General features: G+C 68.5%; 208 protein-coding genes and 22 pseudogenes (1 of these 230 only partly in view). 116 read left to right on the forward strand and 114 right to left on the reverse strand.

Features of this window, described 5'->3' with window-relative positions:
* Positions 1-291: 291 nt before the first annotated feature.
* Positions 292-537 carry a hypothetical protein gene (locus OHA89_RS00005; RefSeq protein ID WP_406364784.1) on the reverse strand — a complete coding sequence of 82 codons (246 nt, stop codon included), beginning with the start codon at positions 535-537 and terminating at the stop codon, positions 292-294.
* A 1,756-nt stretch (positions 538-2,293) separates the two neighbouring features.
* On the opposite strand from OHA89_RS00005, the gene OHA89_RS00010 reads away from it, so the two are divergent.
* From OHA89_RS00010 to OHA89_RS00020, 3 genes and pseudogenes are all read left to right on the forward strand, one after another.
* The gene (locus OHA89_RS00010) at positions 2,294-3,712 is read left to right on the forward strand and encodes a hypothetical protein (protein ID WP_406368768.1); all 1,419 of its coding nucleotides are present in this window, start codon (positions 2,294-2,296) and stop codon (positions 3,710-3,712) included.
* Positions 3,663-3,924: pseudogene (locus OHA89_RS00015) on the forward strand (IS5/IS1182 family transposase); the annotation flags it as partial. The gene OHA89_RS00010 and the pseudogene OHA89_RS00015, both read left to right, overlap by 50 nt.
* Before the next feature lie 325 nt (positions 3,925-4,249).
* Entirely contained in the window at positions 4,250-7,900 is a 3,651-nt protein-coding gene (locus tag OHA89_RS00020; RefSeq protein ID WP_406364785.1) for a hypothetical protein, read from the forward strand.
* A gap of 143 nt (positions 7,901-8,043) precedes the next feature.
* Here OHA89_RS00020 and OHA89_RS00025 read toward each other — a convergent pair whose 3' ends face one another.
* On the reverse strand, positions 8,044-8,292 hold the full coding sequence (locus OHA89_RS00025; protein ID WP_406364786.1) for a hypothetical protein: 249 nt from the start codon (positions 8,290-8,292) through the stop codon (positions 8,044-8,046).
* Positions 8,293-8,542: 250 nt separating this feature from the next.
* Here OHA89_RS00025 and OHA89_RS00030 point away from each other — a divergent pair, with 250 nt between their 5' ends.
* Entirely contained in the window at positions 8,543-9,085 is a 543-nt protein-coding gene (locus OHA89_RS00030) for a DUF6882 domain-containing protein (RefSeq protein WP_406364787.1), read from the forward strand.
* Positions 9,086-9,160: 75 nt separating this feature from the next.
* Here the strand turns inward: OHA89_RS00030 and istB are convergent, their stop codons facing one another.
* The 4 genes from istB to OHA89_RS00050 all read right to left on the reverse strand — a co-directional run bounded on the left by istB (position 9,161) and on the right by OHA89_RS00050 (position 18,406).
* The gene (istB, locus tag OHA89_RS00035; RefSeq protein ID WP_406364788.1) at positions 9,161-9,931 is read right to left on the reverse strand and encodes an IS21-like element helper ATPase IstB; all 771 of its coding nucleotides are present in this window, start codon (positions 9,929-9,931) and stop codon (positions 9,161-9,163) included.
* Entirely contained in the window at positions 9,931-10,794 is an 864-nt protein-coding gene (locus tag OHA89_RS00040) for a Mu transposase domain-containing protein (protein WP_406364790.1), read from the reverse strand. The genes istB and OHA89_RS00040 overlap by 1 nt, the downstream gene beginning before the upstream one ends.
* A 142-nt stretch (positions 10,795-10,936) precedes the next feature.
* A complete protein-coding gene (locus OHA89_RS00045; RefSeq protein WP_406364791.1) occupies positions 10,937-11,227 on the reverse strand; it encodes a barstar family protein in 291 nt (96 codons plus the stop codon).
* A gap of 6 nt (positions 11,228-11,233) precedes the next feature.
* Positions 11,234-18,406, reverse strand: a complete 7,173-nt coding sequence (locus OHA89_RS00050; RefSeq protein ID WP_406364792.1) for a polymorphic toxin-type HINT domain-containing protein — start codon at positions 18,404-18,406, stop codon at positions 11,234-11,236.
* Between the two features lie 35 nt (positions 18,407-18,441).
* Between OHA89_RS00050 and OHA89_RS00055 the strand changes: the two genes are divergently transcribed.
* Positions 18,442-21,708, forward strand: coding sequence for a hypothetical protein (locus OHA89_RS00055; RefSeq protein WP_406364793.1), 3,267 nt, complete (start codon positions 18,442-18,444; stop codon positions 21,706-21,708).
* 227 nt (positions 21,709-21,935) lie between these two features.
* Here the strand turns inward: OHA89_RS00055 and OHA89_RS00060 are convergent, their stop codons facing one another.
* On the reverse strand, positions 21,936-22,190 hold the full coding sequence (locus OHA89_RS00060) for a hypothetical protein (RefSeq protein WP_406364794.1): 255 nt from the start codon (positions 22,188-22,190) through the stop codon (positions 21,936-21,938).
* Between the two features lie 291 nt (positions 22,191-22,481).
* On the opposite strand from OHA89_RS00060, the gene OHA89_RS00065 reads away from it, so the two are divergent.
* Positions 22,482-24,206 carry a fibronectin type III domain-containing protein gene (locus OHA89_RS00065; protein WP_406364795.1) on the forward strand — a complete coding sequence of 575 codons (1,725 nt, stop codon included), beginning with the start codon at positions 22,482-22,484 and terminating at the stop codon, positions 24,204-24,206.
* A gap of 35 nt (positions 24,207-24,241) precedes the next feature.
* Here OHA89_RS00065 and OHA89_RS00070 read toward each other — a convergent pair whose 3' ends face one another.
* A complete protein-coding gene (locus OHA89_RS00070) occupies positions 24,242-25,855 on the reverse strand; it encodes an IS1182 family transposase (RefSeq protein WP_406364796.1) in 1,614 nt (537 codons plus the stop codon).
* Between the two features lie 225 nt (positions 25,856-26,080).
* Between OHA89_RS00070 and OHA89_RS00075 the strand changes: the two genes are divergently transcribed.
* Positions 26,081-26,512 (forward strand): Tn3 family transposase, encoded by a 432-nt coding sequence (locus OHA89_RS00075; protein WP_406364797.1) that lies wholly within the window; start codon positions 26,081-26,083, stop codon positions 26,510-26,512.
* 7 nt (positions 26,513-26,519) lie between these two features.
* Here the strand turns inward: OHA89_RS00075 and OHA89_RS00080 are convergent, their stop codons facing one another.
* Both OHA89_RS00080 and OHA89_RS00085 read right to left on the reverse strand, forming a co-directional pair.
* Complete coding sequence (locus OHA89_RS00080; RefSeq protein ID WP_406364798.1) at positions 26,520-27,383, reverse strand: ABC transporter permease subunit; 864 nt, start codon at positions 27,381-27,383, stop codon at positions 26,520-26,522.
* Positions 27,380-28,291, reverse strand: coding sequence for an ABC transporter ATP-binding protein (locus OHA89_RS00085; RefSeq protein ID WP_266616780.1), 912 nt, complete (start codon positions 28,289-28,291; stop codon positions 27,380-27,382). The genes OHA89_RS00080 and OHA89_RS00085 overlap by 4 nt, the downstream gene beginning before the upstream one ends.
* 132 nt (positions 28,292-28,423) lie before the next feature.
* On the opposite strand from OHA89_RS00085, the gene OHA89_RS00090 reads away from it, so the two are divergent.
* A complete protein-coding gene (locus OHA89_RS00090; protein ID WP_406364799.1) occupies positions 28,424-29,593 on the forward strand; it encodes a sensor histidine kinase in 1,170 nt (389 codons plus the stop codon).
* A pseudogene (locus tag OHA89_RS00095) lies at positions 29,590-30,250 on the forward strand (response regulator). Before OHA89_RS00090 ends, OHA89_RS00095 begins: the two are co-directional and overlap by 4 nt.
* A 109-nt stretch (positions 30,251-30,359) precedes the next feature.
* Here the strand turns inward: OHA89_RS00095 and OHA89_RS00100 are convergent.
* From OHA89_RS00100 to OHA89_RS00120, 5 genes and pseudogenes are all read right to left on the reverse strand, one after another.
* Positions 30,360-30,765: pseudogene (locus tag OHA89_RS00100) on the reverse strand (hypothetical protein); the annotation flags it as partial.
* Positions 30,766-30,923: 158 nt separating this feature from the next.
* Entirely contained in the window at positions 30,924-31,172 is a 249-nt protein-coding gene (locus OHA89_RS00105; RefSeq protein ID WP_406364800.1) for a hypothetical protein, read from the reverse strand.
* A gap of 258 nt (positions 31,173-31,430) precedes the next feature.
* Entirely contained in the window at positions 31,431-31,706 is a 276-nt protein-coding gene (locus tag OHA89_RS00110; protein ID WP_266616789.1) for a hypothetical protein, read from the reverse strand.
* A gap of 68 nt (positions 31,707-31,774) precedes the next feature.
* Positions 31,775-33,298, reverse strand: coding sequence for a flotillin family protein (locus OHA89_RS00115; protein ID WP_266616791.1), 1,524 nt, complete (start codon positions 33,296-33,298; stop codon positions 31,775-31,777).
* Between the two features lie 87 nt (positions 33,299-33,385).
* The gene (locus OHA89_RS00120) at positions 33,386-33,895 is read right to left on the reverse strand and encodes a hypothetical protein (protein WP_266616793.1); all 510 of its coding nucleotides are present in this window, start codon (positions 33,893-33,895) and stop codon (positions 33,386-33,388) included.
* A 167-nt stretch (positions 33,896-34,062) separates the two neighbouring features.
* On the opposite strand from OHA89_RS00120, the pseudogene OHA89_RS00125 reads away from it, so the two are divergent.
* Together OHA89_RS00125 and OHA89_RS00130 are read left to right on the forward strand one after the other, a co-directional pair.
* A pseudogene (locus OHA89_RS00125) lies at positions 34,063-34,586 on the forward strand (potassium transporter TrkA); the annotation flags it as partial.
* A gap of 107 nt (positions 34,587-34,693) precedes the next feature.
* Positions 34,694-34,870: a hypothetical protein gene (locus OHA89_RS00130; protein WP_266616794.1), complete on the forward strand. Its 177-nt coding sequence runs from the start codon at positions 34,694-34,696 to the stop codon at positions 34,868-34,870.
* A 186-nt stretch (positions 34,871-35,056) separates the two neighbouring features.
* On the opposite strand, the gene OHA89_RS00135 is transcribed toward OHA89_RS00130, so the two are convergent.
* Together OHA89_RS00135 and OHA89_RS00140 are read right to left on the reverse strand one after the other, a co-directional pair.
* Positions 35,057-35,266 (reverse strand): hypothetical protein, encoded by a 210-nt coding sequence (locus OHA89_RS00135; protein ID WP_406364802.1) that lies wholly within the window; start codon positions 35,264-35,266, stop codon positions 35,057-35,059.
* A gap of 107 nt (positions 35,267-35,373) precedes the next feature.
* Positions 35,374-35,589 carry a hypothetical protein gene (locus tag OHA89_RS00140; RefSeq protein ID WP_266616797.1) on the reverse strand — a complete coding sequence of 72 codons (216 nt, stop codon included), beginning with the start codon at positions 35,587-35,589 and terminating at the stop codon, positions 35,374-35,376.
* Positions 35,590-35,793: 204 nt separating this feature from the next.
* Here OHA89_RS00140 and OHA89_RS00145 point away from each other — a divergent pair, with 204 nt between their 5' ends.
* Genes OHA89_RS00145 through OHA89_RS00160 form a run of 4 tightly spaced genes read left to right on the forward strand, consistent with a single transcriptional unit; the run spans position 35,794 to position 39,077 of the window.
* Entirely contained in the window at positions 35,794-37,062 is a 1,269-nt protein-coding gene (locus tag OHA89_RS00145) for a cation:proton antiporter (protein WP_406364803.1), read from the forward strand.
* Positions 37,049-37,516 carry a CBS domain-containing protein gene (locus tag OHA89_RS00150; protein WP_266616800.1) on the forward strand — a complete coding sequence of 156 codons (468 nt, stop codon included), beginning with the start codon at positions 37,049-37,051 and terminating at the stop codon, positions 37,514-37,516. The genes OHA89_RS00145 and OHA89_RS00150 overlap by 14 nt, the downstream gene beginning before the upstream one ends.
* A complete protein-coding gene (locus OHA89_RS00155) occupies positions 37,513-38,811 on the forward strand; it encodes an ArsB/NhaD family transporter (RefSeq protein ID WP_266616802.1) in 1,299 nt (432 codons plus the stop codon). Before OHA89_RS00150 ends, OHA89_RS00155 begins: the two co-directional genes overlap by 4 nt.
* 47 nt (positions 38,812-38,858) lie before the next feature.
* The gene (locus OHA89_RS00160; RefSeq protein ID WP_266616804.1) at positions 38,859-39,077 is read left to right on the forward strand and encodes a hypothetical protein; all 219 of its coding nucleotides are present in this window, start codon (positions 38,859-38,861) and stop codon (positions 39,075-39,077) included.
* A gap of 9 nt (positions 39,078-39,086) precedes the next feature.
* Here the strand turns inward: OHA89_RS00160 and OHA89_RS00165 are convergent, their stop codons facing one another.
* Positions 39,087-40,067 carry a PucR family transcriptional regulator gene (locus OHA89_RS00165; protein WP_406364804.1) on the reverse strand — a complete coding sequence of 327 codons (981 nt, stop codon included), beginning with the start codon at positions 40,065-40,067 and terminating at the stop codon, positions 39,087-39,089.
* A 426-nt stretch (positions 40,068-40,493) separates the two neighbouring features.
* On the opposite strand from OHA89_RS00165, the gene OHA89_RS00170 reads away from it, so the two are divergent.
* The 6 genes from OHA89_RS00170 to OHA89_RS00195 all read left to right on the forward strand — a co-directional run bounded on the left by OHA89_RS00170 (position 40,494) and on the right by OHA89_RS00195 (position 45,871).
* On the forward strand, positions 40,494-40,928 hold the full coding sequence (locus OHA89_RS00170; protein WP_266616807.1) for a hypothetical protein: 435 nt from the start codon (positions 40,494-40,496) through the stop codon (positions 40,926-40,928).
* 34 nt (positions 40,929-40,962) lie between these two features.
* Positions 40,963-43,218: a hypothetical protein gene (locus tag OHA89_RS00175; RefSeq protein WP_406364806.1), complete on the forward strand. Its 2,256-nt coding sequence runs from the start codon at positions 40,963-40,965 to the stop codon at positions 43,216-43,218.
* A 101-nt stretch (positions 43,219-43,319) separates the two neighbouring features.
* Positions 43,320-44,219: a hypothetical protein gene (locus OHA89_RS00180; protein ID WP_266616810.1), complete on the forward strand. Its 900-nt coding sequence runs from the start codon at positions 43,320-43,322 to the stop codon at positions 44,217-44,219.
* A 169-nt stretch (positions 44,220-44,388) separates the two neighbouring features.
* A complete protein-coding gene (locus tag OHA89_RS00185; RefSeq protein WP_266616812.1) occupies positions 44,389-44,730 on the forward strand; it encodes a MarR family winged helix-turn-helix transcriptional regulator in 342 nt (113 codons plus the stop codon).
* Positions 44,731-44,752: 22 nt separating this feature from the next.
* Positions 44,753-45,274, forward strand: coding sequence for a nuclear transport factor 2 family protein (locus tag OHA89_RS00190; RefSeq protein ID WP_266616814.1), 522 nt, complete (start codon positions 44,753-44,755; stop codon positions 45,272-45,274).
* 123 nt (positions 45,275-45,397) lie between these two features.
* Entirely contained in the window at positions 45,398-45,871 is a 474-nt protein-coding gene (locus OHA89_RS00195; protein WP_266616816.1) for a nuclear transport factor 2 family protein, read from the forward strand.
* A 346-nt stretch (positions 45,872-46,217) separates the two neighbouring features.
* Here the strand turns inward: OHA89_RS00195 and OHA89_RS00200 are convergent.
* The 4 genes and pseudogenes from OHA89_RS00200 to OHA89_RS00215 all read right to left on the reverse strand — a co-directional run.
* Positions 46,218-46,604 (reverse strand): annotated as a pseudogene (locus OHA89_RS00200) (ATP-dependent DNA ligase); the annotation flags it as partial.
* A 229-nt stretch (positions 46,605-46,833) separates the two neighbouring features.
* Positions 46,834-47,217, reverse strand: a complete 384-nt coding sequence (locus OHA89_RS00205) for a VOC family protein (protein WP_406364808.1) — start codon at positions 47,215-47,217, stop codon at positions 46,834-46,836.
* 61 nt (positions 47,218-47,278) lie between these two features.
* Positions 47,279-47,464 (reverse strand): hypothetical protein, encoded by a 186-nt coding sequence (locus tag OHA89_RS00210; protein ID WP_266616819.1) that lies wholly within the window; start codon positions 47,462-47,464, stop codon positions 47,279-47,281.
* 78 nt (positions 47,465-47,542) lie between these two features.
* Positions 47,543-48,493 carry an alpha/beta fold hydrolase gene (locus tag OHA89_RS00215; protein WP_406364810.1) on the reverse strand — a complete coding sequence of 317 codons (951 nt, stop codon included), beginning with the start codon at positions 48,491-48,493 and terminating at the stop codon, positions 47,543-47,545.
* A 140-nt stretch (positions 48,494-48,633) separates the two neighbouring features.
* Here OHA89_RS00215 and OHA89_RS00220 point away from each other — a divergent pair, with 140 nt between their 5' ends.
* Entirely contained in the window at positions 48,634-49,290 is a 657-nt protein-coding gene (locus tag OHA89_RS00220) for a TetR/AcrR family transcriptional regulator (RefSeq protein ID WP_406364812.1), read from the forward strand.
* A 687-nt stretch (positions 49,291-49,977) separates the two neighbouring features.
* Here OHA89_RS00220 and OHA89_RS00225 read toward each other — a convergent pair.
* The 3 genes and pseudogenes from OHA89_RS00225 to OHA89_RS00235 form a co-directional block, all read right to left on the reverse strand.
* Positions 49,978-51,281, reverse strand: a pseudogene (locus OHA89_RS00225) (SulP family inorganic anion transporter); the annotation flags it as partial.
* A 124-nt stretch (positions 51,282-51,405) separates the two neighbouring features.
* The gene (locus tag OHA89_RS00230; RefSeq protein ID WP_266616517.1) at positions 51,406-51,810 is read right to left on the reverse strand and encodes a pyridoxamine 5'-phosphate oxidase family protein; all 405 of its coding nucleotides are present in this window, start codon (positions 51,808-51,810) and stop codon (positions 51,406-51,408) included.
* 156 nt (positions 51,811-51,966) lie between these two features.
* Positions 51,967-52,251 (reverse strand): SHOCT domain-containing protein, encoded by a 285-nt coding sequence (locus OHA89_RS00235; protein WP_266616519.1) that lies wholly within the window; start codon positions 52,249-52,251, stop codon positions 51,967-51,969.
* A gap of 182 nt (positions 52,252-52,433) precedes the next feature.
* Between OHA89_RS00235 and OHA89_RS00240 the strand changes: the two genes are divergently transcribed.
* The 3 genes from OHA89_RS00240 to OHA89_RS00250 all read left to right on the forward strand — a co-directional run bounded on the left by OHA89_RS00240 (position 52,434) and on the right by OHA89_RS00250 (position 54,352).
* Positions 52,434-52,898 (forward strand): Crp/Fnr family transcriptional regulator, encoded by a 465-nt coding sequence (locus OHA89_RS00240; protein ID WP_266616521.1) that lies wholly within the window; start codon positions 52,434-52,436, stop codon positions 52,896-52,898.
* Positions 52,899-52,939: 41 nt separating this feature from the next.
* A complete protein-coding gene (locus OHA89_RS00245) occupies positions 52,940-53,584 on the forward strand; it encodes a CBS domain-containing protein (protein WP_266616523.1) in 645 nt (214 codons plus the stop codon).
* Between the two features lie 75 nt (positions 53,585-53,659).
* On the forward strand, positions 53,660-54,352 hold the full coding sequence (locus OHA89_RS00250) for a response regulator (RefSeq protein ID WP_406364814.1): 693 nt from the start codon (positions 53,660-53,662) through the stop codon (positions 54,350-54,352).
* 14 nt (positions 54,353-54,366) lie between these two features.
* Here OHA89_RS00250 and OHA89_RS00255 read toward each other — a convergent pair whose 3' ends face one another.
* The 5 genes from OHA89_RS00255 to OHA89_RS00275 all read right to left on the reverse strand — a co-directional run bounded on the left by OHA89_RS00255 (position 54,367) and on the right by OHA89_RS00275 (position 60,804).
* On the reverse strand, positions 54,367-56,100 hold the full coding sequence (locus OHA89_RS00255; RefSeq protein WP_266616527.1) for a GAF domain-containing protein: 1,734 nt from the start codon (positions 56,098-56,100) through the stop codon (positions 54,367-54,369).
* Positions 56,101-56,169: 69 nt separating this feature from the next.
* Positions 56,170-56,445 (reverse strand): DUF1918 domain-containing protein, encoded by a 276-nt coding sequence (locus OHA89_RS00260; protein ID WP_406364816.1) that lies wholly within the window; start codon positions 56,443-56,445, stop codon positions 56,170-56,172.
* The gene (locus tag OHA89_RS00265) at positions 56,442-59,030 is read right to left on the reverse strand and encodes a cation-transporting P-type ATPase (protein WP_266616529.1); all 2,589 of its coding nucleotides are present in this window, start codon (positions 59,028-59,030) and stop codon (positions 56,442-56,444) included. Before OHA89_RS00265 ends, OHA89_RS00260 begins: the two co-directional genes overlap by 4 nt.
* 14 nt (positions 59,031-59,044) lie before the next feature.
* Entirely contained in the window at positions 59,045-59,905 is an 861-nt protein-coding gene (locus tag OHA89_RS00270) for a universal stress protein (protein ID WP_266616531.1), read from the reverse strand.
* Positions 59,902-60,804: a universal stress protein gene (locus OHA89_RS00275; protein ID WP_406364818.1), complete on the reverse strand. Its 903-nt coding sequence runs from the start codon at positions 60,802-60,804 to the stop codon at positions 59,902-59,904. The genes OHA89_RS00270 and OHA89_RS00275 overlap by 4 nt, the downstream gene beginning before the upstream one ends.
* 270 nt (positions 60,805-61,074) lie before the next feature.
* On the opposite strand from OHA89_RS00275, the gene OHA89_RS00280 reads away from it, so the two are divergent.
* From OHA89_RS00280 to OHA89_RS00350, 15 genes are all read left to right on the forward strand, one after another.
* Positions 61,075-61,761, forward strand: a complete 687-nt coding sequence (locus OHA89_RS00280) for a CBS domain-containing protein (RefSeq protein WP_266616535.1) — start codon at positions 61,075-61,077, stop codon at positions 61,759-61,761.
* 121 nt (positions 61,762-61,882) lie between these two features.
* On the forward strand, positions 61,883-63,676 hold the full coding sequence (acsA, locus tag OHA89_RS00285) for an acetate--CoA ligase (protein ID WP_406364821.1): 1,794 nt from the start codon (positions 61,883-61,885) through the stop codon (positions 63,674-63,676).
* A 169-nt stretch (positions 63,677-63,845) separates the two neighbouring features.
* Positions 63,846-64,781 (forward strand): pyruvate dehydrogenase (acetyl-transferring) E1 component subunit alpha, encoded by a 936-nt coding sequence (pdhA, locus tag OHA89_RS00290; RefSeq protein WP_406364823.1) that lies wholly within the window; start codon positions 63,846-63,848, stop codon positions 64,779-64,781.
* Positions 64,778-65,782 (forward strand): alpha-ketoacid dehydrogenase subunit beta, encoded by a 1,005-nt coding sequence (locus OHA89_RS00295; RefSeq protein ID WP_373914475.1) that lies wholly within the window; start codon positions 64,778-64,780, stop codon positions 65,780-65,782. Before pdhA ends, OHA89_RS00295 begins: the two co-directional genes overlap by 4 nt.
* Position 65,783: 1 nt before the next feature.
* On the forward strand, positions 65,784-67,115 hold the full coding sequence (locus tag OHA89_RS00300; protein WP_406364825.1) for a 2-oxo acid dehydrogenase subunit E2: 1,332 nt from the start codon (positions 65,784-65,786) through the stop codon (positions 67,113-67,115).
* Positions 67,112-67,363, forward strand: coding sequence for an acyl carrier protein (locus OHA89_RS00305; RefSeq protein ID WP_406364827.1), 252 nt, complete (start codon positions 67,112-67,114; stop codon positions 67,361-67,363). Before OHA89_RS00300 ends, OHA89_RS00305 begins: the two co-directional genes overlap by 4 nt.
* Positions 67,364-67,474: 111 nt before the next feature.
* A complete protein-coding gene (locus OHA89_RS00310; RefSeq protein WP_406364829.1) occupies positions 67,475-68,344 on the forward strand; it encodes a universal stress protein in 870 nt (289 codons plus the stop codon).
* A 392-nt stretch (positions 68,345-68,736) separates the two neighbouring features.
* On the forward strand, positions 68,737-69,339 hold the full coding sequence (locus OHA89_RS00315) for a CBS domain-containing protein (protein WP_406364831.1): 603 nt from the start codon (positions 68,737-68,739) through the stop codon (positions 69,337-69,339).
* Positions 69,340-69,350: 11 nt separating this feature from the next.
* Positions 69,351-69,695 (forward strand): CBS domain-containing protein, encoded by a 345-nt coding sequence (locus OHA89_RS00320; RefSeq protein ID WP_406364833.1) that lies wholly within the window; start codon positions 69,351-69,353, stop codon positions 69,693-69,695.
* 9 nt (positions 69,696-69,704) lie between these two features.
* Entirely contained in the window at positions 69,705-70,361 is a 657-nt protein-coding gene (locus OHA89_RS00325) for a CBS domain-containing protein (protein ID WP_266616543.1), read from the forward strand.
* Positions 70,362-70,374: 13 nt separating this feature from the next.
* Positions 70,375-71,043, forward strand: a complete 669-nt coding sequence (locus OHA89_RS00330) for a DUF4389 domain-containing protein (RefSeq protein WP_266616545.1) — start codon at positions 70,375-70,377, stop codon at positions 71,041-71,043.
* A gap of 2 nt (positions 71,044-71,045) precedes the next feature.
* Complete coding sequence (locus OHA89_RS00335) at positions 71,046-71,933, forward strand: universal stress protein (protein ID WP_266616547.1); 888 nt, start codon at positions 71,046-71,048, stop codon at positions 71,931-71,933.
* A 54-nt stretch (positions 71,934-71,987) separates the two neighbouring features.
* Positions 71,988-72,863, forward strand: coding sequence for a universal stress protein (locus tag OHA89_RS00340; protein WP_406364836.1), 876 nt, complete (start codon positions 71,988-71,990; stop codon positions 72,861-72,863).
* Between the two features lie 26 nt (positions 72,864-72,889).
* On the forward strand, positions 72,890-73,885 hold the full coding sequence (locus tag OHA89_RS00345) for an Acg family FMN-binding oxidoreductase (protein ID WP_406364838.1): 996 nt from the start codon (positions 72,890-72,892) through the stop codon (positions 73,883-73,885).
* Positions 73,886-73,985: 100 nt separating this feature from the next.
* Positions 73,986-74,330, forward strand: a complete 345-nt coding sequence (locus tag OHA89_RS00350; RefSeq protein WP_266616553.1) for a hypothetical protein — start codon at positions 73,986-73,988, stop codon at positions 74,328-74,330.
* A 39-nt stretch (positions 74,331-74,369) separates the two neighbouring features.
* On the opposite strand, the gene OHA89_RS00355 is transcribed toward OHA89_RS00350, so the two are convergent.
* The 5 genes from OHA89_RS00355 to ppsA all read right to left on the reverse strand — a co-directional run bounded on the left by OHA89_RS00355 (position 74,370) and on the right by ppsA (position 81,094).
* Positions 74,370-74,672, reverse strand: a complete 303-nt coding sequence (locus OHA89_RS00355; protein ID WP_266616555.1) for a DUF1876 domain-containing protein — start codon at positions 74,670-74,672, stop codon at positions 74,370-74,372.
* Positions 74,673-74,694: 22 nt separating this feature from the next.
* Positions 74,695-77,376, reverse strand: coding sequence for a cation-transporting P-type ATPase (locus tag OHA89_RS00360; protein WP_266616557.1), 2,682 nt, complete (start codon positions 77,374-77,376; stop codon positions 74,695-74,697).
* Positions 77,369-77,992, reverse strand: coding sequence for a hypothetical protein (locus tag OHA89_RS00365; RefSeq protein ID WP_266616559.1), 624 nt, complete (start codon positions 77,990-77,992; stop codon positions 77,369-77,371). The genes OHA89_RS00360 and OHA89_RS00365 overlap by 8 nt, the downstream gene beginning before the upstream one ends.
* Positions 77,993-78,026: 34 nt before the next feature.
* A complete protein-coding gene (locus OHA89_RS00370) occupies positions 78,027-78,530 on the reverse strand; it encodes a flavodoxin domain-containing protein (protein ID WP_008734933.1) in 504 nt (167 codons plus the stop codon).
* A 122-nt stretch (positions 78,531-78,652) separates the two neighbouring features.
* Complete coding sequence (gene ppsA, locus OHA89_RS00375; protein WP_406364842.1) at positions 78,653-81,094, reverse strand: phosphoenolpyruvate synthase; 2,442 nt, start codon at positions 81,092-81,094, stop codon at positions 78,653-78,655.
* Positions 81,095-81,398: 304 nt separating this feature from the next.
* Between ppsA and OHA89_RS00380 the strand changes: the two are divergent.
* Positions 81,399-82,678 (forward strand): annotated as a pseudogene (locus tag OHA89_RS00380) (nicotinate phosphoribosyltransferase); the annotation flags it as partial.
* A 211-nt stretch (positions 82,679-82,889) separates the two neighbouring features.
* Here OHA89_RS00380 and OHA89_RS00385 read toward each other — a convergent pair.
* Genes OHA89_RS00385 through OHA89_RS00400 form a run of 4 tightly spaced genes read right to left on the reverse strand, consistent with a single transcriptional unit; the run spans position 82,890 to position 87,812 of the window.
* On the reverse strand, positions 82,890-85,292 hold the full coding sequence (locus OHA89_RS00385; protein WP_266616564.1) for a glycoside hydrolase family 65 protein: 2,403 nt from the start codon (positions 85,290-85,292) through the stop codon (positions 82,890-82,892).
* Positions 85,289-86,041 carry an HAD family phosphatase gene (locus OHA89_RS00390; RefSeq protein ID WP_266616566.1) on the reverse strand — a complete coding sequence of 251 codons (753 nt, stop codon included), beginning with the start codon at positions 86,039-86,041 and terminating at the stop codon, positions 85,289-85,291. The genes OHA89_RS00385 and OHA89_RS00390 overlap by 4 nt, the downstream gene beginning before the upstream one ends.
* Positions 86,038-86,724 (reverse strand): helix-turn-helix domain-containing protein, encoded by a 687-nt coding sequence (locus OHA89_RS00395; RefSeq protein WP_406364844.1) that lies wholly within the window; start codon positions 86,722-86,724, stop codon positions 86,038-86,040. The genes OHA89_RS00390 and OHA89_RS00395 overlap by 4 nt, the downstream gene beginning before the upstream one ends.
* Positions 86,724-87,812, reverse strand: coding sequence for a zinc-dependent alcohol dehydrogenase family protein (locus tag OHA89_RS00400; protein WP_266616570.1), 1,089 nt, complete (start codon positions 87,810-87,812; stop codon positions 86,724-86,726). Before OHA89_RS00400 ends, OHA89_RS00395 begins: the two co-directional genes overlap by 1 nt.
* Before the next feature lie 177 nt (positions 87,813-87,989).
* Here OHA89_RS00400 and OHA89_RS00405 point away from each other — a divergent pair, with 177 nt between their 5' ends.
* The 3 genes from OHA89_RS00405 to OHA89_RS00415 all read left to right on the forward strand — a co-directional run bounded on the left by OHA89_RS00405 (position 87,990) and on the right by OHA89_RS00415 (position 91,563).
* The gene (locus OHA89_RS00405) at positions 87,990-89,417 is read left to right on the forward strand and encodes an MBL fold metallo-hydrolase RNA specificity domain-containing protein (protein WP_406364846.1); all 1,428 of its coding nucleotides are present in this window, start codon (positions 87,990-87,992) and stop codon (positions 89,415-89,417) included.
* Between the two features lie 574 nt (positions 89,418-89,991).
* Positions 89,992-90,660 carry a CBS domain-containing protein gene (locus OHA89_RS00410; RefSeq protein ID WP_266616673.1) on the forward strand — a complete coding sequence of 223 codons (669 nt, stop codon included), beginning with the start codon at positions 89,992-89,994 and terminating at the stop codon, positions 90,658-90,660.
* Between the two features lie 177 nt (positions 90,661-90,837).
* Entirely contained in the window at positions 90,838-91,563 is a 726-nt protein-coding gene (locus tag OHA89_RS00415; RefSeq protein WP_406364848.1) for a hypothetical protein, read from the forward strand.
* A 107-nt stretch (positions 91,564-91,670) separates the two neighbouring features.
* Here the strand turns inward: OHA89_RS00415 and OHA89_RS00420 are convergent.
* Positions 91,671-92,503, reverse strand: a protein-coding gene (locus OHA89_RS00420; protein ID WP_406364849.1) for an IS5 family transposase whose coding sequence is annotated in 2 segments (ribosomal slippage) — positions 91,671-92,122 and positions 92,122-92,503 — 834 coding nt in all. Because the reading frame shifts where the segments join, the coding sequence is not laid out codon by codon here.
* 63 nt (positions 92,504-92,566) lie between these two features.
* Between OHA89_RS00420 and OHA89_RS00425 the strand changes: the two are divergent.
* Positions 92,567-93,071, forward strand: a pseudogene (locus OHA89_RS00425) (transposase family protein); the annotation flags it as partial.
* A 65-nt stretch (positions 93,072-93,136) separates the two neighbouring features.
* On the opposite strand, the gene OHA89_RS00430 reads toward OHA89_RS00425, so the two are convergent.
* The 3 genes from OHA89_RS00430 to OHA89_RS00440 form a co-directional block, all read right to left on the reverse strand.
* Complete coding sequence (locus OHA89_RS00430) at positions 93,137-93,907, reverse strand: ABC transporter permease subunit (RefSeq protein ID WP_266616576.1); 771 nt, start codon at positions 93,905-93,907, stop codon at positions 93,137-93,139.
* Positions 93,908-93,954: 47 nt separating this feature from the next.
* Entirely contained in the window at positions 93,955-94,872 is a 918-nt protein-coding gene (locus OHA89_RS00435; protein WP_266616577.1) for an ABC transporter ATP-binding protein, read from the reverse strand.
* 699 nt (positions 94,873-95,571) lie between these two features.
* Complete coding sequence (locus OHA89_RS00440; RefSeq protein ID WP_266616579.1) at positions 95,572-95,991, reverse strand: CBS domain-containing protein; 420 nt, start codon at positions 95,989-95,991, stop codon at positions 95,572-95,574.
* A 586-nt stretch (positions 95,992-96,577) separates the two neighbouring features.
* Between OHA89_RS00440 and OHA89_RS00445 the strand changes: the two genes are divergently transcribed.
* From OHA89_RS00445 to OHA89_RS00475, 7 genes are all read left to right on the forward strand, one after another.
* On the forward strand, positions 96,578-96,778 hold the full coding sequence (locus tag OHA89_RS00445; RefSeq protein ID WP_266616581.1) for a hypothetical protein: 201 nt from the start codon (positions 96,578-96,580) through the stop codon (positions 96,776-96,778).
* Between the two features lie 71 nt (positions 96,779-96,849).
* Complete coding sequence (locus OHA89_RS00450) at positions 96,850-97,266, forward strand: CBS domain-containing protein (RefSeq protein WP_406364850.1); 417 nt, start codon at positions 96,850-96,852, stop codon at positions 97,264-97,266.
* A gap of 344 nt (positions 97,267-97,610) precedes the next feature.
* On the forward strand, positions 97,611-98,480 hold the full coding sequence (locus OHA89_RS00455; protein WP_266616585.1) for a universal stress protein: 870 nt from the start codon (positions 97,611-97,613) through the stop codon (positions 98,478-98,480).
* Positions 98,481-98,507: 27 nt separating this feature from the next.
* On the forward strand, positions 98,508-99,194 hold the full coding sequence (locus tag OHA89_RS00460; protein ID WP_406364851.1) for a CBS domain-containing protein: 687 nt from the start codon (positions 98,508-98,510) through the stop codon (positions 99,192-99,194).
* 257 nt (positions 99,195-99,451) lie between these two features.
* Entirely contained in the window at positions 99,452-100,057 is a 606-nt protein-coding gene (locus OHA89_RS00465; RefSeq protein WP_323186130.1) for a CBS domain-containing protein, read from the forward strand.
* Positions 100,058-100,069: 12 nt separating this feature from the next.
* Positions 100,070-100,696: a CBS domain-containing protein gene (locus tag OHA89_RS00470; RefSeq protein WP_266616588.1), complete on the forward strand. Its 627-nt coding sequence runs from the start codon at positions 100,070-100,072 to the stop codon at positions 100,694-100,696.
* 9 nt (positions 100,697-100,705) lie between these two features.
* A complete protein-coding gene (locus tag OHA89_RS00475; protein ID WP_266616589.1) occupies positions 100,706-101,362 on the forward strand; it encodes a CBS domain-containing protein in 657 nt (218 codons plus the stop codon).
* Between the two features lie 176 nt (positions 101,363-101,538).
* Here OHA89_RS00475 and OHA89_RS00480 read toward each other — a convergent pair whose 3' ends face one another.
* The 10 genes from OHA89_RS00480 to OHA89_RS00525 all read right to left on the reverse strand — a co-directional run bounded on the left by OHA89_RS00480 (position 101,539) and on the right by OHA89_RS00525 (position 114,055).
* Complete coding sequence (locus tag OHA89_RS00480; protein WP_008734969.1) at positions 101,539-101,730, reverse strand: hypothetical protein; 192 nt, start codon at positions 101,728-101,730, stop codon at positions 101,539-101,541.
* A gap of 368 nt (positions 101,731-102,098) precedes the next feature.
* Complete coding sequence (locus tag OHA89_RS00485; protein ID WP_406368339.1) at positions 102,099-103,574, reverse strand: AAA family ATPase; 1,476 nt, start codon at positions 103,572-103,574, stop codon at positions 102,099-102,101.
* Between the two features lie 103 nt (positions 103,575-103,677).
* Entirely contained in the window at positions 103,678-104,553 is an 876-nt protein-coding gene (locus OHA89_RS00490; protein ID WP_406364853.1) for a universal stress protein, read from the reverse strand.
* Positions 104,554-104,775: 222 nt separating this feature from the next.
* Positions 104,776-106,140: a Ni/Fe hydrogenase subunit alpha gene (locus OHA89_RS00495; RefSeq protein ID WP_266616593.1), complete on the reverse strand. Its 1,365-nt coding sequence runs from the start codon at positions 106,138-106,140 to the stop codon at positions 104,776-104,778.
* Complete coding sequence (locus OHA89_RS00500) at positions 106,137-106,955, reverse strand: oxidoreductase (RefSeq protein ID WP_406364854.1); 819 nt, start codon at positions 106,953-106,955, stop codon at positions 106,137-106,139. The genes OHA89_RS00495 and OHA89_RS00500 overlap by 4 nt, the downstream gene beginning before the upstream one ends.
* Before the next feature lies 1 nt (position 106,956).
* Positions 106,957-107,763, reverse strand: coding sequence for an FAD/NAD(P)-binding protein (locus tag OHA89_RS00505; RefSeq protein ID WP_266616596.1), 807 nt, complete (start codon positions 107,761-107,763; stop codon positions 106,957-106,959).
* Complete coding sequence (locus tag OHA89_RS00510) at positions 107,760-108,263, reverse strand: cyclic nucleotide-binding domain-containing protein (protein ID WP_266616597.1); 504 nt, start codon at positions 108,261-108,263, stop codon at positions 107,760-107,762. Before OHA89_RS00510 ends, OHA89_RS00505 begins: the two co-directional genes overlap by 4 nt.
* Entirely contained in the window at positions 108,260-109,429 is a 1,170-nt protein-coding gene (locus OHA89_RS00515; protein ID WP_406364855.1) for a 4Fe-4S dicluster domain-containing protein, read from the reverse strand. The genes OHA89_RS00510 and OHA89_RS00515 overlap by 4 nt, the downstream gene beginning before the upstream one ends.
* A 42-nt stretch (positions 109,430-109,471) precedes the next feature.
* Entirely contained in the window at positions 109,472-110,008 is a 537-nt protein-coding gene (locus OHA89_RS00520) for a hydrogenase maturation protease (protein ID WP_266616599.1), read from the reverse strand.
* Between the two features lie 399 nt (positions 110,009-110,407).
* Positions 110,408-114,055: a hydantoinase B/oxoprolinase family protein gene (locus OHA89_RS00525; RefSeq protein WP_266616600.1), complete on the reverse strand. Its 3,648-nt coding sequence runs from the start codon at positions 114,053-114,055 to the stop codon at positions 110,408-110,410.
* Between the two features lie 99 nt (positions 114,056-114,154).
* Here OHA89_RS00525 and OHA89_RS00530 point away from each other — a divergent pair, with 99 nt between their 5' ends.
* Positions 114,155-115,213, forward strand: a complete 1,059-nt coding sequence (locus tag OHA89_RS00530; protein ID WP_266616601.1) for an NAD(P) transhydrogenase subunit alpha — start codon at positions 114,155-114,157, stop codon at positions 115,211-115,213.
* 17 nt (positions 115,214-115,230) lie between these two features.
* Here the strand turns inward: OHA89_RS00530 and OHA89_RS00535 are convergent, their stop codons facing one another.
* Positions 115,231-115,869: a hypothetical protein gene (locus OHA89_RS00535; RefSeq protein ID WP_266616603.1), complete on the reverse strand. Its 639-nt coding sequence runs from the start codon at positions 115,867-115,869 to the stop codon at positions 115,231-115,233.
* Positions 115,870-116,277: 408 nt separating this feature from the next.
* Between OHA89_RS00535 and OHA89_RS00540 the strand changes: the two genes are divergently transcribed.
* Together OHA89_RS00540 and OHA89_RS00545 are read left to right on the forward strand one after the other, a co-directional pair.
* Entirely contained in the window at positions 116,278-116,742 is a 465-nt protein-coding gene (locus tag OHA89_RS00540) for a cyclic nucleotide-binding domain-containing protein (protein WP_266616605.1), read from the forward strand.
* Positions 116,743-116,813: 71 nt separating this feature from the next.
* Positions 116,814-117,190 (forward strand): annotated as a pseudogene (locus OHA89_RS00545) (CBS domain-containing protein); the annotation flags it as partial.
* Positions 117,191-117,473: 283 nt separating this feature from the next.
* Here OHA89_RS00545 and OHA89_RS00550 read toward each other — a convergent pair.
* Positions 117,474-117,881 (reverse strand): STAS domain-containing protein, encoded by a 408-nt coding sequence (locus OHA89_RS00550; RefSeq protein ID WP_266616606.1) that lies wholly within the window; start codon positions 117,879-117,881, stop codon positions 117,474-117,476.
* Between the two features lie 406 nt (positions 117,882-118,287).
* On the opposite strand from OHA89_RS00550, the gene OHA89_RS00555 reads away from it, so the two are divergent.
* Positions 118,288-119,370: a YbhN family protein gene (locus OHA89_RS00555; RefSeq protein WP_406364856.1), complete on the forward strand. Its 1,083-nt coding sequence runs from the start codon at positions 118,288-118,290 to the stop codon at positions 119,368-119,370.
* 228 nt (positions 119,371-119,598) lie between these two features.
* Complete coding sequence (locus OHA89_RS00560; protein ID WP_266616608.1) at positions 119,599-120,507, forward strand: universal stress protein; 909 nt, start codon at positions 119,599-119,601, stop codon at positions 120,505-120,507.
* 111 nt (positions 120,508-120,618) lie between these two features.
* Here the strand turns inward: OHA89_RS00560 and OHA89_RS00565 are convergent, their stop codons facing one another.
* Positions 120,619-121,746: a site-2 protease family protein gene (locus tag OHA89_RS00565; RefSeq protein WP_406364857.1), complete on the reverse strand. Its 1,128-nt coding sequence runs from the start codon at positions 121,744-121,746 to the stop codon at positions 120,619-120,621.
* Between the two features lie 768 nt (positions 121,747-122,514).
* Between OHA89_RS00565 and OHA89_RS00570 the strand changes: the two genes are divergently transcribed.
* A complete protein-coding gene (locus tag OHA89_RS00570) occupies positions 122,515-123,858 on the forward strand; it encodes a phosphoribosyltransferase family protein (protein ID WP_406364858.1) in 1,344 nt (447 codons plus the stop codon).
* A gap of 218 nt (positions 123,859-124,076) precedes the next feature.
* On the opposite strand, the gene OHA89_RS00575 is transcribed toward OHA89_RS00570, so the two are convergent.
* Positions 124,077-124,988 carry a universal stress protein gene (locus tag OHA89_RS00575; RefSeq protein WP_323186131.1) on the reverse strand — a complete coding sequence of 304 codons (912 nt, stop codon included), beginning with the start codon at positions 124,986-124,988 and terminating at the stop codon, positions 124,077-124,079.
* A 334-nt stretch (positions 124,989-125,322) separates the two neighbouring features.
* Here OHA89_RS00575 and OHA89_RS00580 point away from each other — a divergent pair, with 334 nt between their 5' ends.
* The 4 genes from OHA89_RS00580 to OHA89_RS00595 all read left to right on the forward strand — a co-directional run bounded on the left by OHA89_RS00580 (position 125,323) and on the right by OHA89_RS00595 (position 129,656).
* Complete coding sequence (locus OHA89_RS00580) at positions 125,323-126,198, forward strand: universal stress protein (RefSeq protein WP_266616612.1); 876 nt, start codon at positions 125,323-125,325, stop codon at positions 126,196-126,198.
* A 532-nt stretch (positions 126,199-126,730) separates the two neighbouring features.
* On the forward strand, positions 126,731-127,207 hold the full coding sequence (locus OHA89_RS00585; RefSeq protein WP_266616619.1) for a cupin domain-containing protein: 477 nt from the start codon (positions 126,731-126,733) through the stop codon (positions 127,205-127,207).
* A 1,124-nt stretch (positions 127,208-128,331) separates the two neighbouring features.
* Complete coding sequence (locus tag OHA89_RS00590; protein WP_266616621.1) at positions 128,332-129,282, forward strand: 1-phosphofructokinase family hexose kinase; 951 nt, start codon at positions 128,332-128,334, stop codon at positions 129,280-129,282.
* Between the two features lie 173 nt (positions 129,283-129,455).
* On the forward strand, positions 129,456-129,656 hold the full coding sequence (locus OHA89_RS00595) for a DUF5988 family protein (protein ID WP_266607122.1): 201 nt from the start codon (positions 129,456-129,458) through the stop codon (positions 129,654-129,656).
* 100 nt (positions 129,657-129,756) lie between these two features.
* On the opposite strand, the pseudogene OHA89_RS00600 reads toward OHA89_RS00595, so the two are convergent.
* The 4 genes and pseudogenes from OHA89_RS00600 to OHA89_RS00615 all read right to left on the reverse strand — a co-directional run.
* A pseudogene (locus OHA89_RS00600) lies at positions 129,757-129,996 on the reverse strand (MFS transporter); the annotation flags it as partial.
* 108 nt (positions 129,997-130,104) lie between these two features.
* A complete protein-coding gene (locus tag OHA89_RS00605; RefSeq protein WP_406364859.1) occupies positions 130,105-130,731 on the reverse strand; it encodes a DUF305 domain-containing protein in 627 nt (208 codons plus the stop codon).
* 77 nt (positions 130,732-130,808) lie between these two features.
* Entirely contained in the window at positions 130,809-131,234 is a 426-nt protein-coding gene (locus OHA89_RS00610) for a DUF6153 family protein (protein WP_266616626.1), read from the reverse strand.
* A 548-nt stretch (positions 131,235-131,782) separates the two neighbouring features.
* Entirely contained in the window at positions 131,783-134,554 is a 2,772-nt protein-coding gene (locus OHA89_RS00615) for a heavy metal translocating P-type ATPase (protein ID WP_406364860.1), read from the reverse strand.
* A 199-nt stretch (positions 134,555-134,753) separates the two neighbouring features.
* Here OHA89_RS00615 and OHA89_RS00620 point away from each other — a divergent pair, with 199 nt between their 5' ends.
* From OHA89_RS00620 to OHA89_RS00650, 7 genes are all read left to right on the forward strand, one after another.
* Complete coding sequence (locus OHA89_RS00620; protein ID WP_266616678.1) at positions 134,754-135,038, forward strand: SHOCT domain-containing protein; 285 nt, start codon at positions 134,754-134,756, stop codon at positions 135,036-135,038.
* 13 nt (positions 135,039-135,051) lie between these two features.
* Entirely contained in the window at positions 135,052-135,261 is a 210-nt protein-coding gene (locus OHA89_RS00625) for a DUF2933 domain-containing protein (protein ID WP_266616629.1), read from the forward strand.
* A 309-nt stretch (positions 135,262-135,570) separates the two neighbouring features.
* Complete coding sequence (locus tag OHA89_RS00630) at positions 135,571-135,879, forward strand: hypothetical protein (RefSeq protein ID WP_406364862.1); 309 nt, start codon at positions 135,571-135,573, stop codon at positions 135,877-135,879.
* 167 nt (positions 135,880-136,046) lie between these two features.
* A complete protein-coding gene (locus OHA89_RS00635; RefSeq protein WP_406364864.1) occupies positions 136,047-136,814 on the forward strand; it encodes a PspA/IM30 family protein in 768 nt (255 codons plus the stop codon).
* Complete coding sequence (locus OHA89_RS00640) at positions 136,811-137,089, forward strand: hypothetical protein (protein WP_406364865.1); 279 nt, start codon at positions 136,811-136,813, stop codon at positions 137,087-137,089. Before OHA89_RS00635 ends, OHA89_RS00640 begins: the two co-directional genes overlap by 4 nt.
* Before the next feature lie 5 nt (positions 137,090-137,094).
* Entirely contained in the window at positions 137,095-138,012 is a 918-nt protein-coding gene (gene htpX, locus OHA89_RS00645) for a zinc metalloprotease HtpX (RefSeq protein ID WP_406364867.1), read from the forward strand.
* Between the two features lie 16 nt (positions 138,013-138,028).
* Positions 138,029-138,607, forward strand: coding sequence for a hypothetical protein (locus tag OHA89_RS00650; protein ID WP_406364868.1), 579 nt, complete (start codon positions 138,029-138,031; stop codon positions 138,605-138,607).
* 436 nt (positions 138,608-139,043) lie between these two features.
* Here OHA89_RS00650 and OHA89_RS00655 read toward each other — a convergent pair whose 3' ends face one another.
* The 6 genes from OHA89_RS00655 to OHA89_RS00680 all read right to left on the reverse strand — a co-directional run bounded on the left by OHA89_RS00655 (position 139,044) and on the right by OHA89_RS00680 (position 144,222).
* On the reverse strand, positions 139,044-139,613 hold the full coding sequence (locus OHA89_RS00655) for a hypothetical protein (protein ID WP_406364870.1): 570 nt from the start codon (positions 139,611-139,613) through the stop codon (positions 139,044-139,046).
* Positions 139,614-139,934: 321 nt separating this feature from the next.
* A complete protein-coding gene (locus OHA89_RS00660; RefSeq protein WP_406364871.1) occupies positions 139,935-140,087 on the reverse strand; it encodes a hypothetical protein in 153 nt (50 codons plus the stop codon).
* 25 nt (positions 140,088-140,112) lie between these two features.
* Complete coding sequence (locus OHA89_RS00665) at positions 140,113-140,709, reverse strand: hypothetical protein (protein WP_406364873.1); 597 nt, start codon at positions 140,707-140,709, stop codon at positions 140,113-140,115.
* Complete coding sequence (locus OHA89_RS00670; RefSeq protein ID WP_406364875.1) at positions 140,706-141,647, reverse strand: hypothetical protein; 942 nt, start codon at positions 141,645-141,647, stop codon at positions 140,706-140,708. The genes OHA89_RS00665 and OHA89_RS00670 overlap by 4 nt, the downstream gene beginning before the upstream one ends.
* A gap of 130 nt (positions 141,648-141,777) precedes the next feature.
* Complete coding sequence (locus OHA89_RS00675) at positions 141,778-142,905, reverse strand: hypothetical protein (RefSeq protein ID WP_406364876.1); 1,128 nt, start codon at positions 142,903-142,905, stop codon at positions 141,778-141,780.
* A 510-nt stretch (positions 142,906-143,415) separates the two neighbouring features.
* Positions 143,416-144,222, reverse strand: coding sequence for a putative phosphothreonine lyase domain-containg protein (locus OHA89_RS00680; protein WP_406364877.1), 807 nt, complete (start codon positions 144,220-144,222; stop codon positions 143,416-143,418).
* Positions 144,223-145,015: 793 nt separating this feature from the next.
* Between OHA89_RS00680 and OHA89_RS00685 the strand changes: the two genes are divergently transcribed.
* The 4 genes from OHA89_RS00685 (at position 145,016) to OHA89_RS00700 (ending at position 147,878) form a co-directional block, all read left to right on the forward strand.
* Positions 145,016-145,312 carry a transposase family protein gene (locus tag OHA89_RS00685; RefSeq protein ID WP_406364878.1) on the forward strand — a complete coding sequence of 99 codons (297 nt, stop codon included), beginning with the start codon at positions 145,016-145,018 and terminating at the stop codon, positions 145,310-145,312.
* Positions 145,313-145,531: 219 nt separating this feature from the next.
* Positions 145,532-146,557: a hypothetical protein gene (locus OHA89_RS00690; RefSeq protein WP_362234105.1), complete on the forward strand. Its 1,026-nt coding sequence runs from the start codon at positions 145,532-145,534 to the stop codon at positions 146,555-146,557.
* Entirely contained in the window at positions 146,554-147,315 is a 762-nt protein-coding gene (locus OHA89_RS00695; protein WP_406364879.1) for a hypothetical protein, read from the forward strand. Before OHA89_RS00690 ends, OHA89_RS00695 begins: the two co-directional genes overlap by 4 nt.
* Positions 147,312-147,878, forward strand: coding sequence for a hypothetical protein (locus OHA89_RS00700; RefSeq protein WP_362234100.1), 567 nt, complete (start codon positions 147,312-147,314; stop codon positions 147,876-147,878). The genes OHA89_RS00695 and OHA89_RS00700 overlap by 4 nt, the downstream gene beginning before the upstream one ends.
* Positions 147,879-148,146: 268 nt before the next feature.
* Here the strand turns inward: OHA89_RS00700 and OHA89_RS00705 are convergent, their stop codons facing one another.
* Together OHA89_RS00705 and OHA89_RS00710 are read right to left on the reverse strand one after the other, a co-directional pair.
* Positions 148,147-148,284 carry a hypothetical protein gene (locus tag OHA89_RS00705; protein WP_406364880.1) on the reverse strand — a complete coding sequence of 46 codons (138 nt, stop codon included), beginning with the start codon at positions 148,282-148,284 and terminating at the stop codon, positions 148,147-148,149.
* A 464-nt stretch (positions 148,285-148,748) separates the two neighbouring features.
* A complete protein-coding gene (locus tag OHA89_RS00710) occupies positions 148,749-149,573 on the reverse strand; it encodes a dienelactone hydrolase family protein (protein ID WP_406364882.1) in 825 nt (274 codons plus the stop codon).
* 34 nt (positions 149,574-149,607) lie between these two features.
* On the opposite strand from OHA89_RS00710, the gene OHA89_RS00715 reads away from it, so the two are divergent.
* Positions 149,608-149,787, forward strand: coding sequence for a hypothetical protein (locus tag OHA89_RS00715; RefSeq protein ID WP_406364884.1), 180 nt, complete (start codon positions 149,608-149,610; stop codon positions 149,785-149,787).
* 288 nt (positions 149,788-150,075) lie between these two features.
* Here the strand turns inward: OHA89_RS00715 and OHA89_RS00720 are convergent, their stop codons facing one another.
* The 3 genes from OHA89_RS00720 to OHA89_RS00730 all read right to left on the reverse strand — a co-directional run bounded on the left by OHA89_RS00720 (position 150,076) and on the right by OHA89_RS00730 (position 155,234).
* Positions 150,076-151,476 carry a hypothetical protein gene (locus OHA89_RS00720; RefSeq protein ID WP_406364885.1) on the reverse strand — a complete coding sequence of 467 codons (1,401 nt, stop codon included), beginning with the start codon at positions 151,474-151,476 and terminating at the stop codon, positions 150,076-150,078.
* 16 nt (positions 151,477-151,492) lie between these two features.
* Complete coding sequence (locus OHA89_RS00725) at positions 151,493-153,109, reverse strand: S8 family peptidase (protein ID WP_406364886.1); 1,617 nt, start codon at positions 153,107-153,109, stop codon at positions 151,493-151,495.
* Between the two features lie 487 nt (positions 153,110-153,596).
* Positions 153,597-155,234 carry an SIR2 family NAD-dependent protein deacylase gene (locus OHA89_RS00730; RefSeq protein ID WP_406364887.1) on the reverse strand — a complete coding sequence of 546 codons (1,638 nt, stop codon included), beginning with the start codon at positions 155,232-155,234 and terminating at the stop codon, positions 153,597-153,599.
* 394 nt (positions 155,235-155,628) lie between these two features.
* Between OHA89_RS00730 and OHA89_RS00735 the strand changes: the two genes are divergently transcribed.
* Together OHA89_RS00735 and OHA89_RS00740 are read left to right on the forward strand one after the other, a co-directional pair.
* On the forward strand, positions 155,629-155,904 hold the full coding sequence (locus OHA89_RS00735; protein WP_406364888.1) for a hypothetical protein: 276 nt from the start codon (positions 155,629-155,631) through the stop codon (positions 155,902-155,904).
* Between the two features lie 12 nt (positions 155,905-155,916).
* Positions 155,917-156,261: pseudogene (locus OHA89_RS00740) on the forward strand (transposase family protein); the annotation flags it as partial.
* A gap of 554 nt (positions 156,262-156,815) precedes the next feature.
* Here OHA89_RS00740 and OHA89_RS00745 read toward each other — a convergent pair.
* Positions 156,816-157,186 (reverse strand): annotated as a pseudogene (locus tag OHA89_RS00745) (pirin family protein); the annotation flags it as partial.
* Positions 157,187-157,560: 374 nt separating this feature from the next.
* Between OHA89_RS00745 and OHA89_RS00750 the strand changes: the two are divergent.
* From OHA89_RS00750 to OHA89_RS00790, 9 genes and pseudogenes are all read left to right on the forward strand, one after another.
* Complete coding sequence (locus OHA89_RS00750) at positions 157,561-157,944, forward strand: hypothetical protein (RefSeq protein WP_406364890.1); 384 nt, start codon at positions 157,561-157,563, stop codon at positions 157,942-157,944.
* A 90-nt stretch (positions 157,945-158,034) separates the two neighbouring features.
* Entirely contained in the window at positions 158,035-158,376 is a 342-nt protein-coding gene (locus tag OHA89_RS00755; RefSeq protein ID WP_406364891.1) for an ArsR/SmtB family transcription factor, read from the forward strand.
* 74 nt (positions 158,377-158,450) lie between these two features.
* Positions 158,451-160,103 (forward strand): SulP family inorganic anion transporter, encoded by a 1,653-nt coding sequence (locus OHA89_RS00760; protein ID WP_406368342.1) that lies wholly within the window; start codon positions 158,451-158,453, stop codon positions 160,101-160,103.
* A complete protein-coding gene (locus OHA89_RS00765; RefSeq protein WP_266616640.1) occupies positions 160,100-160,522 on the forward strand; it encodes a pyridoxamine 5'-phosphate oxidase family protein in 423 nt (140 codons plus the stop codon). The genes OHA89_RS00760 and OHA89_RS00765 overlap by 4 nt, the downstream gene beginning before the upstream one ends.
* Positions 160,519-160,944, forward strand: a complete 426-nt coding sequence (locus OHA89_RS00770) for an ATP-binding protein (protein WP_266616641.1) — start codon at positions 160,519-160,521, stop codon at positions 160,942-160,944. Before OHA89_RS00765 ends, OHA89_RS00770 begins: the two co-directional genes overlap by 4 nt.
* A 16-nt stretch (positions 160,945-160,960) precedes the next feature.
* Positions 160,961-161,371, forward strand: a complete 411-nt coding sequence (locus OHA89_RS00775; RefSeq protein ID WP_266616642.1) for an STAS domain-containing protein — start codon at positions 160,961-160,963, stop codon at positions 161,369-161,371.
* Positions 161,372-161,415: 44 nt separating this feature from the next.
* A complete protein-coding gene (locus tag OHA89_RS00780) occupies positions 161,416-161,637 on the forward strand; it encodes an alkylphosphonate utilization protein (RefSeq protein WP_266616643.1) in 222 nt (73 codons plus the stop codon).
* A 200-nt stretch (positions 161,638-161,837) separates the two neighbouring features.
* Positions 161,838-162,173, forward strand: coding sequence for a helix-turn-helix transcriptional regulator (locus OHA89_RS00785; RefSeq protein WP_266616644.1), 336 nt, complete (start codon positions 161,838-161,840; stop codon positions 162,171-162,173).
* A gap of 653 nt (positions 162,174-162,826) precedes the next feature.
* A pseudogene (locus OHA89_RS00790) lies at positions 162,827-163,986 on the forward strand (potassium channel family protein); the annotation flags it as partial.
* A gap of 354 nt (positions 163,987-164,340) precedes the next feature.
* Here OHA89_RS00790 and OHA89_RS00795 read toward each other — a convergent pair.
* Genes OHA89_RS00795 through OHA89_RS00810 form a run of 4 tightly spaced genes read right to left on the reverse strand, consistent with a single transcriptional unit; the run spans position 164,341 to position 165,346 of the window.
* Complete coding sequence (locus OHA89_RS00795; RefSeq protein ID WP_266616645.1) at positions 164,341-164,499, reverse strand: DUF6126 family protein; 159 nt, start codon at positions 164,497-164,499, stop codon at positions 164,341-164,343.
* On the reverse strand, positions 164,489-164,689 hold the full coding sequence (locus OHA89_RS00800) for a hypothetical protein (RefSeq protein ID WP_406364893.1): 201 nt from the start codon (positions 164,687-164,689) through the stop codon (positions 164,489-164,491). Before OHA89_RS00800 ends, OHA89_RS00795 begins: the two co-directional genes overlap by 11 nt.
* Positions 164,686-165,150: an ATP-binding protein gene (locus tag OHA89_RS00805; protein WP_406364894.1), complete on the reverse strand. Its 465-nt coding sequence runs from the start codon at positions 165,148-165,150 to the stop codon at positions 164,686-164,688. Before OHA89_RS00805 ends, OHA89_RS00800 begins: the two co-directional genes overlap by 4 nt.
* Positions 165,151-165,169: 19 nt before the next feature.
* Positions 165,170-165,346 (reverse strand): hypothetical protein, encoded by a 177-nt coding sequence (locus OHA89_RS00810; RefSeq protein WP_266616650.1) that lies wholly within the window; start codon positions 165,344-165,346, stop codon positions 165,170-165,172.
* Between the two features lie 453 nt (positions 165,347-165,799).
* On the opposite strand from OHA89_RS00810, the pseudogene OHA89_RS00815 reads away from it, so the two are divergent.
* A pseudogene (locus OHA89_RS00815) lies at positions 165,800-166,233 on the forward strand (pyridine nucleotide-disulfide oxidoreductase); the annotation flags it as partial.
* Positions 166,234-166,878: 645 nt separating this feature from the next.
* On the opposite strand, the gene OHA89_RS00820 reads toward OHA89_RS00815, so the two are convergent.
* The 6 genes from OHA89_RS00820 to OHA89_RS00845 form a co-directional block, all read right to left on the reverse strand.
* Positions 166,879-167,613: a hypothetical protein gene (locus tag OHA89_RS00820; RefSeq protein WP_266616652.1), complete on the reverse strand. Its 735-nt coding sequence runs from the start codon at positions 167,611-167,613 to the stop codon at positions 166,879-166,881.
* 231 nt (positions 167,614-167,844) lie between these two features.
* Complete coding sequence (locus OHA89_RS00825) at positions 167,845-171,966, reverse strand: hypothetical protein (RefSeq protein ID WP_406364895.1); 4,122 nt, start codon at positions 171,964-171,966, stop codon at positions 167,845-167,847.
* 122 nt (positions 171,967-172,088) lie between these two features.
* Complete coding sequence (locus tag OHA89_RS00830) at positions 172,089-172,760, reverse strand: DUF4253 domain-containing protein (RefSeq protein WP_406364896.1); 672 nt, start codon at positions 172,758-172,760, stop codon at positions 172,089-172,091.
* Between the two features lie 262 nt (positions 172,761-173,022).
* Complete coding sequence (locus OHA89_RS00835; protein ID WP_257552077.1) at positions 173,023-173,424, reverse strand: hypothetical protein; 402 nt, start codon at positions 173,422-173,424, stop codon at positions 173,023-173,025.
* A 203-nt stretch (positions 173,425-173,627) separates the two neighbouring features.
* Positions 173,628-174,788, reverse strand: a complete 1,161-nt coding sequence (locus OHA89_RS00840) for an ArsR/SmtB family transcription factor (RefSeq protein ID WP_406364897.1) — start codon at positions 174,786-174,788, stop codon at positions 173,628-173,630.
* 101 nt (positions 174,789-174,889) lie between these two features.
* Positions 174,890-175,153 carry a hypothetical protein gene (locus OHA89_RS00845; protein ID WP_266616658.1) on the reverse strand — a complete coding sequence of 88 codons (264 nt, stop codon included), beginning with the start codon at positions 175,151-175,153 and terminating at the stop codon, positions 174,890-174,892.
* Positions 175,154-175,292: 139 nt separating this feature from the next.
* Between OHA89_RS00845 and OHA89_RS00850 the strand changes: the two are divergent.
* A pseudogene (locus OHA89_RS00850) lies at positions 175,293-175,502 on the forward strand (IS701 family transposase); the annotation flags it as partial.
* A 327-nt stretch (positions 175,503-175,829) separates the two neighbouring features.
* Positions 175,830-176,210 (forward strand): FKBP-type peptidyl-prolyl cis-trans isomerase, encoded by a 381-nt coding sequence (locus tag OHA89_RS00855; protein ID WP_406368344.1) that lies wholly within the window; start codon positions 175,830-175,832, stop codon positions 176,208-176,210.
* A gap of 244 nt (positions 176,211-176,454) precedes the next feature.
* Here the strand turns inward: OHA89_RS00855 and OHA89_RS00860 are convergent, their stop codons facing one another.
* Positions 176,455-176,640, reverse strand: a complete 186-nt coding sequence (locus OHA89_RS00860) for a MerR family DNA-binding transcriptional regulator (protein WP_257552081.1) — start codon at positions 176,638-176,640, stop codon at positions 176,455-176,457.
* A 209-nt stretch (positions 176,641-176,849) separates the two neighbouring features.
* Between OHA89_RS00860 and OHA89_RS00865 the strand changes: the two genes are divergently transcribed.
* Positions 176,850-177,743: a GyrI-like domain-containing protein gene (locus tag OHA89_RS00865; RefSeq protein WP_406364898.1), complete on the forward strand. Its 894-nt coding sequence runs from the start codon at positions 176,850-176,852 to the stop codon at positions 177,741-177,743.
* 483 nt (positions 177,744-178,226) lie between these two features.
* Here the strand turns inward: OHA89_RS00865 and OHA89_RS00870 are convergent, their stop codons facing one another.
* The 4 genes from OHA89_RS00870 to OHA89_RS00885 form a co-directional block, all read right to left on the reverse strand.
* Positions 178,227-179,489 (reverse strand): HEAT repeat domain-containing protein, encoded by a 1,263-nt coding sequence (locus tag OHA89_RS00870; protein WP_406364899.1) that lies wholly within the window; start codon positions 179,487-179,489, stop codon positions 178,227-178,229.
* A gap of 1,148 nt (positions 179,490-180,637) precedes the next feature.
* Positions 180,638-181,138, reverse strand: a complete 501-nt coding sequence (locus OHA89_RS00875) for a metallophosphoesterase (protein ID WP_257552085.1) — start codon at positions 181,136-181,138, stop codon at positions 180,638-180,640.
* A 388-nt stretch (positions 181,139-181,526) separates the two neighbouring features.
* Positions 181,527-182,105 carry a DUF6082 family protein gene (locus OHA89_RS00880; protein WP_406364900.1) on the reverse strand — a complete coding sequence of 193 codons (579 nt, stop codon included), beginning with the start codon at positions 182,103-182,105 and terminating at the stop codon, positions 181,527-181,529.
* Positions 182,106-182,969: 864 nt separating this feature from the next.
* Entirely contained in the window at positions 182,970-183,440 is a 471-nt protein-coding gene (locus OHA89_RS00885; protein ID WP_266616668.1) for an Lrp/AsnC family transcriptional regulator, read from the reverse strand.
* 94 nt (positions 183,441-183,534) lie between these two features.
* Here OHA89_RS00885 and OHA89_RS00890 point away from each other — a divergent pair, with 94 nt between their 5' ends.
* Together OHA89_RS00890 and OHA89_RS00895 are read left to right on the forward strand one after the other, a co-directional pair.
* Positions 183,535-184,410: a TIGR03619 family F420-dependent LLM class oxidoreductase gene (locus OHA89_RS00890; RefSeq protein ID WP_406364901.1), complete on the forward strand. Its 876-nt coding sequence runs from the start codon at positions 183,535-183,537 to the stop codon at positions 184,408-184,410.
* The gene (locus OHA89_RS00895) at positions 184,407-184,835 is read left to right on the forward strand and encodes a nucleoside deaminase (protein WP_257552089.1); all 429 of its coding nucleotides are present in this window, start codon (positions 184,407-184,409) and stop codon (positions 184,833-184,835) included. The genes OHA89_RS00890 and OHA89_RS00895 overlap by 4 nt, the downstream gene beginning before the upstream one ends.
* Before the next feature lie 892 nt (positions 184,836-185,727).
* Here OHA89_RS00895 and OHA89_RS00900 read toward each other — a convergent pair.
* Positions 185,728-186,117, reverse strand: a complete 390-nt coding sequence (locus OHA89_RS00900; protein WP_266616671.1) for a hypothetical protein — start codon at positions 186,115-186,117, stop codon at positions 185,728-185,730.
* Between the two features lie 519 nt (positions 186,118-186,636).
* On the opposite strand from OHA89_RS00900, the pseudogene OHA89_RS00905 reads away from it, so the two are divergent.
* Both OHA89_RS00905 and OHA89_RS00910 read left to right on the forward strand, forming a co-directional pair.
* Positions 186,637-186,969: pseudogene (locus OHA89_RS00905) on the forward strand (transposase); the annotation flags it as partial.
* Between the two features lie 625 nt (positions 186,970-187,594).
* Positions 187,595-188,362, forward strand: a complete 768-nt coding sequence (locus OHA89_RS00910; RefSeq protein ID WP_406364902.1) for a transposase — start codon at positions 187,595-187,597, stop codon at positions 188,360-188,362.
* A 358-nt stretch (positions 188,363-188,720) separates the two neighbouring features.
* On the opposite strand, the gene OHA89_RS00915 is transcribed toward OHA89_RS00910, so the two are convergent.
* Positions 188,721-189,035, reverse strand: a complete 315-nt coding sequence (locus OHA89_RS00915) for a hypothetical protein (protein WP_266945521.1) — start codon at positions 189,033-189,035, stop codon at positions 188,721-188,723.
* A 326-nt stretch (positions 189,036-189,361) separates the two neighbouring features.
* Between OHA89_RS00915 and OHA89_RS00920 the strand changes: the two genes are divergently transcribed.
* The 5 genes from OHA89_RS00920 (at position 189,362) to OHA89_RS00940 (ending at position 192,472) form a co-directional block, all read left to right on the forward strand.
* Positions 189,362-189,694 (forward strand): DUF6233 domain-containing protein, encoded by a 333-nt coding sequence (locus tag OHA89_RS00920; protein WP_257552092.1) that lies wholly within the window; start codon positions 189,362-189,364, stop codon positions 189,692-189,694.
* A 357-nt stretch (positions 189,695-190,051) separates the two neighbouring features.
* Positions 190,052-190,255: a cold-shock protein gene (locus tag OHA89_RS00925; protein ID WP_257552093.1), complete on the forward strand. Its 204-nt coding sequence runs from the start codon at positions 190,052-190,054 to the stop codon at positions 190,253-190,255.
* Positions 190,256-190,432: 177 nt separating this feature from the next.
* On the forward strand, positions 190,433-190,663 hold the full coding sequence (locus OHA89_RS00930) for a hypothetical protein (RefSeq protein ID WP_030711777.1): 231 nt from the start codon (positions 190,433-190,435) through the stop codon (positions 190,661-190,663).
* 195 nt (positions 190,664-190,858) lie between these two features.
* Entirely contained in the window at positions 190,859-191,065 is a 207-nt protein-coding gene (locus OHA89_RS00935) for a hypothetical protein (protein ID WP_030711774.1), read from the forward strand.
* A gap of 3 nt (positions 191,066-191,068) precedes the next feature.
* Positions 191,069-192,472 (forward strand): cytochrome P450, encoded by a 1,404-nt coding sequence (locus OHA89_RS00940; RefSeq protein ID WP_406364903.1) that lies wholly within the window; start codon positions 191,069-191,071, stop codon positions 192,470-192,472.
* Between the two features lie 72 nt (positions 192,473-192,544).
* Here OHA89_RS00940 and OHA89_RS00945 read toward each other — a convergent pair whose 3' ends face one another.
* Positions 192,545-193,081 carry a transposase gene (locus OHA89_RS00945; RefSeq protein ID WP_406364904.1) on the reverse strand — a complete coding sequence of 179 codons (537 nt, stop codon included), beginning with the start codon at positions 193,079-193,081 and terminating at the stop codon, positions 192,545-192,547.
* The gene (locus OHA89_RS00950) at positions 193,078-193,617 is read right to left on the reverse strand and encodes a winged helix-turn-helix domain-containing protein (RefSeq protein WP_406364905.1); all 540 of its coding nucleotides are present in this window, start codon (positions 193,615-193,617) and stop codon (positions 193,078-193,080) included. The genes OHA89_RS00945 and OHA89_RS00950 overlap by 4 nt, the downstream gene beginning before the upstream one ends.
* Before the next feature lie 642 nt (positions 193,618-194,259).
* Here OHA89_RS00950 and OHA89_RS00955 point away from each other — a divergent pair.
* From OHA89_RS00955 to OHA89_RS00985, 7 genes and pseudogenes are all read left to right on the forward strand, one after another.
* Positions 194,260-195,249 (forward strand): helix-turn-helix domain-containing protein, encoded by a 990-nt coding sequence (locus OHA89_RS00955; protein WP_266617146.1) that lies wholly within the window; start codon positions 194,260-194,262, stop codon positions 195,247-195,249.
* Positions 195,250-195,348: 99 nt separating this feature from the next.
* Positions 195,349-195,747 carry a hypothetical protein gene (locus OHA89_RS00960; RefSeq protein WP_266617086.1) on the forward strand — a complete coding sequence of 133 codons (399 nt, stop codon included), beginning with the start codon at positions 195,349-195,351 and terminating at the stop codon, positions 195,745-195,747.
* Between the two features lie 125 nt (positions 195,748-195,872).
* Positions 195,873-196,739 carry a hypothetical protein gene (locus tag OHA89_RS00965; protein WP_266617088.1) on the forward strand — a complete coding sequence of 289 codons (867 nt, stop codon included), beginning with the start codon at positions 195,873-195,875 and terminating at the stop codon, positions 196,737-196,739.
* A 286-nt stretch (positions 196,740-197,025) separates the two neighbouring features.
* Complete coding sequence (locus OHA89_RS00970; protein WP_266617090.1) at positions 197,026-197,559, forward strand: hypothetical protein; 534 nt, start codon at positions 197,026-197,028, stop codon at positions 197,557-197,559.
* A gap of 167 nt (positions 197,560-197,726) precedes the next feature.
* Positions 197,727-198,026, forward strand: a pseudogene (locus OHA89_RS00975) (transposase); the annotation flags it as partial.
* A 97-nt stretch (positions 198,027-198,123) separates the two neighbouring features.
* Positions 198,124-198,747 (forward strand): hypothetical protein, encoded by a 624-nt coding sequence (locus OHA89_RS00980; protein WP_406364906.1) that lies wholly within the window; start codon positions 198,124-198,126, stop codon positions 198,745-198,747.
* Positions 198,748-198,789: 42 nt separating this feature from the next.
* A pseudogene (locus OHA89_RS00985) lies at positions 198,790-199,558 on the forward strand (transposase).
* A gap of 890 nt (positions 199,559-200,448) precedes the next feature.
* Here OHA89_RS00985 and OHA89_RS00990 read toward each other — a convergent pair.
* The 4 genes from OHA89_RS00990 to OHA89_RS01005 all read right to left on the reverse strand — a co-directional run bounded on the left by OHA89_RS00990 (position 200,449) and on the right by OHA89_RS01005 (position 203,356).
* Positions 200,449-200,574, reverse strand: a complete 126-nt coding sequence (locus tag OHA89_RS00990; RefSeq protein ID WP_266617096.1) for a hypothetical protein — start codon at positions 200,572-200,574, stop codon at positions 200,449-200,451.
* Positions 200,575-200,632: 58 nt separating this feature from the next.
* On the reverse strand, positions 200,633-201,505 hold the full coding sequence (locus OHA89_RS00995) for an alpha/beta fold hydrolase (protein WP_266617098.1): 873 nt from the start codon (positions 201,503-201,505) through the stop codon (positions 200,633-200,635).
* Positions 201,498-202,523: an NADP-dependent oxidoreductase gene (locus tag OHA89_RS01000; RefSeq protein WP_266617100.1), complete on the reverse strand. Its 1,026-nt coding sequence runs from the start codon at positions 202,521-202,523 to the stop codon at positions 201,498-201,500. Before OHA89_RS01000 ends, OHA89_RS00995 begins: the two co-directional genes overlap by 8 nt.
* A gap of 140 nt (positions 202,524-202,663) precedes the next feature.
* Entirely contained in the window at positions 202,664-203,356 is a 693-nt protein-coding gene (locus OHA89_RS01005) for an SDR family oxidoreductase (RefSeq protein ID WP_266617102.1), read from the reverse strand.
* A gap of 115 nt (positions 203,357-203,471) precedes the next feature.
* Here OHA89_RS01005 and OHA89_RS01010 point away from each other — a divergent pair, with 115 nt between their 5' ends.
* A complete protein-coding gene (locus tag OHA89_RS01010) occupies positions 203,472-204,032 on the forward strand; it encodes a TetR/AcrR family transcriptional regulator (RefSeq protein WP_266617118.1) in 561 nt (186 codons plus the stop codon).
* 420 nt (positions 204,033-204,452) lie between these two features.
* Positions 204,453-204,961: pseudogene (locus OHA89_RS01015) on the forward strand (IS5 family transposase); the annotation flags it as partial.
* A 47-nt stretch (positions 204,962-205,008) separates the two neighbouring features.
* Here OHA89_RS01015 and OHA89_RS01020 read toward each other — a convergent pair.
* Complete coding sequence (locus tag OHA89_RS01020) at positions 205,009-206,229, reverse strand: IS110 family transposase (protein WP_406364908.1); 1,221 nt, start codon at positions 206,227-206,229, stop codon at positions 205,009-205,011.
* A gap of 224 nt (positions 206,230-206,453) precedes the next feature.
* On the opposite strand from OHA89_RS01020, the pseudogene OHA89_RS01025 reads away from it, so the two are divergent.
* The 3 genes and pseudogenes from OHA89_RS01025 to OHA89_RS01035 form a co-directional block, all read left to right on the forward strand.
* A pseudogene (locus tag OHA89_RS01025) lies at positions 206,454-206,762 on the forward strand (transposase); the annotation flags it as partial.
* A 311-nt stretch (positions 206,763-207,073) separates the two neighbouring features.
* Positions 207,074-207,235, forward strand: a complete 162-nt coding sequence (locus OHA89_RS01030; protein ID WP_266617122.1) for a hypothetical protein — start codon at positions 207,074-207,076, stop codon at positions 207,233-207,235.
* A 511-nt stretch (positions 207,236-207,746) separates the two neighbouring features.
* Positions 207,747-210,362, forward strand: a complete 2,616-nt coding sequence (locus tag OHA89_RS01035) for a ferritin-like protein (protein ID WP_406364909.1) — start codon at positions 207,747-207,749, stop codon at positions 210,360-210,362.
* Between the two features lie 364 nt (positions 210,363-210,726).
* On the opposite strand, the gene OHA89_RS01040 is transcribed toward OHA89_RS01035, so the two are convergent.
* Genes OHA89_RS01040 through OHA89_RS01070 form a run of 7 tightly spaced genes read right to left on the reverse strand, consistent with a single transcriptional unit; the run spans position 210,727 to position 217,696 of the window.
* Positions 210,727-212,115 carry a nucleotide pyrophosphatase/phosphodiesterase family protein gene (locus OHA89_RS01040; protein ID WP_266617126.1) on the reverse strand — a complete coding sequence of 463 codons (1,389 nt, stop codon included), beginning with the start codon at positions 212,113-212,115 and terminating at the stop codon, positions 210,727-210,729.
* Positions 212,112-213,281 carry a metabolite traffic protein EboE gene (gene eboE, locus OHA89_RS01045; RefSeq protein ID WP_266617128.1) on the reverse strand — a complete coding sequence of 390 codons (1,170 nt, stop codon included), beginning with the start codon at positions 213,279-213,281 and terminating at the stop codon, positions 212,112-212,114. The genes OHA89_RS01040 and eboE overlap by 4 nt, the downstream gene beginning before the upstream one ends.
* 6 nt (positions 213,282-213,287) lie before the next feature.
* Positions 213,288-214,136 carry a TatD family hydrolase gene (locus OHA89_RS01050; protein ID WP_215150674.1) on the reverse strand — a complete coding sequence of 283 codons (849 nt, stop codon included), beginning with the start codon at positions 214,134-214,136 and terminating at the stop codon, positions 213,288-213,290.
* Positions 214,136-214,786: an EboA domain-containing protein gene (locus tag OHA89_RS01055; protein ID WP_406364911.1), complete on the reverse strand. Its 651-nt coding sequence runs from the start codon at positions 214,784-214,786 to the stop codon at positions 214,136-214,138. The genes OHA89_RS01050 and OHA89_RS01055 overlap by 1 nt, the downstream gene beginning before the upstream one ends.
* Complete coding sequence (locus OHA89_RS01060; RefSeq protein WP_266617132.1) at positions 214,783-215,625, reverse strand: sugar phosphate isomerase/epimerase; 843 nt, start codon at positions 215,623-215,625, stop codon at positions 214,783-214,785. The genes OHA89_RS01055 and OHA89_RS01060 overlap by 4 nt, the downstream gene beginning before the upstream one ends.
* The gene (locus tag OHA89_RS01065) at positions 215,622-216,554 is read right to left on the reverse strand and encodes an SCO3242 family prenyltransferase (protein ID WP_266388329.1); all 933 of its coding nucleotides are present in this window, start codon (positions 216,552-216,554) and stop codon (positions 215,622-215,624) included. The genes OHA89_RS01060 and OHA89_RS01065 overlap by 4 nt, the downstream gene beginning before the upstream one ends.
* Complete coding sequence (locus OHA89_RS01070) at positions 216,554-217,696, reverse strand: inositol-3-phosphate synthase (protein WP_266617135.1); 1,143 nt, start codon at positions 217,694-217,696, stop codon at positions 216,554-216,556. Before OHA89_RS01070 ends, OHA89_RS01065 begins: the two co-directional genes overlap by 1 nt.
* A gap of 570 nt (positions 217,697-218,266) precedes the next feature.
* On the opposite strand from OHA89_RS01070, the gene OHA89_RS01075 reads away from it, so the two are divergent.
* Positions 218,267-218,452 carry a DUF3732 domain-containing protein gene (locus OHA89_RS01075; protein ID WP_406364912.1) on the forward strand — a complete coding sequence of 62 codons (186 nt, stop codon included), beginning with the start codon at positions 218,267-218,269 and terminating at the stop codon, positions 218,450-218,452.
* Positions 218,453-218,729: 277 nt separating this feature from the next.
* Here OHA89_RS01075 and OHA89_RS01080 read toward each other — a convergent pair.
* Positions 218,730-219,861, reverse strand: a pseudogene (locus tag OHA89_RS01080) (IS630 family transposase).
* Between the two features lie 53 nt (positions 219,862-219,914).
* Positions 219,915-220,181: a hypothetical protein gene (locus OHA89_RS01085; protein WP_266617142.1), complete on the reverse strand. Its 267-nt coding sequence runs from the start codon at positions 220,179-220,181 to the stop codon at positions 219,915-219,917.
* A 315-nt stretch (positions 220,182-220,496) separates the two neighbouring features.
* Between OHA89_RS01085 and OHA89_RS01090 the strand changes: the two genes are divergently transcribed.
* Positions 220,497-221,006, forward strand: coding sequence for a hypothetical protein (locus tag OHA89_RS01090; RefSeq protein WP_266617143.1), 510 nt, complete (start codon positions 220,497-220,499; stop codon positions 221,004-221,006).
* 45 nt (positions 221,007-221,051) lie between these two features.
* Here the strand turns inward: OHA89_RS01090 and OHA89_RS01095 are convergent, their stop codons facing one another.
* The 4 genes from OHA89_RS01095 to OHA89_RS01110 form a co-directional block, all read right to left on the reverse strand.
* Positions 221,052-221,411, reverse strand: a complete 360-nt coding sequence (locus OHA89_RS01095) for a transposase (protein ID WP_406364913.1) — start codon at positions 221,409-221,411, stop codon at positions 221,052-221,054.
* A gap of 67 nt (positions 221,412-221,478) precedes the next feature.
* Positions 221,479-221,745 carry a transposase gene (locus OHA89_RS01100; RefSeq protein WP_266617145.1) on the reverse strand — a complete coding sequence of 89 codons (267 nt, stop codon included), beginning with the start codon at positions 221,743-221,745 and terminating at the stop codon, positions 221,479-221,481.
* A 354-nt stretch (positions 221,746-222,099) separates the two neighbouring features.
* Positions 222,100-222,462: a DUF6193 family natural product biosynthesis protein gene (locus tag OHA89_RS01105; RefSeq protein WP_406364914.1), complete on the reverse strand. Its 363-nt coding sequence runs from the start codon at positions 222,460-222,462 to the stop codon at positions 222,100-222,102.
* Positions 222,463-222,547: 85 nt separating this feature from the next.
* Positions 222,548-223,387, reverse strand: coding sequence for an IS5 family transposase (locus OHA89_RS01110; protein WP_266615441.1), 840 nt, complete (start codon positions 223,385-223,387; stop codon positions 222,548-222,550).
* An 11-nt stretch (positions 223,388-223,398) separates the two neighbouring features.
* Between OHA89_RS01110 and OHA89_RS01115 the strand changes: the two genes are divergently transcribed.
* The 3 genes and pseudogenes from OHA89_RS01115 to OHA89_RS01125 all read left to right on the forward strand — a co-directional run bounded on the left by OHA89_RS01115 (position 223,399) and on the right by OHA89_RS01125 (position 224,251).
* The gene (locus OHA89_RS01115) at positions 223,399-223,845 is read left to right on the forward strand and encodes a PQQ-binding-like beta-propeller repeat protein (protein WP_266615443.1); all 447 of its coding nucleotides are present in this window, start codon (positions 223,399-223,401) and stop codon (positions 223,843-223,845) included.
* A gap of 18 nt (positions 223,846-223,863) precedes the next feature.
* Positions 223,864-224,055, forward strand: a pseudogene (locus OHA89_RS01120) (transposase); the annotation flags it as partial.
* The gene (locus tag OHA89_RS01125; RefSeq protein WP_266615933.1) at positions 224,033-224,251 is read left to right on the forward strand and encodes a hypothetical protein; all 219 of its coding nucleotides are present in this window, start codon (positions 224,033-224,035) and stop codon (positions 224,249-224,251) included. The pseudogene OHA89_RS01120 and the gene OHA89_RS01125, both read left to right, overlap by 23 nt.
* Before the next feature lie 258 nt (positions 224,252-224,509).
* Here the strand turns inward: OHA89_RS01125 and OHA89_RS01130 are convergent, their stop codons facing one another.
* Together OHA89_RS01130 and OHA89_RS01135 are read right to left on the reverse strand one after the other, a co-directional pair.
* Positions 224,510-225,538: a DNA-3-methyladenine glycosylase gene (locus tag OHA89_RS01130; RefSeq protein WP_266615445.1), complete on the reverse strand. Its 1,029-nt coding sequence runs from the start codon at positions 225,536-225,538 to the stop codon at positions 224,510-224,512.
* A 2-nt stretch (positions 225,539-225,540) separates the two neighbouring features.
* Positions 225,541-225,918, reverse strand: coding sequence for a VOC family protein (locus tag OHA89_RS01135; protein ID WP_266615447.1), 378 nt, complete (start codon positions 225,916-225,918; stop codon positions 225,541-225,543).
* Positions 225,919-226,002: 84 nt separating this feature from the next.
* Between OHA89_RS01135 and OHA89_RS01140 the strand changes: the two genes are divergently transcribed.
* A complete protein-coding gene (locus OHA89_RS01140; RefSeq protein ID WP_406364915.1) occupies positions 226,003-226,461 on the forward strand; it encodes a MarR family winged helix-turn-helix transcriptional regulator in 459 nt (152 codons plus the stop codon).
* A 146-nt stretch (positions 226,462-226,607) separates the two neighbouring features.
* On the opposite strand, the gene OHA89_RS01145 is transcribed toward OHA89_RS01140, so the two are convergent.
* Together OHA89_RS01145 and OHA89_RS01150 are read right to left on the reverse strand one after the other, a co-directional pair.
* Positions 226,608-227,042 carry a hypothetical protein gene (locus tag OHA89_RS01145; protein ID WP_406364916.1) on the reverse strand — a complete coding sequence of 145 codons (435 nt, stop codon included), beginning with the start codon at positions 227,040-227,042 and terminating at the stop codon, positions 226,608-226,610.
* 39 nt (positions 227,043-227,081) lie between these two features.
* Positions 227,082-227,277: the 3' end of a DivIVA domain-containing protein gene (locus OHA89_RS01150; RefSeq protein ID WP_406364917.1), read on the reverse strand. It continues 848 nt past the right edge of the window; 196 of the gene's 1,044 nt are visible here — the last part of the coding sequence; its start codon lies off the right edge, out of view — the gene reads right to left on this strand; it ends in the stop codon at positions 227,082-227,084.

Consider the following 227,277-nt stretch of genomic DNA (forward strand, 5'->3'; position numbering starts at 1 on the left):
ATGGAACCTGAGCGCTGCGCGCTCAGGAGAGAACCGCCTCGCTGCGCTGACGTGGCTCGGCTTCGCCGACAGAGCCGGCCCTTCGGGCCGGTGTCCTGCGCTTCGCTCAGCAGCCTGAGACCTCGCTTCGCTCGGTCTCGAACGGCCCGCTACGCGGGCTGGGGTGACCCCGTTTCACGGGGTCCGGGCCTTCGGCCCGTTGGGTGGATCCGCTGCGCTCCCCCACCCAGGTTCTTCCGGCTCCGCCTCCAGAACCTACGGGGCCGGACATCGGCTCTCATTCCTGCACGGTCACTCCTCGTGGACGCGCCGGCACACAACGAATCCGGGTTCGATTTCTGAGCAATCGAAGACCGGGGCGGGAGGGATCCCCGCCGTCACTGTTGTACCCAATTCCTCTCCATACTCCGCAGGGTGGTATGCGAGCGAGAAGTTCCCGACCGCATGAGGGTACTTCTCAAGTAGACCGCGAAATTCCACGATCAGTCCGCCAAACTCCTCCGGGATGATGTCACTGCTCTTGCGTTGCTCCGTCATGACCGCCTCCTTGGTCAGAGAATCGCTGGTACCGCCTCGAGCGGCAGTCGTAGCCATCGACGCCGTACCACCGCTTGAGTACGTCACACCCTCGCCCACCTACCGGCTTCAGTTTCGCTCGACGAACGCGCATTCGCAGCGTGCGCCACGCGGATGGACCGGACCGAACTCACCATGAGCCTAAGACGTCGCTTCATTTGGTAAGGCATCGGTAGCCGATGAGTGCTGTGGCTACGCCGACGAAGACAAGGAAGTGTTCGGCCTTGCGTTCGTAGCGGCGGTGTAATCCTCGGCAGCCGGCGAGCCATGGCCGGTACGCCCAGCCCGTGCTGGCCACGAGGATGACCTCCCTCCAAGGCTTCAGAATCACCCGCCCGATGCCGGCCCCCGCCCCTGCGGACGTATCACGTCCGCAGGTGGCACCACCCGCCGGAACAACACCCACAGCTCGTCCGGCACCAGACGCTCAACCAGATCCACCATGCACAGCTCAGCGAACGATCACACCAAAAGAAACGACTTCCAAATCCGCAGCAACCTCGACCACACTCCATGTATGATTCGTTTTCTAGCCTGGATAGAATCATGAACTAGGCACCTCCACCGCTACGGAGGTGAACCAGACATGCTGTCGCGGACCAGTGAAACAGCGTAGTGCTCAACCAACCCGAGCAGCCGGACTCGCACCGAAACGCACCCCAGGTCAGACGGCTGATGTCCCTAGACGCTGCGCAGATTCAGTGAGCCAACACAGCCACCAACCCTCTCAACCAAACTGCACAACCCCAGGTCAGAAGCATGACGACTGCTCAGATTCACTGACCACCGACAGCAGCACTCGCTGAACTCGGCGTGGACTGGGCGTGACCAATGCCGGTGACCGGCCGTATTGACCGGCCCCGGTCAGAGTGACGCACAGCCTGGGCTTCGGCGGCAAACTGAGCCCTGGCAGCGTCAGCAAGCTGGCCACGCCAATCCTGGAAAGCCCTTCCCGAATCACGCATGATCACCATGTGAGGCGTTCACTGAAGTGGGCTGGACTGCTGTACGCGGTAGTGCTCGCGGGTGTTTTGACCGTGTGCTCCGTTCGCCTTGGCGTGAACCGAGTGGAGGACGTGGGCAAGGTGGTCGGCGTTTTCGTCGCGCTGCTAGGGCTGCCCGCAGTGGTGTTCGCCACCGTGCGCCACAAGCCCAGCATGAGCGTACCGCCTGCTGCCCGACTGGAGGACGTGGCTGACCAGCTGGCCCAAGGGATACGCCAGCAGTGGGAAAACGAGGAGCGAGTACGCCGCCTCAACGACCCCTACCCGCTGCCCCTCGAATGGGAGGCCGCCGACACGGATCTGGTCGAGTCGTGGCCGCTCCTCCTCAATCTCGCCGGAGCAAGGCCTGAGGACCCAGCGGGCGACGCATCCGAGTGGGCACTCAGCCCCGCCGGGCTGGCCGGCAAGTGGGACGACATCCGCCAGGTCTTCGAACGAGTTCCCACGCGCCGCCTGGTGGTCCTCGGCGAGCCAGGCGCCGGCAAGACCATGCTGCTCGTACACCTTCTGCTGACCCAGCTCGAACACCGCCCGCCCGGCGGCCCGGTGCCGGCCCTCTTCTCACTGGCCTCATGGCGCGACAGGACCTGTACACGTGGATGGCCGACCAACTCGCCCGAGACCACCCCGCCCTGTACGACCCTGCCCCCGCAAGACCCCCGCAGCCAAGTCCAGGCACCTGGGCGCGCGCCCTGGTTGAAGGCCAGCTCATCGTGCCCATCCTCGACGGGCTGGACGAACTCCCCGAAGCAGCCCGCCCCCGCGCCCTGCATGCCATCAACCAGGTACTGCACCCCGGGCGGCCGCTGGTGCTCTCCAGCCGCACCGCCGAGTACCGCAGCGCTCTGAACCCGCCCGCGGGCACCCCCATGCTCCTGAACGGAGCCGCAGGCATCCGACTCCACCCGCTCAACGCCACTCAGGCAGCTGCCTACCTGCTACGCGACGCCGGCGGCCCCCACACCGCGGCCGCGGCCCGCTGGAGCCGGGTCACCGACGCCCTTCGCAGTGGCACCCCAACCGCCCAGGCGCTGAGCACCCCACTCGGACTGTTCCTGGCCCGCAGCATCTACAACCCCCGCCCCGGCGACGAGCACCCCGCCAGCCTCACCAACCCCGACGAACTCCTCGACCAAACCCGCTACCCCACCCGCCAGGATGTCGACGCCCACCTGTTCCGGATCTTCATCCCCGCCGCCTACAGCCCCCACCACCGCCACCCCAGCCCATGGACCGCCAAACAAGCCGAGCACACCCTCACCTTCCTCGCCCGCCACCTCGAACACACCCTCCACGGCACCCCCAACCTCGCCTGGTGGCAACTCCACAAAGCCCTACCCGCACTCGCCCTCGCTCTTATCCCCGGACTAGCGATCGGACTCGCGTACGGACTTACATTTGGCCTCCTCAACAACCCAATGCTTGGAATGCAGGCAGCTATGAATTGGGGAATGCTGGCAATAGTGCTGCTCATCATTGAACCGAGACTCAGCCCGACAGAGGGCATCCGCTGGAGCTGGAAAGGACGTTTCTGGGTACGCACGTTCATGCCCGCAGTTACATTGGGGCTCGGGTTCGGGCTCTTCACGTATCCAAGCGAGGAACGATTCAGCCTGGTCGGCGGGCTCCTCGGCATTGTCGTGGGCGGGCTGCTGGGAGGTCTGACATCACTACAGCCTGACCTGAACAAGGCAGTGGGACCAGGCGCGGTCCTGGCTCGGGACCGCCGTACATTCTGGACCGTCACGCTCGCAGTCGGGCTCATGAGCTGTCTCATCCTCGGGTTCGTTGCCCGGCTGTCTGAAGTGCGGATCACCGAGGCGCTCACACTCGGACTCCTGGTCGGAATAATCCTTGGCCTCGGAGCCGCTCAGTTCGGACGCGCCAGATCGGTATGGCTGGCTTTCCTGGCCGCGCGAATCGAACTGGCCATACTGGGACGTGTGCCCTGGCGTTTCATGGCCTTCCTCGCCGACGCCCACGCACACCGCGGCGTACTACGACAAGTGGGGGCGGTATACCAGTTCCGCCACCTCGACCTCCAACGCCACCTCGCCGGACCCCCACCAAGACGTCCCACCCAGAACCCCCCACGCTGGCCACCCCGGACGCCGGGCGCAGGGACTCCGTGATCGACTCCGACACATCCTGGGGGACCGCGAGTACTGGTCCCCCGCGATACGAAGGCATCTCCGCCGACGCGGCATCCGCGCCGTGATCCCACAGCCAGCAGACCAGATCGGTCACAGCCTCAAGCGAGGCGCCTGGCGGGCGACCGCCCGTCTTCGGCGGCGAGACCTACAAGCAGCCCAACGCGGTTGAGCGAAGCGTCTCGAGTCTGCGCCTCGGGGAGGCCGGCGAAAGCGTTCGCCTCCGCCGGCCGGGGCCGAGTTACCAGTCGAGGAGCCAGGTCATGAGGGATCGGACGGCGCCGGAGGCGCAGCCGCTCAGGGTGGCGCCGGCCAGGGCCAGGCGTTCACGGCGGGTCAGGCGGTTGCGGGGCATGCGGCCTCCACGGGTTGTGGTCAGTGGATGGGTAGCCGGCCGGCTTGCTGTCCACGTTCGGCCTCTTGGGAAGGTCGGCTCCGGGTTGCGACGGGCTCCGTTCCGGTGGCGGTATCTGTGCTGTTCAGCCCTGGTTGGCAGCAGTGCAGGGGGATGATGATGCGATGAGTCGCGATGTGGGGGGCGGTCCGGCTAAGCGGCCGCGGGCTTTGGAGCGAGCGCGGGTGGGGTGGCCTCGCGCGCTGCAGGAGCTGAAGGATCTGCTGTACGAGGTGTACTTGGCGGCGGAAGCGCCGAGTCTGACCGAGATCGCCGAGGACGTGGCCGCAGACTCGGGTCTGGCGGGGGCTCCGAGTCGGGATACCGTGCGGCGCTGCATCAGCGATCCCGTCCTACCCCCGGCTCAGGCAGACGCTGTAGCCGTGGCCGTGGTCTTGGCACGTCGGGCTGCCTGGGATACCGGGGACCTGGCCGCACGGGTGCGCGGCCTGTGGGTGAACGCCCGGATGGCCAGCGGTGCAGGACGGCCGCTCGGAGAGTTCAACGACCCGCTCGTATTGGCCGACCTGGAAGTCCACCCGGCCCTTGAGGCTAGAGGCGACCACAGCACGTTGGGTTCCCTACCTGCCTATGTCCCGCGCGGGTTCGACGCGCAGCTGGACGCGGTGGTCGCTTCCGCGGCGGCCGGGCACAGCGCAATCGCTGTTCTGGTGGGCGGGTCTTCCACGGGCAAGACCCGTGCGCTGTGGGAGGCCGTACGCAAGCTTCCAGCCTCCTGGCGGCTGTGGCACCCTCTATCTCCCATCCGGCCCGGTGCTGTTTTGGCAGAGCTCCCGGAAGTCGCTCCGCGGACCGTGGTGTGGCTCAACGAAGCCCAGCTCTACCTCAGCGGGGACGGTACTGGTGATCAGGTCGCCGCCGGCCTGCGGAGTCTGCTGCACGACACTTCCCGGGGGCCGGTGCTGGTGTTGGCCACGCTGTGGCCGGAGCACTGGGAGACCCTGACGTACCGGGGCAACCCCGACCGGCACGCCCATGCCCGCGAGCTGTTGAACGGACACAGGATCGATGTGCCCCAAGCGTTTACTGACGTCGATCTAGCTGTTCTCGCGGGCACGGCCGAGTCTGACCCCCGGCTCACGGAGGCCGCTACGCGCGCGACGGGACGCCAGGTTACGCAGTACCTGGCGGGCGTGCCTGTCTTGATGGACCGCTACCGCAGCGCGGACAAAGCGACCCAGGCTTTGTTTCACGCCGCCATGGATGCTTACCGGCTCGGCACCGGACCTCATCTGCCGCTCGCCTGGCTCGCTGAAGCAGCCCCCGGCTACCTGACCGACGCAGATTGGAGCTCCACCAGCGAAGACTGGCTGCCGAAAGCCCTCGAGTACGCGAGCCGGGAGTGCAACGGCATTCCCGGCATCCTCACCCCCGTGAAGCAGACCAGCCTCCGCAATCAGCGTCGGCGCAGCGTTGACAACTCAGTCGCCGATCAGGCGGTTCCGTACACGAACGGACCGCAGTATCAGCTAGCGGACTATCTTGACCAGTACGGCCGCCACCACCGCGCCGAAGAGATCCCTCCTGTCGACTTCTGGAACTCAGCGGTACACCACGCGCACCCCGCCGACTGGTACAACCTTGGCCACGCCGCTTATGGACGAGGTCTGTACCGGGATGCCGCCCAGCTCTTCAAGCATGCGGCTGCTTTCGGTCATCCGTATGCCCCGGCCGCACTGGTGAAACCATCTCCCATGCACACCGCTGATCATCGTCCGGCCTTGTGGGCTGTCTCGCACACATCCCTCGACGATCCGTATCTGTTGTCCTTGCTGCTGAACGGCTTGCTGGAGATTGAGGCGAGGGAGCAGATAGCTGCTCTGCTGGATCGTGCCCCTGCCGCACATGTTGTTCTTCGTGACCCAGCCGCGCTAGCCCGGTTCCTAAACAAGCTCATGGAGGTGGATGCGGCGGAGCAGATTGCTGTTCTGGTGTCCCGCAGCCCCGCTTCCCAGGTCCCTGCCGACAGCACATTCAAAGTTCGCTGGCTCCTCAACAGCCTGTGCGAGGTTCAAGCCTGGGAGCAAGTAGCTGTCCTGGCGGAGCGAGCTTCTGCGTGTGTTTCCCTAGATAGCCCCTACGGCGTTGCGCAACTGCTGGACGACCTGGTCAAGGTCGCCGCAGATGAATACACCGCTGTTCGGGCTGCGCGGGCTGCAGCCCAGACTGCCCTCGACGACCCGTATTTGGTCGCCGAGATAGTGGACCAGTGGTGGACGACTGACCACGTTGATCAGATGCGTGACTATGTCGCGGGAGCGATCAGCCGACTTCCTGCTGACAACCCATTCGCTACGGCGAAGCTGCTAGACAGCCTGCAAAACGTTCGCGGAACTGAACAGATTGCCGCCCTACTGGAGCGTGGACCAGGAGCCCACGCTCCCCTCGACAACCCCTACACCGTGGCAAAACTGCTGGACAGCCTGCGCCAGACTGGAGCAACCGAACAGATTGCCGCCCTATTGGAGCGTGGACCAGGTGCGCGCGTCTCCCTCGACAATCCCTATGCCGTGGCGAGACTGGTGGACAGCCTGGGCCAGGCTGGCGCAACCGAACAGGCGCAGGTCTTGGCTGCACGTGCCTCCGCCCATGCCCTAGGGGGCACAAGCGCGGCCGACGTGGCCTCGGAAGGCTTGCCCGCGATCAAGGCGATTGAGCGACTCGCTGTACGAGCTGCAGCTCAGGTCTCTCTCGACGAGCCGGGCGAGTTCACTGCGCTGACGTGGAGTCTGCGGCAGGCTGGCACCCTCGATCAAGCCGCAGTCCTGGCTTCACGCATCGCAGCTCACGCCTCCGTAGAAGACCCGTCCACTGTGGCCAGAGTGTTGGAGAGCTTGCATTGTGCCAACGCTGACGAGCACATCACCGCACTGGCAGATCGTGCCGCTGCCCACACAACGGTCGACAATCCGCTCGAGCTGGCCGAGTTGCTGATCTGGCTGCAGGAAGTCGGCGCAACCGAACAAGCCAACGCCCTGGCCTCTCGGGCCGCCACGCACGTTTCCATCAACGACCCGGAGGCCGTCTATCAGCTACTCACTGTCTTCCGGAGAGCCCAGACAGAGGCCGGGGTGGCAGCGCTGCTGGCACGCGACCCCGCCACGCACGTCGACCTGAGTCATGCGGGCGCCGTATCCCGGTTTCTGGATGAACTGCTGAGCGCCAAGGCGCATAGCCAGGTGAGTGGTCTTCTCGCTCGCGATCCTGCGGCCCACACGTCCCTCGACCACGCATTCAGTACGGCGTTCCTGCTGGACAGCCTGCGAAGGGCAGAAGCACACGATCAGGTGGCTGCCCTACTAGCCCGCCGCCCCGCTGACCACTGCCTCACCGACCAGCACGGCGGCGTGGCTGCCTTGATGACGAGCCTACGGAAAGCCGGTGCCGCCGACCAGGCTGCGGCGCTGGCCGCACGAGCCCCCACTCATACCCTGACTGACAAGAGCCCTTACGCGATAGCCCATCTGCTGGACAGTCTGCATGCGGCCAACTCAGACGATCAGATCGCAGCTGCACTGGCCCATAACCCCGCTGCACACGTCAGCATCGCCAGCGAGCACGCCGTAAAGAGGCTGCTGGAGTCCCTTCGGAACGTCGGAGCAGACGGTCAGGCAAGCATTCTGACCGCGCGATTGGCCGGCGTAGGACGGTTCCATAGTCTCTTGGAGGTCACAGGTTGGAAGGAGCAGTTCCGGTACGGCCGAGAGCCTGACGGCAGCCCCGCCCCCAGGTGGACCTGGGAGGACTTGGACTGACCCGCGGTGGCTGGCTGCTGGCTCATCCGAGTCCCCTGGGCTGCCATCTGGCGTGATGTGACCACGGAATCGCCCGGTCCGCGGACGGGATCCCGCTCCGGGGAAACCGAAAACCGGCAAGGCGGATGCTGTTGCGCGTGGCGTCACCTGTCCTGGGCGGTCAGGAGCAGGACCAGAGCCTTGGAGCGGGTGGTGCCGAGCGCGGTGGCCACCGCTTCGGCCGGCATGCCGTCGTCGCGCAGGGCGCCGGCGGTTTCCCGGCTCACCCGGGCAGCGATCCGCTCCAGCACACCCCCGGCACGCATCGCCGCCAACGGCGCAATGGCGGCCGTGGCGGTCAGCTGCCCGGCGACCTCGGCCAGGAGCCCGGCCAGCCGTTCGGGCAGCGGCACGGCCCCATCGCGGACGACGGACAGGTGCGCAGTCCAGTCCGTGAGCGGTCCCGAAAGGTCGACGTCCGCTTCCTACAGGGGCAGGTCGCAGATCGTCGCCCAGTCCAGGGGGTACTGAGCTGGACTGCTGTGAACGTTCTCGTTATTCCCCAGGGGTAAGTTCACGTAATTCCCCACCTGGTCGGCTGGCGTGGGGCCTGGGTATGAGGGGGTCGTCGGCCGGGCAGCTGCCTCTGGCAGACTTCGCGGCATGGGATTGTTCAAGCGGGCCAGCAAGTCGGAGAGCCCTGCTCAGGGAGTGGATCCGGCTGACCTGAGCACGCTGCTGCTGCAGGGCGAAGACGTGATCGACCAGCTGGCTCGGGCGCACGTGTCCTGGGGGCTGGGCTCGGCGGACCGCTGGGGCCTGGATCAGAGGACGGGCCTCATCACGTGGACCTTCCCCGAAAAGACCGCGACGGCGCCCGCGCAGATCCTGGCTAGCTTCAGCCCTTCGTCGGGCTCGTGGCTGTGGGCCTGGGCGAACGAGAGCATCCTCCCGGAGATGAGCCGCGACGCCCGAACCGTTCGGGACTGGGCAGAAGCACATGGCCATCACGCTCTGACCCAACCGAAGGTCGACGCGGATGAGCAGGCGGCGGCAACCCTCGCGGCTCTGGCCGTCCGGATCACCAGGGCAACCGGCTTCTATCGGGGCCCGGGAAACAACTCCGTCGCGATCATCACGTTCGGGCCGGTCACATTGACCGCAGCGGATGGCAGCACGTCCACCTTCAGCATCAATATCGACTAGCGGAACCATGAGGGATCGGTGCCTGGCCTTCAGCAGGGCAGGCACCGAACCCGGTGATGCGGTGGGCCAATCTCCCTATGGGGTCGTCTTTCCGTTCCTGTCGGTGGGGTTCCTGGATCGCTTGTTCGGGCGGTAGCTGGGGCCGTTCATGATGACCTGGTGGCTGGTGTTGATCAGCCGGTCCAGGAGCGACTCGGCGACGACGGGGTTGGGGAAGAGTGGATACCAGTCGCTGGGTGCCCGGTTGCTGGTGATGATCAGGGACCGGCCCTGCCGTTCGCTGACCAGTTCGTAGAGGTCATCGGCCTGGGCCGCGCCGAGCTGGCGCATGGCGAAGTCGTCGATCATGAGCACGTCGGGCCGTACCAGTTCACGGATCCGCTTGTCCCAGGTGCGGTCCGCGTGGCCGCCGGCGAGGTCCGCGAGGATCCGGCTGGTCTTGGCGAAGCGGACGTGGGCGCCCTGGCGGACGGCGAGGTGACCGAGGGCCTGGGCGACGTGTGTCTTTCCGACCCCGACCGGGCCGAAGAGGATGACCGACTCGCCGGAGTGGAGCCAGCGCAGGGCCCCGAGGTCGCGGATCTGGGCGGCCGGGAGCTTCGAGGAGGCGGTGAAGTCGAACTCTTCCAGGGTGACCTGCTGCTCGAACTTCGCCCGGGTCAAGCGCCGTTGGAAGGCAACGGTCTCGCGGCGGGTGATCTCGTCCTGGCAGAGGACCTGCAGGAAGTCCAGGTGCCCGAGCTCGCCGCCGTGGGCCTGGGCCAGGCGGGCATCGAGGGTTTCCAGCATCCCCGAGAGCCGCAGCGACTTCAGCGACTCACGCAGGGCAGAATCCATCACGCTCATCAGATGCTTCCCTCAGCTTCGCCGTGGACCTGGTCGTCGTGGAGCTCATCCGCCGTCTCGGACGGGGCGACGGAGGCGAACAGTCGCTTGGGCCCGTGGAGGAAGGCCGCGGCTCCTGCGTCCCCGCTCGATTCGGGCTCAGGATCCGTCTCGGTGCCGGCGATCAGGATGCCCTTGATGGTCCGGTAGGACGGGTCACCGACCGTGATGGCCCTCGCGCAGGCGGCCTCCAGCCTCGCGTCGCCGTACTTCTTCTTCAGCCCGAGGATCCCCTGGGCGGCGCGGAGCCGGCAGAGCGCGTTGACCTCCAGCAGCTGGTCGACCACGGTCCGGCAGGCGTCACCGACCTCGGGTGCCTGGGTCCGGCACCAGATCGGCGTGCGCATCTGGAAGGCGATCTTCTCCGGCGGGTAGTCGCTCCTGTCGGTTCGTTTTCCCTGCTCAAGTGCCACGTGGGTCTTGACCAGATCGCCGTCGAGGAAGACCTGCACCATCGTGGCGGTCGAGCGGACATCGACCCGGCGGCCGATCAGTTTCCAGGGAACCGAGTAGAGGGTGCGTCCGACCTTGACGTGGATGTCCGGCCCGACCACCGCCGTCGACCAGCGGGCCAGCACGAACGCAGTGGGCGGCAGCGGCAGCAAGGTCTCGGCTTCGACGGCCTCGAACACCGCCATCGGGGCGGCTCCCTGCAACGGCCGGCACTGGCGTCGGCCCGCCACCTTCTGACTCCAGGCCACAGCCTCGGCCTGCATGTGCTCGATCGAGGTGAACTCCCGACCCCGCCAGAACGAGTCCCGGATATAGGGCATCGGCCGCTCGACCCGCGGCTTGTCCTTGGGCCGGGCAGCACGGGCCGACACCCTCGCCAATGCACTCGGTCCGACCGTCGACACCCCGACGATCCACCCTCCACGGCAGCCGTCCGTTGACGTTGCCGTCAGCGTTGCCGTCAAACCGCTGAGGAGCCCCACCGAATCACGCTTCGGTGGGGCTCCTCGCATGCTACTCGAATGTCACCGAGAAACGATGGGACAATCCGAAGGATTCATCCTGCGACTGGACGCGAAGTAGGAGATCGCGAATCTTCTCGAACTCGCTTTCACCCAGCGCCCTTCTACTCAGCTCCGATTCCTTCCAGACGATCTCGACCGGTCGTTCCACGTCCGTCGATAGCCGATCCCACAGGGCACTCAGATTGGCTCCATAGTAGGGGCCGAAATCTAGAGCCCGCGACAAGAACTCATGAAGATCCCTCTGGGAGAGAATTGCTGCGCCATCGATTTCAATCCTCATAGGTTCTCATTTCCAGTTGGGCAGCTGAAAGAAGCTCCTGTAGTGGTCGCTGGTCACGTAGGCGAGCCCGTCATTCGAATAGACCAACCGAGTCCCCGGCTGCTTTGACCGCTTCATCATGTTATTGATCCCTACATCAGCCTCAGACCACGTCCGCCCTCCAGCACTCGGCAGCAACCCGTCGGTATTCTCGAATACATCTCCGCCGATCTGAGCGCCGGGTATTTTGTTCCCCAACGCCTTCCCGGGCTCCCAGCCGGCAGCAGAAGCTTGCAGCTTGGTTACATAGTTACCGGGCAGCGTCCCCGTCGCGCGGAGGCTTTCAATCAGCGGATTTGCCGCCTCCGCAGTTGCAAGAGCGCCACCGTAACGAATGCACGTGGAATTATGTACGAGAACCGGAGTCTCGCCCGCCAGCACATAGTACGTGTGGATGTCGTCGACGGTGAGGTTGTACGTGCGGGCATGCTGGGCATAAGGCTTGTTGGCCGTGACGATGACGGTGCTACCGGTGCTGGTCAGCAGTGTGGTGCCGGGAGTGAGGTTTCGTGCCTCGATCCAGGCTTGACCCGACGGGGACCAGAAGGGGTGTTCGTGGGTTGCCGTGATTTCCTTGATGCCGTCTTCAGTGGCGATTGAGAGCGCGTTGAAGTGCTTGTCGTCGTCAGTGACGATATGGTCGGTGACCTTCCGACTTCCGGTTTCTCCGGTTTCGGGGTCGGTCGCCTGGACTTCATCCCCTATTTGGATGTCTTCGATGCCCTTGGTGGTGCCATCTGCCATGAGCACATCAGTGCCCGCGAGGAAACACTTGCACGGTATATCCGCCGCCTTGAGCGACTTGCTTCCCTTGAGAAGTTTGCTTGCACCGTGGGAGAGCAGGCCGCCTGGCATGGGAGCGACGACGGTACCGAAGTCGTAGTCGCGGTCTTGTGTGTCGATACCGAGACTAGGCATCGCCTGCGCATACAGATCGCCGGGCTCTGGAATTCCGAGCGTCGGGAGTGCGCTTCCAGTCGGATCGATCCAACCGAGGGCGTCTGCAATGCCTTGCCCCATGCCGGCGACGAGGTGCTTCACTCTCTTGATGGTGAAGACCGGAGTGTGTTTGTAGCCAACATTCTTTTCGACCTGGGCCCGAATGTTGCTCCTGTACCAGTGCCAGGTTTCGCCGCTGGTTTGGTAGTGCCGCCACTGGGCGTCGGGGTCGCGGTAGGAGATGTCTGCAGTGTTCGAATATGTGATGGTGCCTTTACTGCCGCAGTTATAGAGGGTCCCGCATTCCTCGCTGCGCTGGCCGGTGGGGTCGCTTTGGGTGGTGGGGTTGTTGTTGGCGTAGTTGTAGCCGTTGAGGGACTGGGGCTGGTCGAGGCTGAGGATCGGGTCGACGCTGATGAACTGGCCGAGCTTGGTGTCGTAGTCGCGTGCTCCGATGTGGGTGAGGTTGGTGGTTTCGTCGATGTCTCCGCCGATGAATCCCTTCTCTCCGGGCCAGAAGGCGGGGGGTGTGCCCCGTTCGGCGCCGTACGGGAGCTGCTTTCGGCGGTTGAAGGCGAGGGTGGTGGAGCTGAGGGAGAGGGTGTTGGTTCCATGGTGGTCGGCGATCAGGAAGCGCAGGCGTCCGTCGGTGCTGGTGCGTACGGCTGTGCCACCGGGAAGGCCGTAGTAGCGGGTGCCGGATACTGTGCCCGCCGTCTTGTCGAGAACCAGTTCCTGACCCCCGGGGAGGTACAGGGTGGTTTCCTTGGGCTCTCGTTTGAGGATGCGGGTGCCGAGCGCGCCATACAGGAATGAGGTGGTGGCTCCGGCGGTGGTGGACGAGGCGAGCCGGCCTTCGTCGTTCCAACTCAGGGTCTGCGGCTGGCCGACTGCCGGGGTCCGGTTCGTCATGTTGCCGGTGGCGTCGTAGACGTAGGCGTCGGTGCCGGTCGCGCCCCCTGCCGCGGTGACGCCGCGGACGGCGTGTGCCTGGGCCGCGCCGGCTGTGGTCGGGTAGGTGTAGGTCCGGGTTGTGTTGGCAGTGAGGGGCCCGGCCTGGTGCTGGGTCTCGGTGGCGCGCTGGCCGGTGTCGGTGAAGGTCCAGCTGGTCCAGTACGGGTCGACAGTGCCCAGGTTCGGCGTGCCGGAACCGTTGACAGGCTTGGTGGTGCAGTTGTCGCTGGAGGTCCAGGCTTCACTGAGACGGGCAGCCCAGTCATAGGAGAAGCACTGGTCGTCCTTGACTGTGAAGTCGCTCTGTTCGTCCAGAATGCGGGTGATGTTGCCTGCGGGGTCGTAGGTGTACTTGGTGGACGAGAGGCTGCTGGGTGCGCTGGCATCTCGGTCGATGTCAGATCTGACGACACGGCGGGTGGCCAGGTCGCGGGTAAGGCTCTGATAGATGTTGGAGCCGAGGTTACCTAGCGTCGCTTGGGCCAGTTCGCCGAACTCGGTGTAGGCGGCGCCGCGCAGGTAGGCCTGGTTGAGGCTGCTGTCGACGATGGCGAGTTGGTCCTGGGCGCCGTAGTGGTTGGTGAGGGTCTCGGCGGGCAGGGCGGTGGTGGCGTTGGTGTTGGTGGTGCTGTAGGTGGTCGTGGCCGGAAGGCCGCTGACGGGGGTGGTGGTCCCGGTGATGGTGTAGGTGCCGGCCAGCTTCTCCTCGCCGGTGACCGAGGGGATGGTGATCTTCGTGCCGGTCGGGGATCCGGCGATGTCGTAGCCGATGACGGCGGAGGTGTAGGCGGCTGTGCCGTCGTAGCGGGTGGAGGTGGCGGGAAGCCCCTTGCCTGCCGTTGCGGTGTCGTAGGTCCACTCGGCGATCTTGGCTCCGGTAACCGATCCCTTCCTCAGGGTTTCCGGGCGGCCGAGTATGTCGTAGGTGGTGGCGAGGGTGATTCCGCGGGCGTCGGTGGCCGTCTGCGGGCGCCCGTCGGTGCCGAAGCCGGTGGTGGATCTGCCCTTGTCGGGGTCGACGGCTTCGATCTGGCGACCGCGCAGGTCGTAGGTGTAGGTCCAGCTGTTGCGGCCCGAGTTGTCGGTGATCTTGGCGAGCTTGCCGGCCCGGTCGTAGCTGAAGTTGTGCTTCTCGTACGTGGTGGCGGCGGCCGTGATGAGCGGGTTGCGGTCCTTGTAGGTCCGGCGCTCGGTCACGCGACCCCTCGCATCGGTGATGGCGAGTGAGGCCGGTGCTCCGTCCGGCGGGATGACCGCGGTCCAGTCGGGTCCGTACGTCGTGGTCGTCCGCCACTTCTCGGTGTTCAGCGAGAGCTGGACAGCGGCAGTGGGGCGCCCACGGCCGTCGTACTCAGTGGTTGTGGCCGACGGGATTGCGTTCTCGGGGGTGACGAACAGGCTGTTCGAGACGGCGGAGCTGTTGTAGAAGGGCGCGTTGGCCCGATAGGGACGTCCGTGGTCGTCGTAGAACAGGTCGCTGATGACGCGACCTGCGACTCCGATCGCGTCAGTCTGGGTCTGGCGCTGGCGCAGCTGCGAGTCGTAGAAGGTCTTTGACGTGCTCCAGATGCCGTCCTCGTTGAGGGTCTTGATGACGGTGGTGGAGGGGGTGGTGCTGGACGTGTTGTAGGTGATGGTGTTGTTCGGCTGCGTCGTTGTCGGTCGGCCCGCGCTCCAGGACTTGGTGGGGCGGCCCAGCGCGTCGTACTCAGATGAGGCTGTGCGCCCGTTGGTGTCCGTGCTGGTCAGAGCGAGGCCGCGGATCCCATCCAGTGTGGTCGTGAGGGTGTGGCCCTTGGCGTCCGTGACGGTGGTGCTGGTCGGCTGGGCGTCGGAGGTGGGGGTGTAGGTGGTAGTCGTGGTCCGCTGGTCCTGACCTGTGCTCGTCAGCGTGCGACCGTACTGGTCGTAGGTGTTCTGGCCGATGGTCTCCCAGACGAGCTGGTTGCCTGCGTCCAGTCGGCTGGCCTGTTCGACCTTGGTTTCATTGGCCTGACCGGGCTTGGGTGCGACTCCTACGGCCTGGCCGTCGTACGAAGTGCGGCCAGCGGTGGTGACCTCCGCATTGTTGATCGTGGTCGTGCACAAGTTGGCGATGGTGGCGGTGACCTGGCTGGAGTAGGCGATCAGCCAGTTCGTCGTGTCAGGTGCCACGTAGGAGGTGATGGCGCATGTGGGTGGGGTGCTGCCACCACCGTCATCGCCCTGCGCCGTGAGGAGGCCGTAGGTGGGCTCGTAGGTCTTTGTCAGGGTGACGCTGCGCCAACTGCCGTCACTCATGAGCGTGCTGCTCACGGATTTGCCGATGCCGGGGAAGCGGGCGACCTTGGGCGCCAGCGTGGGTGCAGGGTCGGCTGGCTTCTTGGGGTCTGTGATGCCCTTGACGGTTTGGGTGGCGTTGTCGCCGGAGACCCATGGCGTGGTGGTGTTCTTGCTGACGACCGAGCCCGACTCACTGGAGTAGGCGCGGGTCTCGGCTGTCTGCCCTTCGAAGTCGTTGCGGTCGATGACGCCGTTGATGGTCGCCACGGTGCGAGCGGTGCCGCCGGCGAGTGTGTCGCCCGCCATGCCGTTGTAGTAGTCGGTCTCGGTCCTCACCCGGTTGGTGGTTCCCGTCAGGGTGCGGACGGTGCGGTAGCCGCGGAAGTCGCTCCAGGTGCGGTGCTTGTCGAGTGTGAATTCGGACTGGTCGCGCCGCCAGTTCGGGGAGCCGGGGTAGACGTAGGTGGTGGTCTTGGAGGGTGAGCCGGTGCCGGCGGTGGTGTCGCTCTCCTCGATGCTGGCGACCAGGTACTTGTGGAAGTAGTCCTTGACTTCTTCGGTGCCTCCGTCGCGGGTCCACCAGGAGGGGTAACAGCGCTTGGTGTTGGTGTCGTCGGCTGCGGGCAGGTTGCTGGGGCTGCACTCCTGGTCGGTGTAGGTGACGAGTGTGGTGCCACCGGTTGCGTTGGTGATCTGTGTAATGCGGTGCTTGTTGATCGGCGGCCGCCCGTCGGCCTTGTCCACGCGGTTGGCCAGGGGCTCGCCGGTGAAGACGGTCTTGTCGACTCCGGGGATGTCTGTGAGCGTGCCGGCCTTGGCGGTGCGCTGGACGGAGTCGAGCCAGAGGGCGGGCTTGGTGGTGTCGCCGGTGGGTGGGTAGGACTGCGTCAGCGTCCAGTTGTCCACGCCGACGTGCGCGGTGCCCACCAGGGCGTAGGTGTCGATGGAGGTCAGGCGCTTGGTCGACCAGAAGGTGGGCGAGCCTTGCAGGCACTGCTGGGCGGCCTTGCAGTCCAGGTGGACTGGGACGTCGGTCCAGTCGTTGGCGTGAGCCTGGTCAAGGATGCAGGTGGTGGCCATGCAGCGGTCGGAGACCCAGAAGTTGACCTGGCCGGCGGCCTTGGGGGTCGAGTACACCTGGCCGTCGCGCAGGCCGTAGGAGATCCTGCGCAGGGTGCTGTCGCGCGTGTAGGCAACCGGCGTTTCTATCTTGTTGTTCTTGGCGTAGTAGCCGGTGTACTTGGTGTAGTACATGGCCATGGCGTTGCCGTGCGGGTCGACGATGTAGTCGAGGTTCCACCTCCAGCCCTGCATCCGGCTGGAGGAGGCGAAGTCGGCTCCACGGCCGGGCTCGCCAGCATGGTTGCCGAAGACCGGGACGGCGTTGACCGAGGACGTCTCCTCCTTGCCTGCGCTCCAGCCCGGGAGACGGTTCTTGCCGAACCAGTACTGCGTACCGTCGGTGGTGGTGATCCGCCAGTACTCGGAGTCCTCATCCCCGGAGTTGTTGCCGGGGGAATCGTAGATCCGCTCGACACGGGAGCCGTCGTCGTTCGCCAGCTTCCATAGGCCCTTGCCTGCGTCCCAGAGCAGCTGGGTGCTTGAGCCGTTCAGGGACATGGTCGCGTTCTCGGACTTCCAGCAGAGGTCGCCTACCTCCTCGGTGTTGCTGCCGCCCTGTTTGTCGTTCTCACAAGGGACGTAGTTGCGTTCGATAAACCCGGGGCTGTACTGCCAGCCCTCACCGACCCAGGACGACTGGTTGTTGGTGGAGCCGGTGCGGCCGTCGACGGAGGAGGAGCTGTAGGAGAAGCCCACCTTGGGCGCGAAGCCACCGGGCACCGGCGGGACCGTGATCGGAACGTTCCAGCCGAAGCCGCCTGAGTTCCCGCCCGCCGACCACGAACCTGACCCGGCGAGGGAGGTTGCCTTAAACGAGCCCTCGGACCCGTCGGCACTGGCCACGGCGGCCAGGACGGTCATGCCGCCCGCCGCTGCGGCAACGGCCGTGGACTTGGCGTCCTGGGCCGACGCGGTGTCCGCCAGGTCCACGTCGGCCGTCAGCGTCGCGGCGCTCTGATGGTTGAACGTCGGGACGGAAGAGCCCTTGAGGCACTCGGGCTTCGAGGGCGTCGTCAGCACACAGGCCGGCAGCTGGACGAGGTGCAGCGAGGAGGCCCAGTTCGCGCCGTAGGCGTCCTTGATCTTGGAGTAGTCGACCTCGACCTGCACCCGGCCGCCGGAGATACGGCTGTCCTTGCGCTGCACGGACAGCAGGAGCCCGTCGATTCCGGCCTTCTGGGCCGTTTTGCGGTCCGCGACGGTTATTTTGACCCGTTCCGGACCTGATGAGTCATTCGCTGCGTCGGACCGCAGGAAGAGCGAGGCCTTCGCGGACTTGGTGACGCGTACCGGCAGTTTCGCCTGCGCCCCGCTGTATGGGGCGGCGTTGGCCAGGGGCGCGGCGGCCGACAGGGTTACCTCCGCCGTTCCGGCGGAGGGCCACGTCACCTTCGAGGGCGTCCAGGAGGAAGCCGCTGCCGGAGCCTTCTTGCCTTGCGGCTTGAGGTTCTTGCCCGCGACAGAGGGCGTCTTCTGGGTGCCGCGGGGCTTGTACTCCGCGGGTCCCGCCCAGGCGGGGCCGGTGAGCAGGGAGACGGACAGGGCGACGGCTGTCGCACCGACAATTCCGGTACGGAGCCGACGCTTTCTGCGAAAGCGACCACCTCCGAACAATTCGGGCATCATGCCCGAACGGATGGACACAGCAAACCCCCCAAGGGAATAAAAGACAGATAAAATCGCAGCCAACACTCCCTCAGGCACTTCGCGCAAGACCCTACTTCGACACACCTGACCTGCAAAAACGTCATCGAGCGTCCTGAAACCGATCATTCCGGATGTCATGGCCTCGACAGGAAATGGCACGCCGGCAAGTCCGTCTATGCGGATGTGAATTCCTTCGCTTACGCTGCGCTGACTCACAGCCTTGACGTTTTTTCAGAAAGACCAAAAAACTTATGAACCACCGAAGAGCCGGAACGGGCCTGACCCACCCGCTGGCCGCCCTTCTGGCCCTCGCCTTCCCGCTCACCGCGCTGAGCGTGATCACCACCCCCGAGACCGCCACGGCCACCGAACAGACCGTCGGCGGCACAGACGGCACGCCAGAGGCCGCATCGGAGGTGAGGGCCTACAGCCTCGCCAAGACCTCGGGCCGGCGCGTCGAGATCATCGACCGCCGCACCGAGTACTCCGAGACCTACGCGAACCCCGACGGAAACCTGACTTTGCGGCAGTCCACGCTGCCCATCTGGTCACGCCACAAGTCCGTGTGGCGCAAGACCGACCCCACGCTCACCCAGCAGGAGGACGGAACCCTCGGCCCGACCGCGTCCTTCGGCATCGCCTTCTCCCGGGGTGGAGACGGCCCGCTGGTCTCGATGGACCGCGGCGGCAAGAAGCTGGCCCTGTCATGGCCGGGCAGGCTCCCGGAGCCGGTGGTGGGAGGGAACACCGCGCTCTACAAGTCAGTGCTGCCCGGCGTCGACCTCAAGCTGATAGCCGAGGTCAACGGCTTCGCCCAGCATCTCCTCGTCACCACCCCCGAGGCCGCCGCCAACCCGGCCCTGAAGACCATCAAACTCGCCGTCACCTCCGAAGGCGTGACACTCGACGAAGACCACAGCGACCGGCTCCTGGCCAAGGATGCCGAAGGCAACGTCGTCTTCAGCGCGCCCACCCCCAAGATGTGGGAGCAGCCCGCCGCCAGCGACCCGGCCGGCCTGGCGGCAAAAACCGCCATGTCCTCGGCGATGTTCTCCAGCGCCGCCGTCGCCGAGGAGACGGCGCCGGACCCGCAGCAGGCCCCCGTGGGCGCGGACGTCACAGGAAACACCCTCACGCTGACCCCCGACCCCGCTCTGCTGTCCTCGGCGACACAGTTCCCGCTGGTCATCGACCCCATCTTCACCGGCGGCTACACCGAGAAGTGGGCCGTGGTGTACTCAGCCACCCCGAGCGCGGACTACCCCTGGGGCTCCGGCTGGCAGTCCGGAAACCCCTGGGACGAGCCACGCGTGGGGTTCAACGGCACCGGCGACACCCAGTCGTTCTTCGCCATGAACACCAACGGCCTCAAAGGCGCCACCATCCTCGACGCCACTTTCGCCGTCGAGCAGACCCACTCCTGGGGCTGCGACGCCTCTGCGGCCGGCCCCACCGAGCTGTGGACCTCCCAGGACATCACCACCACCCCGACCTGGAACACCCGCAACAACTACTGGGGCTACAAACTCGCCCAGGGCAATTTCGCTCACGGCCACCCGACCTACTGCCCGGGCGTGGAGGGTTACGACTTCAAGTCCGCAGCCCTGACCTCCTACGTCCAGGAGGGCTGGGACCCGCTCGTCTTCGGCCTGCGCGTCCCCAACTCATACCTCGGCAACGTCAACAGCTTCAAGCGTCTGCGGAACAACCCCGTCCTGGAGGTCACCTACAACTTCCCGCCCGAGGTCACCGCCAGCGGAGCCTACGAAGGCAGCTGGTCCCCGTCAGGCGAGGGCAACAAGCCGGTGCCTTGCGGGGCCACCATCGGTAACAGCGGCCTCGCCCTGACAGCCGCCCTCCTCGACAAGGACGGCGGCACCGTATATCCCGAATTCGTCGTCACCACCGCCGCCGGCGCCGCCGTACCGGTCTCCTATGTCACCAACGTGGCCAGTGGCGGCACAGCCACCGCTACAGTTCTCGCCGGCAATCTCCCCACCGGCGCCTACAAATGGAAGGTCCGGGCAAAGGACGGCGAAGGACCCGACAGTCCCTACACAGCCGACTGCGCCTTCACCGTCGACAAGACCGGACCCACCAGCCCGGTCACCGTCACCAAAGAAGACGGCAGCGCACTGACCACCCACATCCAGCAGGCGCGTACCAAACTCCGCCTGAAACTCAAGAACCCTGCCACCGATCTGGCCGGCTTCTGCTGGGCCCTCGACCGCCCGGTATCGGTCTCGAGCAGTGGTTGCACTGATGCCTGGGTCCCCCTCGCCGCAGGAGCCACCGAGACGGTCATCGAAATCGTCCCCACCGGCCGCCCGCAAAGCAAGCTCCATGTCCTCGCCTACGACACGGCGGGCAATCACTCACCGGTCGACGGCGACGCCGACAGCACCATAATCATGACCTCCCCCGCTGCCTTTGTTTACGCCGCAGGCCAGAGCCCACTGACCAAGCCCGCCACCCGTGATCTCCTCGGCGACCTCAACGGCGATGGCTACACCGACATGTACGCCACCAGCACCGACACCAACGCCGAACTCCGATTCCACGCCGGCGACGGCACCGGCAAGCTCACCCCCTACACCGTCGGCTTCAAGGGCTGGTCAGGGGCGCTCATCGCCCACGGCGGAGACTTCACCAACCTCACCAGCCCCACCGCACCACCTGACGGCTACGAAGACTCTCTCGTGCGCCTCCCCGACGGCAAGCTCTACCTCTACCCCGGCACCGGCAGAGGCGGCCCCATGTACTGGACCCGCCGGGCAATCGCACCGCCCTCCGACCTCGGCACCCAAGGCTGGAGCCGCATCCTGCAGATCGTCATGCCCGGAGACATAGACCAACGCGCCGACACCGGCTTCGCCAACGGCAACGACCTCGTCGTCCGCGTATGCGTCGACGACGCCTGCACCGACTCGCGCCTGCGCATCTACTCCGGTCGCACCATGGCTGGTGGAGGCGCCGACCAAGCCGAGCCGTTCGACGTACAGCAGGCCAACTACGTCAGCACCGGCACGCTGTGGAAGGACTACACCATCCTCGCCGCCAGCGACCAGAACCGCGACGGGATCCAGGACATCCTCGCCCGCAACAAAGCCGACGGAATCGCCTACCTCTACCCCGGCAAAATCACAGACGGCAAGTTCACCCTCGGCGCACGCACCGTCTTCGGCAACGGCGGCTGGCAGACCACCACCCGCCCCCTGATCACATCAAACGGCAACGCCCAGGGCACCGTCGTCAACAAGAGCGTCAACGACGAAGGCACCACCATCTCCTACCGCGAATTCCAGCCCAAGACCGGTGACGACCTCGCTGACCTGTGGGCCACCACCCCAGCCGACCCCAACAACACCGTCACCTACGACGACGGCACCGGCACGACCAAAACCACCACCTGCCCAACCGGCTGCCTCCTCTTCTACCCCGGCACCCTGACCGGCCACAGGACACCCCTCAAGGTCGGCGACACCAACTGGAGCACCACGACTACGGGAATCTTCTAGCGGCCCACACAGCGGCCCCTGGAATGCGTTCCGGGGGCCGGACGCTTCAGCAGCGCCGCGATCAGCTGTCTGTCGTTGGGCAGGCATGACGACCAGCACGGAGCAGATCGCCGGCGAAACAGCCGCCCTGGACCTGATGCGCGGCTACCTCAACTACAGCACAGCCAAGTCGACACCGAAACGGTGGCGGAAGCCCTTGAAGCCCTGGCCAGCCTCGCCCGCCGCGCTCAGGCGAACGGCCTCGCTTCCGTCTCCGGCCCGAGGTCCATCAAGTGCACTCCGACGCGGGCCTTGTGCATCGGATTCGACGCCAGCGCCTCCATCTCCTTGTAGACCAGCACCCGCCGCCCCATCAGCGTCTGAGCCCTCGTGATCATCGCCGCCCCTGCGTCCGTGTCGCCCCGGTCGGTACGGATGGCCGGCTCCAGCTCACCCGAGACATTGCGCAGCAGCGCCAGTCGGACACCGGGGCGGTGGGGCATGAGTACTGGGCAAATGCCGATTCCGGCCGGGTCCGAGCCTTCTTCGACGCGTCCCGGGTTATGGGAGCCCAGTCGGCACGGCTGGGACAAACGCGCAGATCGGACCTCACCCCATAAGGGTCCGGGGGAACACCTGCTCTGTTCCGTGGGACGGACCGATCAGTACACTTCCCTTCGGCGGAACACCGGCCCCACCCCGCACCGCCTTTCCTCCACACACCCCTCTCCTCTCTCTTCTAACAGCGGTTGCCTCGTGCCGCCGCCGGGTTCCGGAAAGGCTCTCTTCTCACTGTGGCAACTCGTGTCCAGCTGACCGCACTGGCGACCACCGCCGCTGTCTTCGCCACTGCCGGCGGTATTCTGGCGACCGCTCCTGCCGCGGTCGCAGCCAACCGCGACACCCCCGCCGCAGGCCCGGTCGCGTCCGCCAGCACGCCCAGCGCCCTTCGTGCCGCTGTGCGCTTGCCGAATCCGTTCCGCCCCTCAACGCCGGCCGGGCTGTGGGTCAGATACGACGGGTACACCAACCAGGCCAGCCTGTACTGGACAGCGAGCAAGGAGACCTACCTCGCCGGCTACCGGGTGTACCGCCGGCTCGACCAGACCAGTTGGTCCCTGGTCAGCGGCCCTTCTCTACTCGCCACCCCCTACTTTGTCGACACCCCGAGCCCGACCGGCAAGACCGTCTCCTACCAGGTACGCGCCGTCAGCAAGGCCGGCCGCGAGTCCGCGGGCAGCCTTGCCGTCTCGGCCACCCCCGTGGACTGGACCGGCCCGGCCACCCCTGCCGGCTTGACGGTCACGAACGACTGGTTCACAGCGTTGCTTCGCTGGCAGGCGGTAAGCGACGCCGCAAAGTACGAGGTGTACTCCGCCGCGCGGGACACGGGGCCCTACACACTGCTCGGGACATCGACCACGCCCGCGTACAACGATCACAATCCCCCTCGCAACACACTGCGGTACTACCGCGTCAGAGCGGTGGACGCGCACGGCAACCCGTCGGCGTACTCCCCCGTCGTCAGCGGCGACGGGGTCGACCGGACGCCGCCGCCGGCCCCGACCTCGCTGAGTTCCTACGTCGAGGCCACGCAGACGCACGTGTACTGGAAGATGTCCGACTCGTTCGACAATGACCGTGTGAACGGGGGGCATTTCCGCGTCTATCGCTCCCCCGGACGAAGCCTGGATCCCGCGAACCTCACCCGTGTGACCTGCACTGCCATGGGCGACCACGGCTTGGGGCCGTGTACGGACCAGAGCATGGCCCCCGGAGCCGTGTACACGTACGCGGTAAGCGCAGTGGACATGGTGGGTAACGAGTCCGCTCGTTCCGCACCGATCACCGTCCGCAGCGGTGACCAGGTGGCGCCCGGCCCGGTCACCGGTCTGAAGGCCACGCCCCGCAAGGACGGCATGCTGCTGAGGTGGACGGCCCCGGTCGAGGACGACGTCGCCTCGTACGTCGGCCTGCGCGGCACCCGCCAGCCGGACGGAACAATCCGCTGGACCGACTCCAACTGCACGGACGAAGCCTCCGACCCGCTGGCGATGCTCTGCTCCGGCATACCGGAGGGCGGAACCTACGTGTACGCCGTAATCGCCAAGGACCTTTGGGATAACGCGCTTTCGTCCGAGGACCCGCAGGTCGCCACGGTCACGGCCACCGAGCTGAACCTTCGCCCGTCGGTAACGCTCCCCACCACGGGGCAGGACCTGATCGGTATGTCCTGGAACAACATGGTCACCGGCCCCAACGCACCCGGCATCTACTGGCGGTGCTGGGAGTCCGCAAGGTGTGCCGAGATCGCCGGCTACCGAGTCAGCCGGTGGAACCCCACCGCCTCCGCATACCAGCCGCTGCACACCGGGCTACTGCCGAACACGACCGAGAGCTACGTGGACCAGTCCGCCGCACCGGGTGCCACCTACTTCTACACCTTCGAGGCCCTGCGGGCCGACGGCAGCGCGGTCGCAACACACTCATGGGGGTGCAACCGCCCGCTGTACGTCTGAGCTTGACTCTGTCGAGGATCTTGGAGTTGCCGAGGTCAGCTGCCCAGGGTTCGCCAGGACTTCGGCCGGGGTATCTCGCGCCGGTCGAGGTAGTTCTGGAAGGCAGTCGGCCGGCGGGGCATGGGGACTTCCTTGGTCGGTGACAGGCCGCTGAGGCGTTCGATGTTGACGGCGATGGCTGTCAGGACGTGCTGGATGTGGCCTTTTCCCTGTCCTCGGTAGCGGCAGCGCCGCATGCCATGTCCGTGGGCGAACTCGTTGACCGTGCCCTCCACTCCGGAACGGACCGCGTAGCGGGTCTTCCACTCGGGCGTCTGTTGCTCGGCGCGGACGCGGAGTTGCAGGTCGCGGAGCTCTCGCGGGGGAAAGCCCACGGTGCGGGCGCTGTCGGCGGTGGTGGTGCACTGGGCGCGGGCCGGGCAGGGGCGGCACTGGCTTTTGGTGAACCTGGCCACGATCAGCGGGGCCGCAGTGGGCGAGGAGGTCGGGTAGGGGCCGTGCCAGCCCGCGCTGACCTGTCCCTGGGGGCAGGTGACCTGCTGCTGGTCGTAGTCGATGTGGAAGTCGTCCCGGGCGAAACCCTCGTCCCGGCGGTGCTGGCGGGTGGGGTTGCTCCGGAGTGGTCCGGAGACGGTGACCTGGTGTTCACGGGTGGCTTGTTCCAGGTGGGGCAGGGAGGTGTAGCCGGCGTCGACCAGGTGCTCGGCGGGCAGCAGCCCGCGACGGGCCAGGCGGGTGTGGATACCGGGCAGGACCTGGCTGTCGTGGGTGGTCGCCGCGGTGGTGGCCACGTCCGTGATCACGTTGGGGCCGTCGGGAGCACAGGTCTCGGTCAGATGAGCGGAGAACCCCTTCCAGCTGATGATGTGTCCGTGCCGCGCGTAGCGGGCCGAGGTGTCGTAAGGAGAGACGATCGCCCGGGACGAGGGCGGCAGCCCGGGCCCGCCTTCCGTCTCGGCGGTGCGCCAGCGCAGGTGTCCTGCGGCATCCCGGTGGTAGTTCTGCACCATGATCTGGCGCAGGGCCTGGAGGCGAGGACCGGACGTGCGGTCTGTGCCGTGCCGGTAGAGGTGTTCCAGGAGCCGGACGGCGTCGTTTCCGGTGGCGAGGATCCTGGTCTTGGGCTTGGTGGGGTTCTTGCCCAGGCGGACCGGTCGGCCGTAGCGGCGCCCCCAGTCCTCGTCGACCAGCTCGTCCAGCAGGTGAGGGGAGGTGCCGGCGACTTCTTCGAGTGCGGCGCGGACCGCTTCGGTGATCAGCTCCAGGCGGGTCAGGTCGCGCACCGCGGCCAGGACATGGGTGGAGTCGGTGCGCTGGGTGGTGCGCTCGCGCACCAGTCCGGCCTCCTTGAGGCGGGCCAGCGCGAGGTCGAGGAGCCGGTCGGCACGGTCGCCTTCGGCGAGACGGTCGCGGAAATCGGCCAGCACGCTGTGGTGGAAGCCGGGGTCGTCCAGCTCCATGGCCATCGCGTACTTGAAGTCGATGCGGCAGCGGACCGCCTCGGCGGCCTGCCGGTCCGACAGGCCGAGCAGGAACTGCAGCACACAGACGGTAGCCAGTTGAGCAGGTGAGAGACCCGGACGCCCGTCTCGCGGGTACCAGTCGGCGAAGTCCTCGTCGTGCCACAGCCCGTCCAGCCGGTCTCTCACCCATATCGCCGTCGTGCCACCCGGGTTGCTCGACCGTGCGACCTGCGCGGTCAGAGGCGGGATCTGCTCACCGGAACGTGGGCGAAGGACAACGGGCACCTCGACAGCTGCATCGGTCGGCGGAACTACCCGAGCATGCCCGTTGACCATGCTGCCGCACTGGGAAACTCCAAGATCCCCGACAGAGTCAAGCTTACTTACACCGCTTTCCGCGAGGTCGGCCGGGTGATCCGCACTGTCCAGCTGCTGCGCTACCTTTCCGATGCCCCGCTGCGCGGCCGGGTGACGGCCGCGACCAACAAGGTCGAGGCGTTCAACGGCTTCTCGGACTGGGTCCGCTTCGGACAGCGCGGCACGGTGAGGGAGAACGACCCGGTCGAGCAGGAGAAGGACGTGAAGTTCACCTCTCTGCTGGCCAATCTGGTGATCTTCCACAACACCCTGGACATCGCGGACGTGGTCCGCGAGCTGCAGGCTGAGGGCGAGGTCATCGACCCGCTCGACCTGGCTCAGATCTCCCCGTACCTGACCGAGCACATCATGCGTTTCGGTGAGTACTCCACCCACGAACTCGGCATCACCCCGGACGACTACGACGCCCATCTCGACGTCGACTTCAGTGCGCTCGGCAAAGACGTGGCGGAGGCCGCCCGCTGAGCCGGTCTCAGACATCCCGGCGCCGCACGACCATCACAGCAAGGGCCACCGAGACGAGCGCCCATGCCGCGAGCGCGATCCAGGAGCCCGTGATCGTGGCCGGATATTCGCCCAGCCTCGTGTGGCCGTCGGGGTTCAGCGCCAGCCGGGCCTGCGCGGCCAGCGGCAGGTGGTTGCCGATCTCCTTCAAGAGCCGGTACCTCTCGCCACCGAAGAGCATGGGCAGGATGAAGAGCATCCCCACGACGGCGACGATCGAGGCCGTGGCGTGTCTCAGGACGGCGCCGAGCGCCATGCCGATGAGCGCGCAGACCGGGATGACCAGCGCGTATGCCGCGACGGCCCGCAGGCAGCCGGGGTCGTGGATGGAGAGTCCGACGTGGCGGGAGGCGAGCATCGCATTGGTGGTGAAGAACGACGTCACGGAGACGATCACACCGAGGACGAGCGTGATCGCCGTGACGAGGGCCACCTTGGCCGTGATCACCGCGCGCCGGTCGGGAGTGGCGGCGAGCGTGGTGCGGATCATTCCGGTGGCGTACTCGCCGAAGACCGTGATGGCGCCGAAGCTGGCCGCGGCCAGTGCCATGACGCTGGCGGCGATGCTGCCCAGGCCGTGGAACAGCGGGTCGTACTTGTAGGGCGGGAGGCCGGGTAGTGGGGGATGCGGCTGGTCGATGTACGTCAGATCGGAGTGAACGGCGTTCACGTTGATCGCGATGGCGACGACGGCGCTGAGGGCGAGCACCCAGTAGGTCGACCGGAGGGACCGCATCTTGATCCACTCGGCAGCGAGCAGGTCGGTGAACCTGGCCACCAGTTCGGCGGCGCTCTCGGACGGCCGGGTGCCGGAGAACATCATGGTGCTCATCGGGCTTCTCCTGCGAGGTATTCGACACTGTCAGCGGTGAGGGACATGAACGCCGACTCCAGGGACGAGGTGTGGGTGGCGAGCTCGTGCAGCACGATGCGGTGCCGGTGGGCGAGGTCGCCGATCCCGGCTGCGGTCAGGCCGGTGACCCGGCCCGCCTGGTCGCTCTCGCGGCGCACCGACGCACCCCCGGCGATCAGCACGGCCTCCAGGGCCGCCAGGTCGGGCGTGTGCACGGTCACGCCCAGGGCGGCGTTGCGGGCCGAGAAGTCCTCCAGGCTCTCGTCGGCGATCAGCCGGCCCTGGCCGATGACGATGAGCCGGTCGGCGGTGTGCTCCATCTCGGCCATCATGTGGCTTGAGACGAACACGGTGCGGCCCTCGGACGCCAGACGACGGAACAGACCGCGCACCCACAGCACGCCCTCGGGGTCCAGACCGTTCAGGGGCTCGTCGAACAGGAGCACCGGGGGATCGCCGAGCAGGGCGCCCGCGATGCCGAGACGCTGTTTCATCCCGAGGGAGAACCCTCCGATCCGGCGCCGCGCCGCCTTGGCCAGCCCGACCTCTTGGAGGACCTCGTCCACGCGGGCCGGCGGGATGCGGTTGCTGCGGGCCAGGGCGGACAGGTGTGCCTGTGCGGTGCGTCCGCCGTGGACGTCCTGGGCGTCCAACAGCGCGCCGACGTGACGCAGTCCGCGCGGGCGGTGCGAGAAGGGAACCCCGTCCACGGTGACGGACCCACTGGTGGGGGCGTTCAGGCCCAGGATCATCCGCAGTGTGGTGGACTTGCCTGCGCCGTTCGGGCCGAGGAAGCCGGTGACCTTGCCCGGTTCCACAGTGAAGGTCAGGTTGTCGACGGCGACGGTGTCGCCGTACCGCTTGGTCAGCCGGGTGGATTCGATCATGGGTCCAAGCTGCCGGGGAGGGCAAGGAGCCGGCATCGGCTGGTGGTTCACACTTGTGAGCCCTGCTGGTAGCCCGGGGGATTACGCCCGTGGGCCAATGCCCCGGTGGGAGCGCGTCGATAGGATCGACTGATGATCGCCACTCCCCATCCACCCCTGCTCAAACGCGTGCCACCGGGTGTGTGGGTGGCGGCCTTCTGGTCGGCCCTCATCCTGGTACGCACGTTCCAGCGGCCGGACGAACTGCAGCGTCTGCTCCGGTACAACGGCAACATCGAGGACGCACCGCTGCTGGTCACCGCCGTCGTCACGACCCTGGGCGCGCTGCTGCTGTTCCGCGCACCGCTGGCGGCCGTGGCCATCGCGCTCGCGGGCGCCGTGTTCTCGCTCGGGATGCCAGTGCGGGCGACGCCGGTCGTGCTCTTCCTTCTGGCCGACGCGGCCGTGGGCTACACCGCTGCGACCCGCTCACGGCGGGTCTCGGTCCTCGCCGCCGCGCTCCCGGTCGGTGTGCTGGTCGCGTACACGGTCTGGCGGCTGGGACGCGGGTACTTCTTCAACCTCTCGGTGCCGGCCGCCCTCGCGTCGACCGTCGTCATCGCCTGGCTGATCGGCAACACGATCCATCAGAACCGGGCACACGCGGACACGGTACGCGCCCAGGCCACGCAGCAGGCGGTAACGGCCGAACGGCTGCGGATCGCCCGGGAGCTGCACGACATGGTCGCCCACAACATCGGCATCATCGCCATCCAGGCCGGCGTGGGCAGCCTGGTCATGGACACCCAGCCCGCCGAGACGCGCAAAGCGCTGGACGCCATCGAGGCCACCAGCAGGGAGACCCTCGCCGGCCTGCGGCGGATGCTCGGCGCGCTGCGCCGGAGTGACCCGGAGTCCGCGCCGCTGGATCCGATCCCTGGTCTGGCCGCCATCGGGCAGCTGGTCGGAAAGACCGCGGCCGCCGGGGTCCGGGTCGACGTCCGGTGGCGGGGTGAACGTCGCGACCTGCCCTCCGACGTCGACCTGGCAGCCTTCCGCATCGTCCAGGAGGCGGTCACCAACGTCGTGCGGCATTCCGGCACCCGGGACTGCAGCGTCACGGTCGACTACCGCCCAGACGAACTGGCCGTCGACATCGTCGACCTCGGCTCGGGCGGCACCGTCGCAGAATCCGGATACGGCATCGCCGGAATGCGCGAACGGGTCAGTCTGCTGCACGGCGAGTTCAGCGCCGGGCCGCGTCCGGAAGGCGGCTTCCGCGTGGCAGCTCGGCTTCCGGTGCCCGTGGAGGCCCGACGATGATCCGTGTCGTTCTGGTCGACGACCAGCCCCTGATCCGTTCCGGCCTGCGCGTCCTCATCGCAGACACCCCCGACCTCGAGGTAGCAGGGGAGGCCGGGAACGGTGCCGAGGCGGTGGAACTGGTCAAACGGCTACGGCCGGACGTCGCCATCATGGACATCCGCATGCCCGGCATGGACGGCATCGAGGCCACCCGCCGGATCAACGCGGATCCGGATTCTAAGACCCGCGTCCTCGTCCTCACCACCTTCGACGACGACGAGTACGTCTATGGAGCGCTTCGCGCCGGAGCGAGCGGCTTCCTCGTCAAGGACATGCCGCTGAAGACCATCCTCGACGGGATCAGGGTCGTCGCCGCCGGAGACGCCCTCATAGCTCCGAGCGTCACCCGCCGTCTCATCGAGGAGTTCGCCGCACGGCCAGAACCCGCCCCCACCCGCCGGGCGGTAGTCGACGGCATCACCGACCGGGAAACGCGAGGTCCTGACCCTCGTCGGCCGCGGCCTGTCCAACACCGAGATCGCCGAAGAGCTCACCATCAGCGTTGCCACCGCCAAGGCCCACCTCGCACGGCTCTTCACCAAACTCGACGCACGCGACCGGGTCCACCTCGTCATCCTCGCCTACGAGATCGGCCTGGTCGCGCCCCCACGGTGAGGTTCACCCGCGGATGACCAGGCCAGCGGCGGGCCACCGCCACCCGCAGCGGCAATGAAGATCGCGATAGCGGCTGGCTTCGCTCTCCACGCTTCAGAAAACCAACGTTTGGGGGCACACCCGTCCCCTCCGCGAGCAGCTCCGTCCAGGACAGCGGTCCGGCGTCGGCGCCTTCGGCGGGAAGGCGGCGCACGGCGTTCGGGGCGAGCCACACCGCCTGCCAGAGCGAGCAGTCGTCGATCCTGCTCGCTACGGGAAGACCGCACGCCGCGCAGGCCATATTGGGGCCGTCACACCGGCGAAGCCGCAGCAGGCGCCGCCGCGCTTCTCGGGGATCAACACGGCGCCACGGGTGTCTCCCGGCGCGATGACAACCGCGCCGGGCGCGCCGTCGGACAGGGCCTGGAGCGGCGCGTAGATGCCGCGGGCAGCCGCCTCATCCGGATCGATCTTCTCCCGCCTTCGCCACGGCGGCCCCCGGGCTCCGGTTCCACGGCGAACGTCCCCGATTCCATTCAGCTTTGTGGCCGCACGCCGGACCCGTCGCTGTGGGCCAGGCGGGCGAGGACCTTGGCGTACACCATGGTTGCCGCTGCGGTGACAGTCGCTACGGACGCCAGAGCGAGGATGCCCATCAGCGCTGGCCACTGCCGCAGCTCGTCGCTTCGGCAGACTATGTCCTGAGGCGACGGGTCGCCGAGCGGCCCTGGCACACAGCGTGGGTCCCCTTGTATGAGGACACCTCGGGTCCGTAATCGGCGACCATCAGGAAGATGAAGCACCCCCAGACCAGCATGGCGAGGAGCATCCAGACGATCGACCACCCCTCGATGCGGCGCGCGTCCCGGGCCCTCTTCTCAGCCCTCTCTGGTGCGGTGTCTTCAAGAACCGACACTTCCAGAGGCGTCTCATCGGCTTCCATTCGTCCCCCTCCTGCTTTCAATTTACGATCATCAGTTCATCACAGCCTGATTGCGCACCCTGGACTGACGTCCCCAGAAGTCGTTGCCGGACCTGCGTCTTTGCGATGGGGAGCGCAGCTCCGCAAACGCGAGGCAAGCAGGGGACCGTCGCCTCACGGACCGGAGGGACGTATGGGCTGTGGCACGCGGGTAGAACGTGCTCCAGCGTTCAGAGACGCTCGGCGGCTCTCAGGGCCACGCACCGGCGGATTGGCCGCTCAGGGCTTGGGCGGGCTGGTGGGCAGCGGGGCCGGCCAGGGTGTGGGGGTGCTCGCCGGTGGTGGCCACGAGTATTCGTAGCGTGGCGGACTCCATGTGGGCGCGGGCTCCGGTGCGAACGGGCCTGCCCGGTGCGCCATGAGGAGCATCATCGTCCCGGCGAAGAGGAGGGAGACGATGATCAGGGTGAGTCCGATGGGGTTGCGCGGGTTGTAGTAGTACCTCTGGGTGCCCCACTTGCTTCGTTTGAACACCGGCTCACGGTCGTAGTTCACCTGGCATCCCCCTCGCTTCGCGCTCGCGTCTTGGGGCCTGCTCTCAGCGGGCCCCAAGGATGTGCGAGCTAGCCGGCGATTTCGATCTTGCCGTTGGATGAGTTCGGCTCGGGCATGGCGGACGTCTTGGCGGTGGTCAGGCCGCCTAGGAGTTGGGCGAGGTCGACGCCTGTGGCGGAGGAGAGAAGTTCCATGCCCTGGGCGACGTTGTCGGTGACGGTGCGGGAGAGTTTGCTCGCGCCGTCGGTGGAGATGACGGTCATCTTGTCGATGGCGGCCAGCGGTTCGGCGGCCTTGGCCACGACCTGGGGCAGTGCCTCCACCATCATCTGGATCATCGCGGCGTCGCCGTAGCTCTCGAAGGCGTCCGCCTTCTTCTGCATGGCCTCGGCCTCGGCGGCGCCCTTGGCCAAGATGGCGGCGGCCTCCGCGTCGCCCTCCAGGCGTACCGCTTCGGCGATGGCCGCGCGGCGGGCGCGTTCTGCCTCGCCGCGCTTGGCGCCCTCGATGGCCTCGGCCTCGGCAAGGGCGGAGCGGCGCTGCTTCTCGCCCTCGCCGGTCAGGCGGGCCCGCTCGGCCTCGGCCTGGGCGGCGGCGATGGCCGCCAGGCGCTCGGCCTCGGCCTGCTTGACGCGGGCGACCCGCAGTGCTTCGGCTTCCTGTTCGGCCTGGTAGCGGCGGGCGTCGGCGGGCTTGCGGACCTGGGTGTCGAGCTGTCGGTCGGTCAGCGCCGCCTGGCGTTCGGCGACCTTCTCCTGTTCGGCCAGGATCTGCTGCTGCCGGTCGGCATCGGCGAGGGGGCCGGCGGCGTTGGCCTGGGCGGTCGCAGCGTCGGTCTCGGCCTTGATCTCGGCCTGGCGCAGATACAACGTCCGCTGGGCGACGGCGATTTCCTCCTCGGCCTTCAGGCGGGCCTGTTCGGCGGCCTGGCGGGAGTTGGCCTCGGCGATGTCCGCTTCCTGCTTGGCGCGGGCGGCCTCGGGGCGTCCGAGGTCTTCGAGGTAGGAGCCTTCGGTGGTGATGTCCTGGATCTGGAAGGCGTCCAGGACCAGGCCCTGCCCGGACAGGCTGGCCTCGGCTTCCTCCGCGACCTGGCCGGCGAACGCGGCCCGGTCGCGGATGATGTCCTCGACCGACATGCGGCCGACGATGGCGCGCAGCGCGCCCGACAGAACTTCCTGGGTAAAGCCGACGATGCCGTCCTGTTGCTGCAGGAACCGTTGGGCGGCGGCGCGGATGGCGTCCTCGTTGCCGCCGACCTTGACGATCGCGACGCCTTCGAGGTTGGCCTTGATGCCGCGCAGCGTGACCGCGCCCCGGACGGCGATCGGGATGTGGCGGCTGGACAGGTCGAGGGTGTAGCGCTGCTGGACGAACGGGACGACGAACACGCCGCCGCCGACCACGACCTTCTGACCGGTGTTGTCGGTCGATATCCGCCCCGTCTCCGGATCGGTGGACCGCTTGCCCCGGCGCCCGGTAATGATGAACGCCTCGCTGGGTCCGGCGACCTTGTAGCGGGTGACGACAACGAGGGCGAGCAGGACGAGGAGTACGACGACTCCCACGACCGCGGTGACAACAGGACTCATGGTGGTTCCCCCCTGCCTCCCGGGTGGGGGCAGACTCAAGGGTTGATGGAAAGAGGATCGGAAGGTGGAAGGCTCTGGTGGCGCTGCTCAGCGCTTGACGGCGCGGACGCTGACCGAGGTCGTGGACGGCGTGGCCGTCACCCAGATCTCGGCCCCGCGCTCCAGCGGGGCGTCGGCGGTCGCGGCGTACTTCAGCGGCTGGCCGCCGAGCGACAGCAGTACCTCGCCGTAGCCGTCGGCCGGGATGGCGGTGACCACCCGGCCCGCTGAACCGACGAGGTCCGCCTGGTGCGGGGCGCTGCCGTCGCCGTCGCGTTGCAGGGCCCGGCTGAAGCCGTACGTGGCCCAGCCCGTGCCTGCTCCGGCCACGGCCCCCGCGGCGGCTGCCGCTCCCGGCCCGAGCCCCGTGGACCCGAGCACGATCGCCCCCGTGAAGCCGAGCATCGAGACGAAGCCCGCGATCACCGGCAGCGACAGCCACCCGTCGAACAGTCCGTCCAGGGCGCCGTCGAAGGCCCCTTCGAGTACCCCGTCGAACACCAGCGAGGCAGCGAGCAGGACGATTCCCCCGATGCCGAGACCCAGAAACAAGCCCATGGACACCTCCCCGTCTGACTTCTACTTTCCCGCTGGACAACTCCAGATTGGCAGGAGGCCGCAGGCTCGCACATTGCCTGTCGTCGGCAATCTTTACGCCTCTTTGACGCACGTGGTGGAGGCGTCGAGGGGCGGGGGGCCCGCTCGTCTATCGGCGGCTGCGCCGCGCGCTCCTGGCCCTCACGAGCGCCGACACCACCAACCTGGAGGCCGCCGCGCGCGGTCAGACCTGACCTTCGGGTCGTCATGCGGCTGTACGAGGACGACTTCGCCACCGCCGTCTACCGCACGCTGCGCGCAGCACACCGGGCCGCCCTCACCCACAGCCGCAGCCGCAGCGTCACGCACCTGGCCGCGCCCGCCTTCGGCGGCGCCATGATGGGCCGGCAGATCCTCGGGGCCATCCCGGTGGAGCGGCGCGTGTGCTCTTCGCGGTCCTCGACGTCGCCGGGCACCCGCAGCTGGAAGACCGTACCGTCGCCGAATCCTTCAGGCGGGGGGCGTAGCGGGTGATCGCCTTGGACATTGCTTCGCGGGAGGAACGGCTACCGGACCTGTCGTCCACGCCCGGTGTGGGACCTCCATCCGGGCTACCTCCTCAGGGGCCCAGGACCGGGTCGTACTCGCCGCCACGCGCCGGGGGCCGGCCGAGTTCCTCGGCCGCCGGGACGTGCACGCCTCGGGCTCCTGACCCGCCGCAATCAGCTGCGGCGGACCGGCTACGGGTAGCGCTGTACCCGGGCACCCGGGCCGTGGGAGCCTCGTGGTTCGACTCCCTTCCTGCCAGGAGTACTCCCCATGCCCCGCCCTTCCCGCATCGGACGTTCCTCGCCGCTGTTCACCTTCGGCGCCGTCCTGACCGCAGCTGGGGCCGCGATGTACGCGCTGCCGGAGTACAGCCATGCGCTCCTCGCCCTGTGCGCGTTCGCCGTGGCGGCCGCGGCGGCTGTGTGGATCTCCGCCAAGCAGCGGTGACCGGTTGACGCGGCACGCGATCCGGCAGGTGCGAACGCGGCACGCTCGCCCGCCTGGTCCGCGGCGCACGAAGCGGTGTGCACGCAGGACGAACGCGGGAGTGAGGGGTCATGCTGCTCGTGCACACCTCGCGCCAGGTGTACACGAGCACACTCACCACACTCCGCTCGGCTTCACCTCGGGCGATCAGGGGCTCTTGCGGGCCGCCCCCAGCATCACGAGACCAGTGATCAGCAGGGAAAGCCCGATGACCAAGAAGGGGAAGCCGGGGCCGGGAAGGACGTACATGGCGACGCCGGCCAGGGTGGTGGGCGTTCCTGCGACCACCATGGCGACCGCCATGCGGCGCTCGGTGATGTTGCGGCGCGCCCACGCAGTGATGCTGCGGCCGTCCATCGGTCAGGCCACCCGCTTGGGGTCGGCTCGCCGTGCCGTGCGTTCGGCCTGGATGAAGTAGCCGACAGCGGCCGCGATGAAAACGAAGCCGAGGACGGTGCAGGCCATCACGGTATCCGCGGATGCGTCCAGCATTCGAGGGACGGCGTTGAGCGGCATGAGGGTGTGAGGCAGAGCACGGCCCAGGCGTAGGGGCGGGCGGCCAGTCGCCGCCCTCGCAGGCCGCGTGGCGTCCAGCCGGTGAGGATCGCCAAGGGGACGGGCAGCACGAGCAGTGTGCCGGCCGCGAGGGCGATCGCGTGGTAGGTGGGGTTGCCGTTCACCGGTACCTTCCTGGATCGGACGCCCACGATAGACGGGGTGTTCGTGACTTGTTCATGCCGGAGTCCGGCAAGTTCCGGTGGGTCGAACTGCTGCCAGGGAACCGTCAACGGGACGTATGGAACGTGTAAAGTCCGCCGAGGTGTGCCGGGAAGCCTGGTCGGCGATAGGGATAGCTCTCTTCGCGGGATCGGGGTTTTCACGTCATGGTGCTCGTCGCTGTTTTCGGTGTGGCGCTGCTGGTCGCCGTGCTGCTGTCCGGGCTTGCCGCCCGCACGGTCCTGTCCACTTCGCTGCTGTTCCTGCTGGGCGGGGCGCTGGTCAGTGACGGGTTCCTCGGTCTGATCCACATCACGGCCGACAGCGAGATCGTGTCGGTGACTGCCGATCTGGCCCTGTTCGCTGTGCTGTTCACCGACGGCATGCACGTCTCGTTCCTGAAGCTGCGGCAGAACTGGAAGAACCCGGCCCGTGCGCTGGGGCTGGGCATGCCGCTGGCCATGGCCGGCATGGCGCTGATCACCCACTACCTGGTCGGGCTGGGCTGGACGACCTCCTTCCTCGTCGGCGCCGTGCTCGCGCCGACCGATCCGGTCTTCGCCTCGGCGATCGTGGGCCGCAAGGAGGTCCCGGCGAAGCTGCGGCAGCTGCTGAACGTGGAGAGCGGCATCAACGACGGTCTCGCGCTGCCCGTCGTCCTGCTCCTGATCGCCGCGGCCGGTCCCACCTCCGGTCAGGCGGATGCCTCCGTCGGTGAGATAGGCCTGGAGCTCGGGCTCGGTCTGCTCTTCGGTGTCGTGCTGCCGCTGGTGGTGGCGGGTCTGGTCCGGGTGCGGCTGCTGGGGGCGGAGCCGAAGCTACAGCCGCTGCTGCCTCTGGCGACAGGGATCATCCTGTACGGGCTGTGCCACCTCACCCACGCCAACCCCTACCTGGCAGCCTTCTCCGCCGGCGCCGTCCTGGCCTCCGTCTCGCCCGAGGCGAAGACCGTGTTCGAGCCGCTGGGCGAGATGCTCGCGGAGCTGGCGAAGTTCGCAGCCCTCCTCGTCTTCGGTGCGCTGCTGACGCCGGCACTCTTCGGCGACCTGTCGGTGGGCGGCTACGTGGCCGTAGTGCTGGCGATCGTCCTGATCCGCCCCGCCTCATTGCTGGTCTCGCTGCTGGGTGCGCGGATCGAGCGGCGGGAGAAGCTGGTCGCCGCCTGGTTCGGCCCCAAGGGCTTCGCGTCCGTCGTCTACGGCCTGCTCGTGCTCCAGGCCGGAATCCCACAGGGCGAACAGGCGTACACCCTCATCGCCGTCTGTATCGCCTTCTCGATCATCGCCCACTCCAGCACCGACGTCCCCATCGCCCGCCTCTTCGACGTGGAAGACCTCACCGGCATACCGGACGACGACCAGGCCGTCGAGCCGACCGACACCGTTTTCGCCCCGCGCAGTGCACTCGACCAGGAGAAACAGCATGATCGCCCGTGATCTCGCCGAGCCCTACCCTCACGTGACGACCGACGACCAGGCCGTGGACGCGGTACGCCTGCTCGCCGAGCACGACCTCGCCGCGCTCCTGGTCCTGGACAGGGACGGGACCCCGTACGCGGTCGTCCCCGGCTCGCAACTGGTGCGGCAGCTGGTGCCCGAGTACGTCATGGAGGACCCGCTCCTAGCGGCGGTCATCGACGACCGGCACGCCGACTCCCTGACCGAGGGCCTCACCGGGAAGACCGTCGCTCAGTGGATCCCGGCGCGTTCCTTCAAGCCGGCATTCGTCGGCCCCGAGGCCGGGGCGCTGCAGATCGCTGCGCTCATGGCACGTACCCATGTGCCGCTGGTCGCCGTCATCGACCGCGACGACGACGGACGCCGGTCGGTGGGTGTGGTCTCGGCCGCCTCGCTGATGCGTCATCTTCTCGACGTGGGGGGTCAGGGGTGAGCGGCTGGCAGAGCTGGGCGGCGGTCGCGGTTTTCGCGGGCGTCTACTTGCTGATCATTACCGAGTGGGTCCACCGCGTCGCCGCCGCCCTGGGCGGGGCGGCGCTGATGCTGGCCATCGGTGCCACCGACGACGCGTCGGCCTTCTACTCGGATGAGACCGGCATCGACTGGAACGTCATCTTCCTGCTGCTCGGCATGATGATGATCGTCGGGGTCCTGAAGCGGACCGGCCTGTTCGAGTACCTGGCGATCTGGTCGGTGAAGAAGGCCAAGGCCAGACCGTTTCGGGTGATGGCCATGCTGATCGTCATCACGGCGGTGGCTTCAGCGCTGCTGGACAACGTCACCACCGTGCTGCTGGTCGCCCCGGTGACGCTGCTGGTGTGCGACCGGCTGAAGCTGTCGCCGGTGCCGTTCCTGCTCGCTGAGGTGTTCGCCTCCAACATCGGCGGCACCGCCACCCTGGTCGGCGACCCGCCCAACATCATCATCGCCAGCCGGGCCGGCCTGACCTTCAACGACTTCCTGGTCCACCTCGCCCCCCTGGCAGCGGTCCTGACCGTCGTCCTGGTGCTGCTGTGCCGGGTGATGTTCGCCAAGCACTTCGTCTACGACGAGAAGCGCGCCGCGCAGATCATGGAGCTGCGTGAACGGGAGGCGATCAAAGAGCCGCGCCTGCTGATTCAGGGCCTGGGCGTCCTTGCTCTGGTTGTCGCCGGATTCGTCCTGCACCCGGTCCTGCACTACGCGCCCAGCGTCGTCGCCCTCCTCGGCGCCGGCCTGCTGATCGCGATCTCCAAGGTCGAGACCGGGGAGGTGCTCGGCGAGGTCGAGTGGCCCACCCTCGCCTTCTTCGCCGGCCTGTTCGTCATGGTCGGCACCCTCATCGAGACCGGCGTCATCGGAGAGCTGGCCAGCTCCCTCGCCAGCGTCATCGGCGGCGCACAGTTGGGCGGCACGATGCTCCTGCTGGTCGGCTCGGCCGTGCTGTCGGGAATCGTCGACAACATCCCCTACGTCGCCACCATGGCCCCCATCACCAGCGAACTCGTCACCGACATGGGCGGCGACCCCGACCACGTCATGTGGTGGGCCCTCGCGCTGGGCGCCGACCTCGGCGGCAACGCCACCGCCATCGGAGCCTCCGCCAACGTCCTCGTCCTCAGCATCGCCGAACGCAACCGCCACCCCATCACCTTCTGGCAGTTCACCAAATACGGGCTCATCGTCACCGCCGTCACGATCGCCCTCTCCGCCCTCTACCTGTGGCTGCGCTACTTCGCCCTGGCGTGAGAACCGACCGACCTCTCCCCCTGGGGAGGGGAGAAGGGAGCTTCGTCATGGCACGCAGCCGGCGCGCGGAGGCCGTCTCCATCGCCCTGTGGTGGGGTGGGCTCACCGTGTTGTTGTGGGGTGGAGGGCACCTCAGGGACATGCCTGCCTCGCTGGTGGCGTGTGCGGCGAGCGCCGCCCTTTTGATCAGCCTCGGCGAAGTGGCCCACTGGCTGCGCTGCCGCATCCGGGAGCACTGGGCGGCCCGCAGGAACCGCACGCCCTGAGGCGCGGGCTCACACCTCGGTGTCGGGCCAGTCGAGCAGGCGGGCGCCGATCACCGCAGTCTGGAGGGTGTAGCGGTTGACCGGGTCGGCTGGGTCGGCGCCGGTGAGGCTGTGGATCCGCTCCAGCCGGTAGGTCAGCGCCCGCACGCTCAGCGACAGCCTCCGTGCGGCCTCGGTCGCCACGCAGCCGCTGTCGAAGTAGGCGGTGAGGGTGTCGATGAAGGTCTGGGCGCCGCCGCGCCCGTTTCGGAGCGGGCCCAGCACGTTTTCCACCAGGTCGGCCATCGCCTGCCGGTCCCGCGTCAGGACCGGGTAGACCAGCAGATCGGACGCGTGCAGCACCGGCCCGTCCAGGCCCATCCGCTCGGCCAGATCGAGGGCGTTGAGCGCCTCCTCGTAGGAGTGCACCACGCCGCCGGCGCCGGGATGGGATCGGCCTATGGCCACTTTGCCGCCGTCGGTGGCGGCGTACGCCTGCTTGGCGAAGAACGCCAGAACGTCCGGCTGGTCGCCGGGGGCCACACAGATCAGCCGCCCGTCCTTGGTGGTGAGCAGGATCTGCCGGCCCGCGAACCGGGTCAGTACCGCCGACTCGATCCCGCGGGCCACCGGGTAGCCGTCGCCGTACGGCTCAGGTCCACTCGCCACAGCCACCGCGTGGGCCTGGGAGAGGCGCAGCCCGAACCGCTCGGCACGCTCCGCCAGCCTCCCGAGATCGCTGCGCCCGTACAGGAGGTCGTCGATGAACTCGCGGCGCGCGGCCTCCTCCTGGCGCACGGCCTGGTGCTGGGCACGCTCGTAGCCTTCGACGAAGGCGTCTACTGCCTGTTCGGTTACGGCAAGCAGGGAGCCTGCCTGCTGGATCGGCACCCGGGTGAGGACTTCTTGGGATACGGCCAGGTGCTCGCGGATCATCACGCGCAGGGTGAGGCCGAGCTCCGCGGCCCGCTCCCCCTCGGCGCGGCGTGCCTCCAGCTCGGTGCGCGTCATCCGGCGCCCGGTGGTACAGGCGTCGCGCAGGCACTCGGCATACCCCGTCTGCTGGTCTTGCGGTGCTTCCCGCTCCGTCACGCACTCCCCCGTTCTCGTCGCGTCGGTGAACCCGTTGACGCGCAATCAGGTTGCCATAGGCAGCAAAGGGTCCTTCACCGGCAGCGAATGGTGGGTGAAGACTGCCGGTCGACGGCAATGCGCTGCCGCGAAGCGGCGGAGAGGATCAAGGAACGCCCTGTGTCGAGGAGAGCTGCGCCGTGCCCGGTATCCGGAGGTCGCTGCCGCGCGGCAGTAACTGGACGCGGCAGGCATCGACCAGCGGCCACCGCAGCTCCTCCACACCATCGTCGGTTCGTGGTCTTTTCGCGAGCATGGGCCGTTTGACGGTCTGCAGGGAACAACGTGAGTTGAACGGGGGCGGTCGTGTCGGGGGACTTCACGCAGGAGTGGGGCAGCGAGAGAGCAAGGGCCGCCGGTCAGGCAGCGATGCGGCTCAACGGTGTTCCGGCAGCCGACGGCGGTGGTGGTGGCGGTGGGACTTTCACGTCGACGCCGGCGCAGAAGAGGTCTGCCGCGAACACCATCGAGACCGAGCTCGAGCCGAACACCAAGAAGGCGACGGAGTACGCGGACGAGAGCACCGATACCGCGGTCAAGGGCTTCGACGGCTGGGACGCGGCCGCGGGCCTGAAGAAGGCGGCGGACACGTGGGACCAGCAGGTGAAGGTCCTGATGGGCCGGCTCGGTTCTGAAAAGGGTTCGCTGCGCGGCGCCTCGGGCCTGTTCGTACAGAACGACCTCGGCACGGGGGACGGGTTCCGTCCCCTGGGCACCCAGTCGAAGCTCAACGGTCTGTAAGGGGGAGCAGTACATGTTGACGTACCACGAAGTGATGTCGACCGACCTGGGCCTGCTGACGACGGCAGCGGGCAAGTGGGACGAGATGGCGGGCGAGCTGAAGAAGGTCGAGACCCGTTACGGCGACAGTGTCCAGAAGATCACCATGGGGCCCGACTGGAGCGGCGTCAGCGTCGGCGTCGCCCACACGAGCTTCGCCGCCACGCGGTATGAGTACTCCGCCGCGCAGATCCAGGCCAAGGCTGTCGCGAGCCTGCTGCGCGATGCCCATACGCAGTTCGCCGACCTGAAGAAGCGCGTCGAGTCCGCGCGTGACGACGCGATCAAGGCGGGGATGACCGTCTCGGAGCAGGGCAACGTCGCGTTCGACTACGCGAAGCTGACTCCCGCCGAGCGCAGGGCCTACCACAACGACCCTGACGGAGAGATCACCATCCGTGACGCGGTCAACAAGTGGCAGCAGCACATCAACGACCAGGTGAAAGCCGTATCCGAAGCCGATCAGGGCGTCAAGATCGCCCTTGAGGCCGTCGTGGTGGACAGCAACAAGGACGCCTTCGGCAAGGGCAACGACGGAACCCTCAACGGCTTCAACGCCGACGCACAGGGCGACATCGAGGTCTACGAGGCCCGCAACGCCGAGGACATCGCCACCCGCATCAACAGCGGCGACAAAGTGTCGGCAGCCGACTACGCCGAGCTGGACCGCTCCTTCCGCGACAACGCCAAGAGCACCGAGTTCAACCAGACCTTCCTCAACGGGATGGGCGCACAGAACACGCTCAAGTTCACGAACAAGCTCAACGACCTCGCCTACCAGGACGACAAAAAGGGCCGGCAGACCTACCTGGACCTGGAAAAGGGGCTCGCCAACTCCCTGTCCAACGCCATGCAGGACCCGAAGTCGAAGTTCTACAAGGACTTCCGGGAGCAGCTGAAGAAGGCCGGCGTCGAGAAGTTCGACCTCAAGGAAGCCGCCGAGGGCCCCAACACCATCAGCCGCGGCCACGGGCAGCAGGTCCGCGGCTACCAGAGTCTGATCACCCTCATGCAGAACGGCGACGGGTACTCGGCGCCGTTCATGCACGACCTCGCTGACGACATCCGCTCGGCGGAGGACAAGAAGCGCGGCGGCGATCCGAACATCTGGGATCTGCAGGGAGACTTCAGCGGCAAGAACGGCGGATGGTTCGCCAACGACCCGCTCGACGGCCTCCTCGGCATCATGTCCAAGGATCCCGCCGCCGCCACCTCGTATCTCGACCCCGGTGCAGACCACAAAAACGACAACCTCCAGTACCTGCTGAAGGAACGCGACTGGAAGTTCGACGACACTCCCGTCTGGCACGGCGAGATCGAGACACGCAGCGACATCGAGAGTGAGGGCAAGGACGCCCGCACCGGTCTGGGACTGCTCCTTGAATCCGGCACGACCGGCCACACGCCGCTCGGCCCGAACCAGGACCCCTGGCCGGCGACCCCTCACACCGAGGGACAGGCGCGCATCATGCACGATGTGATCGGCGGGCTCGGACCCGACCAGAGCGTCCACGAGAACATGCGCGAGCCCCTGGCCCGCGCCCTGGCCACCTACACCGCCGACACCCACGAGATCCTCGGAGGCCTGGACTCCAAGTACATCTCCGCTGCCGGCACCGGATACTTCCAAGATGGCGACAAGACCCACATGGCGGTCAGCCAGAAGGACCTGGTGCAGTTCATGCGTGGCCTCTCGGAGAACCCGGAGGCTTACGGAACGCTCCACAAGGCGGAGTCCCGGTACATCGACCTCTCTCTCGAAGAGATCCCCAAGGGAGCGCACGGATCGGAGCTCACCAACCCGATCAACAAGGCGGGCACCGCTCTGGGCGTCATGAGTTCTATCCGGGAAGACGTGATCAACGACGGCCGGATGGCCGGTTACAGCGAGGCCGACTGGAAGGCGAAGCTCGCCTACCACGTCATCGGCGGCGCGGTGACGCCCATGTACTTCACCACGGCCGGCGGTGTCTCCCTCGCCTTCGGCGACTCCATCCAGCGCGGCGTCGACACCTGGGCCTGGGAGTGGGGCAACCGGATGAAGGGCGAGATCGACGCCAAGGTCAACCCCCAGATCGCGGACGAGTACCTTTCCGTCAACACCCAGGCGCCGATCCTGATCCGCGAATGGGCCAACGACCGGGCCGACATCTCGGAGAGCGACATCCAGGACTACACCCGCGATGTCCTCGAAGGCCGGGTCCGCGGTACAGAGACAGCACACAAATACCTGACCGATACGACCAACTGATCGGGCAGGCAGGCAGCGACGTGGGGACAGCGATGACGGGGAGCACAGGGCGCCGAGCCGTGCCGGCGAAGGCTTGGGCTGCGGCAGGAGTATGCCTGGCAGTGCTGGGCGGATTCGCTGCCTGGCTCCTCCTCGGACGCGAGACGTCCCCACCCTGCAACGGCCTGGCCGAAGACACGAGGGTGCAGAAGTCGGTGGGGCAGGATGTTCACCCCGGCATGACCTGCGCGGCACTCGGCCAGGCCATCGTCAAAGCCACGGCGGGCAGCGAGCCCGGCCGCCACAACCAAACCCAGACGCAGGCAATGAAAGACGTCCTCTTCGCACTCGGGTCCGGGCAGTCGAAACAGCTGGACCTCGACCCGGCGCTGCGTGTCCCGATCGCCACCGCGCTGGCCGACTACGCCCCCGACGTGCACGAGATGCTCGCCGGCCTCGACAGCACCTACGTGACCAAAGCCGGCCGCGACACGCCGCCCTGGGAAGCCGGAGGAACCCACCACCTGTCTGTCCCCGCCAATGCATTCAGGAAGACCCTGCGCGCGGTGGCCGAGGATCCCCAGGCGTACGCCCTGCTGCGGATGGCAGAAACCCGCACCGCAGCCGGACAGCTCGCTGCCGTCCCCGCTGACGCGACCGGCTCAGAGCTCTCGCTGCCGCCGACGAAGAACGCCCGCGCACTCGGCATCCTGGACGGCGTCGCCGACGCAGCCATAAGCCAGGACGCCCAAGAGGCCCGGAAATGGCATGCTGCGGTCTTCGACCGCCTGATCACCGAACAGGCAGACCAGGCGGAGCCGGCCGGTCGCCTCACCGCCACGTGGCTCCAGGAACTCAAGAACACCCCCGAACAGCAACGCGCGGAACGCCTGCATACCCAGGGCGTTGACCTGGCCCGCACCTGGGCCCAGGCCCGCACCATGGACGAGCCAACCCGGCAGGAACTGCTCGCCAAAGTAGAAAACAGCGCCCGCAACGCCCACGAGGAAGTGAAGCACTGAGGCCTCAGGCTTCACTGCGAGAAGGCCCAGCCTGCGCCGCCGCCACGAAGCGCGGCCGCAGCCGTCCGGTCGGCCTCGCAGGCGGTCGACCGGCTGAGGTCGCACGGTGCGGGGGGGACGTGGGCTCAGCGCGGGGGCGCTCGACGTCCTCGCACGGCTGAGCACAGCCGTGGACGAAGGCCTGAGCATTGGCGAACTGGCTCGTGCGGCGGGGGTGAGTTCCCGCAACGTCACCGGCTTGGTCGACACACTCGAACGTGACGGCCTGGCGCGGCGGGTCCAGGACCCGCGCGATCGCCGGTCGGTACGAGCCACGATCACACCGGCCGGCCGCGACTGGCTGGACGCCTTCCGGCAGCCGACGCAACGCGCCATGTCCGCCGTCTTCCAGGGCTTCACCGAAGATGACCTTGCCCGGTTCCGCGACCTGTGCCTGCGCGTGGTCGAGAACCAGCAACGCATCGAGCAGTACCTGAACGCGGGACGGCACGACCAGCCGCCGGCTTCCTGAACCGACGACGACGGAGCACCCCATGCCCACCGACACAGCCTCCATAGCCACCCGACGCACGGTCCGGGCCTACCACGAGGCCCGCTTCCGGGGAGACGTCAGCGCGGCCGCCGCCCAGATCGGCGAAGGCTTCCGCTTCCGCAGCCCCTTCATCACCTCCGACAGCCCTACCGGCCACCTCGACGGCCTGGACGGGCTCCTCGGCATCGTCACCGGTGTGGAGCTGATCAGCGAGCTGTACGGCGAGACCGAGGCCACCCTGGTCTACGACGTCCACACCGCCCCTGCCGTCGGCATCACCCAGCACACGGCCGAGCACTTCCGCTTGCGCGACGGCCGGATCACCTCGATCAAGCTCATCTTCGACGCCGCCCCCTGGCAGCCATCATGTCCGCGGCCGGCCCGACCCACGATTAGGACTCTCCCACGCCGTGACCGGCCACGCGCCAGCACGACGCAAAGCATCGGCACGCCGCCGAAGCAAGTACCCGAGTGCTCTCGAAACTGGGGTTCTGGCTCAGGTTCTGTGGACTGGCCACACTGAGTCACGGATCGGCAGGTGGGGGGCGGCCACGGACGGGCACGGCTCTGGAGAGCATGCGCCCGGAACCGGGGCCCAGCTCGGGTAAGGCTGCCTCAGCCAGGGGCGACCTGATATGAGTTGATCATGAATGCTGAAACTCTTGACCCGATGGAGCGCCTGCTCGCAGAGCGGGCTTGTGAGCGGCTGGTCGTCGAGTTCGTCCACCGGCTCGACCTCGGGGACCCGGGCTCGGTGGCGGACCTCTTCACGCAGGACGGCACCTGGGAATGGCCCGCCGGCGACCGCCGCATTGCGGGTCACGACGCCCTGCGCATCTACTTCGGCAACCGGCCCGCAGACCGACTGTCACGCCGTATATGCACCAACATCCTGGTTACCGTGGCCTCTGCGGACACCGCCGCCGCCACCACCTACTTCACCACCTACCGTGTGGACGGCTACAGCGAGGGCCTAGTACCGCCGCGGCCCCCGGTTCAGGTGGGGCACTACGAAGACACGTTCCGCAAGGTGGACGACACCTGGCTGCTCACCACGCGGACTCTCTTCCTCTCCTTCGCCGGTCCCACGGAACGCCTCGACCGGCCCAGCCAGTCATGAGAACGACTCCCCAGCCGACCGGCCGTCAAGGGCCCTGCGCCACGGGGAGTGACACTCCACAGAACTTGAGCCAGAGCCCGAACTCGTGAACAAAGCCAGTGCGGCCGACGGGGCGGAGGCGTCCGGTTGGGTCGTGACGGCCGAGGATGAGGAGTTGGGGGCGGGTGAGGGTGCCGGTGATGGCGCCGATGATCGCTTCGGTGGTGTCTCTGCGTCGGATTTTGGTCCAGGCGCGGTCGCGGGATCCGGGCCGGTAGCGCTGGTTCATGGCTTTGACGACCAGACCTTCGACGCCGGTGACGTCCGTCCAGTCCTCCAGCCATTCCCTGGCTTTGTCCGTCGGTGGTCATGGGGCACAGGGTCCACGGGCGGTCAGTGCGCGGGCCGCGAAGAGGACCTCTAGGCGTCGGCGGCGCTCGGCGTAGGCCAGCGCCAGCAGCTCGATGCCGTCGATCTGCAAGGCGTCGAAGGCGATGAAGAACGCAAGAGTCTTCGCGGCGAGCGCGGTGGCGGTGCGGCCGCGGGCGGCGGCCCGGCGCTGGAGGGCTTCGAAGGACAGCCGGCCGGCTGCGGTGTCCCAGACGACGAGCTCGCCGTCGAGGACCAGGCCGTCTGCCAGTTGCTCGCCGGCTGCGACCAAGTCGGGGAATCGGTCTTGGACGAGGGAGCCGCGCCGGGTCTGCAGGAGCAGCTGGCCGCCGGGGCCAGCGGGGGTGAAGAGGATCGCGCGGTGGCCGTCGAACTTCTGTTATGCGCTGTTGAACTGTCCGCAGATAGTGTCCGGCTCCATGTCGAGGACGGGATGGCGGGTGCACTTCACCCGCCGGAATCTGGTTTGGCACCGCGTGGTCACACCCTTCATGCGTGAGTTCAGCAACCTGTTCGCCACCCTCGAAGGGTGGCTTGATGAGCAAGGGGTGCCTGAGGGGCAGCCGTTTGAGACGACGAGCGGAACAACAACGTCAGGGGCCGACGTACTCGAAGACGCCGCCGTACGGATGCCGCAGCACCGCACGGCGGCCGTTCGGGGTGGGCTGAATAGGCATCACGATTTCGGCTCCTCCCGCCTCCGCCTCCTCTACTGCGGCGTCCAGGTCGGCGACGGTGAGAGTCGCCGCCACGCCCGCGACGCGCTGCACCGCCTCATCAGGCCCGGCAAACAGGAGGAAAGGCCCGACGCTAGCCAGGGTGACGCCGGCAAAGGCGAACCGCGATGCGCTGCTTCCAGTCAACTCCTCGTAGAAGGGCACAGCCGCATCCAGATCCTCCACGCGCTGTCGCACGACCACTGAATCTATAGTCACGATCAACACCATCACATCTTCATATGCGCCCGCGAAGGTCATCCTGCAGACCCGCAAACCGCGGAGCGCCAGTCACGTTCGAGACGCCGTTCGACGCCGAACCTTAAAACGACAAGCTCAGGGCACGGGTTGTGAACAGCACCTCCAGATGCCAGCGGTGTTCCTTGTAGGGCAGGGTGACCAGCTCGACGCGCTCGGCCTGCAAGACATCGAACGCGATGAAGTAGGCCGGCCACTGGGCGGCCAGGGCAGGGGCACCGCGGCGGCGGGCGGTGGCCCGGCGCTGCAACCCCTCAAACGATATCCGGGGTGCCTGTCGAACTTCTGCTGTGCCCTGTTGAACAGTTCGCGTCCGCGGCCCTCACGGCTACGCGTCCGTGACGCCCCGTGCCGCCGACGGGTCGAGGGAGTCGACGTCCTCCATGAAGCTCAGCATTCGGGCGTTGACCAGATCGGGGTGGTCGATCTGCGGGCCGTGGCCGGTCGCGGCGACGATCTCGGCGCGGGCGCCAGAGATCAGGCGCGGTACGCGTTCCAGCTGCCGCTTGGGGTGTACGAGCAGGCTGCGCTTGCCCATGATCAGGTAGAATGGCGTCCGGATGGAGCCCACTTCTGCGTCCGACAGCGGCAGCGGGGCGGGGCGGCGGATCCGGAAGGCCTTCACGCTGGCCTGGATCATCGCGCGGAGCTCGGGGACTACGATCACCGGCTGCTCCAGCCACTTGGCGAGGCGGGGGCGCCACGCCTTGGGGGCGTAGGTGGCGAAGAGGCTGGCGAAGATCCATACGAAGAAGCGCAGGCCAACCTTCTCCAGACCGCCCGGGTCGAGGGCGGTGACCGAGGCGAGGCGTTCGGGCCGCAGGTGGGCCTGGTTGATGACCAGCCAGCCGCCGTACGAGGAGCCGACGAGGTGGACCTTGTCGAGGCCCAGTGCGTCGAGGGCCTCGTCCATCCACTGAGCCGCGCGCTCGGGCTGCCACATCGGTTCGCGCTGGACGCTCCGGCCGGGGTCGCCGGGAGTGTCGAGGGCGTAGACGGGGCGCTCGGCGCTGAGGGCAAGGGTGTTGGGGTACCACTGGGCGGAGCAGCCTCCCGAACCGTGTATCAGGACCACGGGCGTGCGTGAGTCGGCTGCCGGGTCGGCGGGGCCGTACCGGTAGACGTGGGTGGTGCCGAAGCTCGTCTCGACGTCCGCCTCGGAGCGAGCGGGCGCGCCCTTCGCGTAGAGGACGTCGCAGGTGGCGAAGTAGCGGTCGCGCAGCTCGTCGCTCACGTAGTGGCCGATGTCGCGGCGTACTCGGGTCGTGTTCTCGGGCACGGGGCACCTCCAGGAAGATCTGTTCTTCGTGATACGAACGTACCATATTGTTGATACGGCGGTACCATGAAAATGTTCGGACCAAGCCGGACTGCGAGCCCCTGAACCACCCACCCCACCCACGGCCGGAGACAGCACTGATGCCAAAGCGCGTGGACCACGAGGAACGGCGCACCCAGATCGCCGAAGCGCTCATCCAAGTCGCGGGGCGGCGAGGCCTGCACGCCGTCGGCATGCGCGACGTGGCCGCCGAGGCCGGCGTATCCCTCCGGCTCGTGCAGTACTACTTCGAGACCAAAGAGAAGCTGCTCTTCTACGGACTGCAGCACCTGACAGACCGCTTCACCGCCCGCGTGGGCGCCCGCCTGGCCGCCGCCGGCCCGGACCCGGGCCCGCGCGCGACGATCGAGGCGCTGCTGCTGGCATCCCTGCCGACCGACCAGGAGAGCCGGACCTTCCACCTCCTGTACAGCTCCTACTCGATCCTGTCCGTGACCGACGGTGCACTCGCCGCCCAGCCCTTCATCGACAACCCCGACGCGGCCGAGAACGCCCTCACCGGCCTGATCGAAGGAGCCCAGGCGGCAGGCCTGGCCGATCCCGGCGCCGACGCACGCACCGAGGCCGTCAGCCTGCTCGCCATGACCGCGACCATGGGCACCAGCATCCTCGTCGCCCAACGGACACCGGAGTCAGCCATCGCCGTACTCCGCCACCACCTCGACCGCATCTTCACCGCCGGCGGCCACACCACCCCGGACGCCGGACAACGGACAGACGCCCATACCTGTCCATAGTTTCTGCTCCAGGGCCAGGCCGCCCGCCAGGACGCCGGGACCGGGGACGGACTCGGCGGCCTGGGCGAGCATCGGCTCGAAGGGAGGGGTCAGAACCACTCGGGGTTGGCCTCCTTCACCGCCACTCCGGGCCTGGCCCCCCCAGCGTCACCGGCCGGGCGCGGCCCGGCGCGCCCGATGCGGCCAGAAGGCCCCGCAACGTCAGGCTCCGGGTGGGCCGGCTTCTGCTGTGACGCCAGGAGCCGGGCGCGGCACTCCTGGCAGAGGGGGTTCCCACCAACCCCATATCGACAGCATGCTCGATGGCTTCTCTGCACTAACCTCAGCCGCCAGCCCTCGTGAGGCTGGCGGCTGGTGGGTCGGGCCGCGGAATGGTGGCGGCCGACTACTCCGACTTGGGGAGATTCAGGATGTCGAGGTTGGCGGACTTGAGCTTGGTGCCGTCGAAAAAGTGATCGACGAAGAAGCCGTTGTCCCCGCCGTCATCGGCGGGCTCTGCCGAGCGTGGCCGGCCAGCAGCGCCAGGATTGCAGTGCTGTCGCCACCGCGCTGTGCCTTCTCAGTACACTCGGCCAGCCTCGTCGCTGAGGACCTCCTTCAACACGGTTACCAACGGGCACGAGGCGTTCTTGCCTACGTTGCCGCTCGTCCCGGCGCTGCCACCGGACAGACTGCGAAGGCACTGGAGATGCCCGCGAGCCCCGGAACCAGCCCCTCGACGGCGTCGTGCGGACGGGCCACGCGTGCCAAGAGCTCCACAACGGACAGCGCCACAGCCACCAGCACTCCATAAAGGATGCCGAGGGTCAGCACGCCCACTGTGCAGCCGAGCGCCAGGAGCAGTTCGCGCCGCCGGAAGGCGGCGAGGCGGCGGAACACTCACACTTGCACGAGGCTGACGGCGGCATAGACCACGATGGCGCCCAGCACGGCGGCCGGGGTGTGGGCGATGAGGGGGCCCAGGAAGAGCAGTACGGTCAGTACAGCCCAGGGCGGCGGCCAGCGAGTATCCCTGGCTGCGTGCGCCCGTCGAGTCGGCGAGGGCCGTACGGCTGGCGCTGCTGCTGACCGGGAAGCCGTGCAGGACGCCTGCTCCGAGGTTGGCGGCGCCCAGGGCGAGCAGCTCGCGGTTGGCGTCGAGCGGGCGGGGGTCGTCGTGGGCGGCGAAGGCCCGTGCCGTGAGGATCACGTCCGTGTAGCCGACGAGCAGGATCCCGAGGGCGGGCAGCAGCAGGTGGGACAGATCGGCAATGCTGGGCAGTTCGGGGCGGGCAGGCCCACCGGAACCGAGCCGATCACCGTGATTCCGTACCGGTCGTCGAGTCCGAAGACGGCCACCGCAGCCGTGGCTGCGACGAGGACGAGCAGCGGGCCGGGGTGAGTACGCCACAGGAACGGTGCGGCGAAGAGGACGACGAGCACGGCCGCGGCCAGGACCACGGTTGGCCAGTGCGCCTCCGATACGTGCCGAACGGCTGACAGCCGCTGCGGGAAGAAGCCTGAGCCGCTCGCCCGGACACCGGTGAGCCGGGGCAGCTGGTCCACGATCATGATCAGCGCTACGCCGGCCATGTAGCCGACCAGCACGGGCCGCGAGAGCAGGTCCGCGCAGTAACCCCAGCCGCATGCCCCAGGCCACCAGGCACAGCAGCCCGACGACCACCGCGAGAGCTGCCGCGAGGACGGCGTACCGGGCCGGATTCCCAGCCGCCAGCGGAGCCACTGCTTCGGCGGTCATCAGAGCTGTGGTCGACTCGGGGCCGGCCGGAGAGTAGCCGCGAGGAGCCGGTCAGCGCGTCCAGGACCATCGCGGGCAGGACGGCCCACAGGCCTACCACCGGCGCCAGCCCAGCCACGCCCGCGTAAGCCATGACCTGGGGCACGAGGTACGCGGCGACGGTGATACCCGCCAGCAGGTCGCCGCGAAGCCAGCTGCGCTGGTAGCCGGCCAGAGCGGGTGGCTCGACGCCAGCTTTCAGACGCTGGGGCATGGCACTTCTTCTCGCCGCGGCCCACAGCATCCCGCGAACGCCCCTACGTCACGGGTACCGACAGTCCAGGTCCCGCCCGTCGGCCGCTACTTCACACGCCCGCCGACCAGGAGTCCGGGGGCGACTACTCGGCCGCGTCGAGCAGGAAGCCCGTGACAAGATCCGGCCTGATGCGCAGGGCCCTGGTCATCGTCTGACGTACCCACGGCACGAGCAGCGCCGCGTACGGGTCGGCCCCGTCCTCTTCGGCGACCGGAGAGGCGTAGCCGGTGACGACGACGCTCCAGCCGAGGCGGGTCTCGGGGTCTACGACATCTGCCTCGTAGGCGACAACGACCCCGGGGGCGTCGGGCGTCGCCACGAGCGATGCGAGCGCTCCGCCGTCCTGGAGCCGGACGACGATGTCCTCCCCGTCCACGAGATGGTTGACCAGCCTCACGGCCGGGAGAGCGTGCTCGGTGAAGACGATGCGTCCCAGCGATACCGTGCCGAGCAGGCTCAGTGCTTCGCTGCGGTCCAACGGCTTCATGCTCCGAGTCGGCGCCCCATCCGGGCCGCTGAGATCTGGTCGCCGCGTCGCTTCGTGGTTCATCGTTCGCGCCCCTTGCTCGGCTCCCTCTTCCCGATTGATCGCGAGACCGGGAGGCTTCCTGACGCGCCTTGCCTCCCTCTCGTCGGGCCGGGTTCAGCCCTCTCCCGGTTCGGGCCGGCTTCGACCAGGACCGTGCTCACGCAGCACGGTCAGACTCCGTTCGAACTCTTCCTCGTCGATCTCCCCTCGGGCGAACCGTTCGGCGAGCACCTGCTTGGCGGAAGGCGTGGCGCGGGGCTCTACCGGGCCTGAGGGGAAACGGTCGGCGCTGCGGAGGAGCAGAACGACTGCCATGACGGCCAGAGCGACGAGGAGGACCATGCTGAACGACATGGCGACCCAGCCCCATCCGCCCATTCCGTGGTCGTACCAGAACATGGTTCACGCTCCTGGGGCAACGGCTTGGGACTCTGCCACAGGGCAGGTCCCGCGTGTTCCTACTGTCCACCGGCCTGCGGCGTCAGGGCATGGGCCGGTCGGGGTCACGACCAGGGCCGATCGGCCCATCCCCGCAGCCCTGCCGTGTCCCAGACTGAAGGCGGACTCGAACGGAGGCCGCGATGAGCACACATTCCCCCACCCGGATCGCCACCGCCCTGTCGGCGGAGTACCGCGCCCGTCTGACGGACATCGCGCGTGAGGTCGGTTTTCCCGTAGGTACCCGCCTCTTCAATGAGGGAGGCCACGCCGACCGGTTCTGGATCGTGCGATCCGGCACGGTCGGCCTCGACGTCCACGTGCCCGGCAGACAGGCAGCGGTGATCGAGGCTCTTGGTTCCGGCGAGCTGGTCGGCTGGTCCTGGCTGTTCCCTCCCTACACCTGGCACTTCGGTGCGGAGGCGACGAGCCCTGTGCGCGCCCACGAGTTCGATGCGGCCGCCGTGCGCACGATGATGGAGGCCGACCCCCGATTCGGCTCCGCCATGGACCACTGGGTGGGTCAGGTACTCGCCCACCGGCTCGTGGCCGCCAGGGTCCGGCTCCTCGACCTCTACGCACCTCACGGCAGCGGCAGCTCGCTGTGAACCGGATCCTCCCCCATCGAGATCATGTGAGGGAGCCGGCCATGCCCGCATCCCAGTACACCGTCAGTGATGTCATGACCCAGACCGCCGTGGCCATCGGCCGCGAGGCCTCGTACAAGGAGATCGTCGAGCTGATGCATCAGTGGAAGGTCAGCGCACTGCCGGTACTCGAAGGAGAGGGCCGGGTCGTGGGCGTCGTCTCCGAGGCCGATCTTCTGCCCAAGGAGGAGTTCCGGCGGAACGACCCGAGACTGCCCGAGCAGCTGGAGGAGGCGTCCAAGGCCGGAGCGGTGCTCGCCGAGGAGCTCATGTCCAGTCCTGCCGTCACCGTGCACCCGGACGCCACGATCGCCGAAGCCGCCCGCATCATGGCCAGGAAGGGCGTGAAGCGGCTGCCGGTGGTCAATGCCATCGGCCTGCTGGAGGGCGTCGTCAGCCGCAGTGACCTGCTCAAGGTGTTCCTGCGGCCCGACGAGGAGATCGAAGACGAGGTCCGCAATGCCGTCCTCGCGGAACTGGCTCCCCCGGTAGGCATCGACTGCACGGTCGAGGAGGGCGTCGTCACCCTTCGGGGCGACCTACGGGACCGCGCCCTGGCACCTCTGATCGCCCGCGCTGTCCGCGCCGTCGAAGGGGTTGTGGACGTGCGGATGGAGCTCGCAGGTCCCGTCGGTACGGCTGCGTGACCCGCTCCCCACAGGTACTTTCCGACCCTTCCTGCGACAATGCGACTGAGACGTACACCGATCTCAGGGGCGTGGATGTCCGATGCACCGGCTGCTTCTGCGGAGGCGCCCATCAGGGTGTTCCTCCTGGACGACCACGAGGTCGTCCGCCGGGGGCTGCACGACCTCCTCGACGCCGAGCCCGACATCGAAGTGGTGGGCGAGGCCGCTACGGCCGAGCAGGCTCTGGCCCGGGGTCCGGCCCTGCGGCCGCACGTGGCGGTCTTGGACGTACGTCTGCCGGACGGCGACGGCATCACCGTCTGCCGCGAGCTGCGCTCGCGCATGCCGGAGCTCGCCTGCCTCATGCTGACGTCCTTCGACGACGAGGACGCCCTCCTCGACGCGATCATAGCCGGCGCCGCGGGCTACGTACTCAAACAGATCAAGGGATCCGACCTGGTCTCCGCCGTACGGACGGTCGCGACGGGGCAGTCGATGCTCGACCCCGCGACCACCGCCCGGCTCATGCACTCACTGCGGGTTCCGGAAGCCGCCAAGCCGCCGGAGGACGAGCGCCTCGCCACGCTCACCGAGCGTGAGCGGGCTGTCCTTGAGCTCATCGGCGAGGGCCTGACCAACCGGCAGATCGCCAAGCAGCTCTATCTGTCCGAGAAGACCGTCAAGAACCACATCTCCCGGCTGCTCGGCAAACTGGGCGTCGAACGCCGTGTCCAAGCCGCGGTCATCGCCGCCCAAGTGCACGAGCACGAAGAGGGCAAGCCCTGACAACCGCTGCGGGGTCAGGCGTCGGCCCTGGGCAAGGGAACCACCCATTCGAGGCAGGTGCCGTGTCCCACGGCGCCTCGTGCCGAGACGGTCAGTCGGCCGCCCAGCTTCTCCGCCCGCTCGGCCAGGTTGCGGAGCCCGCTGCGGCGCCCATGTTCTGGGAGCCCGACGCCGTCGTCGGTCACGGTGACCACGAGTACGCCGTCGACCGCCGCGATGGAGACTTCCGTATGCCGGGCCCGTGCGTGCCGAACGACGTTGCTGAGCGCTTCACCGATCACGGCCAGCGCCTCATCGGCCACTGGCACTGGCACGTCGGTTTCTACCAGTCCCTCCATCCGCAAGGCGGGGGCGAAGCCCAGCACGGCAGCGGCCTCGTCAACCGCTCGGACCACGCGGAGCCGGAGTTTCGGCTCCGCATCCGGCACCTCGTGTTCTCGAAGGCCGAAGATGGTCGACCGGATGATCTTGATGGTGGTGTCGAGGTCGTCAATCGCCCGCCTCAGCCTTTCGGACGCCTCGGGATGCTCCACGAAGTGTTGGGCGCTCTGCAAAGTCATTCCCGTGGCGAACAGCCGCTGGATCGCGAGGTCGTGCAGGTCCCGGGCGATGCGGTCGTGGTCCTCGAGCAGACTCATTTGTTCCGCGTCCCGCCGGTGATCGGCAAGCTCCAGGGCGATCGCGGCCTGCCCGGCGAAGCCTGGCAACGCCAAGATCTCCGCAGCGGCGAACGGTGCGCGACCGCGTCGACGGGCCAGCATCAGTACGCCGCTCAGCCGCTCCTTGGTACCCACCGTGACCGCTACCGCGGGCCCGAAGCCCTTCCACCGCTCCGGCTGCACGGTCACACCTTCGTCGCTCTCGACATCCGGGACCGTGATCAGTCCGTCCTGGGCGAGGGCCGCTGCGGCGAGGGTGCCCTCGCTGCTCGGCAGCACGATGCCCCGATGTGCCTCGGCTCCCTCGCCGACGGCCAGCGAGCCGCGCAGCTCGCCGCCCGGGCCCACCAGGTAGAAGACGCCCATGTCGGCCACGGTGATCTCGCGGGCCCGCTCCAGCATCCCTTCCAGTACCTGGATCTCGGAGGAGCCGGACAGCAGCTCGTTCGTGAAGTCGGAGCTGGCCTCCAGCCAGCGTTCCCTGAGCCGGACCTCCTCGAAGAGCCGTGCATTCTCGATCGCGATTCCGGCCGCGACAGCCAGGGTCGACAGGACGGCCTCGTCCTCGGCATCGAAGTCCGCCCCGCCCCGCTTCTCGGTCATGTAGAGGTTGCCGAACACCTCCTCGCGCACCCGGATGGGCACTCCGAGGAAGGTGTGCATGGGCGGGTGGTGGGCCGGAAAGCCGTACGAGGCCGGATGGTCGGACAGTTCCGTCAGGCGCAGCGGCTGCGGGTGACGGATCAGCTCTCCGAGGATGCCGTGTCCGGAAGGCAGATCACCGATCTGGGCACGCAGCTCGTCGCTGATGCCGACCGGGAGGAATTCCGCGAGTGTCCGGTCGTCCCCGATCACTCCCAGGGCCCCGTACTCCGCGTCCACAAGTACCGCGGCGGCTTCCACGATCCCAGTCAGGACCTGGGGCAGGTCGAGTTCACGGCCGACCGACATCACGGCTTCAAGGAGACCGTTCAGGCGGTCCCGGGTACCGCGCACCTCGTCTATCCGCACCTGAAGTTCGTCGAGCAATTCATCCAGCCTTAGACGAGGCAGCTGGGCGCGTGGGGTGTCGTGGCCCTCCCCGGCCATGGCACCTCCAAGGGCACGCGGGAACGGAACTGACGTCTGCCTCCACGGTAGCCCCGCGTTGCGATGCGTTCATTTCGGAGGGGTGCGCGGCCGCCGCTGTGCCTGGCGGTCTGCCGGCTTTCCTTCGGCGTCGCCCAAATGCCTGACGTGGGCATCCGGACCGGGAAAGTAGAGCGTGACGCGGCCGGTGTCCGACCAGCGGATGTCGTACGGCGGAGTGCCGTCGTCATGGTGCAGTCCGACGACTTCGCCGTCACGGCCGGGCTTGCCGACAGTGGGGCCGCCCACGACCATCTGGTCCCCCAGGTGTGCATGGATGCCACTTCCGGTGGTGTCAGGGTTCATCGTCTTGTCTCCTTGTGGAATGCGGTTCTCGAGAGTCGGGCTGCGGTGCCTGCGGTGATGGCGGCGATTGCCGCGAGGCCGACGCCGGTCCAGCCGAGGGGCTCGGTGTCCAGCACCGCCTGAAGGAACGGCGCGTAGAGCGCGGCCGCGCCAAGCAGCACCGACGCGAGTACGGACAACGGCAGGAAGAGATTCTCGCGGGTCAGCAGACGCGTGCGCAGACCCAGCACGACACCCAGCTGGCTTGCCAGGAGGGCGAGGAACAGGACGCTCTGCCACGGCAGGCCCCAGTGCCGCGCGACGACCCCGGCACCGAGGCTCGACGCGGTGACCACAGCGGCGAGGATGAGCAGCCGCTGCCAGGCTCCGTCACCGAGGATCTGCTGGCCCGGCGGCCGCGGGGGCCTGCGCATGGCTCCTGGCGCGACGGGCTCGGCTCCCATGGCGACACCCGTCAGTCCGTGGGTGAGGAGGTTGATCCACAGGATCTGCCCCGCCCGCAGCGGCAGGGCGAGTCCCAGCAGGGGGCCTGCCAGCATCACGAGAATCTCTGCCGCGCCACCGGCCAGCCCGTAGACGAGGAAACGGCGGATGTTGTCGTAGACGCGCCGGCCCTCCTCCACGGCCGCGACCACGGTCGACAGCTCGTCGTCGGTGAGCACCAGGTCGGCGGCCTGCCGGGCGACCTCCGTGCCGCGGCGGCCCATGGCGACGCCGATGTCGGCCTGCCGGAGGGCCGGGCCGTCGTTGACTCCGTCGCCGGTCATCGCGGTGATCTCGCCACGCGAGCGCCATGCCTCGACGATGTCCAATTTCTGCTGCGGGGTGGTACGGGCGAACACCCTGACGCCGGTGAGGTCGGTGATCCGTCCGGCTGCTACGTCCGACCCGGTGACGACGCGCTCCTCAGTGTGGTCGTCGTCCAGCAGTCCGACGCGTGTCGCGATCGCCCGTGCCGTGGCGGGGTGGTCTCCCGTGATGAGCACCGGGGTGATGCCTGCCGCGCGGCAGGCGGCGAGCGTGGCGGTTGCGTGGGGCTTGGGCGGGTCGCTGATCGCTACGAGGCCCAGCAGGCGCAGCCCCGATTCCGCTTCGGCGGCGTGGCGGGGCACCTCGTCACGTGTGCCCGTAGCCACGGCCAGGACCCGATAGCCGTGGGAGGCCAGCAGTGCTGCTTCCTGCCGGGTGCCGTGGAGCAGATCGGGCCTCTCGTCGAGGATGGCTGCGTCCAGCACTACTTCCGGCGCGCCTTTCAGGCACACGAGCAGCTGGCCCGACGGCGTCGTGTGCAGGGTGGTCATCCGCTTGCGCACGCTGTCGAAGGGTGCCTCGTCGGTGCGCGGGCGCTCACGATGCAGGACTGCTTGGTCCGCGCAGCCGGCTTTGGCCGCCGCGGCCAGGAGCGCGGCTTCCATGGGGTCTCCGACCGCGGTCCAGCGGTGCTCTTCGTCCGAGGAATCCTGGGGTGGCCGCAGCCCCGCGTCGTTGCAGAGGGCCGCGACGGTCAACAGCTCGCGTACGGGATCGAGTTCGTCGAAGGTCGGCCGCCTGCCTTCCACCCGCACGTCGCCTTCCGGTTCGTAGCCGACACCGAAGAAGTCGAACGTGGCGCGTGGCGTCCACACGTGCTGGACCACCATGCGCCCCTCGGTGAGGGTGCCGGTCTTGTCGGTGGCCAGGACCGTCACCGAGCCCAGTGTCTCCACTGCGGGGAGCCGCCTCACCAGGGCGTGCCGGTCCGCCATCCGCCGCGCGCCCAATGCCAGGGACAGGGTGACCACGGCCGGCAGGGATTCAGGGACGGCCGCCACGGCGAGGCTGATCGCCGTCACCGCCATCGTGGCGACCGACAGGCCTCGGGCGAGGCCGAGTACGAACACGACCATGCAGAGGGCCAGGGTGACGGCGGCGAGGACGCGGCCGAGGGCTCCCAGGCGGCGCTGCAGGGGAGTCGGCTCCCGCCTGCCGTCGAGCAGGGCGGCGATGCGGCCGAGCGCGCTGTCGGCTCCCGTGGCCGTCACCATTGCCACGCCTCGCCCTCGTACGACGACCGTCCCGGCACTCAACCGGGCGCCCGCGTCCTTGTCCACGGCCACCGATTCACCGGTGAGCATGGACTCGTCAACCAACAGGGCGGTTGCTTCGGCAAGTTCGGCGTCGGCGGCGACGATGTCACCCTCGCCGAGGAGCAGTACGTCGCCGGGAACGATTTCTGCGGCTGGAACCTCCCCCGGGGCGGAGTCGCGGAGCACCCGGGCGTTGGGGGCGGACAGGGCGGACAGGGCTGCCACGGCATTGTCGGCCCGGACCTCCTGGGCGACGCCGACGGCGGTGTTGACCACGATCACCAGAGCGATGACCACCGCATCGGCGTGGTCGCCGATCGCGAGGGTCAATACGACGGCTCCCAGCAACACGAGGATCAGTGCGTCCCGCAGTTGCGCGAGCACTCTGGCATACAGCGGAACGGTCTTGGCGGCCGCCACCTCGTTGCGGCCGTGTTCCGCGAGCCGACGCGCCGCCTCCGCCTCCATCAGACCCCTGTGGGGTCCTGCGAGAGCGGACGCCTGCTGAGCGGCGGACATCGTCACGGCAGTCCTCACACGACGGGGACCGTGATCACCGGGCAGTGCGCCCGGTGCAGCAGCCCGTGGACGACCGATCCGAGCCGCATACCGGTGTATCCACCCCTGCCCCGCCGGCCCACGACTACGGCCAAGGCGTGCTCGGCGGCACCGGCGAGCTCCTCCACCGGGTGTCCGATGTGTATCTCGTGTGTCAACACGACGTCCGGGTACTTCTGCGACCAGCCTGCCGTCGTCTCCGACAACATCCGTCGCTGCGCCTGGAGCGCAACCTCCTCGTCATGGAGCAGGAAGACCGGAGCCTGCCACACGGAAACGGCACGCAGCTTGGCTCCTCTGAGATCGGCCTCCTCGAACGCCTGCGCCAGCGCCGCCTTCGATGATTCGCTGCCGTCGATGCCCACCACCAGGTAGGGCGGCTGCTGTGTCACGTGCTCGGCGTCGCCCACGACCACGACTGGACACTGCGCCTGCGCGGTGACGGGGACCACGAGGGAGCCGGCGCTGAGGAACTCCGAGGTACGGCTCAGGTGGCGCGAACCGAGGACGATCATGCGGGCCTGCCTGGACAGTCGGCCTATCGCCGGAGCGGGGAACCCGTCGACCAGGTCCGCGACCGGTTCGACTTCCGGGTGGCGCTCCCTGCTCCAGGCGGCAGCGGCGCTGAGGGCCTCCGAGGCGGCCTGGTGCAGGGCGATGCTGCGGGGCGTGTCGTCGACGTGCTGGGTGTCGTGCTGCGGGGGTACTGCGGCGACGAGCCGCAGTCCGATCCGGCGTCGACTGGCCTCGTCCACCGCCCAGGCCAGGGGCATTCGCCAGTCCCTGGCCGGGTCGATTCCGACGACGATCTCATCGTGGTCGCCCGGGGCCGTCACGACTCGCTCCCGTGCTCCTGGCTGTGGCGCGGAATGAGCTGCACGGGACAGTTCGCGTGGTGGACCAGAGTGTGCGTGACCCGCCCGAGGGTGGGTCCGAGGTAGCTGGGGGAGCGCCGGCCGCCCATCACCAGCAGGTCCGCCCGGCGCGAGGCCTCGACCAGGACACTGGCCACGGACACGCTCTTCTCGGCGTCCACCTGCACGGTCAGGTCCGGGAACTCCTCGCGGATCCGCTCCCCCACCTCGTTCAGGTGATGGACGTGCTCGCCTGCGATTTGGTCCACGTCGTCGAGCATGGTCGCGACCATGCCGACGGACTGCAGGATGTTCCACACGTGCAGCAGCCGCAGTGAGCCCTTGCGGAGCTCGGCCTCGCGTGCGGCGTACCGTGCGGATTCGAGGTCGTGTTCATCGCGGACGGCAGCAAGCACCACACCCGTCTCGGCGCCGTTGTCGATGCCTCTGACAATGATGACGGGCGTCTTCGCGCCCGCAGCGACCTTCAGTCCGACCGAGCCGAGCATGAGTGAGCTGAATCCGCCCGCGCCGCGGTTGCCGACCACGATGGTGCCGTGGAGGCCCGCGGACCGGTGGAGGCTCGGGACGGGTGCGCTGCGGCTGAACTCGGTGTTGACCTGCAGGCCGGGAAACTGGTCCGTCACCGCGGTGGCGGTGGTGTCCAGCAGTTCACGGCCCGCCTGGCGGACCTGCTCGATGGTCTCCGCCGAAACGTAAAGGACCCGGCCGTCGGTGTCGGACCCGTACACGATGTGCAGCGGGCGCTCGCGGCGCGCGGCCTCGGCCGCTGCCCACAGCGCTGCCTGGCGGGCCGGCTCGGAGCCGTCGACGCCGACTACGACGGAGCCCAGTTCCGAGCTGCTCGTGGTGCCTTCCATGGTTCCTCCTCAAAGAGCCGCCAAGGGTCCGGCTCTCACGCTGGCACAGCGGACTCCCGCAGCAAGAGGGCCGCTCAGGTCCCCGAAAGGGACCAAAGGTCCCGGTTCATGCAGGAAAGAGGCGCCTGCATGTGTGGGGGCAGGTCCGATCGGTCCCGGCTCCGGACCATTCGGCCCTCCTCCTCTCGTCGGGGTCGGTGGATCGTGGGTTCTCAAGCGACCCCCGGCCTTCACGTCCGTGCGGATCACTGGGACGACGGGAGGTGCCTCATGAAGCACATCAAGGTCGGAGACCTGATGACCGACGAAGTCGTCTCGGTCGTCACCTCCACCTCTTTCAAGGATGTCGCCAAGCTGCTCGCTCAGCACGACATCAGCGGACTGCCGGTCCTCGACGAAGAGGACCGGGTACTGGGCGTCATCTCCGAAAGCGACCTGATCGTCCGGCAAACGGCGGAGCATCCGCTGATGAGCGATGCGCCCGGCGGCCGAGGGACATTCGCATCTGAGGTGTCCTTCACCGCTGGTGAGGTCATGTCCGCGCCGGCAGTGACAGTCCACGCGGAGGAGACCGCGGCAGGCGCCGCCCGCCTGATGGCCCACCGAGGCATCGAGCGGCTGCCTGTCGTGGACGAGGAGGACCGCCTCGTCGGCATCGTCACCCGTCGTGATCTCCTCATGCTCTTTCTGCGACCGGACGCGGAGATACGGCGCCGCGTGGTCGAGGAGATCCTCACGGACACGATGGGGCTGGGCGCGGGCCCAGTCACCGTCCACGTCCTGGACGGCATCGTCACACTGGACGGCCGGCTGGAGAGACAGAGCCAGGTTCCGGTCCTGGTCCGCCTCACCGGTCAGCTCGAGGGCGTGGTCGGGGTCGTCCCCCGACTGACCGCTCGCGTCGATGACTCCCCGCTCGCTGCCCCGCCACGCAGCCCCCTTGGGATGCCCTGGTGACCGTGAGGGCCGAGCGTGGACCGTCCGGGGGACGCCTGGAGCCCGCGCAGCCGCGTTTGCCGCCGTCACAAAGCGTGACGGTGTCTGCTTGAAGATTCCAAGGCGAGGCGAGGACCCGGTCATGGACCACCTGATCATCCGCAAAGAGCCCAGACCGGACGCCGTCTTCATGCTCCAGGACTACGAGCGTGCCCGCGCGGACTTCACCTGGGACGAGGCTCGATCCTGGCTGTCAGGGCTGCCCGGAGGAGAGGGGCTCAACATCGGATACGAGGCCGTCGACCGACACCTGGCGGCAGGTCACGGCGGGCGGGAGGCCCTCCGCTGCATCGCGGCCGACGACACCGTCACCCACCTCACATATGGCGAGCTCGGCGGCCTCACAGGCCGCTTCGCCAACGCACTCACAACCCTCGGCGTGGGCCGGCAGGAGAGGGTCTTCACGCTCCTCGGCCGCTGCCCTGAACTGTATGTGGCTGTCCTGGGCACATTGCGCAGCGCGCGCGTGCTGTGCCCGCTCTTCTCGGCCTTCGGGCCCGAGCCCGTGCGCCAGCGGCTGGAGCTGGGCGATGCCCGGGTCCTTGTCACCACCGAGGCGCTGTACCGGCGCAAGGTCGAGGAGAACAGGCACCGCCTGCCCCATCTGGACCATGTCCTGCTCGTGGGTCCGGTCACTGATCCACCCCCGGGGACCGTTTCCTTCGCCGAGCTCATGGAGCATGCCCCGCAGGAGTACGTCGTGCCGCCCACCGATCCGGAGGACATGGCGCTGCTGCATTTCACGAGCGGCACGACCGGTGCCCCCAAAGGCGCGGTCCATGTGCACGAGGCGGTCGTAGCCCACCACGCGACGGCGGCCTTCGCGCTCGACCTTCGCCAGGAGGACGTCTACTGGTGCACGGCGGACCCCGGGTGGGTGACGGGCACGTCGTACGGGATCATCGCCCCGCTCACCCACGGCGCGACGGTCGTGGTGGACGAGGGCGACTTCGATGTACACCGGTGGTACCGGATCCTGGAAAGCGAGCGAGTCACCGTCTGGTACACGGCCCCGACGGCCGTCCGCATGCTGATGCGCGCCACGCCCAGGGAGGGTACCCGGAAGCTCCCGGGGCCGTACGACCTGTCGGCCCTCCGATTCATCGCCAGCGTGGGTGAGCCGCTGAACCCCGAAGCCGTGCTGTGGGGGCAGGATGTCCTCGGTCTGCCCATTCATGACAACTGGTGGCAGACGGAGACCGGCGCCATCATGATCGCCAACTTTGCCTCCTGCGACATCCGGCCGGGCTCCATGGGGCGCCCACTGCCCGGAGTCGAGGCCGCGCTTCTTGAACGCGGCGAGGACGGCCGCGCAGAGATCACCGACGGGCGCGTGCGCGTGATCGGCGAAGCGGGTGTCGAGGGAGAGCTGGCGCTCCGTCCGGGCTGGCCCTCCATGTTCCGGGGCTATCTGAACGAGGGGGCACGCTACGCGGCGTGCTTCGCGGACGGCTGGTACCTCACGGGCGATCTCGCGAAGCGCGACGAGGACGGCTGGTTCTGGTTCGTAGGCCGCGCCGACGACGTCATCAAGTCGGCAGGGCACCTCATTGGCCCGTTCGAGGTGGAGAGCGCGCTGATGGAGCACCCCGCCGTCGCGGAAGCCGGCGTGATCGGCCGCCCGGACCCGGTCGTCGGAGCCGTCGTCAAGGCCTTCGTTTCCCTGCGTCCGGGGCTCGTCCCCGACGCGCCCCTCAAGCGAGAACTTCTGGCGTTCGCACGCCGGCGGCTGGGCCCGGCAGTGGCCCCCAGAGAGATCGAGTTCGATCAGAACCTCCCCAAGACCCGCAGCGGCAAGGTAATGCGCCGACTGCTGCGGGCCCGGGAACTGGGGTTGCCCGAAGGGGACCTGTCCACGCTTGAGAACCCCGGATGACCCGCTCGCGAGAGAAGGCGGAACGATGAGCAGCACCAGCGCGCAGACGGAAGGGAAAGCCCGTCGGGCAGCACGCAAGAGTGGACGCAGGAAGGCAGGCTCCGCCACCGCGCGCGGCGCTCCCGACAGCCTTCCCTCACCCGACCATCACCTCTCCCTGCTCCGGCAGATGCTCACCATCCGCCGCTTCGAGGAGCGGTGCGTCGAGCTGTACAGCAGCACGAAGATCCGCGGCTTCGTTCATCTCTACATCGGCGAGGAAGCCGTCGCCGTAGGCGTCAACCAGGCGCTGGGCGAGGAGGACGCCGTGGTGTCCACCTATCGCGAGCACGGGCACGCCCTGGCCAGGGGAGTTCCCGCCGAGGCCGTGATGGCGGAGATGTACGGCAAGGCCACGGGGTGCAGCCGCGGGCGCGGCGGCTCCATGCACTTGTTCGACGCGGACCGCCGCTTCTATGGGGGCAACGCCATCGTGGCCGGCGGGCTGCCCTTGGCAGCGGGGCTCGCCCTCGCCGACCGGATGCGCGGCAGCACTCATGTCACCTGCTGCTTCTTCGGCGACGGCGCCTTCGCCGAAGGCGAGTTCCACGAGACGGCCAACCTCGCCGCCTTGTGGCAGCTGCCCCTGCTGCTGGTCTGCGAGAACAACCTGTACGCCATGGGGACGAGCCTGGCCCGGGAGCACGCGCAGACCAACCTCGCCATGCGCGCCGCGTCCTACGGCATGCCTGCCTGGACGGTCGACGGCATGGACGTGCTCGCAGTCGAAGCAGCCGCGCGGCGGGCGGTGGAGTCCGTACGAGCGGGCAACGGACCGCATTTCATCGAGGCACAGACGTATCGGTTCCGCGCCCACTCCATGTACGACCCGGACCGCTACCGGGCCAAGTCCGAAATCGAGGCGTGGAAGGGCCGCGACCCCGTCCAGGGGCTGGCCGACCTGATGCGTACGGACGGCCGGCTCGACGACCGGACGATGGAGGAGCTCGACAAGGGCGTACTCGGCGAGATCGACCGGGCTGTCCGATCGGCGGAGGACGCGCCCATGGAGCCCGTCGCGGACCTGCTTCGCTTCGTCACGAGCGCACCCGGGAGCACCACATGAGCACGCGAAAGTCATCCACCGGGGCTCCGCCGCCGACCACGTACCGGGAAGCGCTGCGCGAAGGGCTTCGCGAGGCTATGCACGAGGACGAACGAGTCTTCCTCATGGGCGAGGACGTCGGGAAATACGGCGGATGCTTCGGGGTCAGTCTCGGACTCCTCGAGGAGTTCGGACCCGAACGGATCCGCGACACTCCTCTGTCCGAGTCGGGGTTCGTGGGTGCGGGCATCGGCGCCGCGCTCGGCGGAATGCGACCAGTAGTCGAGATCATGACCGTCAACTTCAGTCTTCTCGCACTGGACCAGATCCTCAACAACGCGGCCACCCTGCTGCACATGTCGGGAGGGCAACTGGGCGTCCCCGTGGTCATCCGCATGACCACCGGAGCCGGGCGGCAGCTCGGTGCCCAGCACTCCCACAGCCTCGAAGGCTGGTACGCCCACATCCCCGGGATCCGGGTACTCGCCCCCGCGACCGTGGACGACGCGCGGCACATGCTCGCGGCTGCTCTAGCCGACCCGGACCCGGTACTGATCTTCGAGCACGGCAGCCTCTACAACGCGGAGGGCGTACTGGACAGCACCATCGAAGCCGTCGACCTCGACACCGCCGCCGTACGCCGGCCCGGCACGGACGTCTCCGTCATCACGTACGGAGGCTCGCTGCCCAAGGCCATGGCTGCAGCGGATGTCCTCGCCGGGGAGGGCATCAGCGCGGAGGTCGTCGACCTGCGTACCCTGCGGCCCCTCGACGATGCCACCATCATGGCCTCCGTCGGCCGCACCCACCGGGCGGTGATCATCGACGAGGCCTGGCGCAGCGGCAGTCTGGCCGCGGAGGTCTCGTCCCGCATCACCGAGCAGGCCTTCTACGAACTCGATGCTCCGGTGGAACGCGTCTGCAGCGCGGAGGTACCCATCCCCTATGCCCGGCAGCTCGAAGAGGCGGCACTGCCCCAAGTCGCGACCATCGCGGACGCGGTCCGCCGGACGGTGAGCTGACATGGCCGAATTCACCATGCCCTCCCTCGGTGCGGACATGGAAGAGGGCACTCTGATCGAGTGGCTGGTCGGCCCGGGCGACACGGTGACGAAGGGGGATGTCGTCGCCGTCGTGGAGACGGCCAAATCGACGATCGAGGTCGAGTGCTTCGACTCGGGGACGATCAGCGCCCTCCTGGTAGAGCCAGGCACTACCGTGCCGGTCGGCACACCGATGGCATCCATCGACTCGGCCGTTGCCCCTCCCGCCCGCCCTGCGGCCAAGCAGCCCATCACACCCGCCCCGGCTCCTTCTCCCGACCTGCAGCCCGCCCCCAGTCGGCCCGTCACGCGGACCGAGAGGGCCGTATCCACCCCTCTCGTGCGGCACCTGGCCGAGGAGAAGGGCATCGACCTGTCCACCGTCCACGGGTCCGGCAAGGGAGGGCGGATCACCCGCTACGACGTCGAACACGCACCGACCGAGCCGCCGCGCCGGCTGCGGGCATCGCCGCTCGCCCGCCGCCTGGCTCAGTCGATGGGCGTCGATCTGGGGGGCCTACGGGGCACCGGGCGCAACGGCACCATCAGGGCGGACGACGTACGTGCTGCGGCGGTGGATCATCTGCCTCGTAAGGCGGAACCGCAGGAGCCGGTGGAGAAACCGGTGCTCGCATCGCCGGCCGAGTCCGCTCCGGGCGCGCGTGCGGCGATCGCAGCGCTGATGACGCGGGCGAAACGCGAAATCCCCCACTACTACCTGTCCACGAAGGTGGACCTCGCCGCCGCCATGACGTGGATGCGCGACCAGAATGCGGGCAAGCCGGTAGCGCAGCGGCTCGTGCCGGTCGCCTTGCTACTGAAGGCCGTAGCACTGGCCGCCCACCAGGTCCCGGAACTGAACGGCCATTGGAGGAACGACGCGTTCGTCCCGGCGAGCGGAGTACGACTCGGCATCGCAGTATCCCTGCGTGGCGGTGGCCTCACGGCGCCCGCACTGGCGGACGCCGACACCATGCCGTTGCCGGAACTGATGGAGGCGCTCAGGGACCTCGTCTCTCGGGCGCGTGGCGGACGCCTGCGTGCTTCGGAGACCACCGACCCGACCCTCACGGTGACCAACCTCGGCGACCAGGGTGTGGAGGCCGTCTACGGGGTGATCTACCCACCCCAGGTCGCGCTCGTCGGACTGGGACGCGTCATCGAGCAGCCGGTGGCCGTGAACGGAATGCTCACGGTCCACCCGACCGTGACGGCCACGCTCTCCGCCGACCACCGTGCGAGCGACGGTGCGACCGGCGCCCGCTTCCTGACCGTAATCGACCGACTGCTCCAGCGACCGGAGGACCTGTGAACCGTGATGCGGCTCTCGAATTGATCAAGGAAGTTCTGACGGAGGTGGTCCCGGGCGCCGACCCGACCGCACTCTCGCCCGACGAGAACATTCGGGACACCCTAGAGATGGACTCGCTGGATTTCCTCAACCTCGTCGAGGCGCTGAGCGGCCGCACCGGCCTCCCTCTCCCGGAGACGGACTATCCCGCCCTGAACACCTTGAACGGCTGCGCGGACTACATCGCCTCGCACACCTCCCCGGCGTAGTCGGGGCTGGTCGGTCCCACAAGGGACCATTTGGCCCCTCCTCCGCCCCCGACCCCACCGGCCACGCTGAGAGCCAGACCGCGGACCCGCGGCGCGCAGGAGGCTCCCGCCATGAAACATCACGTGACCGTCGGCATCGACGGCTCTCCCGAGAGCATGGCGGCCGCCCGGTGGGGAGCCCGGGAGGCGGCCTTGCGGCGGGTGTCGCTGAGGCTCGTCCACGCTGTCGACTGGCCGAGCAGCCCTGCCATACCGCGGCTGGGCCACGAGGCGGCCGACCGGTGGGCCGACGAAGCTCTTACCGATGCGCTGGAGGACGTACGTCCCCGTCACCCAGATGTGGAGATCACCACGAGGTGTCTGTCCGGCAGGCCGGCCGCGGCGCTTGCCGCTGAGGCGATCGACGCGGGACTGCTCGTCCTCGGTTCCCGAGGCCTTGGCGGCCTGGTCGGCTTCCTCATCGGCTCGGTGGGCATGTCGACGGTCGCAGCCACCGAGACCCCGGTGGCCCTCGTACGGGCATCGGATGAAACGGCGGACGCGGAGCCCACCCGGTACGGCGAGATCGTCGTGGGTGTCGACATCCACGAGGCGGCCGACAAGGTCCTCGCGTTCGCCTTCGAGGAAGCCTCCCGTCGCGATTGCGCCCTGCGGGCGGTCCACGGCTGGAAGCTCCCATCCGCTAACGAGTACGTCCCTTTCTTCGACCCCGACAACGAACGTGACATCGGCCGGAGTGTCACGCAGATGCTGGACGAAACGCTGCTGCCGTGGCGTTCCAAGTTCCCGTCCGTGCGGGTCACCCACAACGCGTTCATGGGGCCCGCCGGCCCGCAGCTCGTCCAGGCTTCAGCCGGCGCGGACCTCGTTGTCGTCGGCCGGCATCTGCGCCGCTCGCCTCTGGGCGCGCATCTCGGACCGGTGGCTCATGCCGTTCTGCACCATGCCGCCGCACCTGTCGCGGTCATCGCCCACGACTGACGGACCCGCATGCAAGGGAGATCAGGCCATGCCGCATCGCACTCGCCACCACCCCATCGGCCTCATCTCGGAGGCCGACCTGCTCCGCCGGCAGGCCGGCCTTCCCGGCACCGACGGTCGGGACCACATGCGCGGGACGGCCGACGTGGACCAGCACGCCACGCGGCAAAGGCGGAAAGAGTCCGCCCGCTTCTCGCGGATCCAGATTGTGCGGTGCACGGCCGCCAGCCGCTTCTCCGCATCCGTAAGGACTCTTTCCGTCAATTTCATTCAAGCACCGCCGGGGCGCGGCCAACAGGGCCAGTCAGTCCCCAGCGGACCCCGGACGGCCCTACCTCCGGAGGACGGCGATATCGAGGATCGAAATACGGGCTGATATTTCAGGAGGCGTCATGAAGCACCTGCGCACCGTCGACGACGTAATGACGCATGCCGTCATCTCCGTCGATCGCGGAGCACAATTCAAGGACGTGGTGGAGACCATGCGGCAATGGCGGATCAGTGCGCTGCCCGTCCTGTCAGAAGACGGACGGGTCGCCGGCGTGGTCTCCGAAGCGGACCTGCTGCTCAAGGCGCAGGGCGCGGACGAGTCCCGCGCCGTCACCGCAGGCGAGCTGATGACCGTACCGGCCGTGACGGTGCGCAAGGACGCCACCATCCCGGGCGCCGCCCGCCTGATGGCCCGCGGCCACTTGAAGCGGCTCCCTGTGGTCGAGGGCGACGGCCGCCTCGTCGGGGTGGTCAGCCGTGGGGATCTTCTGAAGATCTACCTCCGCCCCGATGCTGACATCGGAGAGGAGCTCCGTGAGCTGATCATGGCTGAGCTCATCCCCGCCGGTTCGGCCGAGGTGCACGTCCACGTCGCAAACGGAATCGTCTACCTCCACGGCTCCATCCCCGCCGCGACTCTGCGGGACGTGTTGATGCGTGTCGCACGCACGGTACCGGGAGTCGTGGACGTCACAGCGCAGTTCGACGTCGAAGTTCCCGCATAGGGAGGACGACGATGAGGCACCGCAGCGTCGCCGACCTGATGACTCCGACAGCCGTCAGTGTCCAGCGCGGCACCCCGTTCAAGGAGATCGCCCGGCTCCTCGACGAGTTCGACATCACCGCTGTGCCCGTCGTGGACGAGTCCGAGCGTCCCGTGGGCGTCGTCTCCGAAGCGGACCTGACCGTCGAGGTCGCCGATGGGGTGGTGACCCTCAGCGGCGCGGTGGGACGGCACAGCCTCGTCCCCATCGTCGTGCGGCTGTGCCAGAGCGTCGACGGAGTGGTGGACGTGATCAATCGGCTCAACTACGAGCATGAAGACATGTCGCTCGGCTCGCCGACGGCCACCGAGCGGTAGGAGAAGACCGTGAGGCATCGAGAAGTAAGCGAGCTGATGACCCGGGAGGTCGTCACCGTCCCCCAGAACGCCGCCTTCAAGGACATCGTCCGGACACTCGTGGAACACCAGGTGTCGGCAGTCCCCGTCGTCGACTCCGCGGGGCATGCCTTCGGCCTGATCTCGGAAGGGGACCTCCTCCCGAAGTCCGCAGCCCAAGGCGACTACTTCCGGTCGCTGCCCGAACGGGAAGCGTGGCAAGAGGACAAGGCAGCGGGGTTGCGTGCCGAAGAGCTGATGTCCGCTCCTCCCGTATGCGCCAGACCCGACTGGACCGTCGCCGAAGCCGCCAGGCTGATGGAAGCGCAAGGAGTCAAACGTCTCCTCGTCGTCGACGAGACGGACACGCTGGTCGGCATCGTCAGCCGACGGGATCTGCTGCGCATCTTCCTCCGTGACGACGATGCGATCCGCCACGAGATCACGAGTGACATCCTCGACCGCACCCTGCGCCAGAGCTCCAGCGCCATCACCGTGGACGTGACCGGCGGCCGGGTCGAGCTGCACGGAACGGCGCAGCTCAAGAGCCTCATCCCGGTCATCGAAAGGCTCTGCCGCACGGTGGACGGCGTGGTCTCGGTGAAGGAGCAGCTCGGCTTCGCCGTCGACGACACCCTCGCACCCTGAGGAGCTGAGCCTCATGATGCCAAGCGCCCTCCAGCCGGTCCTGGTCTCGGCCCGGCTGGACTCTCCCTTGTCCCGGTGGCTCTGGCTGATCAAATGGGTCTTGGCAATTCCGCACTACATCGTGCTGTTCTTCCTCTGGATCGCCTTCGCCGTCGTGAGCGTGATCGCGTTCTTCGCCATCCTCTTCACGGAGCGGTATCCGCGCCCCCTCTTCGACTTCAACCTCGGTGTGCTGCGCTGGTCTTGGCGCGTGTCCTACTACGCCTACGGCGCGCTGGGCACCGACCGGTACCCGCCGTTCAGCCTCGGCCCCGAACCCGACTATCCGGCCCGCCTGGACATCGCCTACCCCGAGCGCCTCTCCCGGGGCCTGGTCCTGGTGAAATGGTGGCTGCTCGCCATCCCTCACTACCTCGTGATCGGCTTCTTCACCGGTGCCGTGCGAGGCGGCTGGTGGGGCGGCGGCCTGATCGGTCTCCTCGCGCTCATCGCGGTCGTCACACTGGCCTTCACCGAGAAGTACCCACGCGATCTGTTCGACCTCGTCATCGGGCTCAACAGGTGGGTGCTGCGCGTCGCGGCCTACTCCGGTCTCATGACCGACGTATACCCGCCGTTCCGCCTCGACATGGGGGGAGAGGAGCCCCCCGACCGCATGCCGAACCCTGTCAGAGGAGCATGAGGATGGCCATCATGAACGGACTCGTCGCCGTCGGCCTCGACGGCTCGGCAGAGAGTGCGGCAGCAGCCCACTGGGCCGCGCGGGAGGCACTCCTGCGTGAGGTTCCACTCCATCTCGTCCACGCTGAAGAGTGGGCGTCCCCCCTCGACCTCACCCCCGTCACCAGTGCCGGCATGCGCTCTCAGTGGGCGGAGGCGCTCCTGCGCGATGCCGCAGACGAGCTCCATGACAGGTATCCCGAACTGAGCATCAGCACCCGGTCGCTCGACGACCGGCCAGCGAAGGCACTGGCTGCCGTGGCAACAACCTCAGACATGCTCGTCCTCGGCTCGCGGGGGCTCGGAGCCCTCGCCGGCTTCGTCCTCGGCTCCGTCGGTATGGCAGTCATCCACTCGACAGAGCGACCCATCGTGCTGGTGCGCGCGGGCGAGGATGCGATTGCGCACCCCCAGGACTGCCACAGAGACCGTGAACTGGTCGTAGGCGTCGACATCGGCCAGCCCTGCGAAGCGCTACTGGCCTTCGCGTTCGAGGAGGCATCCCGGCGGTCCTGCACGTTGCGTGTGCTCCACAGTTGGGCTCTTCCCCCGCTGATGGGGTACGGAGCTGTGTACGACCCGAGGATTCACGCACAACTCGACATCAGCGCGAATGCCGGCCTGGACGAGATGCTGGAGCCTTGGCGTGAGAAATACCCGGGCGTACACGTCGCCGCGCGTGCGACGGCCGGCCATGCCTCCTGGCAGCTCGTGGAAAGCGGATCCGAAGCGGGACTCATCATCGTCGGCCGACGCATCCGCCGTTCTTCGGTCGGCGCGCACATCGGCCCGATCACTCACGCGGTCCTCCACCACGCCCGGGCGCCTGTCGCCGTCATCGCACGCCAATAGTGAAGCCAGGCCGTAGAAAGCGAGAAAGACACTTCATCGAAGGAGATGCACCTCATGACGAGCCAAGTGACTGTGGGCCTGGACGGCTCCCCTGAAAGTACTGCGGCGGCCAGCTGGGCGGCCTATGAGGCCGAGCTCCGGAACGCGTCCCTGGATCTGGTCCACGCCGAGGAATGGCTGGAGAATCCGCCACTGCCGGTCTTGACCACCGAGGAACGCCGCCACTGGGCCGAAGGCATCCTCCGCGATACGGCCGACGAGCTACGGCGCGAGCATCCTTCGCTGGAGATCTCTACGCGCCGGGTGGGGGGCCTGCCTGCTTTGGCCCTGGCGTCCGCCGCGAAAGACTCCGACATGCTCGTACTCGGCTCCCGCGGGCTCGGCAGCATCGCCGGCTTTCTCGTCGGATCCACGGGCGCCGCCACCATCGCAGAGGCCGAGCGCCCGGTCGTGCTCGTACGGTCAGCCGACAGCACGGGGACCCCAGCCGTCCGTGACCGTGACCGGGGACCTGTCGTGGTCGGGATCGACATCCACCACCCTTGCGACAGACTCCTCGCCTTCGCATTCGAAGAAGCAGCCCACCGCGCCTGTCCGCTCATCGTGGTGCACGGATGGTCTCCGCCGCCGATTCTCAGCTATGCGCCGATTCTCGACCCCGGAGTGCAGTCGGAGATGGCTCACGGCATCAGCACGGCGATGAACGAAATCCTGAGCCCGTGGCAGGACAAGTTCCCTTCGGTGGCCGTCGAACCGCGCGTGACCACCGGTCAGGCAGCGATCCAGATCCTCGATGCCGCCACCGGCGCCGCCCTCGTCATCGTCGGCAGGCGTATCCGCCACTCCGCGTACGGCACCCACATCGGCCCGATCGCACACGCTGTGATGCACCATGCGGCAGCGCCGGTTGCCGTGGTCGCCCACGAGTGAGGTCCACCGCCAGGCAGGAAAGTCCCATGACCACAACTCTCCCGGACGCATCAGAAGTCCTCCCCCTCATCGAGGACGCCGTCATGGCGCCGTCCATGCACAATGCCCAACCCTGGAAATTCGTCTTCCAGCCGGACACCGGAGTCATCGAACTCCACGGCGACCCCGGCCGGGCGATGCCCCACGCCGACCCGGACCACCGCGCCCTCCACCTGGGCTGCGCCGCCGCGTTGTTCAACCTGCGGGTGTCCGCCGCCTGGGCGGGCTGGGAGCCTGCCGTACGGATGCTGCCCGACGACGGCTCCCCGTGGCTCCTGGCCACAGTGAGTCTCCGGAAACCAGAAGTGACGGGCACCGAGCGGGCTCTTGCCGCCCTGCACCCGGCCGTGCGGCGACGTCACTCCAGCCGATTCCCGTTCAGGGAGGAGGAGGTACCACCCGCCCTGCTGGACGGTCTGCGGGCCGCCGCTCTCCTGGAGGGCTGCCGTCTGGCCGTCCCGGAAGCCTGGCACACCGAGACCGTCCTCGGCCTGATCCACGACTCCGAGCACCGCGAGGAGATGGATCCCGTCATGCGGGCGGAGACGGTGGCGTGGACACATTCCGGTACGCCGGAAGGGCAGGTCCGACCCGACGGCATCCCGGCCTACGCCTTCGGGCCCAAGCAGTCCGGCCGGGGCAGCGGCGTACGCGACTTCGGCCGCTCCCAGTCCGTACCCGGCCGCGGGTGGGCCGCCTTCGAACGGCGACCCCAGATCGCACTGCTGGGTACCTCCGGGGACGGACCCGAGGACTGGCTGCGCGCAGGACAGGCCTTGGAGCGAGTCCTGCTCCAGGCCACTGCCGACGGCCTGGTCACTTCCATGACCTCGCAGCCGCTCGAGTGGCCCGAACTCCGCTGGACGGTGCGCGACCCGGGCGCCGCGATGAGCCACGTCCAGATGGTCATCCGGCTCGGCTACGGCCCCCAGGGGCCTGCAACGCCCCGGCGCCCCGTAGCCGAAGTCCTCGACGTCCGATGAGTTGCCAAAGGAGGCCCGGTGCTCGGCGACGGGGTGAGGTGTTCGCACCCTCGCGCGTGCCGTACCGGAGCAGCCCTGATGCCTGCGAGAGCGTGGTGCCATGGTGATGTGGATCCGCACATATGACGAAGCCCGAGGCCTTTGGCAGTACTTCGAAGGCGATGAGGAAGGGCGGGTCCTGCGACAAGTGGACTTGCGAGGCGATGACAGCACGCCGGTGACCGCTGCCTCCCTGGAGGAGGTTCTCCGACTTCAGGAGCGCGCGGACATCGCCACTATGAGCCGGTATGAGCAGTGGTACGGCCTCGTCACCGAGGGCAGACTCACCGGATGGGAAGAAGCGCCGCGCGCCGGCGAGATCTCGGCCGAGGAGTTCGAGAGGGTATGGCTGGTCGCCCGGCGGACCTTGGGTGCCACCGCCTCCTCCCCGCACACGGAAAGATGACGACCACCCCCGCGCCCGTCCAGTGCCGCCAGTGGACACCTAAGAGGCCTCCATATCCAGCCAGCCCGTGTACGGCTTCGGGGATTCCTCATGTGACGGCGCGCCGACGGCCTGCATGTCTCCATAGGCCGTTCGCTTCAGCTGCTGGGCCAGGTTCTCCATGGCCCGTGCGGTGGCGAGTTCGTCGCCGATTTCCGGCACATCCTTGTCCCGGGGTGCGCAGCGGGCGGTGCCGTGGCCGATGAGCTTGTTCGTGCCGGTGTCCAGTTCGAGGCGGGCCTTCGTCGTCTGGTCCTCTTCGAAGAGGTAGAGACGGACCTTCCATTCTGCGGTGTGTGTCATGGCGTGCCTCCGGTAATGGGTGTCAGGGCGTCGTATGCTGGTGGGTGCGCCGGACCCAGCGCCGCAGTTCGTCGGTGCCCCAGACGAGGACGGGGAAGGTCGCGATGAGGGCGACGACGTCGAGCGGCAGGGCGGCGGTACCGAACAGGCCTTGCAGGGGCGGCGCGTAAACGAGGGCCGCGGTGAAGGCGAGCTCGAAGGCGATGCCCGCCAGGAGCAGGGGGTTGGTGAACAGGCCGATGTCGCGCAGGGCCGCATGGTCGGTGCGGGCGGCGAAGGCGGTGCCGACCTGGCAGGTGACGATGCCGGCGAACGTGGCCGTGGTCGCGGTGATGTACGCGTGGTGCAGGGGGCTGCCCGCGCCGGTGGGGTCGCCCGGGTGCCAGCCCGCGCGCCACAGTACGTAGAAGAACGCACCCATGACCAGGACTGCGGAGACGGTACCGAGGTAGCCCCAGCTACGGATGAGCATGTCTCGGGAGATGACTCCTTGCGAGCTCGGGCGGGGCGGGCGGCTCATGGTGCCCGGCTCGGCTCGTTCGCGGCCGAGGGCGAGGGCGGGGAGCGTCTCGGTGCCGAGGTCGATGGCGAGGATCTGCAGGACGGTCAGCGGGAGCGGGACCGTGCCGGCCGACAGCGCGAAGACCAGGAAGGGGACGACCTCGGGGGTGAGGTGGGCGAAGATGTAGACGATGAACTTGCGGACGTTGTCGTAGACGCGGCGGCCGGATTCGATCGCGGTGACGATGGTGGCGAAGTTGTCGTCGGTGAGCACCATGGTGGACGCCTCACGGGCCACGTCCGTGCCGGAGAGTCCCATCGCCACTCCGATGTGGGCTCGGTGCAGGGCGGGGGCGTCGTTGACCCCGTCACCGGTCATGGCGACGATCTGCCCGTGTGCGCGCAGGGCGTCGGCCACCTTCAGCTTGGTCTCGGGCGAGGAGCGGGCGAAGACGACTTCGGCGTCGGCTGATGCGAGGAGTGCGTCGAGTTCGTGGTCGCCGATCGACTCGGACTGTGCAACCACCTGCAGACGAGGTAGGCCTATGCCGACCTCGCGGGCGACGGCCGCGGCGGTGGCGCCGTTGTCACCGGTCACGATGTGCACGCGGAGTCCTGCCTCGTGGCAGCGCCGGACGGCGGCGGCGACTTCGGGGCGCGGTGGGTCGTACAGGCCGACGAGCCCGAGCAGGCAAAGCCCGGTTTCCACGTCCTGGCGACGAGTCGGTACCTCGGCACCGGCCGGCAGTGTTCGGACGGCGACGGCCAGGACGCGCATGCCTTCGTGGGCGAGTTCCTCCGCCGCTGCGGCCGCGGACTGCGAACTGCCTTCCAGGGTTTGCAACACCGTCTCCGGCGCTCCCTTGACGATGACGCGCAGACCCTGCACGCCATCGGCTTGGACGACGGACATCAGACGCAGCCGGGGGTCGAAGCGGAAGAGGGCTCGACGCCCGGTGTCACGCCCGTCGAGGTCGACGGGAGCGGCGTGGGCAGCGGCACCTTCGACCAGGGCCATCTCCGTCGGGTCGCCGTGAAGTTCGCCTTCTTCGCCGCGGGTGACCGTCGTGCACAGCGAGCTGGTCCGCATCAGCTCTCCGTCCCAGGGGCCGGGCTCCCTTCCGTGCTCCGGCGTCCACACGGCTTGGAGTCGCATGCGGTTCTGGGTGAGGGTTCCGGTCTTGTCGGTGCAGATGACGTTGGTGGAGCCGAGCGTTTCGACGGCGCTCAGGCGTTTGATCACCGCTCCCTGGCGGGCGAGGACGCGTACGCCGACGGCGAGCGCGAGGGTGATGGTCGGCAGCAGGCCCTCGGGGACGTTGGCGACGAGGAGCCCGATCGCGAACATGAGGGTGTCCGTCAGCGGCAGGCCCACGGCGACACCGGCCGCCAGGAACACGCCGCCCATCGCGACCGCTACGGCGGCGATGAGCCAGGCAACCTTCTTGACCTGCTGCTCCAGGGGGCTGGGGTCGCGCCGGGTGCGCTGACTCAGTGCGGCGATGCGGCCGAGTTCCGTGTGGTCCCCGGTGGCGAACACGATCGCCTGGGCCTGGCCCCCGGTACAGACGGTGCCGCTGAACACGAGGTTGGGTTCCTGCAGCAGCGGCGCCCCGATGAGTCCGGGGCCGACGATGCGTTCGGCGGGTGTGGACTCCCCCGTGAGCATCGACAGGTCGACCTCGATGCCGCCGTCGGTCAGGCGCGCGTCGGCGGGAACCTTGGCGCCCTCTTCGAGAACGACCAGATCACCCGGCACCAGTTCTCTTGCCTCCACCGCCGAGGGCCGGCCGTCGCGAATCACCAGGGCGTGCTCGGGCAGGTACTTCGCCAGAGTCTCCACCGCCTGTTCGGCCTGCCGTTCCTGGAGGAGCGCGAACGCCGCATTGACGAGAACCACGGCGATGATGGCCCACCCGAGCACGGGGATGCCAGCAACGAAGGCCAGCGCGGCGGCCGCCCACAGCAGCAAGGCCAAGGGATGGACCAGCTGCCGTACGAGTTCACGCCCCAGGGAGGTACGGGCCTTGCGGCGGACTTCGTTCGGACCATAGACGGCGAGGCGTCGGCTCGCTTCCCGAGTGGAGAGGCCGCTCGAGCCGGTATGGAGTTCACGGCGCAGCAGCGGCAGAGGCTCCAGCGGGTCCGGGCTCAGGAGCGGTTCCTGACCGGCGGGCAGAGGGGTGGTGGTGGCCTCAGTCATCTTCGGCTCCCGGTTCCCGGCGCAGCCGGCCGGACCAGCGTGGCTCTACGAGATCCCACTCGCGGTCCCACCCAGCGAGGCTGCGCGCTTCGACGCGGCGGAGCCTGAGCCAGACGACTCCCCCGGCGGAGAGAACAAGTACCCCGAAGGCCGCGGCCCCGGCGGCAACGGCGGTGGAGGCGAGTTCGCCGTCGGGGCGAGGAGCCGGCGCCTTCCTTCCGGAGTCATCGACCCAGACCGTGACCGTCCCGCCCACGGCTGTGCCGGCCGGGACCAGGACCGTGTCGGTGTGCCGCTGGGAGGCGGGATACTTCCAGGCGGCCTGCGCCGTCGCCATCGGGGCGTTGTTGACTCTCGCGGGGAGGGCGCGGTCGGCCTCACCAACCGTCGTCGCCGACACCTGATGCAGGTGCAGGGCCTCCGCACGGGCGGCGCGGACTTCGGTGTTCCAAACAGCCGTCCCGATGGCGATCGCGCAGAGCACGGCGATGAAAGGAGAGAACGCGAAGGCGACGAGCCAGCGGCTGCGGGTACGGTCGGCGGCGCGCCGCAGTTCGTTCGAACGGCGACCGAGCAGCCGTCGCAGCGGGCCCTTCTCCGGGTGAGCCTCGAACATGTCCTGCCTCCGCGCTGTCGCCTTGCCGAGTCGCTCAGTTGAGGGCGGCGAGCTCGGCGCTGATGTGGTGAGCCCAGGTCTGGATCCGCTCGGGATTGCGGAAGTCACCACCCTTGCCATGCCGGACCAGCGCCTTGGCGATCAGACCCGGAGTGTGGGACGTGATGCTGCCGCCGAAGGTGACGTGTTCGCGTGCACCCAGGCTCTCCATCTGCTGCGCGACCGCCCGCACCGGAGGGATGTCGTGCTGCTCTGCGGAACTGTCGACCGGACCGCTGCTGAACAGCCAGACCGGGCGGTGCTTCAGGTAGTCGGCGTTGCGTTCGGCGCAGCGCTTGGCCTTGCGGCTCCAGTGCCCTGCGTACAGGGCTCCTCCGAGCACCACAGCGTCGTAGCTGCGTACGTCGTCCACGTCGTCGGCGGGGAGCACGACGGCGTCGAGACCGTCCTCGCGGAGGGTCACACCGATCTGCTCGGCGATGCCGGCGGTCGCTCCGTGCTTGGTGCCGTAGGCCACCAGTACCCGCTTCGAGGTCATGGCGTTTCTCCGTTCCCGTCGTTCTTGGTGTGCTTCACCGGAATGCCGCGCACCCTGGCGATGTGCTCGGGAAGGAAGCTGCGCCTCCGCTCCCTCACCGTTCGTGGCATGGCGTGCTCCTCTCATCCGCTGGACGACAGGTCCACTCGGGGCATTCGGGGCTGGGACGGGCCCCTTCGGTCCGCGCCGTATCGCTTCAGTTCGGCGGCGGCCACGTGCTGCTTGACCGCCGCGAAGCTGTCCGGGGCCACGGAGATCGAGTCGATGCCGGTCTTCACCAGAAACTCGGTGAAGGCAGGGTCATCGCTGGGCCGCTGGCCGCACAGGCCGACCGTGGCACCCACCGACTGGGCACACGGGACGAGGATCTGGATGCTGCGGGTGACCGCGGGGTCGGTCTCGTCGAAGATGTGGGCGAGAGCTTCGGAATCGCGGTCGACGCCCAGGGTGAGCTGGGTGAGGTCGTTGCTGCCGATGGAGAAACCGTCGAAGCGCTCGGCGAAGTCCTGGGCCAGGATGATGTTGGCGGGGATCTCCGCCATGACGTACACCTTGAGCCCGTTCTCGCCCCTGCGCAGTCCCTCTTCTGCCATGACCTCCAGGACCTTGTCCGCCTCTTCGAGGGTGCGGCAGAAGGGGATCATGATGATCACGTTGGTCAGGCCCATCTCGTCACGGACGCGGCGTAGTGCTCGGCATTCGAGGGCGAAGCCTTCCCGGTATCCGTCGCTGTAGTAGCGGCTCGCGCCGCGCCAGCCGATCATCGGGTTGGCTTCGACGGGTTCGAAGGGGCGCCCGCCCAGGAGGCGCGCGTACTCGTTGGTCTTGAAGTCGCTGGTCCGCACGACGACCGGGGAGGGCCAGCGGGAGGCGGCGATACGGGCTATTCCGTAGGCGAGGCGGTCGACGAAGTATTCGCCGCGGTCGAGGTAGCCCTCGGTGAGCTGGTCGATCGCGCAACGGTCTTGGTCATCCAGTCGTTCGGGGTGCAAGAGCGCCATCGGGTGGACCTTGACCTGGTGCGCGACGATGAACTCCAGCCGGGCGAGCCCCACACCGTCCGCCGGCAAACGCCACCAGCGGAAGGCCGCGGACGGATCGGCGAGGTTCAGCATGACCCGGGTCCGGGTGGCCGGCAGGTCAGCGAGGTCGGTCTCGGTCTCCTCGTACGCGAGCAGGCCCGCGTAGACCCGGCCATGGCCGCCTTCGGCGCAGGAGACGGTCACATCCTGACCGTCGCGCAGCGCCTGAGTCGCCCGGCCGGTGCCGACGACAGCGGGGACGCCGAGTTCGCGGCTGACGATGGCGGCATGCGAAGTGCGGCCGCCGTGGTCGGTGACGATCGCGGAGGCCCGCTTCATGATCGGTTCCCAGTCCGGGTCGGTGATGCCGGTGACAAGCACGCCGCCAGCCGGGAACTGGTCGAGGTCGACGGGCGAGTCCAGGGCGACGACCGGGCCCCGGCCGATGGCCTCACCGACCGCGATGCCCTCGATCAAGGCCTCGCCCGGCGTGGCAGTCAGCCGGCAGCGGCGCAAGGTGGAGGCGCGGCGCCGGGACTGCACGGTCTCGGGCCGGGCCTGCACGATCCACAAGTCTCCGGTGAGTCCGTCCTTGGCCCATTCCAGGTCCATCGGGCAGCCGTAGTGCTCCTCGACGGTCTGGGCCCAGTCTGCCAGCAGCCGAACTTCCGCATCGGTCAGCACACGCCTCGAACGCTCCTCGCCGCTCGTGTCGACGGTCCGGGTCAGCCCACGTTCTGCGTAGACGGCCTTCTGGCGCTTCGCGCCGATCCGTACGCCGATCACCGGGTCCAGAGACGGGTCCTTCATGCTCGGCTTGAACACCGTGTACTCGTCGGGATCGACCTGACCGCTGACGACGGTCTCCCCCAGCCCCCAGGCCGCGCTCACGACGATGACCTCGGGAAAGCCGCTCTCCGGGTCGAGGGTGAACATCACGCCCGCACCTGCCAGGTCAGACCGGACCATCACCTGGATGCCGACCGAGAGCGCGACAGAGAGATGGTCGAAGCCCATCCGCTCCCGGTAGTCGATCGCACGGTCGGTGAAGAGCGACGCGTAGCAGCGGTGGCAGGACTCCAGCAGCTGGGCGGGCCCCCGGACGTTCAGGTAGGTCTCCTGCTGCCCCGCGAAGCTCGCCTCCGGCAGGTCCTCGGCCGTGGCGCTACTGCGTACGGCGACCTCAGGTTCCTCCCGCCCCTGGTCACGGGCGAGCTGCTCGTACGCCGAGACGATCTCGGTCCGCAGCCCGTCCGGCAGCGGCTCGGCCATGATCAACGACCGGATCGCCGTCCCCACCTCGTCCAGCGCAGCCCCCTCATGCAGACGCCCGAGCTGCTCCTCGATGCGCCCGCGCAGCCCGTGGCCGCCCAGCAGCGCTCCGTACGCGTCCGCCGTCGTGGCGAACCCGGGAGGCACATGCACACCCGCAGGGGCCAGGTGGGCGGTCATCTCTCCCAGGGAGGCATTCTTGCCGCCTACGTGGCCGACGTCCTGCCGGCCGAGTTCTGCGAACGGTATGACGCGTCGAATGGTGGCCATGACGTCCTCCGTCGGTCAGGACCAAGGGATCGATCGGTCCATGGGCCTCAACAGGGCAGCTGCGATGAAGGCGGCCCAGAGCCCCATACCGCTGCCGTGCACGACGTTGCCGTGGCTCCCAGGAGCAGAAGGACATGCCGCCAAGCTCAAGATGCTCATCCAGACACCTCCGAGCGGTTGGTCCAGGCTGAATGAACCCATTTCCAGGGAACCCGCCGGGCCGTGCCACGGACAGGGCCGCGTGGGGCAATCGAGGGCCCAAAGGGCCCATGCCGCGGCGGCCGGGCGCGGTCACGCTGGAGGTATGTCCGAGACGACGACCGACCTCTACGAGGTGACGATGGCAATGTCATACCTGCGTGAAGGTATGCGTGCCCCGGCCACGTTCAGCCTGTTCGTCCGGGATCTGCCGCCCGGCCGGGGTTTCCTCGTCGCCGCAGGTCGCCGCAGGTTTGGAGCCGGCGCTGGACTACACCTCCCGGTTCCGCATCACGGCGGATGACGTGCGGGACTTCGCCCACGCGCTGCACAGGCCTCCTGAGGAGCTGGCCGCCCTGCTGGACCTCAGCTTCGGCGGGGGCGTCCGGGCAATTCCCGAGGGCCGGCTCGTATTCGCCGGCGAGCCCCTGCTGGAGGTCACCGCCCCGCTGCCGCAGGCCCAGCTCGTCGAGACGTACCTGCTCACGCAGATTTGCCGCCAGACCGCGGTCGCGTCCAAGGCGGCCCGATGCGTGATCGCCGCGCAAGGACGGCCCCTGGTGGACTTCTCGCTGCGCCGCACCCACGGCCCCGGGGCCGGGGCTGCAGGCCGCCCGGCTGGGTGCTCTGGTGGGATTCTCCGGCACCAGCAACGTCGCTGCCGCCACCCAGCTCGGTATCTCCGCGTCCGGCACGATGGCGCACTCGTACGTCGAGACCTTCGCCTGCGAAGAGGATGCCTTCCGCGCGTTCGCCCGCGCCCACCCCGGCCCGCTCACGTTCCTCGTGGACACGTATGACACGGAAGGTGGCGTCGCGACCGCCGCCCATGTCCTGGCCGACCTGCGCCGCGGCCCGGGCTGCGCGATCCGCCTCGACAGCGGCGACCTCGGCGCACTCGCCCACCGGTCACGAGCCCTGCTCGACACGGCCGGGCTGGAGGACGTACGGATCATCGCGAGCGGCGGCCTGGACGAATACGCCATCGCCGCGCTCATCGGCGACCAAGCTCCGATCGATGTCTTCGCGGTCGGGACCCGCGTGGGCGTGGCAGCCGACGCCCCGTACCTGGATGCGGCGTACAAGCTGGTCGAATACGACGGGAGGCCGGTGATGAAGCTGTCGGCCGCGAAGGTCACCGCGCCTGCCCCCAAGCAGGTGTTCCGCCGACCCGGGTGCATGGATGTGATCGGCCTGCACGGCGAAGAACCGCCAGACGGGGCGACGCCCCTGCTGCGTACGGTGATGCGGGGCGGACGCCGGACGATCCCACCCGATTCGCTCGCTGCTGCCCGAGCACGATTCGAGGCGGATCTCGCCGGGCTACCGGCAGCCGCGCGCCGCATTCAGGACCCCGAGGCGCCGGTCCCGGCCGCTTCCGCGCAGAGTCGACCATTCGTCCTCCCTGTCGAAGAGCCGATCCGGCTTGGCAGAAAGGTCAGGGACCGCCATCTGGGGTCGCTGTCCGTGTACGGCATTCACACCATGCACCTCCGGAAGCAGCTGAGGGCTGACTCCATTCTCGGGCTCGTGACCGTCCAGCGCGCGGCGCGGTGCCCTCCATCGTTCCGGCGCACCTCGTCGGGGCCCGCCTGGGTCAGTCCCCAGTCAGTCGGAACCATCGCTCCTCCCCCGCGGCAACGGCCGCAAGCCGTTCGCCGGCCAGGCACACCGGCAGCGGCGATGCCAGCGAGGAGGTGGGCACACTGATGCCCAGCCTGCCGGGAAGGAGCTGGACACGGATGCCTCGGTTCCCGAGATAACAGAAGGTGAACGAGGAGCGGGGAACCTCCCGGAGCGGGACGGGGTCGATGAGGAGTCCCCCCGGGCCCGCCTCGAGCCCCGCGATACCCCGCTCGATGAGGTCGAGGGTGCCGGCCATGGCGCCGAGGTGGACGCCTTCGCCGGTGGTGCCGCCCTGAATATCCGCCACGTCACTGAGCAGGGCCTCCTCGCAGTACCGCCAGGCGTCCGCGCCCTGCTGGCAGGCGAGGACCCACCCGTGCACCAGGCTGCTGAGAGTCGACCCATGACTGGTGCGGTTCAGGTAGTACGTGACCGTCTCGCGCCAAACGTCGTCATCGAGCCGGTAGCCGAGACGGGCGAAGAGAGCCTGTAGGTCCGAGGGGCGGAAGAGGTAGCCGAGCATGAGGGTGTCGGCCTGTTTCGAGGCCTGATAGCGGTCGACCGTGTCACCTTCGGCTTCCAGGATGCGATCGAGCCGGCGGATGTCGCCGTAGCGGGCCCGGTAGGCCTGCCAGTCCAGTTCGGCCAGGCTTCCGTAGCCTTCGAACTGGCTGACGACGCCGGTGTGGAACGGCACGTACATCCGACGGGAGATGTCCTCCCAGCGCTCCAAGGTCTCCTCGTCGGAGCCGAGTTGCTCGACCAGCTCTCTCCGGCGCGCTTCAGGCAGCCTGTCGAGCAGCTCACGTGCCCGCGCAAGGGTCCAGGCCGCGGTCACGTTCGTGTACGCGTTGTCGTCGATGCCGGGCCCTGGCGCCTCGGGGTAGGCGTCGTGGTACTCGTCCGGGCCGACCACACCGCGGATCCGGTAGCGCTCACGGTCGGCGTCGAAGGTGGTCACGGAGCCCCAGTAGCGGGCGATGTCGAGCAGCAGTTCCGCCCCGGGGCCTTCGATGAAACCGGTGTCCCCGGTGGTCTGACCGTAGCGCCAGACGTTCCACGCGATGGCCGACCCTACGTGGCGCTGCAGGTGCGAGTGGTCGCGCAGCCACCGGCCCGACCTGGGATTGAGGTGGAGCGTCTGCGTCTCCTCGACGCCCGAACTACCGCTCTGCCAGGGGAACATCGCACCGCGAAGACCGCACCCCTGCGCGGCGGTACGGGCCGCCGGGAGCCGGCGGTGACGGTACATGAGTAGAGCGCGTGCCACTTCCGGGAAGTGCAGTGTGAGGTAGGGCAGGACGAACAGTTCGTCCCAGAAGACGTGGCCGCGGTACGCCTCGCCGTGCAGTCCTCGGGCGGGCACACCGACATCCATCTCCGCCGTGTGCGGGGAGAGCGTCTGGAGGACATGGAAGAGGTGGAGCCGAAGGATGCGCCCCGCCTCGCCGGGTACCTTCACTTCACCCTGGCTCCAGAGACGTTTCCAGGCAGCACGATGGGAGGCGAGCAACACCTCGAACGCGGCGGCGTGTGACGCCGCCTCGACGGCGCGTGAGAGGGGATCGCCCTGTGGGCGGTCCAGGGATGTGTACAGGGCTGCGGACTTGACGACGGTTGCGGAACGATTGCGGGAGATCGGCAGCCTGAACGTCTGGGTCGTGGCGGCCTGTGTACAGCTCATGGCCGCCGCGACGATGGGCCGGGACGTCGTCCTGACGGCGACACCGATGCCGATCCGGGAGGCACTGGTCCGGCAGGACAGCCACGCGACACCATCCGCGCCGACTCCGGCGCGGTGGCCGGTGAGGTGGTGCCCGTCCAGGTCCCGATAGCGCTCGACGCCCGCGTTGGTGACGTTGCCGTCGAGGACCGCCTCGGCCTCGATCGTCCCGCTCCAGCCGTACGCGCGGAAGGTGGTCCGCTGGGCGGCGAGGTACGGGTCGCCCATGTGGACCAGTCGGGTGTGGGTGACGCCGAGTCGGCGGCCGTGGCCGTCCTGGAAGAGCATCCGGCGGGTGAGGACGCCGCCGCGGAGGTCGAGCGAGGTCTTGTGGTGCCGCAGGCTCGGGTCGTCGGGAGTGAGCCAGGCACCCGTCGGCCCGTCGTCCGGCAGGCAGCGGTAGCGCAGGCGGAGCCAGTCGGGCAGGTTGACCAGATCCTCGTTGGCGACGCTCTTGCCCGCGACTTTCGAGGAGAGCCGGTTGTAGCAGCCGGCCGCATACGTTCCGGGGTAGTGGATGGTGTCGGCGCTGACCTCGGACGCGGCTCCCCGGGTGGCGAATCTGCCGTTGCCGAGTGCGCACAGGGCTTCGACCAGACGCTCCTCCTTCGGGTCGTAGTCGTTGAAGGCCCAGGTCCACGAGGTGTTCACGGCACTGCTCCGCACACTCTCTCCGCCACGGCGGTGAGGCCGGGAAACACCACATCCGCGCCATGAGCGCGCAATTGCACTTCAGCGTCAGGGACACGGGTCCGACTGATGCCTACGACCAGGCCGAAGTGACCGCGACGTCCTGCTTCCACCCCGGCGAGCGCGTCTTCGACGACGGCCGCGCGGGCGGGGGCGATGCCCAGCCGGTCAGCGGCTTCGAGGAACAGCGCGGGATCCGGTTTGCCGGCGAGACCGAGCCGGTCGGCGTCGGCCCCGTCCACCAGAGCGTCGAAGAGGCCGGCCAGGCCCGCGGATTCCAGCAGTGGGCGGGCATGACGCGAAGCCGATACGGCCGCGCACCGCACGGTCTGGTTCCTGAGCCTGCTGAGCGCGGGCCTGACGTCATCGAAGGGCTCGACGGGGCGGGTCCGCAGCGTTTCCATGAACGCGTGTTCCTTCCTGGTGGCGACCGCCCACACGGTGCCGCAGCCAGGTGGATCGTCGGGGGCACCCTCCGGCAATACGATCCGCCGGGCTGTCAGGAAAGCCAGCGCACCGTCATGGCGGGGTTTGCCGTCGACCAGGCCCCGGTACTCCCGTTCGGCGTCGAAAGGCGACTGCCTCCCGCCAGCCGATGCCCAGGTGTCCAGGCAACCGTCGAATGCCGACTTCCAGGCAGCGGCGTGCAGCGCCGCCGAGTCAAGCAGCACCCCGTCGGTGTCGAAGATGACCGCGCGGAGTGTGCTCACGGGTTCACCACGCGGCGTCCGGTGATCCGGATCGGTGTGATCTTCATCCAGTGGGTGCGCTCGCTCCCTGCCCAGGGCATCGAGCGCGCAACGGCATCGAGACGCTGCCTGCCCGCCGCATCGACGACGCCCTCGGCCTCGCCCACGGCCATGACACTCCAGCCTTGTTTCATGGCGTCGTCGATGTGGTCGACCTCGAAGGCCACCTCCGTACCTGCGGCCCTCGCGAGAACCGCGCCTTCGGACGTGCGGAACGCGATCTCGTTGCCGGCCACCACGTAGTTCACGGGGAAGATCGCAGGTCCCTCGGGAGTGAAGACCGCGACCCTGCCGATGCCGTGGGTGGACAGCAGACGTCGGCACTCGGCGTCGGTGAGCGTGATCAGTTCCGCGTCCCGCAGAGCGGTGCCCCGCCCGGGCGGATACTCGGTGGTCGCGCCGGTCAGTTCCGCCACGGTCGTTCCCAGCGCGTCGGCGATACGGGCGAGGGAGCCGATGGCGGGGGCCGCAGCGTGTTCTTCCAGGTAGGCGACGTACGTGGCGTCGGCCCCGCAGCGCTTGCCCACCTGCTCCCGGGTGAGGCCGAGTTCCTGGCGGCGCGCGGCGATCCGGCGCCCCAGGTCGGTACGACCGGCGGGCACCTCGGTGGAGGCGGGTCCGGACTTGTTCCTGCTCACGACCATCACGTCCTCTCGACTTCGCGCTGAGCCGCCTCGGCAACCACGTCGTGCCGGGGGCTGCCCAGTACTACTTTCAGTGCACCCGTGTCACCGGCGCGGGCGAACACGTCGTACGCCTCTTCCATCTGTCCCAGCTCGAAGCGGTGGGTGACCAGCGCGCTTGCGGGGAGGCGGCCGGCCGCCATCATGCGGAGCAGCATCGGTGTGGAGTAGGTGTCGACCAGCCCTGTGGTGATGGTGACGTCCTTGATCCACAGGTCTTCGAGGTGCAGGGTGGCGGGCTTGCCGTGCACGCCGATGTTGGCGACGCGGCCGCAGGGACGCACCATGCGGGTGCACATCTCGAAGGCTTCCGGGACTCCGACGGCTTCGATGACCACGTCGGCGCCGAGCCCGTCGGTGAGGTCGGCGACCAGCTGTTCCGGTTCCTCGGTCGCGCTGGCGGTTGTGTCCGCGCCGAGTGCGCGGGCGGCGGCCAACCGCGAGTCCGCAAGGTCGACGGCGACGATCCGGCCGGGGCTGTAAAGGCCGGCGGTGGCCATGGCTGCGAGGCCGATCGGGCCCGCCCCGACCACCACGACCGTGTCGCCCGGCCGCACGTTTCCGTTGAGCACGCCGACCTCGTACGAGGTGGGGAAGATGTCCGCCAGCAGGACCGCGTCGTGGCTGTCCACCGCGCTCGGGAGCGGGTGCACGGAGAGGTCGGCGAAGGGAACGCGGACGTACTCGGCCTGGGTGCCGTCGATGGTGTGGCCGAGGACCCAGCCTCCGCCTCCGCGGCACTGTCCGTAGTGGCCCTTGCGGCAGAAGTGGCACCGGCCGCACGAAGAGATGCAGGAGATGAGGACCCGGTCCCCGGGCCGGACGGTGCGGACGTCGCCGCCGGTCTCCACCACGGTCCCGACGGCCTCGTGGCCCAATACGCAGCCCGGGGTCACCTCGGGCACGTCGCCCTTGATGATGTGCAGGTCGGTGCCACAGATGGTCACCGCGTCGACGCGGACGATCGCGTCGGCGGTGTCCTTGATGCTCGGATCGGGCACGTCCTGCCAGGCGGTCTGTCCCGGGCCGTGGAAGACGAGTGCCTTCATGACATCGTCCTTCTTCCCTGTCTCGTCCGGTGGGGGACACCGCCAGGCTGACCCCGACAGCTGCTTCGCCGCATGGGCCGGTCGGTCCCTGTCCTGCCCCTGTCGGCCCCCTCTCCGCCCCATGCGGCAACTGCGATGGTGAAGACCGGTACCCGCCTCGGAAGGAGGGCTGCCGCCATGGCCGAGACAGCCCCGACAACCGTGCCCTCGTCCTCCCGCCCGGCTCTGCTCCGCTTCCTGGGAGGCGTGCGGACCGTGACCGGCAGCAAGTTTCTGGTCGAGAGCGACCACGCCCGCATCCTCGTCGACTGCGGCCTCTTCCAGGGTTTCGCGGACCTGCGAAGGCGCAACTGGGAGAAACTGGCGTGCGACGCCTCCGACATCCACGCCGTGGTCGTCACGCATGCCCACCTTGACCACTGCGGCTACCTGCCCCGGCTGGTCCGGCACGGATTCCGCGGGCCGATCCTGACCAGCGCCCACACCGCCCGACTCGCCGAGATCGTCCTCCGTGACAGCGCGAAACTGCAGATGGAAGCCGCTCAGCACGCCAACAAACACGGCTGGTCCAAGCACCGGCCCGCCGCTCCGCTCTACGACGACAACGACGTGGACCAGACGGTCAAGTACTTCGACCCCGTGCCGGTGGGCGAAGAGGTCGAGATCATGGCGGGAACGAAGCTGAAACTGCACCACGGCGGCCACATCCTCGGCTCCGCCTGGGTCCACCTCACGCTGGAGGACGGGCACACGCTCGCCGTCAGCGGCGACCTCGGCCGCCCCGGCCACCCCCTGCTCCTCCCTCCGGAGCCGTTCACAGGCTCGGACGTGCTGTTGATGGAGTCCACCTACGGAGACCGGCGCCATGATCACGAGACGGCTCAGCGGGAGTTCGCCTCTGTGATCACCCGAACCCTCTCCCGGGGTGGAACCGTCGTGATCCCGGCCTTCGCGATCGACCGCACCGAGGTCGTACTGCACGAACTCGCCGGACTGCGCCGGGACGGTGTCCTGCCCCACCACGTGCCGGTGTACGTGGACAGCCCCATGGCCCTGGCCGCGCTCGACGTCTACCGCGACGCCCTTCGTTCCCAGTCCCCCGAGCTGCGGCCGGAGGCCCTGGCCCAGGGCGACCAGGCGATCAGCCCGGATCCCTTCCTTGCCGCCCGCACGGTGCAGGAGTCCATCGACATCAACAACGCCGAGGGGCCGGCCGTCATCGTCTCCTCCGCCGGCATGGCGACGGGCGGGCGCGTCCTGCACCACCTGAGCAGGGTTCTTCCAGACCCGCGGAGCGCCGTGGTCATCGTCGGGTTCGCCGCGGCGGGCACCCGGGCCCGCGACCTCGTGGACGGCGCACGCGCCCTCAAGATGTTCGGCGAGTACATCCCCGTGCGAGCCGAGATCGCCGATGTACCGCACTTCTCGGCCCACGCCGACGCCGGCCAGATCATCGACTGGCTGCGCGGCGCCCCCGCACCCCACACCACCTACCTGGTCCACGGCGAGGAAAGCGCATCCGAGACACTCCGGGACCGCATCGACCGCGAGCTCGGCTGGACGGCCGTCGTACCCAAGTCCGGGGAAGCTGTCCTGGTCCGCTGACCTGGGCCGCACAGCCCTACGTTAGGTACCGCGAGGCCCTCCCGAAGCCCCTGAGCCGGGCGCGAGCCTCTGGGGGAAGGGTTGGAGGCACGCCATGGGCACCATGAGGACCCTGCTGAACGACATGGCACCCGAGGCACACGAGGCCCTGCTCGCTCACTCCCGCCGGGTGGACTTTCCCGGCAGGACCCGCACCGTCGAGGAGCGGCGGCGCGCCGACCGGTTCTGGATCATCGAGAACGGCACCGTCGACCTTGACGTGCACGTTCCCGGGCACAGGGCCACGGTTGTCGATACCCTGGCCTCCGGGGAGCTGCTCGGCTGGTCCTGGATGGTCCCGCCCTACGTCTGGCACCTCGGCGCCACCGCCACCCACCCGGTCCGGGCCCTCGAAATCGACGCCACCGCCGTACGAGAGCTCTGCAAGGGGGACTCCGTGGTAGGACGCGCCGCCTCGATCGCCGTCGCGGCCGTTATAGCGCAGCGCCTCTCCTCCGCCCGCACGGGATCCTCGACCTGTTCGCCCCTCACGGCAGCGGTTAGCCGCTCGCCCACGCCCGCTGAGGAACATGCCATGACCTCCACCCCGTACACCGTCGCCGACGTCATGACCCACAAGGTCGTGGCAGTCACCCCCACGGCAGAGTTCAAGGAGATCGTCACCGCCATCGAGCGGTGGAAGGTCACTGCCCTCCCCGTCGTCGAAGGTGAGGGACGGGTGGTCGGCGTCGTCTCGGAAGCCGATCTCCTGCCGAAAGAGGAGTTCCACGAACACCGCCCCGGCATGATCGAGCAGATGCGCCGTCTCGCCGACACCTCGAAGGCCGGCTCCACGTGTGCCGCAGACCTGATGACGACCCCTGCCGTCACGGTGCACCCCAGCGCGACTCTTCCCCAGGTCGCCCGCCTCATGGCCGAACGACACATCAAGCGCCTCCCGGTCGTCGACGCCAACGGCACCCTCAAGGGCATCGTCAGCCGCGCCGACCTCCTCAAGGTCTTCCTGCGTTCCGACGACGCACTCGCCGCCGAGATCAGCCACGAGGTCGTCGAGCAGCTCTTCCCCGTCTCGCGGAAGACCGTCAAGGTCGATGTCACGCACGGAGTCGTCACGCTCTCCGGCCAGGTACGCGACGCACACCGCATCCCTTTGGCCACACGCCTCGCCCAGGCCGTCGAGGGAGTCGTGAACGTGCGCAACCGCCTGGAAGCGCTCGCCTCCGACCCGGATGACAGAGCCTAACGGGCTGTCCCGCAAATGACTTTGAGTGCGTGACGGGCCCATCGGTGATCCCTCCAGCCGGCAAACACGAGTGAGGGGCGCGGTACGTCAATGCCTCCTCCGGCCGACCGAGCTGGTCTTTGCCCTGATGGGCGTGCCCCCGTGCCGTGTGTGTGAGACGTGGTGCACACTGCTGGCATGCCTGAGGACGAGGCGCAGCACACCCCTCCAGACTCGCTGCTACAGGTGATCGACAACCTGGCGCGGTTCCATCGAGAGCATGAGAAGTACTACTCACATGCCCCACTGCGGCAGGCCGAAGAGCTACAGGCGCGATCTCGGGCGTTGAAGTCACTGGCTGACTGGTGGAGCGACGTCGAAGCTGGTGAGCAGACGTCGACGATTGCGTTCGCCGGCACGGAGGACCTGAATGCACCGGGGCTCGTAGCAGAGTCGGGGATCCTCTTCATGGAAGGGGAGGACGAGCCCGCCGAACTCCGAAAATTGAAGAGGGAAGTCGGCATGCTTGCCGAAGACACCGAGCGGGGCGGCGTCTGGCTGGCCCACGCGATGGAGCAGGCGTGGGAGATCGCGGGAAGCCTGGCAGCCTACCCGGCGCTTGCCGACCTGTTGGGGGAGCGGCACCGGATCATCGCCAATGACTGGCAGTCGGCGGGACTGCAGGCTCTGGTCGCACGGCTGTTGCGCCGCGCCCTTGACCTGCTGGCCAGGGTCGACTTCTCTCCGGCGGCGCTCCGGGCCGACCTGCGAGGCGAGCGGAAGGCCCCTGACTACCTCTATTCGACTTCTGAGCTGTTCGACCGGGCAGCCGACCTGATGGCGGAGTCAGCGACGCTTGTGCATGAGAACGAGAGGCGCTGGCGCATGTTCCGTGCCCGGGTTCGCGAATTGCAGTCCGAATAGGGCAGCAGCCGGGAGTGGTCCCACCTCGCGAGATGATCTTCAAGTAGCAGGTGTGCTCATGGCTACGGTGCCGCCCTGGACAGTCCCGTTAAGCGGGCTAAGAGGTCCTAACAAAGGCGTTGGACGTGGCGGTGGGTGATGAGGCAGGTGGCGAGGCCGAGGAAGGCCTCGTGGATGTCGTCGCGTCGTTCCCACCGGATTCGTAGCCGGCGGAAGCCGTGGAGCCAAGCGATGGTCCGTTCCACGACCCACCGGTAGACGCCGAGGCCGGAGCCGTGCGGGACACCTCGGCGGGCGATCACCGGTTTGACGCCCAGCGCCCAGACGAGACGGCGGTATTTGTCGTGGTCGTAGCCGCGGTCACCGAGCAGGGTGTCGGGTCGGTTGCGTGGCCGTCCGAGGCCGGCGACCGATGGGATCTTCTTCAGCAGGGGTATCAGCTGGGTGACGTCGTTGCGGTTCCCGCCGGTCAGCGAGACGGCGAGCGGGATGCCCTGGCCGTCGACGATGAGGTGGTGCTTGCTGCCCGGACGTGCGCGGTCGACCGGGCTGGGCCCGCTTTTGGGCCCCGTCGAGCGGCCCGGACGTGGGAGGAGTCGATCACCGCCCTCGACCAGTCCAGCTTCTTCGCGATCCGCAGCTTCTTCAGCAGCACCAGGTGCAGTTGGTCCCAGACGCCGGCGTCGTTCCATGCGGCCAGGCGCCGCCAGCAGGTCATGCCTGATCCGAAGCCCAGCTCCTGCGGCAGGTACTCCCACTGGATCCCGGTATGCAGTACGAACAGGATCCCGCAGAGGGCCTGCCGGTCCGGCACCCGAGGGCGTCCCTCCACCTGTTTCGGCGCCGGCGCAGGCAGCAACGGCTCGATGAGCGACCACAGTTCATCCGACACGATCCATGGCCGCGACTGACGTTTCCCCACGGCCAGACCAACGACCATCCGAACCGAAAGGCACATGATCAACAGCTTCTGTTAGGGCCTCTAAGCCTGCGCTGTTTCGGCGACCGACTGCTGACGGTCACGGCTCACTGGCGTGCGAATCTGAGGCTGCGGCAGCTCGGCCCGCTCTTCGGGATCTCGAAGCCGCGGCCGATCGGATCATCAACGACCTTGGGCCGCAATCGGGCACTGCAGGCCGCAAGGACACCGTGCTGACCGTGGACGGCACCTTGCTGGCCACCCGCGATCACGACCTGGCCGAGCAGTCGAAGAACCGCCGATAGCCCACCATCCACCAGGCCGTCATCGACGCGGACACCCCGCTCGTCGTGGTCGTCGGCTGTGGCCATCGAGCACAGGGCTGGTAATCCTGCAGAGCCCGGACAGGCCGAACTGCCAGCCTGGAACGAAGAGCACAACGCTTCCCACCGCCAAGTCCGCAGCTGCGTGGAGTACGTCTTCGCCCGGATGAAGTGCTGGAAGATCCTGCGTGATTGCCACCTGAAAGGCGCGGGGTCCACCACGCCACGCTCGGCACGCCCGGCTGCACCACCCCGCCCTTGCCGGACAGACGGAGCCACGAGTCAACCAGCCACCCTGCCACGAGCACGGTGATCATCCGCGGGACAGTCCTCAGGGGGACAGATCCCGCCTCATCAGCAAGGCGTGTGCCGCAACGAGTCCCAGCACTCCGACGCCGACGAGGACCCCCAACTGCGGCCACAGCACGTGTCCCTGGGCAAGTGCGTCACCCGGCGTGTAGTAGTGGAACGGGCTGATGAAGCGGAGCGGCGCCGCCTTCGACCACGCCAGGGCAATGAAGTTCACCGCGAAACCCACGGCCCCGATCGCGATGGTCGCCCCGATCACCTGGGCCCGCCTGCGCCCCCACGCCGATACAGCCAGGGCCGGCCCCATCAGGCACAACGCAAACCCGCACCCCATCACCCCGGCGGCGAACACTCCGCTGAGCGGCACGTCCTGATGGATGTCCGGTGACAGAGCCACCCCCGTCGCCACCGTCAGCGTGGCGGCCGCGTTCAGAGCCAGCGCGGCCAGCCCCAACGCGACCGTACGCTCGGCCAGAAGGCGGTTGCGGGACACCGGGCGAACGATGAGCAGCTCGATCGTCCCCGACTCCACGTCGGCGGCCACGGCCGCAGCCGCAAGGGCACCGATCGCCGTCAGCTGCATGGCGATCCAGAACGGATGCACCAGGCCGGCCCCCAACAGCCCCGGGTAGCTCGCGATCGACACATCACCGGTGGACCCGCTGAACGCCCGGAAGGCCGACGGCGTCCCCTTCCCCCTCCCGGAGAACAGTTGGCCCGGCGGAATCGTGTTCGCCACGACGACGATCAGTGCCTCGAAGACGGCCATCCCGATCACCAGGGCGACCAGCATCCGCCGACGCCGGTGGAGCGCCAGCCACAACAACGGCCATCGGGATTTCACAGCTCCTCCCCCGCTTCCCCGTTCCGATAAAGGTCCAAGAACGCCTCGTCAAGGCCCGCCTCCTCCACGGTTACGTCGGCCACTGCCAAAGCCAGCAGGCCCCTCAGCGCGGCCACCACCTCGCTCGGCGGCACGAGCAGCTCCACCCGGTCGCCCGCCCACTGCGGCGACCACTGATCCCCGAGCCCCAAGGGCCGAGGCCCCGCCCCGTCGCCGAAGGTGAGACGGATCCTGCGGGCCCGGGCCTCACGGAGCGCCGCCACGCTCTCCACGGTCACCAAGCGCCCGTCCCGTACGATCGCGACGCGCCCGCAGGCCCGTTGCACCTCGGGCAGCACATGGCTGGACAGCAGCACCGTCCGGCCGCCGGCCGCGGCCTCCCTCATCAGCTCGAAGAACGTCTCCTGCACCAAGGGATCCAGTCCCTCGGTGGGCTCGTCCAGCACCACGAGCCGCGGATCGTGCTGCAACGCTTGGACGAGGCCGATCTTCTGCTTCATGCCCCGCGAGTACTCGCCCACCGTCCGCCGCAAGATCGCCGAGTCGAGCCCCAGCCGCTCGCACAGCTCCCCGCGGCGCCGCGACGGCACACCCTGCAGGGCGGAGAGAAGATCCAGGGTCTGCTCGCCCGTGAGCTCCGGATACAGCCGTAGCTCACCTGGCAGGTATCCGACCTCCGGGGCCACCCGCCGGTGATCAGCTATGGGGTCCAGCCCCAGCATCAGCGCCCGGCCCGAAGTCGGCCGCAGCAGCCCCGTCAAGCACCGCAAGGTGGTCGTCTTGCCGGCCCCGTTCGGCCCGAGAAACCCGAAGACCTCCCCGGCCCGCACATTGAGCGTCAGCCCCTCCACACCGACCACAGCCCCGTACATCTTGGTCAGCCCGCTTAGCTCGATGGCATACCCAGTGCCCATGGAACCAGTCTGTCGCCGCCCTCAAGCCCGCGCCCCACGAACCACGGTTCCGGAAGCCAGCGGCAAGGAGAACGCTCAGCTCCTGCGCATACGACGGACCTGGGCACCGGCGGTCGCCGAACGCGTCGGCCTCCCCGGTGCCTCGGCCCTCGGCCCCGCGATGTACTTTCTCAACCTGGCCACTACGCGCGGCCGCCGGCACGTGGGCGGGCGCTCGGCAGCGGCTTCGTCGCCGCGATCGGCGGATGCCATGTCGACGCCCTGGGGCGAAGCTGGGTGTCCGCGCGGCTCCGCTTCCTCGGACGGAGCAGCGTCGCTGCAAGCAGTGCCGTCTCTTGTCACGCGTTGCGCCGGCCGTCCCCGTGGCCGCACCACAGTCACTGCACATCTCCGACACGAGGCCGATGGATCAGCCGAAGAGATCAAGCACCCGGATGGTGTGTATGGGACGCAGCCCGGGTTGGTCCCTCCCCGGATCCCCGGGAGGAGGCGTCGGCGTCGTGCGCGTCGGCAGCGTGCCACTCGGACCACGACAGACCGGTTCAGGGGGAGCTGCCACGAGTTCCCCGAGTGGAGTCGCATGCGCCGTCACGCTCTCCTCCTATCGGCAGTTCCGGGGTCCGCCGGTGGGCCGCCCGGCGTAGCACGTGAGCGGCCAGCCGGCCGGGCCCCAGATCCCTTACCCGCCCTCACAGTGCTTCAAGGGACGGCGCAGACGGCTTCGACGAAGTGCCCAACCTGGTCTTCTGACAGATGGCGTGCGAGGTCGGCTTCGCTGATCATGCCGACGAGCCGATGGTCTTCGATGACGGGCAGTCGTCGGACACGGTGCTCTTGCATGATGTGCAGGACCTGTCCGCTGTCTGCGTCCGCGGCGACCGTGAACGGCTTGCCCTCGGCCAGCATGCCTGCCGTCATGTGGTGCGGGTCCTTGCCCTTGGCCAGACACTTGATCACGATGTCACGGTCGGTGATGATGCCGTGCAGCCGGTCATCCGGCCCACAGATCGGGAGTGCTCCCACTCCCAGTTCTCTCATGCGGCGTGCCGCGTCCATGAGCGTCTCCTCCTCGCGGACGCAGGACGCGCCCTCGTGCATGATCTCTCGCGCGGTCGTCACGGCCGCCTCCTGGTTGGTTGTGGTGACAGAGCACGGAACTCCGAGTGACCTTTCTGAGGGTCCGGGAACACGCTGTGCCTAAGTTCCCCCCTCCTCGATTCATCTGCCCTGGGCTCGAGCGCCCGACAGGGACTCCTCCAATCTGCGCCTGGCCTGGAGAACGGTCTTGAGACCATCGGGTCCCTTGAGGGGACCATTCGGCCTAAACGAGAGGTGATGACTGTCAACTCGGGCCACCAGTGAAAGCCTGCGGCCACATGGGTGGCTTCGGCACCGCCCCCGGCCGGATACACAGGCTGGCATCGAGGTAGTGCCCGTCGGTTTGCTGCCGGGCCGGCCCGGGCGGCGCAGTACCCCACCCACGACCTCCGAAGCGGATACGCGTACTCAACGTTCACGCCGCGCGCTGCGCTTCGCGCCGATGGCGCAGTCCGAGCGGGAGAACTCCGGGTGGCGACGCTGGAAGTCCGAGGCCAAGGCCCTCATGACACGCTGAGTTACATTGCACTTCGCGGCAGCTTCGGGAGAGCAGGGCCGTGACCACTTGCGCACCCGCCGATCAGCCGTGGTTCTCTCACCCGGACGGGTGCCCGCTGCCACGTCGGGCCAGGCGGAACTGCCGCCCAGCTCCGAAGTCGTCGCCTACTGCCGCAGCGAGTACTGCGTCCTGCCCCACGACGCCGTTCGGCTCCTCAACGCCCTTGGCCATCGCGCCGTGCAGCTGACCGACGGCATGCTGGAAGGGCGGCTGTCAGAACGACCCGTGGACACCGAAGCCGCAGCATGAACTCCAACCTCCTGCTGCCCCACGGGCTGCAGGCTTCAGGGAGCAGCTGAACGATGAACGTATCCGATCGAATGAGCGCACCAGCAGTGACGATTCCTCCGCGGACACCGGTCGGTGAGGTGGCCCGGCAGATGGGCGAGTACGGGATCGGTTCCGTGGTGGTCACGGAAGGTGGGGCGCTTCGGGGTATCGTCACCGACCGTGACCTGGCCCTGCGCGCGCTGGCCGGGGGCCTGGATATGGGCGAGTCGGTGGATGCGGTGATGACATCCCCAGTCGTCACCGTGAATGCGACCGACGACATCCACGAGGCGTACCGGACCTTCCGGAGAACCGGGGTCCGCCGCCTGCCCGTGCTGGACGGAAGCCAGGTGGTGGGCATGCTGACCGTGGATGACCTGCTGATGGACGTCTTCCAGCGGGTGGCGGACCTACTCGGTCCCGTCGCGTGGAGCGTCCTCGAGGAACCACCCGGGCCGCCCTCCTGAACGTGTGCCTTCGCCCTCACACACGCCTTGTCCCGGCCGCGGAGAACGATGCCTGCGACGGATCACTCCCCCTCCCGAGTATGGGCGCGCCGGCGCACGGCGGTTTGCCGACAGCTCGACTCCCTCAAACTTCATCGAGGCGCTGAGCAAGCGCACCGGTCTCGCCCTGCCCGAGACCGACTATCCGGCGGTGAACACCCTGGATGGCTGCGCGGACCGCACCTCCGGGGAGTAGCGGGGGCTGATCGGTCCCACATGGGGCCACTCGGCCCCTCCTCGGTCACCGCGCCGCAGGTGACGCTGGAAGAGGGCCGCCGTCCCGCGGCGCCCAAGGAGGTCTCGCCATGAAGCACCATGTGACCGTCGGTGTCGACGGCTCTCCCGAGAGCCGGGCTGCGGCCCGTTGGGGCGCCCGGGAGGCAGCCTTGCGGGACGTGCCGCTGAGGCTCGTCCATGCTGTCGACTGGCTGATCAGTCCTGCGGTACCGGGGCTGGGCCGCGAAGCTGCCGACCGTTGGGCCGACGAGGCGCTCACTGAGGCATCGGAGAACGTGCGACGCCGGCATCCCGGGCTGGAGGTCTCGACGAGATGCCTCTCCGGCAGGCCGACGGCAGCCCTGGCCGCGGAGGCGGCCGACGCCGGGCTGCTCGTCCTCGGCTCCCGCGGGGTGGGAGGCCTGGTCGGATTCCTCATCGGCTCGGTGGGCTTGTCGACACTGGTGGCCACCGAGACGCCGGTTGTGCTCGTACGCGTGTCGGACGCGCCCGAGGAGGCCGAGCCCATCCGGTACGGGGAGATCGTCCTGGGTATCGACATCCATGAGGCAGCGGACAAGGTTTTGACCTTCGCCTTCGAGGAAGCCGCCCGTCGCGGCTGCGCCCTGCGTGCGGTCCACGGCTGGAAGATGCCCTCCATGTACCAGTACGCGCCCTTCTTCGACCCGGAGAACGAGCGGGAGGTCGGCCGGAGTGTCACCGTGATGCTCGACGACATGCTGATGCCGTGGCGGCACAAGTTCCCGTCCGTGAGCGTCACCCACGAGGCGTTCATGGGGCCCGCTGGCGAGCAGCTCGTTCAGGCCGCGGCTAGGGCAGACCTGGTGGTTGTGGGTCGCCATCTGCGCCGCTCGCCCCTGGGCGTGCATCTGGGGTCCGTGGCCCATGCGGTCCTGCACCACTCCGCGGCGCCCGTCGCGGTCATCGCTCACGACTGACGGCCCCACTCACAAGGAGATCGGACCATGTCTCATCGCACTGTCGCAGACGTCATGACCCGGAACGTGGCCACGGCGAGCCCCGAAGCCTCGCTCAAGACGGTCGCCCGGAGCCTTGACGACAACGGGGTCTCGGCCCTGCCCGTCGTGGACACCCGTCTCCACCCGATCGGCATCGTCTCCGAAGCCGACCTGCTCCGCAGGCAAGCCGGGCTGCCCGATACCGAAGGGCGCGACCCCATGCACACCACGGCGTCCATGGACCGTGCCTCCATGGACGCCCGGACCGCCGGCGATCTGATGTCCACCCCCGTCCTGACCGCCCGGCCGGAGTGGGGCATCGTCGAGACGGCCCGCTTCCTGCACGAGCGAGGTGTCAAGCGTCTGCCGGTGGTCGACGACACCGGAACCCTGGTGGGCATCGTCAGCCGCACCGACCTGCTACGCCCCATGCTCCGTCGCGACGACGCCATCCGCGATGAAATCGTCGACGACGTACTGGGCCGGACGCTCAGGATGACCCCGGGAGGCGTTGCCGTGACCGTAAACGAAGGGGTCGTCTCCCTGAGCGGCCAGGTCCAGGAGCGGTCAACCATTCCGATTGTCGAACGACTGTGCCAGTCGGTCGACGGGGTCGTCAGCGTGGACCAAGCCCTCGGCTACGCGATCGACGACCTGTCTCCAGTTGCCGACCCTCGCCATGCCACGCATTGACCCCCGCGACACAGGGCGGAAAGAGTTCCGCCTGCTTCTCGCGGATCCCGATCGTGCGGTGCACGGCCGCCAGCCGCTTCTCCGCATGTCCCAGGGACCCTTTTCGTCAATTTCATGAAAGTACGCCCGTTCATGGCGTACGCCCGTCACCTGGCGAACAGGGCCAATCGGCCCGAAGTGATCCCCTGGTGGCCCTACCGCCAGGCGGGCACAGGTGTCCACGATCGGATGTATCAAGACGCCGCTATGGAGGCATCATGAAGCACCTTCGCACCGTCGAGGACGTGATGACCCATGCCGTCATCTCCGTCGACCGCAGAACACCGTTCAAGGACGTCGTGGAGGCCATGCGGCAGTGGCGGATCAGCGCCCTGCCCGTCCTGTCGGAGGAAGGACGGGTCGCCGGCGTGGTATCCGAAGCGGATCTGCTGCTCAAGGCTCAGGGTACGGACGAGTCCCGCGCCGTCACCGCCGGGCAACTGATGACCGTACCGGCGGTCACCGTGACCAAGGACGCCACCATCCCCGGCGCCGCCCGCATGATGGCCCGCGGCCACCTCAAGCGGCTCCCCGTCGTCGACGACGACGGCCGCCTGATCGGCGTGGTCAGCCGGAGCGACCTCCTCAAGATCTATCTCCGCCCCGACGCCGATATCGCCGAGGAGCTCCGCGAACTGATCATGGCCGAGCTCATCCCCGCCGGCTCGGCCATGGTCCAGGTGCATGTGGCCGACGGCATCGTGCATCTGGACGGATCCATCCCCGACCCGGCCCTGAAGGACGTGCTGGTGCGTGTCGCACGCACCGTACCGGGGGTCGTGGACGTCACGGCCGTGCGCCTCGACGCCGAAGTCCGCGCGTGAGGGAGGCCGACGATGAGGCACCGCAGCGTCGCCGACCTGATGACCCCGACAGCCGTCAGCGTCCAGCGGGGCACCCCGTTCAAGGAGATCGCCAGGCTCCTGAAGGAGTTCGACATTTCCGCTGTGCCCGTGGTGGACGAGGCCGAACGCCCCGTGGGCGTCGTCTCCGAGGCCGACCTGCTGCGCAAGCGCAGCTCCGGCAGCGGCACGAACACGGCCGCCGATCTCATGACCAGCCCCGCCGTCACCGCACAGACCGAATGGAGCGTCGTCCGCGCGGCGCGAGTCATGCGGGGGCGGCAGGTCAAGAGGCTGCCCGTGGTGGACGCCGCCGGCCGGCTGATCGGCATCCTGAGCCGTAGTGACCTGCTTCAGCTCTTCCTTCGCAGGGACCACGCGATCCAGGAGGAAATCCTCGAAGACGTGGTGACCCACACCCTCGGGCTCAGCCCGTCGTCGTTGACCGTCGAGGTCACCGACGGGCTGGTGACCCTCAGCGGCACCGTAAGCCGGCGCAGCCTGGTCCCCATCGTGCTGCGCCTGTGCCAGAGCGTCGACGGCGTCGTCGACGTGGTCAACCGGCTCGACTACGCACAGGACGACGTGTCGGTCGGCGCTCGAACGCCCACAGAGCGGTAGGAGAAGAGCATGAAGCATCGGGAAGTCCGCGAGCTGATGACCCACGAGGTCGTCACCGTCCCCAACAACGCTCCGTTCAAGGAGATCGCCCGCACCCTGACGGAGCACAAGGTGTCGGCCGTCCCGGTCGTCGACTCTGCCGGCCGTCCGCTCGGCGTGATCTCGGAACGGGACCTGCTGCCGAAGTCCGCCGGCCAAAGCGACTACTTCAGGTCACTTCCCGAACGGGAGGCCTGGCAGGAGGACAAGGCCGCGGGTACGCGCGCCGAGGAGTTGATGTCTTCGCCCCCCGTGTGTGCCCGGCCGGACTGGACCGTCGCCGAAGCCGCCCGGTTGATGGAAGCACAAGGAGTCAAGCGGCTCCTGGTCGTGGACGACGCGGACGTACTGATCGGAATCGTCAGCCGACGGGACCTGCTACGGATCTTCCTGCGGGACGACGAGGACATCCGTCACGAGATCATGGGTGACGTGCTCGACCTCAGCCTGCGCCAGAGCCCCTCGGCCATCACCGTGGCCGTCAGCGACGGCCGGGTCGAGCTGCAAGGAACGGTCGACTACAAAAGCCTCATCCCACTCATCGAGCGCCTCTGCCGGACCGTGGACGGCGTGGTCTCCGTCACCTCACGTCTCGGATACGCCATCGACGACACGCCCTCAGCCTGAGCGAGCCAACGACCGTGTCGAGTACCTCCGGACCCCGCGGCCGGTCAGCACGTCGGCGCGGTCAAACCATCCCCTCCTCACGGTGGACGTGGCCCGTCAAGTGGATCCCGGTCATTCCCCCCATGCATGGGGAAGCCATCCTCGTCGCCTTCCACCATGCGGTCCTCCCAGTGGCACTACAGGCCCTGGGCCAGGAGAAGCTCATGAGCGAGCCGTGCGCCGCGCGCCGCGTGGGCCGATCCTTCTGTCTCCTGTGAGGGGTTGGCCTCCAACCCCTCGGCCAGTGCCCGCACTGCCTGGGCGAGCGTCTGCACCTGTGCTTCGACGAGGGACAAACGGTCCTGTTCGGAAGGGGTGCTCTGGGTCATGACAAAGCCTCCGTGATCAAGACAGCGGGTGTACGGCGTCACGTGCCACTGTGCGCCATGCCAAGGGGCGGGTCCACCGGAGGCATTCGGCACCTGCTCTTGCCGGGGGCGAGACAGATCTGCCGCAGGGCGAAGCAATCACCGCGGCCGTCCGCTTCGCGCTTCTTCTCTCCGGCCGGGCCGGCACCGGCAATAGAGGCCGCACTACCTCCCCCTGCACGTGCGTCATGCCGGAGAGACCCTGATTCACCCGGTCGTCGTGATCAGCCGCCCTGGCTTCGTGCTGGGACCACCGGCTCGCCCGGGCCCTTTGGAACAGGACGTTCGTTGCGGCGAGCGGGCGGCTGCACACAGGCTCGCCACGCTGCTCAGTCCGGCTCCATGTAGGGGCGGCGGAAGACCGGGGCCTGGCCGGAGCCATACGGGCGTACGGCCGCCATCGCCTGGATGACCGCGGCATTCAAAGGGCCGCCGGTGTCGATGGGGACGGCCTCGTCCCACGGCGGCTCCGTGGCTGCAATGGCCTTGGCCACCTCGGGGGTGGCGTCGGATGCTCCGGGGGCGCGCGTGGTCAGGCGCGCGGCCGACACCTCGCCCGGAACCCGGCAGTGCAGGGCCACCAGGTCGGCACTGGTGCGTTCGGCCATGCGCAGGGCAGCCTCGCGCTGTCCCGCGTCGGACCAGGTGGCGTCGAGGACGACGGACTCGCCCAGGGACAGCAGGGTGGACGCCCGGTCGAGCAGGGCGGCGTAGGTCCTCGCGGTCCACTCGGGCGTGTACAGCCCCTCGCCGTACCCGGCGGCCGCGGATTCCTCCGCCGGGATGCCTGCCAGCTCCTTGCGCAGGCGGTCGCTGCTGAGCAGTGTGACGCCCAGACGATCGGCCAGTGCGCCGGAGAGCGTGGACTTCCCGCTGCCCGGCAGGCCGCCGACGAGGGTCAGGCCGACGGTGGAAGTGCGCAGATGGCGCAGCGTCGTGGTGACCAGGAGCCGCGCTGCCGCCTGCGCGCCGCGGGCGCCTTGAGCTGCCTGGATCAGGGACACCTTGGCCCGGACGAACGCGCGGTAGGCGACGTAGTGGTGCCACAGGGACGGCGGTGCAGGGTCGCCGGAGTACTCGCCGAACTGGGCGAGGAAGAACGCCGCGGCCTCCGGGGCACCCGTCTGCTCCAGGTCCATGGCGAGGAAGGCCGCGTCGTCGAGTCCGTCGACATAGCGTAGGCGGTCGTCGAATTCCAGACAGTCCAGGATGCGGGGGCCGTCGTCGAGGCAGAAGATGTCCTGGGCGAGCAGGTCGCCGTGGCCGTCGACCACCCGTCCCTGCTCGATACGGGCGTCGAACAGTGTCTCGCGGCCGGTGAGGTAGCGACGCACCAGGTGCTCGATCTCCTCCACCCCGTCGAGCAGCCGGCCGTCTTCGGTCAGTTGCCTGACCTGCGTGAAGCTCGCTTCCCAGCGCGCGGACAGCGCGTCCCGCCTGCCCTGCTCGTCGATGTCCGGGCCGCGGGGCGCGTCCGCGTGGCGGGCCGCCAGCAGGCGCGCGACGGACCGCAGGGCGTCGTCGACGTCGGCGCCTTCACTCACGAGCAGGGACAGGCGGCGTTCCGCCGGCATACGACGCATCACCACGAGAGGTTCGGGCGTGTCGGAGTCCGGTCCGCGAAATTCGCCCAGCCCCAGGTAGACGTCAGGGGCAAAGCGACGGTTGAGGGCGATTTCCCGTTCGCAGACGATCCGCCGGGCGGCCGTGGTCGTGTAGTCGAGGAACCCCAGGTCCACCGGCTTCTTCAGCTTGTAGGCGCGGTCGCCGACGAAGAACAGGACCGCGGTGTGCGTCTCGCACACCTCTGCGCGCGGGAGTGGTGGAACATCGAGGCCGGTGCCGGTCCGGAGCGCGGACGCGTCGGTGCGGTGCGCCGGCACCGACGGCTCCTCGTTGTAGCTCGGCTCAGTCATGGGGAATGACGGCGACGGGGCAGCGCGCGTGATGGATCGCGGCGGTGGCCACGGAACCCAGTGGGGGTGCCAGGGCGGGCCGATGCATGCGGCGGCCGACGACCAGGAGCCCTGCGCCCTTGGCGGCCCGCACCACGGCCTTGGCGGGGCTTTCAAGACCGATGCTGTCGGCCACCTCCACACTCGGAAACTTCTCGCGCCAGGGGCGAAGGGCGTCGCTCAGGAGCTTCTGCGCCTCCTGCGTCATCTTCTCGGTCACGTCATGGTCCGTGCCCCAGGGAGCGTGAGCGTGGAGGGGAACGCTCCGGCCATGGACGGCCCGAAGGGGCACGCCCCGGGCTGCTGCGGCAGCGAAGGAGAACGCGAGCAGGTCGTCGCACGGACCGTGCAGTTTCAGTGCCACCACCACGCCGCCCGAGGCGCCCGGAGCGGACGGCGGACCCTCATCGCGCGTCCCGACGCGCACCAGGACCACCGGCCGTTCGGCCCGTGCCACGACGGGCATGCTGATGTCGCCCAGGAAGTAGCTCTCGACGGGCTCCAGTCCTCGCGAACCGAGCACGGTGATCTCGGACTCCGCCGCCGCTTTCAGCAGCGCCCCCTGCGCATCCTCGGCGACCAGGTTTCCGACGATGGTCAGGCCCGGGTGGCGCGCTTGGAGCTCCGCCTTCGCGTTGTGCACGATCCGCTTCGCCCAGTAGTTCTGATCCATCTCGGAGGGGCGGTGGGTCGGTTCCGGCGCCAGGAGGGGCCACGCGTGCAGCAGTCGCAGTGTGAGTTTGCGGCGGTCGGCTTCGTCAGCGGCCCAACGGGCGGCGGCGAGGCTCTCGGGTGAGCCGTCGAGGCCCACGGTGACGACTGGCTCCATGCCGACTGCTCCGTCTGGTAGATGACTGGAATGGCGGTGAGGTGTCCATCCGGCGGCCCAGAGCCCTGTCGTCCCCGCGCTCGCGCCGGTAGCCGTGCAAGTGACCGTAAGCGGTACTCGACGGAGCACCTGTGCCAACGCGCCGAGCTACGGCCGCATGTCATCCGAGGAGCGCCCGAAGCCTCCCCGCAGCGCACAGGAGGCCGTCCTTCCAGGGCGTGATCAGTGGGTGCGTTCGATGTCCAGTTCCAGGAAGTGGGCCGAACACGAGATGCACGGGTCGTGGTTGCGGACGGCCCGCTCGCACAGCCGGGTGAGCTCGGCCTCTGAGCCCTCGCCCCGATCGAGGCCGGCTTGGACCAGCCTACGCAGGTCCTCCTCGATGGCGCCCTGGTTCTGGGCGGTCGGTGGCACGATGCGGGCGTCCGTGACACGCCCCCCGTCGTCGAACGCGTAGCGGTGGTAGAGCAGGCCGCGTGGCGCCTCCGTGGCACCGTGGCCGGTGCCGGCCCGGGCCGGCACCTCCACGTACGGGCTGGCCGGACGCTCGTACTCCGCGATGATCCGCAGGGCCTCCTCCACCGCGTACAGGACTTCCACCGCCCGGACGAGGATGCTTCGGTACGGGTTCCTGCAGACCTCTCCCCGCCCGGCACCTGCGCGCGACGGGGGGTCGCCCAGCCCGGCTTCCCGTGCCGCTTCCAGAGCCAGCGGGGACAGCAGGTGGCCGCTGACTGCCCAGCGCGCGAGGGAGCCGGTGAGATGCCTTCGGCCGTCCAGCCGGGAGTGGAGGGCGGTGGAGTGGGAGACCTGCTCCTCGGCCACGTGGGCTGTGAAGTCCCGCAGGAGGAAACTGTACGGGCGCAGCGTCTCGTCGTACGGGAGCACGCTGGGGACACCGGACTCGATGGCGTAGGTGCCGGTCTCGGCGAGGGCGAGCAGGTCGGCGGTGCACTCGGCATCCGGGAATTCGAAGCCGGCGACCCAGCGCACCGTGTCCCAGGCGTCGTCGAGGGCAGTGCGCAGCCGTTCTTCCAGGGGTCGGAGTTCGGCGCGGGTCGGAGCGCGGTGGAAGCCGCCGATCCGGACGTTGACGGGGTGGATGGCCCGGCCTCCGAGCAGTTCGACCACGGCGTTACCGGTCTGCTTCAAGCGCAGTCCGCGCTTGACGTGCTCCGGATGGGAGCGGGACAGACCGATCACGTCGTCCTCGCCGAGGAAGTCCGGTGCGTGCAGCATGTGGATGTGAAGCGTCTGGCTCTCGATCCATTCGCCGCAGTACAGCAGGCGGCGCAGGGCGGCCAGTTGTCCGTCGACCACAACGCCGCATGCGTCCTCGATGGCACGGCAGGCACTCATCTGGTAGGCGACGGGGCAGATCCCGCAGATGCGGGAGGTGAGGTCGGGTGGCTCCGTGTGGGCTCTGCCCAGGAGGAAGGCTTCGAAGAACCGCGGCGGCTCGTAGATCTTGAGCCGCGCTTCGGTGACCGTGCCGTCGTGGATCCTCAGGTGCAGTGCGGTCTCACCCTCGACACGGGCGAGTGAGGGGATGCGCAGCTCCTGGTATCGGGGCGTGGAATCGCTCATCCCGGTCCTTCAGCGTCGGTCACGCCGGGCTGTCCTTGCTCCTCCACGGCGGTGAAGGCGGTCACGTTGAAGGTGTGCAGGAACCTGCCGATGTCCTCCTCGCTCATCCCGTCACGCTGCATGAGCGGGACCAGCGCGGGAAGGTTTGTGGTTCCGGCCGGACCGAAGCAGCCGTAGCAGCCGCGCCCGTAGGTCGGGCACAGGGCCCCGCAGCCCGCGTGGGTGACGGGGCCGAGGCAGGGTGTGCCGTGGGCGACGGTGACGCAGACGTTGCCGCGCCGTTTGCAGGCGAAGCAGACGCTGTGGTTCGGGATGGCGGGCTTGCGTCCGGCGAGGAACGCGGTGATGACCTCGACGAGCTGACCGCGGTCGATGGGGCAGCCGCGCAGTTCGAAGTCGACGGGTACGTGGGCCGAGACCGGTGTGGAGGTCGCGAGGGTCTCGATGTAGTCGGGGCGGGCGTAGACGGTCGCCAGGTACCCCTCGACATCGGCGTAGTTGCGCAGCGCCTGTACACCGCCGGCCGTGGCACAGGCCCCGATGGTGACGAGGTGGCGGGCTTCGGCGCGGATGCGCCGGATGCGCTCGACGTGCTCGGGTGTGCTGACCGACCCTTCGACGAGGACGAGGTCGTAGGGGCCGGGAGCAGCATCGCTGGACGCTTCCAGGAAGTGGGCGATATCCAGTTCGGCGGCGATGCCGAGCAGTTCGTCCTCGCAGTCGAGGAGGGTGAGCTGGCAGCCGTCGCAGGAGGCGAACTTGAACACGCCGAGGCGGGGGCGGGCACGGGGCTGGGGTGTGGTGGGGGTGCTCATCTCACAGTTCCCGGACGGTGAGCAGGGGCTCGGCCTGGTCGTAGCCGACGACCGGGCCGTCGCGGCAGAGCAACAGGGGTCCGAGCTGGCAGTGTCCGCAGTGGCCGGTGGCACAGCGCATGTTGCGTTCGAGGGAGACCCGGACGCGGTCGGGACGTACCCCTTGGTGGATCAGCGCGCGTGCGGTCGCGCGCATCATCACCTCGGGGCCGCAGACGAAGGCGACCGTGTCCGACGGTGTGAACCGGGCCTCGCGGAGCAGCGTGGTGACGACGCCGACCCGGCCGGTCCAGCCGCCGGAAGGCCGGTCGACCGTGACCGCGCCGAACGGCTTTCCCCAGGCGGGGAACTCGTCCCCGTACAGCAGATCGGCGGGGGTCCGGGCACCCGCGAGGACGTTCAGCCGCCCGAACGCCTGGGGCTCGGCCAGAACGGCGTCGACGAGGGGACGGAGCGGAGCGAGCCCGATGCCGCCGGCGATGACGAGCAGGTCGTTGCCGTGAGCGGCGGCCGGGTCCCAGGCGGTACCGAAGGGGCCGCGCACGCCGACCCACCCGCCGGTCCGCAGGGCGCACAGTGCGCGGGAGACGGCTCCGACGGCGCGGACCGTGTGCGTCAGCCGGTGACCATCTGCGAGCCGGGACACGGACACCGGGATCTCGCCGACACCGAACGCGTACACCATCGCGAACTGGCCCGGTGCGAAGGGGTTCAGGGCATCCCCGGCAGGCTCCAGTACGAGCGTGACCGTGTCGTGCGTCTCGTCGCGACGGTCCACCACGCGGTAGGAAAGGGGCGTGAGCGTCATGGTGTCGGCCCGCTCCCCTGCGGTCTCGGCGGTCCCGGCGGTCCCGGCGGTCCGTAGAGGTCGAGCATCCGGGTGCGGGTGGCTCGGAGCCGGTCGCCGATGGTCTCGGCGACGACGGTGACCAGCGACAGGCCCAGCGCCGTGTCCTCGGCGCACAGGTCATGGACCGCGGCGGCCTCGAACTCCCAGGCGCGGACGGGGTCCCTTGTCTCGGCCGCGAGGTGCCACTGGCGCGGCGGGCACAGCCATGACCAGCCGAGCAGGCTGCCCGCACCGATGGTCTCGACGACCACTCGCCCCCGACCGGGCATGTGGACATCGAGTGCGACCGTGCCCGAGCGGATGACCCAGAAGCGGTCGGCCTTCTCCCCTTCCTCGAAGATCCGCGTGCCGCCCGGAAGAGCGACTTCACGGGCGAGGGCCATCAGCTTCCCGCGGTGCTCCGCCGTCAGAGCGGTGAACACCCCCTCGCCGGGGAAACCAACCGGATGCGAGGTCACGGCGTGCTCTCCCGCTGCGTGGCCTCCTGGTGCAGGGCGTGGGCTTCCTCCGTGAGGTCGATGCCCGTGGGACACCACACGATGCACCGGCCACATCCGACACAACCCGAACTGTCGAACTGGTCGTGCCAGGTACCCAGCTTGTGGGTGAGCCACTGGCGGTAGCGGCTGCGCGGGGTGGCCCGGACCGGGCCGCCGTGGAGGAGCGAGAAGTCCAGGTCGTAGCAGGAGTCCCAGAGACGCCAGCGCTCGGCGTGATCCCCGGTCAGGTCGGTGACGTCCTCCGTGGTGGTACAGAAGCAGGTGGGGCAGACCATGGTGCAGTTGCCACAGCTCAGGCACCGGGCCGTGACGTCGTCCCAGCGCTCCGCTTCCAGGTTGTCCCGCATGAGCGTGCGCAGGTCCACCGGCGGCATGGAGCGGCCCATGCGTTCGGCGGCGGCGCTCACGGCCTGCGCCGCGGCCGCTCGGGTGGAGCCATCGGCGCTCCGGCGCGGCAGTTCCGCGAGGACCGCGGCTCCCTCCTCGCTCCCGCTCCGGCACAGGAAACGGTGACCGGCATCGTCCACGACCTCGGTGAGGGCGAGGTCGTACCCGGCGTCGACGGCCGGCCCGCTCCCCATCGAGACACAGAAGCACGTGGCACCCGGCTCGGTGCACTCGGCCGCGATCAGGAAGGCACCCGTCCGCCGGGAGAGGTAGGCGGGATCCCGGTACCGGCCTCCGCTCATCACACGGTCCAGGATCTGAATGGCACGCAGATCGCAGGGCCGCACACCGAGGAACGCGTACGAGACGTTCTCCTGCTTCTCCTCGCGGACGACCGGCGCACCGTCGGGGCCGCGGTCCGCGGACCACTGGCGGACGCGCTCCGGATGCAGGAACGACTTCCACGACTGGGGTCCCGCGCTGTGCGCGAACACGGCCCCGTCCTCGCGGCGGCGGAGCCGGTACTGCCCCGCCTCCAGCTCGACCCCCCACCCGTAGGGAAGCGCATCGGCGGAGTCGAGCTCGGCGAGGACGATCGCGCCGTCGCGCACGGTCGGGCCGATCACCGTGCGGCCGCGCGCCTTCAGGACCCGCACGAGCGCGGCCAGACCGTCGCGGTCGAGGACCGCCTCGGTCTGGTGGTCGAGGACGGCTCCGGCATCCGAAGCGTCGGTCATGGTCCACCTCTCGGTCTCCACGTGCCTAGATCCGGCAGCATGTCAGACCTGCGGGCTCCCGGGTTCGAACCTGGTCCGGCGAGTCCGCTCGCGGTGCTGGCGGACGTCTTGCTCGATGCGCAGGGCCAGAAGCGGCAGGGCGGCCGCCACCGCCGGGGTGAGCCCCGTGCCCAGCGAGCGGTCCGCCCCCTCGACCGCGTACACGACGAGGCGGCCGGGGCCGCGCCCGAGACTGTCGGCGAGCAGGAGGGCCTCGGCGAGCCCGAGCCCGTGCGTGCTCTGCCTGCCTGCGGCAGCCGGGTGCAGCATCTCGCCCGGGGCCACACACCACCGGTGTGTTCGCCCGGGCTGCGCCGCAGGTGGGAAGCAGGCGTCGACGACGAAGGTGAGGGCCTTGCCTTCCCAGAGGCTGATCAGCCGGCCGGGGTCTCCGTCACACTGTGCGAGCTCAGTACCGGACGGGAGAGGTCGCTGCGCTTTCCGCGCGCGCAGCAAAGCGATGGTGGCCCACCCCACCCCGTCATCGCGCCGGAACTCGTTGCCGATCCCGATGACCGCCGTGCCGGCGAGCGGCTTCATACGGACCCGCTTCCTTCTCCGGGCGTCTCCAGGCACAGCCTGCCCCACTCGCGGGATGACGTCCTGTGCCACGGGGCAAACGGCGCACGGCACCGCACCGAGTGATGTGCGGGGCCCGGCCTCCCACCAAGGTGCCCGCCCCCGTTACGGCCATCGGTGATCCGTTGCGTCGGTGGTCAGATGCTTGCATCCCGGGTTTGTCATCCTTCCCCGTTGGGGGTTCCCTCGGCCGTTACGGACTCCAGGTCTCGGCACACGCGGGGCAGTACGCTCACCGGTTCTGTGGGCGGAACCGACGTGGGCAGGATCCTTGCCGAAATCCGCAAGAGTGACGGGGTATCGGAGGTGGCCGATCGGCTCATCGCCGTATGAGGGCCCGCCCGCGCCCTGACGTCCAGATCATCGCTCTCCCTCTTGGCCCGGCTCGCCGTACCCGCCTCCTCCTGGGGTCTCCACCACGAGCACATCGCCGGTCCGGACCTCGACGGAGTCGCAGCCTGCCATCGGGACGGAGGTTCCGTCGACCCGCTCCACGTGGTTGACGCCCAGCCCGCCGGGGGCTCCGCCGGCCATGCCGTAAGGCGGGACTCTGCGGTGGCCGGAGAGGGTACTGACCGTCATCGGTTCGCGGAAGCGGATCTTGCGTACGGTGCCGTCACCGCCCCGCCAACGACCCTCGCCGCCGCTGCCGCTGCGTACGGAGAACTCCTCCAACAGCACCGGAAGGCGCCACTCGAGAACCTCGGGGTCGGTGAGCCTGGAGTTGGTCATGTGGGTTTGCACCGCGGATGCCCCGTCAAACCCCGGTCCTGCGCCGGAGCCGGAGGCGATGGTTTCGTAGTACTGGTGGCGTTCGTTGCCGAAGGTGAGGTTGTTCATCGTGCCGCTGCCCTCTGCCTGGGCACCCAGCGCGGCGTACAGGGCCCCGGTGATCGCCTGCGAGGTCTCGACGTTCCCTGCGACGATGGCCGCGGGGTAGACCGGCGCGAGCATCGATCCGGCCGGGACGATGATGCGCAGTGGCCTGAGACAGCCGTCGTTGAGCGGGATGTCCTCGGCCAGCAGCGTCCTGAAGACGTACAGGACTGCCGCGTTCACCACGGCTGTCGGCGCGTTGAAGTTCGTCTCCAGCTGTGGCGATGTACCGGTGAAGTCGATCGTTGCCGACCGCTGCTCGCGATCCACGGTGATGCGTACGGAGATGACCGCGCCGGAATCCATCTCGTAGCGGTACGCACCGTCGGCAAGGGAGACGAGCGCGCGGCGGACGGCCTCCTCGGCGTGGTCCTGGACGTGTCGCATATAGGCGCGCACCACGTCGAGGCCGAAGTGGTCGATCATCTTGCCGACCTCCTCGACGCCCTTGCGGTTGGCGGCGATCTGGGCCCGCAGGTCGGCGAGGTTGGTTGCCGGGTCTCGCGACGGGTAGGGCGCATCCGTCAGCAGTCGCAGCGTCTCGTCCTCCCGGAGCCTGCCGTTCTCGACGAGCAGCCAGTTGTCGAAGAGCACTCCTTCCTCGTCGATCTCGTGGCTGTTCGACGGCATGGATCCCGGTGTCAGGCCGCCGATCTCCGCGTGGTGACCACGTGAGGCGACGAAGAAGAGGATCTCCGCGCCAGGGGCCCCGTCCCTCTCGCCCCGCTCGTCGAAGACCGGAGTGACCACGGTGATGTCGGGCAGGTGAGTGCCGCCGTGGTACGGGTCGTTGACCGCGTAGGCGTCGCCGGGCCGCATCGCACCGCGGCGGCGGCGGATCACTTCGCTGACGGCGGTGCCCATCGAGCCCAGGTGCACCGGGATGTGCGGGGCGTTGGCAACGAGATTGCCATCCGGGTCGAAGAGCGCGCAGGAGAAGTCCAGTCGTTCCTTGATGTTGACTGACTGAGCCGTTGCCTCCAGACGGCCGCCCATCTGCTCGGCGATCGACACGAAGAGGCTGTTGAAGATCTCCAGCATGACGGGGTCCGCCCTGGTCTCGACCCCGGTCTGGGCAAGCCCGACCACGCGTTCGAGACGCAGATGCCCTGTGGTGGTCGCGGTTGCCTGCCAGCCGGGGTCGACAACGGTGGTGGCGTCGGCCTCGGCGATGACGGCCGGACCGGCCACGACGGCGCCCGATCCCAGACACTCCCGTCGCCGCAGGGGGACATCGCGCCAGGTTCCGCCAGTATGGAGCGGTACGGAGTCCGCTTCCTGCGCGCCGTCGTCAGCCGTTCCGGTCGGGGTAAGGCGGCCTAGATCGGGCTGCCGGGTCAGTCCCGTCGCCTCCACCGAGAGGGCGTCGACGATGACGGGGCGGTCCAGAAGGAACGAGTACGTCGCCCGGTGGTTCTGCTCGAATTCCGCTGTCATGGCAGTGGGGTCGGCCAGTGCCACCGTGACGGTCGTGTCGGTGCCGTCGTACCGCAACCGTGCCTGCCGCGACACCTGGATTCGGTCAGCGGGGACGTCCTCGTCGTGGAGCACGGCGCGGGCGGCGTCTTCCAGTTCGCGCGCCACAGCGAGGATCCGCTCCATGGTCGGCTCTTCGAGGGGCAGTTCCACCGACTGCTCGCGCAGGGTAGTGGTGTCGGCGAGTCCGATGCCGAGCGCGGAGAGTACTCCGGCCATGGGCGGTACGAGGACGGTGCGGATGCCGAGGGAGTCGGCGACGGCGCACGCGTGCTGGCCGCCGGCTCCGCCGAAGGAGGTCAGCGCGTACTCGGTGACGTCGTGGCCCCGCTGTACGGAGATCCTTTTGACGGCGGTCGCCATGTTGGCCACCGCCACCTGCAGATAGCCTTCGGCCACCTGCTCCGGCGAACGCCGGTCGCCGGTATGCGCCTGAATCTTCCCGGCGAGTTCGGTAAAGAGCCGTCGTACGACCTCGTGGTCCAGGGGCTGGTCGCCGTCGGGCCCGAAGACGCGCGGGAAGTGGGCCGGCTGCACGCGACCGAGCATCACGTTCGCGTCGGTGAGGGTCAGCGGGCCCCCCGCGCGATAGCAGGCGGGGCCGGGGGCCGCTCCGGCCGAGTCTGGTCCCACCCGGTAGCGGATGCCGTCGAAGTGCAGGACGGACCCGCCGCCGGCCGCGACGGTGTGGATGTCCAGCATCGGCGCCTGGATCCGGACTCCCGCCACGTGGGAGGTGGACACCCGCTCGTACCCGCCGGCGAAATGGGACACGTCGGTGGAAGTGCCGCCCATATCGAAACCGATGACCTTCTCGAAGCCCGCCAGCTGCGACATGCGCGCCATACCGACGATGCCGCCGGCCGGACCGGACAGGATCGCGTCCTTGCCCCGGAAGTGTCCCGCCTCGGCCAGACCGCCGTTGGACTGCATGAACATCAGCCGAACGCCGCGCAGCTCATCGGCCACCTGCTGTACGTAGCGGCGCAGGACGGGAGAGAGGTAGGCGTCGACCACAGCGGTGTCCGCGCGCGGAACCAGCTTCATCAGCGGACTGACCTCGCTGGACAACGAGATCTGAGGAAAGCCGATCCGCTCGGCCAGGGCGCCGATCGCCTGCTCGTGTGCGGGGTGGAGGCTGCTGTGCATGCAGACGACCGCCACGGCGCGAATCCCGTCGGCGTACGTGCTCCTCAACTCGGCTGCAAGGGCCTCCAGATCGGGCGGGGTCAGCACCGTGCCATCGGCGGTGACGCGTTCGGAGACCTCGACCACCCGTTCGTACAGGGCTTCGGGGAGGACGATCTCCCGCTCGAAGATCCGGGGGCGGTTCTGGTAGCCGATGCGCAGGGCGTCCCGGAAGCCGCGGGTGATCACCAGCGCGGTCGGCTCACCAGCACGCTCCAGCAGGGCATTGGTCGCCACCGTGGTGCCCATCCGCACCGCATTGATCGCACCGCCGGGAATCCCTTCCTGCTCGGAAAGGCCGAGCAGCGCGCGGATTCCCGCGACGGCCGCGTCGCGATAGCGGGCCGGATTATTTGAAAGGAGCTTGCGGGTCAGCAGTTCGCCGTCCGGGGAGCGGGCCACGATGTCGGTGAACGTGCCTCCTCGGTCGACCCAGAACTGCCATCCGAGACCGGTACTGGGGGCCATGTACCCAGCATTACCCGTGCGGCACGCTCAGTGACCATGCGACTCGCCCTGAGCGAGATCCATACTGAACGGGGAACGCGTTCGGAGGGTGGTGCAGCAGTGACGGCTCCCATGATCGTCGGCGTGTGCGGGGAGACCGCGCCCGGGGAGCGTCGCGTTGCCCTCGTGCCGGACGCCGTGGGCGCGGTGCAGGCGCTCGGGCTGGAAGTGCTGGTGGAATCGGGGGCCGGAGCAGCCTCCTGGCTGCCCGACCTCCTTTACCGGCAGTCGGGTGCGCGGGTCGCGACGCGCGACGAACTGCTCCATCGCGCGGACATCCTCGTGGGCGTACGACCGCCCGCCTTCCCGGCGGGGCACCGGTTTCGCCACGGACAGGTTCTGATCGCGCTCCTGGATCCCCTGCGCATTCCGTTCGACGTGCGGCGGTGGGCGGACGAGGGCGTGACCGCCATCGGGCTGGACCTGGCTCCCGACAGCTCGGTACTGGCCCGGCCCATGGACGCCGTCGCCTCCCAGGACCGGCTCGCCGGCTACAAGGCGGCGCTGCTGGCAGCCGACCGGTTCGGGCATCCCCTGTCGGGCACGGTTGTTCCTGCCGCTCCCCGGGCGGTACGGGCTTTGGTCCTCGGCTCCGATGCCGCCGCCCGGCAGGCTGCAGACATCCTCCGCCTGCTGGGGGCGACCGTAGCCGTCAGCGATCTTGTTCCGCCGTACGGTCCGACATTGTCCGGCCTGGTGGCCGGTGCCGACATCGTCATCACCACGGTCCGCCCCCGCCGGGGCCTACGGCCACCGGTGCTGGTGACGGCACGGGCCATGGCGGGCATGCGGCCAGGCTCCGTGATCATCGATACCGCCGTCGGACCGGACGGCGGAAACGTCGAAGGCGTTCTGCCGGAGTCCACGACGACCGTGGGCCCCGGCGTCACCCTGATCGGCGCCGGCCGACTCCCGGAGCGCATCCCCCAAGCGGCTTCCGCGGCATACTCGCACAACGTCACGGCACTACTCGGGCACCTCGTATGTGACGGTGAACTGCTGATCGACCCGGCCGACCCCGTCCAGACCGCAATGCTGGTCACCCACGGCAACGTGGTCCTACACAAGGGCGTGTGGCAATTGATCGTGGAGCAGACCGCTGTGGCCGGCCTGCCCTGACCCGCCGGCCGGCCTGCTCACCGCCCTGGTGCTGTCTCCTGTAGCAGGGCGATGTGACGGGCCACGGCAACGGCTCTCTGGGCGCACTCCTGGTAGCAGCGGCCGAGGACCGCCGCGTCGACGGCGTCACGGGTGGTGAGCAAGTCCCTGCTGGACAGCAGGACGCGACAGAGCTCCTGCTGGCGACGGTCGATGTCCTCCACCTGCCTGTCCATGACCGCATGAGGCGCGGACAGCTCAACGACATCAGCCACCCGTCCGACCAATGCAAGGCAGTCATCACCCATGTCACGTACGCGGAACCGCACTTCGTCGGGAAGAGGCTGCCTCGACCGGCGCGCCCACGCGATGTCACCGACCTGACGGATCAGCAGATCGATGCGCCCCGCGTCCTGGCCGACGTACATGTCCGTCACCAGGGATCGGAGGTCTGCCTCCTCGATCGTTCCGATGGAAGTATCTGCCGCGACCAGCTCGTCCGTCTCCTGCCGGAGCTCGCCCAGCGCTCCGCTCAGGGTGATCATCCCCTGCTCCAGCCCGGCCTCGGGCGTCGCCAGCAAGCCTGCCGCCTGGCCTACGGCGGCGTGAGCCAACCGAAGCACGTGCGCCACACGGCGGACAGCCTGCTCCGTCTGCTCCAGCGCTCTTTCACTCATGTCGAGCTCCCGCTCCTGCGGCCGGCCGAACCGTCGGCCGCGTCGGCCGCGGCATCCCGAGAACCGCAGCCGCGGCAGCTTTCGCAACCGCGCAAGCATGGCAGAGAACAGCCTGCCGGACGTCGGCACGCCACGCCTCACGACACCCTCACCAGGGCCGCTCGGCCAGCGCCGGGTGACCACAGCTCCCGTTGCCATCCAATCCCCTGCGTGCGCGTACCGGTGGACGGTCTCCGGTCCCGGCCGCTTCCACCTGGACCTGCCGGGTCTCTGCGAGCCCCTGCGCGCCGCATTCGGAGAAGGCTGCACTTCGTGCGGGTCTGATTGGGCCACCTGTGGGGCCGGTCGGCCCATGCCTGGCGAGGGACCTCTGAGCAAGACTGGAAACGCACTCGAACGGAGGCCGCCATGAGCACCCCTTCTCCCATCCGGATCACTGCCGCCCTCTCGGCGGAGCACCGTACACGGCTGATGAGCGTGGCCCACGAGGTGAACTTCGTGGAGGGAACTCGGATCTTCAGCGAAGGAGGCCCTGCAGACCGGTTCTGGATCGTGCGGACCGGCACCGTCACTCTCGACGTCAAGGTGCCCGGCACGAAACCTGCGGTGATCGAGAGCCTCGGTCCCGGTGAGCTGGTCGGCTGGTCCTGGCTGTTCCGCCCCTACACATGGCACTTCGGCGCCGAGGCGATGACACCTGTACGTACCCACGAGTTCGACGCCGCGGCCGTGCGGATGATGATGGACGCAGACCCGGCGTTCGGGTCCGCGATCGGCCACTGGGTGGGTCAGGTACTCGCCCACCGGCTTCTCTCCGCACGGATTCGCCTGCTCGACCTGTACGCCCCCCACGGGAGTGGCAGCACGCTGTGAGCCGCCACGGACCGAGAGCGGGATCCAAGGAGCCGGTAATGCACGCAACCCGTTAGGGCATCAGCGACGTGATTTCGCATACGGCCATCGCCGTGGGCCGCGAGGCCTCGTACAAGGACATAGTCGAGCTGATGGATCAGTGAAAGGTCAGCGCCCTGCCGGTGCTGGAGGGCGAAGGAGACGTCGTGGGCGTCGTCTCCGAGGCCGATCTTCTACCCAAGGCGGAGTTCCGGCGGGACAACCCGAGATCTCCGGAGCAACTGGCGGAGGCCCCCAAGCCGGAGCGGTGCTCGCCGAGGAGCTCATATCCAGCCCAACCGTCACCGTGCACCCGGACGCCACGATCGCCGAAGCCGCCCGCATCATGGCCAGGAAGGGCGTGAAGCGGCTGCCGGTGGTCAATGCCATCGGCCTGCTGCAGGGCCTTGTCAGCCGTAGTGACCTACTCACTCCGGCGCCCCACGAGCGGCTCTGGTCCGGCCCCGGTCGGGCTCAGCCACCTGATCCGGTGGCTGAGCAGCGATCATCAGGAGCTGCTCCTCACGTGAGATGCCCGTCGGACTTCTCACGGAGCCGCAGGCGTTGCTGCCTCCGCCGAGCCCACCGGCATGGCGAGTACGGCGGTACGTCCTCTACTGGTTCTTTTGACGTACCGGGCACGGTGGAGCTGGCCAACCGGCTGACCGCTTCGCGCCGCACCGTTTGACCTGTGCGGCTCAGCTGCCGAAGCCCTAAACGCGGGGCAGCCATCCGTCACCGAAGTCGGCGATGTCTCGTGCATGTTGCGCCCGTTGCTCGATCAGGAGGCGGAAGCCTGCCAGTGCGTATCGCTCCCCGGTGGCCGATCCCGGACCAGGAATCCCGGCAACCTGGGCCATCATCTGCTGCGGCTGGGGCTGCCAGCCGACAACAAGCACTCGCAGCCCCAGGCGCTCGGCGCGCCGGTGCAGCTCCAAGAGGTGCAGCAGTCCGTCGGCGTCCATGGACAGCAGGCCGTGCAGATCCACCATCAGATCCCGCTCGCAAACGGTGACGTCGTCCAAGGCCCGCTGGAGCAGCGCGCCCGCACTCTCGTCCAGTTTCCCGCTGATGCCGACCATGGCCGAACTGCCACGGTGCTGAACGTCGATGGTGATCAATGCACTCTCCTTCCACCGGCGGCCCCGCGCCTGCGGCCCCCATCCTGGCCCCGTGTCCCCCGAACGGACGCGAGGCTCGCTGAAGCTCTGTGCGCGTGATGGGTGGCCTGGCTCACCGCGCCGATCACTGACGGCGTCGAGTGCAGCGGGAGTGAGGGGCAGGCCGGGGCTGCGGCAGTGGAGAGACGCGCCGGGTACAGAGTGCCAGGACCATCGGCGCCCGAGTGTTTGGGGATTCGACGACCGCCCGGGGCGGAACCGGTCGTGCCTTGAGGGGGCACTGACCTTGCGGCGTACGCCCGCTGCCGGAGATCATCACCGCAATCGTCCTGATCCGCAGAGCCGGGCTGGTGCGCGGCGGACGGTATGCCGCGCCGACGGCAAGCCCGTCCGTAACGTGGCCTGTATGGCGCATGGAACTGGCGAATCGGACGGTACCGGGCAACCGGTTCCCCGGCCGCTGCCCGCGTCGGCCCGTCACCCGTTGTGGTGGCTGCTGTCGGCCGTATTCGTGACGGCTGCCGCGGTCGCCGCTGTGAACCGGCGCCACGACATCGCCTCGGCCCTCCGCCTGATGGGGGCGGTGCCGCCGGCGTGGCTGGTACTGGGCGCCCTGCTTGAGGTGCTGTCCCTGACGTGTATGGCGGCGATGCAATGGTGGCTGCTGAAGCTGGGTGGTGCCCGTCTGGGATTCGCCCTGATGGGTGCCATGGTCGCCGCAGCCAACGCAGTGGCTGGAGCACTCCCCGGTGGTGCGGCATTCGCCGCTGCATGGCTGTTCGGGCAGTTGCGGCGCCGAAACGTACCGCTGGTGCTCGCAGGGTCCGTCCTCGCGGTCTCCGGCCTGCTGTCCTCTCTCGCCCTGTTCTTCTTGCTGGTGGTCGGTGTCCTTACCGGCAGCGGGCCGGGGCCCGCCGCCGGTCTGCGCTCCGCCGTGCTCTGGCTGACAGTGGCCCTCGTGCTCGCCGCCACCGCGGTAGTCACCCTGTCACGGTTTCCTTCCTTGCGGCGCCGCGCATGGCGTCTGTGGCGAAGGATCGGAGTCCGCACCCCCCGCATGTGGGACATCGAGGAAGGGCTGTCCCGCCTCGTCCGACAGGTTCGAGTAAGTAGGCCCGGCGTGCGCCCATGGCTGGCGCCGTTCGCCCTGGCCGTCTCGAACTGGATTCTGGATGTGGCCTGCCTCATCGCCTGCGCATGGGGACTGGGGATCGCGCCGCCCTGGCCGGGCACACTGATCGCCTACACCCTCACTCAGATGACGGGGGCCCTGCGGCTCACACCCGGCAGCCTCGGAGTCATCGAAACCAGCCTCGCCGCGCTCCTGGTCCTCTACGGACTCCCCGCGGATCAGGCCATCGCGCTCACACTCCTGTACCGGATCGCGAGTTACTGGGTGCTGCAGCCGATCGGCTGGGTGAGCTGGCTTGTCCTCACCATCGCCTCGCGTCATGGGGCGGTCACTCTACGAAGACGGCCGAAGGCGTGAGAAGCCGTGCCCGGGCAGCGCCTCACCGCTGCAGGGCGAGAATGGAAGAACAGGTACTTCACCTGCCGTCGTCAACCGCGACGTGGTCTGCGAGACGGCCGCCGGGTCCTGCTAAGGCTGCCACGCGGCCGTGGCTTCCCAAACGAGTTGAGACCGGGGACCGGGCGGCTGTCCCGGTCTGGTGTGAACGTGCCAGTGAGTCGATCTGAGTCTCGAGAGGCGGTGGGGATGATGAAGACCCCGGCTCCCCTTGTCGTAGGCGTCGACGGTTCCGATTCCAGTCTCACCGCGACGGACTGGGCAGCGGACGCGGCAGTACGACTCGCGCTCCCCCTGCGCATCGTTTACGCCTCGTTCTGGGAGCGGTACGAGGGAGCCGTACCAGCCTGGAGCCTGGACCGTCCCTCCGGACAGATCCTCGCCGAGAACATCGTGGGGGTCTGCACCGAGCGCGTCCGGCGACGCACACCCGGCCTGCAGGTCACGACGGACATCACGGCCGAGGACGCGGCGAGCGCTCTGCTGCGCGAGGGACGCACGGCAGACGCCGTCGTCGTCGGCTCGCGCGGACGTGGGGAACTCGCCGACCTTCTGCTCGGATCCGTGGCCCTGGTCGTGGCCGCCAGGTCCTCCGGCCCAGTCGTCGTCGTGCGCGGGGACCGGCACGCCCTGGAAGCACGCCACGGGCGCGTACTGCTCGGCATAGGCCCCTACGACGTCGACTCTCCAGCCGTACGGTTCGCCTTCCGCGAGGCCGCCGCACGGGACGCGGAACTCGATGTCGTCTGCACCTGGCGACGCTCACCACACGAACCGGTCGACCACATGGTCCTGCCCGGCGACGCCACCCGCGACCACGAGGAGCGGGCGAAAACGCTCCTCGACAAAGCCGTGGAAACCGCGGCCCGGGAACATCCACAGGTACGGCTCCGCCGCACCGCACTCGAAGGCAACGCACGCAAGGTGCTCACGGAGCGGGCCGCCGCAGCAGACCTCTTGATCGTCGGCGCACGGCGGCCAGGCAGCCTGATCGGCATGGAACTGGGGAGGGTCGCCCACCGAGCCCTGCATCATGCCCTCTGCCCCGTCGCAGTCGTCCCACAGCACCACGGCGCACCGGCTCAGGCAGCACCATGACCTAAGGGATGACCATTACGGCACACCCTCCTGCGCCGCCGCAGGGCCATGCGGTCCCAACGAAGCGGATCCGGGAAGCCACCCGCCGCTCCGCGTGGAACCCGCTGCTGCTCAAGGCATATCTCTGGGGCCGCCGCCGCTGTGTGGGCGCCCCTTGGCGGGGGCCGTCATCAGCCAGGACACGGTGCGACTGATGTCCGAGGACGCGACGATGCCGACCAGGCTGCCGCTCTCGTCGACGACGAGGGCACGCTGCCCTCCCCCCGCCAGCATCTGCGGCAGCACTTCAGCCAACTGGTCGTCCGGGCCGACGACGGTGACGTCCGACCGCGGGACCATCACCTCCCGAACCCTCGTCACCTCGCGTCGCCTCTCGGCCACCCGCCCTGCCGAGGAAAGCGTCAACAGCCCCACCAGGGAGCGTCCGTCATCACCGATGACCGGGAAAGCCGAGTGGTGGTAGCGGTAGCGGGGATCTGCCAGGAGCGCCGCAATGGTCAACCCGGCGGGAACGGTGACCGGGGAGGGCGTCATGGCATGCCGCACCGGTACACCCGCCAGCACCGCCCGCAACTGTGCCTGCTGCCCCTCCGCGGTCGCGGCGGCGATCAGGAACCAGGCGATCATGACGAGCCACAGCCCGCCGACCACGTCACCGCGCGCGAACAGCAGCAGACCGAACAGGAGGAGGAACCAGCCGAACCCGCGCCCCGCCGCTGCCGCACCGGCCGTGGCCCGTGCCCGGTCTCCCGTCCTCCACCAGAGGAAGGCGCGCAGCAGTCGGCCTCCGTCCAATGGAGAGGCCGGCACAGAGTTGAACAAAGCCAGCAAGAGATTGATCACCGCGAGCCACATCAGCGCCTCGCTCGCCAGCCCGGGCCCGGCAGCAGTGTCGACCAGCCACCCGGCCAGCGCGAAGCCCACCCCCAGAGCCAGGCTCACGAGGGGTCCGACGCCGGCGATCCGCAGTTCGGCTGCGGGCGTGGATGCCTCCGACCTGAGCCTGGCCACGCCGCCCAGTAGCCACAGCACGATGTCGTCCACTGCCACCTTGTTGCGCCGGGCCACCACGGCGTGGGCCAGTTCGTGGGCGAGCAGAGACGCGAAGAAGAGCGAGGCGGCCAACAGCCCCACCAGCCAGTACACCCACCAGGAGCGCCCCGGGTAAGCATCCGGCAACCGTCCCTCGGCCAGCCCGAGTGCGATGAGCATGAAGATGACCAGGATGCTCCAGTGCACACCGACCCGGACTCCCGCGATCCAGCCCAGTACGAATGTCGGCTTCACGGTTCCTCCAGCGTCGCGCCCCCGCAGATCGTTCTCGACCTCGCCAGTCGACAGGCCGTGCCACGCCCCCGGGGCCTGCGAGGTGAGATCTCTCGCCCGGATTGCGTATCGGGGGCCATCACAAGCCGGTGATCCGGCAAGGCCTCGTCGCCGTTGACACCGGCGAAGCCGAGTCCCACGCTCCCCTCGCAGCCCACTCACCAGGCTAGACACCGGCCCGTCTCCTCACAGGGGCCGACTGGTCCCGCTCCTGTCCCCATTGGTCCTAGGCACGGAATGCTCGGCAACTGGCTGCACTCTGCACGGAAGCCTGGCCCGGTGGTCTCGGCCGCATTCACCGGCTGGCAACGACGCGGTGCGGATCAGCCGACCAGTTCGCGGACCCGGATGGTGTCCACGGACCGATCTCGTGGTGAGGCGCCCCGGCCGTACAGGCGGTGGCCCGACGGGCTTCTCGCGTGCGGGCAGCAGACCGCTCGGTCCATCGGCGTGACGCGGGCACCATCCGGATGCGGACTTCGTGCACCGGTACGACCCTGAAGTCAGGGGTTCTGTTGCGTGCCCGCCAGCACGTGATGCGCAGGTTGTCGGGGCTCCTGAGCTCGAACCCCGCACCACCGCGGCCTGGCCTGCCACCGAAACCGTCTGGTTCCGACCCGGCCCTCCGGCCGGTGTCTCTGCGGACGCTTGACGGATCGGGGCCGTGAAAGGAGACGCGGTATGTTCTTCTCCAATCGAACGGCCGCTGGCAGACAACTGGCCGGTGAGCTGGCCCGGCTCGGGCTGGTCGAGCCGGTGGTACTCGGGCTCCCCCGCGGCGGAGTACCCGTGGCCGCAGAGGTCGCACGCGTCCTGGGCGCACCGCTGGACGTGATCGTGGTCCGCAAACTCGGTGTGCCCTTCCAACCCGAGGTGGCCTTCGGCGCCATCGGCGAGGGCGGCGTACGGCTGATCAACGGAGCGACGGTCCGTGCAGCCGGCCTCGGAGAACGGGACTGCGCCAGGGTCGAGGAAGCCGAACGGGCGGAGCTGGAACGGCGACAGGCACGCTACCGCCGGGGAGGGGAACGGATCCCGCTCACCGGACGGACGGTGGTCGTCGTGGACGACGGCATCGCCACCGGATCGACCGCGTCCGTGGCGTGCGAGGTTGCGCGGGAGCACGAGGCTGAGCAGGTGATCCTCGCCGTTCCCGTGGCGGCTCCCCAGGCACTGGAACAGCTTCGACGCGAGGCGGACGAGGTGGTGTGCCTGTCGGTGCCCCGTCATTTCTCCGCGGTCGGCCAGTGGTACGAGGACTTCTCGCAGGTGGGAGACGAGGAGGTCGCCGCGCTGTTGGCCGAGGCGGCGCGGGCACGCCCGCCAGCACCGGCACAGGCTTCAGATCGGGTCGCGCCACAGACTGGTGAAGTGGTGGTGGACGCGGGAGGCACGGCGCTGCCCGGGCTGTTGACCGTGCCCAAGGACGCCGAGGGCGTCGTCGTCTTCGCGCACGGCAGCGGCAGCAGTCGCCTCAGTCCCCGAAACCGCCACGTGGCCGAGGTCCTGAACCGTGCGGGGCTGGCGACGCTGCTCTTCGATCTCCTCACCCCGGCCGAGGCACGTGACCGGGCGAAGGTCTTCGACGTACCGCTCCTCGCCCTCCGCTTGACTCAGGCCACGGGATGGATCCGGGCGCGGCTTGCCCTGCGCATCTGCTACTTCGGCGCCAGCACGGGCGCCGCGGCCGCGCTCATGGCCGCCGCCGAACCGCGATCGGACATCGCCGCGATCGTCTCGCGGGGCGGACGCCCCGACCTGGCGGTCTCCCGGCTCGCGGCCGTACGTGCTCCGACCCTGCTGATCGTCGGCGGAGCCGACGATCAGGTATTGGACCTCAACCGTCAGGCCGCGGCGCACCTGCGCTGCGAGCACCAGATGGGGGTGGTTCCTGGTGCGACCCACCTCTTCGAGGAACCCGGCGCGCTGGACGCCGTGGCCGACGCCGCGCTGGACTGGTTCGTCCGCCATCTCCCCCACCTCGGCGTCGTTCCCCACAGGTCCGACGAACACCGAGAGACGTGATGGCCGCGCGCGCTGCCGAAGCCGGATGTCCCAGCCTGCCTCATCTGTCCCGCTGCCCTGACCCCTCTGTTCGCGCGCGCCGCCCGCGCCGTCGAAGGCATCGTGGACGTGCGTGTGGAAATCACAGGAGCTGCGTGGGCCGCCCACTGACGGACTCACCGCGGCAGGCCCGGAGGCGTTCCACGACGCTGACGCCGATTCCGCGCCCTTCGGGGTGGTCACAACCCTTGGTCCTCGTCGTCCTGCTTGCCATGGCGCGGAATGAGTTCCACGGGGCAGTGTGAGTGGTGCAGGAGGCTGTGCGTCGCCCAGCCCAGGGTGGGCCCGAAGTATCCGGGGGTGCGCCGTCCGCCCATCACCAACAGGTCCGCGTGGCGTGACGCCTCCACCATCACCCTTGCGACGGACGAACTCTTCTCAGTGTCGACGTGCACGCTCAGGGCCGGGAACTCGTCACGGATCCGGTGGGCCACTGACGTCACCCTTCGTACGTGCACCTGCACTCCCTCGTCCGCATCGTCGAGCACGGTCACGCTCTCCGCCACGGACTCCAGCACATTCCAGACGTGCAACAACCGCAGTGACGACCGGCGCAGCTCCGCCTCACTCGCCGCGTACCTCGCGCACTCCACATCATGTTCGTCACGGATGGCGGCCAGCACGACCCCTGCTTCGGCGGTGTTCTCGTCCCCCCGGACCACGACCACGGGCGCCTTGGCGCCCGCGGCGACCTTCAGGCCGACCGAACCCAGCATCAGTGACTCGAAGCCGCCGAGGCCGCGGCTACCGACCACGATGGTGTCGGAGTCCGCAGCCGCAGCGTGCAGGCCGGCGACCGGCTCGTGGGGACTGAGTTCGGTCGACACGTGCAGCCCCGGATGGCGTTCGGCGACCTTGGCGGCGGTCTCCTCGAGCAGGTCCCGGCCCGCCCGACGTATCCACTCGATGGCGTACATAGATGCATACAGCATCCGGCTGTCGGTGTCCGCGCCGTGCACGAGGTGCAAGGTGCCATCCCGCCACACGGCCTCCGCTGCGGCCCAGAACACCGCCCGCTCCGCAGGCCGGGATCCATCCACCCCCGCCACCACAGTGCCGAGCTCAGGACCATGCGTCATACCGACTGCCATGAATCCTCCTCACCGAAAGCCAAGGAGGGGTCATCCATCACACGCTCCGAAACCTGATGACGAACGAGGCCGCCTTGGTAGATCCGGTCAGCTCCTTCAAGAATGTCGCGAAGCCACGCGTCGCGCACGGCATCACCGAGCTCCCTGTGGACGAGCACGAGCGAGCGGCGGTGTCGATCGGAAGCCGACCGGCTCGCCCGCCAGGCCGACCTCGCCTTGCCTGCTCCCCCACCAGCGCCGATCGGTCTTATATGGGCCCTCTCGGCCCTTCTCCAGCGTGAGCCGTCGGGGGACTCTGGAGGCAGTAGCGCACCATGCCAGGGAGATGTTCCTCATGACCAACCAGGTGACCGTCGGCCTCGACGGCTCCGGCGCCAGCACCGCCGCCGCCCACTGGGCCGCGCACGAGGCCGAACTCAGGAACACGGCACTGGAGCTCGTCCACGCCACGGAATGGCTCGAGCAGCCGCCCCTCCTTCTGGCGAGCACCGAGATACGCGGCCAGTGGGCCGAGAACCTGCTGCGCGAGACGTCCAACGAGCTACGGCGCCTGCACCCGCTCCTGGACATCACCACCCGAGAGGTCGCCGGACCGCCCTCCGAGGCCCTCGCAGCCGCTGCGCGCTCCTCGACGATGCTCGTCATCGGCTCACGTGGGCTCGGCAGCATCGCCGGGTTCATCGTCGGTTCGGTCGGCTCGGCCACCATCGCCGCGACCGAACATCCTGTGGTGCTGGTCCGCTCCTCCGGCAACGCCGTGGCCCCCGCCGACGGACTGCGCACGCACGGAGCCGTCGTGGCCGGCGTGGACACCCGTCAGCTCTGCGACAAGCTCCTCGCCTTCGCCTTCGAAGAGGCAGCCCACCGCCGGGCCGCCCTCCACGTGCTGCACGGCTGGACTCCACCGCCGATCCTGAGCTACGCGCCCGCCCTCGACCCCGTTCTCCTACAGGAGATGGCCCACGGCATCACCGCCACACTGCAAGAGATGCTCAGGCCATGGCGCGACAAGTTCCCGTCAGTCGAGGCCGAAGTGCGGGCGCCCATCGGTCACGCCGCGATCCAGCTCGTCGAGGCCGCCTCCGACGCGGCTCTCGTCGTCGTCGGCCGCCGGATCCGCAGCTCCACCCTCGGCCCCCACATCGGACCGATCACCCACGCCGTACTGCATCACTCCACCGCACCGGTCGCCGTCGTGGCCCACGACTAACCGGCTCCGCAGGAAGCACCGTCCCGCGCCCGCACCACCCCGGCAACGCTGCCGCGACTGCCCTCGCCGCCCGGTACGGGCGGCCGTGTGCCGCGCTTCATTGGCTGACCACAACGTGGCCGCCGACTTCCGCGACAGACTGATGACGGGCTGCTGCCTCGCAGGAGAGCTCACCCGGAACTGTCCGCGGCAGCCGAGGAGTCCAGGTCCGCCCCCTTGACATGACGCTCTTCTGCCGGGAGACGCGCCGGACTCGCCCTCCAGATATCTAACTACCGTCAGTAGGGTCAGCATTCGTCCGACGAGACCTGACCGCAGCCGGATCCACGCGAGGCTCGCCCCATCGACTGCACGAACCCGGTCGACTACACGACCGAATGCACGGCGGAATGTGGCAACGGGTCACGGCCGGCCGCTTGTGCATTGGCAGCTCGCGTACTTGTGGCCAGAAGGGCCCAGGGCTCTGAGAATGTCGATGTGCGCCGGCGCAAGACCGCGACCGTGTACCGCCTTCGTTGACCGGGAGAGAAGTATGACCATCAAGGACATCGGGCCGGAACCTCAAAGCTTCGACCTGGAGAAGGCGACGCTCGAGAACACGAACTATCGCGCCGTCGCCTGGTCCGGGAAGTACCTTCAGCTGACCCTCATGTCGATCCCGGTGGGTGAGGACATCGGCTTGGAAGCGCACCCGGAGACTGACCAATTTCTACGACTCGACGCAGGCCGGGGACGCGTCCAGATGGGCAGCGCGAAGGATCGACTCGACTTCGACCAGGGGGTCGAGGATGGTTGGGCCATCTTCGTACCCGCCGGTACTTGGCACAACATCACCAACATCGGCGACGAGACCCTCCGGCTCTACGCCGTATACGCACCGGTCCACCACGCGTCGGGCAGGATCCATGCAACAGCCGCCGACGCGGAGCGCGACGAGGACTCAGGCGGCGACGAGCCCGCAAGCTGGTCGGCCCAGCCTGACCAACAGCCATCGGACAAGCACGCCTGACCAGCAAGGGCGTATCGCGAAAGTAGTTCCTGGCCCCGAGGCGAGCCGGGAAAATCACGATCTTGACTTCCGCCCGTACACCCATCTGGCCGCTGTTGACCGCTTCGAAGGGCACGGTTGGGGCACGTCTTCACGTGTCCGCTCCCTTTCCCGGGTTCATGGGCCTGGATGTGCCACCCAAAGACTGTTCCCTCCGAGCGTGCAGCACATGACGAGGTACCCATTCCCGCGGCACGCGACGTCCCGCTCGGCCTCTGACAGGCATGGACGTACCTCTGCGGCAGGTAGTGACCGGCTCGGTGCTCGACTGTCCGCAAAGTACGGAGCATTCCGAGTTCCTCCGCAACGGGCCGGCGTCAGCCTCAACCGTTCGTTCTCCAGGGCAAAAGCGCTCCAAGAAGGTCAATGCCACGCTGTCCCCGTCCGAGCTGGACGACGAGATTGCCAAGGGGCGCACGTTCTTGCCCCGGGTGCCGCAGCTGTCACCGCCTACCCGATGCTCTGGTGGATCCACATGCCGAGGAACAGGCCCAGCCGTGGGCCGGCATGCAGGTGACGTCAGGCTGTTTCAGTATGGAAGTCGGATCGGACGTGTCGCTGTCCACGGAGGTGAGTGCGATGACGCTTCCCGCGCGGCGCCGGACCGGTGACCCGGTGGAGCCGGACGCGTTCTTCGGCCGCACGCACCAGTTCTTTGGCGCGCCACGGGCGCGGCACACGCCGCTCCAGCCGATGCGGGTACCAGGCCATGCTCCCCTCGGCGGTGAAGAGCGAGGACGCCGGTACGGCTCCGGCCGACAGTGCGCTCACGGTCACCGTTCCCAAGGCGCAAGCAGCCACGGCACGGGGCGGGAAACGGCCTCCGTAAATCTGTGCGAGAGGACAGCGGGCATTGCCAGGCCCCACGCGTCCAACGGTCGGCACCGTGATCAGGAGCCGAAGCTGTTCCTGGCAGCGGCCGGGATCGGGATGGGCCGTGCCCAGCGGGCGGTGCGCCGGGAAAGGGTCGGCGCGACCACCTGGGTACCGCGATGAGGACGGCCGCGACGCCGGAACCCACCACAGCCAGAAGTACCGACGGTGCAGGAGGATCGGAGAGTGCGGCCAAGCCGTCGATCCTCACCTTGACGATGAATCCTGCGGTCGATCTCTGCTGGGAGGTCGGGCACCTGGAGGGCATCGGCAAGAACCGCGCCCGGGTCAGGTCGGTAGCCGCCGGGGGTGGAGGGATCAACGTCGCCCGTCACGTCGTGCGGCTCGGAGGACGAGCCACCGCCGTCCACACCGCCGGAGGCGAGGTCGGGCTGCGCCTGAACCGGCTGCTGGACGAAGAGGGCGTCGACCACGTCGCCGTCGACATCGACGACGACACCCGCGAAGCACTCGTGCTGTTCGAGGCCGAATCGAGCCGCGGCTACCACATCGTGCCACCCGGGCCGCACCTGCACGACCACGAGGGGCGGCGATGCCTGGATGCTCTGGTGCAGGCCGTTGGCGGTTGTCCGTACGTCGTGGCCAGTGGCAGCCTGCCCGGCGGCTTGCCCGACGACTTCTACGCGGCCGTCTCCCGCCGCATCAGGGAAGCCGGATCCCGACTGGTCCTGGACACCTCCGGTCCGGCGCTTCGCGGAGCACTCGCGGAGGGCGTGTTCCTGCTCAGGTGCAACCGCACGGAGGCCGAGAGCCTGACCGGACGGCCGGTCCGCGACTTCGACGACGCCCGGGCCCTCAACGAGCACCTGCTCACCACGGGGGCCGCCGAGATCGCCGTCACCACCCTCGGAGAACTGGGCGCACTGTGCTCGACCGGCCACGGCCACACCGAGCTCTACGCGCCGCCGCTGCCCGGCGAGCCCCTGAGCGACGCCGGGGCAGGAGACAGCATGGTCGCCGCCCTCATCACACAGCTGGCCGCCGGAGAGGATCCCGTCAGCGCCTCCGCGTTGGGGGTGGCCGCAGCCGCCGCAGCGATGCTCACCCCCAGCACCGAGCCCTTCGACCTGGACGTGGCCCGATCCCTCCGCTCCCAGGTGAGGACCAGGTTCCAGACCGATACTCGGCGCCGGGGCGTTTGACCCTGCCCACCCCCTGCCGTTCGGTCGGCCCCTCAACCACATTGCGTACCCCGTGCCCACAAGCCGACCCTGCCCCCGTCACCGCGTCGGGGCGGGGCGCTGCCGGTGGTACTGAGCGACGCCAGTGCCGACCTCGTGATGCGAGCGGGCCTGCGGTTGGGAAGACTGGAAGCATGGCGACCAAGGCAGTGCTTGAGGGCGGCCCGGACGATCTGCCCGAGCGGGTCGTTCCGATCTCCGACCCCGGACAGGACCTGAAGATTCCACACCGCGGTGGGTACGAGCATTTCAAGATAACGTCGCGGCACCAGGACAGCTCGGAGGGTCAACTGGCAGTCTACGAGTGGTGGGAACGGACAGAGATCGCCGAATGAAACGGACGGTCAAGTCCCGGTCGTCGGCCCGATCAGGTCGTGAGGACCTTGGCCGGCGGTCACTTCCCACCGTGCTCCTCACCCGCGGAGACGGTCGTTAAAGCACGGGGAGGATCGTCAGGGCCGCGACGATCGGGAACATCCGGCGCGCGCCCCAGCGGTCGGTGAGAGCACCGACCGGGATGCGGCCGAGCGAGCCCACGATGACCGGTACAGCCACGATCAGGGACTGCTGGAACGAGCTGAGATCCAGATCGTCGCGGACCGCCGGCCCGAGAGGCGCCAGCAGAGCCCACGCCCAGAAGCAGAGGGTGAACCCGATCGTGGCCAGGGCCAGCATCCGTACCGGCTGCCGGGAAGCCTCGGCATGATCCCTGCTCTGTCGGCGTCCCGCATCATCCCTCTTCCTCTTGGCCCTACCGCCGCGCCAGAGCGGGCTCGGTTGGGTTCAGCCGGCGAGCATCGTCCGCATCTGGGCGATCTCGGCCGTCTGGGAAGTGATGATGCTGTCAGCGAGGGCCTTGGCAGGGCCGTAGGCGCCTTGCTGCTTCTCCGTCTTGGCCATGTCGATCGCGCCCTCGTGGTGCTCGATCATCATGGTCAGGAACATAGTGTCGAAAGCGTTGCCCTTGGCGTTCCCGAGCCGGTTGATGTCCTGGTCACCCATCATCCCGGGCATGCCGGAGGTGTCGTCGCCGTGCCCCATGCCGAGGCCGGTGGGGACCTTCTCGCCCCATGCCTTGAGCCAGCCGGTCATGGTGTCGATCTCGGGCTTCTGCGCCTTCTTGATCTTTTCCGCGAGTTCCTTGACCTCGCTGGATGCACCGTGGGATTCGACCATGTCGGACATGACGATGGCCTGCCGGTGGTGGGGGATCATTCCTTGCGCGAAGGCGACGTCCGCCTGATTGTGCCGGTCGGCCTCTGTAGCGGCCGGGGCGGCGGTGGTGGTCACGGCAGTGGTGCCGGCCGTGCTCGTGCTGTCGTTGCTGCCGCAGGCGGCCAGGACCAGGCCGGCAGCGGCCGCGGTGGCCGCCAGGGCCGCGCGATACGTCAGGGATCGGTTCGTGTTCATTTCGCTGAACTCCAGTGATCGGATGCGGAGAGGAAGGCTGTGTGCGGCGCCATCGGGGCGTACCGCAAACGGCGCTCCTATATCCGCAGGAGCTGAAGTTCGGCGAGTGAGGGCGGTGCCCGCCCTCCGGCCGGCTCGTAGGCCACCGCGATCGGCAACGGAACCGGGACATCGGCGGAGCCGTGCGCCGTGGTGGTGACCGGCTCGGTGTCAGCTGCGGCGATGCCGGGAGATCCCGGTAGAGCAGTGGACGCGCACATCTGGTCCGTGTGGATGACAAAGCGGCCAGTGTCGCGATCGTCGTCGGGGCATCGGTACTGCGCATCGAGGTCGGCGGGGGCTGCCGCCACGTGGTGGGCGGTGTGCTCGGTGGCGCCTGCCGAGGGCAGGGCGGCGGCACCCAGGGCGTGCATGCCGAGCAACCCGACAATGACGGCGAGGACGAGCAGCGAGGAGAGCCGCAGCACGGGCTGCGGCCGCGTGGGGAGCTCGCGGCTGGTCACATTTCCCACGGTAGGACGCACCCGTGTACTACGCAGCGCAGCACGACCCGGATCACTGGCCACCACGAACGCCTCCATCGGCTGGGCCAGTGGGGGCGGGCGGGACAGGCGGAGGCGCTTGAGGACCTCGTGGGGTCCGTCGCCTGGAGCGTCCTCGAGGAACCGCCCGGGCGATCCCGAACGTACGCCGTTGCGGTACCGAGTCTGCGAGTGGAGCCTCGTAACGTGGGGCGACCCGCGGGGCCATGCCGACCCTCCCCCCGGACCTGGTCGCCTGGAAGACGGCCGTCCACCCGGGCCGGGGCAACCTCCCCCCGGCTGGATCACCCAGCGTACGAGCACCACTGGCCCCACCTGACCCGGCCCACGCCACAAGAACCCTCGCCGACACGCGTCACAAGCCCCGACGAAGACAAGGCCAGACCGGATTGCCGGTCTGGCCTTCTCGTACGTCAGCAACATCCGGACGGGCCTCGCAGTTCGCCTTCCAGGCCCCGGATCGATGTCCGCAGCACATGGTTTCGGGCCGCTCGCGCTGAGGACGATGGTCACTCGGGATCGTCCCCATCATGTGCGTCGCCGGGTGCCGGTGCGTCGTAGCGGTCGGGGTCGGCGTCGTAGGCGGCCGCACACCGGGCGGAGCAAAAGAAGAGGTGGCCGGTGGCGGTCTCTCGCCGCTCGGTAACGGTGGCCGGGTCCAGGCGCATGCCGCACACCGGGTCGACCACGGTGGTGTGGTCGCCTTGCCCAGGCGCGTGATGGTGCTCGGTCCGGTCGGCCGCGGATTCGACCCGGGGCTCGACCGGCGCGGGTGCGGCGGATGGCAGTGGTGCGGGATGCCAGCGGCGCAGGCGGGAGGAGTTGGTGACGACCGACAAGGAGGACAGGGCCATCGCGGCCGCGGCGATGATCGGGCTCAGGCGGATGCCCCAGAGGGGGTAGAGGGCGCCTGCGGCGAGCGGGACGCCGACGGCGTTGTAGACCAGGGCGAAGAACAGGTTCTGCCGGATGTTGCGCATGGTGGCCCGGGAGAGCCGGATGGCGGTGACGACGCCCGTCAGGGAGCCGGAGATGAGGGTGATGTCGGCGGCTTCGATGGCGACATCGGTGCCGGTGCCGATGGCGAGCCCGACGTCGGCGGCGGCCAGTGCGGGGGCGTCGTTGATGCCGTCGCCGACCATGCCGACGGTGCGGCCCTCGGCCTGGAGGCGGCGGATCTCGTCGGCCTTGTGCTCGGGCAGCACCTCGGCCAGAACCCGCTCCACCCCGACCTGGGCGGCGATGGCGGCGGCGGTGCGGGCATTGTCGCCGGTGAGGATCACCGTCTCGATGCCGAGCCGGTGCAGGGCGGCAACGGCCTGGGCGGAGTCGTCTTTGACAGTGTCCGCGACAGCGAGGACTCCGGCCGGCCGGCCGTCGACGGCGACGAGTACGGGGGTCTTGCCCTGGGCGGACAGCTCGGACGCGACCGGGGTCAGGGGGCTGGTGTCGATTCCCACGTCCGCAAGCAGGCGGGCCGTTCCGACCAGTACGGCGCCGCCGTCGACGGTGGCCTGGACGCCCTTTCCGGTGACCGAGTCGAAGCCGCTCGCGATGGGGACGGTGAGTTTCCGCTCCCGGGTACCGGTGACGATCGCGCCTGCGAGTGGGTGCTCGCTGTCGGCTTCGGCCGCGGCCACCAGCGACAGCAGCCCGTCCTCGGTGAAACCGTCGGCCGTCTGAACGTCGGTCAGGGTGGGCTTGCCGGCGGTGACCGTGCCGGTCTTGTCCAGAACGACGGTGTCGAGCTTGTGGGCGGTCTCCAGGGCTTCGGCGGAGCGGATGAGGATGCCGGCCTGGGCGCCCTTGCCGGTGCCGACCATGATGGACAGCGGGGTCGCCAGGCCCAGCGCGCACGGGCAGGCGATGATCAGCACCGCGACCGCGGAGACCAGGGCGAGCGTGAGCGCCGGGGCGGGCCCGAGGGTGTACCAGAGCGCGAAGGCAGCGATCGCGATGGCGATGACGGCCGGCACGAAGTAGGCGGAGACCGCGTCGGCCAACCGCTGGATCGGCGCCTTGGACGCCTGGGCCTGCTGCACGAGGCGGATGATCTGAGCCAGCATCGTGTCGGTGCCCACCTTGGCCGCTCGTACGCGCAAGGACCCGGTGCCGTTCACGGTCGCGCCGATGACCGTGTCCCCCGCGCGTTTGGTGACTGGCATCGGCTCGCCGGTGACCATGGACTCGTCCACCGCCGAGGAACCGGACAGCACCTCCGCGTCGACCGGCACCTTCTCCCCGGGCCGGATGACCACCTCATCGCCGACCGCGACGTCTTCCACCGGAATCTCGGTCTCGACCCCGTCGCGGATCACCCGAGCCGTACGGGCTTGCAGCCCGAGCAGGACCCGGATGGCTTCACCGGTGCCGGCCTTGGCCCTTGCCTCCAGCAACCTGCCGAGGAGGATCAGGGTGAGGATCACCCCGACGGCCTCGTAGTACACCTCGCGCACGTCCTCGGGCAGCAGCGAGGGGGCGAGGGTGACCAGCAGGCTGTAGCCGTACGCGGCCGACGTGCCGAGGGTGATCAGGGAGTTCATGTCCGCGCCGCGGTGGCGAAGGGTCAGCCAGCCCGTCACGTGGATCGGCCACCCGGTGTAGAACATGACCGGCGTGATCAGCACGAGCTGGAACCAGTGGTTCAGCATCCAGCCCGGAACCCAGTCCGCGCCGAAGAGTTCGTGGGCCATCACGGCGAACAGCACCGGCGCGGTGAGCACCGCGCCGAGGGCCACCCTGCGGGTCAGGTCCTTGATCTCCGCCTGCCGCTCAGCGGCTTCCGCGGCCTCCGCCTCGGCCGCCCCCCGCTCCTCACCGGCTCGGGGCGCGCCGACCGCCGGGGCCGGAGGCCCGCTCGCGCCGCCGTGCCCGCCCGGCGCGGACGGCACATTTGCGGATTCCTCGTCCGGTTCGACGACCAGCGTGCCGTGGATCATGTTCATCCCGCAGGCGAACCCGAAGGACCCGGCCTCGGACGGATCGACCCGCACGGCGGTGCGCGCATACGCCGGCAAGCCCGCGCTGACGCGCAGGTCCGGGAAGACGACCCGGCTGGTGCACTCCCCGCTCTCCTGCCGGTCGAAGACCAGCTCCAGCGGGATGCCCTGGCGGACCCGGATGACGTCGGGGCTGTAGCCGCCCCGCACGGTCACCTCGACCCGCTGCACCCCGCCCTCCAGCCTCGCACTGCGGGCCCGGCGCGGGCCGAAGAAGAACCAGACAAGACCGGCGATCAACACGACGGCCAGCGCGACAACGGCAACATCGGCGGCATCCATGGCAGACCTGCCCTCCTGCGGAAACCCCCCCAGGCCCAGCGTCGGCCCGCCTGCCCCTACCGGGTAGGGCTGACCGGACCCCGGAGGGGACCGACCGGCCCCGTGCCGAACGCCCTGGGCGGCGCGACCGTGGCAGTACAACGCCTGGGACCGCTGGCCCACTGGCCACGGCTCGAAAGCCGGAAAAGTGTGAGTCGTGATGATGGTCTGGTACGACCACAATGTCAGCGGGTGGGGCTGGTTCGCCATGTCGGCCAGCATGATCCTGTTCTGGGCCCTGATCATCACCGCCGCCGTCCTGCTCTTCCGCGCCTTGAACCGCGCCCACGAGCACACCTACCTCTACGCAGGGCCCGCGCCCGAGCAACTGCTCGCCGAGCGGTTCGCCCGCGGCAACATCGACGACGAGGAGTACCAGCGACGTCTCGCCGCCCTGCGCTCCTCCGGTCCCCCCAGCCAGCCCGGACAGCCTCCCAAGAAGTAATAGAGGACCGGCCATGAACAACAACAAGAACTACGGCCTGTACGTGATCGCGCTGGCCATCGCCCTGGTCGGCTCACTGGCGCTCGGCGTGCCCATCGGCACCCTCGCCGTCCTCCTCATCGCGCTCGCCTGCCCGCTGATGATGTTCTTCATGATGCGCGGCATGGACCACGACGACTCGGCCGAGAAGCGTGACCCGCACGACCACGAGCCGCTCCGCTAACAGGCCCGTGCACCGGGTACGGGAAAAGGGGAGGTGCGCACGATGTACGCACTGATCGCGTCCCGCCATGGCCTACGACACGTGCGCCGGATCGCGCCGGACGAGCACCCTGATCGTCTTCCCCCATCCTCGTGTACGTGTACGTCCGCGTCGCCCGCAACGAGTAACGAGAGGTCGGCGTCCGGTTCGGCGACCGGTGGGCCGCCTACGCCGTACGCACCCCTGCTTCTGGCCGCGCCGCCACGGCGGCAGCCACCCGACCGCAGAAGGCGGCGACACCCACACGGACCCGGCCGGAGGTGAGCGGCCATGGAGGCCCTAGCCTGGGCCCTCCTCGCACTGGGAGCCGTGACCACCGTTGCCTGCGCCGTCCGTCTCGCCCGGCGCGACCGGGGTGACGCCCCTGGATTGGCCCGCGCCGTCCCTCGCACGGCTCCAGCCCTGCTCGCGTCCGGTCTGCTTCCCCTGCCCGCCATCCTGGCCGCCGCCATGCCCGCAGCCGCCTGGGGCCTCTGGGGCGTCGACACCATCGCCGCAGCCCTGGTCTACGCGGTCGCGGACACGACGCGTGACACCCCCGGCCCGCAGCCGCCGTACCGAGCAGGGAGCGGGCCGTGAGCCGGCTGCAGACACGATCAGGCTGCCAGGCCTGGTGTGGACCCGGACAATGGAAGAGGCACGCCGTGCGCTGTGGCCAGCGTCGGGACGGGCGTCACCGACGTGCCCGGCGTACTTTCACCGGTCGCACCCGGACTGCGCCGGCGCCGAGAGGAAGGCGGTCGCCCATGACCAGCATCACTCAGCGCATCGCAAGCCTGTTCCGCATCAAGGCGAACAAGGCCCTGGACAAGACCGAGGATCCACGCGAGGTGCTGGACTACTCCTACGAGCAGCAGCGGGAGATGCTGCAGCGGGTCCGGCGCGGCGTGGCCGACGTGGCGACCAGCCGCAAGCGGGTGGAGCTGCAGGTGAGCCAGTTGCGTCAGTCCGCGGAGAAACTGCAGCGCCAGGCGGAGCAGGCACTCGCCGCGGGTCGTGAGGACCTGGCTCGTGAGGCACTCACCCGGCGTACAGCCGTGCGCGCACAGATCACCGACCTGGAGGTCCAGCAGGCGTCGCTGAAGGAACAGGAGGAGAAGCTGACTCTGGCGGCGCAGCGCCTGGAGGCGAAGGTGGAAGCGTTCCGTACCCGCAAGGAGACCATCAAGGCCACCTACACCGCAGCCGAGGCGCAGACCAGCATCACCGAGGCCGTCACCGGCATCGGCGAGGAGCTGGGCGATGTCGGCATGGCCATGCAGCGCGCCCAGGACAAGACCGAACAGCTCCAGGCGCGCGCGGGTGCGCTGGACGAACTGATCGCCTCCGGCGTTCTGGAGGACGCCACCTTGTCGGCCGGGCGGGACGACATCCAGGCCGAGCTCGAGCGCGTGACCGCGGGCCAGGACGTGGAGACCGAGCTGGCCCGGATGAAGGCGCAGCTCCCGGCCTCCTCCGCCCCGGCAGCAGTCGAGGGCGCTGGAGCCCCCAAGGATGAGGAGGCGAATTCATGATCATGCGAATTCTCGGCGAGGGCCAGTACGAGATCACCGAAGAGCACGTAGCCCGGCTCAACCAACTGGACTCCGCCCTCCAGACAGCCGCCGACGCGCACGACGACGTGGCCTTCACCACCGCCCTGTCAGCCCTGTTGGACGCCGTACGCACCCTCGGCACACCACTGCCGGACGAGCGGATCACGCCGTCCGATCTGGTGCTGCCCGACGAGGACACCAGCCTCGCGCAGGTGCGGGAGCTGCTGTCCGACGAGGGCCTGATCCCGGGGTGATGGCGATGCGCAGCCGTTTCGAGCCCGACCGACAGCTGACCGCCCGCATGGTGGTCACGATGTTCCTGCTCGGGCTGGTGTACGTGGCGTTCATCGCCGCGCTGATCGCGCTGCTCAAGTCCGTCGTCCTGGTGGTCGTCATCGCCGCCGCGCTGCTGGGCGCCCAGTACTGGTACTCCGACCGGATCGCCCTGTACGCCATGCACGGCCGCCTCGTCACGCCCGAGGAACAGCCCGTGCTGCACGGTGTCGTCGACCGGCTGTGCGCCGCCGCGGACATGCCCAAACCCCGCGTGGCCGTCTCCGACATGGACCTGCCCAACGCCTTCGCCACCGGCCGCGACGCCGAGAACGCCGTGATCTGCGTGACCACCGGACTACTGCGCCGCCTGGAGACCGAGGAGCTCGAAGGCGTCCTCGCCCATGAGCTCTCCCACGTCGCGCACCGCGATGTCGTGGTGATCACCATCGCCTCGTTCCTGGGCGTGATGGCCGGGCTCGTGGTCCGCTTCGCGTTCTACTCCCAGCTGTTCGGCGGACGCAGCCAGCGCGACCAGAACACCGCCGTCGTCTTCATGGCCGTGATGGCGGTCTCCGCCCTCGTCTACGCGGTCAGCTACCTACTCATCCGCGCGCTGTCCCGCTACCGCGAACTGGCCGCCGACCGGGCTGCGGCCATGCTCACAGCGAAACCCTCCGCCCTGGCCTCGGCATTGACCAAGGTCAGCGGCGAGATCGCCCGGATCCCGACCCAGGATCTGCGCACCGCACAGGCGTTCAACGCGTTCTTCTTCACCCCCGCCCTCGGGCCCGGCACGACCGTGGCGAACCTCTTCTCCACGCACCCCACCCTGGAACGCCGCCTGGAGGCACTTGCGGACATCGCCACTGAGCTCGGCGGACCGGGCAGTCCGGGGCCGTGAGAAGGAGCTGATCCCCGTGGGTTTCTGGGACGTCCTGTTCGGCCGCAGCAGGCCGGTCAAACCCGACCTGGACCAGCTCTTCGGCCTGCCCTCGGCGGCGATCACTCTCCAGGCCGCCATCGGCTTCACCCCGACCGGCCTGGGCGCGGTCTGCTTCGCCGCCATCGAAGGCGGGGCCTTCGCACAGGTCCAGCAGGAGGTACGCGCTCTCCTCGATGCGGACGCCGAACGAGCCGGCACGCCGGTGGAGTTCAGCCGCGACGAGTACGGGTACTCGTGGCTGCTGTCCCGCCGCAATCCCGACGAGCTGCCAGCCCTGGTCAACGACCTGCACGCGGTCAACACCGCCCTGCAGGACAGCGGCTTCGGCCCCCAACTCCTCTGCTCCCTCGTCACCTTCCACGACGCCGAACTGCGGCCGCTCGTCCTCGTCTACCTCTACAAGCGAGGGACGTTCTACCCCTTCGCTCCGCTGCCCGGCCATAAGCGCGACAACCCGCTGGAGCTCCAGGTCAAGGCCACGGTCAAAGACGACCTGCGCATCGAGGAGGACCTGGGCCGCTGGTTCCCGCTCTGGGGCGCCCCCGGCCTGTGACGAGGTGACACCGTGACAACATCGGACGCCCGCGTCGGCGAGGGCGTCCAGGCTGTTTCGCAGGTCGCTCCACCAGGCATCGGGCAGGTGCGGGTCCTCGGTGAGGTCGGGCGTCTCCGGGGAGATCACCGGCTGGGCGATGTAGTCGATCAGCTCGCCCTCGAAGACGTAGGGGTCGGACTCCCAGCGGTGCAGGCCGTGCAGGTGCGGGCGGGAGACCAGGCGGGAGATCCGCTCCTCGGCGACCACGATCCCCTCCGTCATCGCGCCCGACGCCTTCGCGATCTCTCCGCAGTGGACGCGCAGCCACCGGTCATCGGTGGTGCGGGAGCCGATGGTGCGGCCGAGCCAGCCCCAGGAGACCGGGCCGGTCGCGGTGGCACCGAAGTGGTCGCAGGCGCGGGCCAGGGCGTGCTCCATGCGGCCTTGGGTCTCGTCATCCTTGGGCGAGTACATCGGTGACCTTCCTCAGCTGGTCGGGTGCGAGCGGGGCGGCGGCGGCCTCCTGCGCGGCGGCCCAGTGCTCGGGGGTGCTCGCGGACAGCAGTACCACGTCGAGACTGGGGCAGGAGACGGCGGCGAGGAGACAGGCGGCGGCCGGCGTGCTGCCGGGGCGGATGTAGTCGGCGAGTTCGGGTGTGGCCAAGCGCGGGAGTTCTCCGCCGTGCAGGGGCGAGGAGCCGAACGTGGTCAGCCCCGCCGAACGAGCTTGCACCAGGGGGCCGCGGCCGTCCAGGGCGAGGCTGATGGGCCGGGCCATGACCAGGATCACCGGGAGCTGTACGGCGCGCAGGTGATGTTCACCCGATCCGGCGGCTTCCCGCGCGAGGTCGAGGAGTTCGGTGACGGTGAACGCGCCGGAGGTGAAGGCGGACCAGGCGGCCACGCCGTAACCTCCGATGCGCCGTGCGTGGGCGAACTCCTCAAGCACGGCGAATGCCTCGCGCAGCCGCTCGTGCAGTTCCTCGCGGTCGAGGTGGGCGTGCTCGGGGTTGTGGACGAACACGATGTCGGCGCGGCCGAGGACATCCAGGGAACGGTCTGTCTGCCACCTCAGGAGTTCGGGAGCGAGGCTGTGACCGGCGGCGGCCTGGTCGTCGTTGAGGGATGCCCTGCTGGACCGCCGCGGTGCCCTCCTGCCTACCGAAGAACCCCGTCTTCGTGGACACCTTGACCTGCACGTGCTCGGCGAGGACCGGGGCGAGTTCCTGGTGCGCGCGGCCGTAGTTGGGGGCGGTGTCGATCCAGGCCGTGCCTTGGGAGCAGGCGGTGCGCGCCGCTTCGGCAACGTCGCGCACCTTGTACGTGCCCAGACCGAGCGAGGCGGTCACCGGCTGCTCCCGACCACGGCGGCGGCCTGTCCTACGACCAGCGCGGTCATGACCTCCGCGGCCTGGTCGACGGTGAGCCCGGAGTGCTGCGCGAGCGCGGCGAGGGTGACCGGGCTGCCTTCGGCCAGGAGGTGCAGGAGCGGGGCCACAGGTAGGGCGAAGGCGAACTCGGCGTCAATCGGCCGCGACGTCGTCGGCGAGGGACCTCGGCGGCGCTCCAGCGTTGCGGAGGCTGTGTTCGACGAGGCCGGGTTGGTCGATGGTGCCGGTGTAGCGCAGGGCCGCGCCGACGGACAGGCCGAACAGGTCGCAGATGCGGCGGGGGTCGCCGCCGGTGGCCTCGGCTTCGTGGAGGAGTCGGTCCTCGCGGAGCCAGCTGGTGGGCATGCCGAGCACGTCGTTGATCCAGACGTAGCTGACCGGCTCCACGCCGCAGCCCGTGGTCTGGGAGACAATAGGTGCGAGTTCGCGGTACGGGGCCACCGGTGGTTGCGGTAGTCCAGCGGGTCCGTACGGGGTCGGCGAGCAGGACCGTTCGGTCGGCAGGAACAACCGGCCGTCACGCAGATCGGTGGTCTTCAGGCTGCGCAGCTGCCCGGTGGTGAGCGCGTGGAAGATGGCCAGCGCAGCCAGGGCCGCCCGCGGTACTTCCTGGTCGTGGAGGACCTTGCGGAGGTCGGCGGCCTCGACGGGCAGGGGAATGGTGGAGGTCGGCATGCCGCAGAAGATCCGTGCGGTCGGGTCGGTGAAGATGATCCGCCGGTTCTTCAAGGGCCGCAGGATGTGCCGCAGGCCCTGGAGCATGTCGACGCGCGGTGTTCCGCTGTCGGGCAGGGCTGCGACGACGTCGGCCCGGGTGATGGACCTGAGCGAGTCCTTGTCCTGGTCCGCCCACGTCCGAAGGGCGCACCGGGCAGCGCGTTCGTCACCATCCGCTGAATCCACCGGTGCGGTCGCGCCTTGACGCGCGGCGCGGTGGTGCTACCGGACAGCTTCAGCTCGAACCAGGCGGCGAGTTCACCGGCCATCGGTTCGGCAAGGCCGGCGGTGCGCTCGCGGAGCCAGGGGACGATGTTCGGGATGCGGTCGTCGTCGAGCATGTCGATCTGGGCGAGCAGCCTCAACAGGGGCTTGACCGGGAGGATCAGGTCCCGCAGCAACAGGACGTCGGACGCCAGGAACCGGGCGCCGGGCGTGTCCTGGATGCTCAGCAGGACACGCAGCCCGCGGTCCAGGCCCCAGGCAGTGTAGTACCCCAGCCTGTGGTATTGCGCGTAGTCGTCGACCGCGGCCTTCAGCGCCGCCGCGACCTCGGGTGCGTCGACATCGGGGAAGCCGCGCTCCTGGCCGCACCGCAGGTCCCGCCCCTCTGGGGGGAACAGGGCGAGCTGCCGGTGCCCCGCCGCCACCAGCGGGGGCAAAGGCTGCGGAGCCGGTTCGGGCCGACGCCGCGACGATTTCGGGTTCAGCAGCTGCAAGCGCCGTTCGGTGTCCGCGAAGTACTGCTGCTGCCCGTGCCGGTTCGCCCCTTCCAGGTCCAGGGCGTGACGGCGGGGCCGCAGCACATACGCCTGCTTCGTGCACAGCCGACACGCGCCGGTCTCGCCCAGGTGAGGCTCGCGCCCGCAGATCCGGCACGGGCCGGAATCCGGGTAGAGCCGACGCCAGCCACGGCACCCCACGCACATCCTGCCGTAGCGCCGCAGCATCCCCCAGGCGAAACAGTCTGGGCAAGACGCCGGACGCACCGCAGACGAATCGCGGTAACAGTCACGGCACTTGAATTCCGCCTATTTCCGCGGCGCGCGGCGCTGGGAATCAGGGTACGCGGCGAGGCGCTTAGCGCTCGGTACCTTCGTTGGGAAGTTTTCCGAGGAATAGGAGTTGCTGGTAGCGCGCAATCTGCTGGGCTTGAGGGTGCTCGACTACGAATGTCTTTGAAGTGAATGGCTGGAAGCTGTTCGGCACCATCGTCACGAGGCGGCCGTCGGTGAAGTTGGCGAACGGGATGCCTGGCAGCGCCTGCGGAGAGAGTTTTCGGTTGGCCCAGGGGTTGATGAAGAGGTGCAGCCCTTCGGCAAACGTCTCCTGCTCGCCCGGGGGTCGGTCGCCCACGACATAGGCGAAGGGCCTTGGCTCGGAGGCGTTGGGGTCCGGGTTGTAAGCGGTCCCCACCCGGCAGATCGCAACGTCATCGGGGCCGTACCCGGACTCCGTGCCGATGCGATTGAACATGCCCATGGTGTGCGCGTTGCTGAACAGGACACCTGCCAGGTTTGCGGCTTCAGGCATTTGGAACAGTCCACTCGGGATGCTCTTGCCGCCAGATTCGTGCCGCTCCACTTTGTCGGCCGTGATCGTCAGCTTGCCTGTGGTGTCATGCGTGAGGACATCGCGCTGTCCGTAAAGGTATTCGGCGACTGTACCGACCACGTGCATCTGCGCGTTCTGGTTATGGAAAGCACCTACTGCAATGACGAATGGAACATCGCGGATGTGCCCCTTCTCCCAATATGCCCGACAACTGGCGTCGCGGTGCGTCAGCTTCCGCCTCAGCGCCTTGCCGAGCTGAAACACGAACGCCTTGTCTGCGTCGGGGAGGTCTTCGTGAAGAAGGGGCGCGTACTCCAGGTCGTCGGGTTCGCCTCCCTGCGCCGGGTTGGTTGTAGTGACCTCGATAGCCACGGGCGTATCACCGAGAACCGCAAAGTCCGGTGCGGCATGGGACCGGTCGGGGATGAGGCCTTGCTCCCGTAGGTATGCGAACAGCGCCAACTCGAAGACTCGCGCCGAGAAGCCGCCCGTCTGGAACTCGCGTACGAAGCTCTTGTCAACGTCATGAAAGTCCGCGAAGACCTCGTTCATCAACCGGCGAGCGGCGGCGTGCGGTGCGCCCGTCCGTACACGCTGGAAGAGGTGGTGGGCCTGCTTGTCGGTGACGATGGGGGCAAAGAGGTCGCGGCTCATCCAGACATGGTGCCCGGTGGGCGCTGCCTTGACGAGTTCGTTTCGGGACGGCCGGCCGGGAGACCTCGGCCCTCAGCGTGTCGTACGCGATCGGCATGTACGCGGTGTCTCGCTCGGTGGCCAGCCCGGTCGGAGTGCCTGAATCATGGGGTCCTGCCCCCTGGGGCCTGACAGCAGATGGTGGCCGCCACCCGCGAAGCACCTGGCCCGGCTGGATCAGCAGGCCCGTACGGGCCCGCAGCCGTCGGGGTTCCCCTGCAGGGTGTGCGGCAGTACGTTGCTCACGCACTGGACACCCGTGTACGCCTCCTCGCGGTACGGGCGTGACTGACCGTGGCTGGGCCGGTGGGCGCAGGTACCGGGCCCGTACCGGGACACGGCCCGCGACCTGGCGGTACGCTGACGGACCTGGCTCGGCAGGCATCGGGCGGGGCGCGGACCGAGCATCCTTCCGGGTCGTGGTCACGGTGGCATCGGCGGCCGACGACGCCGGTCCAGGGCGGTCGCCCGTCAAGATGCCCCGGCGTTCCTGATACGTCGCGCGAGGGCCCCGGCTGCTTCGGCCCGGCGCGTGTCGGCGGCTTGGCGTGCCTGGAGGGTCGCGGCCTGGTAGTGCTCCAGTGATTGGCGGGTGCGGCGAGGGATCACCAGTCTTCTGCTGCCGGCGGGTGAGAGGTAGGAGGCGACGCCGGCCCCGTATCGGCCTTCTCGCGTGTCGTGGTCGGTCTTGTAGTGCAGCGAGTCCTTGATGCCTGCGTCTCGTAGGGCGTGCAGGACCCGTTCGACTTCCTGTGCGTCCCGCCAGTCGAGGGTGAATATGCAGATGGGGCGACGCGTGTCGTCGCTTCCGGGTCGCGCGTTTCGCAGGGTTCCGACCTTTGCTCGATAGCTGAGGCGATTCTCACGGACGCCGGCGCACACTGTGGCCCACGCCTGGTCCAGGTAGCTGAGCGGCGGGAACCACAGCCACTTGCCGGCCCACGGGGCTGATTCGGGAAAGGGCGGCGCATCCGGGGACTGGGCCCAGAACCAGGATTCCCCAAGTTCCACGGAGGGAGAGGCACCAGCCGGTAGTACCGGCTGAGCCATTAGAGCACTCTTCGTGTCCACGCCACCATCATATGTGGATAAGTATGCGCTATTCCGAGTATTTAGACCTGCATGGGCCGAATTGACCTGGATAATGCACGAGTGCGTCGCGATCGGGCTCTCACCGCGTGCTGCGCTGCCGCAGTTGCAGAAGCAGACAGGGATGGGGACGCTCAGCAGCGCGCGGCAAGGCTGATGGACTGCCTGGGAGTTCTGCGCTCTGTGCATCCACCAGCATCAGCGGCTGGGCTAACCATGGGAACCCTGCGGCATGGGCTCCGTGCAGGGCTAGGAGCCCTGCTCCCGCCAGGCCTGCCTCGCCTGGGAGCATCGCGCGCAGTACCCGCTGCCCATCCATGCCGGCATCCAAATGGACCAGGACCACCCCCAGTACCGGCTAACAATCGACTGGAACGCGGGCGAAGACGGAAGCTGAGCAGAGGGCAATGCCATTGCCAGCCAGCAATACAGCAGGTGATCCCCGGTTACAGTACCTGCCCATCCTCGTCCAACCGCACCTGCTCCAGCGCGCGAACTCCCGCCTCGGAGCGGCTTCGTCGGTCGCCGACAGCGCGGGCAGCAACGCGGGCGCCGCACTGGTCGGCGTCTTCGGCGCCGCCCGCTCGGTGATCGCGAATGTCCTGCCCTACCTCATCGCCGCCTTCCTCGTGTGGCGCATCCGCACGCCCGAGCCGGCCGCCGCGCCGTCCGAGGGCCGCCGCAGCCTCGCGCGGGACATCCGCGAGGGCCTGCGCTACCTGCTCGGGCAGCCCAGACCGCGTACGCCCCACCGTCCGACAGGCGGGGGTGACGCCCCGTCAGGTCTGCGGCTATCCCCTCGAAAGCCGACTGCTGCCGGTGACGGTGCTGGTTATGCAGGCCGACGCATCGTTCTGGGACTCGCTGGTGTTCGACGGAATCGACGACGTGGACGTCGAGGCGGTGACCGCTGTCTTCGGCACGGTCGACGTGGTGGCGAAAGGCCGGGCGGCCAGCGCGGCGTGTCCGGACTGCGGCCCGCTTGTCGGACCGGGCGCACGACTCCTACCAGCGCAGACTGAAGGATCTGCCGCTCGGCGGGCAGAGCGCCCTGATTCATCTGACGGTCCGGCGTTTCCTCTGCGACACAAGGGACTGCCCGCGTCGTACGGTCGCCGAGCCCTTCGCGCAGCTGCCGCCCCGTACGTGCGCTTCACCACTCGGCTCAACCACGTCCTGGAGCATGTCGGCCTCGCGCTTGCCGGACGGGCCGGCGCCCGGCTGGCTGACCAACTGGAGGGCGCCAGCAATGCGACCAAGACCCTGCTCCCTGAACTGAGCAGCGGTCGCCTTCAGCTCGGCGGTTTGATCACGTATGAAGTCGCGAAGCGGTACATCTCGATCGATGATAGTGGTAGTGGACTTCTCCACAGCGTTCACGGATGACCGCGGGTCAGCCGAAGTACGGCTCCGCCAGCAAGTCCTGCATCACCTGGCGCCCGTCAATGTACGTGTTCACACGCCCATTCCGAGCCGGCCCGAATAGGAGGCTGCGCGCATGGCGGTGCTTGTGGTGGCGGTCCGGCCGGACGGCGAGCGCACCGGCGTAGCCGACCTCGCTGACGTGCTCATAGTACGTGAGCTCGGGCCTGAGACGTGGGCGCGTCTTGCAGTCGATCTACGGGTCGGCAAGGTGATTGGCGCTGCGGTAACTAGCGAGTCCCGGAGCGATGCATGGCAGCTTGTCCATGCCGCGCACAGAGGACTCCTCGTGGACAGCGCGGAGGAGGAAATCGTCTCTGCCCTCATTCACCACGGATGGATGGGCATCGCGAGCCACGAGCAGCAGGTCGTGCTCGTGCCGCCGGCTGAGTCCTCCCCGAATCGCTCGGTCTCGGGTGAGGAATTCGGCCAGCTGATCGAGGGCGATGAGCCTGTATCGACGCTCGTCGATCCACGCGAAGTCTCTCTGGACGACGATCAGCTCTTCGGCGTGTTTGCATCGCATCGCCTGGGCGGGAGCTCGGCGTTGTTGGCCATGTCGGGAGCAGACGTGGCCAGTTGCAGGATGGAGGATCGTCGGCTCGAGCTCCGCAATCCTGCGGCTCTTGGCCTCGAACGCGTCGATCGAGACCCGTGGTCGATCGTTACGCCGCCCGTGCGGTGCGTCGTGCTCGGCCTCGCCTCCAGGGACGATGCACCGTCGTGGACACTGTTCGCGGAGCCGGATGCCGTCTCGCAGCTTTGGGAGACGCGTGACCGTGACCGCGCCGACTTCTGGCTGATGATCGAGCTGACGGCATCCGAGGTGGATCCGCCGGTGTGGATGCCAGCCGGCCAGATCTTCGAGCAGAAGTCTTTCACTGGTCGCCAGACACTTGCGACGACTGCAGCCGCCGGCACTCTGGTCACCCCTGCCCGCCGCTCGACCTTGCTGCTTCCGGCGTTCTGCCTCGACCGTCATCTCGGCTCGCCTGCGAGCGATCCGATGCGTGTGACGCCGTTGCGGAGCCCGCTGCCTCGAGGTGCGACGCAAGACCGGGTGTGGTGGCAGAGGATCCTCGCGCGCGGGGGTCAGGCGTGACCTCGGGCGCGGCGATGCTGCCGCGTGATCTGCGTCAGGAGATCGCCGACGCGATCACAACGTCGGAGCCCACATGGCTCGCGTTCGTCGACGACAACCGCGAGGCAGCCGGAGGTCGTCCGCTGGCCGTGAAGTACGTCCCGGCGCGATACGCGGCCACCTACCAGAAGCCGAACAGAGGGCTGTTTATCGGAAGCAGCAACTTCACCTGGGGGCGCGGCGTCTACGTCACCGGGGTGCAAGAGCCATTGTCGACCGCCATCTACGGCCGCGTCGGCGTCGTGTCGCGGTTCGACCCCTCTGGTTGGAAGGCCTTTGACGCGCGCGATCAGGCGAACGAGCAGCTGTACCTCCGATGGCTTCACACCCAGCCCGATTATTCTCAGGCCGTCCTCACGGTTCACTCTGACTACTGGCTTCATCAGTTCCGGAACCTGTTCCGTGAGCAGTTCGAGATCGATGTTGTCCTGTTCCATCCCGACGAGAAGGACGCCGGTGGTTGGTACACCGATCCGCAGCACACATGGATGACCGTCAGCGACTGGCAGAGCCGCCAAGTGCTGTCGCGTGCGGACTACTCGACCCGCTTTGAGGACGTCTGGCTAACAATCCTCATCGAGGAGGAGTTCACGCCGGACACGCCTGCGCTCACGCGCACCCCCCACTTCACGCTCAGCGGTGGGCCGCCCGCACCACTACCACCGGTCGACGTGCGCGACGCCTATCGGAACAAGACGGTCGTGCGGGTGGAGTCATGAGTCTGATCCAGATATCCGCGGAGCTGATCCGACGCGCAGTCATGGACGATGGCTACGCGCAGGATCTTCGCGACGCCGTCGCAGCCGATCAGGGGGCGCTCAAAGGATTGGCCTACGCTCCGATCGTCGAGGATGACCTGGGTTGGCTGGCACCCAGCGAGTGGCAATGGTTCGCGCACTGGCGACAGAGCATGAACGGCCCGCTCGACAAGACGATACTGCGGCACCTCGCGCAGGCAGCGGTCACGCGATACGCCCGATTCGACCTGCGCGGGCTCGTGATGCGCGACCAGCGCACCAACGAGCTCGCGCCAGAGGCAGGGTCTCCCGAGACGCACGATGGCCTCGGGCTCCGCTGGCTCGCCGCCGAGGCGCAAGAGTTCCCAGATAGCATCGAGATCGCCGGCGACGCGCTGCAGTACGCCACAGAGGCGTCATGGTTCACGCTGCGCGTGCTCACGTCCATCGACGACGAACGCGGCGAGGAAGTACGCGCTCAGCTCCGAGAGTTTGCAGCGCAGCGTCAACTCGGCGAAGAGATCATGCATCGCTGGGGCATGTGATTTCACCGCAGCTCGACGCGCGCCACTCAATGCGCGGCCAGGCCGACCATGTCCTCTAATGCCATCACCTAGAGCCTGACCTGGGCCGACGCCTATCCCGTGTACTGCTTGAGGCCAATCTTACGGATACACCATGTCAGAACCGGCCCGATGGTCCGACCTTGACAGGTGCAGAGAAGGAACCGCCACCACCGCAGCAGGTCCATCCCATACGAGCGGATCGTCGAGGCAGGTTTCGCCTGAGCCTGGAGTTCAGCGAAGAAGGCGTCTAGCGCGGCTCGACCACCAAGCCGTTGCTGTCCACCAGCTGGTACGGCATCCACGGATCGTCGGTCTCCACCAGCCGCCCTGCCTCCGGTAGCAGGAAACCCGCCAGGTCCCTTTGCGAACCACCATGTCCGAGCATGCCGTGGAAACTAACAGAGACCGCCACTGACCTGCTAGTTCACGGCTACTCAGTCAACACACCAGGCCCAACGAGATAGCGTCGGACCAGATCGTTCGGGGCATGACTGACCTCCGCGACTACCCCGAGCAGCTCGGCGAGTCCCAGTGAACGATCAGTTCGTTGGGATGGCGTACGGGCTGCAGGACATCGTTGAGTTCCTGTGTCTCGCGGGCCTGGAGGACGTTGACAACGAATGGGGCCGGCAGTCCGGGCTGATCGAGTGGCGGGGCGACGGGCCGGATAGCTGGGAGCACTGAACGGCTGGCCAGCGGCGCACTGCGGGTGGATCGGAGGACCAGATCAGGAAACGGCCAGGAAACGGCGGTGGGAGGTTGACTTCGAGACGCCGAAGCAGTGCGGCAGCGCCCGCCAGGCACAGCACCCTTGCCCTAGGCAGGGTAAGCGCCCTCGCAGAGAGCGCGCTACGGCTTCCTCGCTCTGGGTTCGGTGACACCGAGGCGGTGGCGTAGAAAGGCCACGACGTCCGCGCGGGCCTTGAAGGCAGGGTGATCCGGAGACTCGCGTAGCTCGTGGGTGAGGACCGCGTGGGCGAAGCGCCCGAAGCCGCCGCTGTTGCCTCGCCCGGAATCGAGCGGGATGACCTTGAAAGCGTCCCCGAGGCGGGCGCTCAAGGCTGCGAATCGCTGCTCGGGGGCCATCCAGTCCTTACTGAAGCGAAGCCCCAGCACACACAGGCCGTCGTTCCGTGTGCGCTCGGCAATGCACGCGAGTTCTTCCTCGGAAACCCCCAAATCCGTCCGCTGGCCGGTAGTCAGGGGCAGGGGCAGTGAGGGTTGACTGAGAACGGAGGCTAGCACTGATTCGTCTACAGCAGCGGCCAGCGCAAAGCCTCCGGTGACGCACATTCCGATGACGCCGACACCCTGGCCGGGGCGCCGCGAGGCGAGGTCATGGGCAAGGTCTCGGACAAAGTTGGCGACGGGGCGCGAGGCATTTGTGGCGAAGGCACGGAATTCTGCAGAGATACAGACTCTGGCGCCAACTTTCGCCGTCCGAGCCAAGGATGCGGGCCGTCCAGGCTCGCCAAACAGTGACGGGATCACGACGGTAAATCCCTCGGTCACCAGATGGTCACCGAGCCCCAGCACCTCCGGGGTGATACCGGGGAGCTCTGGAAGGAGCACGACACCGGGGCCGTCGCCCTTTTCGTAGCAGTCATGTGTGTATCCCCCAACCGTGAACGTTGGTTCCCATCCGGTCAGGCCGGAGGTCGGTGGACCGCTCATTTCCTGCTGCCTCTCAGTCAGCCGAGTGGAGACCGTGCCCGAGCTGCTGGAACACCTCTGGGTGGTCGAGATGTTCCTCGATGCTGCGCGCAGCCGCCAGGCCGCAGTGCAGGCACGCGCCGTGCCGCCGCTGCTTTGCGCTGGCCGCTGCCGTCCTGCGGAGCTGGAAGCTGATGGTGACTTCGTTTGTTTGGTACGAGGTATTGAGCAGTGAGCTGATACCGCCCCTGCGCATCGGTCAGCAGTTGCGGAGAGGCTGACTCGCGGCGGGGTCGTGCCTGCCGGTTGCCCACATAGTGTTCTTGACGAGGTCCGATCGGAAGTATCCACGCCGGACTCAAGTAACGCGGCACCCCTATGGACCTGTCGCTGCGTGGTGGCGCTCTTGTAGAGCCACGACCCGCGGGAAGTGCCCGCTCCGCAGAAAGGTATCGACGGCTGGCGTGGCCGGGGTTGATGCCTGAGCGGCTGTGGGCGGAGACGTTCCCCGGACTGCGGTCGATCAGTTCGGTCGGCTGCTTCGGGCGTGCGCTGCGGCGGCATCCGCGGCGAGCGCGGCCACTGGGTTCTTGCGGATGTCAGAGTGCGCGCCGGAGAAGGACTGTCCCTCCACGTCGTTGATGACTCTGGCGGCGTTGACCCGGTAGAAGGTGCGGGGGGTAAACCCGTAGTTCGTTTTGCCATCGGCCAGCATCTCACGGTCCTCCAATGGGTTCACTGCCTGGTACCCGTCGGCGCCCATGCCACCCCAGCGCCCCGCGGCCTGAGCCTGCGCGTCCTCGCCGGCCAGGAAGGAGGCCTTCGGGTACCACACGCCGACTGCCCAGTCGTGGATGCTGAATGTGGCCACCAGAGGGCCGTGTACCCGGTCCGCGAAGCCATGCAGGGCGCCAGCACTGCCGAAGGGGTTGTCCTGCTCGTGCGCGAACGACCAGTGAGAGAACGCACCCTGAAGGAGCAGCAGTGACGCGACCGGGCTCTTCTCCGGCGCGCTAATACCGGACAAAGCGAAAGAAACCAGCCGGGCGCCGAAGCTGTGGCCGATCAGGTGCACCCGCACGGAGGGCTCCCGTGCGGAGGAGGACCGGCCGTGCAGGGCTTCAAGCAGCGGTCCCAGTCCGCTGCGGCCGATGTGGCCGGCGCGTGCCTTCATCGTTGTGTACGAGAGCACCCGCATGACGTCCTTCGCGCCGTTGATGGCGCTGTTGAACCAGTCGCCGATTCCTTGCGTCGCGGAGCCCGGCGGAGCGCTGCCGAAAATTTCCGCAGCTGCTTGGTAGTCCCTCTTCGGGTCGTCGGTCAGCAGCAGTGCGGTCTCGCCCGAGTCCTCGAACTCGCCATTGGGCGCCGGCGGCACGAGTGACTTCAGCTGCTGGTGGATCTGCCGCAGCCGCTCCTCCTTCTCCGCCTCAGATTCATTCGAACCGACCGCTTTCTTTCCCTCGTCGATAAGCCGGCCGATCTCCATCACCGTCTGCTGCTGCACCGGGTCAGCGAACCCTGGCTGCAGGGAGGCGGCGATCTTTCCCCCGGAGAGTGCTGTCGTCCCTGCGTTGAGGTCCACTACGGCGCCGCTCCCGGCCTGTGTCGCGTCAGCCGCTGGTGGAGGGGTCGCCGGTGTGGGCGGGAACGACAGGGAAGGCCAGTAAATGCCAACGAACCCCATCTTGCCGATGCCCGGCGTGCGGGTAGCGGCTTCCAGGATCCTCGGAAACATATCGTCGTACAGCTCGCTAGCCGTGTTCTCCGGCGTGCCCCACCCGTGGCTGAACATGAAGAGGTCCTCTACGCCCGCGTCGATCACCCGGTCGAGGAAATCTTCCGCAACTGGCGCCGTTAGCTTACCCTTCTCATCGAATTTGAGGTCCCACACCAGCAGTTCGTTGGTCGCCTGTGGTGTCATGGCCGTTGCCCCTTCGTCAAACGTTGGCGAGCATTCGCATCAGGTCAACCAGGCCCGCCCCTTGCGCGTACCGTTCCCGGCCGATGTCGGTGGCGCTGTCTGTGAGCAGGCGCTTGACCTGCCGTGGCCGACCGATGAACTCCGGGCGGGCGGAGAGAAAGGCCGCGATGACGCCGGAGACGTGCGGCGCCGCCATCGATGTGCCGGACTGCTCGGCGTACGTCAGCAAGCTCGCTGGGAGAGGGGTCCCTGCGGCTGGGTTCAGCCCGGCCGCAGCCCGGATTGTGCCGCTGGCGGCCGAGGCGATCCACTCGCCGGGCGCCACGACGTCCGGTTTCATCCGCCCATCGAGTGTCGGCCCCTTACCCGAGGTCCAGGTGACGCCGAAGGCGTGCGGCGCGTCACGGTGCGTGGATCCGACAGCGATGCAGTCCTCGGCATGCGCTGGTTCGGTGATCGAGCCCATGACGGCAGAGGTGTTGGCCGAGTCTCCGGCGGCGGTGCGGGCACCGTAATTGCCCGCAGAGACGACCACGACCACACCTGAGGCGACAAGCTGGTTCACGGCCTGGCAGAGCGGTGACTGGCCTGCGGCGTACTGATCGGGTCTCCACTCGGAGCCGAGGCTCATGTTTACTCCGTGAACGCGCAGAACCCCCGGGTCCACATTGACCTCGGTTCGCAAGTACGTCAGGGCACGGATGACTGCGCTAGACGAGGTGACCCACGTGCCATGACGGCTGGGCCGCATGACCTTGATGCTCACCAGTTCGCACGCAGGCGCCATTCCGGACAGCTTGTCTACATGGGCCCGCTGGACGTACCCGCCGCTCCCAGGGTCATCCGACTCCGCCACGCGCGGCTTCATGCCATCAGGCGTGCAGCCCGAAATGATGCCCGCTACGTGCGTGCCGTGCCCGTTGACGTCCACCAGGGGCCGCTGTTGGTACTGATCATCCGGCCCACTGGAAGTACCCTGGGCGACAGGCTGCACTGGGTCGTCGGGGTTCACGAGGAAGCTGAAGTCGCGGTGCAATTGGCTGGTCAGCCCCTGTTGAAGGTCCTCCCCTCGGCCGAGTTCCAACTGGGAGAAGTGCGGGTGGGAGGCGTCGATTCCGCTGTCGATGACCGCCCAAACGATCCCGTGGCCGCGTGCGTCGTAGGAGCGCCAGGCGGCGTTAGCCTTCACGGTAGGCGCGGAACGATCGATCTGCGGATGGAGCTTGTAGTCCGGCCATACCCGGAAGATGGTCGGCGGCCGGCGGCTCTCGTCGGCGAGATGGCGGTCTTCCTTCACCAAGTTGCGCAGGTCTGCGCGGGAGAGCACGCACTGGTAGAGTTTCGGCGCGATAAGCGCGAGGCCTTGTGGAACGGGTGGTTGGACGGGGCTCGCCGACGTGAACTCCTCGGGCCACCGCCCGCCAGCCCGCTCCGCGTAACTCCCCCAGAGATCGTAGAATGCTTCGCGGACGGCCAGCAGGCCTCCGGGATAGAGTGCGTTCAGCTCGATCAACATCGGGATCTGCTGCTGTGGGTCGACAGAGGCGGAGCCCTGCGCGGCAGTGCCGTCAGGCGGCAGGTTGAGGTCACCCACAATGGGGGACCGGAGGGATCCCTCGGGTTCGTACGTCATGCGCTCTCCCCTTTTCTTCTCAAAGCAGGACCAGCCACGTTCTCCTAAATCCAGGCCAGGTCGGCGAAATTTTCGAGCTGAAATATGCAGAAATGCTTACCATTCGAATATATCCCGTGACGTAGTCTTTATGTGTTACCGCTCATTCCAGTGGATCCCCCCCCGTACTGGTTTTCAAAGTGAGTGTTTTCGCTGCGCACGCAAAGCGTGGAGTTAGGGCTAGAGGCATCTGAAGCCGGTCGCACGCAGCAACCGGCAGCGGCCAAATATGAGCACTTGCGCTTCCGAGTGCGCGTAGAGGAGGGCCAGCGTGGTGACACGGAACGGCGGATAGATGACTGCGCCCAGGGGCACATCGACAGCAGTGGCTTTCCCCCACCGTGGACGCCGCCCGCGCTCACCAGCGTGTCCCTGGCAGTAGGGCGCCACGGTTCGGCCTCGCTCTTCCGTTCCAGCTGGTGCAACAGCGGCCGACCATACGCACCCGTCATGCGTGCGGTAGATTATGCCTGCGCTGCACCACCTCGAGCAGTTTATCCGCTGCGGCTTTCAGCTCTCTGGGATTAACGCGGAGATCTTGCATCATGTCGTGGCGCAGCCTGATCGCTTTCATCATAGGATCAAAGTCGGCTCCCAGGTATTCGCGCAACCGGTCCACCGGGCCACCGCTTGCGGCGTGCTCTATCGGACCGCCTGACATCGAGCTTCCCTCTTTATCGCGAACCTCGGACTCCAGCAAAGCCAGACATGCCCAAAGCAGCTGATCCTCATAGCCTTTCCCCGCCAGCTGATGCAACCCGCTGCTCAGAGACGAAGGAGCAAGATCAGGCTTCTCTTCCGAGATTCGTTCCAGCAGTACAGGAACGAAAGCAGAAGGCCACTCTCTCATCTCTAGCGGGCGCGCTGTGGTGTCAGAAACCAGCACCGCCGCCAGACCTGGATCGTCCGGCCCAGAGACCATCACGAGCGGCGCGCCACTGCGCTTGGTGATGACATAGTCGAGGGGAAGAAAATTGCCCGGGCCCATGTCGTAAATGATGACGGCGGCCTTCGACAAAGCCATGTCGATGGCCATGGGCGTCATCGACCTATCTCGCGCCTGGACATCATCGATTCCGAGCGCCAGAAGTCCAGTCCGCGAAACAACCGGAAATATGAAATCCCGATAGAGCGCCAGTAGCGATCGGCTTGCGATGAATAGTGCTAGCTGAGGGGCCACGGGGCGTCGCCGCAGCTCTGCAGTCGTCGCATCACTCCGACCTTTAAGCTGCGCGGAAATCTCATGCTCCCAAATTGTTCGCAGCTCGCCAAAGAAGGACGCCATCACGGCTGAACGATCAGCTTTAGGGTTCTTATCAAGGACAATAGCTTTGATCCCTCGGCGAGTAAATTTCGGCGCCTCCTCGTAAGGATCAGTCGGAAGGATGGCCCATGCTGGGCGTGTCATCCGCCCTAGGCGCTCACGCAAGAGCGTGAGCACTTCTCGCATGTCTGCATCGTCGAGGCTATAGCCCATGAAGACGGGCTCATGACCCAATAGCACCCATGACAGGTACGTCGCCAAGAGAGGATTGCGGCGGACGAATCCGTCATAGTCGTCCTCGGTGGCAACCAACTGGTCCGGGTGATTCAAATCGCCATGAAGCTTAAGGAGATAGGTAGCCTCCGGTCGATGCTGGATTGCTAGCTGCGACTCGCCAATCAGGGGGACGCATGGCCTGCGCTCCTCGGCGTATCCTTGCTCCACAAGGAAGTCAAAGTTCGTCGTAACGACAGTGTCAAACGGCAACTTCGCAAAAGCTTTGTGAGTTTCGCCCGGCTGAATTTCATTTACGTAGAGCAATTCGACGAGCCGCTCTATTAAGTAAGATCTGCCGTATGTGTCAGCATAGGCGCTGATCGAATCAATCGGGCCTGCGTATATGCGGCCCGGAAGATCCTTTTCGAGCTGCTCCGCCAGCTGTGGCCAAGTTGGGGGGCTTCGCCCATCCTCAGTCATAGCAGCGGCGCTGATGCCGGCACCGACAATTGGCAACCACCGCCCAGCAGCGAGCGCGCGGCGCAGGCCGGGCGGCAGCTGCTTCACGTATCCGTTGCTTTTCAGGGGAATAGTCGTACCGTCCACAATTATCTCCCTCGGTGAACGAGACGATTAACCGTGGCACCGCAAACACCCTGCATAGAAAACACAAGTGTCGAATGCCTGTAATGCTTAGCCGCCATGAGGTGGCTGCCCCGCTGGCTTCCGGCGAGAGGTGCGAAGCTGTGCACCTACTAGGTTCCCACATGGCGTGGAACATGTCCCGCCCACCGATGGCCCGAAACGCTCGAGGACGTTCGTACTGTTGGCATGCGGGTTTGGGTGTTTTGCTACCTAGTGGAACCGATCCTGGCCGACTTGTGGGCCGAGCGGCAAAAGACCCCGCTGGGCCTCGGCAGCAAGGTCGCCGACCTACGTAAGGGAGTCAGGCTGGGTCTTCGACGACGAGCACAAGGCGGTGGAAGAGTCGGCGGGGTACGTGGTCGACCTCGACGACATCGAGGGCACCGAGCGTATCGATGCCGACCGGCTCGAGCCATGCACGGACCTGCGCTGGCCACGCCGTCCGAGGGGCACCCTCAAGGACGGCCCTCCTCCGGGCCTTCTTGATCCGCTCCCACCGCGGCTGACGTGCGCCGAGGACCTGGAGGAGATCCTCGACCGGGCGATCAACGACCGGTGGTTCAGCAAGAAGCACAAGGCGTTCGGCGGCAAAGTGCAGTTCCTGTCCGCCCCGGACGGCACCCCGTTGTAGGTCTCCGACTTCGAGCCCGGTTCCACCCCCGATATCACCGCCGCCCGCAGCCACGCGCTACCCGCGCTGTGCAAGGCAGCCGCCGAGGGAATGCCGACTTTGGCGGACAAGGGCTATATCGGTGCGGGCATCGGTATCCGGGTACCCGTCCGCCGTCCCAAGGGCCAGTCCGAACAGGCCCTGCACGCCGACACCCGCGCAACGAACGCCCTGATCAGAAACGTCCGCGCCCTGGGCGAACGCACCGCCGCCGAACTCAAACAACGCTGGCGCACGCTGCAACACGTCACCCTCAGCCCAAGCCGAATCGGCGACATCACCCGCGCCGCCCTCGTCCTCAACAGACACTGGAAGTGATCTTCACTCAGAAGACGTCACCGACTGGCCCGTTCTTCCTAGAACTCGGCGGACGAGCCGGCTAACGCGCCACGCGGTAGCGGAGGTAGACGACTCTCGAGCTGAAGGTGCGGGTCTCTTCATCGCCCTGCCTCCCGGAAGCCCACCTCGCTGGGACTGCACGGCGGACGTCGCTGCGACGACCGCTGCAGGGGTTGTCAGCTTCCTACAAGCGGTAGCACCCGGACGATCAGACTCTCGGTCCGAGCCTAGCGAAGCGCAGCGGGCACCCCGACCGGCACGTAGCCGGGAACAACTTCCAGACAAGCGCGGATCGCCGACGAAGCCGCTTCGACGTCTGTACCTGCACGAAGCCTCACCTGACGCAGCGTCAGGAAAGTCAGCATTGGGTCAGCATTCGTAGACACACACCCACCCACGGACGCCCACAGAGGGGGAAGGCCCCGCACCATCGAAGGGCAAGCGCGGGGCGCGATCGGAAGCGCCGAGGCTTCAGTAACCGGAAGGCGCCTGACCCGCGCCCCGCGGGGCCGCCTCACTCCAGATATCGCAGGTCAGCGCACTCGACCGCGTGGTTTGAGGTGGGCCGGGGGCAGGTCAGGAGCCGGAAGCGGAGGGCCGTCATACCCCTTCACCTCGCCGAATCTGGTCCCATTCATCCAGTCCTCGCGGGCCTGTGCGATATCCCCTTGGGACCGTCCGATCCAGTTCCAGAACATGACGATCCTCGAAGGATTCGCCGCCCACAGGCCCAGCCCCGAGGAGGCCGGCAGGGCGAGCTCGGTCGGCCATAGCCGAGGTGAAGCATCGAGCCCAGGCGGAACGGACGCATGCGACGTTGGCCTGGCCCCACAAGCAAGCCCGCGCATTCGAAGTCCGGATCGTACGGCAGGCGACTCTCGGTGCCCACCGCGACGGCTTGGTCGACGGTGGACGTCCAGGGCAGGTGACCCTGCGATCCAGGGCAAACGGTCTCGAGCGGGGCTCCGACTCCACCAGCGACTGGGGTGACGCGACTGACGGTACGTTGGCGTCCACAACCAGCACTCTCCGCTCCGGTGCTGGTTCGGTGCTGGTTGTTCTGCGTGCCCCAAGACGCAGGAAGGCACAGGCTCGGGCTTCCTGCGTATGGAAAACGATGACCCGATGGCAGAGCTTCAGGCCCAGATCTTCGAGGAAGCCGGGATAGCGCCGCGTGCCGTCACTCCCTGGAATGCCTATCCCTGATACATCAACCGCTCACCGAACGCGGCTGAGCTCCAGGCTGGTGCCGAGGTCCTGAAACCGCTGCTGGGGCTGATGACAAAGGCAGAGGTCCTGCTCCTCCAGGGCAACGAGGCCCAAGACGTGTGGCGCAGCCTGCTCGAGAAACGCCCCGAAGCCGTCCGGGAGAGGACCCTGGAGGGGGTCAGCACCTACCACCCCGGTCGGCAGGCTCTCTTCGTGCGAGACCCGGAGGAACGCGCCCGCCGCGCACAGCACCGCATCGACTCCCACCAAAAGGGAAACGTGTGGTTGCTACGGCTACTGATGGGCGCAGCGGGGGTTGGATCGTTCGCGGTCGTCGTGGGGGGGAGGGCCTCGCCGACGGGGGTTGCGGCGAGGCCCAGCCCCGAACGGTACAGCCCGCAGTCGACAGAGAACCGCAGAATCCGCGAATTGCAGAAGTCTGCAATTTCATAGATGCTGTGGGTGCTGTGTCCGTAGGTAGCCGCGGGCACAGCACCAAGCCGTGCGCCCCGGTCCCCGGGCCGATGAGGAGGGTGCGAGACCATGCAGGTTCCGCTGTATCAGGCCAAGGCCGAGTTCTTCCGGATGCTCGGGCATCCGGTGCGGATACGGGTCCTGGAGCTGCTGCAGGACGGTCCGATGCCGGTGCGGGACCTGCTGGCCGCGATCGAGGTCGAGCCCTCCGCACTGTCGCAGCAGCTCGCGATGCTGCGCCGTTCGGGCATCGTCACCTCGGTACGTGACGGCTCGACCGTGGTCTACGAGCTGGCGGGCGGCGATGTCGCGCAGCTGATGCTTGCGGCGCGGCGGATCCTGACCGAGGTGCTGACCGGGCAGAGCGTGCTGCTGGAGAAACTGCGCGAGTGCGGGGTCCAGGCCTCGTGACCGTGAACTCCTTCCGGATCTCTGTGCTCGGGCGGGTCCGCTTGTTGCTGCCGGCCCGGGCCGACTTCAAGGCGATGGGCCGCAGCCCCCGCAGGGACCTCCTGGCCGGGCTGACCGTAGCGATCGTCGCCCTCCCTCTTGCGCTCGGCTTCGGTGTCTCCTCCGGGCTGGGCGCAGAGGCGGGGCTCGCCACTGCCGTGGTCGCTGGGGCGCTCGCGGCGCTGCTGGGCGGGTCGAATCTCCAGGTGTCCGGTCCGACCGGGGCGATGACTGTGGTCCTGGTGCCGATCGTCGCCCGGTACGGGCCCGGGGGCGTTCTCACCGTCGGGGTGATGGCCGGGGTCCTGCTGGTCGGTCTAGCCCTGCTGCGGGCCGGGCAGTACATGCGCTATGTGCCGGCTCCGGTGGTGGAGGGCTTCACCCTGGGTATCGCGTGCGTGATCGGCCTCCAGCAGATACCGAACGCGCTCGGCGTCGACAAGCCCGAGGGCGAGAAGGTCCTGCTGGTGGCATGGCGGGCGCTTGTGGAGTTCGTGGCGTTCCCGAACTGGACCGCGATCAGTCTCTCGGCCGGGGTTGCGGCGCTGATGCTGGCGGGCGCCCGCTGGAAGCCGGCGATCCCGTTCTCGATCGTCGCGGTGATCGCGGCGACCGTGATCACTCAGGTCTTCCACCTGGACGCGGCGGCTCCGATCGGGGACCTTCCCTCCGGGCTGCCCGCCCCCTCCCTCGCCTTCCTCGATGTCTCCGCGTTTGGCTCTCTGCTCGCCCCGGCGGTCGCGGTGGCCACTTTGGCCGCGCTGGAGTCCCTGCTGTCGGCGACGGTCGCGGACGGGATGACGGTGGGGCAGCAGCATGACCCGGACAAGGAGTTGTTCGGGCAGGGCGTCGCCAACCTCGCTGCCCCTCTGTTCGGTGGCGTTCCCGCCACGGCCGCGATCGCGCGCACGGCGGTCAACGTCCGCACCGGCGCCTCCTCCCGGCTCGCCGCCCTCACCCACGCCGCCGTGCTCGCGGTGATCGTGTTCGCCGCAGCCCCCCTTGTTTCGAAGATCCCCCTCGCGGCGCTGGCGGGCGTACTGCTGGCGACGGCGATCCGCATGGTGGAAGTCGGCTCCCTGCGGGCGATGGCGAAGGCGACGCGCTCGGACGCCGTCGTTCTCGTCCTGACGGCCGCCGCCACCCTGGTCCTCGACCTCGTCTATGCCGTGATCATCGGTCTGCTCGTGGCCGGGGCCCTCGCGCTGAAGGCGGTGGCGAGTCAGGCCCGGATGGAGCAGGTCGACTTCCGCCCGGATGTGCCCGGCGAGCACAGCGACGAGGAACACGCCCTGCTCGCGGAGCACATCGTCGCCTACCGCATCGACGGCCCCCTCTTCTTCGCCGGCGCCCACCGCTTCCTCCTCGAACTCTCCGAGGTCGCCGACGTGAAGGTGGTGATCCTGCGCATGTCGAGGGTGACCACCCTGGACGCCACCGGAGCCCTCGTGTTGAAGGACGCGGTTGAGAAGCTGAACCGGCGCGGCATCGCCGTCCTCACCTCGGGTATCAGGCCCGGCCAACGGCAGGCCCTGGACGCGGTGGGCGCGCTAGAGCTGCTGCGTCTGGAGGGCCGCGAGTACGCCACCACCCCGGAGGCCATCGCCGGGGCACGCAAGCACCTGGAGCAGGCGGGCCTGCTGCCGCTCAAGCACCGATCGCACCGCATCCGGAAGGCCGCACGATGACCGTCCCCGCCGACCGCCGCCTCATCGAGGTGTCCGGCACCGAGGCCCTGTGGCTCCTCGAAGGCTCCGCCCAGGGCCGACTCGTCTACGTCCAGCGGGAGCTGGCCGTCGTCCGGCCCGCCGCACACGTGATGGAGTACGGACGCCTCGTCGTCCGCGCCCCCGTGCAAGCCGCCACCATCCCGGGGCGCGCGCTGCTGACCTACCAGGTGGATGAGATCCGCACCCCGGACGGCACGGGCTGGACGGTCAGTGCTCATGGGCCGGCGGACGTCATCGCCGATCCGGACGAGGCCGCCCACTACCGGCGCACCCTGCCCGGCTGGGCCCACGGTCCCCACGACACCCTTCTGCGTCTGCACCCGCAGGCCGTGTCCGGGTTCCGCCTGGCCCGGACGGTTTCGGGGGCGGGCCGATGAGTGTCCAGGCCCCGACGATGCCCTACCGGCACGTGCTGGACGTGCCCGCCATGGGCTCAGCCGTCCGTATCGCCCGTGAGACCACCGAGCTGGTCCTCGTGGAGTGCGGGGTCGGCCTTCGGCATCCGAGCGTGGGCCCGGCGCTGCTGATCCTGGCCGAGCTGGTCACCAACGCCGTCCGCCATGCCGCCGTGTCCTCGCCGATGATCACCGTCACCTGTGCGCACGGTCCGGGCGCCTTCGCGTTCGCCGTCCACGACCGCCACCCCTACCAACCCGCCCTGTTCGGGGCCCTAGCCACCGCGCCCGGCAGCGGACTCGCCATGGTCGTCGAGATGACGATGGAACTCGGCGGCACCGCCGCCGTACGCGCGGATGCGGACGGGCGCGGCAAGGCCATCTGGATCACCCTCCCCCTGTGAAGCCGAGGAACTGACAATGACGATCGAATGGCGGTACACGACCCGTCAGGACCTGGGCGTGCTGTCCCTGGCCGGCTACCTCGGCGCGGACGCCGTGGACCGGTTCACCGGCGCCGTCGGCTGGGCGCTCGCCCGGGGCACCGGCCCGGTCATCCTCGACCTGACCGGGCTGATGGGCTGGTCGGCCGGCGGGCAGATCGCGGTCGCCCAGGCCGCACGCCGCCTCGCGGGGAGCGGGCGCCGCCTGGAACTGGCGGCAATACCCGCGGACGGATCCCTGGTCCCGGATTCCACCTGCCCGCCCGTCACCGTCCACTGCGACCTCGCCGCGGCCCTGGCCGCGCACGGAGCCCACGGGCAGGAAAGGCAGTGGCGGACCGATGACTGGCCGGACCCTCATTCTCCAGCCGCACCCGCCCTCACCTGAACACCCGCGACCAGCACCGACCACGAGAACAAGGACCCCACCCCATGAACGACATCACCGTCAAGGACTCCAACGGCACCCCGCTCGCCGACGGCGACTCGGTCACCCTGATCAAGGACCTCAAGGTCAAGGGCACCTCCGAGACCCTCAAACGCGGCACTCTCGTGAGGACTATCCGCCTCACCCCCAAGCCGGGCGAGGTCGAGTGCAACACGAAGAAGGTCAAGGGCCTCGTCCTGAGGACCGAATTCCTCAAGAAGGCGTAACCCCACCCGGAAGGCCCCGGCACAGGGTCATCGGGCCTGTGAGGTGCGGTACGAACGTCACGAAGACGGACCGCCCCGTCCCAGGAGTTGCATGGATCTGCAATTGTGGAGGTCGCAAGGTGTGAAGAGGGGCGAAGGGATGCCCCTACGGCGAATGGTTCCGGGTGGATGCGATGGGCAGTCAAGGCAGGGGTACGCAGGTGAGCACACCGCTGTACCAGCTCAAGGCGGAGTTCTTCAAAACGCTGGGGCACCCGGTCCGCATCCGCGTCCTGGAACTCCTGGCCGAGCGCGAGCACGCGGTCGCCGAGATGCTGCCGGAGGTCGGGGTCGAGGCCGCGAGCCTCTCCCAGCAGCTGGCCGTCCTGCGCAAGGCCAATCTGGTGGTCACCCGCCGGGAGGGCTCGAACGTGTACTACACGCTCACCCACCCCCAGATCGCCGAACTCCTGAGGGTCGCCCGCGGCATCCTCTCCGGCGTCCTGGAGGGCCAGGCCGAACTACTGGCCGACCTCCGAGCCAGCCGCCACACCTAAACGGTGCCAGCCCTGCGGGGCCCGCACCCCATATACGGCGGCCGTCTTCCGTTAGTGCGGGTTCAACGCGCTTCTGACACCGGAAGACGGCCGCTCCCTTGCCTGCGCAGCCGTCCGTGTCCGGCCTGGTTTCGGGCAGCCCGGCCCCAATCTGAGGTACTTCGCCACCACGTGGCGGATTTTCGAAACTCAATCAGCGGGGACGACCGAAAGACCCGACCAGATGACCGCTTCACCGCTTCTGCGGTCGGCAGGACTCCCGTCCTGACGTGCTGGTGTGCCACGATGGCCGCCAGGAGGCGGGATGCACTATGTGGTGCTGGGGGCGTTCATCGCGTTTGCTCTGGCGGTGGCGATAAGTGGTGTGGTCGAGCTTCTCACCGGGTGGATCCATCCCTGGGAGCGAGCCCGGGTCCTGCGTCCTGTGCCTCATGGACTTGGTCAGGTGCTGACGGGGAGCGGTCTCTGTTGTTTTTTCAGTGCCTTCGCCTTCACCCTGTCAGGGAACGCGCTCCCTTCGTTCATGGCAGTGGGCGCTGGGCTCTTCCTCGCTGGAACCGTCCTGGTCGGTGTGTCCCGATTTCCAGACCGCTGAAGCTGCTGATGACCGGAGCCGGATGACGAGGGCTGCGGCGGTTGCGGTGCCCAGGTAGCTCCTCCCGGCCTCGATGAAGATCGCGCACTCCGCACAGCGCGGCGCCGTCGTCCTCGAGGCCGTCCCGAACACCGCCCGCTCCACTCGGCGCGAGCGGATCGGCCCGGCCGGCCTCCCGGTGATGGAGCTGTTCTCCCCCCGCGTCCGCTGGGCGCTGGCCGCCTTCACCGCCGCCGTGTTCGCCATCGCCATCACGTCCTTGATCACCACGGGCGACCCCCTCGCCCACTGCGCCTACGTCACCCTCCTGGACCTCTTCTCCATCAACGACCCGGCCGTCGGCGACCCCACCGAACGCCAGCTCCCGCAGCTCTTCGCCGGCCTCGTCGGCCTGCTCCTCCTGCCGGTCCTGGTCGCCGCCGTCCTCGAAGCCCTCGGATCCTTCCGCTCGGCCACCAGCCTGCGCCGGCGACCACGCGGCATGGCCGACCACATCGTGCTGCTCGGCCTCGGCAAGATCAGCACCCGTGTCTGCTGGCCCGACTGCGCGAACTCGGCACCCCTGTCGTCTGCGTCGAGGAAGACCCCGATGCACGGGGCATCGCACTCGCCCGCCGCCCGCACGTGCCCGTGGTCCTCGGCGACGTCACCCAGGACGGCGTGCTCGAGGCCGCCCACATCCACCGGGCCCGCGCCCTCCTCGCCCTCACCAGCTCCGACACCACCAACCTCAAGCCATCCTCTGCGCCCGAACCAGCACACCGGACATCCGCGTGGCACTGCGCCTGTACGACGACGAGTTCGCGACCGCCGTCCACCGCACCCTGCGCACCGCCCACCCCCGGGCGGTGACCCGCAGCCGCAGCGTGACCTCCCTGGCCGCCCCCCGCCTTCGCCAGCTCCATGATGGGCCGCCAGATCCTGGGCGCACTGCCCGTCGAACGCCGCGTACTCCTCTTCGCCGCTCTCGATGTGGCGGGCGTACCCCACCTCGACGGCCGGACCATCTCGGACACGACCAGGACAGGCCACTGGCGTGTCCTCGCCCTCGACACAGCCGATCCGGCCGACCGGCGCCCCGACCTGCGGGCCACCCGCCTCGACGGCCAGGCCCACGCCAGCGGACTCCTCTTCGACCTCCACCCCGGCCACATCCTCGGACCCGACGACAGAGTGATCATCGCCGCCACCCGACAAGGCCTCGCCGAACTCCTCGGCAACCCTGGTCGCGGACGTACAGGGTCAGCGGTTAGGGCCACGCCACCGTGGCCCTGCCCGAGTATTGGGCTGGCTGCACTGCCGCGGACGTCTGGTGTGTCAGGTCCCCATGCCGAATCTGGTCATCGACGGTCTGCAGGACCAGCCGAAGTAGTGACCGCCATGGCGTCCGTTCGTCCTCCGTGTTTCCGTGTTCGCGTGGTCGGGACCGCAGGGGGCGAGGCGCGACGCCGGGGCTGGGTCAGGCGGCTTCGGAAGGCTGTTGACGGGGTGCCGGTGGCCGGTTGGCGAGTGAAGCTGCGGTCATCAGGGTGATGGCAGCCCACGTCAGGTGGCTCTCGCTGGGCGAGGGACTCACTTCTGGGCGTGCTGGCCCAGGTAGAACAGCAGCCAGATGAACCCGGCGAACACGTGCGTGCCGAAGATGTAGAAGAAGGCACGCATCGCGACGCCCTTCTCCTTCCACTTCTCGTGATCCGCCGGCGACTTCTTGGCGGCGGTGTCATCCGTCATGGCGTGCTTCCGTCTCGGATTGATCGTGCGGGCGGGTGTAGGGGCGGACCAGGACCTGCATGCCGTGCTCGCCGGCGTGCTCGATGACGGCCGCGACCTCCCCGGCCTCGACCGTACGGACATCCGGGGCGGGGCCAGTGCCGAGATAGGTGATTCGATACAGCCGACCGGCTCGGTCGCTGCTGGTCACGGTGTGCCTCCCGGCAGGATGAAGCGGACGACGATCGTCTTGCCGGGCCCGTCGGAGGAGGACTCGATCCGGACGTCCCCGCCGAAGGTGCGAGCCAGGTCGGCCACCGTGCGCAGCCCCTGGCCCGGAGTCCGGGCAGCTTCGGCCAGCGATCTGGGGCTCGGGTCCAGGTCCGCGACGGCGACGGCGAGCATGTGGTCGGTCATGTGGAGGGTGACCTCGGCGTCCGGGGAGTGCTGGGCGTGGCGGACAGCGTTGGTCACCAGTTCACTGACCACAAGCAGCACTGCACCGAACAGCGCGGAGGCACTCTCCAGGCCGAGGAGGACCAGGGAGCTTTCGGTGCGCTCTCGTGCTGCTCGCACCGAGCCCGGCACCAGCGGCACCGTCCACGCGTGCTTGCGTACCTGGACGGCCGGCTGCCCGCTGGGGTGCCGGGCCATCACCGATGCCTCGGACACACCGGTGACGCCGTCCGGTTCACCGGCTGCCTTCGTCGCCGGTGGCCACGCTGTGATCGCGGGCCACACGCAGCGCGTCCTCCAGCTCCTCTGTGGCCTGCGCCTCCTCGAAGGCATCGTCAGCCTCCTGCGCAGCCCGGAGACGAGCCCGCGCCATGCGGACCCGTTCCAGCGCCGCTTCCTCGAACCCGGCCACACCGCAACCCCCGTCCACCAATCCATAACTAGTAAATTGCATAATTCTGCAAGTCTAGCGGGTGCACGCTCGCGACGCGGCGAAGGCGGTCCTGGTCCTCTTCCGCCTCCGCCTCATGCATCCCGAGATCACCATCGTCTGGGCCGACTCCGCCTACGCAAACCCTCCACCGGCACCTGCGGCCGGACCTTCTCCACAGCCTGCGTCCACGAACACGCCTGTTTGCGATGGGCCCTACTCCGCCCCGGCTCAGCCGAGCGCCCCCGGCTCGTCGAGATCCGCGACAATCTCGTCGCCCGTATCGTCGAAGCCAAGCACGGGGGCCGGCTCGGGAAGTCACGGGTCTCGAAACCAGCCTCGCCGGTGCCCGGGACAAGCCGTTCAGATGGACGCCGCTGCCCTACGCACGGCCGCCGCAGTACCCGCCGACCTCACCCACGCCGGCATCGGGGCCTGACCTGGGTCACCCAGCATCCGCCGCACTACCTAGCCGACGACATCGACGGCCGTGCCCTTTTCGACCACGCGACCGCCCGCCGACGCGCCCTCGACGAAGACCGCACTGACAGCGGCGGCGTCGCCTCCCTCGGCGACATCGTCGCCGTCCCGCCCGTCCGCGCGGCCCGCGACGCCGGACTCCTCAGCGCCAGGCCGATGTTCACTCGCCTCACGCCGACCGGGGTCAAGTGGGCCGACGGTACCTGGGCCGAGGCGGACACGGCCCTCTGGTGCACCGGCTTCCGCCCCGCCCTCGCCCCCTTCGCCTCCCTGCGCCTGCGCGGCACCCGCGGCACATCGCAACCGTCGGCACCCGCACTGTCGATGAGCCCCGCCCGCACCTGCTCGGCTACGGCGACTGGACCGGCCCGGCCTCCGCCACCCTCATAAAGCCCTGGTCATCACCAACGAACAGGGAAGGCTTGCCAGAGCCCCCTACCCGTGAACAAGGCCACCGCCGGGCAAGTCACCGCAGGCTCACCCCGACAGCAACCCAGCAGGTGACCGACGCGCTGAACACCCGCCCGGCGCCCGCTCTGGGGGAATCCGAAGGGGACGCCGCCGGTGGTGGAGGGACCGTCGAAGGTGTCGCCGTTGCTCGTCGAAGGTACTGACCTGGCTCCACCGCAGTCGCGCCGCCCGGATCCTGGCCAATCTCGCCGAAGAACCTGCGGAGATCACCCACAGCCTGCTCGACGGCCTGCCACAGAACTCGCCAACCCGCCATGTCCGCGGCCTACTGGTCGCCGCCGACATCCTGCCCCGCCGCAACGAACACCTCGCCCGCCGCGAACACTGGATCGCCCACAGCGTGCCCGGGCTGCCGCCCCACCAGACCACGATCATCCGGCCGTTCGTCGAATGGTGCTTTTTTCGCGACGCCCGCCGGCGTGCCGCCCGCGACGGCTACAGCCTCTCGGCCTCCGCCACCCCGGCTCCGTAGTACTTGGCGACGGCGGGAGGCAAGGGCGGTGAGTGCGGGCGACGTGGGCCCGGGAAAGATCCGGAACGGGGCGGCCCAGGGGCCGTGGGCCTCAGCTTTGCGCCTGCTGGAGGAGAGAGATCTGCTGGGCGATCATGGCGGGCGGGAAGGCGCGTATGTCGCGGTCGCCGACCGACAGTTTGGTGAACGTGGCGATGACGCTTCCGGTGCGGACCACCGTGTACTGGGTGACGTGTGGGCCCACCTCGGTCGGGGCGGTGACCTCGAACTGCACCGCTTCGTCCCCGAGCCTCGGGGCGGGATCGACTGTGACCGTGCCCTTGTAGGTAGTGGTGGGGGCCGGGCTCTCGAAGTACCGGCAGGTGCTCAGCCCCTCGCGAACCTCCGCGAACACCGCCACCGCGCCGGAGTTCCCGTACGAGGCGAGGGTGGATGCGCCGCCGTTGTCGTCCTTCCAGTTGAACGTCTGGTTCACCACGGCCGGAGCCGGCTGGGAGGGCCGCCGGGCATGGGCGGCTGCCAGAAGCTGTCCGCAGGCAGGATCGGAGATTTGGTCCTCCAGGTCGCTGACCTGGAGCTTGCGGACGGAGACGGGATGCCGGTCCGCGTCCGGGCTCTCCTGCGGCAGTGCGGCCGCCACCAGTTGTTCGGCGGTCAGCGGGCGGCTCGCGGAGGCCACAGCGGAGGGGGATGCGGAGGCGGTCTCAGGGAGCGCGAGCTCGGACGCATGCTTTCCAGGACCCGCCCCGCAGCCGGTGACGGCCAGTGTGGCGACGGCCACGAGGGCCGGCACGCCGGAAGCCCGCAGGGCAAAGCGTATTGGCATGGTCTGCCCCCGGGCACGGTATGGATGATCAGGCGGAGGCTATCTCACCGGAATCCCGGTGACACACGGGGCCCCGCTGGTACGCGGGGTGCTGTCTGTGGTTCTGGCACGACTTCCGGGAAGCGGTCACGAATCTCCTTCTGACCTCCGCCGGCGGCGGGGTGCGCAGCCGCCAGCGGCACACCCAGGCGCAAGCAACGGAGCCGTATTTGCGTGAGGCGTTCAGCAGCATCACGCCTTCGTTTCTGGCCGTGCCGCACTGTCCGCCCAGGCTCGAGTGAACCGGTCGTGCGCGGGTGCCGGGACCGCAGCGGGGGCTTCTGCCGGGGCGGCGGGTGCGGGGCGCGGGGCCTTCGCGGCGGTCAGCTCCTTGCGGACGGCGCGGTGATGATCGATGGACCAGGAGTTCCAGCGGCGGACGGTGCGGTCGGCCGGGCGGTCGAAAGCGTGCAGCTGGAGCTGGAGGGCGGCCGCGTCACGGCTGACACCGAGAGCCGCCGCCACCTCGTCCACCAGGTCCGGGACGCTGAACAGCGGGTTGGCCTCGTACTGGCCTGGCGGAACGGGGGTGGTGGCGGACCGGTCCGCCAGTCTGCGCAGAGCGGGGAGCAGATCGGCGGGCAGGTCCGTGAGCCCGCCGAGCAGGACGCGGGCACCCTGCGCCGCAGGGTCTTCTACCGGGCGCTCGGCGAGAGCCCAGGCGACCGCGGTGGCGGCGGCCTGCATGCCGTCGGCCTCCAGTGGTTTCTCGAGGCGGCCGGTGAGCAGGGCCGTGGCCCAGATCTCCGGGAGTCCGTGGTCCGCGGCGAGGGCAGCGGCATGGCTGCCGTCATCGGTGTACGGGGCGCCACCGAGCAGCTGGGCCCAGGCCACGGCCATGCGTTCCGCGGCCGCGGTCATCCCGCCAGGGGCCCAGAGCTCCGCCGGGTCGCCGGGCAGTGCGGCGACGAGCACGGTGCGCCGGCCGGCCGGACCGAGCCGTCGCTGGAACTCGTCGTACGCGTAGAGGGTGGCCTGGTCCGCCTTGTACGGCTTGGAGCGGACCAGCTTGCGGTGTGCACCGTAGTCGTCGCTGCCGGCGAATCCGTCGAGGACCAGGGCGGCGATCGGGCGCGGCACCCCGGTGCGCCAGCGGAACAGGTCCACGGCCTCCTCGGGCACCGGCAGCGGACCCTGTCCGGCGAGCAGGACCAGCAGTCGGGGGAGCCGGGTGGTGTCATCGGCGGCGATGGTGTGCGTGGCGCACTCTTCGGCATCGTCGGGCACCGGATCGGCTGCTCGCTGGAGGAAGGGGGCGAGGCCGCTGCGCTCCGGGCCGGAGGCCACGACGAAACCGTCCGCGCGCAGTGCGGCGATCCGCTGCTCCGGGGCCCGGCCGGTCCGCCAGGAGCTGTCGGCCTCAGCGAACGGCTGCCGGCTCCATACGCCGAGCAGTGCCGCGAGCGTCTGTCTCTGCTCGTCGGGGGTGGCCGCGACGACGGTCCGCCAGGCCACGGCATCGATCCGGCCGGTAAGCACCGACCACTCGGAGGGCGGCGCGGGCAGGGCGAGCACCCGTACCTCGTCGTCGATCTCGCCGCGCAGGTACCGGCCGTCGGCGGCGACTGAGGTGAGGAGGGCGGGCTGTGGCTGCGGCTGCCGTTCCTCGTAGCCGCGCAGCTGGGGCAGCAGGCCGTGGAGGGCAGGGACGAGCCGGTTGTCCGGCGCCGGGTCGGGCAGGTCGACGACCGGCCCGGCCCGCATGACGGCGATCCGGTGGGACAGCTCCCGGCGGCGGCGCAGTACGTCAGCGGCGAGCCGGACGGCGCGGTCGACGCCCTCCTGGACCCGCGGATCGGTCACTCCCGGCAGGGCGCGCCCGATGCCCTGGTGCATCAGCTCGCGCACCGCACTGTCCGTGACCGTCCGCAGGACACGGGACGAGAGCTCGTCGCGCGGGGTGAGGAAGTGCCAGAAGGCAGGTGGCGGAACCGGCCCGGCCAGTTCGCCCAGGGTGGCCCGGCTCCGGGTCCTGTGGCGGCTGCCGGGGAAGCCCTGGACCTGCCAGAGCAGCGAGTTGTCGGCGGCGGCGTGGCTGCGGATGGTGGTCCCGCCGGCCAGGACCGCGTCCTCTCCGCCGAGCGGCAGGGCAAGGATTCCCCACGGGCGGCGGCCCCAGGTGTGACTGCGGTAGGAGGCGGTACGGCCGTCGATGGACTCCATCACGAACTCGCGGGGCGAGGGACCCGCGTACGGCGTGCGGTAGTCGACCCGGCAGCCGGTGAGTGCGCCGTCCTGGCCGAGCGGAGAGGGCGGGGCGCCGGGCGGCAGTGCAGCGAGGATCCGGTGGTCGGGGAAGGGCTTCGTGCCGGGCGGGGACCGGTCGGGGTCGTGGAAGGCGGGCAGGGTGCGGTCGGCGGTGGGAACCCCGGTGGCCGGGTCGAGGCGGTTCCAGCCGCCGTGGTCCTCGCTGAACACCTCGGTGCTCCAGAAGTCGTGGCCGTCGTACATCTGGTAGTCGCGGTGGCTGATGCCCTCACGGCCGCCGGCCCGCAGGACGCGCTCGCCGTCGAACCGGCCGCCACCGTCCGGGGTTTCGAACTGGTAGCCGAGGCCGCCCTGGATGCTGCCGCCGTAGGGGCGCAGTCCGTACGTCTGCTCTGGTTCGAACTTTTCGCTGGGGTGGTCGGACCAGTAGGCGGTGTTGGAGGAGTTGTCCTTGTGTTCCTCGTTCCAGGCGACGAGGAACTGGCCGCCGACCCAGTGCACGGTGTGGCCGAGCGCGCCGTCGGGCAGTTCCAGGGTGTGCTCTGCGCGCAGCCCGGCGTGGTCGACGGCGAGGGCGCGGGTCTCGCCGTACACGGTGAGCACCGGCCAGGTGCAGGTGACGTGCACGGTTTCGTCGGGCCTGAACGCGGCGAGGGCCTGGTCCAGGGCGGGCCAGCCCAGCTCCTCGGGGAGCCCGGCCCGCAGGGCGCGGGCCAGTGGGCCGGTGAGGTCGAGTGCGTCGAGGGCCTCCTCGATGCCGTCCAGGGCGATGGCGGTGGGCCGGTCGAGGAGGCCGTGCAGCTCGTCGACGGCCTCGTCGGCGGCGGCGAGTCCCCCGCCGCGCAGGGCGTCGAGCAGCTTCTCGACGCGGGCGTGCACCTCGACGGTGATGCCCGGATTGTGCGGGAGCCGGCTGATGGCAGTGCCGCTGATCGCAGTGCCGCCACGGGTGCGGAGCCCGGTGTGCACGGTGCCTTCCAGCCGGGGGCCGAACACCGGATCGGTGGCGAGTGCCTTGAGGTCGCGCTGGGAGTGCTCACCCCAGAACTCCAGGCTGATCGCAGCACCGGGGTCGTGGACGGGTACGCCCTCGGCGAGGCAGAGGTCGAGGAGGTCGGCGTCCAGATGCGGCCACCGGTAGCGGTCCTCGTGCAGCCGGACCGGGGTGCCGTGCGCGCGCAGCAGCGGAGCGAACCGGCTCACCAAGTCGAATAGTTCTGCGGGCATGGGCTGGCGGGTCACCCCACCGCCGCCGACCGTGCGGTGCGAGTATCCGGCGGCGTACCGGCGCAGCCAGTCGCCGAGGCCGTCCTCCGGCGTGATCCGCCCGGCCGCGGCCGCGTCCGCGGCACCGCACGCGATGAGCAGCCGCAGCCAGGCAGCCGCGTCGTTCTTCGACTCGGGAAACAGGTCGAGGAGGGCCGTGGCCTGCTCGTCGGTGGGCGGGTGGTCGCCGAGCGGGCCGGCTGCCGCGTCGAGCAGCCGGTCGGGTAGGGCCTTGCCGCGGGCCGCGGCCAGCACCCCGCCCAGCACCCGGGCCTCCTCCTCGCTGCCGAGCCCGGCCGCACGGGCCGAGTCCCGGACCCGGCGGGCCAGATCGGCGGGAAGCTCGCCGGGGGACGCCGCCCAGGCGCTCAGCAGGCGGACGAACTCCTGGTGCGCGTCAACCGGTTCGAGGACACCGGCCAACCAGACCGCCGCACCGCTGAGCTCACTGGCGGGCAGGGCGCCGAACCGGGCGAACAGCAGTAGATTCGCCCGCCGCCAGTCAGGATCGACCGGCAGAGCGTGGGTGCGCTCGGCGGCGCGCGCCTGCGCGTAGGCGCGGACTGCGGAGCGGCGGTGCGTCTCCAGCATCCAATGACCGATGGTGTCCCAGAACCAGGGCAGGTGGGCGGCCGGCAGGCCCCGGGCCAGGCGCTCCGCGTCGTCCACGAACCGGCCGGGCCTCTCCCAGGCCCGGTGCCGGCTGCTGCCCGCCCGTTCCAGCGTGTCGCGGGCGTCGGTTTCGACGCCCGGCCCCTGAGTACGTGCCCAGTCGGCGTACGTCTCGGAGATGCGGTGATTGGCTGGGGGCCGCACGGGAGTTCCGGTGTTGCTGGTCATACGTGTGATCTTGCCAGGCGGTTCTGACAGGGGCTGTTCACGGGTGCCGCTGACCTGAGCCAATGCGACGCTTTGAAGATCGTTTCCCACTTCTCAGGTGATCGTTTCCCGGCCGGCCAGGATCAGTCCCACCAGAATTCCCAGCAGTGGACGTCGATGAGTCGCTCGGCGTAGGCCGCCAGGGTCTGGAGGCGAGGGCCTTGCCAGATGCTGTCGGGGCAGAAGGCGAAGTGTTCGGCCGCGACGGGAAGGGCGTCTTCCGTGCTTGTCGGGGGTGCAGCGACGCTCAGGTGGAGCGTGTCGGAACCAACGGCGACCACGCATGCACCGAAGCGTTGTTCCCAGTCGCTCACCACGGCGGAGAACGGGGCGGTGTCGTTGTCCCAGTTGGCGGGTCCATCCCAGCCGACGAGGGCGAGGGCATCGGCACCGGAAGGGGCGGCGATGCCGCAGGTGTCCAGACGTGTGGGGTTGAACGCCTCGGATTCCCATAGCCAGCGGGTCTCGGTGTTCTCGGTGGTCCGGTCTTCCTCGGGAAGCCACGTACGCCAGGACTCGCTGTCGAATTCCCCCTCGGCCACGGTCAGGAGGTGCTCCATCCGGCCTCCGCACGTTTCGCAGTCCGGCCAGCAGGGCTCCTGGCTCCAGCCTGGGTAGCCACCCAGCTTGATTCCCGGTGCGTCGGCAAGATGCGATGAGTACCGCAGCCCGGTTTCTGCCAGCAGCGCTTCGAAACGGTCCTCGAGTGCGTCGCGGAGATCCCGGGGGCAGTCATTCCTCGGGTACTCGGTCACTTGCTCGGGGTGGACGACGCAGGGTGCCAGGTACCAGCCGTCGGGAACGGCCCGGCTGCTGTGATGCTGAGCCAGGGGCGCGCGGCCCACCATGGAGGCTCAGGACGGCGGCATCGTCGTAGCGGTATCAGGCCCTCTGGGGCCTGGCCGTCGATGGCAGGCATCACTGCCTAGCGGGGCGGCGAGATCAGCTCCCGGGGCGTCGCGTGTCGTTCCGCCCCGGGGCTGGTGTGGCGACGTCACTTCCGACCGGTCGAAGGGGTCAGGGCCGGTCGTACCGCACGCACTTGAGCGGGTTCGCGTTCGCATCGTCGATACAGACGATCACATACGCGGCCCCACCGGGCACATCCGCAGGGATTCCGGTACTGACGGGATACGTCACGTCGCACTTGGTACTGGTGCTCCTGGCGCCGAGCTCGTTGCCGGAGGCACCGTACGCGCCGAACCACGCCCTGCGGCAGCCGACGGCCCGGAGCGTTCCCTCGACCCCGACCGACCGGTTGTACCAGGTCAGTGTGCCGCGGACGTAGCTGGCTCCGTACGTAACGTCGACAGCGGTGGTCGGGTATGCGGCGGTCTGCGCTCCGGCGGCGGGAGCGCACAGCAACGTGCCCGCGGTCAGCACGACGGAACCGAGGGCGGCGGCGAGATGAGTCTTCATGCGATCTCCATGGTGGGATGAGCCGGTTGCGGCTTCACATCCTGGGCGGGTCGGTCACCTGCGGCCTACCTCTTAAGTCACGGCTTAAAGGGGGAACGGGACAGCAGGCGCGGCGCCTCACGCGCCCTCGGCACGAGGTCCGGTGGCACCTGAGCGGGGCGGCACCGCGCTCACCGGTCTGATGCCGCGGCGCCCTTCGGGCCTCACGGTTGCGTCAGGGCACCGGTCCTCAGCAGGGCCAGCCCGAGGGGGGTGATGAGGTGCAGCACGGACCCGCCTCGGCGGGTGGTGGTGATGAGGCCCGTGTTCCGCAGCACGGTCGCGTGCTGACTGGCCGCTGCGGCCGTGACGTTGAGGCGGCGGGCCAGTTCGCTCGTCGTGCACCCTTCTGCTGTCACGTGCAGGGCGGCAGCTCGCGTACGGCCGAGCAGAGACTCCAGGTTCCGCACGGCCGAGCCGTCCGCTTCTTCCGGTCCGGTACCGGTCAGCGGCCGACGGAGAGCCGGCACGGTCAGTCGGGGTGGCTGGGCGGTATCGAGCGGGTCCCATAGAAAGCTCACCGGGCGTTTCGAGAAGACCGTGGGCGTGATGATCAGCCCCCTTCCCTGGAGACGCACCTCGACTCGGCGCGGGTAGGGAGCTTCGAGCACCGGTGGACGCCAGCGGACCAGTGGCGGGCAGATCGAACGCAGCAGCAGATCGATGCCCCCCTCCAACACCAGGTTCGCGCAACGGGTGGACAGCGCGACCAGTTCGGCCCGCCCTCGATGCCAGTAGGGCTCAACGGTCAGCCGATGGCAGGCGCGCACGGCCTCGGCGAGCTCCCGCAGCGCGTCGCGTTCGCCCTCGGACACCCGCCTGGCCCATGGCAGGTGTCCGGGGTGGAAGTCGAGACCCTCGAACTCGCGTCGCAGCCGGGACACCGGGGCGTGCAGCAGGTTGTCCACGGCGTGGTCCAGAGAGGGCACATCGCCCATCAGGGCCAGCAGATCGAGCCCGGGACCGCGCACCGGAACCAGGGAGGTCAGGGGCCGCGTGTCCGCTCCCATCCGGCCCGCGACCGCTGACCGCCACGTGCGGAAGTGAGGAAGTTCCCGGTTGTCTCTCAGCAGCTCCAGGCTGTAGTAGACCTCCGCTGCGACGCCGATCGTTGCGGCCACCCGGGTCCGGGCAAGGTCTTCCTTCGTGAAGAGAATGCGTAACACCGACCGGCCCCCCGCCGAAGTAGAGTGCGTGAGCGCACGCACCCCCAGCATGCCCCAACCTGCCTCGCCCGACCCGGCATTCAGGCTCAGGCAGCATCCGCTTGCCGACTGCGTATGCGCGCCCGTAAACCGGTTTGTGCGACGGATCGGGTGCACCACCAATTCCAGTTGGTGCTTCGTTCTGAAAGATCAGTAAGGGGCGACACCCCGGAGTCGGTCGCAGGGTAGCGAAGGCGGTCCCTGCCCCTTCGGAGGCTGGCTCAGGTGAGGTCGAAGGTGCCGTTCGCGGAGCCGTCCCAGTCCGGTGCCTCCGTGAGCGAGAGGGTTCTATTCTCTGCCTCGACGACCCGCACCACGATCCCGCCGCGATCCTCGCTGAGAAACGCAATGGAGAAGTAGGGAGCCATCTCCACGAGGAAGTCCCAACCCTCGCGCTGGGTCGTGTCGAGGGTGCTGGCATGCCGACCGGTTGCCCGCAACGTGCCGACCGCGTCGACAGTGACCGTGATGTCGATGTCGTACATCTCAAGGCAAGTCGAGTGATTGGCCCACCATTGGAGGCGGGCCTGACCCACGAACCGATACATGAACACACTATGCACAATGCCTAGGCCGGACAGAGTTGCATGGGCAGACCGCACAGGTCCTCGCTTCAACCGGCTGCGCCTGCTCCGCGTCGCCGGTGCCCGCTGGGAAGTCGAGGAATGCCTCCACACCGCGAAGCAGGAGTGCGGCCTGGACGACTACCAGGTCCGCCGCTACGACGGCTGGCACCGCCACATGACCCTGGTCATCGCCGCCCACGCTTGCCTCACCGTCCTACGGGCCCGCGAACTCAACACAGACGAAGCAGAAACGGATACTCCCAGCTCATACCCCTCGCCTCCACGAAATCCGACGCCTGATCCACCGCCTCACCCGGCCCCGCGCGAGCATCGACGACGTCCTGCACTGGTCACACTGGCGACGCCGACGACAGTTCGAGGCACGTGTCAGCCACTACAAACGACGCGGTCACACACCACCAGAAGCCAACACACCATCACAGAAACACCCTCGCAGTACGAGGCGCCGTACTCCGTCGGGTTGCATGCACTCCACGGGATCAGATTTCGGTAGCCTGATCATCTACTGCATGGGGTGACCATGCGCTCGGCTGGTCCGTACGAGGGCTTTCGGCGGAGGGTGAATGGGGCTGCAATGAGTGAACTGACGAAGCCCGAGATCAAGCTTCCGGAGGGTGATGCTCCCCAGGGGCTGACAATCCGGGACCTCGTCGTCGGGGACGGGCCTGAGGCGAAGCCGGGCAGGGTTGTCCGGGTTCACTACGTCGGGGTCACCTTCGAGTCCGGAAGGGAGTTCGACGCCTCCTGGGACCGGGGCCAGCCGTTCAAGTTCGCCGTGGGCGGTGGCAGGGTCATCAACGGCTGGGACCGGGGGGTCAGGGGGATGAAGGTCGGCGGTCGGTGCGAGATCACCGTTCCCCCGCGCCTCGGCTACGGCAACCAGTCGCCGTCGCCGTTGATCCCGGCGGGCTCGACGCTCGTCTTCGTCGTGGACCTGCTCTCGGTCTCCGTCTGAGGCCTGCCGCTGCCCGGCCTCCCCGGGAGCCAAGGCCGGATAGCACCTGCTCGGCTGACCGTGACACCGCATCCGTGCGCCCTTCAGCCGTAGCCGCGGAGGAAGGCGCACGCCAGTGACAGCACGCATCAGCGTTCGGGGTCCACAAGCGGCAGACGCCACGGCAGTGGGCGTCCACGTCCGCCTGGACCGCCGGGTCGGCGACGGGCGTGCCGACGGCTGTGGACTCCGCGAAGCGAGGGGATCATCTGCGCGGTGACCTCGCGCTGAGCAGGATCCGCTGAAGCCGCGGCAGTCGGCCCTTCCCGTAGCAGCGCTGCCCGTTGCTCGCGATGTACGCGGGCGGCAGCAGGCCTATGTCGTGATAGTGCCGCAGGGTCTGGGACGTCACGGGCGGACATCCGGCCACGTACGCGATCGACCAGGCCATCAACGGTGCTCTTCCTTCGCCGGGGCTGGTGGTTCCGGCCCCGCACGAAGCCGTTGCAGTTGACGCGGCGTACACCGCAAGTCCGACGCGTGCCGTCGCTTCAGGCTCGTGACGCAATCGGTCACCCGATCGTTCCGGGCACGGATCATCGGGCCCTGGAAGCGAGGTGATTCATACGGTGAAGACATCAGAGGGAAGGACACGCACCCGTGCTGGAGCAGCTCAACGAGGCGCTCGACCACATCGAGCGCTGCCTCGAAGCGGAGGCCGGCCGGGAGGTCGACATCGTCGAAGTCGCCCGGATCGCGATGACGTCGGAGTACCACTTCCGGCGCCTGTTCTCGGCGCTCGCCGGGATGCCGCTCTCCGTGTACATACGACGCCGGCGCATGACGATTGCCGGGGCCGAGGTGCTGGGCGGGGAGCGGACGCTGCTCGACGTGGCCGTGCGGTACGGGTACGGCTCGGGCGAGGCGTTCGCCCGGGCGTTCCGGTCGGTGCACGGCATCGGGCCAGGCGAGGCCCGGCGCACGGGTGCGACGCTCACGGCGCAGTCGCGCATGTCCTTCCGTGTCGTCGTCGAAGGGAGTACGACCATGCGGTATCGGATCGTCGAGAAGGAAGCGTTTCGGGTCGTTGGAAGGAAGGCGCGGGTCCCCCTCGTGCACGAGGGGGTCAACGCGGCGGCCGCGGCACACGTGGAGAGCCTGGACGAGCAGGCCATCGTAAGGATGAAGAAGCTGGCCGACGGGGAGCCGAAGGGGGTCCTGTCGGCGGTGGTGCATCTGACCGACAGCCGGGAGGAGGGCGCCGAGGTGGACTACTGGATCGGCGTGGTCACCGGCCCCGAGGCGGCCGCGGAGGAGCTCGACGCCCTCGACGTACCGGCCGGGGCCTGGGCGGTCTTCGACAACCACGGGCCGTATCCGAGCGCCCTCCAGGAGCTGTGGCGGGACGTGTTCACGCAGTGGTTCCCCTCGAACCCGTACGCGAGCCGGCCGGGTCCGGAGCTGCTGCGGACACAGCCGGTGGAGATCGGCGCGGAGACGGACTCCCAGCTATGGATCCCGGTCGAACGGGTCAGCGGGACCAACGGGGAGTGAAGACCGAGACCTGGACGTCGTCTTTCGGGCGGAAGGCGACGTTCAGGTCCAGGGTGCCGGCGGCCATCCCCGCGCGAGCGAGGAGCAGGCCGCGAGGCCGCTGGGGAGAGCTGATCACCGCAGCCCGTCAAGGGGCCGCCGCGTCGCCAAGGGTGCTCGGCTGGATTCGGTACGACGACGGTCCTGTGCAATGGGAGCAGCAGATCACGGTCATGCGGGTGCCGTTCGCGTCTTTTGCGGCTTCTGGGGTGTGTCCCAGGAGGCCGCGCGAGGCCCGCCCGCCTTTTGGCTCGGTGCGCGCCGAAGGCGCCTGGCAAAAAGCGCTCCGCGTAGCGGACCGAATCGCCGGTGAACGCGCCCGGCGGTTCGCCCGGAGGGCCCGCCAGGGCCCGTACCCGAGGACGGCAGCAGCCTGCTCGGCGCTCAGGTCCTGACGCGTGGCCCGAGCGGCCCCGTGGCCGACCTGCGCGGCCGTGACCGGTGTCAGCGGCCGTCGCGGCGCCACTCGTATCGCCACACTGCGTCGAGTTCGTACTCGTGCGGGGTGCCGGGCGGTGCTGGGGGAAGGCGGCGTGCCGCTTCCACGCACCGCTCGTCGTTGTGCAGCGCAAGCCCGTACACGGCGGTGACCTGGACTCGGCGGTCCGTGTCGTCCAGCAAAGCAGCCATGGCGTCGGCGAAGACGGGATCGTGGTCCCTTCCCTCGGCCACCGTGAGGCAGGCGGCCCGCCGGACCACGGAGTCCATGTCCGTCATCAGCACCAGCAGCGCCTCACGAACATCGTCAGTGCAGGCAGGTGTCTCGGGGCATGTGCCGAACCCGCGTGCCACCGCGCACCGTACCCCCGCGTCGGGGTGCCCGGCGTAGGGCGTAAGGGCCGCGTCCGCGCGCGGATCGCCGTGTTCTCCGAGCGCGACCAGCACCTCGGTGAGCACGGCGAGGTCCTCTTCCTCCGTCGACCAGTCGGTGAAGAGGTCCAGGGCAGGGCCGGCGAACGCGTCCTCGTCACTGTCGTCGAAGAGGTGGGTCAGCCGTAGCACCTCAGCACCGAACAAACGGCGGGACGGCTCGGAATGTGTTCGCAGCGCCGCGGCCGCCGTCCAAGTCTCCCGGTCTCGACGGTTGGCCAACAGGATGGCGGCATTCCCCCATGCGGCATGGTCCTGGTAGCGGTTCAACGCGCGTGCCATCAGCTCCTCGAAGGAGCTACGCCTGCCCAGCAGATCCTCCAGATGCGTGAGAATCGCCGCGTGCCCATCGCGAACAGTCATCCCCCCGAGGAAGTACTCGTCGACGCTGTAGTACTCGTCGTCCTGAACGCGGGTACGGACAAGAGCATCCCGTGAGCCCGTGAGGCGCCGCAGTTCGGTGTCGACGCCCGCCTCGTGCCAGCGGCGCGCGAGATCCCGCGCCTCCAGGAGCTCGGACTCGCTGTACCTCCCCCGAATCGTGTCGTACAGGAGCGCCTCGACCAGGGCGGGCGAGCCCGAATCCACCGCTTCGCGCAGTGGTAGCAGTTCGCCCGGTCCGCACCGGCGGGGGTCGGCGCCGTGGTGGAGTAGCAGTTGGGCTATGGCTCCCGAGTACCTTCCGACGGCCAGGCAGAACGCGGCGTCCCTGACGTCGGAGTCACTGTCCTGCAGAAGCAGCCTCTTCACCAGGGCGGTGTCTCCGGCTCGGACCGCGGACATCAGGGGAGAACTGCCGTCCACTGCACCACTGGCACCACTCGCATCACTACCCATGTCGCTGCTCCCCCGTCGCGTTTTCGCAGCTCGTGAAGTCTAGGGCCGTCGACTGGGCACCGGCGGGAGGGTCGGGAGGTGGCGGCCGTGCGCAGTCGTGCGCGGTCGAGGGCCTCGACGATCAGATACCTCGCAGCGGTACTCCCCCGCTCGGCTGTTGGGTCCAATGCAACATCGTGGCGTCAGATTTACCGCCCCAGGCCAGACCCCACACCATCACATGATGGAGCGACGCCCCGTCATCAGCCCGCACCAAGCCGTCACCCACGTCCGCGGAAGCGCGATTCCCGCGCTCTGGTCCCGCTGCTCCGGCGTCGTCATGCCCACAAGCGGACGAGCATGCACGGACACGGAGTTGTCGACTTGCGCAGCGAAGAGGGCGGCGCCCAGCTCGGGCACGGCCTCTCCGTGTGGTCACGAGGCGCGCGACCGCGCCGGTACGACGCAGCGGATTCCGCCGCCGGGGTGCCACTCAGTGCCACTCCAGCACCGGCCCGACAGCCTGCCCATGCTCGCGGCACCAGTCGACCGGGACGACGCCGCCGCAGCCGTGCCCATTGCACACGCACGCCCTTCGCGGGCCGGCGTACAGGTACCTCGTGGCGGACCACTCCGCCCGCCGCGCCGTCCGCAGCGGTGCCCCGCAGGCCGGCCAACCCAGACGTCCCCCGCGGGCCGCCCGACTCCGACCGGAAGCGGTCGATTACCCGCACCTCCCCCAGCACCGCCACGGGACCCGTGCCGGGCGCGGTCAGCCGGCGCTCCGACGCCGCGAACTCCCTGGCTGTCAGTGTGGCCAGGAGGTCGGCGTCCGTCGGTGGACCAGCCGGGCCCCCAGTCGCGGTGCCTGCCGTTCGGAGAGGAGTAGGCCAGGTCCACCGCGATCACCGATTCGTCACGCTGTAGGCGCGTGACGAACGTGCCGGCCGTCAGCAGCAGCCCGCCGGTGGCGGCCAGTGGCACGAACACCGTCGCGATTTCGAGTAGGGCAGGCAGGATCAAGGCCATCGCGGTCGTCCGATGCGGGGCCGGGGTACTCGGGATGGTTATGGGCGACGCCCTGCACGGCGACGGCCTGCGCCACGGCGGTCGGGTCGCCGGGATGTTCGGCTGCGGCCTTGTCGAGGCCCGCGGCCGCGTGGGAGGGCTCAGCGCCGCCGGGGCAGACGATGGAGCGTCACGTCGTACACCCTCCCGTCAGCGACCGTCAGCGTCATGAACGAGCAGAAGGGCTGGCGTCTGCGGTCCGTGGGCGAGCCCGGGTTGAGCAGGCGCAGTCTCCCGGCGGTGGTGTCCCACGGAATATGGCTGTGGCCGAAAACCAGGAGGTCCACCTCGGGGAACCGTGCGGCGCAGCGCCGTTCCCGTCCGGCGGCCGCTCCCGTCTCGTGCACAACCCCGAAGCGCACTCCTTCCAGCTCGGCGTAAGCGACCTCCGGGAGTCTGCGGCGCAGGCCGGGGCCGTCGTTGTTGCCGTACACGCCGATCAGCCGGCGGGACCTGGACTCCAACAGGTCGAGTGTGGGCTCGTCGATCCAGTCCCCGGCGTGGATGACGGCGTCGGCGTCGTCGACGGCGGCCACGAGGGCTTCCGGGAGTGACGTGGCGCGGGTGGGGATGTGGGTGTCCGAGGTCAGCAGGAGCCGCATGCGTCCCACGGTAGAACGCTACGGCCACGAGCACCTCGGCGGACGCGATCCGTCTGAGCACGGTGGCGGTACACGGACCGCTGGAGAGGCCGGGGGCGAAGGACCGGCTCCGTGCGCTCTGGCGAAGGAGTTGCCGAGGTCAGCGTGCCGTGCGGCCCCGCCGCCCTGGCCGCGTCCTCAACCGGCGCGTCCTCGACCCCGGACACGAACGCTGGTGCTGAGATGGGGAAGGTGGCGTCATCTATGACGGTGTCGTTCATGTACCGCATCCCCGGGGCAACAGGCCGAGGCGGCCGTATGGCCGGCTACGGCTCGGGGTGAGGGGCCGCCCCACCGCCGGCTCGGGCGCTGCACCTCATGCCAAGCGATAAGCAGGCCCGCACGAATTCTAAGATTCGGCGGCAGTACCTGACTGAATGAAGTAGCCGTCCGCCGGCACCGCAGGCCCTGCACTGATCGCGGCCCGATACCTCTCTTCCACTATCTCGGCGAACATCGCAGCTCTTCGATCCCGCCCTCCGACGGCGCCTTGAAGCCATGTACTGCTACCAAGACGCCAATGCAGTCTTCCTATTTCGCCGCGAAAGTGCCGATCAAGGATAAAGCGAAGTGTGGAGGCATCTATATCCCCAAGCTGATACGCAGCATGCCATCTACCTATGATCAGATTGGTAAAGATGACCTGCCGGTACCGCTCGAATACGATCGGAGCGTCAGGCGGTTCCCAGCACACAGCCAGGGCGGGATCCTCCATGGCCAGATAGACCATCTGTCGATGCGTAGCTCTGTCCCGTTCGTCTCTCACAGCCTTCGTTTGCCGGGCTTGATACATGAGCGACATTGCGACACCTGCCAGCGCAATACCAGACAGCAGCACCGATGCCGCACTGAAAGCCTGAGTGCGGTCACCGAGAATCTTGAAGACGGACACAAGAAGTGCTGCAAATAGCACCACGGAACCGGTCACGGAGACCACAAGCCGACGATGAATCCTCAAAGCATGAACCACTACACCTCCCCCAGTCCCGCCAATGTTGACAGCACAACGGAACGGGAACAATAGGCTGGGTGACCGCGATCCGACTCTCCTGAAACCTCCGCCCCAGGAAGTGGAAGTAACCACTCTGCTTTCACAGTCGCCCAGCGGAAAAGGTCACATTCCGTCCAGGAAGGACCGTCGGCCGCCCTGCCCATACCTACGACGAGCACGTCGATAGCTGCGCTGTGTGTTGCTGGGCGAGCCGAACTCCTGAGCTGGTTGAAGACCACCGCGGAGGCGATGCCTTCTGAGGATCGACCTGCCGGACCTGATGTTCGACGCCCAGCGCACCCGTATGGAGGAGCCTGCGCGCTGGCCGAGCTCGGCGACGACCGGCACCGGTTCGCCGATGCCGCGGACTGACACTTCGTGTCCGGACTCGACCTCGCGCCCCTCAACCTGAGCCTCGCACGTGTGCGTGCGAAGGGGCCCGGGCTCTCGTCTGTGGTCCACGACGCGGTGGCTTCGCCTGGAGGCCGCCTCTCCTCCAAGTGCTGGCATGGCCGTTCAAGGGCGACGGTCAAGGCTGGTTTACCCCCGAGAACCTGGCCCGCTGCATGGATGGCTGGAGCAGCCGGCAGCGCATGGACCAAGGTCCCCGCGTCACCTTGTGCTCCGCGCATCCCACCGCTGAGACAGCCGCCCAAGGACCCACCCGCGAGGCGGCGGGGACCGCAGCGCATCGAGTCGGTGAACTGTGGCCGGCGGATGACTGGGCTGTGGCGAGAAGTGCGGGTTCAGGTGGCGTAAAAGGGTCTCGACTGTCAGAAGTGTCCGATACAACTTGCAGTACTACCTGACGGTGTTCACCCGCGGCACCCCCGGGCCGCGCAACGGGAGCGTCCGACTGAGGACGAGGTTGGTGGTAGTGCTCCCGAACTCGGCCAGCTCGTCAACGACCTCCTCCAGGTGGGCCATCGACGTGGCCGTCACCTTCATGACGTAGCAGTCGTCTCCGGTGGTGCGCAGGCACTCCAGGATCTCCGGGCGCTCCTCCAGCAGCCGGCGCAGCGGCTGGTGCCGGGTTCCCGGCCCCGGGTACTTGAGCCGGACCACCGCCATCACTGGGTAATCGGTCCGCTCCGGGTTCACCTCCGCACGGTACCCCGTGATCACCCCGGCCTCCTCGAGCCGGCGCACCCGCTCCTTGGTCGCCGACGCGCTCAGGTTCACCCGCCGCGCCAGCTCGGTGAACGGGATCCGGCCGTCCCGTTGGACTTCTGTCAGGATGGCCCAGTCCGTCACGTCGAGACTCTCGGTCATACGCCCATTCTACCGGCGGATCCACGGCTGAACCGCCTCTGAACAGGCGGGAATCCCTTCTGGCGATCCATACGCCCTGCCTAGGGTTGGGCCTATGAAGATCGGAGTGAACGTCCTCAATTTCGGCCCGGGCACTGACCCCGGAGTATTGCGAAGCTGGGCCCAGACCGTGGAGGGCCTGGGCTTCGACCCACTGATGATCTCGGACCACGTAGCCATTACGCCGGATGTCGCCGAGCGCTATCCGGCCCCCTTCTACGAGCCCTTCACCACCTTGTCCTGGCTGGCCGGCCTCACCACCCGCATCCAGCTCGGCACGACTGTCCTCATCGCTCCCTACCGGCACCCGCTGCTCACCGCCCGAATGGCGGCCAATCTGAATGAGCTGAGCGGCGGCCGGCTGGTCCTCGGCGTGGGAGTGGGCTGGGCGCGGCAGGAGTTCGCTGCCCTCGACATCCCGTTCTCACAGCGCGGACAGCTGACCGACGGCCACCTGCGGGACATCCGGGCCGCCTGGAAGGACACCGCCTCATACGGAGACCGCCGGATCCCGGTGTGGGTCGGCGGCAACAGCGACGCGGGGCTGCGCCGGGCCGTACGACTCGGAGACGCATGGCATCTGCTGCGCCCCACCATGCCGTGGCTGCGCGAAGCCGCAGGCAGGCTGGAGACGTACGCGGACGAGCAACACCTGCCGGTGCCCGCCCTGGCTCCCCGCATCGCCCTGCGACTCACCCAGGAACCGGTCGACGGAGCAGGACGGCTCGCTGGTGAGGGCACCATCGACCAGATCATGGACGACCTCGACCAGCTAAGGCTGCTGGGCGCCAAGTACGTCGTCCTGGACACCTACCAGGGCGACCCCCACGCGACATGTCACCCGCAGGCGGCCTGGCAGGCCCTCGCCACCGTAGCCGCGCACCGTCTCCCGCCCAGCGCCCCCCACCGCACCACGATGGAGCAGTCATGACCACACCCGACGACCACACCCTCCTCCGACAGGCCATCTCTCTCGCGGCCAAGGCACACGCGAGCGGCAACCCGCCCTTCGGATCTCTGTTGGCAGGACCGGACGGAACGATCCTGGCCGAGGAGCACAACACCACCCGCACCGACAACGACATCACTGCACACCCGGAACTCAAATTGGCGAGGTGGGCCGCAAGAGAACTCGACGCGCAGACGGCGGCAGGCACCACGATGTACACCAGCTGCCAGCCGTGCGGGATGTGCGAGGCCGTCATCCAATGGGCAGGGCTGCGGCGAGTGGTGTTCGCCCTGTCCGCCGAACAGCTCCTGGACATCAGACCGGGCAGCAGCCGACCGCCCGTGCCGCAGGAGGGCCCCGCGCTGCTCGACGAGGTACGGGCTGCGGTCGAGCCCTACTATCGCTGACCGCCGCGCGGCACAGCCCGCCACCAGCGGAACACACATGGGTGCGCTCGTGCCTCCAAAAGAGCCACGTGCGCATGCCTGTGCATGGCGCCGGCTCCGGCCAGCCTCGCGTTGCCTGCGGCTCGGCGACCACGGTGCCTCGTCCCGGGGAGCCGGCACGCCGGTGATGGCCTCGAAGACCATGTCCTCCCGCAGCGCTGCGTCGACGGGTCACAGAGACCGAGGCCGTCGTGCGGCGAGCTGCGTCACGGAGAAGGGGCCGGCCCTGGAGTGCGACCCTTCGCGTGTCGTGGCCCATTCGGCGTCTCCGTCCGGGCCGTCCGCCTGCCCGTACGGATCACGCCGGGAAGCCGACGGCGGTTGCGCATGGTCGGCTGGGCTCGGCTGGTTGCGGTCCCCTGACGGTCGGCCGTACACCGCAGAAAGAGGAGTCTCCGATGTCTCGTCGGCATGTCCCGGCCGTCCTCGGCCTAGTGGCGGGCGCGCTGGTGGCGGTCCCCGTCCCGGCCGCTCACGCCGCCACAGTGCAGGCTCGCTGCTCCGTCTCGGCTTCACTGGAAAACGACAGCGACCTTCACCAAGAAAACGACATCCCCACGAGCCCACCCACCCCAACTACCAGCAAAGACGCCTCACACACCCAGTGCAAACAACTGACGCCACCCACTGAAAGTCACACGACGCCCATCAATCTGCGCAGCACTCAACCAACCTGCGCAGCGGCGGTCAGGCCGACGAACACCGCAGGTCAGAAGACCAACGAACCCCGATGCTGCCCAGATTCAGTGAGCCGACCCATCACCAAAACCGCTCACCCAAACTGCACAACCCCAGGTCAGAGCCTTGACGACTGCTCAGTTTCACCGACCAGCGACACCAGAAGGCTGCGCGGTCAGCGCCGGCCGCGGCCGATGCGGCGGTCGTCCGCCAGTGCGGTAAGCGGGCCGAACTCGCGGGCAAGCTGGTTCCACGTCAGAACCTCGCCACAGCGGGCCGGGAACTCCTTCGGGTTGAACTCGGGCATGGTCCAGGTGCCAGTGCCCCGGTCCCGCAGCCACAGGTCCCCGTCACCGTCGACCACAGTCGGCGGGACCGGTACGGGCTCGGCCTGATCGGTGGGCTCCCAGGTGACCCGGCCCGGGTGGGAAACGCGGCGCAGCTCGGTGGTGGCCAGCCGCGCGGCCAAGTCACGGGTGGACTCTTCGGCGTCCTTGACCGACGCGAGTCGGAATGCGTCGTCAAGTACGGGCAGGGCTGGATTCTTGCTGCGCTTTGAACTCATACGCTGACTACCTCCGGTGGGGGGCGTCACATCCGTTATGGCACCCCGTAGAGGAACACGGTATCCGAGGCGGGAGCCGGGCCGGCTACGACCACTGTCCAGGTGGAGGCGCTGGCACACCGGTCGGTGGGGCTAGGTGGTGAGCTGGTCCACGGCGGGGCGCAGCGGGGCCGGGACGTCCTCGATCCGGCGCTCACGGCGGGCTGCCGCCCGCGTGCTCTGGATGTCTGTGGGGGCGTCGAAAAAGAGGTGGGTGTGGCGGTTCCGGGAACGGATCTCTTGAGGTGCCTGCTGGTGGAGCGGCCAGAGGTCAGGTTGATCTCGGTGAACCTAACCGAGCACGGCGTTGACGCCGTTGACGGCCGCGAATACGGCTCAGGGAGCCCCTGCTCTCAGGGTAGCCAGACGCCTCTGCCCGGGGATCAGAAGCAGGCACTCAGCTTGACTCTGTCGGGGATCTTGGAGTTTCCCAGTGCGGCAGCATGGTCAACGGGCATGCTCGGGTAGTTCCGCCGACCGATGCAGCTGTCGAGGTGCCCGTTGTCCCTTCGCCCACGTTCCGGTGAGCAGATCCCGCCTCTGACCGCGCAGGTCGCACGGTCGAGCAACCCGGGTGGCACGACGGCGATATGGGTGAGAGACCGGCTGGACGGGCTGTGGCACGACGAGGACTTCGCCGACTGGTACCCGCGAGACGGACGTCCGGGCCTCTCACCTGCTCAACTGGCTACCGTCTGTGTGCTGCAGTTTCTGCTCGGCCTGTCGGACCGGCAGGCCGCCGAGGCGGTCCGCTGCCGCATCGACTTCAAGTACGCGATGGCCATGGAGCTGGACGACCCCGGCTTCCACCACAGCGTGCTGGCCGATTTCCGCGACCGTCTCGCCGAAGGCGACCGTGCCGACCGGCTCCTCGACCTCGCGCTGGCCCGCCTCAAGGAGGCCGGACTGGTGCGCGAGCGCACCACCCAGCGCACCGACTCCACTCACGTCCTGGCCGCGGTGCGCGACCTGACCCGACTGGAACTGATCACCGAAGCGGTCCGCGCCGCACTCGAAGAAGTCGCCGGCACCTCCCCTCACCTGCTGGACGAGCTGGTCGACGAGGACTGGGGGCGCCGCTACGGCCGACCGGTCCGCCTGGGCAAGAACCCCACCAAGCCCAAAACCAGGATCCTCGCCACCGGAAACGACGCCGTCCGGCTCCTGGAACACCTCTACCGGCACGGCACAGACCGCACGTCCGGCCCTCGCCTCCAGGCCCTGCGCCAGATCATGGTGCAGAACTACCACCGGGATGCCGCAGGACACCTGCGCTGGCGCACCGCCGAGACGGAAGGCGGGCCCGGGCTGCCGCCCTCGCCGGGCGATCGTCTCTCCTTACGACACCTCGGCCCGCTACGCACGGCACGGACACATCATCAGCTGGAAGGGGTTCTCCGCTCACCTGACCGAGACCTGTGCTCCCGACGGCCCCAACGTGATCACGGACGTGGCCACCACCGCGGCCACCACCCACGACAGCCAGGTCCTCCCCGGTATCCACACCCGCCTGGCCCGTCGCGGGCTGCTGCCCGCCGAGCACCTGGTCGACGCCGGCTACACCTCCCTGCCCCACCTGGAACAAGCCACCCGTGAACACCAGGTCACCGTCTCCGGACCACTCCGGAGCAACCCCACCCGCCAGCACCGCCAAAACGAGGGTTTCGCCCGGGACGACTTCCACACCGACTACGACCAGCAGCAGGTCACCTGCCCCCAGGGCCAGGTCAGCGCGGGCTGGCACGGCCCCTACCCGACCTCCTCGCCCACCGCGGCCCCGCTGATCGTGGCCAGGTTCACCAAAAGCCAGTGCCGCCCCTGCCCGGCCCGCACCCAGTGCACCACCACCGCCGACAGCGCCCGCACCGTGGGCTTTCCCCCGCGAGAGCTCCGCGACCTGCAACTCCGCGTCCGCACCGAGCAACAGACACCCGAGTGGAAGACCCGCTACGCGGTCCGCTCCGGAGTGGAGGGCACGGTTAACGAGTTCGCCCACGGATACGGCATGCGACGCTGCCGCTATCGAGGACAGGGAAAGGCCCACATCCAGCACGTCCTGACAGCCATCGCCGTCAACATCGAGCGCCTCAGCGGTCTGCCACCAACCGAGGAAGCCCCCACGCCCCGCCGACCGACTGCCTTCCAGAACTACCTCGACCAGCGCGAGATACCCCGGCCGAAGTCCTGGCGAACCCTGGGCAGCTGACCTCAGCGGCCCCAAGATCCCCGACAGAGTCAAGCTCAGACAGCGGCCTTCAGGGCCTTACAGCTCTGACACAAGGGGCTGGCCCCGTGGCCGTACCTGCAACACGGCTGGTGGCTTCTCTGCACCGACAGCGAGATCGAGGCCGTCATCGAAGCGCCGGCCGAAGACCTCATCACGTTCCGACAAGTCCTCACCCAGGTGCTCGGCTACGGACGTGCGGACGCCGTACCCACGCGTGTAGGCATCTGATCGGCCTCTCCTTGAGACTCGGAAGCGCCCTGCCCAACGAGCCAGAGATGATGCAGTTGACACCCCAGCATCTCGCGGCTGGCCGGCCGCGCAGCCACACACTTGACCTTCACCACCCGCCTGCGCTTTCTATCTGTATCGCCAGCCACACGAGCGGTGCCGCTGCCAGAACGATCAGCACCAGACAGCACGGTACCTGGGACGGCCCCTTGAGTGGCTCGGCTGCTACCTGCGGGGCCACTCGGCGCACGTCGTCGGCGTTATACCACTCCTTGTGGGCGTACCCCGTAGTGGTCAGCCAGCTCTCCGTTCCCATCCGCACCCCATGGGCCAGCGCATTCACATGCACCGAGTGAGTACGGACGCCCGGCCACAAGTAGCTCACCTCGCGAGCCGTCAGCATGTCCTTCTCTTCGTGCGCCATATTCCGCCCTTCCCCCCGGCAGTCGGTGGCACGACATCATGAACTGTCCCATAGTCAGGCGCAGTTCGTCCCCCTATCGATCCTCGGCGTTCCGACGCGGCGATCCGCTTCCCGGGCCCCGAACGCCTGGCGCGAGCGGGCTGGCCCTCGTCATCGAGAACGGGCGGTCAGGGTCTGACCGCCGCCCTACCCCGAATCACGGCGCCGGGGCGTGAGCACCGTCAGTGCAGTCAACAAGCCCGCCATGTGCGCGATACGGGGCCCCTGCGAACCCTTGTGCGAGGCGTGTAAGGCCGCGCGGCGGGCGCAGTACGGAGACTGAAGCCGTGTCTGTCCTGCCGCCTGACCTGCCTCGGCTGCGGACGCTGGTCACCTACCTGCGCGGCGAACTGGGCCGGGCCGAACAGGCCCTGGCCACGGCGGAGGAGCGCGAGGCCATCGCCGCATCCCGGCTGCCGCCGAAGGAGCCGCCCGCGTGGCTGATCGAGCGCGGGATCGGAGGCGGCCGGCTTCCGGCCTGCGTACACACCGGGGACTGCTGGGACACCGGCAACCGCTGCACCCCCGCCACCCCCGAGCAGATACGGCAACTGCTCGCCGAAGGCCACCCCGCCTGCCCCCACTGCCGGCCCGACACCGCGCTCGGAATGCTGGAGTGAGCGGATACCGGCAGGGTGAAGGGATGAGCCCTGCCCCGCGTGTCGGCGTCATCCGCCGGACGCCCAGGGCGGCCGCCGCGTCCGCTGCGACGGTGAAATCCTCGGCCGCGCCCTCGGCACCGCCGACCTCCTCGAGTTCCTGCGCCGGGCCGGCCTGGACCCCGACGTCGTCCGCCTGGATGATCCGCTGCTCATCGAATGGCGGGGCGGCGGGCCCGCCGTCTGGACGCCGGACACCGGCGAGGATGGCGGATTTCGCCTCGGCGGGAGGAAATGATCAAGTGCCGGAGTCTGATCGATTGGGCTGCGGCCGGGGCGTCAAGATCGCGCCGTGGTACGGATGAAGGAGTGGAACCGATGGCAACAGGCACTGTGAAGTGGTTCAACGCCGACAAGGGGTATGGCTTCATCAGCCAGGACGATGGCGGCCCCGACGTGTTCGTGCACTTCGCAGCCATCCAGACCAACGGATACAGGAGCTTGGAAGAGAACCAGCGGGTGGAGTTCGAGGTCACCCAGGGGCAGAAGGGTCCGCAAGCGGAACTGGTCCGCCCCTTGTAACCCCCTCTTCGTTCTGGCTGCGCTCTGTATCCACGCGATGGCCAGTGGAACAGAGCGCAGTCCCGGTTTCGCCAACAGCATCCCCGGTAAGGGTGGCGGCCCGCACTGCTGCTCCGGTCAGTGGCTCCGGCCGCAGGAACCGGTTACTGAGGATTTCAGGCTGGAGTCGGTGGGTTGATGGGGGCCGGCAGCCTGGTCCCTGGCGTGACCGTGGGCGAGGACCTCGCCCCGCACCGGGCGAGCGCGGCCCGGCCGGCCACCGCCGCCGGACCGACCCCGGCGGGCAACGGGATCCCGGTCTCCGGTGGAGTCCCGGCGCGCCCCGCCACGACGGGCGGCGCCGCGGCCGCTCCCGCCTTCGGGACGTCCTCCGCCGGGCGGGGCCGCCCGACCACGTCCTCGGGCTGAACCGCTCCGCTCCGCGACGGGGCGGCCTCGGCCGGGCGGAGCCGGGGGCGCGCGAAAGCCCGCATTGTGGCAGACGCGGGCGCGGGGGTCATGCCACGCGTTCCCGGGGCATGACCCCCGGATGCCGCGGGTGGACTAATGAGGGCAACGAACCGGGCGGAACCGCCGCCCATCCCACCCCGAAGGAGGACAGCCATGGCTGCCCTGATCCCCCTCCGCAAGTCGCTCCTCATCGCCGCCTCCGCCGTCGCCGCGCTCCTCAGCGCCGGATCGGCCCAGGCCGCGTCGAGCTCCGCCCACCTGGCCAACGATCCCTCCGGGGCGAAGGTGCAACGCAGCAGCACGCTCGGAGGGTCGGACCACTCCAGTGCGTATTACTACTACTACGTACAGGCGCGGTAGCAGATGCTGTCTTCCCGTGTGCCGCCCGGCCCCTCGGGGGCCGGTCGGTACGGCAACCGGCGCGCGTTCGAGCGGGACCACCTCGGTTTCCTCCTCGACCAGCAGCAGTACGGCGACCTGGTCCGCTTCGACGACGACCTGTACATCGTGAACTCGCCCGCCCTGGCGGAGGAGGTCCTCAAGCACACCAACACCACCTACGGCATCTCCAGCGACCTGCTGGGCGAGGCGACCGACGGAAGCCGCGCCTCCGAAGACCTGGCCCTGTGGATGCGGGCCCGCAGCCTGGCGGGACGCGGCCTGAACCGGACCAGCATGCGCGCCGCCCGGGACAGCCTCGCGTCGACCGTCGTCCGCCACGCGGACACCTGGCACGCACGCGGCAGGATCGAAGCGATCCCCGCACTGGAAGACCTCACCGCCCACCTGATCGCCGAGTTCTGCCTCGGGCCCGAGACCGGCGATGTCCCCGACCTCTTGGCCCGCCTGCAGGACGCGCTGCTGCCCCCCACACTGCCCCTGCCGGCCCGCTGGCACGCGCTGCGCCGACGCCGCCTCCAGCGCGCCGGCCGCGACCTAGCCGACGAAGTCTCCTCCCTGATACGCCGGCGGCGTACGACGAGGCGGGACGACTCGCCCTCCGTGGTCGCCGACCTCCTGAACACCGCGTGCGACGAAGGCGCCCTCACCCACGAGGGCGCGACCAGCGTCATCGTCGCCAACCTCTTCGCCGCCCACGAGACCACCGCCGCCGCGCTCGCCTGGCTGCTCCTCCTCCTCGACCGGCACCCGGAAGTCCGTCGGCGGGTACGGGACGAGGCCGACCGGGAACTCGCCGGCGCGCTCCCCACCGCGTCCGACGTGCCCCGGCTGGCCGTCACCGAAGCCGTCGTGAAGGAGACCCTGCGCCTCTACCCCCCGCTCTGGTTCCTCCAGCGGACCATCCAGGAACCCACCGAACTCGCCGGCTACCCCCTGCGCCCCGGCCAGAAGGTCGCCGTCAGCCCCTTCGTCCTCCACCGCGACCCCCGCCACTACCACCGGCCCACCACGTTCGACCCGGACCGCTGGACCGACCGCGCCGCCAACCCGCTGCCCAAGTACGCGTTCATGCCGTTCGGCGGAGGGCCGCGCAACTGCCTCGGAACCCACTTCGCCACCACCGCCATGACCATCGTCACCGCAACCCTCACCCCCCACTACGAGGTCACCCGATCACCCGGCACGACACCCGTCTTCCACACGCGCACCATCCTCCAGCCCCACGACCTCACCCTCGACGTCTCGGTCCGTCCCCACCCACCCGGCGACCGGCCCGGCGACCACCGGCCCGCTGCGGACCCACAGCCCGAAGACCACCGGGCAGCCCGGTGTCCGTTCACCGCCAACACCCCCGCCGCACCGTGATGGACCGGCGTCCCCGCCTCCTCGTCCGGCTTGCTCCGGGCCCGGGGCCGGTGTAGTCCGGTACTGAGGTTTTCAGGGTGGGGTCGGTGGGTCGATGGCCAGATGTGTGGCCGTGAGGCAGCCGTCGACCAAGTGGGGTCGGAGTTGGATTCTGTGTAACTCGCGGCGGAGTGTGCGGTCGAGGTCGTCGGGTGTGGCGAAGGCGGTGTTGGCCATCGCTCTGCGCACGAGTGACCAGACGGCCTCGACGGGGTTCAGGTCGGGTGCATAGGGCGGGAGCCGGACGGTGGTGAGCCAGTCGTGCTCGGCCTCGTAATGTTTCAGCCCCGCGGCCAGGTGGGTGTTGAGATTGTCCCAGACCACCACGATCGGGCCGCCGAGCTGGATGTGAGCCCGCACCAGCAGGCCGCGGTAGTCCTTCCAGGAGAAGCTCTTGCGCGCACCCTTGAGCAGGAGATGAGTGCGGGGCCGGTGGATGAGACGGCTGTGTTCACCGGGTTTGCAGCAGCACAGCGCGGCGACCGAGGTCCGGCGGCGGGACCTGCCGCGCACACGGATGACAGGGGTCTGTCCGCGCCGGCCCCAGGTGCGGGCACGGGGCGGAGTCATCGAGAAGCCGGCTTCGTCCTCGAAGACGATCCAGGCACCGGACGCCGCCGCGAGGCTTTTACCCCCGGCCAGACCTCCTTCTTCCACAGCTCCACCGCGTGCTCGTCACGCTCGAGGGCTCTGCGGGCGGGCGTCTGCCAGGACCAGCCGTGCCGTTTCAGCAGCCGCCACACCGTCGCCACTGACAGGCTCACCCGAAGATGCCGACGGATCAGGGTCTGGACCCGGGCCAGGGTCCAGCGTTCGTCTTCGAAGCCGTGTGCCGACGGCCCCTTGCCGAGTTCCTCCTCGAGCACGGCGAACTGTTCATCGGTGACGGTCGGGGCGTTCGCCGGACCCGTCGAGCGCAAGGCATCCATGCCGCGCTCGCGCCAGGCACGGCGCCAGCGTTCCACGGACCGCACACTCACCCGCAGGTCCTTCGCGATGACCGCTGTCTTCTCACCCGCCGCGAACCGCACGCCGGCCTGAAGCCGGATCTCCTCACGAAACGCCCGACGCTCAGCGGTCAGGCCCCCGCCCTCTGGATACCTCACCTCACCGGCATACCGCAGGGATCATGAACCGTCACTACCCGACGACGACCCGAAAACCTCAGTAGTGGTCTTCCCGCTGTCCTCACCCCGTGAGCGCAGCCACTTGCTGTTCATCGCTGAATTTTCCCTTACCCGCGATCGTTTCGTCCACGACTCCGTTGCCGACGGCACCTCGTCCATCGGAGCCACCGGAGCCGCTCTTGGGCTCGGTACCGAAATCAGGGCGTGGCCTCCGCTGGACCATCTTTCCCGGATCTGTCGTCCTCTGGAAGTCCGGCCCGACGACGCCGACCGGGGGCACCCGCCGGACCCTGCAGTGCGCCGTCACGCCACCCACACGCACGCACCACGCAGGAGGGCGGTTTGCGCGCGGCCGAACCGGCCGTCGTGCGCGTGCCATTCCGTGGTGGACAGGATGTCCGAGCCGCTGCCCACGTCGAGGTAGACCGGCCCCGGCTTGGTTCCGTCCTACAGCAGCACCCCCAGCGAGCCCGCGTGCGCAGCACCCCGATCCCTCAGCAGCGGGTGATATAGCCACCGCCCGGCTGGCAACCAGCGCCACGCGGGTTCGAACCATGCGCCGACGGCGTTTCGTTGGCTGCATCCTGGATCTTGTCGAAGAGATCCAACAGGGGGCACATGATGTGGTCAGTGGTGTCAACGGGCGAGGTTCCGGAGGGGGAACGGTTCGACTGGTACTCCGACATCGTCTCGCGTGAGGTGATGCCCGCTGCGCTCAGCAGCGAGCGGCCCGCCGAATTCCAGGGCGAGGCCGCGGTGCTGGACCTGGGGGACATCCGTGCGTCGAGGTTCTCCTTGTCGCCCCTTCGTTCGCGGCGCACGGCCGCAATGATTCGGCGTGGCGACCCGGAGCAGTACCAGCTGGCCCTTTTGCGCAAGGGAGCCACGTCGCTGTCGCAGCATCGGAACGAGTGCACCGTCGGAGCCGGTGACCTGATGCTGTGGGACACCTCTCGGCCCTCCGACAACCAGATGCCCGCCGCGGGCGGCCAGGTGCGGGCCACGATCCTGCTGCTGCCCCGGAACATCATGCCGCTGCGCACCCAGCGCCTCGACCAGGTGCTGGCCCGGCGCATACCGGGCGACCGGGGCATGGCAGCGATCCTGGCTTCCTTCATGACCTCACTCGAGGACCACAGCGCTGAATGCACTCCGGAGGAACTGCGCAGGCTCGGCACGATCGCCGCCGACCTCGCTACGGCCTGCCTGGCCCAACTGCTGGGCGCCGAGGACCGGCTCCCCACCGAAGTCCGAACACAGGCACTGGTACAGCGGATCCACGCCTTCATCGAGCACAACCTCAGCGACCCGATGCTGAATCCTTCGGCGGTCGCCGCTCACCACCACATCTCGGTGCGCACCCTCCACCAGCTCTTTCACGACCAGAAGGAGACCCTGCACGCCCGGATCCGTCGTCGCCGCCTCGAACAGTGCCGCACCGACCTCGCCAACCCAGGTCTGCGTGCCCACCGTGTGGGCGCCATCGCCGCCCGCTGGGGCTTCAGCGGACCGGTGGTCTTCAGCCGTTCCTTCCGCGAGGCATATGGAATCAGCCCTACCGACTTCCGCGCGCTGAGCGTCAACGATCTCTGCGCCGAGCATTCAGTCTGACGATCAACTCCGGCCTAGATTCGATGACGTCGGCGCCGCTCCAGGCCCCGCGGCCCCGGGCCGACGTTCTGCTCTCCCCCATTGAAGAGGAATCCGTTCATGCGTCTTCGTCATACCCTTGCCGCCCTCGGCGTGGCCGGTTCCCTGCTGGCGGTCGCCACCCCCGCCCAGGCGAACCAGAACCCCTGCCCGTCCGGCATTGGTGGCAGCGTCGCCTGCTTCTACTACAGCCCTTACCTTGAGGGCGCGTACCACGTGTACTACCAGTACAACGGCGACGTGCCGGACCAGTCCGGCGATAAGTTCGGCGGCTACGGCGCCGGCAGCGGCCAGGGCGTGCGGAACAACGCCGCGTCGGTGCAGAACACCTCGTCATCGAGGTTCGTCTTCGTCTACTACAGCCCGAACTACGGCGGCCCGCGCGAGCAGGTCAACACGAACGACTGGATCAACCTCACCACCCTGCGAAACAACAACGCCTCCTTCAAATGGTGGTAAGCAGCACGGCTTCCCCCTGATGTATCTCTGATTCCCAGGCGGTGCGCCGTCGCACGGCGCACCGCCGGGGCATGGCCCGCAGACCTCCAAGGACTCCCGTGCTGTTCTCCCGCTCCACTCGTGCTGTGGCCCTCCTCTTGCTCGCGGGCGCCGCAGCGTCCGCCTGCTCCGCGTCAGCGCAGCCGGGCGGGGTGTCGGCCTCGGCGTCCGGATTCGCGCCGCCCCCGCTCACGAGCAGCGACGCGCTCGTCCTTCCGCTCGACGCGTATCTGCCGTCGCAGGAGGACACGAAACAGGAGGTGAGCGCGTACCGGGTCCTGCTCCGTAGCTGCATGCGGCGACTGGGATCCGCCTACGCCCCGCCCCCGCTGGGTGAATTTGCCGGCCCGCGTACCCAAAACGAGCGGCGGTACGGGCTGACGGACGGGGCGATGGCGGCCGAGCACGGCTACCACATGCCCGGCGCGGCATCCGAAGCGCCGGAGGCGCAACCGTCGCCCCGGGACCTATTCCTCCTGAAGGGGACCGGCGGGGACGGGGGAGAACCCCAGCCCCCGGAGGGTGGGTGCGTCGGCGAGGCCAAGGGGAAGATCTCCTCGCCGGAGGACGAGGCCCGGCTCCGCTTCGCCCGAGACCTGGGCCTGCGCAGCTACGCAGAATCCAAAGAGGATCCCCGCGTCCGCGAGGTGAACCGGAGGTGGTCGGCCTGCATGAGGGGGAAGGGGTTCGACTTCCCGGACCCCATGGCGGCCATCGGCGCCGCCGCCTTCGCGGGGCCCGCTCTGGGCGAGGGCGAGCAGCGGACCGCCGTCGCGGACGTAGAATGCAAGGCGCGGGTCAACGTGATCGGTGTGTGGGCGGCCGTGGAGGCCGAGCGCCAGCGGAACATCATCGCAGAGAACGCGGATGCGCTGGCCGCGGAGAAGAAGTCCAAGGACGCCAAGACGGCCGCCGTACACTCGGCTCTCGCTACGGCGCCTCCGAGCAGCTGACCGGGCCCGGCTCCACCTACGGGGGTGTTGGTGGATTCACCATCGAGCCCAAGCCGCGCAGAAGGTCTCCGTCACGGGCCCTGAAGATAGGTGCGGATCACCTTCATCGAGTTCGCCCTGCAGTGAAACGAAGGCGCCGGTCTGCGGCAGTGGTCAGCGGGCTGCCAGCGCCAGCCGGTACCCGTGTGCTTCCGGATTCATCTGTTCGTCTTCACTGCCCTCGACGAACCACAGGCAGGATTCCGACGGGCCAGCGTTGTCGGTCCCCGGTGTTAGCGTCGCCACCATGGCAAACCGTTCATATCTCTACTCCGCGGACTCGATGCCGAACGAGGCAGAGATCCCCAAGCGGATCCGATGCATATCCGAGCACAACTGGGACATCCCGCTCGCGCACAAGCTCATGGTGGGGCGCGGAACGACGATCGTCCCGTCCATGATCTGGAACCCTCCGATCGGCATCGCCGCGGACTACGCCGGCGGGGCGGCCCTGCTCCGCGACCTCCTGCGCTCGGTCGGCAAGGGCCTGGAGGACTACGCCGAGTTCGCCGAATGCGTTGCCAGGACCACGGCCCACCTCGAGAAGCAGCAGGCGAAGTACTTCGTCCTCGAGACCGGGGAGATCGTCTCGATGTCGGGCGACGATCCGGCAGCGAGCGTGCGGCGTCTGGCGTCCGAGGACATCCCCGACGCCGTCGCCAATGCCGAGGCGGCGATCGCTGGCCAGAACGACGACTGGCTGGCCTCGGTCCGAGCCGACTGGGAGAGGCACTTCGCGTCCTTCTACAGCGAGGCGCTCTACTTCTCCTTCCCCGACTGACGTCGCCCGCGGCGCGGTGCCGGGCGATCCCGGCCTGATCCGAAAGACACGACCCGTCGCACCAGCCTCCTGAGCTGGAGGATCTGGGCGGCGTAGATGGGCGAGATCGCCGTGCTGACGAACCGCTGCCGGCCGTCGTCCGAGCTGCCGTTCGCGGCGAACCCTGCACCCAGCTTCGCCTCGCCCGTTTTCTGACCACCGACCTGCGACGGCCGTGGGAGAAACCGGCAGAGCCGAACAAGCTCACCCCGGCCCGAGTCCGACGCGGGTTCCGACACCTGCACGCCAGAACCTCAACGCCGGCCGCAGTGCCGAAACCCGCTCGCCCCGGCCCCGGGCGCCCGCTCGGCTCGAAGAACCGCCGCCCCGCGAATCGCTACGACGTGGGCCTGCTCTTGGTCACCGGCGAGTCATACCGCCGACCGGCTCACCACAAGGTCGGCACCAAACCACGCCGCACCGAATAAATCACAAGCTGAGCCTAAGGGCTGTCCCGTAACTGGGCGGCGCCTCCACACCGATCCCGGATCGGGGCGTGTCAGTGGCTGGTGACAGGATCCGAGTGTGCTGATCAAGGGATATGGCGATGGCCCGCTGGTTGCGGGCGAGCCACTGCTGGCCCGCCCGGGCTTCTGGTCGAACTACCTCATGGCGATGTGCGGCGATGGGTCGAGCGCTGCGCGTCCTGTTCCGGAGTGGTTCGGCGATGACGGCGCCGATACCGATGCCTTGTCCGAGGTCCTCTTCGATCCCGAACGCTGGCCGGTGTTTCGGGTACCGGCTGCAGACGGTCCCGGAGCTGTGGTGATCTACCGCAACCTGGTCGGCGACTACGGCACCGACTACCTCCTCACTCATCCAGGCCGGAGCCACGCCCAGCAGATCGCCAGCTGGGAAGGAGTCCTTTCGGGGGCCGGGCTGACGTGGCATGAACTGGTCCGCATCGCCGACAGCCCGTCCCCCGCGGCCGAAGGTGTCGAGGACGCGGCCGCCCGCCTCCTGCTGGTCCTTCCCCTCCTTACCGACTCGGACGTGCCAGAGTCGGCGCCGGCAAGGCTCAGCGCCGCCCTGACTTCGGTTGGAGCACCGCAAGACACCGTCTTCAGTACGGCGGAGCATCTGCTTACCCACCTGACGAGAGGACCGCGCCACGATCCCGCATGGGGATCGCCGCTGAGCGGCGGCTAGGACTGGCCCAAGCCGCTGATCACCCAATGGGACGATCTTGGTATGGCTGGTGTGATTGCGGCGTCGGAGCCTTCCTGGATAGCCCCGTTCACCGGGCTGAGCCCGCGCCAGTTCGGCAAGCTGGTGACCGTGCTGCGGCACGAGGGCGCGGACGGTGTATGCATGGGGCGGCCGTGGAGCCTTCCGCTGGAGGACCGGGCACTGCTGGTCGCGGCGTACTGGCGAACGAACTTGACGATGCGGCAGATCGCGCCGCTGTTCGGCGTTTCGAAGTCTGCAGCCCACCGGATCATCGAGCACCTCGGGCCGATGCTCGCGCTCCGGCCCCGTAAGCGGTTCGCCAAGGACGCCGTACTCATCGTGGACGGCACCCTGGTGCCCACCCGCGACCACGCCATCGCCGCGCAGTCAAAGAACTACAGGTACTCCACGAACCACCAGGTGGTCATTGACGCCGACACCCGGCTCGTGGTCTTGATCGGCCGGCCCTTGCCCGGAAACCCGCAACGACTGCAAGGCGTGGGAGGAGTCCGGCGCCAAAGCTGCCGTCGGCAAGACCACCACGATCGCTGACGGCGGCTATCCCTGCACCGGACTCGTCATGCCCCACCGCCGCCGCAGGGGCGAAGACCTGCCCGACTGGAAGGAAGCCCACAACACATCACACAAGCAGGTCCGGGCCCGCGTCGAGCACGTCTTCGCCCACATGAAGACCTGGAAGATCCTCCGCGACTGCCGACTCAAAGGAGACGGCGTCCACCACGCCATGCTCGGCATCGCCTGCCTGCACAACCTCGCCCTTGCCGGATAGCGAGCGGGCTGCACAGCGAACAGCCACGTCCGCACCCGCCCAGAGAGCACTTACGGGACAGCCCTTAGCTCGACGAAAACCCCGCCCCCGAGAGCACGCCACATACCGAGGATCACTGAACTGCGCACTGCTCAACCAACCTGAGCAACCACAGCCAGGCCACAAAACACCGCAGGTCAGACGGCTGACGCACCCAGACACTGCGCAGATTCCATGAGCCACCCCAGCACCAAGCCACTCAACCAACCTGCACAACCCCAGGTCAGAAGCATGACCATTGCTCAGTTTCACTGATCCGCGACAAGTCGCAAGAAGCGTCATCACTTGTCACCATCAAAACCACAGCGACCTGTCCCGTTGACTGCACGAGAGACCAGGTATGCGCAGGTCAAAGCGGAAGAGGCCGTGGTGTCGCAGCTTGACAGCGCAGATGGCGAAGCTCACGCAGTCCGTAGTCCGGTGGCAGCCACCCCTTCTTCCGCCGCTCGATGGTCTTCCGCGTGTGCGGAGGTGGATACGGGCAGCCCTGCATCAAATCCGGTTCATCCCTGGCCCACTCAAGCCCGTAGTGGGCGGTACACACAGGCCAGATAGTCTTCGCAGGCTCCTTCGGCCTCGGCGTTGTCCCTCGCCGGCGGCGGCGCAGCTTGGGGCGCGGCGGCTGGGGTGGCCGCAGCCTGCAGCCCTCGCTGAAGGCCCTCAAGGGCATCAGCCCCTCGCCTTCCAGCGGATCGCTGAAGAGTGCGCAGCTGGTGCCGGCCGGCCCCGATCCGCCAGAGGAGTGCAGCCGCCCTCAGGAGCAGCGCCATGACCGCCCCCGCCCCCACGCCAGACCGCAGGTCGCCACCTGGTCGCCTTCGCAGACGGGACCTGACTCCACCACCTACGGCTTAAGGCTGGGCGTAGAGGCTGGTCCATTCCTGGGCCGTCGCCTCGAAGCGCTTCATCTCGTTGGCGTCCTCGCCAGCCGGGCGGGCGGTCACGTAGACGAGGGTGCCGCCGTCGTACAGGCCCACCCCGGCCCGGTGGAGGGCGAGGTCGGCCAGGCTGAGGGTGCGGGCGGAGGAGCCGATGTCAGCTGTCGGTGTGGAGGTGGGCTCGCACGGCGTCGACGAACTCGTCGACGTGTTGGAAGACGCCGCCGTGCCCGGCCCCTGGATAGATGATCAGCGTGCTGCCGGGAATGCGGGCGTGCATGTCGTGGGACAGCTCGGTGGGGACCATGCGGTCGTGGTCGCCGTTGGCGATGAGCGTCGGGGCGCCGATGCGGGAGAGGTCCTGCGGCTCAGCCCGGCCCCAGCCCCGGATGGTGGTGATCTGGCGGTGAAAGGACGACAGTGTGATGGGGGCGTCACGGTCCATCACGCGCTCGCGCAAGCGCACGAGGTAAGCCTTGGCTGCCGCCTTCCCCGCTGGAGTGCGGGGAAAGAACAGGAACTCCTTGGCATCGGTGCGGGCCATCGCGGCACGAGCCATGTCCCAGTAGACGTAGGCTCCACCCGTCGGACGGTCGATGCCGGCTCCCCCGGCGGGGCCGGTTCCGGCCAGGACGAGGCGGCGCACGAGCCCCGGCGCATCGAGGGCCACCTGCTGGGCGACGAAGCCGCCGAGCGAGAATCCGAGCAGGTCCATCTGGGTCAGGCCGAGGGCGGCTACGAACCCCTCCGCCGCACGCGCCATCGCGGCGACGGTGCCTGGGACACGCCCGGTGGATCCGCCGACCCCGGGGAGGTCGAGCGCGACGATGCGGCGGTCGCGGGCGAGCGCGTCGACAAATCGGGGATCCCACTCGTCGAGCGTGGCGCCCAGGTGAGTGAGCAGGACCAGCGGGACGCCGTTCTCGGGGCCGAGGTCGCGGTATACGAGCGTGTTCGAACCTACGACGATGCGGCGGTTGGGCGCCGTGGCCCACGTGGTCGGGCGGGGACGGACGTTGGACTCAGCCACGGTTGGTCACCGCCGTCGGGTCGGTGGTGACCAGGACCTTGCCGCGTGTCCCGCCGGCGAGCGCCTCGTCGAGAGCCCGCGGGGTCTGGTCGAATGGGAGCACCCGGTCGATGATCGGGCGCAGCACCCCGTCGTCGACCAGCCCGGCGACCTGGCGCAGCGCGGCGCTATCGGGTGTGATGAACAGGAAGCGGTAGGTGACCCCGAGCGCGCGTGCCCGGCGGCGAGTACGGGCACTGAGGGCCTGGATGGCGAGCCGGACGACGGGGTTGACGCCGACGCGCCGCGCGAAGGCCGGGTCGGGCGGGCCCGTGATGCCGATGACGGTGCTGCCGGGGCGCAGCACACCGAGGGAAGCCTGCAGCGTGGCTCCGCCCTGGGTGTCGAGGACGAGGTCGACGGGCGTGCCGGCGAGGCTCTGCGCGAGGTCGTCGTGGCGGTAGTCGATGACGATGTCGGCACCAAGCTCTCGGGCGGCTGCGATGTTCGCCGTCGAGACGGTGGTGGCGACGGTGCAGCCCAGGTGCTTGGCGAGCTGGATCGCGACCGATCCCACGCCACCGGTCCCGCCATGGATGAGGACGGTCTGGCCCTTCTTCACCTTGCCCATCTCGACGAGGGCCTGCCAGGCCGTGAGCGCGACGACTGGAAGCCCCGCGGCCTCGACCAGGCTCACCGACCGGGGCACGGGTGCCATCGTGGCGGCGTCGGCCGCGACGAACTCGGAGAAGGTGCCCGTGGCCGCCAAGTCGACGTAGCTGTACACGTGGTCGCCCACGGCGATGTCGCGTACCGCGGAGCCGGCCTCAACGACCTCGCCGGAGAGCTCACCGCCCATGACTTTGGGTAGCCGGAACGGGAAGATTGCCTTGAACTCGCCGGAGCGGACCCGCTCGTCGGCATGGTTGACGCCCGACGCAACCATGCGCACGAGCACCTCATGGGGGGCGGGGACCGGTACGGGCATCTCGACCTCCCGCAAGGGGGAGCCGTACCTCTCGAGGACGAAGGCCTTCACGGAGCACTCCTAGCAAAGCGTTTCTGGGGGCGGGTATCTCGGCGGCGGGCGCATCCCGAATGGCCGCCGTACTTCTTGAAATAGTTTGTGTTGTTTTTCTGGCTGCGGCGCGGGCCACCCCGCGAGTGGAGGGGCGAGCGTCAGCCCGCGTTTGGCTGGGGCGCCGCGGACAGGCTCTGCTTGACGTACCGGCTGGTCTCGTCGGCGAGGATCTCGGGCAGGCCGGTCTCGATGCCGGACAGGGCCTGCGCTGCGACGTCGGCGGCGGCGACCTTCTGATCGGCAGGCACGCCGGCGGCCATGTCGGTGTCCATGTAACCGACGTGCAGCGCCGAGACGGTGATCCCGCGCGGTGCCAGCTCCTCACGGGTCGCATCGCTCAGCGCCCAGGCGGCGGCCTTGGAGGCCGCGTAGGAGCCGAGGCCGGCCGGGTGGAACCAGGACAGGGCGGACAGGACGTTGAGTACGGCGCCGCCGCCGTTGCCCTCGATGACGGGGGCGAATGCGCGGGTCGCGGCGAGCGGGCCGAAGAAGTTGGTCTCCATCTCCCGGCGCACCTCAGCCACGTCGCCTCTGATCAGCGTCACGCCGGTGGAGATGCCCGCGTTGTTGATCAGCAGTGTCGCGTCGGACGCCACGCGGGTGGCCTCCTGGATCGACGCCTCGTCCGTGACGTCGAGGCGCAGCGGGATGACGCCCGGCACGTCGACCGCCTCGGGGCGTCGGGCCGCGCCGTACACCTTCGCGCCGCGCTCGACGAGCTGGGCGGCCAGGTGCCGCCCGAGCCCTCGGTTGGCGCCGGTGACGACCGCGACCGTGTTCTTCAGTTCCATGCTCGCTCCTGGTCCTGGCGGGAGCCGTCGGCCACCCGCAACAAATTAGATTATGAACTCAATCTAAACATGGGTCTACGATAGATGCCAGTCGACATCCAAGTGGGAGGTGGTCATGGGCCGCGTATCGCAGGCACAGGCGGAGGAAAATCGCAGGCGAGTGGTGGACACCGCATCTCGGCTGTTTCGGGAGCAGGGCACGCAGGTCAGCGTCGCCGACCTGATGAGGGCGGCCGGTCTGACCCACGGCGCGTTCTACAAGCAGTTCGCCTCCAAGGAGGCGCTCGTCGACGAGGCCACCGCCCACGCCTTCGCCGAGCTCACCCAGCGCTACAGCGCCGGGCTCGAGCGGCACGACGGACCACGCGAAGCCGCCCAGCAGGCACTGATCGACACCTACCTCTCCGTCGAGCACCGCGACGACCCGGCGGACGGCTGCCCGGTCGCAGCCCTCGCCACCGACATCGCGCGCGAGGGCGGGGGGCGCGAGGCCCGTCGCGTCTACACCGAGGGGGTGACCGACTTCGCCGACTTCCTCGCCACCGACGACCAGGACGGCATCGTCCGCCTCTGCACCCTGTTCGGAGCGCTGGTCCTGTCCCGGGCCACCAACGGCTCCCCACTCTCCGAGGAGATCCTCGCCGCCGCGCACGCAGCCTTGACCGAAGCAGGCTGATCAAGGGCGCGGCGCGGGCGCACACGACGGCACTGGGCGACGAGGCGTCCATGGCCTGGCGGAGGCAGTGGGAGAAGCCGCCGACGGCCTGTGTGAGCAGGCGCCCCCATGACGTACTAACTGGCTGCCAATTTCTAATGCCTGAAAAATGGTTGCAGGACCGTGCGCCCGCGAGCCGGGAAACCAGGCGCGCCAACACCGGACATCACCCCCACCAACGACCCCGCACGCCACCGCTGCACGCCACGCCCCCACCCACACCACCACACCACCACCCCCACACACACCCCCCCACCACACCAACCACAAAGAAGCGACGACCACCCCCGTCTGAAGCTCCGCCACCACCGTTCTTTCCTGCCGCACGCAACGTCGGTGCTTAGATCGTGTCCTATGTGGTGAGGTGTCGTTGGCCTTGGTATAGGGCGGGGTACGTGGAGTTGGATTGTTCCGGACGGGTTGTGGGAGATCGCGGAGCCGTTGATCCCACCGTCGAGAGTGCGGTCGCAGGGTGGCGGGACTCAGGACACGCCTGATGAGACGCTGTTCGCCGCGATCATCTATGTGCTGGTCAGTGGCTGTGCCTGGCGGGCTCTTCCGCCCTGCTTCGGGATATCGAAGTCGACAGCCCACCGCAGATTCCTGATCTGGTCGCGAGCTGGAGTCTGGGGTCGGCTGCACGAGGAGATCCTGCACCGGCTCGACGACGCCGGCCTGCTCGATCTCTCCCGAGCGGTCCTCGATTCCGCACACGTGAGGGCGAAAAAGGGGGCGGACTCACAGGTCCGAGCCCCGTGGACCGGGGCAAGCCGGGTTCCAAGATGCACGTCCTGTCGGACGCGGCAGGACTGCCTCTCCTCGTCGGTCTCTCGGCCGCCAACACCCACGACAGCCAAGCTCTGAAGCCCATGGTGCTCGGTCACCAAACGATTCCCAATGGAGTTGTCAAGCTCGGCTGGTGACTCGCAGTGAGGGTTCAGCCCAGCACGAGGGAGTTTGATGGTGCGGCGATCTCGAAGGTGCGGCCGTCGCGTATGAGGGCCCACAGGACGTTCAAGCGGCGGCGTGCGAGAGCGATGACGGCCTGCTTGTGGCTCTTTCCTTCGGTTCGTTTGCGCTCGTAGAACGCCTTCGAGACAGGACAGCATCGGGCGGCGACCATAGCGGACATGTAGAAGACACGCATGAGGCGTCGGCAGTAGCGCCGTGGTCGGCGCATGTTGCCGCTGATACGGCCGGAATCCTTGGGGACAGGGGCCAGGCCGGCGACACCGGCAAGGCGGTCGGACGTGCCGAAAACGGCCATGTCGCCACCGGTATGCGCGATGAACTCCGCGCCCAGGACGGGGCCGACACCAGGCATGCTCAGGATGACCTCGGCTTGTGGGTGGTCGTGAAGCCGGCTCTCGATCAGGGCGTCGGTTTCGGCGATCTCCTCATCGAGGGCCATCACCGCCTTCGCCAGCTTCGCCACCACCGCGGCGGCGACCTTCTCCCCGGCAACGGTGGTGTGCTGGGCCTCGGCGGCCTCGGCGGCCTCGAGCGCGGTGGCCGCGACGGCTTTGTAGTTGCGGACCTTGCGGTTCTTCAGCCACGTTGCAAGCCTGTTGTTGCCGATTCGACGAAGTGCGGCCGGGGTCTGATAGCTGGTGAGGAGTATCAACGCGGCCTTGGAGGTCTTGTAGTCGAAGGCCCGCTCCAGGGCTGGGAAGTACTCCAGCATCTGGGCCCGTAGCCGGTTGATCGTTCTGGTTCGGTCAGCTGCCAGGTCCAGGCGGCGCGAGGTGAGGATGCGCAGATCCACAGCAATCTCATCACCACGGCGCATGATCTGGAGGTCGCGGCGCATGCGGGCTTGGTCCGCGATGACGAATGCGTCCTTCGCGTCCGTCTTTCCTTCGCCCCGGTAGGAGCCGGCGGCATGGTGGACGGTGCGGCCCGGTATGTATAAGACCTGCTGCCCGTGGTCGGCCAGCAGCGCGATCAACAGCGCGGCGCCGCCGGCGTTGAGATCGATCGCCCAGGTCACTGGCGCGCCTTCGCTCAGTGCGAGGACGTCACCGATGAGGTTGAGCAGGCCGGTCTCGTCATTGGCCACCCGCCTCGACAGCTTCCGCCTGCCGTCGATGCCGATCACCACGCAGTGATGCTCGGCCTTGCCCGCGTCTGTACCGGCCCACAGCTCGGGCACGACCACCTCCGAAGTCGTTGCGTGCGTTTGTCCCAACAGACGACTTCGCCAACGTGTCCTTACCAAGCAATCTTGTCGCGCGCATCCCAATGAGTGGTCGAGTCGTCGCCGGATGCCAGGCGGCCAATCGTTTGAAGCCACCACCGGGCTGGAGACACGCAGCCACACCCAGCATCCCTGGGCCTTCCGATCCTACGAGTGACCGGAATCAGCCCAGGAACAACGTAAGGAGACACGACCCCCACAACGGCCGCCACTTCAAACCCCAACGGCTCCACGCCGACAAGGCCTACGACATACCTGAACTGCGGAAATGGCTACGCGGCAAGCGGATCGGCGTCCGCATTGCCCGCAAGGGTGTCGAGTCATCAGAGCGACTCGGTCGGCGCCGGTGGGTGATCGAGCGGACCATGTCGTGGCTGACCGGCTACCGCCGACTCAACCACCGCTACGAACGCCACCCCCGCGACTACCTGGCCTTTCTCGGCCTCGCCGCAGCCCTCTGCTGCTACAAACGCCTCCTCCGCCCCACCACATAGGACACGGTCTAAGTCAACGGCATTGCGTTTAACCTCATCTTCTTGAAGGGGTGGGGATGGAGCAGACGGTCTTCGAGTCCATCAGGTACTCGACTGGGTGTCAGGACTGCGGTGCGGAGTTGGAGTGCTGGGGTGTCCAAGCCCTGGTGAACGGCTCTTTGCGCTGGGACACGGAGTCCAGGTGTCCAGCCTGTGGGTTTGCGGTGGCTTCGTGCGGTGGTGACCTGTCTGCCGAACTGCGGGGCCGACTGCTCGCCGAGCATGGACCAGCGCGCCTCCAGGTGGATCCATCGGCGAGGAACGCTGCGATCATGCGCGTTCTGCGGGCAGAACTTGGCATTGGTCTGGCTGACGTCAAGTCCGTGCTGAGCGAGGTCGTGGCGGGCGCGCACTCAGGCACGATGCCCGAGATGGAATTCCTGGCCCGCAAGCTGCGGGCGTCTGGGATTGATGCCGTTGCTGCTCGGCCGTAGGGACCCTGACCTGGCTATTCAGCTGACTCTCCGGGGTCTGGTGCCCGTCTTGTGGCGGGCGGGGAGGCGGTAGGGCTGGCCGTTCCACGAGCGTTTCTGGCGCCTTGCCAGGCGTTCCCCGGGATGTCGGGGAATTCCACGAAAGCCTCACCCGTTCGGCTTGATTCCTTGACCGCCGGGCGAGGCATGAACGGGGCGCCTGCCACCGCCGAGTCTCCGCACCGCCCATCCTGGCCAACACCGGATACGTGTCCGGTAAGCCTCCCGCGTCCGAACGGAGTTTCCGTTGAGTTATCTTCAGTTCCCGCGCCTGCACTTCTCAGGAAGGTTCGTTTTCGACCCTTCCACCGTCAACAACGACCCAAGGCACTTCAACAACGACACGTTCCAACCTCGTTTTCACAGACGCAGTCGGTCCGCGAAGGACGGCTGGTGGAATCCACGGGGAAGCGCCTCGTTCCGCCTGCGCGGCTGCAGGGTGACCAGCGTCGTGGGGGCGGATGGCCGCCTGGTGACGTCCGGTGCGATCGAGCCCGTCGTTGGCGGCTCCCTGATGGACGACGGCGATCGCGTCAGCGCAAAGATCCAGGATCTGGACCCAGTGCAGCAGGGCGTCTCCCAGATCTGGGGCCTGGGGCTTCGGCTGTTCGACAGCGGGCAGCGGCAGGTGCTGTACGGGGACTTCCGCCACGCCTCGTTCGTCGACCTGTGGGCGCGCTGCCCCCAGGCCACAGGCCTGGACAGGTACTCCGCCGCCTACCAGTCCGTCATCAGGCTCAGCCCTGACCAGACGGACACGGGGTCGTCGCCGTTCCTGAAGGAACTGGTGGAGAGCACGGCCGATGACGAGTTGTCCATCAAGTTCATGCTCGACGGCTACGAAGCCGACTGGGACTCGCCGCGGTTCGGCACGGGCCGTATCGTGGGCTCCATCGGGCCGACCGCGTCCGGAGAGCCCCGGCACTTCACCGCGGCGCGCCGACTGCGCAGCCCAGCCGAGGGCGGACCCCTTATGGACGCGCCGTGCCGCATCGACGGGCAGGACCGGCTGCACATCGATCTGGGCAACAGCGTCCCCACCAGTACCCCCGGCGGCCCTCCCCTCGACAGCATCGGCCTCCTTCAGGTGGTGGCCCTGCCGAAGGGCGGCGGCGAGCCGGATGTGCTGGCTCAGCTCGGCCCCCTCGACGACAGGTTCCTCACCGAGCGCGGGGGCATCGCCACCATCCAACTCGGGCAGGGCAAGGCGACGTTCTCGGACCGTCGGCTCGCCCTGAGGACTCTCGACGGCACCGTGCTGCTGGAGGAGAACAGCGACGCCAGTTTCGCCCGCGCCGACGACGTCGTCTTCCGTGTCTACCCGCCGGTGCAGGCGGGGGAGGGCCCGGCCACCACCGTCCACGCCACCCGGTTCGGTGAGCCGGCCGCCAACGTCAAGATCGTTTTCGGCAACGCCGCCATGGAAGACGCCAAACGGCATTCCGACGACAACTCGCTGGTCGCACCGCCGATCGCGATGGGCGAGCAAGGCGGGCTCCAGCCGATCCAGTCCGTAACCACCGATCAGCGAGGGCAGGCCACGGTCCGACTGGCGGCGACCGACCCGGGCAACCCGCGCGGTTATATCGACGGACAGGTCTACAACGTAGATTACGGCCCGGAGTACTCGAGCGGCAGCGGGACCGTGATGCTCAAGGAAGACCAGCTCAACGTGCTGGTCTGGGACGAGTACAAGGAGCCGGCCGACATCGCCTGGATCCCCGACGTCAAGCCGATCCTCCAGCAGTACGCCAACCTGTACCCGGTGATGCGGGACGTACTCGACCTGGCGAACTACCACGACGTCGTCAAGTACAAGCACCGCCTGCAGCACGTCCTCACCGAGCCCATGGATTCACCGAGCCACATGCCGGTCACCCGCGACCTGTCGCCGGGCAAGCGGGACGCGATCGTGAGGTGGCTGCGCCAGGAGCGGCCCCCCTTCCTGGCGCTCCGGAACGTCGATGACCTGCGCCACGCACTCCAGCTCGCCCTCGAACTTGAGCACTCCACCATTCCGCCGTACCTGTACGCGCTGTTCTCCCTCAAGCCCGGCAGTAACCGCGAGGTGGCCGAGATCATCCGGGGCGTGGTGATGCAGGAGATGCTGCACATGACCCTGGTAGCCAACCTCCTGACCGCGTTGGGCGGGAAGCCCCGGATCGGTCGGCCGGGATTCGTGCCGACCTACCCGAACCACTTGCCCGCCGGCGTACTCCCCGACCTCGTCGTCTCGCTGCGCCGGTGTTCGATCCAGCAGATCCGCGACGTGTTCATGGGGATCGAGAAGCCCGAGCGACCTCTCACCAAGGCGAGGACGCGCTATCCAGAGCCAGTCGTCCCCGAGCGGATCGAGCTCAACGAGCTGGGCGAGGTCACGTCCTACCACTACGAGTCGCCCCAGAACAACACTGTCAAGATGGCTCAGGCCATTTCGGCGGAGGATCTGGACACCCATCTGTTCTCCCCACTGAGGACCTTCTTCCAGGAGGCGGAGTTCGAGGAGTTCACCATCGGGTGGCTCTACACACAGGTGGCCAGAAAGATCAGCGAGATGGGGGACGGCATTTTCACAGGAAGGGACAGGCCCCAGGTGCTGAACTGGCCCGGCGAGGCGCCGGGGAACCTCCACAGGGTGTACGACGTTGCCACCGCCCACTCCGCGATCTACGAGATCATCCATCAGGGCGAAGGCACCATCGGCAACCCCGAGTATCAGGGGCAGCCCTCCCACTACTACCGGTTCCAGCAGGTCGTCAGAGGCAGACGCCTGATCCAGAAGGACGGCGCATGGGTGTTCGAGGGCGAGGAGATCCCCTTCGACCCGGACGGCGTGTACCCGGTGATGGACGACCCCGATACGTCCGCGATTCCGCAGGACTCCCCCGGCCGGCTCGCGTCCGAGCTGAGCGACCGGACGTACGGTGATCTCCTCGGGGCCCTGGACCGGGTCTTCAACGGGCACCCTGAGCACCTACAGGAGGCAGTCTCGCTGATGTACTCCGTCGAGGTCCGCGCCAAGGAGCTGTTCCAGCACCCGTCCGCTCCCGGCGCCGATACCGTCCTGGGGCCGAGCTTCCAGCTCTGACGCGGCGCCAGGCGGCCACCACCTCCACGACCGCCACTCGCGCATGTGGGTCCATGGCCTGGCCGGAGCATTGCCCGGCCAGGCCCGGACTCCTGGTGCGGCGTCCGGGGCCGCAGGCCAGAGCCCCTCCGGCGCCACCGCCGACAGCAGCGGCGCAAACCACCGGCACCGATCGGATACCGCGGTCAGCAGGAGAACGGCGAGGCCGACCACGATGCAACGAGCAGCGGCATGCGCCGGGCCCGCTGTGGGCAGTGCGTCGTCGCGCAGGCCGGAGACGAATCCTCACGTGTCTTTGTCCTGGGGCGAGGAAACCCGCAGGCCCGCTGTCCCGGCAACGGGCTCCCGGTGGGCCGGGTACGCGCTACCCGAGGCCCGCTAGCCGCAGGAGTAGCGGCTTCACATCGGTGGCCTCGACCCGACCGCAGACGGCACCGGAAGCCGAGCACACGATGACCGGCCCGTCATCGGGGTCCTCAGGCAGGCGGCCGTGGCTGCCGCGGACGGGCGACGGGTCGAGGGGTACGACTGCCATGTGGTAGCGCATGCCGAGTTTTTTGCGGGCGAGCGCCCACATCGCCCTGGCTCTCACCCAGGGATCGAGGGGGTCCAAGAACAGCTCGGCGGGGTCGTAGCCGGGCTTGCGGTGGATCTCTACCGTCCGGGCGAAGTCCGGGGCGGCCGCGTCGTCCAGCCAGTAGTAATACGTGAACCAGGCGCCGGGCTCGGCCACGGCGACCAGGTCACCCGAGCGCGGGTGGTCCAGGCCGTGGTCCTTCTTGCCCCGGTCGTCGAGGAGTCGTTCCACGCCGTCGAGGGCCAGGAGCGCCCCGCGGGCAGCCTCCAAGTCCTCCGGACGGCGCACGTAGACGTGCGCTACCTGGTGGTCGGCCACCGCAAAGGCGCGTGAGGCCGCAGGGTCGAGATACTCCATGCCCTCCTGGGTATGCACCTCGAGCAGTCCGGCGCGGCGCAGGGCCCGGTTGATGTCGACCGGGCGGCTCACAGGGGTGATGCCGTACTCGGACAGGACGACGACGGTGCGGCCCTCGGCCTCGGCGTCGTCAACGAGCGGGGTGATCACGGAGTCGAGTTCGGCGGCGGCCCGCTGGGAGCGCGAGTCGTCGGGGCCATACCGTTGCAGGTCATAGTCGAGGTGCGGCAGGTAGGACAGAACGAGGTCCGGAGCGCTGCAGCGCATGATGTGGCGGGTGGCCTCGGCGATCCAGCGGCTTGATTCGATGCCCGCGCCCGGTCCCCAGAAGCGGAACAAGGGGAAGGTGCCGAGCGCCCGGGTGAGCTCGTCGTGGAGCCGGGGCGGGCGGGTGTAGCAGTCGGGCTCCTTGCGGCCGTCGGCGCGGTAGACGGGGCGGGGGGTGACGGTGATGTCGGTCTCTGCGCCCATCGCGTACCACCAGCAGACGTTGGCGACGGTGTAGCCGGGGTAGGCGCGCCGGGCCGCGTCCCACAGTTTGTCGCCGCGGACCAGTCTGTTGTGCTGACGCCACAGGAGCACCTCGCCGAGTTCGCGGAAGTACCAGCCGTTGCCCACGGCGCCGTGTTCCGCTGGGAGCGTGCCGGTGAGGAAGGTGGACTGTGCCGCACAGGTCACGGCGGGCAGCACCGTCCCCAGGTGCGCCCATGAACCGGACCGGGCCAGCGTGGCGAGGCGGGGCATGCAGTCGAGTAGGCGCGGGGTCAGGGCCGCGACGTCGAGGACGAGGAGGGGCCGTGGCGGGCGGTGACCTGTCATGGCAGCTCCTTGAGGCCCAGGTCGACAAGGAGGTCGCGGGCGAAGGCCAGTTCGGCGGCGATGCCGTCGGCGAGCTGGCCGGGGCCGTCGGGGCGCAGCTCCGAGGGGAGGACCTGCCATGTGTAGGTCTCGACCTCGAGGTGGCGGCTCAGCGGCGCCGGGCCGCCGATGAGATGTTCCAGGGTGTCCCGGAGCACGTCGGTGGTGGAGGTCAGCGGAGGGGAGGGCGGCGCGTGCAGGGGAACATGGAAGTGCGCGCGCCACGGCGAATCGTCCGGCAGGACGCCGCCGACTAGCGCCTCCGCGAGATCATCGGTGCCGAGCAGCCCGGCGGCGGTCCGGGTGCGGGTCTGGTGTAGGAAGCGGGGCTCGGCGAATGCCGCGAGGGCCTCGCGTACTTCGGGCAGACAGGGGTGCTCGGCGTGCAGCGCGGCGGAGAGCTGGACCTTGGGCACGGGGATCCGGGCGGCCTGGAGAGCGTTGAGCGCGGTGCGCGGGTCCTCGAAGCAGGTGGCGAGGTGGCATGTGTCCAGGCAGACGCCGATGCGGTCGCCGGGGACGGTGGTGAGCTGTGCGATGGCTTCGGCAGTGGTCTCGATCACGCAGCCGGGCTCCGGCTCCAGGCCCACCCGGACGCGGCGGCCGGTCTCCGCCTCGAGGGTGGCGAGCCGTTCCGCGAGGGTGGCCAGGGCGGCACGGGCGGCACGCGCCCGGGCCGCGTCGAAGGGGGTGCGCCAGGCGACGGGGAGAGTCGAGACGGTGCCCTCTGCGACGTCGTCCGGCAACAGTGTGGTGAGGAGCCTGGCCAGGTCGGCGGTGTGGGCCAGACGCCTGGGGTCGGTCCAGTCGGGCCGGTAGACGCGGTACTTGACCTCGGCGGCGCCGAACCCTTCATAGGGGAAGCCGTTGAGGGTGACGACCTCGAGGCCGCGCCGGTCGAGTTCGGAGCGCAGTCGGCGCAGGGCGGCGGAGTCCGCGGTCAGGGTGCGGACTGCGTCGCTGGAGAGCCACAGGCCGATGCCGAGCCGGTCCCGCCTGAGCAGCCGTCGCACCGGCTCGCAGTGGTCGCGGAGTTGGGCTAGCACCCCGTCGAGGGTCTCGGCCGGGTGGACGTTCGTGCAGTAAGCGAGGTGGACGACGTCGCCGTTGGGGTGGCGGAAGCGCACGGGGGCCTACTCCTCGCCGCGCAGGATGGAGTTGCCCTCGTAGGGGGCGTCCGGTCTGCCGCGGTCGAGGCTCAGCCGTCCGCTCAGTCCGTAGAATGCCACGGGGTTGCGCCACAGCACCTGGTCGGCATCGTCCTCGCCGAACCCGGCCCCCAGCATGGCATCGCCGACCTTGCGGGTCGTGAGGGGGTCGCTTCTACCCCAGTCCGCGGCGGAGTTGACCACGACGCGTTCGGTCCCGAAGTCCTTGAGGACGGCGACCATGCGGTCCACGTCCATCTTGGTGTCCGGGTAGACGGAGAAGCCGAGCCAGGCGCCGCTGTCCTTGGCCTCCTTGGCCGTGGTCTCGTTGAGGTGGTCGAGCAGCACCCGCTCCGGAGGGAGGGCCGACTCGCGCACGACGTCGATGGTGCGGCGTAGGCCGTTGAGCTTGTCCCGGTGTGGGGTGTGGACGAGGGCGGGAAGCCCGTGGTCGTGGGCGAGCTGGAGCTGGGCGGCGAACGCGGTGTCCTCGGCGGGGGTCTGGGAATCGTAGCCGATCTCGCCGACGGCGACGACGTGGTCTTTGACGAGGTAGCGCGACAGTTCGTCGATGACGGGCACGCACCGTGGGTCGTTGGCCTCCTTGGGGTTGAGGGCGATCGCGCAGTGGTGGGTGATGCCGTACTGGGCGGCGCGGTAGGGCTCCCAGCCGAGCAGTGAGTCGAAGTAGTCGAGGAAGCTGGCGGGCGAGGTGCGCGGCTGGCCCAGCCAGAACGAGGGCTCGACGACGGCCCGCACGCCCGCCGCGCGCATGGCCTCGTAGTCGTCGGTGGTGCGGGAGGTCATATGGATATGCGGGTCGAAGATGCGCATCAGGGCGCCTCCGCCTCTGTGGTCAGGGCCTGAACGAGGTACAGGTCGACGGGTACGGGGCGGCCGGCGGCTGTGCTTTCGCCGGTGTGGTCGGCGAGCATGCGCGCGAGTTCGGCGTCGCCGCGGGCCCGCCTGGCCAGGCCGGCGACGGCGGCCACGGGGACCCCGGTGCACAGGCACTTGAGGACCGCGTGTCGCCAGGTGTGCGGGGCGAGGTGTTCGGCGGCGTACGGGCCGACTGCAGCGGCGATCAGGCGGGTGTCGCTGGTTCGCAACGCGTCCTCCACGAGCGGCAGCCCTTCCGCAGGGGCGAGCTCCAAGCCGGGCAGGGCGAGCAGCACGGCGCGGCGTTCGTCGGCGGTGCCCCGGCGGTAGAGCCGCGCCACGGTGGCGGCGCCGGCGCCTGCGGTGTGCAGCAGCAGGATGCGCGCCGTGTCGGCTGCGGCCTCCGAACCGCAGCGGCGGCCGGCCTCGGCGAAGCGCAACTCCCAGGCTGGCAGGCTCCGCCGGTGTCCGGCCGGGGCTGCGGGTGTGGCCGCCTCGGCAAGGGCAGCATCGAGCCAGACCCGGGCGGCGGGCGGCAGCCGCTCGCCGAGGGCTGTGAACGGCTCGTCCGCTGCCGCTCTCGTGATTGCCGGTGGGGTGGTCACGATGTGCCTCCGTTTCGCAGGAAGCGCAGGGAGCGCTCGGCGAGGTCCGGACCCATGTACGAGTGCCGGGGCAGTTCGACAACGGTCAAGCCCCGGTAGCCCACGGTGCTCAGGGCATCGAGGACGGGCGGGAAGTCGATCTCGCCTTCGCCGAAGGGCAGATGCTCGTGGACCGCGCGGCGCATGTCCTCGATTTGAACGTGCCGCAGCCAGGGTGCGGCGGCCCGCACGCAGTCGGCGGGCGGCTCGGGCTCGAGGCACTGGCAGTGCCCGATGTCCAGGGTGAGGCCAAGGACATCCGGGTCGCCGAGGTCGGCGCGCAGGCGGTGGAAGTCGGCGAGGGTGCCGAGGAGGTGGCCGGGCTCGGGCTCGACGGCGAGGGATAGCCCTTCGCGTTCCGCCGCAGCGAGTACCGGTTCGAGCGCTTGGCCGAGCCGCTTCCACGAGGTGTCGCCATCCGCTCCGTCCGGCACGGTGCCGCTGAAGCAGTGCACTGCGTGCGCCCCGAGTTCGGCGGCGATGTGCACGGCGGTCACCAGCAGCCGGGTCCTGATGGCGCGCGCTTCGGGGTCGGGGTCGATCAGAGAGGGTCCGTGCTTGCGCCGAGGGTCGAGGATGTAGCGCGCGCCGGTCTCGACGGTCACGCCGAGGCCGAGCCGCGCGAGGCGCCGCGCCACCTGCCGGGCACGGGCGAGCGCATCGGGGGCTGCCGGGTCCAGGTGCATGTGGTCGAGGGTCAGCCCAACCCCGTCGTAGCCCAGGTCGGCGAGGAGTACGAGGGCGTCGTCGAGCCTGAGGTCGGTCAGGCCGTTGGTGCCGTAGCCGAGTCGCAGGCTCATGTCGGACTGACCCTCCGTGAGAGCCTCCGCGCGGCCGGCGCCAGGGCGATGATGGCCGCCGCGGCACCGACCGATCCGTCCCGCGCCGCCAGTGCAGCCTGCAGCGGGATCATCGCCCGGATCCCGCCACCGACGGCCTGCCGGGTGCGGGCGGGCGAGGGGTCGAGCACTGCACGGATCAACGGCCCCGCGACCGTGGCCGCGAACCCGGCCGCCAACCCGGCCGCGAGCCCGGCCCGGGTGGGGCCCTCGGGGGAACGGCTCCGACGCCGCCCGAGTCCGCGCCGACGGCTCGTCACGATCCCCACCACTGCCGTCGTGCCGAGCGCGGCAAGGGGGGCGGTCCGCGAGCCGCCCAGCACCTCGTGGCGGGAGACCATCGTGACGGCGAAGGTGTGCGCTCCCAGGGCGGCCGCCGGGCCCAGCGCCGCCCGCGTTCCTGAGCGGGACGTCGCCGCGGCGCCCAGGAGCAGGTCCAGGCAGCGGGCTGCCGTCATGACTGCCGGACCTGCCTTGGTCCGCTTCAGGCCCAGGTCATACGCCCACACCGTGGCCGCGAGGACCGCCGCGGTCCGCGCGGCTTCGCGGCCCGCCTGGCGAGCCAGCGCCAGGCCGGCCGCTGTCAGGCCAGCCGAGGCCGCGAGCGCGGTGCCCGGCCTGATCCGACCGGAGGGGAGCGGGCGGTGCGGTCGGCAGGTCGCGTCCTCGTTCTGGTCCGCCCAGTCGTTGAGGGCCATCCCTGCCGCGTACAGGCACAGTGAGGCGCCCATCGCGAGCCCGGTACCGCGGGTCGGCCGCTCCCCAGTGGCCGCCGCCCCGGCGAGCGCATCACCCGGAACCGTGACCAGGGCGGAGACTCTCAGGAGTTCTGCCCAGGCACGCAGCCGGGACGCAGGCCGCGCGGCGGTTCCCCGGCCGTCGGCCGGCATCACCGTGGCTCCCGCAGGCGCTCGGCGAAGCCCAGCAGGGCCGTGTACTGGTCGGCCAGCGCCGAGGAGCCGCCGTCGGGATCCTTGAAGTAGAATCCCAACTCCGGGCGTGGGCCCGTGATCCCCGCCTCGTGAGCGCGGGCAAGCAGCCGCACCAGGTCGAGGACCAGGGGTGCGGCCAGCGCCGAGTCACAGCCCTGCCAGATCGTCTGCAGGAACATCCGCGCACCGAGGAAGCCGTCAAAGGCGATGTGGTCCCAGGCAGTCTTCCAGTCCCCCAACACCGGCACGTTGTCGATGTGCACCTTTCCTTCGGGCAGCGAACCGAGGGTGTCGTGCAGCGTCCGGTTTTTGCCGGCGTTCTTGGCGGCAGCAGCCCCGGGGTCCGCCAGCGCGGCGCCGTCCCCTCCGCCGAGCAGGTTCGTTCCGGACCAGGCGCGCACGTCCAGTGCGCGCTGCCGGAACATGGGCGCGAGCACGGCCCGGAGTAGGGTCTGCCCGGTCTTGCCGTCCCGGCCCGCGTGGGGCACCGCCGCGTCGCGGGCCGCCGCGCGCAGCGCCGTGTGACGCAGGCCCAGGGACGGCGTGAAGTTGACATAGGGGCATCCGGCGCGCAGCGCGGCCGCCGCGTACAGCGAACTGGGGGGCAGAGGGGCGTCGCCCGCAGCGGGCGCGGGCTCCGTGGTGGCGACGTTGACCACGACCGTGCGAGCCGCACCGCATCGGCTCGCGAAGCCGGCGATGTCGGCCGCGAAGCCCGCGATCAGTTCCTCGTCGCCTCGGGGGTCTGCAGGCAGCGGTCCGCCGATCCGTATCTCCGCGTCAGCGGCGTCAAGTTCAGCGCGCACCGCTGACGGCAGACCGTGTGGCAGCACTCCCGCAGAGGCCAGCGACTCCGCCTTCTTGGACAGCGGGTCGCCTGCCGTGTCGTGCCCTCCGAAGACGAACGAGGACAGGGAGGGCAGCCCGCTCCCCGCGAACGGCGGGGTCTCGGTAACCATGCCGGTCGGCGGCAGCAGCCCGGCGGTAACGGCGGCGCACCCCGCAACCGCCGTAACGGCGACGGAGCCCCGGGCCCCGACGAACCACACTCCAGTCCGGGATCCGGCCTCGGGCTCGGACCCATTGGCGTGAAGGGACACAGGCTGCCTCCTTAAAGGCGCCGACTCTTGACGATTCGTAATTCTGACATTACGGGATAAGGCCCGACTCCATGTCTATTTGGTACCTATGTTCCTCTTGTGCTGGTGCCGTGGCCCGTGGTCGCGCGACCCTGCCGCCGAGTCGCACAAGCACCTGAAGACCTCCAGTCGTAGGTGGTGACGCGTACGCGATCGAGGCGGACCTGAAGCGCAACGAAACGTGACGGGCTGTCGGCGTTACGGAAGCCCCAAAGGCCATCGCAGCAGGTCAAGCGGCAACAATGCTCATGGATGAGTCCGCCCGGGCCGATCGCGCCTGCGTACGTCGAACCGGCGGATCCGGTCCCGCTCGCCGGGCCTGCTTGCCGCTTGCCGCAGGTGAGCGGGCAGGTTCCGGAGACGCAGGGCGGCTTACGGCCACGTGCCTCGCACACCTGCCGCACCCGCAGTGGGGCGTCAGGCTGACCCCCACTTCGAAGGCGTCTGCAGCTCCCCCGAGGTTGAGTCGCTTGGCCCAGGCCGTCATGCCGATGGCGATGTCCGCGAGTCGACGCTCGGTTTCGGCGCACGGTGACCGCTTACTTCGAGCTCCTCAGCGACGTGGTACGGCTTGACCGGGGAGCGCTTCAGATCATCGTTTGCGACCATGCGAACCTGCTGCCCGACGGCTGGTTCCAAGATGCCGTCATCGGCAACTGGCGCCCCGATGCCGAAGGCAACCGCACCGCCCTGATCCCTCTGGACTGGCTCGACTGATGACACCGCCGCCGCCGGCAGAGAGTGCCGACCGGCACGGCCGGATCTAATGCGAGTGGCGAAGCGGGCGGGCCGTTGATCTACTTCCCGATGCAGTGGAGCATGGCCGAGGAAGCGTCGGCCTACGCGGCGCCGTGGCGCAGTCCACGGGGCTGGTCTGTTTCGACGTGCAGCAGGACCGGCTCAGGCCTTGAGCGGGTCCCTCACTGGCGGTAGCCGGTGAGGGCTGTGTCCTGCCCGGCACCAGCTCCGCCCAGCGGGTGTATCTAGTGCCGTATCAGGCAACGTTCGCCCTGTCGACGACGGCGCGTAGGCGCCGGTCGTCGGCATGGTGGTTTCGCCAGATGATGTAGCGGCAGATCATGCTGCCCTGCTCTTCGTGGTCGGCGTGGTCGGTGCCGTCGAGGGTGAAGTAGCGCAGGGCGGTGAACTGGGCTTCGATGCGGTTGAGCCAGGAGCTGTTGGTCGGGGTGTAGGCCATCTCGACGTTGTTCGCCGCAGCCCAGGTGCCGACGCGACGGCACTTCTTCGTGGTCAGGTGCGGGGAGAAGTTGTCACTGACGATCGCGATCCGGACCTCGAGCGGGTAGAGGCTGCGCAGGTAGCGGCAGAACTCCAGGAACTGCGTCCGCTTCTTGACCGGCTTGATGTGGCCGTAGAGCTTGTCCTTGGCCAGGTCCAGGGCGGCGAACAGGTGCCGCACTCCGCCGTAGCGGTTGTAGGTCGCCCGCCGCCTGCGGCGGAGCTCACGGTCGGATCCTTGTGCGTGCCTCCTCGTTCAGCCCACTGCTTCCCGGGGTGGGGCATCAGATTGAGGGGTCCCAACTCGTCCATGCAGAAGATGACCTCGGGCTCGCCATCTTCGAGTATCACCTCGCCATCGGCGATCGCGTAAAGGTGCTCCACGCGGGCTTTCTTCCCCGCGTAGTCCGGGTCGCGGGAGGTCTTCCAGGTCTTCAGGCGTTGAAAAGAGACGCCTTCCTCGCGGAGCAGAATGCGCGACCCTCGTGGCTGATGTCGTCGACCACCCCCTCGGCAACCAGGAAATCGGCCAGCTTGGTCAGGCTCCAGGTCGAGAACGGCAGGTCGTGCTCGGCCGGTTTGGACTTGGCGATCTTCTTGATCTCGCGTCGCTCGGACAGCGTGAACGTCCTGGGCCGGCCACCGGCATACTTCGGATACAGCGAGTCGAAGCCGTCCGTGTTGAAGTTATGGATCACGTCGCGGATCCGGTCGTCACTGCTGAACGACACTTCGGCGATCTTCGCCACCGGCATGCCCTGCGCGGACAGCAGCACCATCTGGGCCCGCCGCCAGGTCACCACCGACCCGGTGCCCCTGCGGATGATCCGCAACAGCCGCCGACCCTCGTCATCGTCAATCTCACGAACCCGCACCCGCTCCGCCATAGGACAACAGCCTGGCGCCCACATGCGGACAGGGAAAGGACCTTCGCGGCGGGCTACCCGGCACGGCGCCGCCGAAGCTCCTCCAGCCACCCCCGTACCTGCTCGTCGTCGTGCAGGTACGGCTCATCGGGACCCATCCGCAGATCGATCCCATGCAGGAGCCCCAGCGCCCACCAGGACAGTTCGTCCCAGTCGAGCGTGTCGTCGACCCACCAACGTGCGGCCCACCGGTCAGCTGCATCCCGGCTCACACGTCCCTCGACCACGGCAGCGAAGCACGCCTCAATCTCGTCCAGGTCCGGCTGGTCACCACCGCTCATGGACTCACCGTATCCAGAACGGGGCGAACGTTGCTTGATGCGGCACTAGAGTCCCCGGTATGACGGGTGCCACTCTCATTCCACTGATCACCTCGGTGATCATCGCTGCCGCAGATGTAGCCGCGTCGCTCAGCACCCGGCGCCAGACCCGAACGGTCATGCGGTAGCCCAGCGGGCACCACCGCAAGGAGGCAACCAGCGCTGGACTGTGGCAAGCGGGTGCCGTTCACCGCTGCGGCGGTGAGCCGACGAGGCGGGCGGCCCGACGGCGGATGAAATGGCTCGGAACTGGACAATCCGAGGACAGGACGCGCGATGACTGTGAGTGACGCTACGGGGGTTTCCCGCCGGGCAGGCGAGCTCTTCCGTTCCGGGGGCGACCGCATCCTCGACGATGTCGGGCGACGGAGGATTCAGTACCACCTCCTTCGGCTGACCCTCGTCGGCCTGACTCGGGACGACGTGGAGGATCTGCGCGAGCTCGCCCGCCTCGCCTTCGAGGACGCCGATGTCACCGGGCAGGCCGCGAAGATCAAGGAGCGTGCCGGGGCAAGCACCCTGGCGGTCGCGATCGCGGACATCGTCGAGCAGGCCAGGGCCGCTGGCCCCCAGGGCTCGCGGGCACAGGTGATGATGGGTGCCGTTCTCGGGGCCTACGCCATGGTCGGCGGCACGGTGGCGGAAAGCGACCTACCCTTCGAGAGTCTCCCAGCGGCAGCCGTTGTGGCAGCGGTCGGTGGCGCGCTTGCCGCGTCCAACGCCCCGATGGCCTTGGAGCGGATCGACGAAGTGGGCCTGGCGGAGTACCTCAGCAGGCAGGACTAGAGGTCGCTTTCTCCCGGCGTTTTATCCCGGAATTTGCTATTTGGCCTATGGTGTCGGGTCGCGCCAGGAGATGGTGGCTTCGCCGGTGAGGCGGCGTGCCATGAGGTCGGTCATGGCGATGTGGATCATGGCTTCGGGGCGGGTGGGGAGGGTTTCGTAGTCGCGGGCCAGGCGGCGGTGGAGCATCAGCCAGCTGTAGGTCCGCTCGACTGCCCAGCGTTTGGGTATCGGGGTGAATCCTCTGGTCTCGAGGGTGCGTGTGGTGATTTCCATGTCGATGCCGAGGGTGGCGGCGTGCTCGACGAGGTGCTGGCGGTAGCCGCCGTCGACCCAGACCTTGCGCATGCCGGGGTGGTCGGCGGCGACCTGGTCGAGGAGCCGGGTGCCGGCCACGGAGTCCTGCACGCTCGCCGCGGTGACCAGCTTGCCGCCTCGAAGCCGCGTGAGGCGGCCGGCACCGACGCGGCTGCTTTCACCGACTGCGAGTCGATGATCGCGGCGGTCGCTCAACGTCCCGGTCCTCGTTTGCGCGGACCTTCCCGCTCAGCCGGTCGTGGAACTCGGCGATCAGCCCCTTGTCGCGCCAGCGCCGCCAGAAGGCGTAGACCCGGTCCCAGGCGGGGAGATCGACCGGCATCGCCCGCCACTTGATGCCGCCCGCGACCAGGTAGCGGATCGCGCGTCGCTCATCTGCCGGTGGCAGTAGCCCTCCGGCTGTCCGCCCTTCCCGTTCATCCATGCGGGCACGGGCAGCTGATCGCGCACCGCTGCCCATTCCTCATTCGTCATGTCGGAGGGATAGGCGGGCGCAGGCTCGGCACGGTCGCCCGCGTTCCCGTACTGATGCGCGAGGCAATCACACGACCGGGCAACCGAGTTGGACCCCGCGGGTGTCGGCACGGAAGACTACGACAACAGGGCCTCCTGTCGCTCGGATGGATTCGACACCCACGAGCTGTGGAGGAGGCCCTGCCTTCGTGCCCGTGCCGCCGGAAGACCACCCGACCGGGAACCCTCGTTCGACCGCCAAGCGAACTTCTCGGTACGACAACGGCTACTTAGAGGGCGTTTTATCCATTGAATTCAGTCTATTTCAGGGTGTGTTTGGCCCCTGCCAGGGCCCTTCTACGGCGGCCCCGCAGTCGCTCGGGAGGTGCGCGACGACGAGAGCGGCGGCCGCTTGGGGTGTAGCCACTTCGCCGAGGATTTCGGCGTAGCCGGCGGCATACACCAAGTAAGTCTTCTCCCCGCCAGCTATGAAGGGAAGGTCGTTGCTCCACGGGAAGTCTGTGTTGCGGTGAAAGGTCAGGCAGCCGTGGCTCGGAAAGGGGAACAGCTGGCGCAGACGCGACTCTGCGAACGCGGCTTCAATCACCTCAGGATCCCCGCGGCGGGCATCAGGGTGGCGCTCCAACAACATGCGCCAGGTCTTCTCGACCACGGTTTCCGTACTCATGTCATCGATCATGCGCAGTGGCGCCTGCCAGAGCAACCCACAGCCCTTGTCCGCGGGTCGGTGTGCTGAAGTTTGCGGTGCGTCGTCAGGTGTCGCGCCATGTGCGTGTGGATTCGCCGGTGAGGCGGCGGGTCATGAGGTCGATCACCGCGAGGTGGATCATGGCTTCGGAGCGGTGCGGGTGGGCTTCGTAGTCACGGGTGAGGCGGCGGTGGTTCATCAGCCAGCCCAGCGTTCTCTCAACGGTCCACCGACGGGGCAGGACGGAAAACCCTCTGGTGGCGGGGTCGCGGCGGACGATGTGCATGTCGATGCCAAGGGTGGCTGCGTGCTCGACGAGGTGCTGGCGGTATCCGCCGTCAACCCAGATCTTGCGGACGGTCGGATGGTCGGCGGCAACCCGTTCGATCAAGGTTTGGCCGTCGATGGAGTCCTGCACGCTCGCAGCGGTGACCAGGACCGCCCAGAGCAGGCCGACGGTGTCGATGACGATGCTCCGCTTGCGGCCCACGATCTTCTTCCCGGCGTCGATGCCTTGCTCGCAGGCGGGGACGTTGGTGGACGTCTTGATGCTCTGGGAGTCGATGACGCATGCGGTCGGTTCTTCCTCCCGGCCTTCCCGTCTGCGGACTTGGCGTCGCAGGAGTGTGTTGAGCTGGTCGAAGACGCCTTCTTCCTGCCAGCGGGCGAAGTAGGCGTAGACGGTGTTCCAGTGCGGGTAGTCGTGCGGGAGGTAGCGCCAGGGGATCCCGGTGCGGTTTACGCAGAGGACCGCGTCCAGGAGACTGCGCAGGTCGTGGTCGGGCGGTCGGCCGATGTCGAGGCCGCGGCCGCGGCGCTCGGATCGCCAGGCGGTCAGGACCGGCTCGACCAGCTCCCACCGGGCATCAGACAGATCGCTGGGGTATCGGCGGCGTTCAGGCATGATTCCGGGCCGTGTACTCCTACGACGCCGCGACGGGCGATAGACGCTGGCGCGCCACGGTCGATTCAACGATGGCTCTCGAGGCGGCGCCGGGCGGGTCCGCCGTCTTTCTGACTACCAGTGACAGCTTCCGGGCCGCGCAATCCATCGACTCCGGCGTCCAGAACCCCTTCGCCGACGGAGCGAAGAAGGCCGACGGCTATGTCACCGCAAGAGCCGCCTCCGACGGGAAGCAGCTGTGGCGTACGCAATCCAACAGCTGCACCTCCGCACCGGCGTTGGCCGGGGGGCAGTCCGTACTGGTGGCCCACACCTCGGAGTTGTGGGCCTATGATGCCCGTACGGGAGCGGCGCGCTGGCGAGTGAAAGGCGAACCGGGTGCGGATCGAGTCCCCCTGGTCGCCGGCAACAGGTTGTACGTGCTCACGGACGCGGGGGTCGACGCGGTGCCGGCATGAGGTCTCCGACATCAGCCCCGCCTCATGCACCCCGAGATCACCATCGCCTGGCAGACTCCGCCTACGCCGGCCAGTTCGTCACCTGGGCCAAACAGCACCTCCGCCTCACCATCAAGACCGTCAGCCGACCCAAGGACACCACCGGGTTCGTCGTTTCTGCCCCGCCGCTGGGTCGTCGAACGAACCCTTGCCTGGCTCATGCACGCCCGAAGCGGACCGCACCTTCCCGTTTGAGCACTGGGAATACGACAGCGGGCGCATCGACGGCTTCGACTACGACATCGGGGCAGTCCTCATCGCATCCGCTAAGGCAACCGGCGAGTCAGAGCTGATGACCGTACTGACCGGCTGGAAACTCAGTCCCCGCCAGTTCGTCTACTCCTGGGACAGCCAGGACCCCAAGTAGCTGCACAGTCGCTCGCTCAACACACCTGCGAGCCACCGCCGCCCAGCCCTCGCTCACTATTTGTCACGAACAGCTCAGACACTGGTGGCGCTGGTACTCCAGCAGGATTTCGCTGTCTGACCTGCGGGTTTCGTTTGGCGGGTGGAGTGTAGCGGGCTGTGGAGTGGTCAGGGGTGGCCTTCGGGAGGCTGCCCCTCGGTCGTGTGGCACCGGCGCTGGTAGTGGCAGCGGCGGGCGACCGCTACGAGCAGGGTGGACCTAGCGCATCAGGTCGAGCGGCCCTTCCCGAGGTAGATGCGCCGGGGAAGCGGTAGGTCGCGGCCCCGGGCGACGTACGGAAACGCCCCACTGCGCGCGCAACAGGAGGGAGACCCAGCTCCGGTAGGGCGCCCAGTGGTCGCTGATGCCCGCGAGGCGGCTCACCTGGGACGAATCCGGCTCGCTCAGGCCGTAGGCACGCGCCATCGCGGCGTGCAGTCGGGGTTCGTGGCGGGGAAAGACGTCGGAGTGTCCGGCGCCGCGGATGAGGATCAGCTCGGCGGAAAAGGGGCCGACCCCGGGCAAGGTCTGAAGGTGGACAAGGGCGTCCTTGGCCGGCATCGCCCGCAGTTGGGCGGCGTCGAGGTCCCCAGCGAGAGCCGCATCCGCGAGGTGGCGAAGACGTTCGACTTTGATGTCGGGGAGCCCTGGGATGCGTTCGAGTTGGCGCAGGGCCCGTGGGGTGGGGAAGGCGTGCAGGGTGCGGCCGGCGACAGTGACGTGTTGTCCCTGATGTTCGGCGATGCGGGCCTTGATCGCGGCAGCCTGGACCATGCGGATGCGGTGGCCGATGAGTGCCCAGGCTGCCGCTTCGTACGGGGAGTGGAAGCACACCGGCCGCAAGCCCGGGTACGCCGAGATGAGCTCGGCCACGACGGGATCGCCCTTGGCGAGCTGGGGGAATCCGCTGCCGTCGACGTCGAGCGAGAGGATGCGGGCCAGCTGCTGCCGCACTGCGTCGACCCCAGAGGAAGCCGGAACGGGCTCGATCCCTGCCGCCGTCCCGGCCCGCCCCTTGCAGGGCGGGCCGGTATACAGGATGGCCTCCGCCTTCACGATGCCCTGTGGGCCGTCTTCCTGCCTCACCTCGACCCCCACAGTCGAGTGGCCGTCGTCGGCGGGGAAAGCCAGCCGTATGGCTTGGCCCTCACCGGTGTCGTAATACCCGGCGGGGGTGAAGCCCTTCAGGAAGCCGAGACCTGCTGCGAGGGAGAACGGTCCTTGCGGGGTGATGGTGAAGGCATACACGGTCAGTTCCCGTGGGCGGTGATCGCGTAGCCCTCGGGGCCGAGGAAGGTGAACATCCTGCCGAACGGGCCGTCTTCCGGCTCCCTGACGATGGGGGTCCCGGCAGCCAGGAGGCGGTCGTGGAGGGCTTGGGCGTCGCTGGTCTTGAACCACAGCGCAACACCGACACCGGGCCGCTCCACACCGTCGAGGTTCACGCCCGGCAGGGCTTCGCGGACAGCGAATGCGACCGGCTCGGTCGTGAACACCACGGCGCCGGGGGGCGAGGCCGGCGCCCGGCGCAGTCCGAGGTGAGTCTCGTAGAAGGCAGCTGCCGCGTCGACGTCACGCACCTGCAGTGCGATGAAGTCCGGTCCGGTGACGGAAACGGTGGTGGTCATGGGAGCTCCTCAGATGCGCTCAATGTCAGGACTTTGACATGGATGACGCTAGGCGTCCCCGCCCACCTATGTCAAACTCCTGACATGACTGATGGGCCGACCGACAACCCGACCCCGACCGGCGACGTGACCGAGCGCCTGGGCTACCGCCTCAAGCGCGCTGCCGCCGCCCTGCGCGGCGCAATGGACAGGGCCCTGCGTGAGCACGGCTTGACCGTGCCGCAGTACGCCTGCCTCGAACTGCTCGACCAGCAGCCCGGGCTGTCCAACGCCGAACTGGCCCGCGGCACCTTCGTCACCCGGCAATCCATGAACGTCGTCCTGCGCGGACTACAGGAGGCCGGCTTGATCACCCGCGCGACCACCACCGACCACGGCCGGGCGCTGCCCGCCCACCTCACCGAGGATGGCCACCGGCGCCTCGCCGCGGCACGCTCCGCCGTCTACGCCATCGACCAGCGGATGACCGACGCTGTTCCGCCGGAAGGCATGGCAGCTCTTCTTGCCGACCTGGACCGGATGGCGGAGACACTCGGCGGGTGAGCGATCTACAGCTCGATGACCGCCGATTTCACGGTTCCCATCACTGGACACTCTCGCCCCGGCGCCCAGGCGACGGGGGCCGCGAGCCGTCGCTCGTGGATGCGCCGGGCTGCCGACCCGGGCGTCGTGTGCGGCCAGGCCGACGGCTACGCCGGGGTGCTGTTCTCGGTCATGGCCTGGGTACCGATGACGTTGAGGAGCCTCAGCCGGTCGGAGGCGTCGCTGCCGGGGGCGGCGGTGTAGGCGACGATGCGTAGATCGCTGCCGGGAACCATCAGGACATCACAGTCGAGGGTGAGTACGCCGACATCGGGGTGGTGGACGGTTTTGGTGTCCGTCTCGTGGACACCCACCATCCCGGTGTCCCACAGGCGTGCGAAGTCGCTGCTGTTGCTCCGCAGGTCCTTGATCAGGGAGCGCAGGCCGGCATCGGCGGGGTAGCGGGCGGTCGCCGCCCTGAGATCGGCGACGGTGGCAGCCTCGAACCGGGCTTCCTGCCCACGCCCCCGGAAGCTGACCTCAAGATCACGAGTGCGGAATTCGCGCTGCCCCAGCGTGTCAAAAGGCAGCCGCCCCCACACACGAACCGCCTACACCAAACGACTCTCGATGCGAGCGTGCTACCGGTCGCGAGCCTGCGGGGCGCAGGGGTCGGGTTTGCTTTGGGTGGGTGTCGGCGTCGGTGACGTGCTGGGCGTCGGGGTAGGGCTCGGTGTCGGTGTTGGAGTGGTGTCCGCCGAAGCGCTGGAGGAGGGCGCGGTCGGGAAACTGAAGGCGGGGACCTTGCTGTAGATGATGTCCCCTGGCTTGAGGGCG

Origin of the sequence: Streptomyces sp. NBC_01546 (assembly GCF_045208355.1) — a bacterium.
Lineage (GTDB): Bacteria > Actinomycetota > Actinomycetes > Streptomycetales > Streptomycetaceae > Streptomyces.

Bases quoted from the DNA above. Each gene is read 5' to 3' on its own strand.
- OHA89_RS00005 (WP_406364784.1), bottom strand. From the start codon at position 537: ATGACGGAGCAACGCAAGAGCAGTGACATCATCCCGGAGGAGTTTGGC.
- OHA89_RS00020 (WP_406364785.1), top strand. From the start codon at position 4,250: ATGAGTCGCGATGTGGGGGGCGGTCCGGCTAAGCGGCCGCGGGCTTTG.
- OHA89_RS00030 (WP_406364787.1), top strand. From the start codon at position 8,543: ATGGGATTGTTCAAGCGGGCCAGCAAGTCGGAGAGCCCTGCTCAGGGA.
- istB (WP_406364788.1), bottom strand. From the start codon at position 9,931: ATGAGCGTGATGGATTCTGCCCTGCGTGAGTCGCTGAAGTCGCTGCGG.
- OHA89_RS00045 (WP_406364791.1), bottom strand. From the start codon at position 11,227: ATGAGGATTGAAATCGATGGCGCAGCAATTCTCTCCCAGAGGGATCTT.
- OHA89_RS00055 (WP_406364793.1), top strand. From the start codon at position 18,442: ATGAACCACCGAAGAGCCGGAACGGGCCTGACCCACCCGCTGGCCGCC.
- OHA89_RS00060 (WP_406364794.1), bottom strand. From the start codon at position 22,190: ATGCCCCACCGCCCCGGTGTCCGACTGGCGCTGCTGCGCAATGTCTCG.
- OHA89_RS00080 (WP_406364798.1), bottom strand. From the start codon at position 27,383: ATGAGCACCATGATGTTCTCCGGCACCCGGCCGTCCGAGAGCGCCGCC.
- OHA89_RS00085 (WP_266616780.1), bottom strand. From the start codon at position 28,291: ATGATCGAATCCACCCGGCTGACCAAGCGGTACGGCGACACCGTCGCC.
- OHA89_RS00090 (WP_406364799.1), top strand. From the start codon at position 28,424: ATGATCGCCACTCCCCATCCACCCCTGCTCAAACGCGTGCCACCGGGT.
- OHA89_RS00105 (WP_406364800.1), bottom strand. From the start codon at position 31,172: ATGGAAGCCGATGAGACGCCTCTGGAAGTGTCGGTTCTTGAAGACACC.
- OHA89_RS00115 (WP_266616791.1), bottom strand. From the start codon at position 33,298: ATGAGTCCTGTTGTCACCGCGGTCGTGGGAGTCGTCGTACTCCTCGTC.
- OHA89_RS00120 (WP_266616793.1), bottom strand. From the start codon at position 33,895: ATGGGCTTGTTTCTGGGTCTCGGCATCGGGGGAATCGTCCTGCTCGCT.
- OHA89_RS00130 (WP_266616794.1), top strand. From the start codon at position 34,694: ATGCCCCGCCCTTCCCGCATCGGACGTTCCTCGCCGCTGTTCACCTTC.
- OHA89_RS00135 (WP_406364802.1), bottom strand. From the start codon at position 35,266: ATGGACGGCCGCAGCATCACTGCGTGGGCGCGCCGCAACATCACCGAG.
- OHA89_RS00145 (WP_406364803.1), top strand. From the start codon at position 35,794: ATGGTGCTCGTCGCTGTTTTCGGTGTGGCGCTGCTGGTCGCCGTGCTG.
- OHA89_RS00150 (WP_266616800.1), top strand. From the start codon at position 37,049: ATGATCGCCCGTGATCTCGCCGAGCCCTACCCTCACGTGACGACCGAC.
- OHA89_RS00160 (WP_266616804.1), top strand. From the start codon at position 38,859: ATGGCACGCAGCCGGCGCGCGGAGGCCGTCTCCATCGCCCTGTGGTGG.
- OHA89_RS00165 (WP_406364804.1), bottom strand. From the start codon at position 40,067: ATGACGCGCACCGAGCTGGAGGCACGCCGCGCCGAGGGGGAGCGGGCC.
- OHA89_RS00175 (WP_406364806.1), top strand. From the start codon at position 40,963: ATGTCGACCGACCTGGGCCTGCTGACGACGGCAGCGGGCAAGTGGGAC.
- OHA89_RS00190 (WP_266616814.1), top strand. From the start codon at position 44,753: ATGCCCACCGACACAGCCTCCATAGCCACCCGACGCACGGTCCGGGCC.
- OHA89_RS00195 (WP_266616816.1), top strand. From the start codon at position 45,398: ATGAATGCTGAAACTCTTGACCCGATGGAGCGCCTGCTCGCAGAGCGG.
- OHA89_RS00205 (WP_406364808.1), bottom strand. From the start codon at position 47,217: ATGACCTTCGCGGGCGCATATGAAGATGTGATGGTGTTGATCGTGACT.
- OHA89_RS00220 (WP_406364812.1), top strand. From the start codon at position 48,634: ATGCCAAAGCGCGTGGACCACGAGGAACGGCGCACCCAGATCGCCGAA.
- OHA89_RS00230 (WP_266616517.1), bottom strand. From the start codon at position 51,810: ATGAAGCCGTTGGACCGCAGCGAAGCACTGAGCCTGCTCGGCACGGTA.
- OHA89_RS00235 (WP_266616519.1), bottom strand. From the start codon at position 52,251: ATGTTCTGGTACGACCACGGAATGGGCGGATGGGGCTGGGTCGCCATG.
- OHA89_RS00240 (WP_266616521.1), top strand. From the start codon at position 52,434: ATGAGCACACATTCCCCCACCCGGATCGCCACCGCCCTGTCGGCGGAG.
- OHA89_RS00245 (WP_266616523.1), top strand. From the start codon at position 52,940: ATGCCCGCATCCCAGTACACCGTCAGTGATGTCATGACCCAGACCGCC.
- OHA89_RS00250 (WP_406364814.1), top strand. From the start codon at position 53,660: ATGTCCGATGCACCGGCTGCTTCTGCGGAGGCGCCCATCAGGGTGTTC.
- OHA89_RS00255 (WP_266616527.1), bottom strand. From the start codon at position 56,100: ATGGCCGGGGAGGGCCACGACACCCCACGCGCCCAGCTGCCTCGTCTA.
- OHA89_RS00260 (WP_406364816.1), bottom strand. From the start codon at position 56,445: ATGAACCCTGACACCACCGGAAGTGGCATCCATGCACACCTGGGGGAC.
- OHA89_RS00265 (WP_266616529.1), bottom strand. From the start codon at position 59,030: ATGTCCGCCGCTCAGCAGGCGTCCGCTCTCGCAGGACCCCACAGGGGT.
- OHA89_RS00275 (WP_406364818.1), bottom strand. From the start codon at position 60,804: ATGGAAGGCACCACGAGCAGCTCGGAACTGGGCTCCGTCGTAGTCGGC.
- OHA89_RS00280 (WP_266616535.1), top strand. From the start codon at position 61,075: ATGAAGCACATCAAGGTCGGAGACCTGATGACCGACGAAGTCGTCTCG.
- acsA (WP_406364821.1), top strand. From the start codon at position 61,883: ATGGACCACCTGATCATCCGCAAAGAGCCCAGACCGGACGCCGTCTTC.
- pdhA (WP_406364823.1), top strand. From the start codon at position 63,846: ATGCTCACCATCCGCCGCTTCGAGGAGCGGTGCGTCGAGCTGTACAGC.
- OHA89_RS00295 (WP_373914475.1), top strand. From the start codon at position 64,778: ATGAGCACGCGAAAGTCATCCACCGGGGCTCCGCCGCCGACCACGTAC.
- OHA89_RS00300 (WP_406364825.1), top strand. From the start codon at position 65,784: ATGGCCGAATTCACCATGCCCTCCCTCGGTGCGGACATGGAAGAGGGC.
- OHA89_RS00310 (WP_406364829.1), top strand. From the start codon at position 67,475: ATGAAACATCACGTGACCGTCGGCATCGACGGCTCTCCCGAGAGCATG.
- OHA89_RS00315 (WP_406364831.1), top strand. From the start codon at position 68,737: ATGAAGCACCTGCGCACCGTCGACGACGTAATGACGCATGCCGTCATC.
- OHA89_RS00320 (WP_406364833.1), top strand. From the start codon at position 69,351: ATGAGGCACCGCAGCGTCGCCGACCTGATGACTCCGACAGCCGTCAGT.
- OHA89_RS00330 (WP_266616545.1), top strand. From the start codon at position 70,375: ATGATGCCAAGCGCCCTCCAGCCGGTCCTGGTCTCGGCCCGGCTGGAC.
- OHA89_RS00335 (WP_266616547.1), top strand. From the start codon at position 71,046: ATGGCCATCATGAACGGACTCGTCGCCGTCGGCCTCGACGGCTCGGCA.
- OHA89_RS00340 (WP_406364836.1), top strand. From the start codon at position 71,988: ATGACGAGCCAAGTGACTGTGGGCCTGGACGGCTCCCCTGAAAGTACT.
- OHA89_RS00345 (WP_406364838.1), top strand. From the start codon at position 72,890: ATGACCACAACTCTCCCGGACGCATCAGAAGTCCTCCCCCTCATCGAG.
- OHA89_RS00350 (WP_266616553.1), top strand. From the start codon at position 73,986: ATGGTGATGTGGATCCGCACATATGACGAAGCCCGAGGCCTTTGGCAG.
- OHA89_RS00355 (WP_266616555.1), bottom strand. From the start codon at position 74,672: ATGACACACACCGCAGAATGGAAGGTCCGTCTCTACCTCTTCGAAGAG.
- OHA89_RS00360 (WP_266616557.1), bottom strand. From the start codon at position 77,376: ATGACTGAGGCCACCACCACCCCTCTGCCCGCCGGTCAGGAACCGCTC.
- OHA89_RS00365 (WP_266616559.1), bottom strand. From the start codon at position 77,992: ATGTTCGAGGCTCACCCGGAGAAGGGCCCGCTGCGACGGCTGCTCGGT.
- OHA89_RS00370 (WP_008734933.1), bottom strand. From the start codon at position 78,530: ATGACCTCGAAGCGGGTACTGGTGGCCTACGGCACCAAGCACGGAGCG.
- ppsA (WP_406364842.1), bottom strand. From the start codon at position 81,094: ATGGCCACCATTCGACGCGTCATACCGTTCGCAGAACTCGGCCGGCAG.
- OHA89_RS00395 (WP_406364844.1), bottom strand. From the start codon at position 86,724: ATGGTCGTGAGCAGGAACAAGTCCGGACCCGCCTCCACCGAGGTGCCC.
- OHA89_RS00400 (WP_266616570.1), bottom strand. From the start codon at position 87,812: ATGAAGGCACTCGTCTTCCACGGCCCGGGACAGACCGCCTGGCAGGAC.
- OHA89_RS00405 (WP_406364846.1), top strand. From the start codon at position 87,990: ATGGCCGAGACAGCCCCGACAACCGTGCCCTCGTCCTCCCGCCCGGCT.
- OHA89_RS00410 (WP_266616673.1), top strand. From the start codon at position 89,992: ATGACCTCCACCCCGTACACCGTCGCCGACGTCATGACCCACAAGGTC.
- OHA89_RS00415 (WP_406364848.1), top strand. From the start codon at position 90,838: ATGCCTGAGGACGAGGCGCAGCACACCCCTCCAGACTCGCTGCTACAG.
- OHA89_RS00430 (WP_266616576.1), bottom strand. From the start codon at position 93,907: ATGCTGGTCGCCCTGGTGATCGGGATGGCCGTCTTCGAGGCACTGATC.
- OHA89_RS00435 (WP_266616577.1), bottom strand. From the start codon at position 94,872: ATGGGCACTGGGTATGCCATCGAGCTAAGCGGGCTGACCAAGATGTAC.
- OHA89_RS00450 (WP_406364850.1), top strand. From the start codon at position 96,850: ATGAGCGCACCAGCAGTGACGATTCCTCCGCGGACACCGGTCGGTGAG.
- OHA89_RS00455 (WP_266616585.1), top strand. From the start codon at position 97,611: ATGAAGCACCATGTGACCGTCGGTGTCGACGGCTCTCCCGAGAGCCGG.
- OHA89_RS00460 (WP_406364851.1), top strand. From the start codon at position 98,508: ATGTCTCATCGCACTGTCGCAGACGTCATGACCCGGAACGTGGCCACG.
- OHA89_RS00465 (WP_323186130.1), top strand. From the start codon at position 99,452: ATGAAGCACCTTCGCACCGTCGAGGACGTGATGACCCATGCCGTCATC.
- OHA89_RS00470 (WP_266616588.1), top strand. From the start codon at position 100,070: ATGAGGCACCGCAGCGTCGCCGACCTGATGACCCCGACAGCCGTCAGC.
- OHA89_RS00475 (WP_266616589.1), top strand. From the start codon at position 100,706: ATGAAGCATCGGGAAGTCCGCGAGCTGATGACCCACGAGGTCGTCACC.
- OHA89_RS00480 (WP_008734969.1), bottom strand. From the start codon at position 101,730: ATGACCCAGAGCACCCCTTCCGAACAGGACCGTTTGTCCCTCGTCGAA.
- OHA89_RS00490 (WP_406364853.1), bottom strand. From the start codon at position 104,553: ATGGAGCCAGTCGTCACCGTGGGCCTCGACGGCTCACCCGAGAGCCTC.
- OHA89_RS00495 (WP_266616593.1), bottom strand. From the start codon at position 106,140: ATGAGCGATTCCACGCCCCGATACCAGGAGCTGCGCATCCCCTCACTC.
- OHA89_RS00500 (WP_406364854.1), bottom strand. From the start codon at position 106,955: ATGAGCACCCCCACCACACCCCAGCCCCGTGCCCGCCCCCGCCTCGGC.
- OHA89_RS00505 (WP_266616596.1), bottom strand. From the start codon at position 107,763: ATGACGCTCACGCCCCTTTCCTACCGCGTGGTGGACCGTCGCGACGAG.
- OHA89_RS00515 (WP_406364855.1), bottom strand. From the start codon at position 109,429: ATGACCGACGCTTCGGATGCCGGAGCCGTCCTCGACCACCAGACCGAG.
- OHA89_RS00520 (WP_266616599.1), bottom strand. From the start codon at position 110,008: ATGAAGCCGCTCGCCGGCACGGCGGTCATCGGGATCGGCAACGAGTTC.
- OHA89_RS00525 (WP_266616600.1), bottom strand. From the start codon at position 114,055: ATGGCCCCCAGTACCGGTCTCGGATGGCAGTTCTGGGTCGACCGAGGA.
- OHA89_RS00535 (WP_266616603.1), bottom strand. From the start codon at position 115,869: ATGAGTGAAAGAGCGCTGGAGCAGACGGAGCAGGCTGTCCGCCGTGTG.
- OHA89_RS00540 (WP_266616605.1), top strand. From the start codon at position 116,278: ATGAGCACCCCTTCTCCCATCCGGATCACTGCCGCCCTCTCGGCGGAG.
- OHA89_RS00555 (WP_406364856.1), top strand. From the start codon at position 118,288: ATGGCGCATGGAACTGGCGAATCGGACGGTACCGGGCAACCGGTTCCC.
- OHA89_RS00560 (WP_266616608.1), top strand. From the start codon at position 119,599: ATGATGAAGACCCCGGCTCCCCTTGTCGTAGGCGTCGACGGTTCCGAT.
- OHA89_RS00570 (WP_406364858.1), top strand. From the start codon at position 122,515: ATGTTCTTCTCCAATCGAACGGCCGCTGGCAGACAACTGGCCGGTGAG.
- OHA89_RS00575 (WP_323186131.1), bottom strand. From the start codon at position 124,988: ATGGCAGTCGGTATGACGCATGGTCCTGAGCTCGGCACTGTGGTGGCG.
- OHA89_RS00580 (WP_266616612.1), top strand. From the start codon at position 125,323: ATGACCAACCAGGTGACCGTCGGCCTCGACGGCTCCGGCGCCAGCACC.
- OHA89_RS00585 (WP_266616619.1), top strand. From the start codon at position 126,731: ATGACCATCAAGGACATCGGGCCGGAACCTCAAAGCTTCGACCTGGAG.
- OHA89_RS00595 (WP_266607122.1), top strand. From the start codon at position 129,456: ATGGCGACCAAGGCAGTGCTTGAGGGCGGCCCGGACGATCTGCCCGAG.
- OHA89_RS00605 (WP_406364859.1), bottom strand. From the start codon at position 130,731: ATGAACACGAACCGATCCCTGACGTATCGCGCGGCCCTGGCGGCCACC.
- OHA89_RS00615 (WP_406364860.1), bottom strand. From the start codon at position 134,554: ATGGATGCCGCCGATGTTGCCGTTGTCGCGCTGGCCGTCGTGTTGATC.
- OHA89_RS00620 (WP_266616678.1), top strand. From the start codon at position 134,754: ATGATGGTCTGGTACGACCACAATGTCAGCGGGTGGGGCTGGTTCGCC.
- OHA89_RS00625 (WP_266616629.1), top strand. From the start codon at position 135,052: ATGAACAACAACAAGAACTACGGCCTGTACGTGATCGCGCTGGCCATC.
- OHA89_RS00630 (WP_406364862.1), top strand. From the start codon at position 135,571: ATGGAGGCCCTAGCCTGGGCCCTCCTCGCACTGGGAGCCGTGACCACC.
- OHA89_RS00635 (WP_406364864.1), top strand. From the start codon at position 136,047: ATGACCAGCATCACTCAGCGCATCGCAAGCCTGTTCCGCATCAAGGCG.
- OHA89_RS00640 (WP_406364865.1), top strand. From the start codon at position 136,811: ATGATCATGCGAATTCTCGGCGAGGGCCAGTACGAGATCACCGAAGAG.
- htpX (WP_406364867.1), top strand. From the start codon at position 137,095: ATGCGCAGCCGTTTCGAGCCCGACCGACAGCTGACCGCCCGCATGGTG.
- OHA89_RS00670 (WP_406364875.1), bottom strand. From the start codon at position 141,647: ATGCTGCGGCGCTACGGCAGGATGTGCGTGGGGTGCCGTGGCTGGCGT.
- OHA89_RS00675 (WP_406364876.1), bottom strand. From the start codon at position 142,905: ATGAGCCGCGACCTCTTTGCCCCCATCGTCACCGACAAGCAGGCCCAC.
- OHA89_RS00680 (WP_406364877.1), bottom strand. From the start codon at position 144,222: ATGCACAGAGCGCAGAACTCCCAGGCAGTCCATCAGCCTTGCCGCGCG.
- OHA89_RS00690 (WP_362234105.1), top strand. From the start codon at position 145,532: ATGGCGGTGCTTGTGGTGGCGGTCCGGCCGGACGGCGAGCGCACCGGC.
- OHA89_RS00700 (WP_362234100.1), top strand. From the start codon at position 147,312: ATGAGTCTGATCCAGATATCCGCGGAGCTGATCCGACGCGCAGTCATG.
- OHA89_RS00705 (WP_406364880.1), bottom strand. From the start codon at position 148,284: ATGCTCGGACATGGTGGTTCGCAAAGGGACCTGGCGGGTTTCCTGCTA.
- OHA89_RS00710 (WP_406364882.1), bottom strand. From the start codon at position 149,573: ATGAGCGGTCCACCGACCTCCGGCCTGACCGGATGGGAACCAACGTTC.
- OHA89_RS00720 (WP_406364885.1), bottom strand. From the start codon at position 151,476: ATGACACCACAGGCGACCAACGAACTGCTGGTGTGGGACCTCAAATTC.
- OHA89_RS00725 (WP_406364886.1), bottom strand. From the start codon at position 153,109: ATGACGTACGAACCCGAGGGATCCCTCCGGTCCCCCATTGTGGGTGAC.
- OHA89_RS00750 (WP_406364890.1), top strand. From the start codon at position 157,561: ATGACAAAGGCAGAGGTCCTGCTCCTCCAGGGCAACGAGGCCCAAGAC.
- OHA89_RS00755 (WP_406364891.1), top strand. From the start codon at position 158,035: ATGCAGGTTCCGCTGTATCAGGCCAAGGCCGAGTTCTTCCGGATGCTC.
- OHA89_RS00760 (WP_406368342.1), top strand. From the start codon at position 158,451: ATGGGCCGCAGCCCCCGCAGGGACCTCCTGGCCGGGCTGACCGTAGCG.
- OHA89_RS00765 (WP_266616640.1), top strand. From the start codon at position 160,100: ATGACCGTCCCCGCCGACCGCCGCCTCATCGAGGTGTCCGGCACCGAG.
- OHA89_RS00770 (WP_266616641.1), top strand. From the start codon at position 160,519: ATGAGTGTCCAGGCCCCGACGATGCCCTACCGGCACGTGCTGGACGTG.
- OHA89_RS00775 (WP_266616642.1), top strand. From the start codon at position 160,961: ATGACGATCGAATGGCGGTACACGACCCGTCAGGACCTGGGCGTGCTG.
- OHA89_RS00780 (WP_266616643.1), top strand. From the start codon at position 161,416: ATGAACGACATCACCGTCAAGGACTCCAACGGCACCCCGCTCGCCGAC.
- OHA89_RS00795 (WP_266616645.1), bottom strand. From the start codon at position 164,499: ATGACGGATGACACCGCCGCCAAGAAGTCGCCGGCGGATCACGAGAAG.
- OHA89_RS00820 (WP_266616652.1), bottom strand. From the start codon at position 167,613: ATGCCAATACGCTTTGCCCTGCGGGCTTCCGGCGTGCCGGCCCTCGTG.
- OHA89_RS00825 (WP_406364895.1), bottom strand. From the start codon at position 171,966: ATGACCAGCAACACCGGAACTCCCGTGCGGCCCCCAGCCAATCACCGC.
- OHA89_RS00835 (WP_257552077.1), bottom strand. From the start codon at position 173,424: ATGAAGACTCATCTCGCCGCCGCCCTCGGTTCCGTCGTGCTGACCGCG.
- OHA89_RS00845 (WP_266616658.1), bottom strand. From the start codon at position 175,153: ATGTACGACATCGACATCACGGTCACTGTCGACGCGGTCGGCACGTTG.
- OHA89_RS00855 (WP_406368344.1), top strand. From the start codon at position 175,830: ATGAGTGAACTGACGAAGCCCGAGATCAAGCTTCCGGAGGGTGATGCT.
- OHA89_RS00860 (WP_257552081.1), bottom strand. From the start codon at position 176,640: ATGGCCTGGTCGATCGCGTACGTGGCCGGATGTCCGCCCGTGACGTCC.
- OHA89_RS00870 (WP_406364899.1), bottom strand. From the start codon at position 179,489: ATGGGTAGTGATGCGAGTGGTGCCAGTGGTGCAGTGGACGGCAGTTCT.
- OHA89_RS00875 (WP_257552085.1), bottom strand. From the start codon at position 181,138: ATGCGGCTCCTGCTGACCTCGGACACCCACATCCCCACCCGCGCCACG.
- OHA89_RS00885 (WP_266616668.1), bottom strand. From the start codon at position 183,440: ATGACCGAGAGTCTCGACGTGACGGACTGGGCCATCCTGACAGAAGTC.
- OHA89_RS00890 (WP_406364901.1), top strand. From the start codon at position 183,535: ATGAAGATCGGAGTGAACGTCCTCAATTTCGGCCCGGGCACTGACCCC.
- OHA89_RS00895 (WP_257552089.1), top strand. From the start codon at position 184,407: ATGACCACACCCGACGACCACACCCTCCTCCGACAGGCCATCTCTCTC.
- OHA89_RS00900 (WP_266616671.1), bottom strand. From the start codon at position 186,117: ATGAGTTCAAAGCGCAGCAAGAATCCAGCCCTGCCCGTACTTGACGAC.
- OHA89_RS00915 (WP_266945521.1), bottom strand. From the start codon at position 189,035: ATGGCGCACGAAGAGAAGGACATGCTGACGGCTCGCGAGGTGAGCTAC.
- OHA89_RS00925 (WP_257552093.1), top strand. From the start codon at position 190,052: ATGGCAACAGGCACTGTGAAGTGGTTCAACGCCGACAAGGGGTATGGC.
- OHA89_RS00930 (WP_030711777.1), top strand. From the start codon at position 190,433: ATGGGGGCCGGCAGCCTGGTCCCTGGCGTGACCGTGGGCGAGGACCTC.
- OHA89_RS00935 (WP_030711774.1), top strand. From the start codon at position 190,859: ATGGCTGCCCTGATCCCCCTCCGCAAGTCGCTCCTCATCGCCGCCTCC.
- OHA89_RS00940 (WP_406364903.1), top strand. From the start codon at position 191,069: ATGCTGTCTTCCCGTGTGCCGCCCGGCCCCTCGGGGGCCGGTCGGTAC.
- OHA89_RS00945 (WP_406364904.1), bottom strand. From the start codon at position 193,081: ATGACTCCGCCCCGTGCCCGCACCTGGGGCCGGCGCGGACAGACCCCT.
- OHA89_RS00955 (WP_266617146.1), top strand. From the start codon at position 194,260: ATGTGGTCAGTGGTGTCAACGGGCGAGGTTCCGGAGGGGGAACGGTTC.
- OHA89_RS00960 (WP_266617086.1), top strand. From the start codon at position 195,349: ATGCGTCTTCGTCATACCCTTGCCGCCCTCGGCGTGGCCGGTTCCCTG.
- OHA89_RS00970 (WP_266617090.1), top strand. From the start codon at position 197,026: ATGGCAAACCGTTCATATCTCTACTCCGCGGACTCGATGCCGAACGAG.
- OHA89_RS01005 (WP_266617102.1), bottom strand. From the start codon at position 203,356: ATGGAACTGAAGAACACGGTCGCGGTCGTCACCGGCGCCAACCGAGGG.
- OHA89_RS01010 (WP_266617118.1), top strand. From the start codon at position 203,472: ATGGGCCGCGTATCGCAGGCACAGGCGGAGGAAAATCGCAGGCGAGTG.
- OHA89_RS01030 (WP_266617122.1), top strand. From the start codon at position 207,074: ATGCGCGTTCTGCGGGCAGAACTTGGCATTGGTCTGGCTGACGTCAAG.
- OHA89_RS01040 (WP_266617126.1), bottom strand. From the start codon at position 212,115: ATGACAGGTCACCGCCCGCCACGGCCCCTCCTCGTCCTCGACGTCGCG.
- OHA89_RS01050 (WP_215150674.1), bottom strand. From the start codon at position 214,136: ATGCGCATCTTCGACCCGCATATCCATATGACCTCCCGCACCACCGAC.
- OHA89_RS01060 (WP_266617132.1), bottom strand. From the start codon at position 215,625: ATGAGCCTGCGACTCGGCTACGGCACCAACGGCCTGACCGACCTCAGG.
- OHA89_RS01065 (WP_266388329.1), bottom strand. From the start codon at position 216,554: ATGCCGGCCGACGGCCGGGGAACCGCCGCGCGGCCTGCGTCCCGGCTG.
- OHA89_RS01085 (WP_266617142.1), bottom strand. From the start codon at position 220,181: ATGAGCGGTGGTGACCAGCCGGACCTGGACGAGATTGAGGCGTGCTTC.
- OHA89_RS01090 (WP_266617143.1), top strand. From the start codon at position 220,497: ATGACTGTGAGTGACGCTACGGGGGTTTCCCGCCGGGCAGGCGAGCTC.
- OHA89_RS01100 (WP_266617145.1), bottom strand. From the start codon at position 221,745: ATGGATGAACGGGAAGGGCGGACAGCCGGAGGGCTACTGCCACCGGCA.
- OHA89_RS01105 (WP_406364914.1), bottom strand. From the start codon at position 222,462: ATGAGTACGGAAACCGTGGTCGAGAAGACCTGGCGCATGTTGTTGGAG.
- OHA89_RS01110 (WP_266615441.1), bottom strand. From the start codon at position 223,387: ATGCCTGAACGCCGCCGATACCCCAGCGATCTGTCTGATGCCCGGTGG.
- OHA89_RS01135 (WP_266615447.1), bottom strand. From the start codon at position 225,918: ATGACCACCACCGTTTCCGTCACCGGACCGGACTTCATCGCACTGCAG.
- OHA89_RS01140 (WP_406364915.1), top strand. From the start codon at position 226,003: ATGACTGATGGGCCGACCGACAACCCGACCCCGACCGGCGACGTGACC.